The organism is Nocardia colli (assembly GCF_008704205.1).
GTDB lineage: Bacteria > Actinomycetota > Actinomycetes > Mycobacteriales > Mycobacteriaceae > Nocardia > Nocardia colli.
This window is the reverse complement of the sequence record NZ_VXLC01000006.1, coordinates 1-230686: the sequence shown is the minus strand read 5'-3', so window position 1 is coordinate 230686 and position 230686 is coordinate 1. Positions and strand designations below refer to the sequence as shown.

At 67.4% G+C, this 230686-nt stretch carries 214 protein-coding genes and 3 pseudogenes (1 of these 217 cut by a window edge); 124 read left to right on the top strand and 93 right to left on the bottom strand.

Annotation, left to right across the window (positions count from 1 at the left end):
- From F3087_RS18020 to F3087_RS18005, 3 genes are all read right to left on the bottom strand, one after another.
- Positions 1-1697, bottom strand: partial view of a polynucleotide kinase-phosphatase gene (locus F3087_RS18020; RefSeq protein WP_150403136.1) — the 5' portion only. 898 nt of this gene lie to the left of the window's left edge; only the first 1697 of its 2595 coding nucleotides appear in the window; its start codon is at positions 1695-1697; its stop codon lies off the left edge, out of view.
- A complete protein-coding gene (locus tag F3087_RS46605; RefSeq protein ID WP_223885161.1) occupies positions 1697-3805 on the bottom strand; it encodes a 3' terminal RNA ribose 2'-O-methyltransferase Hen1 in 2109 nt (702 codons plus the stop codon). The genes F3087_RS18020 and F3087_RS46605 overlap by 1 nt, the downstream gene beginning before the upstream one ends.
- 73 nt (positions 3806-3878) lie before the next feature.
- Positions 3879-6344, bottom strand: coding sequence for a phosphoketolase family protein (locus F3087_RS18005; protein ID WP_223885160.1), 2466 nt, complete (start codon positions 6342-6344; stop codon positions 3879-3881).
- A gap of 111 nt (positions 6345-6455) precedes the next feature.
- Here F3087_RS18005 and F3087_RS18000 point away from each other — a divergent pair, with 111 nt between their 5' ends.
- From F3087_RS18000 to F3087_RS17970, 7 genes are all read left to right on the top strand, one after another.
- Positions 6456-7034, top strand: coding sequence for an FKBP-type peptidyl-prolyl cis-trans isomerase (locus F3087_RS18000; RefSeq protein WP_150403135.1), 579 nt, complete (start codon positions 6456-6458; stop codon positions 7032-7034).
- A gap of 169 nt (positions 7035-7203) precedes the next feature.
- Positions 7204-8619: a trigger factor gene (tig, locus tag F3087_RS17995; RefSeq protein WP_150403134.1), complete on the top strand. Its 1416-nt coding sequence runs from the start codon at positions 7204-7206 to the stop codon at positions 8617-8619.
- Between the two features lie 193 nt (positions 8620-8812).
- Positions 8813-9403, top strand: a complete 591-nt coding sequence (locus F3087_RS17990) for an ATP-dependent Clp protease proteolytic subunit (RefSeq protein WP_150403133.1) — start codon at positions 8813-8815, stop codon at positions 9401-9403.
- 67 nt (positions 9404-9470) lie between these two features.
- Positions 9471-10142 (top strand): ATP-dependent Clp protease proteolytic subunit, encoded by a 672-nt coding sequence (locus F3087_RS17985; RefSeq protein ID WP_150403132.1) that lies wholly within the window; start codon positions 9471-9473, stop codon positions 10140-10142.
- A gap of 449 nt (positions 10143-10591) precedes the next feature.
- Positions 10592-11872: an ATP-dependent Clp protease ATP-binding subunit ClpX gene (gene clpX, locus F3087_RS17980; RefSeq protein WP_150403131.1), complete on the top strand. Its 1281-nt coding sequence runs from the start codon at positions 10592-10594 to the stop codon at positions 11870-11872.
- 321 nt (positions 11873-12193) lie between these two features.
- Positions 12194-12562: an STAS domain-containing protein gene (locus F3087_RS17975; protein WP_223885159.1), complete on the top strand. Its 369-nt coding sequence runs from the start codon at positions 12194-12196 to the stop codon at positions 12560-12562.
- A 34-nt stretch (positions 12563-12596) separates the two neighbouring features.
- Positions 12597-12872 (top strand): ribosomal protein L7/L12, encoded by a 276-nt coding sequence (locus F3087_RS17970; RefSeq protein ID WP_150403129.1) that lies wholly within the window; start codon positions 12597-12599, stop codon positions 12870-12872.
- 4 nt (positions 12873-12876) lie between these two features.
- Here the strand turns inward: F3087_RS17970 and F3087_RS17965 are convergent, their stop codons facing one another.
- Complete coding sequence (locus F3087_RS17965; protein ID WP_150403128.1) at positions 12877-13329, bottom strand: Lrp/AsnC family transcriptional regulator; 453 nt, start codon at positions 13327-13329, stop codon at positions 12877-12879.
- 110 nt (positions 13330-13439) lie between these two features.
- Between F3087_RS17965 and F3087_RS17960 the strand changes: the two genes are divergently transcribed.
- Positions 13440-14057 carry a LysE family translocator gene (locus F3087_RS17960; protein WP_150403127.1) on the top strand — a complete coding sequence of 206 codons (618 nt, stop codon included), beginning with the start codon at positions 13440-13442 and terminating at the stop codon, positions 14055-14057.
- Positions 14058-14368: 311 nt separating this feature from the next.
- Here the strand turns inward: F3087_RS17960 and F3087_RS17955 are convergent, their stop codons facing one another.
- Positions 14369-16057 (bottom strand): alpha/beta fold hydrolase, encoded by a 1689-nt coding sequence (locus F3087_RS17955; protein WP_223885190.1) that lies wholly within the window; start codon positions 16055-16057, stop codon positions 14369-14371.
- A gap of 243 nt (positions 16058-16300) precedes the next feature.
- Between F3087_RS17955 and F3087_RS17950 the strand changes: the two genes are divergently transcribed.
- Positions 16301-17023 (top strand): GNAT family N-acetyltransferase, encoded by a 723-nt coding sequence (locus F3087_RS17950; protein WP_150403125.1) that lies wholly within the window; start codon positions 16301-16303, stop codon positions 17021-17023.
- A 76-nt stretch (positions 17024-17099) separates the two neighbouring features.
- On the opposite strand, the gene F3087_RS17945 is transcribed toward F3087_RS17950, so the two are convergent.
- Both F3087_RS17945 and F3087_RS17940 read right to left on the bottom strand, forming a co-directional pair.
- On the bottom strand, positions 17100-17303 hold the full coding sequence (locus F3087_RS17945; protein ID WP_150403124.1) for a DUF397 domain-containing protein: 204 nt from the start codon (positions 17301-17303) through the stop codon (positions 17100-17102).
- Positions 17300-18178, bottom strand: a complete 879-nt coding sequence (locus F3087_RS17940) for a helix-turn-helix domain-containing protein (protein ID WP_150403123.1) — start codon at positions 18176-18178, stop codon at positions 17300-17302. Before F3087_RS17940 ends, F3087_RS17945 begins: the two co-directional genes overlap by 4 nt.
- Positions 18179-18547: 369 nt before the next feature.
- On the opposite strand from F3087_RS17940, the gene F3087_RS17935 reads away from it, so the two are divergent.
- A complete protein-coding gene (locus tag F3087_RS17935) occupies positions 18548-18994 on the top strand; it encodes a DUF4254 domain-containing protein (RefSeq protein ID WP_223885158.1) in 447 nt (148 codons plus the stop codon).
- A 6-nt stretch (positions 18995-19000) separates the two neighbouring features.
- On the opposite strand, the gene F3087_RS17930 is transcribed toward F3087_RS17935, so the two are convergent.
- The 6 genes from F3087_RS17930 to F3087_RS17905 form a co-directional block, all read right to left on the bottom strand.
- Complete coding sequence (locus tag F3087_RS17930) at positions 19001-19780, bottom strand: ESX secretion-associated protein EspG (protein WP_150403121.1); 780 nt, start codon at positions 19778-19780, stop codon at positions 19001-19003.
- Between the two features lie 2 nt (positions 19781-19782).
- Entirely contained in the window at positions 19783-21096 is a 1314-nt protein-coding gene (locus tag F3087_RS17925) for a PPE domain-containing protein (RefSeq protein ID WP_150403120.1), read from the bottom strand.
- A complete protein-coding gene (locus tag F3087_RS17920) occupies positions 21093-21485 on the bottom strand; it encodes a hypothetical protein (RefSeq protein ID WP_150403119.1) in 393 nt (130 codons plus the stop codon). Before F3087_RS17920 ends, F3087_RS17925 begins: the two co-directional genes overlap by 4 nt.
- 3 nt (positions 21486-21488) lie before the next feature.
- Positions 21489-22094, bottom strand: a complete 606-nt coding sequence (locus F3087_RS17915) for a DUF3558 domain-containing protein (protein WP_191094019.1) — start codon at positions 22092-22094, stop codon at positions 21489-21491.
- 241 nt (positions 22095-22335) lie between these two features.
- Entirely contained in the window at positions 22336-23151 is an 816-nt protein-coding gene (locus F3087_RS17910) for a hypothetical protein (protein ID WP_150403117.1), read from the bottom strand.
- 191 nt (positions 23152-23342) lie between these two features.
- The gene (locus F3087_RS17905; RefSeq protein WP_150403116.1) at positions 23343-23720 is read right to left on the bottom strand and encodes a nuclear transport factor 2 family protein; all 378 of its coding nucleotides are present in this window, start codon (positions 23718-23720) and stop codon (positions 23343-23345) included.
- A gap of 531 nt (positions 23721-24251) precedes the next feature.
- Here F3087_RS17905 and mihF point away from each other — a divergent pair.
- Positions 24252-24566: an integration host factor, actinobacterial type gene (mihF, locus tag F3087_RS17900; RefSeq protein WP_029895202.1), complete on the top strand. Its 315-nt coding sequence runs from the start codon at positions 24252-24254 to the stop codon at positions 24564-24566.
- 181 nt (positions 24567-24747) lie between these two features.
- Here mihF and F3087_RS17895 read toward each other — a convergent pair whose 3' ends face one another.
- The 3 genes from F3087_RS17895 to F3087_RS17885 all read right to left on the bottom strand — a co-directional run bounded on the left by F3087_RS17895 (position 24748) and on the right by F3087_RS17885 (position 28486).
- A complete protein-coding gene (locus F3087_RS17895; protein WP_150403115.1) occupies positions 24748-25278 on the bottom strand; it encodes a hypothetical protein in 531 nt (176 codons plus the stop codon).
- A 78-nt stretch (positions 25279-25356) separates the two neighbouring features.
- The gene (gene fdhD, locus F3087_RS17890; RefSeq protein WP_150403114.1) at positions 25357-26196 is read right to left on the bottom strand and encodes a formate dehydrogenase accessory sulfurtransferase FdhD; all 840 of its coding nucleotides are present in this window, start codon (positions 26194-26196) and stop codon (positions 25357-25359) included.
- Complete coding sequence (locus tag F3087_RS17885) at positions 26189-28486, bottom strand: FdhF/YdeP family oxidoreductase (RefSeq protein ID WP_150403113.1); 2298 nt, start codon at positions 28484-28486, stop codon at positions 26189-26191. Before F3087_RS17885 ends, fdhD begins: the two co-directional genes overlap by 8 nt.
- 1171 nt (positions 28487-29657) lie before the next feature.
- Between F3087_RS17885 and F3087_RS17880 the strand changes: the two genes are divergently transcribed.
- The 4 genes and pseudogenes from F3087_RS17880 to F3087_RS46595 all read left to right on the top strand — a co-directional run bounded on the left by F3087_RS17880 (position 29658) and on the right by F3087_RS46595 (position 33531).
- Positions 29658-30014, top strand: coding sequence for a hypothetical protein (locus F3087_RS17880; RefSeq protein WP_150403112.1), 357 nt, complete (start codon positions 29658-29660; stop codon positions 30012-30014).
- Positions 30011-30844 carry a hypothetical protein gene (locus tag F3087_RS17875; protein WP_150403111.1) on the top strand — a complete coding sequence of 278 codons (834 nt, stop codon included), beginning with the start codon at positions 30011-30013 and terminating at the stop codon, positions 30842-30844. The genes F3087_RS17880 and F3087_RS17875 overlap by 4 nt, the downstream gene beginning before the upstream one ends.
- Positions 30845-30858: 14 nt before the next feature.
- A pseudogene (locus F3087_RS46600) lies at positions 30859-31569 on the top strand (serine/threonine-protein kinase); the annotation flags it as partial.
- A 1140-nt stretch (positions 31570-32709) separates the two neighbouring features.
- Positions 32710-33531, top strand: coding sequence for a hypothetical protein (locus F3087_RS46595; RefSeq protein WP_223885194.1), 822 nt, complete (start codon positions 32710-32712; stop codon positions 33529-33531).
- Between the two features lie 50 nt (positions 33532-33581).
- Here F3087_RS46595 and F3087_RS17865 read toward each other — a convergent pair whose 3' ends face one another.
- The 3 genes from F3087_RS17865 to F3087_RS17855 all read right to left on the bottom strand — a co-directional run bounded on the left by F3087_RS17865 (position 33582) and on the right by F3087_RS17855 (position 37797).
- Positions 33582-34865, bottom strand: a complete 1284-nt coding sequence (locus F3087_RS17865; protein WP_191094018.1) for an FHA domain-containing protein — start codon at positions 34863-34865, stop codon at positions 33582-33584.
- 605 nt (positions 34866-35470) lie between these two features.
- Positions 35471-36307, bottom strand: a complete 837-nt coding sequence (locus F3087_RS17860) for an SDR family oxidoreductase (protein WP_150403109.1) — start codon at positions 36305-36307, stop codon at positions 35471-35473.
- A 74-nt stretch (positions 36308-36381) separates the two neighbouring features.
- Complete coding sequence (locus tag F3087_RS17855; RefSeq protein ID WP_150403108.1) at positions 36382-37797, bottom strand: DHA2 family efflux MFS transporter permease subunit; 1416 nt, start codon at positions 37795-37797, stop codon at positions 36382-36384.
- Positions 37798-37929: 132 nt separating this feature from the next.
- Here F3087_RS17855 and F3087_RS17850 point away from each other — a divergent pair, with 132 nt between their 5' ends.
- The gene (locus F3087_RS17850) at positions 37930-38598 is read left to right on the top strand and encodes a TetR/AcrR family transcriptional regulator (protein ID WP_150403107.1); all 669 of its coding nucleotides are present in this window, start codon (positions 37930-37932) and stop codon (positions 38596-38598) included.
- 17 nt (positions 38599-38615) lie between these two features.
- Entirely contained in the window at positions 38616-39161 is a 546-nt protein-coding gene (locus tag F3087_RS17845; RefSeq protein WP_223885157.1) for a GNAT family N-acetyltransferase, read from the top strand.
- On the opposite strand, the gene F3087_RS17840 is transcribed toward F3087_RS17845, so the two are convergent.
- Positions 39158-40702, bottom strand: a complete 1545-nt coding sequence (locus F3087_RS17840) for a glycerol-3-phosphate dehydrogenase/oxidase (protein WP_150403106.1) — start codon at positions 40700-40702, stop codon at positions 39158-39160. The genes F3087_RS17845 and F3087_RS17840 overlap by 4 nt on opposite strands.
- Positions 40703-40739: 37 nt before the next feature.
- The gene (locus tag F3087_RS17835; RefSeq protein WP_150403105.1) at positions 40740-41351 is read right to left on the bottom strand and encodes a TetR/AcrR family transcriptional regulator; all 612 of its coding nucleotides are present in this window, start codon (positions 41349-41351) and stop codon (positions 40740-40742) included.
- 139 nt (positions 41352-41490) lie between these two features.
- Here F3087_RS17835 and F3087_RS17830 point away from each other — a divergent pair, with 139 nt between their 5' ends.
- The gene (locus F3087_RS17830) at positions 41491-43068 is read left to right on the top strand and encodes an FAD-binding oxidoreductase (RefSeq protein ID WP_150403312.1); all 1578 of its coding nucleotides are present in this window, start codon (positions 41491-41493) and stop codon (positions 43066-43068) included.
- A complete protein-coding gene (locus tag F3087_RS17825; protein WP_150403104.1) occupies positions 43065-44021 on the top strand; it encodes a diacylglycerol kinase in 957 nt (318 codons plus the stop codon). Before F3087_RS17830 ends, F3087_RS17825 begins: the two co-directional genes overlap by 4 nt.
- 5 nt (positions 44022-44026) lie before the next feature.
- Here the strand turns inward: F3087_RS17825 and F3087_RS17820 are convergent, their stop codons facing one another.
- Positions 44027-44737, bottom strand: coding sequence for an ATP-binding protein (locus F3087_RS17820; protein WP_223885156.1), 711 nt, complete (start codon positions 44735-44737; stop codon positions 44027-44029).
- Positions 44738-45016: 279 nt separating this feature from the next.
- On the bottom strand, positions 45017-45340 hold the full coding sequence (locus F3087_RS17815) for a helix-turn-helix domain-containing protein (RefSeq protein WP_223885155.1): 324 nt from the start codon (positions 45338-45340) through the stop codon (positions 45017-45019).
- A gap of 118 nt (positions 45341-45458) precedes the next feature.
- Between F3087_RS17815 and F3087_RS17810 the strand changes: the two genes are divergently transcribed.
- The 10 genes from F3087_RS17810 to F3087_RS17765 all read left to right on the top strand — a co-directional run bounded on the left by F3087_RS17810 (position 45459) and on the right by F3087_RS17765 (position 58539).
- Positions 45459-48137 carry a valine--tRNA ligase gene (locus F3087_RS17810; protein WP_150403102.1) on the top strand — a complete coding sequence of 893 codons (2679 nt, stop codon included), beginning with the start codon at positions 45459-45461 and terminating at the stop codon, positions 48135-48137.
- On the top strand, positions 48134-49603 hold the full coding sequence (gene folC, locus F3087_RS17805; protein ID WP_396897565.1) for a bifunctional tetrahydrofolate synthase/dihydrofolate synthase: 1470 nt from the start codon (positions 48134-48136) through the stop codon (positions 49601-49603). The genes F3087_RS17810 and folC overlap by 4 nt, the downstream gene beginning before the upstream one ends.
- The gene (locus tag F3087_RS17800; RefSeq protein ID WP_150403101.1) at positions 49600-50016 is read left to right on the top strand and encodes a DUF4233 domain-containing protein; all 417 of its coding nucleotides are present in this window, start codon (positions 49600-49602) and stop codon (positions 50014-50016) included. Before folC ends, F3087_RS17800 begins: the two co-directional genes overlap by 4 nt.
- A 73-nt stretch (positions 50017-50089) precedes the next feature.
- Positions 50090-50506, top strand: coding sequence for a nucleoside-diphosphate kinase (gene ndk / locus F3087_RS17795; protein ID WP_107654803.1), 417 nt, complete (start codon positions 50090-50092; stop codon positions 50504-50506).
- A gap of 429 nt (positions 50507-50935) precedes the next feature.
- Complete coding sequence (locus tag F3087_RS17790) at positions 50936-54007, top strand: translation initiation factor IF-2 N-terminal domain-containing protein (RefSeq protein WP_150403100.1); 3072 nt, start codon at positions 50936-50938, stop codon at positions 54005-54007.
- 340 nt (positions 54008-54347) lie between these two features.
- Positions 54348-54659, top strand: a complete 312-nt coding sequence (gene rplU, locus F3087_RS17785; protein WP_040732804.1) for a 50S ribosomal protein L21 — start codon at positions 54348-54350, stop codon at positions 54657-54659.
- Between the two features lie 22 nt (positions 54660-54681).
- Positions 54682-54948, top strand: a complete 267-nt coding sequence (gene rpmA / locus F3087_RS17780) for a 50S ribosomal protein L27 (protein WP_040732806.1) — start codon at positions 54682-54684, stop codon at positions 54946-54948.
- Positions 54949-55099: 151 nt separating this feature from the next.
- Entirely contained in the window at positions 55100-56554 is a 1455-nt protein-coding gene (gene obgE, locus F3087_RS17775) for a GTPase ObgE (RefSeq protein ID WP_150403099.1), read from the top strand.
- 84 nt (positions 56555-56638) lie between these two features.
- Positions 56639-57775 carry a glutamate 5-kinase gene (gene proB, locus F3087_RS17770; protein ID WP_191094017.1) on the top strand — a complete coding sequence of 379 codons (1137 nt, stop codon included), beginning with the start codon at positions 56639-56641 and terminating at the stop codon, positions 57773-57775.
- A 176-nt stretch (positions 57776-57951) separates the two neighbouring features.
- Entirely contained in the window at positions 57952-58539 is a 588-nt protein-coding gene (locus F3087_RS17765) for a hypothetical protein (RefSeq protein ID WP_150403098.1), read from the top strand.
- A 114-nt stretch (positions 58540-58653) separates the two neighbouring features.
- On the opposite strand, the gene F3087_RS45975 is transcribed toward F3087_RS17765, so the two are convergent.
- The 3 genes from F3087_RS45975 to F3087_RS17755 form a co-directional block, all read right to left on the bottom strand.
- Entirely contained in the window at positions 58654-59793 is a 1140-nt protein-coding gene (locus tag F3087_RS45975; RefSeq protein WP_191094016.1) for a hypothetical protein, read from the bottom strand.
- Entirely contained in the window at positions 59790-60164 is a 375-nt protein-coding gene (locus F3087_RS17760) for a hypothetical protein (RefSeq protein ID WP_150403097.1), read from the bottom strand. Before F3087_RS17760 ends, F3087_RS45975 begins: the two co-directional genes overlap by 4 nt.
- A 92-nt stretch (positions 60165-60256) precedes the next feature.
- Positions 60257-60961: an ESX secretion-associated protein EspG gene (locus F3087_RS17755; RefSeq protein WP_150403096.1), complete on the bottom strand. Its 705-nt coding sequence runs from the start codon at positions 60959-60961 to the stop codon at positions 60257-60259.
- A 219-nt stretch (positions 60962-61180) separates the two neighbouring features.
- Here F3087_RS17755 and F3087_RS17750 point away from each other — a divergent pair, with 219 nt between their 5' ends.
- The 7 genes from F3087_RS17750 (at position 61181) to F3087_RS17715 (ending at position 72065) form a co-directional block, all read left to right on the top strand.
- Positions 61181-63877, top strand: a complete 2697-nt coding sequence (locus F3087_RS17750; protein WP_223885154.1) for a phosphoenolpyruvate synthase — start codon at positions 61181-61183, stop codon at positions 63875-63877.
- Positions 63867-67325 (top strand): AMP-binding protein, encoded by a 3459-nt coding sequence (locus F3087_RS17745; RefSeq protein WP_150403095.1) that lies wholly within the window; start codon positions 63867-63869, stop codon positions 67323-67325. The genes F3087_RS17750 and F3087_RS17745 overlap by 11 nt, the downstream gene beginning before the upstream one ends.
- Positions 67322-68758: an SDR family oxidoreductase gene (locus F3087_RS17735; RefSeq protein WP_223885153.1), complete on the top strand. Its 1437-nt coding sequence runs from the start codon at positions 67322-67324 to the stop codon at positions 68756-68758. The genes F3087_RS17745 and F3087_RS17735 overlap by 4 nt, the downstream gene beginning before the upstream one ends.
- Positions 68755-69669 (top strand): nucleoside-diphosphate kinase, encoded by a 915-nt coding sequence (locus F3087_RS17730; protein ID WP_150403094.1) that lies wholly within the window; start codon positions 68755-68757, stop codon positions 69667-69669. Before F3087_RS17735 ends, F3087_RS17730 begins: the two co-directional genes overlap by 4 nt.
- Positions 69666-70655 (top strand): ScbA/BarX family gamma-butyrolactone biosynthesis protein, encoded by a 990-nt coding sequence (locus tag F3087_RS17725; protein WP_223885152.1) that lies wholly within the window; start codon positions 69666-69668, stop codon positions 70653-70655. The genes F3087_RS17730 and F3087_RS17725 overlap by 4 nt, the downstream gene beginning before the upstream one ends.
- Entirely contained in the window at positions 70652-71566 is a 915-nt protein-coding gene (locus tag F3087_RS17720) for a hypothetical protein (RefSeq protein ID WP_150403093.1), read from the top strand. Before F3087_RS17725 ends, F3087_RS17720 begins: the two co-directional genes overlap by 4 nt.
- A gap of 154 nt (positions 71567-71720) precedes the next feature.
- Complete coding sequence (locus tag F3087_RS17715; RefSeq protein WP_150403092.1) at positions 71721-72065, top strand: hypothetical protein; 345 nt, start codon at positions 71721-71723, stop codon at positions 72063-72065.
- On the opposite strand, the gene F3087_RS17710 is transcribed toward F3087_RS17715, so the two are convergent.
- Together F3087_RS17710 and F3087_RS17705 are read right to left on the bottom strand one after the other, a co-directional pair.
- Positions 72054-72419, bottom strand: a complete 366-nt coding sequence (locus tag F3087_RS17710; RefSeq protein ID WP_223885151.1) for a DUF4111 domain-containing protein — start codon at positions 72417-72419, stop codon at positions 72054-72056. The two genes, F3087_RS17715 and F3087_RS17710, sit on opposite strands and share 12 nt — an antisense overlap.
- Positions 72420-72505: 86 nt before the next feature.
- The gene (locus F3087_RS17705) at positions 72506-73330 is read right to left on the bottom strand and encodes a class I SAM-dependent methyltransferase (protein ID WP_150403091.1); all 825 of its coding nucleotides are present in this window, start codon (positions 73328-73330) and stop codon (positions 72506-72508) included.
- Positions 73331-73391: 61 nt separating this feature from the next.
- Here F3087_RS17705 and F3087_RS17700 point away from each other — a divergent pair, with 61 nt between their 5' ends.
- Positions 73392-73982 carry a TetR/AcrR family transcriptional regulator gene (locus F3087_RS17700; protein ID WP_150403090.1) on the top strand — a complete coding sequence of 197 codons (591 nt, stop codon included), beginning with the start codon at positions 73392-73394 and terminating at the stop codon, positions 73980-73982.
- Here the strand turns inward: F3087_RS17700 and F3087_RS47320 are convergent.
- The 4 genes and pseudogenes from F3087_RS47320 to F3087_RS17685 form a co-directional block, all read right to left on the bottom strand.
- Entirely contained in the window at positions 73979-74602 is a 624-nt protein-coding gene (locus tag F3087_RS47320; RefSeq protein ID WP_317983928.1) for a methyltransferase, read from the bottom strand. The genes F3087_RS17700 and F3087_RS47320 overlap by 4 nt on opposite strands.
- 107 nt (positions 74603-74709) lie before the next feature.
- A pseudogene (locus F3087_RS47315) lies at positions 74710-74871 on the bottom strand (methyltransferase family protein); the annotation flags it as partial.
- 224 nt (positions 74872-75095) lie between these two features.
- Positions 75096-75626 (bottom strand): pyridoxamine 5'-phosphate oxidase family protein, encoded by a 531-nt coding sequence (locus tag F3087_RS17690; protein WP_150403089.1) that lies wholly within the window; start codon positions 75624-75626, stop codon positions 75096-75098.
- 58 nt (positions 75627-75684) lie between these two features.
- Positions 75685-78240, bottom strand: a complete 2556-nt coding sequence (locus F3087_RS17685; protein ID WP_150403088.1) for a cytochrome P450 — start codon at positions 78238-78240, stop codon at positions 75685-75687.
- A gap of 106 nt (positions 78241-78346) precedes the next feature.
- Between F3087_RS17685 and F3087_RS17680 the strand changes: the two genes are divergently transcribed.
- Both F3087_RS17680 and F3087_RS17675 read left to right on the top strand, forming a co-directional pair.
- Positions 78347-79627, top strand: coding sequence for a glycosyltransferase (locus F3087_RS17680; protein WP_150403087.1), 1281 nt, complete (start codon positions 78347-78349; stop codon positions 79625-79627).
- A gap of 22 nt (positions 79628-79649) precedes the next feature.
- Positions 79650-80414, top strand: a complete 765-nt coding sequence (locus tag F3087_RS17675; protein WP_150403086.1) for an ABC transporter permease — start codon at positions 79650-79652, stop codon at positions 80412-80414.
- Between the two features lie 36 nt (positions 80415-80450).
- Here the strand turns inward: F3087_RS17675 and F3087_RS17670 are convergent, their stop codons facing one another.
- From F3087_RS17670 to ligD, 9 genes are all read right to left on the bottom strand, one after another.
- Positions 80451-81281, bottom strand: a complete 831-nt coding sequence (locus F3087_RS17670; protein WP_223885150.1) for a MerR family transcriptional regulator — start codon at positions 81279-81281, stop codon at positions 80451-80453.
- Positions 81282-81323: 42 nt separating this feature from the next.
- A complete protein-coding gene (locus F3087_RS17665) occupies positions 81324-82826 on the bottom strand; it encodes a flavin-containing monooxygenase (RefSeq protein ID WP_150403085.1) in 1503 nt (500 codons plus the stop codon).
- A 5-nt stretch (positions 82827-82831) separates the two neighbouring features.
- Positions 82832-83752: a ferritin-like domain-containing protein gene (locus F3087_RS17660; protein WP_150403303.1), complete on the bottom strand. Its 921-nt coding sequence runs from the start codon at positions 83750-83752 to the stop codon at positions 82832-82834.
- Between the two features lie 7 nt (positions 83753-83759).
- Positions 83760-84665 carry an SDR family NAD(P)-dependent oxidoreductase gene (locus F3087_RS17655; RefSeq protein ID WP_150403084.1) on the bottom strand — a complete coding sequence of 302 codons (906 nt, stop codon included), beginning with the start codon at positions 84663-84665 and terminating at the stop codon, positions 83760-83762.
- A 2-nt stretch (positions 84666-84667) separates the two neighbouring features.
- Positions 84668-85654: an alpha/beta hydrolase gene (locus tag F3087_RS17650; protein ID WP_150403083.1), complete on the bottom strand. Its 987-nt coding sequence runs from the start codon at positions 85652-85654 to the stop codon at positions 84668-84670.
- A 138-nt stretch (positions 85655-85792) separates the two neighbouring features.
- The gene (locus F3087_RS17645; RefSeq protein WP_150403082.1) at positions 85793-86212 is read right to left on the bottom strand and encodes a hypothetical protein; all 420 of its coding nucleotides are present in this window, start codon (positions 86210-86212) and stop codon (positions 85793-85795) included.
- Between the two features lie 42 nt (positions 86213-86254).
- Entirely contained in the window at positions 86255-86611 is a 357-nt protein-coding gene (locus tag F3087_RS17640) for a nuclear transport factor 2 family protein (RefSeq protein ID WP_150403081.1), read from the bottom strand.
- Between the two features lie 210 nt (positions 86612-86821).
- A complete protein-coding gene (locus F3087_RS17635; protein WP_150403080.1) occupies positions 86822-87772 on the bottom strand; it encodes a D-isomer specific 2-hydroxyacid dehydrogenase family protein in 951 nt (316 codons plus the stop codon).
- A 303-nt stretch (positions 87773-88075) separates the two neighbouring features.
- Positions 88076-89050 (bottom strand): non-homologous end-joining DNA ligase, encoded by a 975-nt coding sequence (gene ligD, locus F3087_RS17630; protein WP_150403079.1) that lies wholly within the window; start codon positions 89048-89050, stop codon positions 88076-88078.
- Positions 89051-89203: 153 nt separating this feature from the next.
- On the opposite strand from ligD, the gene F3087_RS17625 reads away from it, so the two are divergent.
- The 3 genes from F3087_RS17625 to F3087_RS17615 all read left to right on the top strand — a co-directional run bounded on the left by F3087_RS17625 (position 89204) and on the right by F3087_RS17615 (position 90016).
- Entirely contained in the window at positions 89204-89443 is a 240-nt protein-coding gene (locus F3087_RS17625) for a DUF6364 family protein (protein ID WP_150403078.1), read from the top strand.
- Entirely contained in the window at positions 89440-89748 is a 309-nt protein-coding gene (locus tag F3087_RS17620) for a hypothetical protein (RefSeq protein WP_223885149.1), read from the top strand. Before F3087_RS17625 ends, F3087_RS17620 begins: the two co-directional genes overlap by 4 nt.
- A gap of 64 nt (positions 89749-89812) precedes the next feature.
- Positions 89813-90016 (top strand): hypothetical protein, encoded by a 204-nt coding sequence (locus F3087_RS17615; protein WP_150403077.1) that lies wholly within the window; start codon positions 89813-89815, stop codon positions 90014-90016.
- Positions 90017-90869: 853 nt separating this feature from the next.
- On the opposite strand, the gene F3087_RS17610 is transcribed toward F3087_RS17615, so the two are convergent.
- Complete coding sequence (locus F3087_RS17610) at positions 90870-92993, bottom strand: RecQ family ATP-dependent DNA helicase (protein ID WP_150403076.1); 2124 nt, start codon at positions 92991-92993, stop codon at positions 90870-90872.
- A 301-nt stretch (positions 92994-93294) separates the two neighbouring features.
- On the opposite strand from F3087_RS17610, the gene F3087_RS17605 reads away from it, so the two are divergent.
- Positions 93295-94413: a GGDEF domain-containing protein gene (locus F3087_RS17605; RefSeq protein ID WP_150403075.1), complete on the top strand. Its 1119-nt coding sequence runs from the start codon at positions 93295-93297 to the stop codon at positions 94411-94413.
- 36 nt (positions 94414-94449) lie between these two features.
- Here F3087_RS17605 and F3087_RS17600 read toward each other — a convergent pair whose 3' ends face one another.
- A complete protein-coding gene (locus F3087_RS17600) occupies positions 94450-95364 on the bottom strand; it encodes an alpha/beta fold hydrolase (protein ID WP_150403074.1) in 915 nt (304 codons plus the stop codon).
- A gap of 114 nt (positions 95365-95478) precedes the next feature.
- Between F3087_RS17600 and F3087_RS17595 the strand changes: the two genes are divergently transcribed.
- The gene (locus tag F3087_RS17595; protein WP_150403073.1) at positions 95479-95961 is read left to right on the top strand and encodes a hypothetical protein; all 483 of its coding nucleotides are present in this window, start codon (positions 95479-95481) and stop codon (positions 95959-95961) included.
- Positions 95962-96000: 39 nt separating this feature from the next.
- Here F3087_RS17595 and F3087_RS17590 read toward each other — a convergent pair whose 3' ends face one another.
- From F3087_RS17590 to F3087_RS17575, 4 genes are all read right to left on the bottom strand, one after another.
- Positions 96001-97224 (bottom strand): RtcB family protein, encoded by a 1224-nt coding sequence (locus tag F3087_RS17590; RefSeq protein ID WP_150403072.1) that lies wholly within the window; start codon positions 97222-97224, stop codon positions 96001-96003.
- Positions 97225-97325: 101 nt separating this feature from the next.
- A complete protein-coding gene (locus F3087_RS17585) occupies positions 97326-98390 on the bottom strand; it encodes an amidohydrolase family protein (protein ID WP_150403071.1) in 1065 nt (354 codons plus the stop codon).
- A 1-nt stretch (position 98391) separates the two neighbouring features.
- Positions 98392-99762 carry a type I glutamate--ammonia ligase gene (locus F3087_RS17580; RefSeq protein WP_150403070.1) on the bottom strand — a complete coding sequence of 457 codons (1371 nt, stop codon included), beginning with the start codon at positions 99760-99762 and terminating at the stop codon, positions 98392-98394.
- Between the two features lie 161 nt (positions 99763-99923).
- A complete protein-coding gene (locus tag F3087_RS17575) occupies positions 99924-100802 on the bottom strand; it encodes a ribokinase (RefSeq protein ID WP_150403069.1) in 879 nt (292 codons plus the stop codon).
- A 71-nt stretch (positions 100803-100873) separates the two neighbouring features.
- Here F3087_RS17575 and F3087_RS17570 point away from each other — a divergent pair, with 71 nt between their 5' ends.
- The 12 genes from F3087_RS17570 (at position 100874) to F3087_RS17515 (ending at position 115195) form a co-directional block, all read left to right on the top strand.
- Positions 100874-102139: a glutamate-5-semialdehyde dehydrogenase gene (locus F3087_RS17570; protein ID WP_150403068.1), complete on the top strand. Its 1266-nt coding sequence runs from the start codon at positions 100874-100876 to the stop codon at positions 102137-102139.
- A gap of 44 nt (positions 102140-102183) precedes the next feature.
- Entirely contained in the window at positions 102184-103083 is a 900-nt protein-coding gene (locus tag F3087_RS17565) for an AAA family ATPase (RefSeq protein ID WP_150403067.1), read from the top strand.
- 4 nt (positions 103084-103087) lie between these two features.
- Positions 103088-104515, top strand: coding sequence for a vWA domain-containing protein (locus F3087_RS17560; protein ID WP_150403066.1), 1428 nt, complete (start codon positions 103088-103090; stop codon positions 104513-104515).
- Between the two features lie 9 nt (positions 104516-104524).
- Positions 104525-104866 (top strand): MmcQ/YjbR family DNA-binding protein, encoded by a 342-nt coding sequence (locus F3087_RS17555; protein WP_150403065.1) that lies wholly within the window; start codon positions 104525-104527, stop codon positions 104864-104866.
- A 61-nt stretch (positions 104867-104927) separates the two neighbouring features.
- A complete protein-coding gene (locus tag F3087_RS17550) occupies positions 104928-106778 on the top strand; it encodes an HSP90 family protein (RefSeq protein WP_150403064.1) in 1851 nt (616 codons plus the stop codon).
- Entirely contained in the window at positions 106775-109594 is a 2820-nt protein-coding gene (locus F3087_RS45970; protein ID WP_191094015.1) for a hypothetical protein, read from the top strand. The genes F3087_RS17550 and F3087_RS45970 overlap by 4 nt, the downstream gene beginning before the upstream one ends.
- A gap of 117 nt (positions 109595-109711) precedes the next feature.
- Positions 109712-110353, top strand: coding sequence for a nicotinate-nucleotide adenylyltransferase (gene nadD, locus F3087_RS17540; protein WP_150403063.1), 642 nt, complete (start codon positions 109712-109714; stop codon positions 110351-110353).
- Between the two features lie 107 nt (positions 110354-110460).
- Positions 110461-110877, top strand: coding sequence for a ribosome silencing factor (gene rsfS / locus F3087_RS17535; RefSeq protein ID WP_150403062.1), 417 nt, complete (start codon positions 110461-110463; stop codon positions 110875-110877).
- Positions 110878-110920: 43 nt separating this feature from the next.
- Positions 110921-111580, top strand: a complete 660-nt coding sequence (locus F3087_RS17530; RefSeq protein ID WP_150403061.1) for a histidine phosphatase family protein — start codon at positions 110921-110923, stop codon at positions 111578-111580.
- Between the two features lie 526 nt (positions 111581-112106).
- On the top strand, positions 112107-112820 hold the full coding sequence (gene octT / locus F3087_RS17525) for a diglucosylglycerate octanoyltransferase (RefSeq protein ID WP_150403060.1): 714 nt from the start codon (positions 112107-112109) through the stop codon (positions 112818-112820).
- Positions 112821-112823: 3 nt separating this feature from the next.
- A complete protein-coding gene (locus F3087_RS17520) occupies positions 112824-113666 on the top strand; it encodes a DegV family protein (RefSeq protein WP_150403059.1) in 843 nt (280 codons plus the stop codon).
- A gap of 1058 nt (positions 113667-114724) precedes the next feature.
- A complete protein-coding gene (locus F3087_RS17515) occupies positions 114725-115195 on the top strand; it encodes a GNAT family N-acetyltransferase (protein ID WP_317983927.1) in 471 nt (156 codons plus the stop codon).
- On the opposite strand, the gene F3087_RS17510 is transcribed toward F3087_RS17515, so the two are convergent.
- The gene (locus F3087_RS17510) at positions 115171-115953 is read right to left on the bottom strand and encodes a DUF5984 family protein (RefSeq protein ID WP_150403058.1); all 783 of its coding nucleotides are present in this window, start codon (positions 115951-115953) and stop codon (positions 115171-115173) included. The two genes, F3087_RS17515 and F3087_RS17510, sit on opposite strands and share 25 nt — an antisense overlap.
- Positions 115954-116106: 153 nt before the next feature.
- Between F3087_RS17510 and F3087_RS46590 the strand changes: the two genes are divergently transcribed.
- The 3 genes from F3087_RS46590 to holA all read left to right on the top strand — a co-directional run bounded on the left by F3087_RS46590 (position 116107) and on the right by holA (position 121660).
- Positions 116107-117633: a ComEA family DNA-binding protein gene (locus tag F3087_RS46590; protein WP_223885148.1), complete on the top strand. Its 1527-nt coding sequence runs from the start codon at positions 116107-116109 to the stop codon at positions 117631-117633.
- A 557-nt stretch (positions 117634-118190) separates the two neighbouring features.
- Complete coding sequence (locus F3087_RS17500) at positions 118191-120431, top strand: ComEC/Rec2 family competence protein (RefSeq protein ID WP_191094014.1); 2241 nt, start codon at positions 118191-118193, stop codon at positions 120429-120431.
- Between the two features lie 260 nt (positions 120432-120691).
- Positions 120692-121660 carry a DNA polymerase III subunit delta gene (gene holA, locus F3087_RS17495; protein ID WP_150403056.1) on the top strand — a complete coding sequence of 323 codons (969 nt, stop codon included), beginning with the start codon at positions 120692-120694 and terminating at the stop codon, positions 121658-121660.
- Between the two features lie 90 nt (positions 121661-121750).
- On the opposite strand, the gene F3087_RS17490 is transcribed toward holA, so the two are convergent.
- Entirely contained in the window at positions 121751-122041 is a 291-nt protein-coding gene (locus F3087_RS17490; RefSeq protein ID WP_223885147.1) for a hypothetical protein, read from the bottom strand.
- Positions 122042-122921: 880 nt separating this feature from the next.
- Between F3087_RS17490 and F3087_RS17485 the strand changes: the two are divergent.
- Positions 122922-124133, top strand: a pseudogene (locus tag F3087_RS17485) (LCP family protein); the annotation flags it as partial.
- A 168-nt stretch (positions 124134-124301) separates the two neighbouring features.
- Here F3087_RS17485 and F3087_RS17480 read toward each other — a convergent pair.
- From F3087_RS17480 to F3087_RS17465, 4 genes are all read right to left on the bottom strand, one after another.
- Complete coding sequence (locus F3087_RS17480) at positions 124302-124865, bottom strand: SRPBCC family protein (protein WP_223885146.1); 564 nt, start codon at positions 124863-124865, stop codon at positions 124302-124304.
- A 74-nt stretch (positions 124866-124939) separates the two neighbouring features.
- Entirely contained in the window at positions 124940-125413 is a 474-nt protein-coding gene (locus F3087_RS17475; protein WP_150403054.1) for a GNAT family N-acetyltransferase, read from the bottom strand.
- Between the two features lie 49 nt (positions 125414-125462).
- The gene (locus F3087_RS17470; protein ID WP_150403053.1) at positions 125463-126095 is read right to left on the bottom strand and encodes a maleylpyruvate isomerase family mycothiol-dependent enzyme; all 633 of its coding nucleotides are present in this window, start codon (positions 126093-126095) and stop codon (positions 125463-125465) included.
- A gap of 116 nt (positions 126096-126211) precedes the next feature.
- A complete protein-coding gene (locus tag F3087_RS17465) occupies positions 126212-127282 on the bottom strand; it encodes an aldo/keto reductase (RefSeq protein WP_150403052.1) in 1071 nt (356 codons plus the stop codon).
- Between the two features lie 125 nt (positions 127283-127407).
- On the opposite strand from F3087_RS17465, the gene F3087_RS17460 reads away from it, so the two are divergent.
- Entirely contained in the window at positions 127408-128343 is a 936-nt protein-coding gene (locus F3087_RS17460) for a helix-turn-helix domain-containing protein (protein WP_150403051.1), read from the top strand.
- Here the strand turns inward: F3087_RS17460 and F3087_RS17455 are convergent.
- Together F3087_RS17455 and rpsT are read right to left on the bottom strand one after the other, a co-directional pair.
- Positions 128327-128578, bottom strand: a complete 252-nt coding sequence (locus tag F3087_RS17455) for a hypothetical protein (RefSeq protein WP_150403050.1) — start codon at positions 128576-128578, stop codon at positions 128327-128329. The genes F3087_RS17460 and F3087_RS17455 overlap by 17 nt on opposite strands.
- Positions 128579-128741: 163 nt before the next feature.
- Positions 128742-129002: a 30S ribosomal protein S20 gene (gene rpsT / locus F3087_RS17450; protein ID WP_107660148.1), complete on the bottom strand. Its 261-nt coding sequence runs from the start codon at positions 129000-129002 to the stop codon at positions 128742-128744.
- Between the two features lie 419 nt (positions 129003-129421).
- On the opposite strand from rpsT, the gene F3087_RS17445 reads away from it, so the two are divergent.
- The 4 genes from F3087_RS17445 to F3087_RS17430 all read left to right on the top strand — a co-directional run bounded on the left by F3087_RS17445 (position 129422) and on the right by F3087_RS17430 (position 133783).
- Positions 129422-131083, top strand: coding sequence for a circularly permuted type 2 ATP-grasp protein (locus F3087_RS17445; RefSeq protein WP_223885189.1), 1662 nt, complete (start codon positions 129422-129424; stop codon positions 131081-131083).
- Positions 131084-131090: 7 nt separating this feature from the next.
- A complete protein-coding gene (locus F3087_RS17440; protein WP_150403298.1) occupies positions 131091-132062 on the top strand; it encodes an alpha-E domain-containing protein in 972 nt (323 codons plus the stop codon).
- Entirely contained in the window at positions 132059-132901 is an 843-nt protein-coding gene (locus F3087_RS17435) for a transglutaminase family protein (protein ID WP_150403049.1), read from the top strand. Before F3087_RS17440 ends, F3087_RS17435 begins: the two co-directional genes overlap by 4 nt.
- Before the next feature lie 96 nt (positions 132902-132997).
- Positions 132998-133783, top strand: coding sequence for an aquaporin (locus tag F3087_RS17430; RefSeq protein ID WP_150403048.1), 786 nt, complete (start codon positions 132998-133000; stop codon positions 133781-133783).
- A gap of 62 nt (positions 133784-133845) precedes the next feature.
- On the opposite strand, the gene F3087_RS17425 is transcribed toward F3087_RS17430, so the two are convergent.
- The 3 genes from F3087_RS17425 to F3087_RS17415 form a co-directional block, all read right to left on the bottom strand.
- Complete coding sequence (locus tag F3087_RS17425; RefSeq protein ID WP_150403047.1) at positions 133846-134397, bottom strand: type II toxin-antitoxin system PemK/MazF family toxin; 552 nt, start codon at positions 134395-134397, stop codon at positions 133846-133848.
- 218 nt (positions 134398-134615) lie between these two features.
- Positions 134616-135287: a DUF4276 family protein gene (locus F3087_RS17420; protein ID WP_150403046.1), complete on the bottom strand. Its 672-nt coding sequence runs from the start codon at positions 135285-135287 to the stop codon at positions 134616-134618.
- Positions 135284-136405 carry an AAA family ATPase gene (locus F3087_RS17415; RefSeq protein WP_150403045.1) on the bottom strand — a complete coding sequence of 374 codons (1122 nt, stop codon included), beginning with the start codon at positions 136403-136405 and terminating at the stop codon, positions 135284-135286. The genes F3087_RS17420 and F3087_RS17415 overlap by 4 nt, the downstream gene beginning before the upstream one ends.
- A gap of 192 nt (positions 136406-136597) precedes the next feature.
- Here F3087_RS17415 and lepA point away from each other — a divergent pair, with 192 nt between their 5' ends.
- Together lepA and F3087_RS17405 are read left to right on the top strand one after the other, a co-directional pair.
- A complete protein-coding gene (gene lepA / locus F3087_RS17410; protein WP_150403044.1) occupies positions 136598-138445 on the top strand; it encodes a translation elongation factor 4 in 1848 nt (615 codons plus the stop codon).
- A gap of 151 nt (positions 138446-138596) precedes the next feature.
- Entirely contained in the window at positions 138597-139136 is a 540-nt protein-coding gene (locus F3087_RS17405; RefSeq protein WP_263407213.1) for a Uma2 family endonuclease, read from the top strand.
- A gap of 10 nt (positions 139137-139146) precedes the next feature.
- On the opposite strand, the gene F3087_RS17400 is transcribed toward F3087_RS17405, so the two are convergent.
- The 3 genes from F3087_RS17400 to F3087_RS17390 are packed head-to-tail and all read right to left on the bottom strand — an operon-like array spanning position 139147 to position 141556.
- Positions 139147-140469 (bottom strand): sensor histidine kinase, encoded by a 1323-nt coding sequence (locus F3087_RS17400; protein WP_150403042.1) that lies wholly within the window; start codon positions 140467-140469, stop codon positions 139147-139149.
- On the bottom strand, positions 140466-141155 hold the full coding sequence (locus tag F3087_RS17395; RefSeq protein WP_150403041.1) for a response regulator transcription factor: 690 nt from the start codon (positions 141153-141155) through the stop codon (positions 140466-140468). The genes F3087_RS17400 and F3087_RS17395 overlap by 4 nt, the downstream gene beginning before the upstream one ends.
- Before the next feature lie 23 nt (positions 141156-141178).
- The gene (locus F3087_RS17390) at positions 141179-141556 is read right to left on the bottom strand and encodes a hypothetical protein (RefSeq protein WP_150403040.1); all 378 of its coding nucleotides are present in this window, start codon (positions 141554-141556) and stop codon (positions 141179-141181) included.
- A gap of 383 nt (positions 141557-141939) precedes the next feature.
- Between F3087_RS17390 and F3087_RS17385 the strand changes: the two genes are divergently transcribed.
- Together F3087_RS17385 and F3087_RS17380 are read left to right on the top strand one after the other, a co-directional pair.
- Positions 141940-144177 carry a hypothetical protein gene (locus tag F3087_RS17385; RefSeq protein ID WP_150403039.1) on the top strand — a complete coding sequence of 746 codons (2238 nt, stop codon included), beginning with the start codon at positions 141940-141942 and terminating at the stop codon, positions 144175-144177.
- Between the two features lie 75 nt (positions 144178-144252).
- On the top strand, positions 144253-146052 hold the full coding sequence (locus F3087_RS17380; RefSeq protein ID WP_150403038.1) for a dynamin family protein: 1800 nt from the start codon (positions 144253-144255) through the stop codon (positions 146050-146052).
- A gap of 12 nt (positions 146053-146064) precedes the next feature.
- Here F3087_RS17380 and F3087_RS17375 read toward each other — a convergent pair whose 3' ends face one another.
- A complete protein-coding gene (locus F3087_RS17375) occupies positions 146065-148062 on the bottom strand; it encodes a glycoside hydrolase family 15 protein (protein WP_150403037.1) in 1998 nt (665 codons plus the stop codon).
- Positions 148063-148189: 127 nt separating this feature from the next.
- Here F3087_RS17375 and F3087_RS17370 point away from each other — a divergent pair, with 127 nt between their 5' ends.
- The gene (locus F3087_RS17370) at positions 148190-148456 is read left to right on the top strand and encodes a hypothetical protein (protein ID WP_223885145.1); all 267 of its coding nucleotides are present in this window, start codon (positions 148190-148192) and stop codon (positions 148454-148456) included.
- A gap of 73 nt (positions 148457-148529) precedes the next feature.
- Here the strand turns inward: F3087_RS17370 and F3087_RS17365 are convergent, their stop codons facing one another.
- Positions 148530-149588 carry a M48 family metallopeptidase gene (locus tag F3087_RS17365; RefSeq protein ID WP_150403036.1) on the bottom strand — a complete coding sequence of 353 codons (1059 nt, stop codon included), beginning with the start codon at positions 149586-149588 and terminating at the stop codon, positions 148530-148532.
- 71 nt (positions 149589-149659) lie between these two features.
- Here F3087_RS17365 and F3087_RS47310 point away from each other — a divergent pair, with 71 nt between their 5' ends.
- The 9 genes from F3087_RS47310 to F3087_RS17325 all read left to right on the top strand — a co-directional run bounded on the left by F3087_RS47310 (position 149660) and on the right by F3087_RS17325 (position 159155).
- Complete coding sequence (locus tag F3087_RS47310) at positions 149660-149749, top strand: Ms4533A family Cys-rich leader peptide (protein WP_317983926.1); 90 nt, start codon at positions 149660-149662, stop codon at positions 149747-149749.
- A 206-nt stretch (positions 149750-149955) separates the two neighbouring features.
- Positions 149956-151002 carry a sulfate ABC transporter substrate-binding protein gene (locus F3087_RS17360; protein ID WP_150403035.1) on the top strand — a complete coding sequence of 349 codons (1047 nt, stop codon included), beginning with the start codon at positions 149956-149958 and terminating at the stop codon, positions 151000-151002.
- 106 nt (positions 151003-151108) lie between these two features.
- On the top strand, positions 151109-151909 hold the full coding sequence (cysT, locus tag F3087_RS17355; RefSeq protein WP_150403296.1) for a sulfate ABC transporter permease subunit CysT: 801 nt from the start codon (positions 151109-151111) through the stop codon (positions 151907-151909).
- On the top strand, positions 151906-152712 hold the full coding sequence (gene cysW, locus F3087_RS17350; protein WP_150403034.1) for a sulfate ABC transporter permease subunit CysW: 807 nt from the start codon (positions 151906-151908) through the stop codon (positions 152710-152712). The genes cysT and cysW overlap by 4 nt, the downstream gene beginning before the upstream one ends.
- Positions 152709-153704: a sulfate/molybdate ABC transporter ATP-binding protein gene (locus F3087_RS17345; RefSeq protein ID WP_150403033.1), complete on the top strand. Its 996-nt coding sequence runs from the start codon at positions 152709-152711 to the stop codon at positions 153702-153704. Before cysW ends, F3087_RS17345 begins: the two co-directional genes overlap by 4 nt.
- Positions 153705-153957: 253 nt before the next feature.
- Positions 153958-154623: a hypothetical protein gene (locus F3087_RS47125; protein WP_150403032.1), complete on the top strand. Its 666-nt coding sequence runs from the start codon at positions 153958-153960 to the stop codon at positions 154621-154623.
- Positions 154624-155182: 559 nt separating this feature from the next.
- Positions 155183-156319 (top strand): Hsp70 family protein, encoded by a 1137-nt coding sequence (locus F3087_RS17335; RefSeq protein WP_223885144.1) that lies wholly within the window; start codon positions 155183-155185, stop codon positions 156317-156319.
- 246 nt (positions 156320-156565) lie between these two features.
- Positions 156566-157570 carry an AurF N-oxygenase family protein gene (locus F3087_RS17330; RefSeq protein ID WP_150403030.1) on the top strand — a complete coding sequence of 335 codons (1005 nt, stop codon included), beginning with the start codon at positions 156566-156568 and terminating at the stop codon, positions 157568-157570.
- A 1-nt stretch (position 157571) separates the two neighbouring features.
- Complete coding sequence (locus tag F3087_RS17325) at positions 157572-159155, top strand: FAD-dependent oxidoreductase (protein ID WP_150403029.1); 1584 nt, start codon at positions 157572-157574, stop codon at positions 159153-159155.
- Between the two features lie 357 nt (positions 159156-159512).
- Here the strand turns inward: F3087_RS17325 and F3087_RS17320 are convergent, their stop codons facing one another.
- Positions 159513-160274 carry an SDR family NAD(P)-dependent oxidoreductase gene (locus F3087_RS17320; RefSeq protein ID WP_150403028.1) on the bottom strand — a complete coding sequence of 254 codons (762 nt, stop codon included), beginning with the start codon at positions 160272-160274 and terminating at the stop codon, positions 159513-159515.
- Positions 160275-160848: 574 nt separating this feature from the next.
- Between F3087_RS17320 and F3087_RS47120 the strand changes: the two genes are divergently transcribed.
- Positions 160849-162834 carry an Hsp70 family protein gene (locus F3087_RS47120; RefSeq protein ID WP_263407217.1) on the top strand — a complete coding sequence of 662 codons (1986 nt, stop codon included), beginning with the start codon at positions 160849-160851 and terminating at the stop codon, positions 162832-162834.
- A 133-nt stretch (positions 162835-162967) separates the two neighbouring features.
- Here the strand turns inward: F3087_RS47120 and F3087_RS47435 are convergent, their stop codons facing one another.
- Positions 162968-163363 carry a maleylpyruvate isomerase N-terminal domain-containing protein gene (locus F3087_RS47435; RefSeq protein WP_191094012.1) on the bottom strand — a complete coding sequence of 132 codons (396 nt, stop codon included), beginning with the start codon at positions 163361-163363 and terminating at the stop codon, positions 162968-162970.
- Positions 163364-163451: 88 nt separating this feature from the next.
- On the opposite strand from F3087_RS47435, the gene F3087_RS17300 reads away from it, so the two are divergent.
- The 3 genes from F3087_RS17300 (at position 163452) to F3087_RS17290 (ending at position 166133) form a co-directional block, all read left to right on the top strand.
- On the top strand, positions 163452-164045 hold the full coding sequence (locus tag F3087_RS17300; RefSeq protein ID WP_150403026.1) for a phosphotransferase-like protein: 594 nt from the start codon (positions 163452-163454) through the stop codon (positions 164043-164045).
- Positions 164046-164180: 135 nt separating this feature from the next.
- Positions 164181-164975 carry an HAD family hydrolase gene (locus tag F3087_RS17295; RefSeq protein WP_150403025.1) on the top strand — a complete coding sequence of 265 codons (795 nt, stop codon included), beginning with the start codon at positions 164181-164183 and terminating at the stop codon, positions 164973-164975.
- A 285-nt stretch (positions 164976-165260) separates the two neighbouring features.
- Positions 165261-166133, top strand: coding sequence for a cyclopropane mycolic acid synthase family methyltransferase (locus tag F3087_RS17290; RefSeq protein ID WP_150403024.1), 873 nt, complete (start codon positions 165261-165263; stop codon positions 166131-166133).
- Position 166134: 1 nt separating this feature from the next.
- On the opposite strand, the gene F3087_RS17285 is transcribed toward F3087_RS17290, so the two are convergent.
- The 3 genes from F3087_RS17285 to F3087_RS17275 all read right to left on the bottom strand — a co-directional run bounded on the left by F3087_RS17285 (position 166135) and on the right by F3087_RS17275 (position 168226).
- Positions 166135-166932, bottom strand: coding sequence for an anti-sigma factor (locus F3087_RS17285; protein ID WP_150403023.1), 798 nt, complete (start codon positions 166930-166932; stop codon positions 166135-166137).
- Positions 166929-167534 (bottom strand): ECF RNA polymerase sigma factor SigK, encoded by a 606-nt coding sequence (sigK, locus tag F3087_RS17280; protein ID WP_150403022.1) that lies wholly within the window; start codon positions 167532-167534, stop codon positions 166929-166931. The genes F3087_RS17285 and sigK overlap by 4 nt, the downstream gene beginning before the upstream one ends.
- Positions 167535-167815: 281 nt before the next feature.
- Positions 167816-168226, bottom strand: a complete 411-nt coding sequence (locus F3087_RS17275; protein ID WP_150403021.1) for a VOC family protein — start codon at positions 168224-168226, stop codon at positions 167816-167818.
- A 98-nt stretch (positions 168227-168324) separates the two neighbouring features.
- On the opposite strand from F3087_RS17275, the gene F3087_RS17270 reads away from it, so the two are divergent.
- Positions 168325-169272 carry a helix-turn-helix transcriptional regulator gene (locus F3087_RS17270; RefSeq protein WP_150403020.1) on the top strand — a complete coding sequence of 316 codons (948 nt, stop codon included), beginning with the start codon at positions 168325-168327 and terminating at the stop codon, positions 169270-169272.
- Positions 169273-169329: 57 nt separating this feature from the next.
- On the top strand, positions 169330-169953 hold the full coding sequence (locus F3087_RS17265) for a TetR/AcrR family transcriptional regulator (protein ID WP_150403019.1): 624 nt from the start codon (positions 169330-169332) through the stop codon (positions 169951-169953).
- 86 nt (positions 169954-170039) lie between these two features.
- On the opposite strand, the gene F3087_RS17260 is transcribed toward F3087_RS17265, so the two are convergent.
- The 5 genes from F3087_RS17260 to F3087_RS17240 form a co-directional block, all read right to left on the bottom strand.
- The gene (locus F3087_RS17260) at positions 170040-170783 is read right to left on the bottom strand and encodes a sirohydrochlorin chelatase (protein WP_150403295.1); all 744 of its coding nucleotides are present in this window, start codon (positions 170781-170783) and stop codon (positions 170040-170042) included.
- 115 nt (positions 170784-170898) lie between these two features.
- Positions 170899-172194, bottom strand: coding sequence for a sulfate adenylyltransferase subunit 1 (locus F3087_RS17255; protein ID WP_150403018.1), 1296 nt, complete (start codon positions 172192-172194; stop codon positions 170899-170901).
- 1 nt (position 172195) lies between these two features.
- Positions 172196-173158, bottom strand: a complete 963-nt coding sequence (gene cysD, locus F3087_RS17250; protein ID WP_150403017.1) for a sulfate adenylyltransferase subunit CysD — start codon at positions 173156-173158, stop codon at positions 172196-172198.
- On the bottom strand, positions 173155-173874 hold the full coding sequence (locus F3087_RS17245) for a phosphoadenylyl-sulfate reductase (protein ID WP_150403016.1): 720 nt from the start codon (positions 173872-173874) through the stop codon (positions 173155-173157). The genes cysD and F3087_RS17245 overlap by 4 nt, the downstream gene beginning before the upstream one ends.
- A 37-nt stretch (positions 173875-173911) precedes the next feature.
- Positions 173912-175735 carry a nitrite/sulfite reductase gene (locus F3087_RS17240; protein ID WP_223885143.1) on the bottom strand — a complete coding sequence of 608 codons (1824 nt, stop codon included), beginning with the start codon at positions 175733-175735 and terminating at the stop codon, positions 173912-173914.
- A gap of 450 nt (positions 175736-176185) precedes the next feature.
- On the opposite strand from F3087_RS17240, the gene F3087_RS17235 reads away from it, so the two are divergent.
- From F3087_RS17235 to F3087_RS17210, 6 genes are all read left to right on the top strand, one after another.
- Positions 176186-176587 carry an SgcJ/EcaC family oxidoreductase gene (locus F3087_RS17235; protein ID WP_150403015.1) on the top strand — a complete coding sequence of 134 codons (402 nt, stop codon included), beginning with the start codon at positions 176186-176188 and terminating at the stop codon, positions 176585-176587.
- Between the two features lie 163 nt (positions 176588-176750).
- Positions 176751-177926, top strand: coding sequence for a radical SAM family heme chaperone HemW (hemW, locus tag F3087_RS17230; protein ID WP_150403293.1), 1176 nt, complete (start codon positions 176751-176753; stop codon positions 177924-177926).
- 320 nt (positions 177927-178246) lie between these two features.
- Positions 178247-178456: a hypothetical protein gene (locus tag F3087_RS17225; protein WP_107654883.1), complete on the top strand. Its 210-nt coding sequence runs from the start codon at positions 178247-178249 to the stop codon at positions 178454-178456.
- 224 nt (positions 178457-178680) lie between these two features.
- Positions 178681-179499 carry an alpha/beta hydrolase gene (locus tag F3087_RS17220; RefSeq protein WP_150403014.1) on the top strand — a complete coding sequence of 273 codons (819 nt, stop codon included), beginning with the start codon at positions 178681-178683 and terminating at the stop codon, positions 179497-179499.
- A 27-nt stretch (positions 179500-179526) separates the two neighbouring features.
- Entirely contained in the window at positions 179527-180330 is an 804-nt protein-coding gene (locus tag F3087_RS17215; RefSeq protein ID WP_150403013.1) for an alpha/beta fold hydrolase, read from the top strand.
- A gap of 126 nt (positions 180331-180456) precedes the next feature.
- Positions 180457-181197 carry a histidine phosphatase family protein gene (locus F3087_RS17210; RefSeq protein ID WP_191094011.1) on the top strand — a complete coding sequence of 247 codons (741 nt, stop codon included), beginning with the start codon at positions 180457-180459 and terminating at the stop codon, positions 181195-181197.
- Positions 181198-181441: 244 nt separating this feature from the next.
- Here the strand turns inward: F3087_RS17210 and F3087_RS17205 are convergent, their stop codons facing one another.
- Positions 181442-182719: a helix-turn-helix domain-containing protein gene (locus tag F3087_RS17205; RefSeq protein ID WP_150403011.1), complete on the bottom strand. Its 1278-nt coding sequence runs from the start codon at positions 182717-182719 to the stop codon at positions 181442-181444.
- 345 nt (positions 182720-183064) lie between these two features.
- Here F3087_RS17205 and F3087_RS17200 point away from each other — a divergent pair, with 345 nt between their 5' ends.
- Both F3087_RS17200 and F3087_RS17195 read left to right on the top strand, forming a co-directional pair.
- Positions 183065-183358, top strand: coding sequence for a hypothetical protein (locus F3087_RS17200; protein ID WP_150403010.1), 294 nt, complete (start codon positions 183065-183067; stop codon positions 183356-183358).
- 141 nt (positions 183359-183499) lie between these two features.
- A complete protein-coding gene (locus tag F3087_RS17195; protein ID WP_150403009.1) occupies positions 183500-184672 on the top strand; it encodes a DMT family transporter in 1173 nt (390 codons plus the stop codon).
- A 288-nt stretch (positions 184673-184960) separates the two neighbouring features.
- Here the strand turns inward: F3087_RS17195 and F3087_RS17190 are convergent, their stop codons facing one another.
- From F3087_RS17190 to F3087_RS17165, 6 genes are all read right to left on the bottom strand, one after another.
- On the bottom strand, positions 184961-185737 hold the full coding sequence (locus F3087_RS17190) for an ESX secretion-associated protein EspG (protein ID WP_150403008.1): 777 nt from the start codon (positions 185735-185737) through the stop codon (positions 184961-184963).
- A gap of 147 nt (positions 185738-185884) precedes the next feature.
- Entirely contained in the window at positions 185885-187066 is a 1182-nt protein-coding gene (locus F3087_RS17185; protein ID WP_150403007.1) for a hypothetical protein, read from the bottom strand.
- The gene (locus F3087_RS17180; protein WP_223885142.1) at positions 187063-187542 is read right to left on the bottom strand and encodes a hypothetical protein; all 480 of its coding nucleotides are present in this window, start codon (positions 187540-187542) and stop codon (positions 187063-187065) included. The genes F3087_RS17185 and F3087_RS17180 overlap by 4 nt, the downstream gene beginning before the upstream one ends.
- A 42-nt stretch (positions 187543-187584) precedes the next feature.
- Positions 187585-188157 (bottom strand): DUF3558 domain-containing protein, encoded by a 573-nt coding sequence (locus F3087_RS17175; RefSeq protein WP_150403006.1) that lies wholly within the window; start codon positions 188155-188157, stop codon positions 187585-187587.
- Between the two features lie 217 nt (positions 188158-188374).
- Positions 188375-188587 (bottom strand): DUF397 domain-containing protein, encoded by a 213-nt coding sequence (locus F3087_RS17170; protein WP_150403005.1) that lies wholly within the window; start codon positions 188585-188587, stop codon positions 188375-188377.
- Entirely contained in the window at positions 188584-189465 is an 882-nt protein-coding gene (locus F3087_RS17165) for a helix-turn-helix domain-containing protein (RefSeq protein ID WP_150403004.1), read from the bottom strand. Before F3087_RS17165 ends, F3087_RS17170 begins: the two co-directional genes overlap by 4 nt.
- Before the next feature lie 254 nt (positions 189466-189719).
- On the opposite strand from F3087_RS17165, the gene F3087_RS17160 reads away from it, so the two are divergent.
- The 3 genes from F3087_RS17160 to F3087_RS17150 all read left to right on the top strand — a co-directional run bounded on the left by F3087_RS17160 (position 189720) and on the right by F3087_RS17150 (position 191956).
- Complete coding sequence (locus F3087_RS17160; RefSeq protein ID WP_150403003.1) at positions 189720-190175, top strand: DNA-directed RNA polymerase subunit beta; 456 nt, start codon at positions 189720-189722, stop codon at positions 190173-190175.
- Between the two features lie 78 nt (positions 190176-190253).
- Complete coding sequence (locus F3087_RS17155; protein WP_223885141.1) at positions 190254-190646, top strand: DUF4254 domain-containing protein; 393 nt, start codon at positions 190254-190256, stop codon at positions 190644-190646.
- A 110-nt stretch (positions 190647-190756) separates the two neighbouring features.
- Entirely contained in the window at positions 190757-191956 is a 1200-nt protein-coding gene (locus tag F3087_RS17150) for a DUF3558 family protein (RefSeq protein WP_191094010.1), read from the top strand.
- A gap of 29 nt (positions 191957-191985) precedes the next feature.
- Here the strand turns inward: F3087_RS17150 and F3087_RS17145 are convergent, their stop codons facing one another.
- Complete coding sequence (locus F3087_RS17145) at positions 191986-192216, bottom strand: hypothetical protein (protein WP_150403000.1); 231 nt, start codon at positions 192214-192216, stop codon at positions 191986-191988.
- 245 nt (positions 192217-192461) lie between these two features.
- On the opposite strand from F3087_RS17145, the gene hrcA reads away from it, so the two are divergent.
- From hrcA to F3087_RS17130, 3 genes are all read left to right on the top strand, one after another.
- The gene (gene hrcA, locus F3087_RS17140) at positions 192462-193493 is read left to right on the top strand and encodes a heat-inducible transcriptional repressor HrcA (protein ID WP_150402999.1); all 1032 of its coding nucleotides are present in this window, start codon (positions 192462-192464) and stop codon (positions 193491-193493) included.
- A 141-nt stretch (positions 193494-193634) separates the two neighbouring features.
- The gene (gene dnaJ, locus F3087_RS17135; RefSeq protein WP_150402998.1) at positions 193635-194786 is read left to right on the top strand and encodes a molecular chaperone DnaJ; all 1152 of its coding nucleotides are present in this window, start codon (positions 193635-193637) and stop codon (positions 194784-194786) included.
- A complete protein-coding gene (locus tag F3087_RS17130) occupies positions 194787-195527 on the top strand; it encodes a 16S rRNA (uracil(1498)-N(3))-methyltransferase (protein WP_150402997.1) in 741 nt (246 codons plus the stop codon).
- A gap of 75 nt (positions 195528-195602) precedes the next feature.
- Here the strand turns inward: F3087_RS17130 and F3087_RS17125 are convergent, their stop codons facing one another.
- On the bottom strand, positions 195603-196856 hold the full coding sequence (locus F3087_RS17125) for an MFS transporter (RefSeq protein WP_150402996.1): 1254 nt from the start codon (positions 196854-196856) through the stop codon (positions 195603-195605).
- Between the two features lie 136 nt (positions 196857-196992).
- Here F3087_RS17125 and F3087_RS17120 point away from each other — a divergent pair, with 136 nt between their 5' ends.
- From F3087_RS17120 to era, 6 genes are all read left to right on the top strand, one after another.
- The gene (locus tag F3087_RS17120; RefSeq protein ID WP_150402995.1) at positions 196993-197928 is read left to right on the top strand and encodes a LysR family transcriptional regulator; all 936 of its coding nucleotides are present in this window, start codon (positions 196993-196995) and stop codon (positions 197926-197928) included.
- Positions 197929-198174: 246 nt separating this feature from the next.
- The gene (locus F3087_RS17115) at positions 198175-199194 is read left to right on the top strand and encodes a PhoH family protein (protein WP_150402994.1); all 1020 of its coding nucleotides are present in this window, start codon (positions 198175-198177) and stop codon (positions 199192-199194) included.
- A gap of 74 nt (positions 199195-199268) precedes the next feature.
- Positions 199269-199823, top strand: coding sequence for an rRNA maturation RNase YbeY (ybeY, locus tag F3087_RS17110; RefSeq protein ID WP_150402993.1), 555 nt, complete (start codon positions 199269-199271; stop codon positions 199821-199823).
- A complete protein-coding gene (locus F3087_RS17105; RefSeq protein ID WP_150402992.1) occupies positions 199820-201166 on the top strand; it encodes a hemolysin family protein in 1347 nt (448 codons plus the stop codon). The genes ybeY and F3087_RS17105 overlap by 4 nt, the downstream gene beginning before the upstream one ends.
- Entirely contained in the window at positions 201163-201543 is a 381-nt protein-coding gene (locus F3087_RS17100; RefSeq protein WP_150402991.1) for a cytidine deaminase, read from the top strand. The genes F3087_RS17105 and F3087_RS17100 overlap by 4 nt, the downstream gene beginning before the upstream one ends.
- The gene (era, locus tag F3087_RS17095; RefSeq protein WP_150402990.1) at positions 201536-202441 is read left to right on the top strand and encodes a GTPase Era; all 906 of its coding nucleotides are present in this window, start codon (positions 201536-201538) and stop codon (positions 202439-202441) included. Before F3087_RS17100 ends, era begins: the two co-directional genes overlap by 8 nt.
- Here the strand turns inward: era and F3087_RS17090 are convergent.
- Positions 202438-205608, bottom strand: a complete 3171-nt coding sequence (locus tag F3087_RS17090) for an NACHT domain-containing protein (protein WP_150402989.1) — start codon at positions 205606-205608, stop codon at positions 202438-202440. The two genes, era and F3087_RS17090, sit on opposite strands and share 4 nt — an antisense overlap.
- Before the next feature lie 376 nt (positions 205609-205984).
- Between F3087_RS17090 and F3087_RS17085 the strand changes: the two genes are divergently transcribed.
- The gene (locus tag F3087_RS17085; RefSeq protein ID WP_150402988.1) at positions 205985-206350 is read left to right on the top strand and encodes a hypothetical protein; all 366 of its coding nucleotides are present in this window, start codon (positions 205985-205987) and stop codon (positions 206348-206350) included.
- A 24-nt stretch (positions 206351-206374) separates the two neighbouring features.
- Here F3087_RS17085 and F3087_RS17080 read toward each other — a convergent pair whose 3' ends face one another.
- Positions 206375-207814 (bottom strand): amidase, encoded by a 1440-nt coding sequence (locus F3087_RS17080; RefSeq protein WP_150402987.1) that lies wholly within the window; start codon positions 207812-207814, stop codon positions 206375-206377.
- A 190-nt stretch (positions 207815-208004) separates the two neighbouring features.
- Here F3087_RS17080 and F3087_RS17075 point away from each other — a divergent pair, with 190 nt between their 5' ends.
- Genes F3087_RS17075 through F3087_RS17065 form a run of 3 tightly spaced genes read left to right on the top strand, consistent with a single transcriptional unit; the run spans position 208005 to position 209972 of the window.
- Positions 208005-208871, top strand: a complete 867-nt coding sequence (locus F3087_RS17075; protein WP_150402986.1) for an alpha/beta fold hydrolase — start codon at positions 208005-208007, stop codon at positions 208869-208871.
- Complete coding sequence (locus F3087_RS17070; RefSeq protein ID WP_150402985.1) at positions 208858-209457, top strand: TetR/AcrR family transcriptional regulator; 600 nt, start codon at positions 208858-208860, stop codon at positions 209455-209457. The genes F3087_RS17075 and F3087_RS17070 overlap by 14 nt, the downstream gene beginning before the upstream one ends.
- 56 nt (positions 209458-209513) lie before the next feature.
- Positions 209514-209972, top strand: coding sequence for a hypothetical protein (locus tag F3087_RS17065; RefSeq protein ID WP_150402984.1), 459 nt, complete (start codon positions 209514-209516; stop codon positions 209970-209972).
- Here the strand turns inward: F3087_RS17065 and F3087_RS45960 are convergent, their stop codons facing one another.
- On the bottom strand, positions 209973-210353 hold the full coding sequence (locus F3087_RS45960) for an Aca2/YdiL-like domain-containing protein (RefSeq protein ID WP_191094009.1): 381 nt from the start codon (positions 210351-210353) through the stop codon (positions 209973-209975). It lies immediately after the preceding gene.
- Between the two features lie 141 nt (positions 210354-210494).
- Here F3087_RS45960 and recO point away from each other — a divergent pair, with 141 nt between their 5' ends.
- The 8 genes from recO (at position 210495) to F3087_RS17020 (ending at position 216560) form a co-directional block, all read left to right on the top strand.
- Positions 210495-211247, top strand: a complete 753-nt coding sequence (gene recO / locus F3087_RS17055; RefSeq protein WP_150402982.1) for a DNA repair protein RecO — start codon at positions 210495-210497, stop codon at positions 211245-211247.
- Positions 211248-211307: 60 nt separating this feature from the next.
- On the top strand, positions 211308-212117 hold the full coding sequence (locus tag F3087_RS17050) for an isoprenyl transferase (protein ID WP_150402981.1): 810 nt from the start codon (positions 211308-211310) through the stop codon (positions 212115-212117).
- Positions 212114-212545 (top strand): YbjN domain-containing protein, encoded by a 432-nt coding sequence (locus F3087_RS17045; protein WP_150402980.1) that lies wholly within the window; start codon positions 212114-212116, stop codon positions 212543-212545. The genes F3087_RS17050 and F3087_RS17045 overlap by 4 nt, the downstream gene beginning before the upstream one ends.
- 81 nt (positions 212546-212626) lie before the next feature.
- Positions 212627-213604 carry an ABC transporter ATP-binding protein gene (locus F3087_RS17040; protein ID WP_150402979.1) on the top strand — a complete coding sequence of 326 codons (978 nt, stop codon included), beginning with the start codon at positions 212627-212629 and terminating at the stop codon, positions 213602-213604.
- Between the two features lies 1 nt (position 213605).
- Complete coding sequence (locus F3087_RS17035; protein WP_150402978.1) at positions 213606-214391, top strand: ABC transporter permease; 786 nt, start codon at positions 213606-213608, stop codon at positions 214389-214391.
- Positions 214375-214725: a hypothetical protein gene (locus tag F3087_RS17030; RefSeq protein WP_150402977.1), complete on the top strand. Its 351-nt coding sequence runs from the start codon at positions 214375-214377 to the stop codon at positions 214723-214725. Before F3087_RS17035 ends, F3087_RS17030 begins: the two co-directional genes overlap by 17 nt.
- On the top strand, positions 214716-215894 hold the full coding sequence (locus F3087_RS17025; protein ID WP_150402976.1) for a sensor histidine kinase: 1179 nt from the start codon (positions 214716-214718) through the stop codon (positions 215892-215894). Before F3087_RS17030 ends, F3087_RS17025 begins: the two co-directional genes overlap by 10 nt.
- Positions 215895-215954: 60 nt before the next feature.
- On the top strand, positions 215955-216560 hold the full coding sequence (locus tag F3087_RS17020) for a response regulator transcription factor (protein WP_150402975.1): 606 nt from the start codon (positions 215955-215957) through the stop codon (positions 216558-216560).
- A 624-nt stretch (positions 216561-217184) separates the two neighbouring features.
- Here the strand turns inward: F3087_RS17020 and F3087_RS17015 are convergent.
- Positions 217185-217613: a hypothetical protein gene (locus tag F3087_RS17015; RefSeq protein ID WP_150402974.1), complete on the bottom strand. Its 429-nt coding sequence runs from the start codon at positions 217611-217613 to the stop codon at positions 217185-217187.
- Between the two features lie 200 nt (positions 217614-217813).
- On the opposite strand from F3087_RS17015, the gene F3087_RS17010 reads away from it, so the two are divergent.
- Entirely contained in the window at positions 217814-218386 is a 573-nt protein-coding gene (locus tag F3087_RS17010; RefSeq protein ID WP_150402973.1) for a methyltransferase family protein, read from the top strand.
- A gap of 110 nt (positions 218387-218496) precedes the next feature.
- On the top strand, positions 218497-218772 hold the full coding sequence (locus F3087_RS17005; protein WP_150402972.1) for a YggT family protein: 276 nt from the start codon (positions 218497-218499) through the stop codon (positions 218770-218772).
- Positions 218773-218780: 8 nt separating this feature from the next.
- Here F3087_RS17005 and F3087_RS17000 read toward each other — a convergent pair whose 3' ends face one another.
- Positions 218781-219386 (bottom strand): TetR/AcrR family transcriptional regulator, encoded by a 606-nt coding sequence (locus tag F3087_RS17000; protein ID WP_150402971.1) that lies wholly within the window; start codon positions 219384-219386, stop codon positions 218781-218783.
- Between the two features lie 101 nt (positions 219387-219487).
- Here F3087_RS17000 and F3087_RS16995 point away from each other — a divergent pair, with 101 nt between their 5' ends.
- Positions 219488-220462, top strand: a complete 975-nt coding sequence (locus F3087_RS16995; protein WP_150402970.1) for a hypothetical protein — start codon at positions 219488-219490, stop codon at positions 220460-220462.
- Positions 220463-220556: 94 nt separating this feature from the next.
- On the opposite strand, the gene F3087_RS16990 is transcribed toward F3087_RS16995, so the two are convergent.
- From F3087_RS16990 to F3087_RS16975, 4 genes are all read right to left on the bottom strand, one after another.
- Positions 220557-221204 (bottom strand): hypothetical protein, encoded by a 648-nt coding sequence (locus F3087_RS16990; RefSeq protein WP_150402969.1) that lies wholly within the window; start codon positions 221202-221204, stop codon positions 220557-220559.
- A 143-nt stretch (positions 221205-221347) separates the two neighbouring features.
- Positions 221348-222331: a hypothetical protein gene (locus tag F3087_RS16985; RefSeq protein ID WP_150402968.1), complete on the bottom strand. Its 984-nt coding sequence runs from the start codon at positions 222329-222331 to the stop codon at positions 221348-221350.
- Between the two features lie 139 nt (positions 222332-222470).
- Positions 222471-222917 carry a Fur family transcriptional regulator gene (locus tag F3087_RS16980; protein WP_150402967.1) on the bottom strand — a complete coding sequence of 149 codons (447 nt, stop codon included), beginning with the start codon at positions 222915-222917 and terminating at the stop codon, positions 222471-222473.
- A gap of 3 nt (positions 222918-222920) precedes the next feature.
- On the bottom strand, positions 222921-223271 hold the full coding sequence (locus F3087_RS16975; RefSeq protein ID WP_150402966.1) for an ArsR/SmtB family transcription factor: 351 nt from the start codon (positions 223269-223271) through the stop codon (positions 222921-222923).
- Between the two features lie 194 nt (positions 223272-223465).
- Here F3087_RS16975 and F3087_RS16970 point away from each other — a divergent pair, with 194 nt between their 5' ends.
- A complete protein-coding gene (locus F3087_RS16970) occupies positions 223466-224857 on the top strand; it encodes a glycine--tRNA ligase (protein ID WP_150402965.1) in 1392 nt (463 codons plus the stop codon).
- Positions 224858-224909: 52 nt separating this feature from the next.
- Here the strand turns inward: F3087_RS16970 and F3087_RS16965 are convergent, their stop codons facing one another.
- Positions 224910-225359 carry a DUF1707 domain-containing protein gene (locus F3087_RS16965; protein WP_150402964.1) on the bottom strand — a complete coding sequence of 150 codons (450 nt, stop codon included), beginning with the start codon at positions 225357-225359 and terminating at the stop codon, positions 224910-224912.
- A gap of 145 nt (positions 225360-225504) precedes the next feature.
- Between F3087_RS16965 and F3087_RS16960 the strand changes: the two genes are divergently transcribed.
- The gene (locus F3087_RS16960; RefSeq protein WP_150402963.1) at positions 225505-226425 is read left to right on the top strand and encodes an NADP-dependent oxidoreductase; all 921 of its coding nucleotides are present in this window, start codon (positions 225505-225507) and stop codon (positions 226423-226425) included.
- A gap of 291 nt (positions 226426-226716) precedes the next feature.
- Here the strand turns inward: F3087_RS16960 and F3087_RS16955 are convergent, their stop codons facing one another.
- Positions 226717-227325 carry a TenA family protein gene (locus tag F3087_RS16955; protein ID WP_150402962.1) on the bottom strand — a complete coding sequence of 203 codons (609 nt, stop codon included), beginning with the start codon at positions 227323-227325 and terminating at the stop codon, positions 226717-226719.
- A 62-nt stretch (positions 227326-227387) separates the two neighbouring features.
- Here F3087_RS16955 and F3087_RS16950 point away from each other — a divergent pair, with 62 nt between their 5' ends.
- Positions 227388-228659 carry a phthiocerol/phthiodiolone dimycocerosyl transferase family protein gene (locus tag F3087_RS16950; protein WP_150402961.1) on the top strand — a complete coding sequence of 424 codons (1272 nt, stop codon included), beginning with the start codon at positions 227388-227390 and terminating at the stop codon, positions 228657-228659.
- 392 nt (positions 228660-229051) lie between these two features.
- Positions 229052-230497 (top strand): molybdopterin-dependent oxidoreductase, encoded by a 1446-nt coding sequence (locus tag F3087_RS16945; RefSeq protein ID WP_150402960.1) that lies wholly within the window; start codon positions 229052-229054, stop codon positions 230495-230497.
- Positions 230498-230686 lie beyond the last annotated feature (189 nt).

The following is a 230686-nucleotide window of genomic DNA, read 5'->3' as shown; positions in this document are numbered from 1 at the left end:
CCGGTGCGCGTGTAGATCACCCCGGTGCCGCCGTCATCGACGCCGAACCGGTCCCGCGCGGCCTGAGCGGACCTGGCGACCAGGACCACCGCCCGCGACCCCATGTGCTTCTCCTCGCACACCAGCTGATCGACACCCTCCGCGCGGTAGTACGCGAACGCCTCCGCCGGATGCTCCAGGTAACCCGCCTGGTCCGACGTCGCACAGGGCGCCATCGTCGGCGGCAGATACACCAGCCAGCGCGGATCGATGGCGAAGCGGCTCATCACTTCCAGTGCGGCGCAGGCATTTTCCTCCTGCACGCCGACCCGGCCGTGATACCTGGTCTCCACCACCCGCCGGCCGATCACGTCCTCCAGGTCGAGTACGCCGGGATCGCGGTGCACCACGCCCTCGGGCGTACTGATCGTCACCGCTTCGAGCGGCCGCACCGGCTCGTACCAAACCGACTCGGCCGCAACCGAAACCGGCTCTCGCTCCGGATAGCGCAGCGCCGAGAGCCGTCCGCCGAACACCACGCCGGTGTCCAGGCACAGCGTGTTGTTCACCCACTGCAAATCGAGCACCGGCGTGTGCCCGTACAGCACCGTGGCGCGACCGCGATAGTCGTTGGCCCACGGATACCGCACCGGCAGGCCGTATTCGTCTGTCTCCCCGGTGGTTTCGCCGTACATCGCGAACGACCGCACTCGCCCCGAAGCCCGCCCGTGGAACTCTTCCTTCAGCCCCGCGTGCGCGACGACCAGCTTGCCGCCGTCGAGCACATAGTGGCTGACCAGCCCGCGGCAGAAATCGTGCGCCGCCTTGCGGAACACGTCGTCCTCGGCTTCGAGCTGCGCCAGCGATTCGGCCAAGCCGTGTGCCACCCGGACCTGCTTGCCGTCGAGGGCCCGCACGAGCTTGTTCTCGTGATTGCCGGTGACGCAGAGGCCGGTTCCCGCCGCGACCATGCCCATCACCAGCCGCAGCACGCCCGGAGTGTCCGGCCCGCGGTCGACGAGGTCGCCGACGAACACCGCCGTACGACCCTCGGGATGGCGCGCGCCGATCGCCCGGCCCGCATCGTCGCGATCGATGGCGTACCCGAGTTCGCCCAGCAGCGTTTCCAATTCGCTGCGGCACCCGTGCACGTCACCGATCACGTCGAACGGCCCGGTCAGCTCCCGCTTGTCGTTCCATGCCTTCTCGTCGACGATGGTCGCCGCTTCGATCTCGGCCACCCCGCGCAGGACGTACACCTTGCGGAAGCCCTCCCGCTCCAGCCCGCGCAGGCTGCGCCGCAGCTCGCGCTGCTGCCGGATCACCACGTGCGCGCCGAGCGAAGCCCGGTCCGGTCGCGCCGAATTACGTTCCAGGCACACCGAATCCGGTACATCCAGCACGATCGCCACCGGCAGCACGTCGTGCGCGCGGGCCACCGCGATCAGTTCCTGCCGCGACTTGGCCTGCACGTTGGTCGCGTCGACGACCGTGCGCAGTCCACGCCGCAGCCGAACGCCGGCGATGTGGTGCAACAGCGCGAACGCCTCGGCGGTCGCCGACTGGTCGTTCTCGTCGTCGCTCACCACGCCGCGGCAGGCATCGGAGGACACCACCGCGGTCGACCGAAAGTGCTTGCGCGCGAACGTCGACTTGCCCGATCCAGTGCTGCCGATCAACACCACCAGGGACAGCTCGGGCACCGAAAGCTCCGTCATCATGCCGCCCCTTCCGCTGTCGTAGTGACCTCTGATTTCGTGAAAACAGCCATCTGCGTGGGCGCCCCGAGCTCTGGATCGGGCACGCCGATCGGCACGAACCGCACGCTGTACCCGTGCCGGGCCGCGACTCCGTCGGCCCACGCCGCGAATTCCGCTCTGGTCCATTCGAATCGATGATCGGCATGCCGGAACGTGTCCGCCGCCAACGTCTCGAAACGCACGTTGAACTCCGCGTTGGGCGTGGTGACCACCACCGCACCTGGCGCCGCCGAAGCGAACACGGCGTGCTCCAGCGCCCCGAGCCGCGGCAGATCGACGTGCTCGATGACCTCCATCAGCACCGCCGCGTCATACCCGCGCAACCGAGTATCGGTGTAGGTCAGCGCCCCCTGCCGCAGCGTCAGCCGCTGCGCCACCCGTTCAGGCATCCGCTCGAGCCGCAACTTACGTTCGGCGACATGCAACGCCCGCATCGACACATCCACCCCCACGATCTCACTGAACGCCTTGTCCGCCAGCAACTCCCGCAACAACGCCCCCTCACCACACCCGAGATCGAGCACCCGCCGCGCCCCCACCTCATGCAGCGCGGAAACCACCGCCGCCCGCCGCGTCACCGCCAAAGACGTTGACCCGCCGACAGTTTCGACCGCACCGTGTCCAATCGGCACCGCGCCCAGGCCATCAGCCATCGACGCGCCGCCGCCCTGACTCCCATTCGCGCTGTCGTCACCGGTCGACGCAGTGGCATTTGTGCCGGTCGCGGTGAAACTGACGTTCGCGGTCGTGTCGACGCCGCCGTCTGTCACCGTCACGCGTGGGACATCGCTAGCGGTCGCGCCGTCCGTCGTGCTGCTGTAGGTCTCCGCGGTAGCGCCGCCGCTATCGGTCGCGCTGCCGGTGACGGGTGTGTTGTCGCTGTCGGCCGCGATGACATGGTCGCCCGGGGACGCAGCGCCGCCGACTCCCACGGCTGTGCTGCTGTGGGTCGCCGCAGTTGCGCTGCCGTTATCGGGCGTGCTGCCGGTGGCGGGTGTGTTGTCGCTGTCTGCCGCGGTGAGAGTGTCGCTCGGGGTCGCGGCGCTGCCGACTGCGACCGTTGTGCCGCTGGTATCGCTCACCGGGTTGGCCGGGAGGTTCTTCTCGTCGTCGAACCGGGTGCTCACCGGCGCACCGCTGCTGACGGCTACCGGATCTCCCGGAGCCGTCGCGTTCGAGTCAGCATCGCTGATGGAAGCCAGTCGGCTTGTGCCGAAAGGTGTTTCGGCAGACTCGATGACCTGCCCAGCCTCGCTCGGCTCGGCCTCGTCGCAGTCGTCCACCTCCACCGCGTCCAGCAGTTCCGGCTCGACCTCGTCCAACTCCGCCAATCGGGCCAACGCCGTTCGCACCAGCGAATGCCGGCGCGCCAGGTACCGGCGCGTGATCCAGCCGCGCTCCGGATGCTCGGCCAGCCACCCGCCGCCGGCCCGGATCAGTTTGTCGACCTCGTCGCCGGCTACCCAGTAGTGCTTGGCCCCGTCCAGTACCGGCAGCAGCACGTACAGGTGCGACAGCGCGTCCGACAGGAGCACGGTTCCGGACAACTCGACCCGCAGGTAATGCGAATCACCCCACTCCGGGAACGCCGGATCCAACGGCAGCGGAGTGGCGGTCACTGCCCAGCCGAGCGGCGCGAACATCCGCTCGGCCACCTCCGCCCCGCCGCGACACGGCACCGCGGGCAACTCGATCCGCAACGGCAATGCCGTCTGCACCAGTTCCGGCCGCAACGTGCACCGTCCGTGCAGCGCCGTGCGGAACACCGCGCCGATCGCCACCGACAGCAACGACGACGCCGCATACGGCCGATCGTTGACGTACTGCCCGAGGCTGAAATCCGGTGTCCCACGGGAACGTCCGCGCACCAACCGGATCGGATCGATCTCCAGCACCAGCGCCACGGTGCACCGTGTGGCCGTCGCCTCCGGGTACACCACGTGCGCCGTGCCGTACGACTGCTCGAACGCCTGCACCCGGTCGGGATTCTTGTGCAGCAAGAACCCCAGATCGGTCGCCGGCCAAGCCGCGCCGTCCGGTGGTGTGCAAGTGATCGTCAGAAGCATGTAGCGATCGTCGCGTAGGCCCGCCAACCTGCGCAAGGAAGTTTCATCCTGGCCGCAGCTACCCGATCAGCGCTCATTCCGTCGGATACGGCCAAGTCCAGTCCGCGACCGCGGGGATGTCCTCGCCGTGCTCCCGGGTCCAGGCCCGCGCCTCCCACCGCGCGTCCACCATCTCCTGCCGCAGCCCCGCGGCCCGCTCACCCAGGCTCGGCACCCGATCGATGACGTCCATCACCAGGTGAAACCGATCCAGATCGTTGAGCATCACCATGTCGAACGGCGTGGTGGTGGTGCCGCGCTCCTGGTACCCCCGCACATGCAGCCCGGCATGGTTGGCCCGTCGATAGGTGAGCCGGTGCACCAGCCACGGATACCCGTGGAACGCGAAGATCACCGGCCGATCATGGGTGAACAACGTGTCGAACTCGCTGTCCGGCAACCCATGTGGATGATCGTCCTGCGGCTGCAACCGGGTCAGATCGACCACGTTGACCACCCGGACCCGTAACCCCGGCAGCCGATCGCGCAGAATCGCCGCCGCCGCAAGGGTTTCCAGCGTCGGCACGTCACCGGCGCAGGCCAGCACGACATCCGGCACGGTGCCGAGCTCGTCGTTGTGCCCCGCCCAGTCCCAGATCCCGATGCCGCGCGCGCAGTGCTCGGCGGCATCGTTCACCGAAAGCCAGTCCGCCTGCGGCTGTTTGCCCGCGACCACCACGTTGACGTAGTGCCGCGACCGCAGGCAGTGGTCATAGGTGGACAGCAGCGTGTTGGCGTCCGGCGGCAGATAGACCCGCACGATCGACGCTTTCTTGTTCAGCACCACATCGAGGAACCCGGGATCCTGATGCGTGAATCCGTTGTGATCCTGCCGCCAAACATGCGACGACAGCAGGTAATTGAGGCTCGCGATCGGCCGCCGCCACGGCACCGCCGCACTCGCGTCGAGCCACTTCGCGTGCTGGTTGAACATCGCGTCGACGATGTGGATGAATGCCTCGTAGCAGGTGAACACCCCGTGCCTGCCGGTCAGCAGGTACCCCTCCAGCAGCCCCTGGCACATGTGCTCGGACAGCACCTCGATCACCCGCCCGGTGCGGTCGAGACGCTCGTCGTAATCGCCGATTTCGGCCTGCCAGTTGCGTCCGGTCACGTCGAGGATGTCCTGTAACCGATTGCTGGCCAGCTCGTCCGGCGCGAAGGTGAGGAAGTTGTCCGGGTTGTGCCGGGTGACCTCGCGCAACCAGCCGCCGAGCACCCTGGTCGCCTCGTGCTGCGACCCGCCCGGCGTGGCGACCTCGACCCCGAAGTCGCGCCAGTCCGGCAGGCTCAAGTCGCGAACGAGCGTGCCGCCGTTGGCAACCGGGTTGGCGCTCATCCGGTAGTCGCCCTCGGGCACCTGATCCAGCAGCTCCGACACCGGCCTGCCCAGCTCGTCGAACAGCTCCTCCGGGCGGTAGGACCGCAGCCACTGTTCCAGCACCGCACGGTGATTCGCGTCGGTGCGCGCCGCGGGCAACGGCACCTGATGCGCACGGAACGTGCCCTCGACCGGCTCGCCGTCCACCACCGGCGGACAGGTCCAGCCCTTCGGCGTGCGCAGCACGATCATCGGCCAGATCGGCCGCACCGCGTCGGTGCCGCCGCGCGCGGCCCGCTGAATCTGCGCGATGCGTTCCATGCAGGTGTCGATCGCGACAGCCATCGCCTGGTGCACCGCGGTCGGGTCGCTGCCCGCCACGATGATCGGCTCGTAGCCGTACCCGCGCATCAGCGACACCAGCTCCGCCTCCGGAATCCGCGCCAGGACGGTCGGATTGGCGATCTTGTACTGGTTCAGCGCGAGGATCGGCAGCACCGCGCCGTCGCGGGCCGGATTGACGAACTTGTTCCCGTGCCAGCTGGTGGCCAGCGGCCCGGTCTCCGCCTCGCCGTCGCCGATCACGCAGAACACGGTCAGATCCGGGTGATCCAGCGCCGCGCCGAACGCATGCATGAGCGAGTAGCCGAGCTCGCCGCCCTCGTGGAACGACCCGGGGGTCTCCGGCGCGCAGTGGCTCGGCACCCCGCCGGGGAAGGAGAACTGCGCGAAGAACGACCCCATCCCCGCGGCATCCTGCGGAATGTGGCTGTACAGCTCGGAGTACGTCCCTTCGAGCCAGCCGCATGCGTTCGGCCCCGGCCCGCCGTGTCCCGGCCCGGCCACGAACACCGCGTCGAGCCCGCGCTGCCGGATCGCCCGATTGGCATGCACCCACACCAGGTTCAACCCGGGCACGGTACCGAAATGGCCGAGCAGCCGCGGCTTGATGTGTTCGGCCCGAAGCGGCTCGCGCAGCAGCGGATTCGCCATCAGATAGATCTGTCCGACGGACAGGTAGTTCGCCGCCCGCCACCAGGCATCAATCGAGGTCAGCTCGTCGCGATCCAGTGGTCCGGCGAGGTCGGTCAGCCGGTAGGGCGCGGGGGCGACGGTCTGCCCGCCCGCGCCACCGACGTTGTCGGCCGAGGTGTCACTGCCCGAACTGGGGTGGGTCATGCGCCGACTCTCCTCGTACTGGGGGGAGAATTCCAGTCCCAGCGTAACGGCAGTTCGACGCGCGCCGGGCGACTCGGACGTCCGCCGCCCCGATGGTCTAGGGTCCGCCGCATGCACACACTCGGCAGGTTCATCGGGATCGGCACCATGGCCGCGGCAGCGTTCACTCTGGTCGCCTGTGGCTCGGACGACAAGGCGTCGTCCACTCCCTCCTCTACCTCCTCCGCCGCGAAGGTCACCGCGCAGGCGCAGGGCGCCCCGTCGGCGAGCAAGGGCCGCGAATGCACCGCGGAGGACATCGGCGTGAGCGGCGACTTCGGCACCGCGCCGAAGATCACCCTCCCGGACAACTGCGATCCGCCGAAGAAGCTCATCACCAAGGACTTGATCGCGGGCACCGGTCCCGGCGCCGCCGCGGGCCAGCCGCTGACCATGAACTACGCGCTGATCACCTGGTCCAACGGACAGAAGAAGGACAGCTCCTTCGATCGCGGCACCCCGTTCCAGCTCACGCTCGGCGGCGGCCAGGTCATTCCCGGCTGGGACCAGGGCCTGATCGGCGTGCAGCAGGGCGCGCGCCGGCTGCTGATCGTGCCGCCGGACCTCGGCTACGGCGCCAGCGGCCGCAGCGGCATCGCGCCGAACGAGACGCTGGTCTTCGTCACCGACGCGGTATCGGTCGGCAAGTAGGGCCGGAAAAGCGGCCCAGTGCAGCGCGCCCCGGCCGGTCAACTAACCTGGTCGGGATGCGTACGCCGCGTCCCTCGCCAGCCCGGCGGGTGCCGGGGTCCCGGTAGAAGTCCGGGACGACGGGGGATCGCGTCTCAACCAGAACAGACGACGAACAAGGAGCATGTCCGTGAAGAGCACCGTCGAGCAGCTGAGCCCGACCCGGGTCCGGATCAATGTCGAGGTGCCCTTCGAGGAACTCAAGCCGGACTTCGATCGCGCGTACAAGGCACTCGCCAAGCAGGTCAAGATCCCCGGCTTCCGTCCGGGTAAGGCGCCGGCCAAGCTGCTCGAGGCGCGCCTCGGCCGCGGCGCGGTGCTGGAGCAGGTCGTCAACGACGTGCTGCCCGGCCGCTACAGCGAGGCCGTCACCGCGTCCGACGTGAAGGTCATCGGCCAGCCGGAGATCGAGATCACCAAGATCGAGGACGGCGAGGAGCTCGCGTTCACCGCCGAGGTCGACGTGCGCCCCGAGCTCACGCTGCCGGAGTACGAGACCATCGAGGTCTCCGTCGACGCCTTCACCATCGGCGACGAGGACATCGACGAGCAGCTGCAGTCGCTGCGCCAGCGCTTCGGCACCCTCACCGGGGTCGAGCGCGCGGTGCAGGACGGCGACTTCGTCTCCATCGATCTGTCCGCGACCGTCGACGGCGAGGACGTCCCCGAGGCGGCCACCACCGGCCTGTCCCACGAGGTCGGCTCCGGCCAGCTCATCGAGGGCCTGGACGAGGCGCTGATCGGCCTGGCCGCCGGCGAGTCCAAGGAGTTCACCTCGACCCTGGTCGCCGGTGAGCACGCGGGCAAGGAAGCCGTCATCAAGGTCACCGTGCAGTCCGTCAAGGAGCGCGAGCTGCCCGAGGCCGACGACGACTTCGCCCAGCTGGCCAGCGAATTCGACACCCTCGAAGAGCTGAAGACCGACCTGCGCACCCGGGTCGAGCGGAGCAAGAAGGTCGAGCAGGCGGGCCAGATCCGGGACAAGGTGCTGGAGACCCTGCTCGAGCAGGTCGAGGTGCCGCTGCCCGAGGCCGTCGTGCAGGCCGAGATCGACGCGGTCACCCACGACGCCGTGCACGGCTTCGACCACGACGAGGCCAAGCTCGCCGAGGCGCTGGAGGCCCAGGGCTCGAGCCGCGAAGAGTTCGACAAGGACGCCAAGGAGTCCGCCGAGAAGTCGGTGCGTACCCAGCTGCTGCTGGACGCCATCGCCGAGGCGGAGAACACCCAGGTCGGCCAGGAAGAGCTCACCGAGCGGATCCTGTTCCAGTCCCAGCGCTACGGCCTGGCGCCGGAGCAGTTCATCCAGCAGGTGCAGCAGGCCGGCCAGCTCGGCGCGATCTTCGCCGACGTCCGGCGCGGCAAGGCGCTCGCGGGCGTCGTCGGCAAGGTGAAGGTGACAGACTCCGAGGGCAACGTGGTGGACACCGCCGAAATGTTCGGTGCCCCAGATGATTCTGTCGCCGCTGCCGACGAGGTCGAGGCGATCACCGACGTGGCCGCGGACGACGAGTCGACCGAGACCGCTGCGGCGAAGGCCGAATAAATCCATGCAATGCCAGCGTGAGAAGCGGCTGCGAGCTGTGCTGATTGCGCTGTGAGCGAAGAAGGGCGGTACCGGGAGTTCGGTGCCGCCCTGCTTCGTTAATGTTTGTGACAACGAACCAGAGATGGCCGTCGGCCAACGAGCCGGTAAGAAAAGGCAGGTATCCGTGACAGTCAATCAGGCAGGGGTCGTCATGACATCCGCGACTGCTGGTCTCAACCTCAGCGATTCGGTGTACGAGCGACTGCTTACCAATCGCATCATCTTCCTCGGCACCCAGGTCGACGACGACATCGCGAACAAGCTCTGCGCGCAGATCCTGCTTCTCACTGCGGAGGATCCGACCAAGGACATCGCGCTCTACATCAACTCGCCTGGTGGCTCGGTCACCGCGGGCATGGCGATCTACGACACCATGCAGTTCGCCGAGTGCGACATCGCCACCTTCGGCATGGGCCTGGCCGCGTCGATGGGCCAGTTCCTGCTCACCGCGGGCACCAAGGGCAAGCGCTTCGCCCTGCCGCACGCGCGGATCATGATGCACCAGCCGTCGGCGGGCATCGGTGGTTCGGCCGCCGACATCGCGATCATGGCCGAGCAGTTCGCGCACACCAAGCGTGAGCTCAACGAGCTGCAGGCGCTGCACACCGGCAAGTCCGTGGAGCAGGTCGCCGCCGACGCCGACCGCGACCGCTGGTTCACCGCCCAGCAGGCGCTGGAGTACGGCTTCATCGATCGAGTGATCAGCCACGCGAACCAGACCAACGGCGTCGCCGACAACTAGGCGCCATCCGGACTCACTGTCCGTTCAGCGCATCCGCGGCTTACACACACAGACTTTGGAGACGAAGATGGCCAACCAGTTTGACCCACGCGCAGCGCTCGGCGGTATGGCACCGCAGGGCGCCGAGTCGCGCTACATCCTGCCGTCGTTCATCGAGCACTCGAGCTTCGGCGTCAAGGAGTCCAACCCGTACAACAAGCTGTTCGAGGAGCGCATCATCTTCCTCGGCGTGCAGGTGGACGACGCCTCGGCGAACGACGTCATGGCCCAGCTGCTGGTGCTCGAGTCGCTCGATCCCGACCGCGACATCACCATGTACATCAACTCGCCCGGCGGCTCGTTCACCTCGCTGATGGCCATCTACGACACCATGCAGTACGTGCGCGCCGACGTCGCGACCGTCTGCCTGGGCCAGGCCGCCTCGGCCGCCGCTGTGCTGCTGGCCGCCGGCACCCCCGGCAAGCGTGCCTGCCTGCCCAACGCCCGGGTGCTGATCCACCAGCCTGCGCTGGAGGGTGGCATCCAGGGTCAGGTCTCGGACCTGGAGATCCAGGCCGCCGAGATCGAGCGCATGCGTCGCCTGATGGAGACCACGCTGGCCTACCACACCGGCAAGGACGCGGATCAGATCCGCAAGGACACCGACCGCGACAAGATCCTGACCGCGGCGGAGGCCAAGGAGTACGGGATCATCGACCAGGTGTTCGACTACCGCAAGCTCAGCGCGCAGAAGAAGTGATCGACCGGAGCGAATCGCCGATCCCGGCGGCGATTCGCTCGTAAGTTGCTACACCCCAGGGAATTCCGGCCGGGAAGTGCGCCTTGTTGCGTGCTGCCCGGCCGGACTGCTTCAGTGCCACGGCTGGCCCGGAAACGCTTCGGTCACCAGCCCCGATGAAACAAGCGGCCGGCCCACGAAAAGGCCGCTTGAACGGACACAACGCGCTCCGGTGCGGTGAGAACTCGCACAACCCGGCGGAGAAACATGCTCGAGTTGTCGACCTCCATCGCACACACCAGGTACGGTCAACCTAGGGACCTTTGCTCCCGGTTGACAGCACTGCCTCACCCACCGGAACCGGTCGATGCGTTTGCGACTACGGCCGGTGGCGCGAACAGTTAACGCGGCAGATAGCTGGCAACCTGGACGGACGGTTGCACGCGGACAAGGAAGTAGGGACCCACGAGATGGCGCGCATCGGAGATGGCGGCGATCTGCTCAAGTGCTCGTTCTGCGGAAAGAGCCAGAAGCAGGTCAAGAAGCTCATTGCGGGACCAGGGGTGTACATCTGCGACGAGTGCATCGATCTATGCAACGAGATCATCGAGGAAGAACTCGCTGAGTCCAGCGAGGTCAAGCTCGATGAGCTGCCCAAGCCCGCGGAGATCCGGGACTTCCTGGAGAACTACGTGATCGGGCAGGACACCGCCAAGCGCACACTCGCGGTGGCCGTCTACAACCACTACAAGCGCATCCAGGCCGGCGACAAGGGCCGCGACAGCCGCGGCGAGGTCGTCGAGCTGACCAAGTCGAACATCCTGATGCTCGGCCCGACCGGCTGCGGCAAGACCTACCTCGCGCAGACGCTGGCCAAGATGCTGAACGTCCCGTTCGCCATCGCGGACGCGACCGCGCTGACCGAGGCGGGCTATGTCGGCGAGGATGTGGAGAACATCCTGCTGAAGCTGATCCAGGCCGCGGATTACGACGTCAAGCGCGCCGAGACCGGCATCATCTACATCGATGAGGTCGACAAGATCGCCCGCAAGAGCGAGAACCCGTCGATCACCCGCGACGTCTCCGGCGAGGGCGTGCAGCAGGCGCTGCTGAAGATTCTGGAGGGCACCCAGGCGAGCGTGCCGCCGCAGGGCGGGCGCAAGCACCCGCACCAGGAGTTCATCCAGATCGACACCACCAACGTGCTGTTCATCGTCGCGGGCGCGTTCGCCGGCCTGGAGCGGATCGTCTCCGAGCGGACCGGCCACCGCGGCATCGGCTTCGGCTCCGAGGTGCGGTCCAAGTCCGAGATCGACACCGCCGATCACTTCGCCGAGGTGATGCCGGAGGATCTGATCAAGTTCGGCCTGATCCCCGAGTTCATCGGCCGCCTCCCGGTCGTCGCCTCGGTGACCAACCTGGACAAGGAATCGCTGGTCAAGATCCTCTCCGAGCCGAAGAACGCGCTGGTCAAGCAGTACGTCCGGCTGTTCGAGATGGACGGCGTCGACCTCGAGTTCACCACCGACGCGCTGGAAGCGATCGCCGATCAGGCGATCCTGCGCGGCACCGGCGCTCGTGGCCTGCGCGCCATCATGGAGGAAGTCCTGCTGCCGGTGATGTACGACATCCCCAGCCGCGACGACGTCGCCAAGGTGGTCGTCGACTCCGACACCGTCACCGAAAATGTGCTGCCGACCATCGTGCCGCGCAAGGCGCAGCGGACCGAACGCCGGGAGAAGTCGGCGTAACCCCACGTCAGAACCGAAAGAAGCCATCGCCCAAGCGCGGTGGCTTCTTTCGTTGTTACCGGCGGGAAAGAAGTTGGGCCGAAAGGGTGTGAACGCCCATCATCCTGGGTACCCGGTATTCAGGGTTGAGCACACAGCCTAGTTCTGAGCTCACGAGGAGCCCCGGGCGCAACGCATTGCCGGCAACGGACGTCAATTGCCGTGCGCGACAGGACTGAGATCCTCATGTCGACCACCCTTGCTACTTCCGCATTCCCCGCGAGTACGACGTCGAGACCGGACCCCGTGCCGAACCGAGGTGTGGCACCGAGTCGAGCGACCTTGCCGAGCCTTTCCGAAGCGGAAGCCCGACTGAGCGTCTCGATCACCGCCCCCAGCGAGAAGGTAACCCTGTGCGCGCTCGCGGGTGAAGTGGACTTCTACACCGCCGACCAGTTCCGCTCGCAGTTGATCGGCTCCTTGAACACCGCCGGGCCGCTGGTGGTCATCGACCTGTCCCAGGTGACATTCTTCGGCGTCGCCGGCCTGCACGTACTGATCGAGGCCCGCACCTGGGCCGGGCACACCGACCGCCGGATCCGCTTGGTCACCGGGCCGCGCTGTGTCGATCGGCTGCTCGAGGTCGCGGGTGACGTCGCCTCCTTCGATACCGCGGCCAACCTCGTCGAAGCGTTGCTCGACGCCGCGTAATTCCAGTGGCGGTGGTAGTCACTACGATTCGATCATGTTTGCTCACCGCCGCCTCGAACGGAAGATCGACGCGCTGAACTACAAAGTCGATCTGATCCTCCAGCACCTGGGGATTCAAGACCTGCCTGTCCTTCCCGCCGAACCGATCCGGGCCGTGCCGACCGACGCACGGCCCGCTTTCAGTTGGGCCGAGATCGACGCACTCTTGCTGCACGACAAGAAGATTCAGGCGATCAAGCGGTACCGGGAGCTGACCGGCGCCGGCCTCAAAGAGGCCAAGGACGCCGTCGAAGCGCGTCACCGGTACTGATCGGTCACAGCGGCACCGGCCGTTCGAGCACCACGTGCTTCATCACCAGCGTGGACGTCAAATGCTGGACGCCGGGTAGCGTGGCCAGCTTCTCGTCGTAAAGCTGTTGGAACGCAGGCAGATCCGCCGCCACGATGCGCAGCAGGAAATCCGGATCGCCGAACAGGCGCTGCGCCTGCAACACATGCGGTATCTCCGCGACCGCCTGCTCGAACGCGGCCACGGTGGTGCGATCCTCTTGCCGCATCGTCACGAAAACCAGCGCCTCGAAGGTCAGCCCGACGGCCGCGGCGTCGACCAGCGCGCGGTAGCCGCGGATGACTCCGGACTTCTCCAATTCCCGCAGCCGGCGGTGGCATGGCGACAGGCTCAGCCGGACTCGGGCGGCGAGCTCGGTGATCGTCAGTCGCCCGTTCTGCTGGAGCTCGGCAAGAATCTTCCGGTCAACGCGATCCATGCGGTAGATCCTTCCACAGATGGCCGCCTAGCTGCGAAAACTTGGAATCACCTCCTTGATCAACTCGCCTATCCTTCCTTCGGGTAATCATTCGAAGGGAGCAGGTCCGCATGGCTGTCGGGTACATCGCCGCGTTCTGGACGGTGTCGGTTCTGCTGATCCTGGTGCCCGGCGCGGATTGGGCGTATGCGATCGCCGCCGGTCTGCGCGAGCGTTCGGTGTTGCCGGCGGTCGGGGGACTGCTGCTCGGATACGTCGCGTTGACCGCGGTGGTGGCGGCCGGTGTCGCGGCGGTGGTCGATCGGAATCCGGTTGTGCTGACCGCGCTTACGGTGTTCGGCGGCCTGTATCTGATGTGGCTCGGCGGCACCACCCTCGCATCGGCGGGCACTCCGGCCGCGCTGCCCGAGCAGGCGAATCCCGCGCCATGGGGGACCAGCGTGCTGCGCGGTATCGGGATCAGCGGCCTGAATCCCAAGGCCATCCTGCTGTTCCTGGCGTTGCTGCCGCAGTTCACCGACCGGACCGGGTCCTGGCCGCTCGCCGCCCAGATCGGCACCCTCGGCCTGATCCATACGCTGAGCTGCGCGGCGATCTATCTGTGCGTCGGCGTCTTGGCTCGCACCGTCCTACGCGCTCGCCCCACCGCGGCCCGCATCGTCACCCGGGTGTCCGGCGTCGCCATGATCATCATCGGCACGTTGCTCTTGGTGGAACGTCTACTTTGAGTTGGCCCGCCCCGCTCGCTGCGGCCACCGACAGGTCACCTCGAGTTCGCGCACAAACTCGGAAAAAGATTCTGGTAACGAATCACTACTGCCGAGCGATGTACCGGTCATGGAGTTCCTTTTGGTCGCCATCGCTGCTGCATATATTGCGGTCGCCGACTTCGTCGGTGGCGCGGCCGGCGCCCTGGGGTCCTCCGGTAGGTAGATAGACCGGGTCGCGGGTGAACACCTGCAGGCATCCGCGGCCCGCGCAATCCCGACTGCCCCGAGGTCGACTCGAACATCGACCTCGGGGCAGATCCATGTCCGGATCAGTTCGGCTGGCAGGCGGTGTCCTGGCCGGGGAGCCGGCCGTGGACGAGATAGTCGACCGTGATGGCTCGGGCGCACGCGCTGGTGCCGGGGACCGAACCAGGGAGGCCCTTGGGCCGGGTCTGCGGCAGGACGAGATGGCCGGGCCGGCCGACCACCGTGATCAGCCGCGAGGCTGGGATTATCGAGCGGGCCGCGCGGGCGCCCGAGATCGGTGTCACCGGGTCTCGCTCGTTGGCCATGAGCAGCGCGGACCCGATCCGGTCGAAGCCCGCTGTGCTTGTGCCCGTGTGTGATTCGGGCCAGAACGCGCAGACCGCGGAAAAATTCATGCCCAAGTAGGTCAATGGTGCGTTAGCGGCGAGTTGTCTTGTGGTGTGGACGATCTCGTCGAGGTCGTGAGTCCACGAGTCGATGTCGCAGGTGCGGGCGGTCCACCAGCCGGTCCGGGAACCGGCGAGAATGACATCCTGGCCCAGGTCGTCCAGCAGCGGTGGGAGCCTGAATGTCGAGGCGGCGTTCAATTGTGCTCCGGCAGAGGGAGCGTCGAGGCCGGTTCGCAAGGTCAGCAGCTTGCGTTCGAGCGCCTCGTAGGGGCTGTTGTCGAGGCCGAAGAACAGCAGGTTGAGATCGTTGCCGCTGAAGGTGTGATCGAGGGGCAGTGGGATGGGGTGTGCTGTCAGGTCGGCGCGCAGTTTGGTCAGGGCATTCAGTACTGCGGCCGGGGTATCGCCGAAGACCGTGCCGCGGGCGGCGAGCCACGGTGCGAACTGTTGCTCGAGCACTCGTTGTTGACGCAGGGCGCGTTCGGCATAGCTTGCAGCAGTGGACATCCCAGGGTCGTCGACCGAGTCGAGCACCAGGCGCTCGATGCGGTCGGGGAAGGAACGTGCCAGTTCGAGTCCGAGCAGGGTGCCTTGGGAAACGCCGAGATAGCTCCAGGTCGGTGCATCCAGCAGAGCGCGCACCAAGTCCAGATCTCGAACTGTCTGCCAGTACGTGATGGTCCCGATCGTGGAGGCACCCGCCGGGGTACGTGGTGTGCGGTCGACGCAGGACCGGACCCAGTCGCGAGCCTGGCTGAGCTGAACCCGTACCGATTCGGTCGAGAAGTCGAGCACGTCGGTGCGATCGTTACGTCCGGTGCCCATGAGTAGCGGATCGCCCGAAAGTGTTGCGTCGCAGTCCTGGTCAGTGCTGGATGCACGGGTGCCGCGTGGATCGAAACCTAGTAGGTCGTAGTTCTCGCGCAATTCGGGGAACGCCGTTGCCCACTCGATCGGATTGAGCAGCGACCCCGCCCCCGGACCGCCCGGGCTGGTCAACAACTGACGTGGCCGCGCGGTCGTCTGCTGTGCGGGCAGCCGCGAAATCTCGAAGGTCGCAACAGCTCCCGAGTCAGGCTGCGTCCAGTCGAGCGGCGTCCGCACCGACGCGCATTCCACACCGTCGAGCAGCAGCGCGCGAACGCCGGACTGCGGACTGCCGTGTGCGGCGGCGACCAGCCCGACCTCGGCACAGGGCTTCCAGTCCAAGCGTTGCGTGGCCAGCTCGGCCGGCACCTGAGGTGCACCATCGGGGTACTCGATGAAATGTGCAGGTGGCGGCTGGAATTCGGCACTGTATGAACCGCTGTCCGCCGAGGCGTGCCCGGCCATCAACGAGAAGGCAGCTGCCAGTACGGGCACGGACAAGACAGGTCGCCGTCCTCGGCGCATGGAATCCCCCTCCACCCAAATGGGCCTTGCGTCAGTGTAATCAGCTATCTCTCAGGGGCGGAAGGAAGTCGTCAATGGTTCGCCCGGGTGCCCGCTGTCGCGTCGTCTCTGCCTTCTTTGGCGTGCGTGCGGCAGATGGGTACAGCTCACCCTGTCCGGCAGATCGGCGTAAATGTCGTTGTCCGACGCTCGGCCTCGAACAACAATGGGGCCATGTCGACGGATCCGGTGCTGGCCGAAGTCCGAGCGTTGTGGGAAGGACTGGCGGCAGTACCGGTTTCGTTCAGTTCGGCGACCGGCGTCAGCGTGGTGGTTTCACCGAAAGCACTGCTCTGTCCGCCAGGCTGGGCGGGCATCATTGCGCTGCACGGGCAGGCGATAGTAACCGCTCCCAGTTCCGCTGCGGCAGTGGCGATTCGCGCCGCGGCCGGACAGCTGTCGGTGGCGGATCTTGCCGACCCCAATGTACTCGGTAAGGCCTTGCCGCTGGCGGAGGTGCTCGGCCCAGCTGTGCTGGCATACGTGGATGAGGACGGCTTCCGCCCTGCGTCGGCGAGTTCGCTGGCCGTCGAATCCTTACCGGCCGAGCACCTCGACCTGCGCAAACTAGAGGTGCGATCCGGCGATCAAGACGCGGCCGAAAGCGGCCTGGACGAGATCACATCTCCTGCCTTCGCCGTTCGCGACGGAGGGGAGCTGATCGCCGCCGCCGGATACCGCAGGTGGCCCAGCCGAACAGCGCACCTCTCCGTCCTGACCGCACCGGATCGGCGCGGCCAGGGCATCGCGCGGATCGTCGCGTCTGGTGCGGTGGCGCACGCGCTCGACGCCGGATTGCTACCCCAGTGGCGCGCACGCCGGCCGCAGTCCAGGAGAGTCGCCCGTGCCCTGGGCTTCCGTGAACTAGGCATGCAGCTCAGCATCAGGTTGAGCTGAGCACCGGTGACCGTGCCGACCGCTGCCGGGCAGCCCCCGGATTATGCAGCGAACCGAGGGCTGTTCACTGGCCTATTCAGCGGTTGAACTCACCATCGACTACCCCGGTGGTGAAGGCAGCCCATTCTTTGGGCGTGAAGACCAGCGCGGAACCGTTGGGGTTCTTGGAGTCTCGGACTCCGACGAGGCCGTCGGCGAGAAACGCAACCTCTACGCACTCATTGTTCGCCTCGCTGCGGCTGCTCTTGAACCAGCGGGCGTCAGGTGGCGGGACGCTCATGCCGCGTGCTCCCTTGCTGTTTTCCTGATCAGATCTCTGCTTGCAACCGAGTCCAGCGCAGCGTGCTCGATTGCGGTGTACAGGTCATGGTACCGCTGCACATCGATGGGTTCTTCGAGATACATGTCGACAGTTGAGCCCTCTACGTAGACCACCGTCGGCTCTACCGGCACGCCGGTAGCGGTGATGCCGAAGTTCAAAATCATGAAGGGGCCACTGGATACGCCACGCGGAAACCCGGCGCTGAACGGGAGCACCTGAAGGTTGATGTTCGGACGGGTAGACATGTCGGCGAGATGACGTAGCTGGGCCGCCATGACCTGTGGGCTGCCGGACACCCTGCGGAGCGCGGCTTCGGAGACGATGGCGAAAAGATCTGTCGGCCGGTGCTTGCGCGTCACGTTGTTCTGCCGTTGCTTCTTGATCTGAACCCACCGGTCATACTCGGCCGCATCGTCTTCCGGACGCCCAGTGAACAGGCCGCGGATGTAGTCGGGCGTCTGTAGCAGGCCCGGTATGAGTTCTGGCTGGTACGTTCGCAGTTCGACCGCCGCTGCCTCCAACTTGACGTAGCCGTCGAAATGAATAGGGACTCGATCGGCGGCTTTGTACCACCAGGTCTTCACATTCGCCTGCCGGGCAAGCGCGATCACGATTTCGGATTCCGCGTCGGAGATCCCGTACAGATCGCAGGCTGCCTGGATTTCGCGCACTTGCACGCGGCCGTTCAAGCCGCGCTCCAGGCGCTGCAAGCTGCTCGAACCGATCTCCAGTAGCTCGGCAGCCCGCTGCTGGCTCATCCCCGCGCGAGTGCGCCAATCGATCAGATACCGGCCGAGCTGCCGTCGCGGCAAGGTGGATCCGGTGTCCGACATTGCTGTCCTCCCCACTTCGGGCGGGCCGTTCGACCCGCATCGGGTAGATCATGGCAACTGCCGCGGGAGGTTTGCTGGGGATTCGGGGGACTTCATCCGGGCCGCCCGAAGCCGCACACATCACCACCCTGACAGGTGTTTCGTTGATGTGCGCCCGGTGAAGCGGTAGGGAGTCCACAGCAAACCTAGCAGCTTCGTGATCAGCCGGGCGCACCCTTCAACCAGGCAAGATAAGTCGAGGCTGCGCATGGACAACCTGCTGTTCGCGGACACACCAACTTCTCGCTGGGCCTACTGCCGGCGTCTCTGTGGTCTATCCGCGGAATACTCGGCGATGAGCCGAACCATCTTGCAGGCGAGGGGATCTCGGTGTTGACCGATCCGTTTCCGCCGAAACATCAGCTGCTGCAAGCCTGTCGGGGAGAACTGCCGGCGGACCATCCACTGCTTCGGCTTGCCCGGGAGCTGACCGACCTGCATGAGCAGAGGTTGTGCGCCGCCAAGGATACGATCGCCGACCGCAGGCATATCGATGACATCGACTCGCGGCGTGCAGGCTTGGTCCGCGACATCGATCGCTGGGTCATCCTGCAACTGCCACCTTCGCACGGCGCCGCGCACGTCCATACCGAGACGGTCGGCGCCGTTGTCGACAAGCTGGCTCAGTACACCGCTTGTGCGTTCGCGGCTTTGACCAGTGCGTCGCAGTGGGAGTTGGGCGACGCGTGGGAGCAGCTCGCCGAATTGGCTATCGGTTACGACGATTTGGCGGCGGAGTTGAGTGCTGGGCGTAGGCGTTTGCCGGGCGGTCCGTAGCCTCCTTCACCACGTGGCTTTGGACTGCTCGTTTTCCATGCGGTAGTAGCGGCGGGTGAGGTCGAGCAGGCGCGCTATTTCGTTGGTCATCGAGGTGGGGCTCATGGGAGTGGCGACGATGGGGTCGCCGGACTTGATGTAGTAGCGGCCGTCGTCGGCGTAGTCGGTCCACAGGAAGCCGCGGCCGTCGGTGGTCGGCCTGGAATCTATTGCCGGACCGGGGAATACGGTGATCTCGCCGACGGCGGTGCGGTCGCGCTTGAACATGCGGTTGAGTTGATCGTTGATGCTGACCTCGTCGGGGCGGCGGCTGTAGCGCTGCCGGTCGGCGGCGATCTCGTCCCTGCGGAAGCTCACCGCCGGATGGGTGCCCGCCTGGGCTTTCGGCAGCGCGGCCACCGCGGCCGCGGCCACCTCGCTCGGTGCGCACAGGCCCATGATCACGTCGCCGCCGGTGTCCTCCGCGGTGCCGGGCAGCTGAACGAGGGTGGCGCCGGAGCCATTTCGGACCGCGCCGTGGAAGCGGAACACCGCGGCGAGCCCGGAACCGCCGAAACCCTTGGATTCGACCCGGGTTTCGGGTTCCAGCAGCGTCGTCAAGGCGAGTTCCAGGTTCTCCGAATACCGGCCGAGCAACTCCTGAACGGCCGACTCCCGTTGCCGCACCAGGTCATCCCAGTCGACCGCCGTCGTCGGACGGAACGCCAGGGGATAGGGCAGACGGTCGCGACCGTAAGCCGACCAGAGGATGTCGAACTCCTGGCCGGTGAATCTCCAGCTGCGCACGCTCAGTTTTCCCCGATCACCGGCGGCACGGCTTTGGTCGGTTCACCGAGGAGTTCCTCGGACCAGTCCCCGATCAAGTAATCCTTGGTCTGGTGGGCGCCTTCGTCGTCGTCCTTCTTCGCTCCCGCGCCGCCCATCGGCATGCCGCTCATGCCGGGTCGGCCTGCGGCACCGGTGCTGGTTCCGGCGCGAGCCGCCAGTGGGGCCGTGGTTCCCGGTTGCCCCGGGGTGCCGGGGATGCTGCGGCCGGGGGAGGGCGTGCCGGGAGTGGTTGAGGTGCGCGGACTTCCGGGGCTGCCAGGACTGCCGGGCGAACGCGTGGTCGGGCTGCCCGGGCTGTTGCGGCTAGGCGTCGTCACCGGCGTTGCGCCGGGAGTGTTCTGGTTCGGAGTCGGCGAGGTGGTGCTCGGCGTCGACGTCGGATTGTTTGCCTGAGTGGTGGATTGGGGTGTCGTGCCGGAGGTGGTGGTCTGCGGGTTGTTGCTCGCCGGCTGGGTCGAGTTCGGATTCTGACTCGGGTCACCGGACTTGTCGCCCGTCTTGTCTCCGGACTTGTCTTCGTTCGAAGCCGGATTCTCCTGCTTCGGCTGATCGCTGGCACCGGAGGAAGTCTGCGGGCTGGGCGAAGTCGACGGCGGACTCACCGGCTGATCCGGATTGCTCACCAAGGTCGGGCTGTTGGGCACGACAGGAACACCGTTGTCCGTCTGATTCGCGACCTGCCAGTACACGGTGCGCAGCACACGCCGAGCCTCCGCGGTCGCTTCGGTCTGATTGTGGTCGTCGACCTTGAGCACACCCTCGCTGGGCAGCGTCTTCCCACGCAAGTCCGGGCTGCTGTCACTGGCGCGGGGCATCAACGCCTGGGTCTGATGCAGACCGGTATACATCTCGGACAGCTTCACCGAAATGAGCTCGGTGGAGAGTGTCAGCTGCTGCGACATGTCCACATACCGGCCGACCGATTGGACCGCCTGGTCTGCGGCCTGGCCTTTCCAACCGTTGGCGACGGTCGCCTTGATCGCGTCACCAAATGTGTGCGACTTCTCCCGGAATGCTGCACTGACGTTCTGCCACATCTGCGAGGCCTCCCACGCTTGGCCGGGTTTCATAACCTCGACCTTGCTGATGAGATCTTGCAGTGTGCTGGTCTCGATGACGAACAGATCCTGCCCAGGGTCGGTGATCGACGGCGGGTCGTAACCCTGTTCCAGATCCTGCGCAAGCTTGCTGAGATGCGAGTAGATCGCCGTACGGTCGTCGTTCCACTGCTGCTGAGCCGCGATGATCCGCGCTTGGTAGTCGTCCTGACTCATGAGCCGTCCTTCCCCGGGACGTCGAGGGTCGGGATCTGCTGGCTGTTGCTTTCATCGACCGCGTGATAGTTCGCCATGGCTTGCGCGAAGACTTGGCGCATGAGTTTGACTTCATCGATGTGCGTCTCCAGAGATGACTCGAGTGAGGTGTCGCCGCCTCTGCCCTTGAGTGCAAACTTCCGCTCCAAGACAGGACCAGACGGCATTCCGCCGAATCCCGTAGCCCACGAAACACCGCGCATAGAGCTGCGGATATCGTCGAGGTCGTCCAGATACGTCTCACACTTCGCGTCGAGATCCTTACCGACTTCTGGACTCAGTCTCAGCTCGCCTGCGTTGGCTCGGTCGAGCAGCTGGCGCCAGTCTGACGGTTGCGCAGCTGAAGCCATCGTTCAGTTCCCTCCGCCGGGCAAATATTTCGCAAAATCGTTTGCATGCCGGGTCGCCTGGTCACACGGATCGCCGAGCTTGCCGATCGAGTAGCGCGTAGTGACCAGGAACGCCACCGTTCCTGCCGCTTTTCCTTGGGGGACTTCGACCGCCACACCGCAATCGAGCCGTTTCTCGGCATCATCGGCGAACAAGAAGCGCAATGCCGGATGCCCCCCGACCGTGAGCGGTACTACGCTCTCGAGGTCTTGCCGTTGTCGAACCTGCTGAAGCGTGGGTTCGCCGGAGTAGATCCCCAGGTCGTACCATTTGGCCGTTGATCGCCAGGCACACACTTTCCATCCGGTTGGGTCGAACCTTGCGATGTCCTTGGTTCGGGTGTCGGGATTGAGTTCATCAGCGCGCAGCGCATCGTCTGGCAGCGCGGTACACGGATCCCAGATCGCCGCGTCCGGATCCTTCGATCCAGACGGCTTCGCACTCGAACTTGCTGAACTCGCCCCCGTCCCCGTAGGCGCCCCATCCGTCGTCTTCTCACACCCCGCCAACACCAACCCAACACCCACTACCAGGGCGATACCACGCAGCTTGCTCCCCCTGCTGGTCATCCGTTCCCCTAACCGCCGGTGTCCGAAATCCATCCGGAGGTGGCTGTATCCCGGTGCCCACCCCCGTTACCTGGGCAAACCGTACCGCCGACCACTGACAGCCCGCAACAACACGGGCGCATTTTGGCAGCCAGTCAAACGACCTCTGAGATCCGGACCGGAACCCACCCGACCCGGACCCTCACACAACAAATCACCACGATCGGCGATCACAAGTCAGGCGATAACGCCCAACCGGCGATCACCCCCGCTGCGCCCCCAGCAACGTGCTGTCGAACGTAGGCCGCGGCCGATCCGGATTGTCCCGAATGTGCTCGGTGGCCCGGGTGATCGCCTGGCTGTACCGCGCACTCGCCGCGTTGTGCGTCAGCAACGCGACACCGATCATCATCGGCGCCACCGCGTGCACCCCGGCGTCGAACCACCGCGCATCCCGCACGTGCGGATACGTGTTCAACCCGATCGTCAGTGCCAGCAACACGATTTCGGCTGTGACAACCTGAGTGCGACTGTTCAGCACACCCCATTCGGCCAGCTTGGTCGTGCCGATCATGATGATCACCAGACACACGCTGATCATCGCCTCGACCAGATAACTGAACCAGTACAACGGATCCGTGATGCCGTCCGGCGCGATGTTGTGCTGCACGTTGACCGCCGACCACAGCATGCCGGCGATCACCACGCCCGCCAGCGCGCGCAACGACCAGGCGCGATGCCGGTACAGCGAGGCGAGCTGCGCGTGCGGGCTGGACTCACGACGCTGTGCGGCAATGGCTTTGCGGGCCATCAGCAGGTCGCGGATGTCGGCCTTCTCGATGGCTTCCTTGGTCTGCCGGGCACGGTCGGCGGCGTTGGAGACGGCCTCCGCGTACTTCCACCGCTGACCGCGGTCCTGGGTGCGGATGCGCTCGGCCAGTTCGCGTTCGGCTTCCAGCTCGTCCTCGGCCAATGCCTCGGTCAGCGCGGGATCGAACTGGTAGGCCAGTCGACCGCGGGCCCGCTCGACCCGCCTGGCCAACTGCGCGACTTCGTCGAAGGGGTGTTCCTCGGGCATGCTGCTCCAAAAGTGGATGGGCTGAACGGAACTCGACAAATCGGGAGATGCCGGGCTGCCCGATCACCGGGAGCTGGGTAGTAGCTCGCTGCGAGGGTAGCGGACAGGTGGCACCGACACCTACTCTTCATAGTCGATTCAGCGCGCCGAGGACACGGTCGAGCGTTATCTGCGCCGAAAATCCCGGCGAGTCACTCGGGCTCGATGGCCATGTCTTCCTGGCTCCAGAAGGCGCGCATGCGGATGATCTTGCCCGCGTCGTCGAATTCCATCATGTCGATCGGCGTCAGCGTGAAGCGCTGCCCGGCGACCCGGGTGACGATGGTGAACATGAAGACGGCCTCGTTGCCCGCGATGCGCACGGTGTCCGCCCGCAGCTCGGTGTCCCGGTCGAGCGCGCCGATCACGTCGTAGAACTCGCGGATGGCGGCGTGGCCCTGCCGGACGGGGGTGCCGACCGGATCTTCGACGGTCGCGTCGGGCGCGTAGAGCTCGACGATGGCCTCGGTCGGACCGGCGCCGACCAGCTTGACGTACTGCTCGATCGCATCGCGGATCTGCTTGGTCATCGGAACTCCTGCCGAATTGGAACGTGTTCTAATTCGGCAGACTAGCAGCACAGCCGCGGGGGCGGTCAAGGATCGGTTCCGCGCTCTCGTTGCGCTGTCCAACGGCGATCGATGTGGCTCGGGCCGGTGGGGAATCCCCCCGAAAGTTGCATTGCCCCCGCAGACGCTGTGCTGTTGTCGGCATCCGCGTCGTAGGACACGGTGACGATCGGAGATCCCGATCGCGCCCGGTGCCGGGGATCGCCATTGATCCCCCGTGGTTCGCCGTTGAACCTTTATCCCGCGCTGATGCTTTCGTAGATTCTGTCGCGTTTACCGGCCGACGTGTTACCGCCGGTCCTGTGAGCGGAACAGCAGCGAATTTTGTCCTTTTTGCCCGCTGATTACTGTGTTCGGCGGCCTCTGGCCAGGAAACTCATCGCTAACTCCGCCGAACCGGTCCCGGTGTGTCGGCCTTGCGCTGCCGGTGGAGTGCTGTTTACTCGGTCCGGTCAACCAGATGTTCGAGTGACGAGTGGAAGCGGAGGAGACATGGCACTGCCTACCATGACCGCGGAGCAGCGCACTGAAGCGTTGGCCAAAGCGGCAGCGGTCCGCAAGGCGCGCTCCGAACTGATCGGCAAGGTGAAGGCGGGCAAGGTTTCGGTCGCCGACCTGCTGAAGAAGGCCGACTCCGATGAGCTGGTCAAGAAGACCAAGGTCGCCGCGGTGATCAAGGCTCTGCCAGGTGTCGGACCGGTGAAGGCCGCCAAGTTGATGGATCAGGCGGAGATCCCGGAGGATCGTCGGATCGGCGGGCTCGGCGCACGTCAGCGTGCGGCGCTGCTTGACGCCCTGAAGGACTGACGAGCTACAACTCGCGGTTGCTAGAACCGGGGAACGAAACCTCACGTCGGTGGCGCGGCTCTGCCTCGCGAAGGACCGCCTGCTCGCGGTCCTGACCACGTAGCTCAGCCCCCAGCCGCACGGACAGTTCAAACGCCCCACAGCGCCGAGACGGGCTGTGGGGCGTTGTCGTCGTCGGGGCTCAACGGCGGCGGCGCGGGAACTTGACGTTGACCGGTGCCGGGTCCGACAGCGGGATGTCGCCGCGGGGCGGCAGCAGCACACCGGCGAGACCGAGGGTGATCAGCAACGCCGCGGCAATGAGGCTGACGGCGAAACTTACCCCGCTCATCTCCATCGGCCGATGGAAAGCGTGGTAGACGAAATGCGGCACGCTGAAAACCAGCCAGCCGATGCCCGCCATGCGCGCCGCCGCGGTGGAATTGAGGACCAGGGCCGCGATGGTCACCGCGGTGAGCGCCAGGAAGAACGCGCCGACATCGCCGGCCAGATGATGGTTGTACGGGCCGTCGGCCGCGATCCAGTGCATGCCGAAGCCGGGAAAGCTGGTGTACCAGGAGTGTGGCGCGATGGTCGCCCACAGCCCGACGACCGCACCTTGAACGGCCAAGACCGCCAGGACGATTCGAGTGCTGAACAGGCGGCGGCGGTACTGCTCGAACCGCATCCGCACGCGTAACCCCTCCGGCGTGCCCTCCACCGAGATCCGCATCGGTCTCTCCGTTCCCGCCGAACCGCTCCGATCACGTGCTGTCACGGTAAATCGGCCGACCGGTCCGGGCAAGCGCGATCAGGCCAGCATCGATGTGTCGTTCGGGGTGACGACGATGCGATCCGGGTGGGTGTAGACGTTCATGGTGCCGCCGCGCAGGAACGCGGCGAGGGTGAGTCCGCTCTCGGCCGCGAGATCGACCGCGAGCGAGCTGGGCGCCGAGACCGCCCCGAGCATCGGGATGCCCGCCATCGTCGCCTTCTGCACCAGTTCGAAGGAGGCGCGCCCGCTGACGATGAGCACCAGATCCCTTGCCGGAACCAGGTTCTGCCGCAGCGCCCAGCCGATCACCTTGTCCACCGCGTTGTGCCTGCCGATGTCCTCGCGCACCGCGAGCACCGTGCCGTCGGTGGTGAACAGGCCCGCCGCGTGCAGGCCGCCGGTCGCCTCGAAGAGGAATTGCTTGCCGCGCAACGTGTCCGTCATGCCGGAGAGCACCTGCGTGTCCACCACCGCCCCGCCCTCGGCGATCGGATACCGGGACAGGGTGCGGACCTCGTCGAGCGCCGTCTTGCCGCACAGGCCGCACGCGCCGGTGGTCAGGAAGTTCTTGGGCCGCATCGGCACCGGGTGGCGCAACGTGAGATCGAGGACGTTGTAGGTCTGGCGGCCGTCGTCGTCGGTGCCCGCGCAGTAGCGGGCGGCCATGATCTCCTCGGCGACGCCGATCATGCCCTCGCTCAACAGGAATCCGTGCACCAGGTCGACGTCGTTGCCAGGGGTGCGCATGGTGATGGCGAGCGATTCGCCGCCGATCCGGATCTCCAGCGGCTCCTCGACGGCGAGGGTGTCGGGGCGTTGGATCTCACCCGTCGGCGAGATCCGGCGCATTCTGCGGCGGGCGGTGACTCTACTCATGGGCGGCCCGTTCGAGTCTGATGGTCACCGACTTGGAGACCGGGGTGTTCGACCTTGCGGCGACATGATCCAGCGGGACAAGGGGATTCGTCTCCGGGTAGTAGGCCGCCGCGTTGCCGCGCGGGGTCGGGTAGGCGATGAGCCGGAAACCCTTGACGCTGCGCTCGGTTCCGTCGGTCCACTCCGAGATCACGTCCACCAGATCGTCTTCGGCGAAGCCGAGCGCGGTGATGTCGTCGGGGTGCACCAGCACCACCTTGCGGCCGCCGTGCACGCCGCGGTAGCGGTCGTCGAGGCCGTAGATGGTGGTGTTGTACTGGTCGTGGCTGCGCAGCGTCTGCAGGATCAGCCTGCCCTCGGGCACCGGGGTCCAGCTCAATTCGTTCACCGCGAAGTTGGCTTTGCCGGTGCTGGTACGGAATTCGCGGCTGTCCCGGGGCGGGTGCGGTAGGACGAACCCGTTGCGGGCGCGCACCCTCGTGTTGTAGTCGGCGCAGCCGGGCACCACGCGGGAGATGGCGTCGCGGATGGTGTCGTAGTCGCCCCGGAAGCGCGCCCACGGGACCGGATGATCCGCGCCGAACAGGGTGAGCGCGAGATCGCAGACGATGGCGACCTCGCTGCGCAGGTGCTGGCTCACCGGCTTCAGCCTGCCGGTGGACAGGTGCACCATGGACATCGAATCCTCCACCGAAACCTGCTGTTTCGTGCCGTCGCGCAGATCCTGATCGGTGCGCCCGAGGGTGGGCAGGATCAGCGCGGTCCGGCCGTGCACCACGTGGCTGCGGTTGAGTTTGGTGGAGACCTGCACCGTCAGCGCGCAGGTGCGCAACGCGGCCTCGGTCACCGCGGTGTCCGGGGTGGCCGAGACGAAGTTGCCGCCCATCCCGAAGAAGACCGACGCGCGCCCGTCGCGCATGGCACGGATGGCGTCGACCGTGTCGAAGCCGTGCTTGCGCGGGCTGGTGATGCCGAATTCCCGGTCCAGCGCGTCGAGGAACGCGTCCGGCATCTTCTCCCAGATGCCCATGGTGCGGTCGCCCTGCACGTTCGAATGCCCGCGCACCGGGCACACGCCCGCGCCCGGCTTGCCGATTATGCCGCGCAGCAGCAGCAGGTTCGTCGCCTCCTCGATGGTGGCGACGCCGTGCGCCTGCTGGGTGAGGCCCATGGCCCAGCAGATGATGATGTTCTTCGATTCGGCCAATTGCTGTGCGGTGCGGTCGAGTTCGGCCTTGCTCAGGCCGGTCGCGGCCAGCACGGTGTCGAAATCGACTGCGCGGACCTGCTTTTCGTACTCGGCGAAGCCGGCGCAGTGCGCGTCGACGAACTCCCTATCCACCACCGTGCCCGGCGCGCGGTCCTCGGCCTCGAACAGCAGCCGGCCGAGCGCCTGGAACAGCGCCATGTCGCCGCCGAGCCGGATCTGCAAGAAGTGGTCGGCGATCGACACCCCGGTGGTGAACCCCTTGACCGTCTGCGGATCGCGGAAGCCGAGCAGGCCGGTCTCCGGCAGCGGGTTGATCGCGATGATCTTGGCGCCCTTGGTTTTCGCGCCGGCCAGCGCGCTGAGCATGCGCGGATGATTGGTGCCCGGGTTCTGGCCCGCGACGATGATCAGGTCGGCGGCGGCGAAGTCGTCGATCGAGACCGAGCCCTTGCCGATGCCGATGGAACTGACCAGCGCGGCGCCCGAGGACTCGTGACACATGTTCGAACAGTCCGGCAGATTATTCGTGCCGAAACTGCGGACCAGCGTCTGATAGAGGAACGCGGTCTCGTTGCTGGTGCGGCCGGAGGTGTAGAAGACTGCCTCGTCCGGAGATACCAAGTCGCCCAGGTGATCCGCGATCAGCCGGTAGGCGTCGTCCCAGGCGATGGGGGAGTAATGGGTGTCGCCGGGGCGCAGCACCATCGGATGGGTCAGCCGGCCCTGCTGGCCGAGCCAATAGCCCGACTTGTCCGCCAGGTCGTCGAGCGAATGGGCGGCGAAGAACTCCGGCGTGACCGTGCGCACCGTCGCCTCCTCGGCGACCGCCTTCGCACCGTTCTCACAGAACTCCGCCGGACGGCGATGACCGGTCGGCTCCGGCCAGGCACAGCCGGGGCAGTCGAAGCCGTGCACCTGATTGACTCGAGCGAGGGTACGGGCGGTGCGGATCACGCCCATCTCGTCGACCGCGCGTTTCAGCGACACCGCGACCGCGGTGACACCCGCGGCCTGCTCTTTCGGTGCGGTCACGCTCAGCGCGGACTCATCGATGTCCTCGGTCGGCCCATTACGGTGCATAGTTCGTATTGTCCTCTTCGCGCTGTCTGAGTCGGGCAGGGGACCAGCTACTTCGATGGTATGCACTCAGGGCGGTACGGGTGCGGAACACGCGCTGACCCTAAACCGCGTGCGGCATGGTGCGCGTCCCCAGATCGCGCCGGACGCCGGGCCACGTCGGCCGGGCGGGCTCGCCGGAGTTGGCTCCGCGTTGGCGCGCACGGCATTACGATGCTAGGGATCGCACGCACGTAGGCGCGGTCGTACAGAGTCCGCCGTCGAACCGGGCAGGGTCGGAGCGACGGCGGCGGTACGCCTAGCGAGAGCATGGCCGATGGGGACGCTGGCACCAGTTGCTGCGCGTGCCGGCGCAGGGCGTCGGCAGGTGGGGAACAGGCGCGCGGGCCGAGTGCTCATCGGAGCTACCGGAATTCTGTACGGCGTTGCGCTGCTTGGTTTTCCGGGGGTTGCTGCGGTCGGGGATCCGGGGTCGGGGGAACCGACTCCCGTAGTGGTGGAGCCGCGAGGGTCGACACCGAGTAGTGGGCTGAACGGCAGACAAGCTCGTGCTGGGGCCGAGCTTGTCTGGCAGTCGACTGGTTCGGCGTCGCCGGCGATGACACCCGATGGTGGTGGGATCCGCGCTGGGCCGATGTCGATCGTGCCCGCGCCGGGACCACCACCATCACTACTTTCGCGGGATGGACCTGCGGGAACGCATTTCGTCGACGGTCGGCTGGTCGCGCGGCAGCCCACGAGTCCGTTGCCGCCGTCCGGAGCGCAACCGCCGCCACCCCCGCCGCAGGACGAGAGCGGGACGCATGACGGGGTGCCGCCTCGACGGCAGCCGCCCTGCGGTGTGCCGGACGGGCCGACCTGTCCGAGTGTGCCGCCGTCGACCGAGCCGAAAACGCCGGATGCCACGACTCCGCCGATCACGACGCCGCCCGTCACGACTCCACCTACGACGACCCCGCCGGTGACCACTCCGCCGGCCACGTCGACGCCATCCGAGACTCCGACGTCCGAAGTGGTCCCGCCGCCGCCGGAAGAAGCAGTGCCGCTGCCACCGCCGGTGATCCGGCCGCCGGTTGTTGTCGCGCCACCGCGGAATCCGGTCCGGACCCCTGCGGCCGTGCCGCCCACTCCGGCGGTCCTGCCGCCTCCGCCGCCTCGAACACCGCCTGCCGCAATGGATCTCACGCCGTCCGCGGTGGGCCCGGGTGCGGGCGTCACCGCCAGCGGACACGGGTGCGATCCGCAGTCGCCCGTCGACGTCTCGATCGAGAATGTCGCCGTCGGTAAGACGGTCGCCGGGGCGGACGGGGCGTTCGAGGTGCCGCTGAGCACCGGCGCGGTGGATGTCGGCCGGCATCAGGTGACGGCGAAATGCGGGCGCACGCTGGTCGCGCCGCTGGACGTGGTGCTGGTCGGCAGCATCGGGTCGGGCACCTCGACGCTGACCGTGATCCTGTTCTTTCTCCTGCTCGGCGGGTGGTACTACGGCAATCGCCTCGTTTCGCAGCTACCCGCGCGGAGGGGCGAATGAAGAGTGGTTCCCCGGGCATTCGGCGTGCGGTCTGGCCGGTGCTGTTGCTGATCGTGCTGGCCTGGCCGGCGGCGCAGGCGGATGCGCGACCCGACCAGGTCGACATGTCCGCGAACTTCGACGGGCACGACATCGCGGGAACGACGGCGGACAAGCCGTTGCGGCTCGAGCCGGACAGCACGGTCCGGGTGGCCATCGAGCTGACCAACAACACGAGTGAGCCGTTGGAGATCCGGCACGTCGATCTCGCCGGACGGGTGCTCGGCCTGAGCTACTTCTCCTATTCCACCGCCGTCGAATTGACCATTGCGCCAGGCAAATCCGATTCGCTGCGCTATCGGCTGGAGTTGCGCGGACTGGACGGGCAGGCGACCGGGTTCATCGGCGGTGAGCTGGCGGTCTACGGTGCCGGCGATACGGCGGTGGCGAAGATTCCGGTGATCACCGATGTGCGTGGGTCGCTGTGGTCGGTCTACGGGTTGTTCGGGATCGCGCTGGCGGTGCTGACCGCGCTCGGCTTCGCGGACGCGGCGGTGGCCATTGCGCGGCATCGGCTTTCGGCGAATCGGTGGCAGCGCGGGGTGCGGCTGCTCGCGCCGGGGCTCGGGATCGGGCTGGTGTTCGCGTTCACCGCGTCGGTGGCGCGGTGGTGGGTGCCGGACACCGGTCTGTGGCTGGCGTTCGCGGGAGTCACTGCGGCCGTGGCGTTTCTGCTCGGCTACGCGTCGCCGACACCGGAACCGGACGAGGACGACGAACTCGACGACGCCGCGGACGAGGTTGACGAGGACACCACGTACCGCTTCCCGGCCGAAGGGCCGAAGTCGTGACCGAGCAGGACGAAATGGTGCGGGAGGCCTTGCCCGCGTACGACATCGGCGCCGAGCTCGGCCGCGGCGGGTGCGGGGTGGTGCTCTCGGGGACGCATCGCCGGCTGGGCCGGCCGGTGGCGATCAAGCAGATTCCGCCGCAGTTCGTGCACGACGATCAGGTTCGCCGCCGGTTCGTCGCCGAGGCGCGGGTGCTCGCGGCCATCGATCATCCGCATGTGGTACGGGTTTTCGACTATCTGGAGCACGGCGAGCTGTGTCTGCTGGTGATGGAATACCTGCCGGGCGGCACGGTCGGCGAGCGATTCGCCACGCAGGGTTACGATTCCGCGACCGCCGTCGCGATCGCCCTGTCCTGTGCCGCGGGATTGACGGCCGCACACCGGCATCGGGTGCTGCACCGCGACGTGAAACCGGCGAATCTGATGTTCGCGGCGGGCGGGGCGATCAAGCTCACCGACTTCGGGATCGCCAAGATCGTCGGCGGCGACGAGACCCTGGTGACCAAGGCGGGCGACATCATCGGCACGCCGTCCTACATAGCGCCGGAGCAAGCGCGCGGGCAACAACTTTCACCCGCGACCGACGTGTACGCGCTGTCGACGATGCTGTATCAACTGCTCTCGGGAGTGCTGCCGTTCCCGCCGGGGGACGGACCGTTGGCAATGCTGTTCGCCCACGCCTTCGACGAGCCGACCCCACTCAGCGAGGTCGCACCAGGCATCCCGGAACCCATTGCCGCCGTAGTGATGCGCGGCCTGGCAACCGACCCCGCCCAACGATTCGACACCGCCGAATCCTTCGGCATCGCCCTGGCTCAGCCCGCCGCCTACTGCTGGGGCGAGGATTGGCTTACCCCCCTTGGCATTCCAGTATTCGGTGCCGACACGATCATCGCCGCCGCGACCGGCGGCGCGCGCCCACCGAGCCGCGATTACCCGCGAACGCCGCCCGTGACGCCTGGGCCGCGTCGAGGTACACCCGTGATGCCGGAGCCGCACGCCGGTCCACCACGCGCGACACCCAGACCGCACCACGGGGTTCCGCCGCCCGATTCGGACGGAACATCGTTGTCCCCCAGCGGAAATAATCCGCCCGACCGCTACCGAACTCCGCCACCGTTTGGGCTGGTGACGTCCGGCGGGGCGACAGACCCGAGAGTCTCTCCGGGCGGATCGATGGAGGACGAGACGGCAACCTCGCCATCCGTGTCAGGTGAGTCGCCCAGTGGGGAAAGGACGCACGGGTCTAGGAGGCCGGGCGGATTGCTCGAGGGCGGGGCGGCAGTTCCGCCGTCGGCAGCGGGTGAGTCACCCGGCCCAGGGAGTCCGCCTGGGAGAACGGCGATTCCGCCCTCCGTATCGAGTGGGCCATCGAGCCCGGGGAGTCCGCCCGGGATTATGGGGCTGGGTGAGTCGCTGGAGGACCAGGCGATAATTCCGCCCTCGGCATCAGGTGAGCTGTCGGACCGCGGGAGTGTGCCGAGGTCCAGGACGCCGGGTATGTCGCCGGAACAAGGTGTCCCGCCGGGATCAGTCGAGACTGGCGGATCACCGGGCCCGCCGTCTCCGTCGGGAAACCCGCCGCCAGGGGGATCTGCGACCTCGACGGATAAGCCGGCCGGGGTTGCTCCGCCGACTACACAGTGGTCGAGGACCGGGCCGCCGCCTTCGTCGGGAGATGCTCCGGCGACGGTGCCGTGGTACCCGGCTGGGTCGCGGTCTGCTGGCTTGCCGCCGCGACCGATGGCAGGGGCTCGGCCAGTTGGTGGTCCTCCTCCGGCCGGGACTCGGCCGCCCGCTGGGCCGCGGCCTCGTGGGCAGGGTGCGCGACCGGTTCGGGGGCCGGTGACTCGGGTGCGGCCTTTGCAGGTGATGCCGGAGGGTGGGGCGCGGCTGGTCGAGATTGATCGGCGGGACCTGGTGCCGATTCAGCAGGTTGTCGGTTTCGAGTCGGCCAGGGTTCCGTTTGCCGTGGCTGTGGTCCTCGCGGTGGCGGGAGTGGTGCTTGCCGTATTGGGGTTGGGTGAGGCGACGATCGGTGGTGATCTGGCGGCCGGATCGGTCAGTCTAGGTGGGGTCGATCCGGTGACGACGCCGGTCGAGATCGATCTGACGAAGCCTATTCCGTTGCGCGTCAATGGGATCGAGGCGGATGCTGCTTCGCTGAAGGTTACGGTGCTCGGCGTTCCGCTCGGAGGCGAGACTGTTCCCTTTGTGCCGGGCGAGCAAAGTGCCATGCTTCCGCCGTCGGTCAATCGGTACGTGATGGCGGGGACGCTCACCGGGGAGCTCGTGCTGTTGCGGAATGGCAGCGAAATCGGCACCGAGCGAGTCGAATTCCACACTGTCCAGCGGCCGACGATGACCGCAACGGCGGTGGGCGTCGTGCTTCTCGCTTTGTTCTCTCTGGCTTATCTCGAGTCGAACATGCGCCGGTTACGCAGGGGCCGTGGTGGATTCGCCAACAGCTTCGGTCTGACGATCAGTGCCGCGCTCTTCTCTGTGGCTCTTGTCGGCGCTGTGTGGATCTTGTTCGGTCACCCGCCGATGGTGCTTACGACCGCAGGGTCCGCGGTCCTCGCCGCCGCAGCGGGATCGGCCGCGTCTGTCGGTGCGCGTCGAATCGGCAAGCGGTACCGCTACCTTCGCCGCGCTCGTCGCCGCCGCGCTCGTCGCCGCCGCTGAGCGTCGCCGCCGCTGAGCGTCGCCGCCGCTGAGCATCGACGGCGGGTGGGTCAGGACTCGGGCCCGTCGGGGCAGCGGTAGGTGATTACGCGTTCGCTGATGCGGACGCTCCAGCCGGGCGGCAGCTCAGTGGGGGAGGTGCCGATTCGGGTCCACTCGTCGGCGCCGGGTGGGGCGATGAAGGTGCCGGAGGTGGCGGTGGCGTCGCGGACGAAGACCTTGCCGCGGTCGACCGAGACGTAGGCGTGCACGCGGGAGACGTGGCGGTCGCGCTGGATCACGATGGGTTCGGCGGTGGCCGAGCGGACGGCGTCGTCGGCTTGCGGGCCGCGGCCGATGACGTAGGGGCGGTCCAGCGGGAACGCCGTGCCGTTTTCGAGGATCAAGGTGCCGACGGCTTGGTCTTTCTCGGCGACCGGACGTACGAGTCGGGCGCGGTCGGCCGAGGTCCTGTGCAGCGCAACGGGTTCGGGCAGATGCGTTTGGGACCAGGCGAGCTGGCGGTCGGCCGCGGGACGGTTGCCGATCGGCGGGCGCGGTCTCGCGCGTGGTCGCGCCGATTCCTTCGGATGAAGCGTGGTGGACGACGACGCAGTCGCGCTGGAGCGCGTCGCAGACGGCGCGGACGAGCCCGGCGCGGGACGGGCCGCGGCCGATGCGCGGGCGGTCGACGACTTGGCCGAGGTCGACGCATCGGACACGGCCGAGGCCACCGAGGTCGGCGAATCGACGGCCTCGTCGGCGCCGGTCGGTTCGGGGGTCGCGGCGAATCCGGCGGCGGCGGTCGGCGCCGGTTCGGTTGTCGACGTGGGTGCCGACGGGCGGGGCGTCGAAGAACCCTTGGCCGTCTTACCCACACGGCGCAGCGCCACGTTGAGCACGAAACCGCCGCCGGGAACCACACCCGCGCGCAGATCGGTGCGCGGCAACGCTTTCAGCGGCGTTCCGGTGTCCGTGCCGACGGTGATCCGGCGCAGCGGTTCGCGCACGATCTCGTCGACCCAGGTGAACGCGCGCGCACCGTCGAGCCTACGGGTGCCCTCCGCGCCGTTGATCTCGGCGAAGACCGGACCGCGCAGCAGGATCAGCGTGCCGTCGTCGGCCGGCGCCACCACGCCGAACGGCGGCGTCTCGGAGGCGCCGCCGAAAACCACGGCCGCCAGCCGCTGGGCGAGCGCCGCGCCGGGATGCTCGGCATCCGCGACCGCCTCGATGGCCCCGAGGATTCGATCCGTGGCGGCGGTTTCCCCCGCCAGATACACGACGACGCCGCCGAAGCGCGCGACCAGGCCATGACCTTGCGCGATACCGACAGTGGACGATTTGCTGCGCACCCGCGCCCTCCTTCCCGGCGCACTACCGACATTCGAAGCCAGCATAGAGCGTTGCACGTCGAGCGGATCGGCGGTTGCGGCGATGGTGGGCGCTTGCCGGGATGTGTAGTCGTGTCCAGATGGAAGTATCGAACGGCTGCTGAATTCGTCAGCGCCGCTGGGATTCTGGTGGTTTGCCGGGCGCGGTGCCGGTCGCGCGTAAATGCCGACGGCCTGGTGGTTCGTCCAATTCGCCTGGTGCGACAAGTGTGGCGACCGTCTCGCCCGACACCCGGTTCAGCTGTTATATCCGCGCGTCGCAAAGCTGAGTGTCGGCTGAGCGCAACCGTGCTCGGTCGCCGCAGCTGCCTCTCGTAGTCCGAAGTTGGCCTCGCCCTGCGCGCGTGACTCCGGCCGGTACTTGGGATTCGATCCGTTGAGTCGACCGGAAAGCTCCGACGGTCCCGCCTTCGGCCACATCGTGCCGCGTCGCACTCCGACTGTGAGCCGCTGTACAACGACACAACGACCGCCCACCGCTTCCGTCAGCCGCACTCCCGATGAAGGGGGTACGGCCGAGAGAAACGGTGCGCGGGTTGCTCGTTTTTCGGCACGGATGCCCAGACTCAGCCGGTGAACTCCGCAGCGTTCTCCTCGACCCAACTGGCGAACGTGCGGGGAGCGCGCCCGGTGAGGATGCTGACCGTGTCGGTGAGCTGGTTGGGGACACCGTCGGTCCGGCGCCAGTAATCGAGCAGGCCGTCGGCGTACTTGGCGGGCATGTAGTCGGCCATCTGCTCCTTCCAGGCTTCGGGCGTGACCTGCTCGACGGCGATGGCGCGGCCGGTGATGTCGGCGACGAGGTCGATCTGCTCGGTGAAGGTGAGCGTTTCGGGTCCGGTCAGATTGTGCGTCTCGCCGCGGTGTTCCGGCTTGGTCAGCAGCGCGTATGCGGCTGTGGCGACGTCGATTTCATGGATCGGGTCGACGTAGGCGTTCGGGTAGGGGAGGTTGATCGGGGTGCCGGCCTTGATCGACCAGGCCCAGCTGCGGGCGTTGCCGGCGAACGCGCCGGGACGCAGCACGCTGACGGTCATCGGGGCGTCGGCGAGGCCGCGTTCGGCGTCGAGGTGCGATTTGGCGACGGGGTTGGCGTCGGCGTCGGGATCGAGCACCGAGGACGAGGACAGCAGCACGATGTGCTCGACCCCGGCTTCGGTTGCGGCGGAGACGAATTCGCCGATAGCGGCAGCTTCCGCGTAGAGGAACACGGAGCTGACGCCGGCGAGGGCGGCGGGGAAGGTGCTCGGGTCGGTGAGATCGCAAGCGACACCGGCGACTTCGGCGGGCAGTTGAAGCTTGTCGGGCCGGCCGGAGCCGACCCGGACGGCGCGGCCGTCGGCGTGCAGCAGGCTCAGCAGCTGGGTGGCGACCGCGCCGCGGCCTCCGGTGATGAGGATCATGAGAAGTCCTTGGCGAGTTGGCGATTTGATCATGAAAGGTGCGCGGCGAGTTCGTCGTGAATCGCGCGAAGCCGTCAGTGCTCGGCGGGCGCGTTGCGCGGGAGCAACCGGACCAGGCCACAGCTGGCAAGGGTGATGGCGGCGACCAGAACCAGGCTGACGGTCAGCGCGTGGACCTGACCGGAGCCGGCGGCGTGGAAGTACACGGTGGTGACGGCGGCCGCGCCGACGGCATTGGCGAGTTGCTGCACGGCGGTGAGAGATCCACTGGCACTACCGGTTTCGTCCTGCTCGATGTCGCCGATGGTGACCTGATAGATGGTGCCGAAGCAGGTGCCCAGGCCGAGACCGAGGATCAGGATCGGCACGGCGATCGCCCACGCGGCGACGCTCGTCCCGGCGGTCAGCGCGAGCACGAGCAGCAGTCCGGTGCCGGCCAGAGTGATCAGCAGGCCGATCAGGATGAGGTTGCGACCGAGCCGAGCGATGAATTGATGCGCCGCGATCGAGGAGATCACGATGCCGGCGGCCAAGGGCGCGAGGCCGATCGCGGCACCGGTCGGGGTGTAGCCGAGTCCGGTTTGCAGGAACAGTGACAGCACGTAGAGCAGCCCGGAGACCGCGGCGAAGAACACCAGACCGAGCAGCAGCCCCGAGGTGAAGCCCCGGTTCTTGAACAGTGTCGGCCGGATCAGCGGGTTCGCGGCGGTGAGCTGGCGACGGGCGAACAGGCCGAAGCAGACCAGTCCGGCGGCGAAATAGGCGAAGGGTGCGCCGGTCCAGCCGTTGGCCGAGCCGTCGATCAGCCCGAACAGCGCACCGAACATGCCTGCGCCGAGCAGCGCGGCGCCGAGTCCGTCGATCGAGACGGTGCGGTCACCGGTATCGGCGGGCAGCAGGCGGTAGGCGGCGGCGAACGCGGCGCCGCCGAGCACGATGTTGATCAAAAACATGGCGCGCCAACCGAATCCGAACAGATCGGCGTCGATCAGGAAGCCGGCCAGGATCGGGCCGCCGACCGCGGACAGCCCCATCGTGGGACCGAACACGCTGAACGCCTTGCCGAGCTGTGCGCGGGGAAAGACGGCGGTGAGGATGCCGAAACCCTGCGGGATCAGCAGCGCACCGAACGCGCCTTGGACCAGCCGGGCGGCGATGATCGAGGTCGGATCGACGGCCAGGCCGCAGGCGACCGAGGCGACGGTGAAGCCGGCCAGGCCGATCAGGAACAGGCGGCGCTTGCCGAAGCGGTCGCCGAGCCGGCCGCCGACGACCAGGAGGACGCCGAGGGCGAGGGCGTAACTCGCGCCGAGCCACTGGATCAGCGACTGGCCGCCGAGCAGGTCTGCGGCGATGGTGGGGGCGGCGATATTGGTGATCGTCGAGTCGAGCAGGTCGAGGATGTCGGCCGCGAGGATGACGGCGAGTATCGCCCACATCCGGCCGGTGACTTGGGGTTGTGCGGTGGTGGGGTGCGTGATGGTGGTCATGGGCACCTCCTTCAAGGTGAAGAGCAAGCGATCGAACTTCGATCGTTACGAACGGTGTTCGTTTGAGAAAACGATACGAGACGAACGACGTTCGTGTCAAACAGTGTTCGTTGAGCGCGTATGCTCGACCCTATGAACGCACCCGTCAGTCGCCGCGCTCGCCCGGCGAAGGCCCCGCTGAGCCGGGACGTAATCATCGAAACCGGCCTGCGCATCCTCGACGAGGACGGCCTGGCCGCGCTGACCATGCGTCGCGTCGCCCAAGAGCTGGATACCGGCGCGGCCTCGCTCTACGTCTACGTCGCCAACCGCGACGACCTGATGGCCGCGATGCTCGATCACGTGCTCGGCACGATCGCCGAACCGACCGGCGACACCTGGCGCGAGCGGCTGGTCGACCTGGTCGAGACGACCGTCACAGTGATGAGCAAGCACGAGGGACTGGCCCTGGTCGCCCTCGGCTCGATTCCCACCGGGGCGAACGCGCTGCTGCTGTTCGAACGGATGCTGGCGCTGTTCGCCGAGGGCGGCCTGGACGACCTGACCAACGCATGGTCGGTCGACCTGATCTACCTGCATATCACCGCCGCGGCCGCCGAACAGAGCGCCTACAACACCAAGGATTCGTCGCAGGTCGAACACCTCGCCGAGGTCGCCCGGCACTTCGCCGAGCTGCCGCCGGACCGCTATCCGATGATCACCGCGATGCAGGGACCGCTGCTCGCGGGCGAGGGCGACGCCCGCGGAAAATGGGCGCTGCGAGTGCTTATCGGCGGCATTCTCGCCACGCCGGTCACCTGAACTCTAAGATGCGAGGGGTGTCCGTGATCCGCCCGGCGACCGAGGTCGACTTGCCAGCCCTCCAGGAGATCGAAATCGCGGCGGGTAAACCGTTCGCCGATATCGGCATGACGGCCGTTGCGGAGGACGAGCCACCCTCGCTGGAAACGCTACGGGAATTCCAGCGCGCGGGACGTGCCTGGGTGTGGGCCGACGACGGCGACCATCCGATCGGCTACCTGATCCTCGGCGTTGTGGACGGTGACGCCCATATCGACCAGGTGTCGGTGCTGCCCGGCTACCGGGGGAAGCGCATCGGTAAGCGCCTGATCGACCACGCCGTCTTCTGGGCGAAAGACCATGGGATGCAGGCGATTACCCTCACCACCTTCATCGACGTCGCCTGGAACGGCCCATACTACGAGCGCCTCGGTTTCCGCTACCTGACCGACGAGGAGCAGACGCCCGGCCTGCACGCGATCCGCGCGGCGGAGGCGGCCCACGGCTTGGACGACTGGCCGCGTGCCTCCATGAGCGCCGATCTCGACTCGTGGTCCTTCGACGGGACCGTCTCGGAAACCTAGGTCGCGGGCGCCAAGGCGGCCATTGCGGCGGGGGTGGCGGCCGTGCGGTCCTCGGCGATCAGGCCGATGCGGGTGCGGCGATCGAGGAGATCGTCGGCGTCGAGCGCGGCCTCGTGCGTGACCGCGAACTGGAATTCCGCGGCGGTGACGTCGATTCCGGGAGCAACCTGCTGAGCCAGGGCCGGATTGTCGTGGGCGGCAGCCAGAATGGCGGCCGCCTCGCTCCCGTAGCGGTCGATCAGGACCGGCGGGGCATCGATGCGGTCGCGGGCGGCGCCGGAAACCGCGCCAACCAAGGGGAGTCGCTTGGTGCGGCAGGCGCCCGCGGTGAGTCCGGCACGGGCGACGGCGGCATCGACGACGTCCTCGGCCATCTGCCGGTAGGTGGTGAGCTTGCCGCCGACGATGGTGATGACCCCGGTGGGGGAGTGCAGCACGGCGTGTTTGCGGGAGATGTCGGCGGTGCTGTCGTCCGCGGTCTTGAGTAGCGGACGCAGACCCGCGTAGCTGCCGCGAATGTCCTTGCGGGTCAACGGTTCGCGCAATGCGGTGTTGATCGTGTCGAGCAGGAAGTCGATCTCCGATTCGGTGGGCTTCGGCTCGTCCGGGACGGGGCCGGGGGCGTCCTCGTCGGTCAGGCCGAGGTACACGCGGCCGTGCGCGGCGGGGAAAGCGAAGACGAAACGACTGGTGCTACCAGGCACCGGGACGGTCAGCGAGGCGGTGAGGCCGCCGAATGACTCGGCGGAGAACACCAGGTGAGTGCCGCGACTCGGACGTAGCTCGATGCTGGGATCCACCTCGTCGGCCCACACACCGGTGGCATTGACGACGGCGCGTGCGCGGACAGTCATGGTCTCGCCGGTCAGGGTGTCGCGCAGCTCGGCTGAATTGCCGGTGACGCCAAGGGCTTCCACGCGGGTGAGGACGGTCGCGCCTGCCGCAGCCGCGGTGCGTGCCACCGCGACCACCAGGCGGGCGTCATCGACGAGCTGCCCGTCCCACGATTGGAGACCGCCGCGTAATCCGTTGCGGCGCACGGTCGGCGCGAGCCGCAGCGCCTCGGCGGCGGCGACCCGGCGGGAACGCGGCAGGATCGCGGCCGGCGTGCCCGCACCGCGGCGCAGCGCGTCCCCCGCCAGGAAACCCACCCGCACGAGCGCGCTCTGCGCGGCCCCGATGCCCGGCAGCAATGGCACCAGTTGCGGCAGCGGGCGCACGAGATGCGGTGCGGTGGTCCGAATGAGAATGCCTCGCTCCACCGCACTTTCGTGGGCGATGCCGACCTGACCGCTGGCCAGATACCGCAGTCCGCCGTGCACCAGCTTGGAACTCCAGCGGCTGGTCCCGAACGCCAGATCGTGCCGCTCCACCAGCACGGTCCGCAGCCCGCGCGCCGCCGCGTCGAGGGCGGCGCCGACGCCGGTGACGCCGCCGCCGATCACCAGCACGTCGATCTCGCCCTCGTCGCCGAGCCGGCCCAGCTCGCGGGTGCGGCGCTCCGCGTTGAGCGCGGAATCTCCCCTGGACACTGCGGTCATCGCGTCACCTTTCCGAGATCTGTCGAATAAGCCATCGTCACAGCACCTTTCGCTGGTCCGGCACGAGATAGCCGTCGAGCGCGTTGGCCAGCTCGGTGTCGAGGTCGGCCCCGGTCAGCAGCGGGGCGACCGTGCCCGCCGACTGGACCGCGGACTGCGCGATCAGCAGGAGCATGGTGGCCAGCTGTTCCGGGTCGCCGTCGCGGATGGAGCCGTCCTGCTGACCCGCGCGGATGCCCGCGGCGAACAGCTCGATCAGCGCGCGCTGATTGCGGCCGAGACGGCCGAAGACGTAGGTGAGCATCAGGTCGGTGTCGGTGCGGAAGATCTTGCCGAACAACGGATTCGAGCGGATCTTGACCGCGCCCGCGACGATGCCGTCGACCAGCCGGGTGCGGCCGGGGCCCGCGGTGGGCATGGTCTCGGCGACGATCGCGCGCAGCTCGCGCACCAGCAGCTCGGCGACCAGTGCGCCGGTGTCCGGCCAGCGCCGGTAGACGGTCGGCCTGCTGACGCCGGCCCGGCGGGCCACCTCGGTGAGCGTGGTGCGGCGCACGCCGAACTCCTCCACGCAGCGGCGGGCCGCGGCGAAGATCGCCAGATCGATGGCGGAGAGCGCGTCGTCGGCGGGTCCGTCTGGAGCGGTCACAGCGTCACCTTCGGGAGGTCGAGTTCGTTACTGCTTGACATTCTATGTCAAACTGTAACGCATGGTCGAGACGCAGAAGCACACCGGCGAGGAATCGGCTCCGGCGGAAAACCCGGGCGTAACCGGGACCGCGGCGAGTATGGTCTGGGATGCCTGGGGCATTCCGGCCGGACACAAGCCGCTGTCGGCACAGATCCGGGGCCTCCTGACGCAGGTGTTCGGAGTGTCCGGCGACCCGGTGGCGCGCCGCGATGAGGGCGAAGTGCCACTCCGCGAATCGGCGCTCACACCTGACCGACGCGATGGGTTGGTCGAGGTGGTCGGCGCGGACAACGTCTCGGCCGACCACCGCGATCGACTGCGGCACGCGGGCGGCAAGAGCACCCCCGACCTGCTGCGTCGCCGAGCCGACGGGCCGCAGGACGCACCGGACGCGATCGTCTTCCCCGCCGATCATCGGCAGGTACTCGCCGTGCTGGCGTATTGCGCCGAGCACGCCGTCGCGGTGGTGCCGTTCGGCGGCGGCACCAGCGTGGTCGGCGGCGTCGATCCGGTGCGCGGTCGCTTCGACGCCGTGATCGCGGTGGACCTGCGCAGGCTGGACGGGGTGTCGGAGGTCGACCCGATCAGCGGCATGGTCACCCTCGGTGCCGGGCTCACCGGACCGCGTGCGGAAGAACTGCTTCGCGCGCAAGGGCTTTCGCTCGGGCACTTCCCGCAGAGCTTCGAGTTCGCCACCATCGGCGGGTTCGCCGCCACCCGGTCGTCCGGGCAGGCGTCGGCGGGTTACGGGCGGTTCGACGACATGGTGCAGCGACTCAAGATCGCCACTCCCACCGGCACATTGGAGCTGGGCCGTCCGCCCGCCTCCGCGGCGGGACCGGATCTGCGTGAGCTGTTCGTCGGCTCGGAAGGCGCTCTCGGTGTGATCACCGAGGTGACCGTGCGTGTGCATCCGGTGCCGGAAACGATTGCCTACCAGGGATGGTCGTTCCCCGACTTCGAAACCGGTGCGGCGGCCCTGCGTTCGGTTGTGCAGGCCGGTGCGGCACCCACGGTGCTCCGGCTATCGGATGAGGCCGAGACCGGGATCAACCTGGCTCGCGCCGGTGATATCGGCGGTAACCCGGTCTCCGGCTGCCTCGCCATCACCACCTTCGAAGGCACCGAGGCGCATGTCGCGGCGCGTAGCGCGGAAGCGGGCGCGCTGCTCGCCGCGGCGGGCGGCACCGCGCTCGGCGAAACCCCGGCCGAGGAGTGGGAGCACGGGCGATTCGGCGCGCCGTACATGCGCGACGCCCTGCTGGACGTCGGCGTGCTCTGCGAAACGCTGGAGACCGCGACCACCTGGGCCAACCTCGCCGGCCTCAAGGCGAAGGTGACCGCGGCGCTGACCGATTCGCTCGCCGGACAGGGCACCCCGCCGCTGGTCATGTGCCACATCTCGCACACCTACCCGACCGGCGCGTCGCTGTACTTCACCATCGTCGCCAAGCAGCTCGACGATCCGATCGCCCAGTGGCACACGGCGAAGCAGGCCGTGGGCGACGCGATCGTGGCAGGCGGCGGCACCATCACCCACCACCACGCGGTCGGCACCGACCACCGCCCGTGGCTGCCCGCCGAGATCGGCGAGCTCGGGGTGCGGGTATTGCGCGCGGTGAAAGCCGAATTGGACCCCGCGGGCATTCTCAATCCTGGAAAGCTGGTTCCGTGACGCAGTATTCAACCCGCGCCGTGCGTGCGGTCACCGTGGTGACCAATCGGCACGCGGGCCTCGGTGCAGGGCAGGACGCCGCGGTCGCGGCGCTGGCGCGGTTGCGCGAACGCGGGATCGAGGTCGCCGAGGTGCAGGCGCCGTCGGCCGCCGAAACGGTTCGGCTGGTGCGGGATTCGATCGAGCAGGGCAACTCCGATGCGGTCGTGTGCATCGGGGGTGACGGGCTGATCAACGTGACTCTCGATGCCGTCGCGCGCACCGGAGTGCCGCTCGGCCTGGTCCCCGCGGGCACCGGCAACGACCTCGCCCGGGAACTCGGTGTGCCGACCGAGGATCCGGTCGCCGCCGCCGATATCGTCGTCGACGGGCGAACCCAGACCATCGACCTCGGTCGGATCGAGTCCGCCGCACCGGAATCGGCGCCGATGTGGTTCGTCACCGTCACCGGTACCGGGTTCGATGCCCGGGTCACGTTGCGCGCCAACGCCATGCGCTGGCCCAGGGGACGGCTGCGGTACACCGTCGCCGCGCTGGCCGAGATCTCCAGCCGGCTCACCGTGCCCTACCGGGTCGAGCTGACCGGTGCGGTCACCGACGGACTCACGAACCCTGGCGCCGGCTCCGAGCTGGCGTTGAACGCGGTGATGGTCGCGGTCGGCAATACCCGCACCTACGGCGGCGGCATGCTGATCTGCCCGGACGCGGTGCTGGACGACGGCCTGCTCGACCTCACCGTGGTCGGTGCGCTGTCCAGGCTGGAGATGCTGCGACTGCTGCCTGCGCTGTCCGCGGGCAAACGGCAGAACCATCCGGAGGTCAAGCAGTACCGGGCCGCGGAGATCACCCTGACCGCACCCGGTGCCCCCGCGACCGCGGACGGCGAACCGGCGGGCACGCTGCCGATCACCATCCGTGCCGTGCCCGGTGCGCTGACGGTATTGGTTCCCTGAATTCGCTACGCGGCGAAGGTGACCCGGCGCATCTTGTTGATATTGATCCGATCGACGATCACCAGCGACTCCGGGGCGGGCCGCAGCCCGCCACCGGCGCGTAACCGCTCCATCAGCCGACGCCAGCGAAAGCAGTGCAGCACGAAGGTCATTCGATTGGATCGCCGCCCGCGCGCATGCTGGCCGGCGCGGGCCACGGCAGTCGGGACGTCGAGCAGGATCACGTGCAGCTCCCTGCCGTATCCGGCGGCCCACAGGGAGATGATCCGGCGCGCCCATCCGGTCGTGGCGCAGTCGTGAATCACCACGGGTCCGTCCGTATCGCGCAGCGCCGCACGGATTCCCGCGAAATGCGCCACGTGCACCACCGGCCGCCACAGGGAATACGGCAGCCAGCCGAGCCGGTGCCGCAACCGATTCCGCGCTTGCAGCGAATCGAGCACCACCGACCCCTCCGGCCCGCGCGACGGATCCTCGGATTCGGTGGTCGCACCGAAGAATCGGCGCAGCACAGTGCTTTTCCCCGCGCCCGGTATCCCCGCCACCACCAGCGCCGTCATCGGCGGATACTGCAACTCGTCGATCGCCCGCCCGCGCAGATCGTGCACGGCATCCGGCGCGAGGAAGGGCAACAGCGACTCGGGGTCCGGCGGCGGCAAGAGGGCGAGCTGGGGGTTCACCTCTTCCAGGGTCCCCAGCGGCCGCTGCTCCGGCAACGGGGAAAACCCTGCTTTTTCACTGAGATTTCCCTGAACCGGACCAGCGGATGCGTTCACACCTTCAAGACTCCGCAGTTACGGTCGATCTGGCAAGAACGGACAATACGGACATGGTCGAATTGTGACCGATCAGCCGCCGCCCAGACGCCCGTTTCGACCGGATAATCCGGAGATCCAGGGTAGAAAATGCCAGAAGCTGAGAATTGCTTATGGATTCGCTTTCCCTTCCAGTTGGGACGGTAAGCTTTCAGGTGTAGGCGGAGTCTTCGGTGTCCCTCATCCACCGAAGACTCCGCCTTTCTTTATGTCCGAATCCCCGGCAATCCTGTTGTGCGGCAGCATGAGCAGCCGCAGGTACGCCTGTTCGTCCTCGCTCAGCAGCAGCGCCCGCGCGATGCCGCAGAGCACGTCGTCCGAGACGCGGGTCACCCTGCCCAACTCCAGCCGGGTGTACTGATCGACGCTCATCGCGGCCAGCTGGGCAACCTCCTCGCGGCGCAGCCCGGACACCCGGCGCGGATTGCCGACCGGCGCGAGGCCGACCTGTTCCGGCGCGATCGACGCACGCTTTGCCCTCAGGAATTCGCCGAGCTGACTCACCCGGCAAGTCTCACACGACGCGCGCGGTGTGACGCCAACCCTGGGCATTCGGACGGACCGTCCGGCGTCGGCTCGCACCCTGCGGAAATCGCTGGAGCCCGACCACTAGAATCGTCGGGTGACCAGCGCAGCCCCTGACCAGACGCGTAACCGTGCCGATGCCCTGCCCAAGAGCTGGACCCCTGGCGAGGTAGAGGCCTCGATGTACGAGCGCTGGGTAGACGCTGGCTATTTCGAGGCCGACGCCACCAGCGGCAAGCCGCCGTACTCGATCGTGCTGCCGCCGCCGAACGTCACCGGCAACCTGCACATCGGCCACGCCCTCGACCACACCCTGATGGACACCCTCACCCGCCGCAAGCGCATGCAGGGTTACGAAGTGCTGTGGCTGCCCGGCATGGACCATGCAGGCATCGCCACCCAGACCATGGTGGAGAAGCAGCTCGCCGTCGACGGCAAGACCAAGGAAGACTTCGGCCGCGAGCTGTTCATCGACAAGGTCTGGGACTGGAAGCGTGACTCCGGCGGCGCCATCCAGTGGCAGATGCGCGCGCTCGGCGCCGGCGTCGACTGGAGCCGCGACCGGTTCACCTTGGACGAGGGCCTGTCCCGCGCCGTGCAGACGATCTTCAAGCGGATGTTCGACGCCGGACTGATCTACCGCGCCGAGCGACTGGTCAACTGGTCGCCCGCGCTGCGCACCGCCATCTCCGACATCGAGGTCAAGTACGAGGACGTCGAAGGCGAGCTCGTCTCGCTGCGTTACGGCTCGCTCGACGACAACGAACCGCACGTCATCGTGGCCACCACCCGGGTGGAGACGATGCTCGGCGATACCGCGGTGGCCGTGCACCCGGACGACCCGCGCTACCAGGCGCTGATCGGCACCACCCTGGAGCACCCGATCACCGGCCGGCGGATCCCGATCATCGCCGACGATTACGTGGACCCCGAATTCGGTTCCGGCGCAGTGAAGATCACCCCCGCGCACGACCCGAACGACTTCGAGATGGGCCTGCGGCACAACCTGCCGATGCCCAACATCATGGATGTGCGCGGCCACATCGTCGACACCGGAACCGAGTTCGACGGCATGGACCGGTTCGAGGCGCGCGTCGCGGTGCGCGAGCGGCTGGCCGCCGAGGGCCGGGTGGTCGCCGAGAAGCGGCCGTATATGCACAGCGTCGGGCATTCCGAGCGCAGCGGCGAGCCGATCGAGCCGCGGCTGTCCATGCAGTGGTGGGTCAAGGTGGAGTCGCTGGCCAAGGCCGCCGGCGACGCGGTGCGCAACGGCGACACCGTGATTCACCCGGCCAGCTCGGAGCCGCGCTGGTTCGACTGGGTCGACAACATGCACGACTGGTGCATCTCCCGGCAGCTGTGGTGGGGTCACCGCATCCCGATCTGGTACGGCCCCGAGGGTGACGTGCTGTGCGTCGGCCCGGGCGAGACCGCACCCGAGGGCTACGTGCAGGACCCCGACGTGCTCGACACCTGGTTCTCCTCGGGTCTGTGGCCGTTCTCCACCATGGGCTGGCCGGACGCCACGCCGGAGCTCGAGAAGTTCTATCCGACAAGCGTTCTCGTCACCGGTTACGACATCCTGTTCTTCTGGGTGGCCCGGATGATGATGTTCGGCACCTACGTCGCCGACGACCCGGTGCTCACCGCGGGTAAGGGCGATCAGCGGCAGATCCCGTTCAAAGATGTGTTCCTGCACGGTCTGGTGCGCGACCAGTTCGGCAAGAAGATGTCGAAGTCGCGCGGCAACGGCATCGACCCGCTGGTCTGGATCAACGAATACGGCGCCGACACACTGCGTTTCACGCTGGCCCGGGCCGCGCAGCCCGGCGGCGACCTCTCCGTCGGCGAGCCGCACGCGCTGGCCTCGCGCAGCTTCGTCACGAAGCTGTTCAACGCCACCAAGTTCGCGCTGATGAACGGCGCGCGCACCGGTGAACTGCCGGACCGCGCCGAGCTCACCGACGCCGACCGCTGGATCCTGGATCGGTTCGAAGAGGTGCGCGCCGAAGTGGATTCGGCGTTCGACAGCTACGAATTCGGCAAGGCCTGCGAGGCGCTGTACCACTTCGCCTGGGACGAATTGTGTGACTGGTACCTCGAATTGACCAAGGTGCAGTTCGCCGAGGCGGGTGCGCGCGCGGACACCACACAGGTGGTGCTCGGCACCGTGCTCGACTCGGTGCTGCGCCTGCTGCATCCGGTGATCCCGTTCGTCACCGAATCGCTGTGGCAGGCCCTGACCGACGGCGAGTCCCTGGTGATCGCGGCCTGGCCGCAGGCCACCGGGGTGGCGACGGATCAGGTGTCGGCGCAGCGCATTTCGGATACCCAGCGGTTGATCACCGAGATCCGCCGGTTCCGCGGCGATCAGGGCCTGGCCGACAAGCAGAAGGTGGCGGCCAAGCTGATCGGCCTGGACGCCGCCGGGCTCACCGGACTGCACGACTCGGTCGCGAACCTGGCCCGGCTCACCGAACCCGGCGAGGAGTTCGCGGCGACCGCGACCGTGGAGGTCCGGCTCAGCGGCGCCACCGTCACCGTCGAACTGGACACCTCCGGCGCCGTCGACCTGGACGCCGAGCGCCGCCGCCTGGAGAAGGATCTCGCCGCGGCCGAGAAGGAATTGGCCGGCACCGCAGCCAAACTCGGCAACGAGGCGTTCCTGGCCAAGGCGCCGGAGCCGGTGGTCGCGAAGATCAAGGACCGCCAAGCGGTCGCCGCCGCCGAGGTGGCGCGCATCGGTGCTCGACTCGCAGAACTGAGCGGAAAATGAACCACGAACCGGAACCGCAGTACGGCGACGACCTGCGCCACCCGGCCGCCGGACCGCGGCTGAGTTCGGGCCCGTCGCCGGTCGAGCTGGCCGAAATGGCGCTGGTGGAGGCCGAACTCGACACCCGCTGGCCGGAAACCAAGATCGAACCGTCGCTCACCCGGATCGCCACCCTGATGGACCTGCTCGGCTCGCCGCAGCAGAGCTACCCGGCGATCCACATCGCGGGCACCAACGGCAAGACCTCGGTGACCAGGATGATCGACGCGCTGCTCACCGCGCTGCACCGGCGCACCGGCCGGATCACCAGCCCGCACCTGCAACTGGCCACCGAGCGGATCAGCATCGACAACGCGCCGATCACGCCCGCCCAGTACGTGGAGACCTACCGCGAGCTGGTGCCGTTCATCGAGATGATCGACGCGCAGTCGGCCGCGGCCGGCGGTCCGGCGATGAGCAAGTTCGAGGTGCTCACCGGCATGGCGTTCGCGGCCTTCGCCGAGGCGCCGGTGGACGTCGCGATCGTGGAGACCGGCCTTGGCGGCACCTGGGACGCCACCAACGTGATCGACGGACAGGTCGCGGTGATCACCCCGATCGGCCTGGACCACACCGAATACCTCGGCACCGATCTCACCTCCATCGCGGGGGAGAAGGCCGGGATCATCAAACGCGCGCCGGAGAGCCTGATTCCGCGCGACACCGTCGCGGTGATCGCCGAACAGGACCCCGAGGCGATGGACGTGCTGCTGCGCCGGGCCGTCGAGGTAGACGCCGCGGTGGCGCGCGAGGGCGGCGAATTCCGGGTACTGGCCCGGCAGATCGCGATCGGCGGCCAGCAGCTCGAACTGCAGGGCCTCGGCGGCGTATACGACGAGATCTTCCTGCCGCTGCACGGCGAGCATCAGGCGCGCAACGCGGTGCTCGCGCTCGCGGCGGTCGAGGCGTTCTTCGGGGCCGGCGCGGACCGGCAGCTCGACATCGACGCCATCCGTGTGGGATTCGCCAGCGTGACCAGCCCGGGCCGGCTCGAACGAATGCGCAGCGCGCCGACCATCTTCATCGACGCCGCGCACAATCCGGCCGGCGCGCAGGCGCTCGCCTCGACGTTGACCGCGGAGTTCGACTTCCGCAAGCTGGTCGGCGTGGTCTCCGTGCTCGCCGACAAGGACGCCGACGGCATCCTCACCGCGCTGGAGCCGGTGCTCGACGAGATCGTGGTCACCGGCAACGGTTCGCCGCGCGCGATGGACGTCGAGGTGCTGGCCGACCTCGCGGTGCAGCGCTTCGGCGACGAACGGGTGATCACCGCGCCGACCCTGCCGGACGCGCTGGAAACCGCGATCGCCATCGCCGAGGAGGTCGGCGAGGCGGGCGAGATGGTGTCCGGCGCGGGCGTGGTGGTGACCGGCTCCGTGGTGACGGCCGGCGCGACCCGCGCGCTGTTCGGAAAGGACCCCGCATGAGTGAGCCCGCCGCCCAACCTGATTCGGTACCGCCGCCCGCGACCGATCCGTGGAAGGGCTTCCGCGGGGTCATGGCGGGCACGCTGATCCTCGAGGCGATCGTGGTGCTGCTCGCGCTGCCGGTCGTCGGTTCCGTGGGTGGCGGGGTGACCTGGGTTTCGGGCACCTACCTCGTGGTGCTTGCCGTGGTGATGTTCCTCGGCGCGGGCGTGCAGCGCAGGTCATGGGCCATGCCGTTCAATCTCGGGCTGCAAGTGTTCGTGCTGCTCGGCATGTTCATCCACCTGTCCATCGGGGTCATCGGCATCGTTTTCGCGGTGGTCTGGGGCTTCATCCTGGTGCTGCGCGCGGACGTGCGCGGCCGGATGGAGAAGGGCCTGCTGCCGAGTCAGCGGGCGCAGCGCTCCTCCTGAATCCGGGACCGCCGCGTTGCCTTGGCAACCGCCGGTTCGGTACCCACTGGGGGTTCCGGTTAGAGTGTGCGCCGTGACTGAGCAGACGTTGGTACTCATCAAGCCGGACGGTGTGGCCCGTGGCCTCGTCGGCGAGGTGCTGGTACGAATCGAGCGCAAGGGCCTGAAGATCGCGGCCCTCGAGCTGAAGCATGTGTCCGAGGACTTGGCCAAGGGCCACTACGCCGAGCACGCCGAGAAGCCGTTCTTCGGCTCCCTGATCGAATTCATCACCTCCGGCCCGGTCGTCGCGGCCATCCTGGAGGGGCCGCGCGCCATCGCGGCGTTCCGGCAGCTGGCCGGCGGCACCGACCCGGTCGAAAAGGCGGTACCGGGCAGCATTCGCGGAGACTTCGCCCTGGAGACTCAAGAGAACCTGGTCCATGGGTCCGATTCGCCCGAATCGGCCAAGCGTGAGATTGCTCTGTGGTTCCCGGAGTTCCCGGCCTGAAAATAGTTTGCGAGTTGAACACAGTCGTGCGCCGCGGTCAACCCGCGGCGTTCGGTATGGGATACTGACATCGGCTGCTTTTGATGCCGACTGTTCGCGCAGGTACGTGGACTATCGGGGCCATCGCAGCCGGATGACACACCGCGGTTCGATGCCGATCATCGCTGCCACGGACAAAAGGCTCGGTCGCCGGGCCTGCTGTTCGCGTCGGCACGCTGGATGAGCGCTCACAACTGCGGAGTTCAGCCAACAGCCAGGCGCCGCGTGACCAGTTAGCCCAAACCGACGAACAACATGGTGATAACCGGACATGCGGGGCGAGACCAGATGACCTTGCGCTGAGCGGCGTGAGGCGAACGGATAGTGCCCCCGCGTCGGCCGCTTCACTCCTTACCGGGAGGGACGCGCCCGGGGGTCCGAGGAGACTTCGTGGCCGAAAAAGAGCCATTGGAAACAACACCACAGGATGCCGAACAATTGCCGGAGCGAATCCGAGTTCACGCACTCGCCAAGCTGCTGGGGGTAACGAGCAAGCGCATCCTGGCCAAGCTCACCGAGTTGGGGTCCGACGCGCGCAGCGCGCAATCGAACGTCGATCGGGCGATCGCGGAGTCCGTCCGCGACGCGCTCGGTCCGCCGGAAGGCGACGCCCCGGCGCCGCAGGCCGCGCCCGAGCCGCCGGTCGAGGCACCGGCCGCCGCGGTCGAGGCCCCCGCCGAACCGGAGCCCGCGCCTAGCCGTGGTCACGGCGGCCTGGTCTTCTCCGCGCCCGAACCGCTGATCGGCAACTCCGGCGCGGAGAACCCGCACGAGGTCGCGCACCAGCCCTCGGTGCAGCTGTTCACCCACCCGGTCCGGGAAGAGCCGCACGTCGCCGCGCCGGTGGTCTTCGAGTCCGCCGCCGTCGTGCAGGCCCCGCTGTTCCTGCCGCCGGATGCCGCGGCCGCCGAACAGACCCGCCGCAAGCGCCGCACCGAGCGCGACGTCCGCCGCGAAGAGCCGGTGGCCGAGGAGCCGGTGGTCGAGGACGAGCCCGAGACCGCCGAGGACGAGCAGGACTCGAACGACCAGCAGAACGACGCCGACGGTCAGCCCCGTCGCAGGCGTCGTGGCCGCCGTGGCCGTGGTCGCGGTCGCGGCGAGCAGCACAGCGACGCCGACGACGAGAACGACTCGGACGACACCGAGGACGAGCAGACCGACGACACCGCCGAGACCAGCACCGGCACGGACGTCAGCGACTCGTCCGACGACAACGCCGACACCGAGGACGACGAGAACGAGTCGGACGGCGCGAGCCGTCGCCGGCGTCGTCGTCGCCGGCGCAAGGTGGCGGGCGATTCCGCCGAGGCCGAGGCCGCCACCACCACCGAAGACGACCCGCCGAACACCGTCGTGCACGAGCGCGAGCCGCGGAACAAGAGTCGCAGCCGCGCCACCACGGTCGACGAGGTGCAGGGCATCACCGGTTCCACCCGGCTCGAGGCCAAGCGCCAGCGCAGGCGCGACGGCCGCGAGGCAGGCCGGCGTCGTCCGCCGATCCTGACCGAGTCGGAGTTCCTGGCCCGGCGCGAAGCGGTGGACCGGGTGATGGTGGTGCGCGAGAAGGCGTTCCCGGATCACCCGACCGCCACCCAGGTCGCGGTGCTCGAGGACAACATCCTGGTCGAGCACTTCGTCACCAGCACCGGTTCGGCGTCCATGGTCGGCAACGTCTACCTCGGCAAGGTGCAGAACGTGCTGCCGAGCATGGAGGCGGCGTTCGTCGACATCGGCCGCGGCCGCAACGGCGTGCTCTACGCCGGCGAGGTGAACTGGGAGGCCGCCGGTCTCGGCGGTAAAGAGCGCAAGATCGAACAGGCGCTCAAGCCCGGTGAACTCGTGCTCGTGCAGGTCTCCAAGGACCCGGTCGGGCACAAGGGCGCCCGGCTGACCACGCAGATCAGCCTGGCCGGTCGCTTCCTGGTGTATGTGCCGGGCGGCACCTCCACCGGCATCAGCCGCAAGCTGCCCGACACCGAACGCAAGCGGCTCAAGGAAATCCTGCGCGACATCGTCCCGAACGATGCCGGTGTGATCATCCGCACCGCGTCCGAGGGCGTCGCCGAGGACGAGCTGGCCCGCGACGTGGAACGGCTGCAGGCGACCTGGCGCACCATCGAGAAGGCCGCCGAAGGCAAGAACGACGGCCAGCCCAAGACGCTGTACGAAGAGCCCGACCTGCTGGTCAAGGTCATCCGCGACCTGTTCAACGAGGACTTCTCCAAGCTCGTCATCGAAGGTGACCGGGCCTGGAGCACGGTCGAAAAGTACATCGGCACCGTCGCGCCGGAAATGCTCGCCCGGGTCTCCCGGCACGAGAACAACGGTGTCGACGTGTTCGAGGCGCACCGGATCGACGAGCAGCTGGCCAAGGCACTCGATCGCAAGGTGTGGCTGCCCTCGGGCGGCACCCTGGTGATCGATCGCACCGAGGCGATGACCGTGGTCGACGTCAACACCGGCAAGTTCACCGGTTCCGGCGGCAGCAACCTGGAAGAGACGGTTACCCGCAACAACCTGGAGGCGGCCGAGGAGATCGTGCGCCAGATGCGGTTGCGCGATATCGGCGGCATGATCGTCGTCGACTTCATCGACATGGTGCTCGAATCGAACCGGGACCTGGTGCTGCGCCGGCTCACCGAGGCGCTCGGGCGCGACCGCACCCGGCACCAGGTGTCCGAGGTGACCTCGCTCGGCCTGGTCCAGATGACGCGCAAGAAGCTGGGCACCGGCCTGGTCGAGGCGTTCTCGACCACCTGTGAGCACTGCCATGGGCGCGGCATCCTGGTGCACGCCTACCCGGTCGAGCCGTCGTCGGGTGACGACGGTGGCAGCCGTGGCGCGGCCCGGGAAACCGGATCGCGTCGTCGTCGTGGCCGGGACAAGGGTGCGGCGCCTGCCGCGCCGGTCGCCGCGACCAACGGGACCGCGCCGGTGGAGTCCGAGGAGGACATCGCCGTCAAGCGGGCGCATCCGGTGGCGTTGGCGATGGCCGCGCATCACGGTGACGAGGACGAGATCGCCGAGGATCGGTCGGACATCGAGAACGAGTCGGTGGATGTCGAGCCCGAGACGACCGAGGCCGAAGTTGCCGAGGCCGCCGAGGTCGCGGACACCGTCGAGACGCCCGAGCCGGTTACCGAGACCGCACCGGTCGCCGAACCCGCACCGGTCGCCGAGGTTCCTGCGGAAACGGTGACACCGCCGACCGCGGAACGTGCGGTAACCAACGGTGCGCCGGAACCGGCCCCGCGCACGAGCCGGCGTCGTCGCGTCGCGCGTTCGGCAGCGGCCCCCGCCGCCGACAGCAGCGGTGCGGTGTTCGTGTTGCCGACCCCGGAGCAGGCTCCTGCGCCCGCGGTCGACTTCACCGCCGAGATCCCGGTCGAGGTGCCGCAGCGCAAGCCGCGGCGTCGTGCCGTCGGCCGTCCCGCAGGCCCGCCGCCTGCGGAGTCGTAGCAGCTGATCTGACAGCCTCGACGCGGCCGGTCACACCTTCGGGTATGACCGGCCGCGTCGTCGGATGACGGTCACGCTGAGGCGGTTTACGGCTGTGCTGAGGGAGTCCAGCGCAGTATGGAAACGCGCCGGAATCCCACCCGCCAAGGGTTGCTCGCAGGCTGCCGACGGGCGGATTGTGTCGCTGATGGGGTGCTCTGGTAACCTAGGTCGGTCGCTGCCTGGCGATGGGCGTTATACCACGCCCCGCGCAGCAAGCCAGCCAAGAACATCTCGCGTCGCGCAGTTGTGTCGCGAGAAGAAACATGACTGTACTTAATCGAGTGGAGGAAGCCGACCGATGGCAACGTACGCGATCGTCAAGACCGGCGGAAAGCAGTACAAGGTCGCGGTCGGTGACCTGGTGAAGGTCGAGAAGATCGAGGGTAAGCCGGGTACTTCCGTCGCCCTGGATCCGGTTCTCGTCGTTGACGGGGCCGACCTGACCACCGACGCCGCAAAGCTGGCCAAGGTCTCCGTGGCCGCAGAGGTCGTCGAGCAGACAAAAGGCCCGAAGATCCGCATCCACAAGTTCAAGAACAAGACCGGCTACCACAAGCGTCAGGGTCACCGTCAGCCGCTGACGGTCATCAAGGTCACCGGCATCAAGTAAGACATCCCGAGGAGATTCAGCTATGGCACACAAGAAGGGTGCGTCCAGCTCCCGGAACGGTCGCGATTCCAACGCCCAGCGCCTCGGCGTCAAGCGTTTCGGCGGCCAGAAGGTCAACGCAGGCGAGATCCTGGTGCGTCAGCGCGGAACCCACTTCCACCCCGGCGTGAACGTCGGTCGTGGCGGTGACGACACCCTGTTCGCCCTCGCGGCGGGCGCGGTCGAGTTCGGCACCAAGCGCGGACGCAAGACCGTCAACATCGTCGTCCCGGAGCCGGTCGAGGCCTAGGCCTAACCTCTCCAGACAACAGCCGAGCGGGTCAGGGTCGCAACCCTGGCCCGTTTTCGCGTTTTAAAGACTCAGCGCGTTTTCCCAAACCCAGCGCGTTTCTTACCCGCACCACTGCGATCGACCAGTCCTGAAGGAGGATGATTCGGAAATGTCCAAGTTCATCGACCGTGTCGTACTGCACGTGCGTGCGGGCAAAGGCGGACACGGCTGTGCCTCGGTACTCCGCGAGAAGTTCATGCCGCTCGGCGGCCCCAACGGCGGCAACGGCGGCAACGGCGGGGACGTGATCCTCGAGGTCGACCCCAATGTGCACACCCTGCTCGACTTCCACTTCCACCCGCACGCCAAGGCCGGCAACGGCAAGCCCGGCGAGGGCAGCAACCGCGACGGCAAGCAAGGCGTCGACCTGCTGCTCAAGGTGCCCGACGGCACCATGGTGCTGGACAGCGACGGCAAGGTCCTGATGGACCTGGTCGGCGCGGGCAACCAGTTCATCGCCGCCCGCGGCGGCCGCGGTGGACTCGGCAACGCCGCCCTCGCCTCGAAAGCGCGCAAGGCCCCCGGCTTCGCGCTGCTCGGCGAGGACGGCGACGAGGTCGACCTCGTCCTCGAACTCAAGTCCGTCGCCGACGTCGGCCTCGTCGGCTTCCCGTCCGCGGGCAAGTCCTCGCTGGTGTCCGTGCTGTCCGCGGCCAAGCCGAAGATCGCCGACTACCCGTTCACCACGCTGGTGCCCAACCTCGGCGTGGTGCTCAGCGGCGACACCACCTTCACCGTCGCCGACGTGCCCGGCCTGATCCCCGGCGCCAGCGAAGGCCGCGGCCTCGGCCTCGACTTCCTCCGCCACCTCGAGCGGTGCGCGGTCCTCGCGCACGTCGTCGACTGCGCCACCCTGGAACCCGGCCGCGACCCGGTCTCCGACGTGGACGCGCTGGAAGCCGAACTCGCCGCCTACAAGCCCGCGCTGAGCGCCGACGCCGACCTGGGCGACCTGGCCGACCGGCCGCGTGTGGTCATCCTGAACAAGATCGACGTGCCGGACGCCGCCGAGCTGGCCGAGATGGTCACCGCCGAGTTCACCGCCCGCGGCTGGCCGGTCTTCGAGATCTCGGCGGTGAGCCGAGAAGGCTTGCGGCCCTTGACCTTCGCGCTCGCCGACCTGGTGCTGAAGTACCGCGAGGCGCATCCGAAGGCGGCGCCCGCGCGTCCGGTGATCCGGCCGATCGCGGTCAACCAGACCGGGTTCAGCGTCGTCGCCGATCCGCAGGAGCCGGGCGGTTTCATCGTGCGCGGCTCGCAGCCGGAGCGCTGGGTCGTGCAGACGCAGTTCGACAACGACGAGGCCGTCGGCTACCTCGCCGACCGGCTGGCTCGCCTCGGCGTCGAGGACGAGCTGGTCAAGCAGGGCGCCGAGCCGGGCGCCCCGGTGACCATCGGCAACGTGACCTTCGAATGGGAGCCGCAGATCTCGGCGGGCATCGACATGGTGCCGACCGGTCGTGGCACCGACATTCGACTGGAACAGGACGACCGGATCAGCGCCGCCGAGCGCAAGCACGCGTCCCGGGTGCGGCGTGGTCTGGTTAAGGACGACGAAGAGTAGACGCGCGGGTTCGGCTGCGGCCGGGCCGGCTGGGGTAGGTTCGGTGTCGGCGAGTTCTATTGCTGCGCAGGGAGTTCGATTGCGATGACAGTGAGTTCGGATGCTACCGAGGCGGATTCGGAGCTGAGCGAGGCCCGGCTGGCGATCGCGTCGGCCCGCCGGGTCGTGGTGAAGATCGGCTCCTCGGCGCTGACCAGCCTCGAGGGCGGGCTCGATACCGCGCGCCTCGATCGCCTCGCCGATGCGGTGGAGGCGCGGATGCGCGCGGGATCCGATGTGGTGGTGGTGTCTTCGGGCGCGATCGGCGCGGGGCTCGCGCCGCTCGGGCTGAGCACCCGGCCCCGCGACCTGGCCACCAAGCAGGCCGCGGCCAGTGTCGGTCAGCTGGCCCTCGCCCACGCCTGGGGCACCTCCTTCGCCCGGTACGACCGCACCGTCGGCCAAGTCCTGTTGAGCGCCGACGATTTCGCGCGCCGCGAGCACCACCGCAACGCGCAACGGACCCTGGACCGGCTGCGTTCGCTCGGCGCGATCGCCGTGGTCAACGAAAACGACACCGTCGCAACGGAAGAGATCCGGTTCGGCGACAACGACCGGCTCGCCGCACTGGTCGCCCACCTGGTCGGCGCCGACGCGCTGGTGCTGCTCTCCGACGTCGAGGGCCTCTACGACGGCGACCCCCGCAAGGGCGACGCCGGCTTCATCCCCGAGGTGCGCAGCAGCGCCGACCTCGACGGCGTGATCGCCGGCAGCGGCGGCGCGCTCGGCACCGGCGGCATGGCCTCCAAACTTTCGGCCGCCCGCCTGGCCGCCGACGCCGGCGTCCCCGTCCTGCTCGCCGCCGCCACCTCCGCCGACCTGGCCTTGACCACCGGCAAAGTCGGCACCGCCTTCGCCGCCCGCCCGACTCGCCTGTCCGCCCGCAAGTTCTGGGTCCGTCACGCCGCCGACAGCCGCGGCGCCCTGCTCATCGACGACGGCGCCGCCCGCGCCGTCGAAGACCGCCGCTCCCTACTAGCCGCAGGCATCACCGCCCTCCGCGGCCGCTTCTACGGCGGCGACGTGGTCGACCTCATCACCACCGGCGACCGCCTGATCGCCCGCGGCGTAGTCGCCTACGACAGCACCGAACTGACCACCATGCTCGGCCACTCCACCAAAGAACTCCCAGACACCATGCAGCGCCCCGTAATCCACGCCGACGACCTGGTCAAGGTCTAGACCACACCACACAACGCGCCGCGGGCCGGACAACCCGCTACTGTCGTGTTTTCCGCAGTCATATGCCGCTCGCTGATATTCGGACACATCCAACGATGCCGTGGCACCGAACCAACTGGGATCGCCTCGGTAGGTGCTTGTTTCGAAACTCGGGATAAATCGGTATGGGAGGCATGATGGCTAAACACCTGGCCGGGTTGTTCGCGGTCGGATTCTCTGTCCTGCTCATCGCCAGTTCTGGTGCGGCACACGCGTCGCCTGCGGGAGATGCCGGGCAGGCGGCGGAGAAGCAGGCGGCGAAGAATGAGCGGACTTGGTTCAGGATCGCGGACCTCTTCTGCAGCGTGGGCGGCGAGCCGATCAACCCGCAGAAGGATCTGGCGGGCTCGCGTAAACAGTTCAGCGACAGTGGAATACGCGAGTACGACGCGGCTTTCAAGATCACGCCATTGCAGTATCGCGGCGGTTATGACGCTGTCGATGCGGCACGGAGCGACATTATGGGCAAGGGCAGTAAGTTCGCACCACCGCTCGGCTCGACGGATGCCGATCTGCTGCGGCAGTGGCGGTACGGAATGTGCAACAGCGACGAGTTCCGGCGGGAGTGGAGTAACGCCCTGAAAACGGAGCAGGAAAGGTTGGGCACCAAACTCAAGCCCGGCATGGATACCGATGCGGCAATCCTCGACCTCTATGACGAGAAGATGGACAGGATGCTCAAAGTTCTCAAAGCCGAGGAGAAGGACGACACGGACGACCTCTAGGGTTTGCTCGGCGACCGGGACATCACTGAGCGCGGTTCCGCGTTTCGCGATAGTGATGTCCCGTTCGACGTCCCAGGCTCATGGTCCGCGTGTATGGCGGCTGCCAGTGTGCGGTTACTTCTGGGAGGGCACCACTCCGGGCTGGTTGGTGGTCGACGGAGGTTGTTGCTGCTGGTTTTCGTCGGGGATCGGGCCGGTGACGCCTGGCTGACCGCCTGGATCCGGCAGGGGGACAGGCGGTTGCGCGGGGGCGGGGATCGGCGGGGCCGGGGGTGGAGAGGGCAGGGGTGGGGGAGCCTGCTCGGTAGTCGGAGGCGGTGGTGCCTGTTGCGGAGCCGGTGGGGGTGCCTGCTGAGTCGACGGTGCGGGGGCCGGTTGCGTTGAGGGCGGGGCCGGTTGTGTTGACGGCGGAGCATCCGGGGTCGGCGGGGCCGGAGGCGGCGCTTGCTGAGTGGTCGGCGGCGCCTGGGTGGTCGGCGGCGCCTGGGTGGTCGGCGGCGGCGTCGGCTGCGGGTCGGGGACCGGGCGCGGCGGAGTCGTAGTGCTCGGGGGCGCTTGGGATTCCGGGACCGAGGGCGCCGGGGCGGGCGTCGACGGACGACCGTTCGGCTGACTGTCCTGCGGGATCTGTTGCGGCGGAGTGTATTCCGGCTGCTCGCTCGGCGGCGCCGGTCGACGCTGTGGTGGCGCGGCGGGTGCGGGCTTGATGTCGGCCGGCAACTCCGGCGGCGACGGCAGCGCCGGAACGGCTTTGCCCGCCATGCCATAGGCCGGCTTGTACACCATGTTCATCGCGAGCACGGCCTCTTGCCGCAGCGCCTCCTCGGCCATCTTCGCGTCTATGACGTGCGCGGCCTCGAGCAGGCGCGCGACCGCGCCGATCGGCCCGGACGAACCGGGTGGCGCGACCGCGATCTTGACCGCCTCGGCCGCCGCGGCAACGCCGCCCAGCCTGGCGCCGACCTGCCCCATCACCGCGGCGAGTTCGTCCGCCGAGGCGGCGAAGCTGCGGATGCTGGCGAACGCCGCGTCGGCTGCGGCACCCTTCCACTCCATCGAGTTCATCACCCGGTCCACGCTGCCGCGGGTGAGCGGGAAGGACGTGCTCAGCGTGCCCGCGACCTCCAGCCAGGCGACCGACGCGCGCAGCACCTCGGCGGCGTCGATCTGCTGGGTCTTGGCGTAGATCTCTTCGTGCCGCATCGACTCGAAGTGCTCCATCGAGCTGATGTAGTCGGGATCGCTGCCGGTCATCGCGGAAGCCTCGAGGCGACGGCGCGCAGGGCGGCGGCGTTGGCTGCATCGGCTTCTTCGAGTAATCCGCCGCTGATCAAGAAGGCTTCCTTCATTCGGTACGCGGCCTCGATGTAGCTGTCCAGCAACGTGGCGGCGTCGCGCGCTTTGTGATTGAACCCGGCCTGTAACTGCTGCGCGGACACGAATCCGCCGAATCCGCCCAGTTCCGCGGCGGTTTCGAGGCGCTGCTGCAGGTGGATCAACCGTTCGGCTTGCTGGTCGTACATCTCGGCGCAGCGCCGCGCGGCAGCCGGATCGAACTGGACGCTGCCTGCCTGGGCCGCTTGCTTGAACCGGACGATATCGGCTCGGCTGGTCTCGATCGTCATCGCACACCCCTGAGATGGTCGGTCCGCCTCAGACTAGCCCGTGGCCGCTTCGACCGGCACCGGTGGTTATCGGTCGGCATCGGCGGCCGGGCTCACGACTGGATGCGTTTCTGCAGTTGCGCGCCGATCTGCTCGGCGGAGGCGGGCGTGATGTGCACTTCCTTGCCCGCCCTGATCAGGTATCGCCCGTCGCCCTTGACGTCGAACCAGGTGTAGTGGATCGGCGGGGGCGGCGTCGGCTGGTCCAGCGCGGGCTCGATCCGGATATGTCCTTCCGCGCTGTGCGGTTTCAGCAGCAGCTTGCGAATTCGCGGTGCCGTCGGCTGCCGCGCGACCACCGTCGCCTCGTCGCGCACCGCGTCCGTCGGCGCGACCCGGGCCGGTTCCCGCCCTGGCGGCGCGGCGGGCAGCAGACCCGCGATCCGGATGCCGAGCTTGCCGCTGTGCCCGATCGAGAGCCGGACCCGCCCGCCGAAGTCCGGCGTCGAGCCGGGTTCCTGCACCGCGAGCACGGCCCGGTCGAAGATCGCCGCGGCGAGCAGCCGGATCTCGCTACCCGGCGTGTGCGTGCCGCCGATCGCGACGATCCTGGTCTGCGGGGCGGCGAGAATCCGCAGGCAGGCGCTCAGATCGGGGTCGGCTCGCAGCGGCAGCCGTTCGTTCAGCGTCGCGCGCAGCCGATCGGCCTCGTCCTCGGTGCGCGGGGTCTCCAGGATGCGCAACGGATACGGGTGCCGATCCAGGTCGGTTTCGCCCCACAGGTGGGCGAACTCGTCCGGAGTGAAGGTCCAACTCACCGCCCGAATCACATCCTCACCGAACCCACCGAGACTGGTTTGTAGCTTAACGGTCGTGGCGCGCGGAGGTGGTTGCCGCACCGAGCACCTAGGATTGTGGGCTAACACTGCGGTGAATTCTCGGATATATCCATACAACCCCCACTTACGTTTTGCGCGGCCCGGGTGAGCCGGTGCGTGGTGCTCCGGCACAAGAATCCGGGGGGATGGGAGCATGCCGTGCAGGTGCTGGGACCGTGGACCGATATCGCGACGATCGCCGCCGTCGGCGGCGGTAAAGCGCGCGGGCTGCACCGCCTGCGCCAGTGCGGATTTCGGGTCCCGGACTGGACCGTGCTCGGCACGGACGTGTTCGCGCAGTTCACCGCGGAGACCGATCTGCTGAGGAACGTGACCGAGGTCACATTACTGGACGACCTGGACGCGGCCCTCGGGGCGGGTGCCGCGCTGCGGGCCGATATCGCCGCGACCCCGCTGCCCGCCGAAGTCCGCGAGGTGATCGCCGACGCGTACGCCCGACTCGGCGGCTCGATCGCGGTGCGCTCGTCGGTGGTCGCGGAGGACGGCCCGGAGCACTCGTATGCGGGTCAGTTCGACTCCTTCCTGAACGTCAACGGCCTCGACGCGGTGCTCGACCGGGTCCGCGACTGCTGGGCGTCGGCCTTCTCCGAACGATCGTTGCGCTACGCGTTCACCCACAAGCAGCCACGCGCGGGTGCGGTCGCCGTTGTGCTGCAACGCTTGATCGCGGCGCGGGCCAGCGGCGTGATGTTCACCGCGAACCCGATCACCGGCGCCCGCGACGAACTGGTCATCAGCGCGGTCTACGGGCTCGGCGAGGGCCTGGTGTCGGGCGCGGTGGACGCCGACTCGGTCGTGGTCGACAAATCCTCCGGTGCCGTGCTGGAAACCGTACTGGGAGACAAGGATCGGTCGTACGTCGCCGACGGCGCGCAGGGCTCCACGATCAGCGAGATCGACCCGGCACAGCGCGAACGGCCCGCCCTCACCGACGCCGAGATCGCCGAGGTAGCCGAACTGGGCCGCAAGGTGGAAGCCGAGTTCGACGCCCCGCAGGACGTCGAATGGGCGATCGACGAAGCCGGCCTCTGGTTCCTGCAGTCCCGCCCGATCACCACGACCCTCGGTGCCCGCCCCGGCGCGCTCATCCGGGGCGCCGGCGAGGCCGTACCGGACGGCGAACAACGAATCTGGGACAACTCCAACATCATCGAGAGCTTCAACGGCCTCACCTCCCCGCTGACCTACACCACCGCCGCCGACATCTACGGCCGCGTCTACCACGGCTACGCGAAATCCCTCCGGGTCCCCGGCGCACAGCTGCGCCAGACCGAACGATGGACTCCGGTGCTGCTGGGCTACTTTCACGGCCGGGTGTACTACAACCTGCTGCACTGGTACCGCATGGTCGGCATCGCACCGGGCTACCCGCTGAACCGCAAGGTGCTCGAGGCCGCGCTCGGCGTGGCCGAACCCCTCGCCGACGACATCGCGAAAACGTTGCGCCCGTTCACCTTCGGCAACCCGCTGAGCCGCCTCCGGTCGCGAACGGTGACCACCGCGACCTACCTGCGCCGCCTGTTCGGCATCGACGCCATCGTCGAACAGTTCATGACCGACTTCTACCGCGTCTACGACGAGTACGACGCCATCGACTACACCGCGCTCTCCGGCGCCGAAGCAGATGCCGCCTACCGGAAGGTCGACCGCGACCTGGTCGAGCGCTGGGGCCCGCTGATGGTCCTCGACGCAATCCTGCTGACCTGCACCGGATTGATGTTCCTGCTGACCAAACTGCTGCTGCCCAAGGCCCCGGAGTGGTTCCTCTACGCCGTGGTCGGCCCCGGCTCCGACGTCGAATCCGCCGAACCCGCCCGCGCGATGAAGGCCCTCGCCGACGCCGCCCGCGCCGACCCCGAACTCACCGCCCTGGTGAATTCGACAGCGCCGGAACACATCTACCCCGCACTCGCGGATAGACCGGACTTCCGCGCGAAGGTCGACGCCTACATCGACAGCTACGGCTACCGCAGCCTGGACGAGCTCAAACTGGAAACCCCGGACCTGCGCGAGGATCCGGCGAGCCTGTTCGTCATGCTGCGCAGCGCATTACCGGACGCGCCGCTCGGCCACCGCGACGAGGCCGAGGAATACCTCGACGCCCACCTGCACGGCTTCCGCCGCCGGATCTATGAACGGTTGCGCGGCAAGGTTTCCCGCTGCGCCGCGCACCGCGAGCGCCTGCGCTTCTGCCGGACCAGGGCCTTCGGCATGGTCAAGCGGATGATCCGGGTGATGGGCCGCGATCTGGCCGAGCGCGGCGTCATCGACGAGTTCGCCGACGTGTTCTACCTGACCGTGCAGGAGTTGCGCGGCAGCTACGACGGTGCCGATACCGCAGACCTGCGCGATCTGGTCAACGCGCGAAAGGCGCAGCGCGCCAAGGACTCCGGTCTCGTAGCTCCGGCCAGATTCGTCACCACCGGATCGACCTTCGGCCGCGCCGAACTGGCCGCCCAGGGCTGGGTGCCGATCACCGACACCCCCGCGGCCGAAGCAGGCACGGTGCTCACCGGCACCCCATCGGCCTCCGGTAGCGTCGAGGGAACCGCGGTCGTCGTCGACGAGCCGCGCGACGTCGCGGGTGGCATTCTGGTGGCATATCGGACCGATCCCGGCTGGGTGGCCGCGCTGCCCTCGGCGTCGGCGCTGGTCATCGAGCGTGGCAGCCCACTCACCCATGTCGCGATCGTGGCGCGGGAACTCGGGGTGCCGACGGTGGTCCAGGTCAAGGACGTGACCAAGAAGGTACGGACCAGTATGCGGATTCGAGTCGATGGCACCCACGGAACCGTTACTGTGCTGGCCGAAGGAGAGGTCCGCGATGGAGCATGACAAAGACGTTGCGGCCGTACGTGATTGGCTAGCCGACCCGACCGGTTCGGCCGGTATTCGGCTGGCCGACGAAGCCGACGGCTGGGCCTACCGGAGCTATCCCGAACTGGCCGAACAGACCTGGTCGATCGCGGCGCTCATGCGCCGGCACGGCATGGGCAGCGGCGACGGCGCCTGCGTGATCATGCCGACCGGCTTCCCCTGCGTCGCCGCGTTCTACGCGGTCTGGGCGTGCGGCGGAGTGTTCACGCCGGTCGCGCCGCCGATGTTCGGCGATCTCGACCAGATCATCGCCCACATCGCCGGGATCCTGGTGCAGGCGAAGCCCCGGCTGGTGGTCACCTCGACCGAATTCGAGCAGTTCGTCCGCCAGGCGGCCACGGCGGCCGGGCGGAGCGACGAACCACTGGTGATCGACGCGGCCACGCTGCAACCGTGCCCGCCCGCGGAGCGCGTGTTCGGCGAGCCGGACGAGTGCGCGCTGCTGCAATTCACCTCCGGCTCCACCGCCGCCCCGCGTGGCGTGCGGGTGAGCTGGCACAACCTGGCCAACAACATCGCGATGATCTCCCGGCTGGTCGAGTGGCGGGCCGGCGAGGCGATGGTGTCGTGGCTGCCGCTGTATCACGACATGGGGCTGGTCGGCGCGTTCCTCACCACCGTCACCAATCAGGGCGATCTGTGGCTGATGCGTCCGGACCAGTTCGTCCGCGATCCGGCGCGCTGGTTGCGGGCGATGGCGCACGCCCAGCACTCGCCGTCGCCGTCGTTCGCGCTCGGCTATGTGGCGCACCGGGTTTCGCCCGCGGAGATCGCCGATCTGGACCTGTCCGGGTGGCGCACGCTCGCCGTCGGTTCCGAGCCGGTCGAGGTGGCCGATCTCCAGTCGTTCGCGAAACTCACCGGGCCGCTCGGCTTTTCGATGAGCGCGTACACGCTGGCCTACGGTCTGGCGGAGTCGACGCTGATGGTGACCGCCTCGGCGCGGCATCGCCCGATCACCGCGCTGCGGATCGACACCCCGACACTGCGTTTCGGCGAGCCCGTCACCATCCTGGAGCGGGAACTGCTCGATGACACCCATCGGGTCGACGGCGCGGGCTGGATCACCGGACTCGGCTACTCGACCACCGAATCGACCGTCACGGTGGTCGATGAGAACGGCCACGAGCTGCCCGACGGGACGCTCGGCGAGATGGTGGTGGTCGGCGACTCCGTCGCGCTCGGCTATTCCGACGATTCCGACGGCGCGTCCACCAGGATCGTCAACGGCGCGCTGTATTCCGGTGACGCCGGATTCCTGCATCGCGGTGAGGTATTCGTGCTCGGCCGGATGGGGTCGAGCCTGAAGGTGCGTGGGCGTTCGGTGTTCATGGAGGACATCGAATCGCGGGTCGCGCAGGAAACCGGGATCACCAAGGGCAAACTCGCCGCCGTCGCGATCACCGAGCCGGGCGAGCAGGGCATCGCGCTGTTCGCGGAGGCCAAGCCGGGGGCGTGGATTCCGGAGGCGCGCAAGATCATTCGGGGTGAACTGGGGCCTGCGCAGACGGTCACCATCGTCACCGGTCCGCGCGGGATCATCCGGCGTACGTCGAGCGGTAAGCCGCGGCGACGGTACATGTGGGATCAATTCCGTAGCGGGGCACTCACGGACGCGGTTGTGTACGAGGCGGAAGCCACTCCCAGCTGTGGTCGAGTCGCGACGGACGACACCCCCACGCCGACATTGGCCGCCGAACGGGTCGGTCAGTTGCTCGACGGTGCGTTGGAAAGCGTTGCGATTCCCGCTGATTCGACCGTGCTCTTCGAGGGCTCACTCGCCGAGGGCTTCGGGAACGAGGGCTCCGACGTCGACTTCCTGGTGCTCGCCCCCGGCGACGACGAGTTGCCCACACTGCCGACCGTGCTGTTCATCGACGGCCGCCGAGTGGAGGTACGCACTCGCTCCGAGTCTCAAATGCGGCGACAGCTCGAACAAGTCGCGAACGCCACCGAGCTCGACGAGGATCTGCTCAACCGGTGTCAACGGTTCCTGCGCGCGACGGTCGTCCGCTCCGGAACCGCGGATATCGACGAATTGCGCGCGCTACTGCCGCATTCCACCTTCATGACGCTCATCGCGGACTGGTGGACCGCCCGAGCACAGCAGGCCCTGCGCTACGCCATCGCACTGCGCACGCTGAAGGCGCGCGACGAGGCGATCGACTGGGCACGTGACGGCTTGCTCCAGGCGATCAAGGGCTGGGCCGCGCGGCACGGCGAAAGCTACCTGGAAACCAAATGGCTGCCGCAGCAACTCGAGCGGATCGGCAGCGACGAAATCATCAACCGCTACCGCGATCTCAGCGATCCGGGCGCGTGGGCCGGCGACCCGGAGCGGAGCTACGGCGACACGCTGCCCGGTGTACTCGGCGATGCGAAGGCACGGGCGTTGTCCGAGCAGGCAACCTGGACACAGGCTCTAGAACTCGCCGCCGAGCTGGGCGTCGAGGGCGTCACCGACGATCCCGACCAGATCCTGTTCGCCCGGAGACCCCAGGTCACCACCTGGAACATCGGGCAGCGCGTGCACGTAATCCGCAGCGACAGCGACGTTTTCGTGCTCTCGGACAACGGCGCCCGCGCCTGGCGCTCGGTGGTGTTCCGCCATTCCCTCGCCGCGGTCCTGTCTCGGGCACCGCACGACATCACCGCCGAGCTGGCCGAGTTCCTCCGGCTCGGTTTCGTCGGATTGCAGTGGCGCTGTGGTGAAGTCCTGAAGCCCGCACTGGCGATGTGCAAACCGGGGCGGCCCTACACCCCGGTGCCGTCCGCGACGGCTCCTGCGCTCGGCGTCACCGGGGCCGCGCGTGAGGACGCGATCGCGACACTGTCGCCGCTGCCCGCACGTCGTTTCACCGAGTGCGCGATGAACCTGGTGTGGTCGAACATCGTGCTGGAGAACGCGCGCGAGGATCTGGCGGGAGCGATCAAGAACGGTCAGGGCGCCGTCGCCGACATCGCCGCGCACCGGATGATCGCGATGACGGTACGAGTGATGCTGTCCGCCTTCGGTATTCACCCACTGCCCGCCGACGTCGCACCACCATCGACCCTGCGCCGACTGCTTCCGCCACACGCCCAGCACCGTGACGACCTGCTCGCCCGGCTGGAATCGGCTCGGCAGCTACGGTTCTCGGACTCCGGCGATACCGTCGCCGGCCTCGCGGTCCTCGACGATTTCGTCACTCTCGTCCGCTCGGTCGCCGCCGACCCGGACGGCACCGCCTTTCCGGCCTCGTTCGACTCGCGCGAACAATGGCGGCGCACGCTCGCCATCGGCTACGACTGGCTGCGCATCGCCGGCTATCTCGACACCGACCTGCCTCTCGACGAGGCCCGCGACCTGCTGGCCTCCGGCGGGCAGCAGCCGCACCTACGCGTGGAAGGAACGTCGCAGCCATGACAGCCGTCGCCGACGCCGCGGTCGCCGAGCAGGTACGCAGCCTGGTTCAGGCCATGGCCCCGGACCCGCATGCGCTCGCCGCCGACGACCGAAGGCTGGTCGAGGATCTGGGTTTCGAGTCGCTGCGGTTGATGGAGCTGACCGTCGCGCTCGAGCGGACCTTCGCTCTCCCGCGCCAGCGGCCGGAGCGGCTGGTCGGAATCCGCCGGGTCGGCGACGTCATCACGCTGGTCGCGACCGGCCTCGCCGCTGGTTCCGGCGAAGAGCCCGGTCGACAGGTGCCGAAGGATCGCAGCCGGCTGCTCGGTCACGTCGGCGCCGAGCGGCAGCACGACGACGGAATGGGCAGGCGCGACACGATATTGGTCACCGGCGCGAGCGGGCTGGTCGGCTCCGAGGTGGTGGCGCGCCTCGCCGCGGCCAGCTATCCGGTCGCCGCGGTACTGCACAACAACTCGCGCATCGTCCGCAACGACGGCACCGCCCTCGGCGCGGGCAGTCCGGTCGCAGGGGACATCCGGATGCCGGGATTCGGTCTGTCACCGCGTGATTCCGCGGACCTGTCCGAACGGGTCGGCACGATCGTGCACTGCGCGGCCACCACGGCGTTCGACGCCGACGCGACCGACTACCACGAACTCAACGTGCGCGGCACCGCCAACGCGGTAGCGCTGGCCAAGGCCTGGGACGTCCAGCTCGTCTACGTCAGCACCGCCTACGTGTGCGGCAACCGCAGCGGCGTGATCGACGAGAACGACCTCGATGCCGGTCAGACCTTCGGAAACCGCTACGAAGAGAGCAAGTTTCACGCCGAGCACTTGGTCCGCGCAGCCGGCCGGCACGGCCTGCGCTGGGCGATCGTGCGGCCCGGCATCGTGACCGGCGCCCTCGGCACCGGCGCGATCCGCGAGTACAAGAACCTCTACACCGTGGTCAAGCTGATGGTCGAGGGCAAGCTGCGCTCGCTGCCCGGCCGCTATGACGCGACGCTGGCGCTGGCCCCGGTCGATCACGTCGCCGACGTGATCGCCGCCGCCGTCCTGGATTTCGACTCGGCCCATCGGCGCACCTTCCACGCGGTCGGCCGGGACACGCTGTCGCTGCGCGAGGTCTCCGACGTGCTCGCCGAATACCCTTCGTTCGAGGTCGCGACCTTCGTGCCCGCGGCGACGTTCCACGAAGACGACCTCGGCGCCATCGAACGCGAGTACTACCGGCGCATCGGCTCGCTCTACACCAGCTACTTCGAGCGGCGACTGACCTTCGGCACCTCGAATGCCGAAGTGCTGCTCGGCAAACCGGCGCCACCGACCGGCAAGGAGTATCTGCGCGTGCTGCTGGACTACTGCCTGGAATCCGGCTATCTCGGCGTGCCGTTGCCGTCGATCGAAGAAGTGCTGGCGGGCAATGACTCCGGTGGGGCGGACCGGTGACCGCGTCGCTGCGCGAGCTGCTCGCCGCGCTGACCCCGCAGCCGGAGAAGGTGGCGGCCTACGCCGACGACACCTACCTGCAAGAGACCGTCGAGCAACTCGATCGCCTCGGTGTCGACGCCGCGAAGTTCGCCAGAGAGCACTCGATGCTGCTGCTCAAGCCGGACGCGATCGTCGCCAGATCGGTCGAATCGACACTGAACTGGCTGGCGGACAACAACTTCCGGGTCGTCTCCGCTTTCCGGGTCGCGGTCGACCGGCACTTCGCCCGCGCGCTCTGGTACTTCGCCTGGAACATCGCCTCGCCCGAACGCCGGCGCTTGGCCGATCTGCTGGTCGGCATCTCCGACGTCCTGGTGCTCGTCGTGCGCGGCGAGGACGCGGAACTCCCCGTCCCCGTACGGCTTACCGAAGCCAAGGGGCCGACCGATCCGCGTAAACGTCAACCCGGCGAGCTGCGCCACCTGCTCGGCCGCCACAGCTATCTGCTGAATCTGGTGCATTCACCCGACGATCCCGCCGATGTGCTGCGGGAGCTCGCCATCTACCTGGACGAGGACCGGCGGGCGAAGGTGATCGCACAGGCAAGCGACGGGGCCGACCGCTCGTCCGATGCCCGCGCGATCGCGCACGACCTCTACACGCAGGCGCCGGCGCGCAGCTTCGACCGTGCCGACGCACTCGACCGGATCCTGCGTGATCTGGAGCAGGCCGGTGCCGCACCGGCTTTCGAGGATCGGACGGACGCGGACTGCGCGCGGCTGCTGTATTCCGCGTGGGCCGAGGGGCGCGAACTCGATCCGTGGTCGGTGATCGTGCTCGGGTCCTATGTACTCCCGATGCGGGTCGGGACGCAGCCGCAAACGCTGCGCCCGGTGACCGCGAAAGACTGGCTGGAGGAACGACCGTGACGGCAAACGTGGAAACGGTGAAGAACGCGACCCATCTACGTACCATCTCGCGCGAGCTGGCGCACCGGTGCGCGGTGTCGGAGGTGTTCGTCACCTCGATGGACACCGTGGCCGAGGACGAGTTCGTGGTCGGCGCCCAATTACCCAGGATGCACGCCTATTACGGCGATCACCTCGGGTCGCTCGGCCTGCGCCACGATCCGCTGCTGGTGATGGAGGCCGCCCGGCAGGCCGCGATCGCGCTCAGCCACGAGTTCTACGGCGTCCCTTCGGATATGGCGTTCATCGTGCGCACCTTCAACGGCACCGGCGCGGACACCCCCGCCTGGGAGGTCGGCACCGCCCCGGCCGATCTGGTGCTGCGCGCCCGGGTGCCGCGGCGGCACCTGCGCGGCGACACGGTGCAGGGCCTGGACATGGTGCTCGAAATCGATTGCGGCGACGAGTCGATGATGACCGTCGACGGCTCGTTCTCCTGGATGACGTCGCAGCAATGGGCCGGGCTGCGCGGCGCGTTCCGGAAAAGCCTCGGCCTCGGGCCGTTTCTCGGCGCTTCGGCGCTCGCCGATCGCGCGGTCGCGGCCGAGGTCGGGCGGGAGAACTGGCGCAATGTCGTGATCGCCGCGCCGGAGCTTTCGGGGAACATCGCGCGGGCCGCCCTCGTTCCCGACCTGGGTCATCCGTTTCTGTTCGATCATCAGCTCGACCATGTTCCGGGCAGCCTGCTGATCGAGGCGTGCAGGCAGACCGCGTTGGCCATGGTGCTGCATCGAGCGCCCCGATTGGAGTGCGTCGGAAGCGCTTTCGAGCGGTTCGTGGAGCTGGATCGTCCCGCCGAGTGCGTCGCGGAGATCACCGGTCAGCAGGCCGACCGGACCGTGATCCACTGCGAGATCCGGCAGGCCGACGCGGTCGCCGCCGAGCTCGATCTCGAATTCGCCGACGACGAACTGGGTTTCGACGCCGAGGAACCGGAGTCCGCGTGACGAACCCGCTGGTGTCCGTGGTGCGTATCGCCCGGTTCACCGCGGTGATGTACAAGCCGCACTACCTGCTCTACGGGGTGCTGTGGGTGCTCGCGCTGGAGGGCATCGCTTCGCTTGTGACGCAGCCGGATTCGGCATGGCGGCCGGCCGGTGCCACCGTGGTCCGGATCGTCGTGGTCGCGTTCGTGCTGCTGTATCTGCGGATGGTCGACGAGCAGAAGGATCTCGAATACGACCGCGTGCACAATCCGGACAGGCCGCTGGTGACCGGTGCGGTGAGTGCGGTCGAACTGCGCGTCGCGATGGGGGTCATCGCGATCGGGGCCATCGCCGGCAGCCTCGCGCTGTCCGTGGGCTCCGCCGTAATGATCACTGTCGCATTGGCTTACGGGCTGGTGCTGTGGGGTCTGGAGCAGTTGTTCGCTACCGTGCGCACCAACATCCTGGTGAATCTGGTCGTCACCTACCCGGTGCAACTGCTCGTCACCGGCTACGTCGTGGTCTCGGCGATCGACACCGGTGAGGTGCGCGCGCACTGGCAGGCCGCGGCGGTCGCCGGTGTCTTCGCCGGCGCGTTCCTCCAATTCGAGTTCGCCAGAAAGACATCCCGCGAGCGTCGTCCGGGCGAACTGCTGTATTCGAACGCGCTGGGCACGAACGGCGGTGTCGCCGCCTCGCTGCTCTGCGCGGTCGCGGCGGTGCTGTTCGATCTGCTTCTGGTCCGGCCGTGGGACTATTCGCCGCCGTTGTCCCTCATTGCCTGGCTGCCCATTGCGTTGCTGTTGATCCCCGCCCTCGGCGCACTGAAGTTCCTGCGCGGCGACCGCACGGACTATCCACCCGTCCCTGCCGTCATCTTCATCCTCGTCCTCTACCTCACGCTGATTGCCCAGGCCCTGACCTTGTCTTAGCCAAACCGGCCGCTGTGCCACCGTCGTGTCCCGCACCGGCGAGCGTCGTGTCTGGTGGAATGGCCGAGGACGATCAGGGGGACGTTTCACGCTGATGCGGCGACCGGACCGATTCCGGCTGGGTTGCACAATCGCGCCGAGAAAGGGATCCCCAGTGAGCACTGTGCTGCGACGAATCGTCGGAGGTGGCTGCTTGTTCGTGCTCGCCTGCGGCACCGTGATCGCCAGAGCCGACCAGGCGACCGCCGACCCCGGCGGTTGCTACGTCGACCGCGGCCTCACCGACGCCGTCGCCCTCTGCCACGAGGGATACGGATCCACCGTGCTGGAAGTCGAGTGCCTCGGCATCAGCGTCCCCGCAACCCCCGACAGCCCCATCTTCGGCCCATACCCCGGCACCGATTCCCCTTCGGCGGCCGTCGGCCAGTCGATGCGCGCCTCCTGCGTGACCACGACCGCCCTAGGCATCACCACCCGCGCCTTCGTCTCACCCTCCTGAGGCGTCGATCGCGTCCCGCAGCACCGCCGCCGTCTCCCGGAACGCCCCGGCCGCCCCGGTCCAATCCTCCTCGACCGCAACGAGATACACCGCACGCGCATGCACAAGCGGTGCCTGCAACGACTCCGGAACCCTCGCCACCGCCCACTCGGCAGCCCTATCCTTGGCCGCGATCTCCCCGGTCGTCACCGTCATCCAAATCCGCGCCAGCGTCAACAGCACATTGCGCGTATCGGATTCGAGCTCACCGAGCAGCCCGGGCACCCCGGCGACCATGGCACGCGACAGATCGGCGATAGGAACCGAGGCGAACACCTCCGCAGGCGGCGGCCCGACCACCACCGAGTCACCCACCAAATCACTAACCGGCGGATACCGCTAAGGCCGCACCTTCCGGAAGCGTGGCATCACAAGGTTATCCGGTGATGGCGGTGTCAGGGTTAGCTGATCTTTCGTACTGCGGTGACCATTGCTGCCGTGTATTGCACGGTGAAGGTGCCGCCGGCCGCGTCGATGGCCGTGCCGAGGCCGGCGAGTACTTGGTCGAGGAGCGGTTGGGGGAGTCGGGTGGTGGCGCCGGTGGTGGCGGAGTATTCGAGCCATTCGTCGCGGGTGTACTGCTGTTCCCACTGGAATTGCTGTTGCTGCGGCTCGCCGAAGGCGCCTGACTGGCGGATGCCGTCGGAGGTCTTGTCGCACATCGACGCGTAGAGCTGCAAGGCGGAGCCCGTGGGGATTCGGCCGACGGGGGAGTCGGGGACCAGCCGGCGGAAGACGTCGGCGAAGGCGCGCTCGAGTTCGGGCGGTGGCTGGCTCACGTTCCAGAACGGGGCGAGCACTCCGCCCGGTCGCAGCACCTCGGCCGCCTTGGCCGCGCCGGCGACGGTGTCCACCCAGTGCCAGGCCTGCCCGGCGACGACCAGGTCGAAGGTCCGGCCTGCGGGATCCCAGGTTTCGAAGGTGGACACCTCGACTTCGGTGCCGCCGCGGCGCGCGAATTCGGCCATGCGCTCGTCGGGTTCGACACCGACCACGTGGCAGCCCGCCGCGTGGAACTGCCGCGCGACGATGCCGGTGCCGATGCCGACGTCGAGGACATCGCGTCCCGGGCCGGCGGCGATGATCGCCTGCACCATCGCCTCGGGATACCGGGGCCGGGAGCGGTCGTAGCGTTCGGCATCCACGCCGAACGACTCCGCGATTTCGCGTGCTCGATGCGACTCTTGCTGCGGAAGGGGCGGTTGCCCCGAAGGTATAGTGGGCATGCGCCCACTATAAGTGGGCACATGCCCACTCTTCAACCCGCGATGCAAGGAGAACTACCCAGTGCCAACCGGAGTGGCCATGCGCGACGTGCGCGAGCAACTGTTCGACGCCGCCGAACGCATCCTGATCCAGGCCGGCCCGAGCGCGCTGACCAGCCGCGCGGTCACCACGGAGGCGGGCTGCGCCAAGGGCGTGCTGCACCGGCACTTCGCCGACTTCGACGATTTCCTCGCCGAACTCGTGCTCGACCGCATCGCGCGGATCGACCAGCAGAGCGCCGCGCTGCGCGAGATCGCAGGCACCGGCACGGTCGTCGGCAATCTCGGCGACGCGTTGACGGACGTGTTCGGGACGGTCGCGGTGGCCATCGTCAGCCTGGTCACCTTCCGAGACGAGTTGCGCGCCAGGCTCCGCCGGACGCGGCCGACTGGTGTTCCGCTCCTCGCGGAGGCAACGGCTATGATCGCCGACTACCTCGGAGCCGAGCGTGACAAGGGGCGCATCGTGGCCGCAGCCGACGTAGAAGTGCTGGCGCCCACGCTGATCGGCGCCGGGCATCTCCTGTTCGCCGACCGCAAAGGCACACCGCCGGAATCCGAAGCCGTCCGCCGGGTGGTGAACACGGTCATCGCCGGCGTTCTGACACCTTAGACGGGTACGGCCTCGAGAATATTGTCCGGCGAGACCGTCGGCACGATCCGGCTCAGCGTGAACCCGAAGCGCGCCAGGAACTTTCGATACTCCTCGGCGGTACGTTCCCGCCCGCCCGTGTTCACCAGCATCTCGAGATCGATGTACTTACCCGGATGCGGTCGAGTGTTCTCCGGGACAACCAGTTCGATAATCAACAGGCGCGCATCGGGTTTCATCGCCGCGCGCACCGTCGACAGAATCCGCCCCGCGTCGTCGTCGGCCCAGTCGTGCAGGATGTGCTTGAGGATGTAGGCATCACCGCCGTGTGGAACCGCATCGAAGATCGATCCGCACTCGACCGCGCACCGGTCGGCCAGGCCGAGTTCGGCCAGCCGGCTGCGCGCCGACTCGGCCACCGCCGGCAGCTCGAACAGAATCCCCTTGGATCGTGGTGCCCGGCACAGGATCTCGGCGAGCATCGTGCCCTCGCCACCGGCGACATCGACGAGCGTCTCGAACTGCGCGAAATCGTAGGCCGCGAGCAGTGGAGCGAGCCCGAGGCCGCCGCTTGGCCGACCGGCTTCCCGGTGCGCACCGCGTCGACGAGATGCGACCAGTTCTCCCGATGAATCGAGCACCCGAAGAACAACGCGGCATCACGCAACGAAACGTCGGCATCACGCCGCAGTGCCCGCGCCATCGAAGTCAGTGCGTACCGGCCATCGCGCCGCCGGGTGAAGATCCCGTGACCGATCAGCAGCCGCAGCAACCGATGCAGCGCATCCTCATCGGCCCCGACCGCCTTCGCCAGCTCGGCCCCACCGAGCGGTCCATCGGCCAGCGCGTCGGCGACCCCGAGCTCGGCGGCGGCATGAATCGCCTGCGTCAGCCATCCGGCGGCGAGCATCTCCATCACGGCGACCTGCCCCGGCACCAGCTTGCGATAGGCGATCGACAGCCCGTTGCGTACCGACTCCACCGCACGAACCAGCCCCAGCGGCGGCATTCTCGGCTGGTCGGATGCCACGGGTGACTCCCATCCGCCCGACGGTCGGCGTTTTTGCGCCAACCAGCAGGTTACGGGCCCCGCGCGTGGTGGGCCGAACACCCGGCCGGTGGAAGCGGGCCTGCTCAGAAATGCCAGCGCGTCGCGCCGCCGGGCTCGACCGTGCCGAGCGCCATCGCTGTCGTCGCGGTGATCCGGTAGATGTGCCAGGGCGGCGGGCCGGCGGACGGGGCGCTGTATTCGGCGGTGAGCGCCTGGCCGGTCTCGTCGGGCTTGGCGGGCCAGCCGTCCGCGGCGTAGCGCGCGGCGATCTCGGCGACCGCCGCCGGGTCCGTCACCAGCGCGGCCGTGCCGTTGACGGTGAGGTCGAAGTCGTGCAGGGAGATGCTGATCGCGCAGCGCGGATCGCGGGCGAGGTTGCGGCCCTTGCGGGTTCGCGCGCCGGTGGTGAACCAGAACGCGCCGTCGAGCCAGAGCGCGCCGAGCGCGGTCAAGTGCGAGCTGCCGTCCGGGTTGATGGTGCTCAACCAGTAGGTGTGCCGGTTCGGGCCGCCGGTGTCCGGGGCCTGCGGGATGTTCGCGTCGAGCGTCGACTGGACGGTCGCCCAGTCCAGCTCCGGCAACGAGTAGAGGTCCGCGAGGTTGGTGGTGTCCATACTGTGATGACGAAACGACGGCGCGGAACTCATCGGCAGCAGACGCGCCCCCGCGGGCTTACCGCCGAGCCCGCAACACCACCGGCAGCCGGGACGGTGCGGCGACGAAGTCGCGATTCGACGGTTTCACCTGGTAGCCGGGGTCGGCGACCGGCTGCCACCGGGCGAACAGGGCGGCCGTCGCGAGCGTGATCGTCATCAGGGCGAAGTTGTTGCCCGGACAGTGCCGATTGCCGACCCCGAACGGCAGGATCGCCTTCTTGTCGATCTCCTCGGCCCGGCCGGGAAACCAGCGATCGGGGTCGAAGGTTTCCGGGTCCGGGTAGTACTGCGCGTTGTGATGGATCATGTACGGGCTGTACACCACCATGGCGCCGTCGGGCAGCGTGGTGCCGCCGAGCGTGACCGGACCGTCCGCGGTGTGCGTACTGACCCACGGCCCCCAGAACCGCAGGGTCTCCAGCACCACCAGCCGCAGGTAGGGCAGCTCGGCGACATGGTCGGGCGTGACCGGCCCGTCGCCGACGAAATCGTCCAGTTCGCGGCGCAATTCGGCGGCGATGTCCGGGCTGCGCATGATCTCGTGCCACACCCAGCCGAGGATCGACGCGGTCGAGCCGACGCCGGCGGCGAGCATGAGCAGCAGCTCGTCGATGATCTCCTCGTCCGATAGCCGGATCCCGGTCTCCGGGTCGCGGTGGCGCACCAGCGCGGAGAGCACATCGTGGAAATCCCGGTCGGCGCGGCGGTATTCGGCGACCACCGCGCCGATCTCCGCGCGCAGCCGGTGCGACTTGGCGGTGAACCGGCGGTTGGCCACGACGCGCAGGCGGCGCACCGGCGGCGGCAGCGCGGCCCGCTGGATCACCTGGCCGAGCAGCCACGGAATGGTCTGCTGCACTTCCCGTTTCGCGTCCGCGCCGAACTCGGCGGTGAACAGCGTCGAGGAGATGGTGTCGAGGACGAGCCGGTGCGCCTCGTCGACCAGGTTCAGTGTCCGGCCCGGCCGCAGCGATTCCGCCCACGTGTTCGCCAGATCGGCGGCTACCGTGGCGTATTCGTTCAACCGGCGCTGCCGCAGCGCGGGCGCGATCATCCGGCGGCGCAGTTCGTGCGGCTTGCGGCTGAGCACATTGGACGCGCCGCGAATCACCTCCTGGATCGCGTCGCGCAGCTCCTCGCGGTGGAATTCGCCCGCCTCACCGAAACTCAGCTCGCGAATGAGGTCGGGGGTGGTGAGCACGTAGGCGGGGCGCGGCCCGAGGTAGATCCGGACGATCGGGCCGACGTCGGCCAGTGACGTGACGAACTTCAGGCCGTCGCGCAATGCCACAATGCTGTGGCCGAGTAGGGGAAGCCGCCCGGGGGCGGTGGGAACGTTCGGAACAGTCTGCGGCATAGCGGGTTTCGCGTCTCCGACCAGTTCGGTGTAGATCGAGAGGATGGTTTCGGTGAGGCGGGACTGCCGTGCGGTATCGCCGTGCTCGGTGAGGACTTTGCGCATCGGCGTCAATTGTTCTGGGTGATCGGCGAGTTCGCGCAGCGAATCGGAAAGTGCCGCCACGGACGGGTCGCGCGTGCAGACGCCGCCGCCCTCGGGCACCGTCTCGGCCAGATCCGGATCGCAGTAGACGACGGGCAGCCGCATCGCCACCGCCTCCAGCAGGGCCATGCCCTGAGTATCGAAACCTGAAGAGGGGAAGAGCAATACGTCGTGCGTCGCCATAGCGGCCAGGCAGTCCGCCTGACTGACTCCGCCGTGCAGCCGTACGCGATCGCTCAGGCCACCGGTCTCGATCGCCGCCTGCGCTCGCTCGTACAGATCTCCCGAGCCGTAGATGTCGAACGCGCAGTTCTCGACCCGGCGCACCGCCTCGATGGCTTCGAGGAGCCGTTTCTCCCCGGACAGCCTGGCACACCACAGGATTCGCAGCGGACCGCTTCCTGGCCCGCCCTCGAACTTCTGCGCCTCGTCGAGGAGTTCATCATCGATTCCGTTGGAGATCACCCGAAGCGGCCGATCCAGCCCGTGCGCCAGGATGCGCTCGGCGAAGTGTTCGGTCGGCACGATCACCCGATCGGCGGCCTGCGCCTGCGCGACCATCGTCCGCCAGGCATGCCGGGCTGCGCGGGATTCGTTGTTGCGCGGCATCTCCCCGCGATGAGACACGAAACGTCCGTGCAGCGCGCGCATGGTGAGTGCGGACAGATACGGCACGGGGGAGGTGTTGGCGATGAAGACATCGTCGCGACTGTGCACCGTGTGCACCACCGGAATCCCATGCCGCCGCGCCGCCCGCAGCCCGGCGATGGCCACCCCGTAGGTGGTCTGGGTGTGCACGACATCGATCGGCCCGCGCTCGGCGAAGACCGCATCGATCGACCGGTTGTTCGCCGGAGTCGGCAACACCATGGCGAAACCGTTGACCACAACCCCGCCTAGTGCGGAAAGGACCACAATGTCCTGCTCCGATTCGGTAGATTCCGGCGTGGGCGCGGTGAACACGGTGACGCGGTGGCCGAGCCGCTCGAGCCCGCGACGCTGGGCATGTACCGAGGTCTGGATCCCGCCGAGGGTCGCGGGATGGAAGTCCGTGAACAGCGCGACGTGCATGGGACCACGGTACGGACATGTGCACCACGCGCATGCTGGAAGAACGACGAGTCGCCGACCTGCGGCCCGACGAATGCGGGAGCGCCCGCCGAGTACAGGAGCTGGCATGAGAGTGGCGATTCCGTTGACGGGCACCCGCGGCGACGTCCAACCCGCCGTGGCGCTCGGCCTGGAGCTGCGCAGGCGCGGCCACGACGTGCTGCTCGGCGCGCCGCCGAACCTGGTCGACTTCGCCACCCGCACCGGCCTGTCCGCGGTCAGCTGCGGGCCGGATGTGCAACAGCTCTATGCCTCCGACGAAGGCCAGAAGGCACTCGCCGCGGGCAGCAGTTTCCGGCTCATGCAACTCGTCGGCAAGCAGATGGCCGACTACGCCGAGCAGATGAACCGCGAGGTGATCGACGTCTGCGCCGGCGCGGACATCATCGTCTCGACGATGCTCACCGAGGACCGGGCCGCGTCGGTCGCCGAGGCGATGCGGGTGCCGCTGGTCTCGCTGCACGGCTTCCCGTGCCGGAAGAACACCGCGTACCCGTTCCCGGGCGCGCTGCCGGCGGACTGGCAGCCGCCGGGTGTGGTGAACCGGGCCACCTGGTTGCTTGCCGAGAACCTGCGCCGCGTCGTCTTCATGAAATACCTGAACCAGCTGCGCAAGGAACTCGGCCTGCCGCGATCGACCGCCGGTCCGGCCGCCGTATTGGAACGCGACGGCGTGCCCGAGGTGCAGATCTACGACCCCGCCCTGGTGCCCGGCCTGGCTGAGGAGTGGGGCGAGCGCCGCCCGCTCGTCGGCTTCCTGCCGCTGGAACGGACCGCGCGCGAAGCCCTCGGCGAGTTGGCTGCCGATCACGGCGAGGTGATCGCCTGGATCGCGGAGGGCGAGCCGCCGGTGTACTTCGGATTCGGCAGCATGCCTATCCGGGACACCCACGCCGTGCTCGCCATCGTGGCGGAGGTGTGCGAAAGCCTCGGCATCCGCGGCCTGGTGAGCGCGGGCTGGAGCGATCTGGCCGCCGCCGACGCGGAAACCGGGGCGCGGGTCAAGGTGGTCGGCCCGGTCGCGCACGACATCATCTTTCCGGTGTGTGCCGCCGCCGTGCATCACGGCGGCATCGGCACCACCTTCGAGAGCCTGCGGGCCGGTCTGCCGACGCTGGTCTGTTCGGTGTCGTTCGATCAGCCGATGTGGGGTGGACAGGTCGAACGTCTCGGTGTCGGAGCGCATGTGAGCTTCCGCAAACTCGACCGCGATCGGCTGGAGGCCGGGGTGCGGACGCTGCTCGAGCAGGGGACCGCGCAGCGGGCGAAAGCCCTTGCCGGCGAACTGCAATCGCACGCGGACGCGACCCCGCGCACCGCCGACATCGTCGAAGCGGCCGCCGGGTGAGCAGGCGAACCGCGGCGGTGGCATGAGCCGGCCGGTAACGGTCGTCACCGATTCCGCCGTCATGTTCCGGCGCGCGGTGCGGCACACGCTGCGCAGCCGCGACACGCTGCTGATCTCGATGCTGCTGCCCGTGCTGATCATGCTGCTGTTCGTGTACGTGTTCGGCGGCGCGATCCAGGTGGACGGCCCGTACATCGACTACGTGATTCCCGGAATCATCCTGCTGTGCACCGGATTCGGCGCATCGATCACCGCGACCGCGGTGGCGACCGATCTGCGCACCGGCGCGGTGGACCGATTCCGGACGTTGCCGATCTTCCGGCAGGCACTGCTCGCCGGGCATGTCGGCGAAGGCGTCGTACGCAATATGATCGCCGTCGCCATCGTGCTGGCGGTCGGCACGATCCTGGGATTCCGCTCGGACACCGGCTTTTTCGCGTGGCTCGGCGCACTCGCGATAATCCTGCTCTTCGTCCACGCGATCACCTGGATCGCGGTGGCACTAGGCCTCCTGGCGCAAAACCCCGAGGCAGCAGGCGGATACACCTACGCGATCATGTTCATCCCGTACATCAGCAGCGCCTTCGTACCCACCAGCTCCATGCCGACCTGGCTCCGCGGTTTCGCCGAACATCAGCCCGCGACACCCGTGATCGACACGCTCCGCAACCTGCTCACCGGTGGCACGGAGAGCAGCGCGCTACCGGCCGTACTCTGGTCGGCCGGCCTGGCAATAATCGGATATGTCTGCGCCGCAGTGCTCTTCGCCCGCAGGTCGCGGAATTGAGTCCAGCCGTATCCGGAGCCCGACGCCTGAGGTGCGCTACGGGGACGGTTCCGGGCGGGAATCCGACCGCGCGCGTTCGCGTTCGGCGGCGGTGGCGAGGTAGTCGCCGAGTTCGTGGCGCAGGGTGACGTCCAGCGAGCGGGCCAGGGTGGAGTGCACCGAGGCGACGGCGAGTTCGCGCATCTTGCTCAACATCATTGTGGTGTCGCCGATTTCGCTGCTGGTGTCGGGGAGCCAGCCGGGGCCGTGCTCATCGATGATGTGCTGCTTGGCGGCGGTGATCATGATGTGGGTGATGTCGTCGATACGATCGGCGACCTTGGCGTAGATCTCGATCAGCGTGCGCAGTTCCAGGCCGTACTCGTGCAGCTCGGCGAACGAGGTGAGCAGCTGGGTTTCGGTGAACACGACCGTGTCACCCTCGAGCCGGACCAGTTTCATCTCGCGCAGCCGGTCGACCAGCTCGTCGGCCTCCGCGCCGAGGATGGTGCCGATCAGCTCGCGCGGAACCTCGAACGTCTCGTCCTTGGCCCAGGACGCCGTGACCGCGTGTTGCAGGCCGAGCACCTCGGTGAGGTCCTTGCCGGTTTCCCAGCTGGTGATGAAGTCGCCGATGTGCGAGGTGGTGAAGCCGCGTTGCAGCAGCGCGTCGATCAACCGCAGCCGTTCCAGGTGCGAGTTGTCGTAGATGCTGGCCCGGCCGTCCTTGCCGACCGGCGGCGGCAGCAACCCACGCTCCTGATACGCGCGCACGTTGCGGGTGGTGGTGCCCGCGGCGCGCGCGAGGTCATCGATCCGGTACTCCATCGATCCCACCTCCTCGCCCACCACGGCCCCGGTATGCCGGCGACCGAACAGCCCGATCATTGATCGACCGAGTCTATCGCCAAGGTCGCCGGCGACCGTCATCTAGGAAACCGCCGCGATCCGGGGCCTCCGCGCGTTGCGATCCGCGGCGACGACCGTGTAGTCGGCGAGGTCCACGGTCCGCAGCTGGTTGACGTACTGCGTGGCGAACCCCGGATACATGGTCGCGTTGAACCCATCCTCGGTCAGGTACCAGCTGCGGCAACCCGAGTTCCAGGTGGTGCTGGTCAGCCTGCGCTGCATGCCCGCGTTGTAGCGGTCCTGCCGGTCCTTGCGGACGTCGAGGACGCGCAGATCCTGCTCCAGGATGGTGCCGACGGCACTGACCAGGTAGTCGATCTGCGCCTCCATGTACACCAGCGCCGAGTTGTGACCCGGCCCCGAGTTCGGCCCGAACGTGAGGAACAGATTCGGGTAACCCGACACCGCGACGCTCTTGTAGGCGTACGCGCCGCCCGACCATTCCTCGGCCAGCACCCGGCCGTCGCGGCCGACGACCGGAACCGGGGTGCCGGTCTTGGACACGTCGAAGCCGGTCGCGAAAACGATGCAATCTGCCTGGTGCTCAACACCTTCCGCGGTCCGGATGCCGCGCTCGGAGAGCTTGGCGATGGGCCAGGTGATCAGCTTGCAGTTGTCCCGTTGCAGGGCCGGGTAGTAGTCGTCGGTCATCAGCAGCCGCTTGCAGCCCGCCCGGAAGTCCGGGGTCAGCTGACGGCGCAGCCAGGGATCCTTGACCTGCCTGCGCAATTGAGCCTTGCCGACCAGCTCGACCACCCGGGTCAGCGGCGTGTTCCAGACGACGCCGAGGGCGACCGACTCGTGCCCGTAGAACCAGGCCTGCCGCGCCAGCTGCTCGGCGGCCGGCACCCGGCGATAGATCTCCTTGGTCACCGCGTTGGTGCGCCGGTTCACCCGGGGCAGCACCCAGCCCGGCGTGCGCTGAAAGACCTTGACCGAGGCCGCTTTGTCGACCAGCTCGGGAATGATCTGCACCGCGCTCGCACCGGTGCCGACGACGGCGACCTTCTTGCCGGTGAAGTCGTAGTCGTGATCCCAACGGGCACTGTGGATCTTGTGCCCCGTGTAGTCGTCTATTCCGCGGATGTTCGGAAAGCTGGCATTGGCCAGCGGTCCCGAGGCGAGCACGACCGCGCGGGCGCGCACCGTGCCCTGGCCGTCGATGCTGATCTCCCACTGCCCGGCGTCCTCGTCGAAGACGATGCCGGACACGTTGCTGCCGAACCGGAAATGCGGTCCGAGCCCGAACTCGGCGGCCATCGACTCGATGTAGCCGAGGATCTCGTTGCTGCCCGAGTAGGTGTGCGACCAGTCCGGGTTCGGCGCGAAGCTGTAGGAGTACAGCCGCGACGGAATGTCGCAGGCCGCACCGGGATAGGTGTTGTCGCGCCAGGTGCCGCCGATCGCGTCGCCGCGTTCGAAGATGGCGAAACCGTCGATTCCCTTCTGTTTCAGGCGAATCGCGGCGCCGATGCCGGCGAACCCGCCGCCGATGATGGCGACGTCCAATGTCTGATTGCTCATCTGCCCTATGCCGCCGGCTCGTAGGTGACTTCCTTGACCCAGGTCGGGTCCCTGCGCAGCAGCGCCTTCGGCACCCTGGCGGTGATCTTCACCAGCGCGTCGGCGAACAGGTGGTACGGGTGGCCGCGGTCGATCACCCAGCCGCCCTGCATCTTCACCAGCTGATACATCGGCAGCCTGCGCGCGAATTCGCTGCGCTCACCGACATTGGCGTAGCGTTTGAGCGCCGAGTACAGCTTCTCCTCGTCGACGCCCATCTCGACGATGTTGTCGCGCATCTTGTTCAGCAGTGGCACGTAGCTCAGCACGCCGATGATCAGCGACGGCTTCAGCCAGCCGCCGACGAGATCGGTGGCGAGCTTGCGGATCTGGGCGTGACCGAGCACATCCATCACCGCGAAATCGACGGCCAGGTGCCGGGATTCGTCGTTGTTGATCTTCTTGAACACGTCCTGGCAGACCGGGTCGTGGATCTCGTCCATGATGAACTTGACCAGCGCGCCGTCCAGCGCCACCTCGAGCATCGGAATGACGGTGCCCAGGAACGACAGCGACATCCCGTCGGCGTACTTGTCCAGGAAGTCGATCACCAGCTTGACGTTCACGTTCGGCTGCGGGATCTCGTCGCCGTCGAGCATGCCCCAGCGTCGCATCAGCGCCAGTTCGGCATTCGCGTGCCGCTGTTCCTCGGCGTGGAAGTAGCGGTAGATCTCGCGCAGCGTCTCGGTGGGCGCCTTCTTCGCCATGGCGGCGAAGCCGCGCGCGCCGACGTTCTCGATCCACATCAGATCGGCCATGAACGGCTTGAGCTTGGCGTGCAGCTCGGGCGAGATGGTCTCGGCACCCGGTGCGTCCCAATCGATGTCGGCCAGCGCCCACTGCCGGTCTTTGATCTTGGTGAGCATGTCGTCGAAGTCCATCGTGATGGCCATGTCAGACTCCTGTCTTGTCGGTGACCGAGGTGCGGTCGGTGGAAGGCGAGTTGTCCTGGGGCAGAACCCGATCCAGGAGGCCGAGGACGTAGGTGTACTGGGCGGGGAAGTAGCGCTTGAGCCGCCAGACGACGTGGGCGTCCAGCTGCGGCAGCACATACAGCTGCCCGCGGTCGTGAGCGTCGAGGGTGCTGCGGGCGACGTACTCGGGGGAGAAGCCGGTCCAGCGCATGAGGGTGTCGGCCAGGCTCGCCGACTGCTGAGTGATCCGGCCGCCCTTGGCCACATTGGTCTTCACGAACGTGGGGCACAGCACGGTGACCGCGACACCGGTACCGCTCAGCTCGGCGGCCATCGTCTCCGACAGCGACATCACGCCCGCCTTGGACACGTTGTAGACGGCCATCGACGGCGCGGCGGCGAACCCGGCCGCGGAGGCGACATTGATGATCCCGCCCCGGCGCGCGGCGCGCAGCTGCGGCGTGAACACCTCACATCCGTGCACCACACCCCACAGGTTGATGCCGAGCGCCCACTCCCAGTCGTCGAATCCGACCTGGCCGACCCGCTTTCCGCCGATGCCGACGCCGGCATTGTTGATCACCAGGCTGACCGGGCGCTCGAACAGTGACTCGGCAAAGCGCGCAAGGTTTTCCACGTCCTCACGCTGCGCCACATCGCAGCGGAACGCGTGCGCGGTGCCGGGATGCTTGCGTTCGATCAGCGCGACGGTCTGATCGGCGCGGGCCTCGTCTATGTCGGCGCAGATCACCTGCCCGCCGCGGTCGGCGAGCTCCAGCGCGAAGGCCCGGCCGATGCCGCTGCCCGCGCCGGTCACCACCGCTCGCGCGCCGTACGTGCGCCGTGGCCGATTGCCAAGCGGCAGCAGCTTTTCCAGTCCGAACATCGTCAGCTCACCTTCTCGGAGACAGTGCGGTCGGCCAGTGCCGCGCGCAGGAACTCGGCCGCGCGGGTCAGGGCCTGATCGGCTTCGGGGACCAGCGTCGGCAACGCCTGGAAGACGTGCACCTGACCCGGCCAGATCTCCAGTTCGCAGCTACCGCCCGCGGCGCGCACCGTCGCGCACAGCGCTCGCGCGTCGGCCCTGAGCATTTCGGCGCCGCCGACCTGAACGAGCATGGGCGGCAAGGGGATACCCTCCGGCACGGTCAGCCGCAGCCGGGGCAGGTCGTCGGGCAGGCCCTTGGTGTACTCGCGCGGCATCCGGCTCGCGGCCGCGGCGGAGATGAGCGGATCCCGTTGCTGCCGTTCCTGTTCGGCGGCCAGCTTCAGGGTGAGGTCGAACAGCGGCGAGAACATCGTCACGGCCGCGGGCTGCGGGACGCGGTGGCGATTGTTCTCGATGAGCAGGTCCAGCGCCAGGTGCCCGCCGGCCGAATCACCGGCGACCACCAGGTCGTTCGCGGCATAGCCGCGGTCGAGCAGCCAGCGGTAGCCGGCCTCGATGTCGTCGGCCGCCGCCGGGAAGCGGTGTTCCGGGGCGAGGCGGTAGTCGATGACGAAGACCGGGAGTCCGGTCTTGCGGGACAACTGCGCGGCCAGCCCGCGATGGGTGCGCGCCGAGCAGATGACGTAGGCGCTGCCGTGGATGTAGTAGACGGCTCGCCGGCCGAAGGAGACGCCGGCGGCGCGGACCCATTCGCCGCGCACCGGCCCGGACCGAACCGGCGTGATGGCGGTGCCGCGGGGGACCGGACCGCCGATCGCCATGAAGGTGGCGACCAGCTTGCGGGCGAACCAGACGCCCGGGGCGTTCATCGGCACCGCGTTGTTCAGCGGGCGTAACCCGATCTGGGTGGCCGCCGCGGCCAGTGAGGACCGCGCAGAGGCTCTGGCAGGCACCTTGGGGATCGAGGTCTTCGTTGACCTTGTCATGCGTTCAGAATCATCCATGGATGTGCCAGTTGTCAATGGCACATTCATTGCAGGCTGATCGCGATCGGTCCTGACCTGCGAAAACGACTGCGGTACCAGCAGGTCTGCTGGTACCGCGGTCGGTGGTCGGTTCGGCGGTCAGCGCGCTTTGCGCAGGCCCAGGTATTGCAGGGCGGCGAAGCCACCGACGGTGGCCGCCTGCATGACCGTCCAGATCGAACCCACCGGATTCAGGTCGAGGGCGCCTTCGATCAGGGCGGCGAGGCTGACCACGACCCAGGCGGCGTTGCCCGCGATCACCACGCGGGTGGCGGCGGTGCTGATCGTCTGCCGGGTACCGATGATCGCCACCGCCACGCCGTACAGCGTCAGGAAGATCCCGATCGGAATGCCGATCTCGGTGTCCAGGCCGAGCAGCGACTCCAGCGGCTCGGCCAGGGCGAGGTAGGCCAGGCCGTTGACGCCGGTGACCACGGCATCCAGGCGGAGCGAGAGGCGCAGCAACTTCGGGCCGGGGGCCAGGACGGAGGACAGGTAGGACGGGGCGGTGGTGGTCATGGCGGAGTTTCCTTCAGTGAATCAAGCTGGGGCGGAACGGGTTCAGGCGGCGGCGGGCACCTTGTCGAGGAAGCCGTACACGTTGGCGATGCGGCCGTCCTCGATGACGGCGACGTCGAAGCCGACGATCACGGCGGGGGCGTCGGCCGGGCCGAGCTCCCAGGTGAACCGGACCTGATCGTGGTGGGCGTCCACCGGGCCGGCCAAGCGGAACGTCCAGCCGGGGAATTGTGCTTGCGCGGCGGCGATTCCGGCGTCGATGGCGTCGTGGCCGGCGACCGCCATCAGCGGGTCGGTGTAGCCGGCGGTCTCGGTGAAGACCCGGGCGACGGCGGCCTTGCGGTCGGCGGCGTCGGTGGTGTTCCAGGCTTCCAGGTACTGGGCGACGATGGTGTTCATGATGGCTCCTTCGGGGCTCTGAGCTGCGGTTTCGCTGTCGTTCTTGCTGACAGGAACTACGTTATGGCCGCAGGGGGGTGCCCCGAATCAGTCATCTATAAGTACTTTTCGCCGCCGAATACGTACGTCGCCGGTCGATCGTGTTCAACGGGACATGGTGGCGTGCTTACTCGCACATTGCCGCAGTCATGTCCCGTTGATCAGGGGAGGTCAGTAGCCTCGGTCCGGATCGATGGGTGCCAGGAGGTCCTTGCCGTTGACGAAGCGTTCGACGTTTGCGCCCGCGTGGTCGGCGAAAGCGGCCAGGCGCAACTGGGGCGGGTTCGAATCATGCGGCGTGACAATGGCATTCGGGAGTACCCAGAGCGGATGGCCGTCCGGCAGCGGTTCTGGTTCGGTGACGTCCAGCCCCGCGCCGGCTATCGCACCGGAGGCCAGCGCGGTGACCAAGGCGTCGGTGTCGATCAGACTGCCACGGGCGACGTTGATGACCCACGAGGACGGCTTCAGCCGGGCCAGCACGTCCGCGTCGATCAGATGATGGGTTGCCGCGGTGGCCGGCGCTGCGACGATCACGTGGTCCGTGCGCGGCCACACCCGGGAGAGATGGTCGGTGGAGATCGTCTCGATCGTGTCCGGGATGCCGGGGCCGGTGATCGGACGGCCGGACCGGTTGACCGCGATCACGTGCGCGCCGAGCGGGGTGAGCATCGGGATCAGTGCCCGCCCGATCCCGCCCGCGCCGACGATGGTGACCGTCTTGCCGCGCAGCGAACCGATGTGCGGGAAGAAATCCTGCTGCCGCCAGCTGCCCGCGCGCAGCTGCTCGGGCAGATAACGCACCCCGGCGAGCAACAGCATCAGCGCGTGCTCGGCCACGCTGGCCGCGAAAGCACCTGCGGCGGAGGTGAACTGGACCTTCGGGTGGGCAGCGATCACGCCCGCGGTGAACCAGTCCTCGACACCCGCGGCGGGCAATTGCACCCACTCGATCGTGTCCGGCAGCTCAGCCGGGAACTGCCCGGGCGTCCCCGCCCAGATCAACCCACGCGCCTCGGCCAGACCGGCGACCGTCGCGCCGCCGCTCTCGACCGCCTTCACCAGCAACGCTGGAGGCGGATCGGCCGGCCCGATCGCTATCGCTACTGCCGGTCGGCTCATGGATAGACCTCCTTCGAAGCAGGACCGCGGGTGCGCTGGCGACAGCGCCGCAGCGACGTTAGCACCGCCGCCGCGACGGCACTCGGCGCGTCCGATGCCGGCCTGGTAAACCACGCCGCGCACCATTTCGCCCGATGCGCTCGAATCCGCTAGCAATCCCATGCGCGGCGCGACATTCTGTGCGCGCAGCGCCAAGGCGGGTTCGAATTCGCCATGCCGACGGCGCGTGCGAGTTTGCCTGGCGCGCCTGGTTTTGCCTGCGGATTTGCGCGCAGCGGGTGAATTCGTGCGCTGTGCGGTGGACTAGTCGGCGTCGAGATCGGTTTCGGCGTCGAGGTCGGCGTCCACCTTGTCGCGGTCGGCCCATTCCAGCAGCTGATCGATCTCGAAGACCGCGTCGTCGATGCCCTCGTGCAGGTCGCCGAGTTCGGCGAAGCGGGCGGGGACGGTCTTGATGGTGAAGTCGCGCGGGTCGACCTCGGGGATCTCGTCCCAGCGGATCGGGGTGGAGACGGTGGCCGTCGGGACGCCGCGGACCGAGTAGGCGGCGGCGATGGTGTGGTCGCGGGCGTTCTGGTTGTAGTCGACGAACAGCAGCTTCGGATCGCGGTCCTTGCGCCACCAGGTGGTGGTCACGTCCTCGGGGGCGCGGCGCTCGACCTCGCGGGCGAAGGCGAGCGCGGCCCGGCGCACCTCCTTGAACCCCCAGTTCGGCGCGATACGCACGTAGATGTGTAAACCGTTGCCGCCGGAGGTCTTCGGCCAGCCGACCGCGCCGAGCTCGTCGAGCACCTCGTGCGCGACCCCGGCCACCCGCTGCACCCGCGACCACGGACAGTCCGGCATCGGATCGAGATCGATGCGCCACTCGTCGGGGCTCTCGGTGTCGCTCGCGCGCGAGTTCCACGGATGGAACTCGACCGTGGACATCTGCACGGCCCAGATGACGTCCGCCAGCTCGTGCACGCAGAGCTCGTCGGCATGCCGGCTGTAGCGGGGGAAGAAGACGCGCACCGTGTTGATCCAGTCCGGCGCGCCCGCGGGCAGCCGTTTCTGGTGCACCTTGTCCCCGGCCAGGCCCTTCGGGAAGCGGTGCAGCATGCACGGCCGGTCGCGCAGCGCGCGGACGATGCCGTCGCCGACGCTCAGGTAGTACTGCACCAGGTCGAGCTTCGTCGCGCCGGTCTCCGGGAAGTACACCCGGTCCGGGTTGGAAATGCGGATCGTGCGGTCGCCGACATCCAGTTCGATCGCCGACGCCGCAGCCTTGCTGGCCACGGGTCCGACGATAGCCGAACCGGTAGCTGTCCCGCCGTCCGAAAACGCGCATCGCTGTGTGCTGCGTTCTGGTATGCATGTGGGTATGCGCGAGCGAATCATGGGCAGGCGTGCTCCGTTCGTTCCGGAGCCGGGCACTGGCGAGGTGGAGTCATGAGCAAAGCGACGCGGGTGACCGTGACGTTGGATCCGCAGGTGGCCGAATGGGCCAAACAGGCGGCCGACCAGCAGAATCGCAGCCTGTCCTCGGTGATCAACGCCTCCCTGCGCACCGCGCTCGTGCACGACAGCCTGGCCAAGCTGGCCGTCGACGACGCCGCCGAACAAGCTGCCGCATACGACGACTTGAACGTCACCGAAGCGGCCGAGACCGACGCCCGCGGCGCCGCATGAGACGCGGTGAGGTCTGGCGTTACTCCCCGGCCCTGCGCGACGGCACTCCGCTGCCCAGGCGCATGTCGGTCGTGCTGGTCTCCGACTCCGCGGTGATCACCTCGCCGTACCGCTGGCTGCACGTGGTCCCGCTGCGCGACGCCGACCCCGGCCACGTGCTGGCCACGCACACCGAACACGGCTGGGCCGACACCCTCGAACTACACCGTGCCTACCGCCCCTGGCTCACCGAGCAACTCGGCGAACTGACCACCAGCGAGTCGGAATCACTCGACGCCAGATTGCGCGCGACCCTCAGCCTGTAAATCAGCCGCTCCGCTGCTCGCGAACACCGTTGTGGCCGGTAGCTCGACGAGCACACTGGAGCTCATGAGAAAACTGTTGCGAGCGATTCGAAGACTATTGGGCGGCAAGGTGACCACCGGCGGTGGCCCACCAGGCCGCGAAGGCGGCGGCGGCACGGCCGGCGTCCGCGAACCCCGCCGCCCGCTACCCCCGGACGACCACCTGAGCGCAACCCGGCGAATCGAACCCGACCCGAAAACGATCACCCTCCCAGACCCCCGCAACTGAGCCACGCCCGACCGCGAATCCCGCAGCACCCCGTCGCACGAATCGCAGCGAGCCAACGATCGACCTCGACAATCGAGCGGAGTCGAATGGCTGCTATCGAAGATCAACTGGCCACCACTCGACTCCGCCCGATGCACACCGCACCAACGGCAACCTCGCAAGCCCTCCACACACACAAACGGCGTGTGGCCCCAACTCGCCACGCCAACAACAGCATCCGCACCAGGGATCCGCACTGGCTTCAGAGCCCTATTCTCGGTGCAGATCCCGAGAGGGAGTGCGGGTCTCCGGCAGGCGGGCTCGGGAGTCGCCTTCGCAGGCAGGTTCACCGCTGACGGGACTGCGAGCCACCATGGAAACCGCCGCTGACCGCCCCACTCGTGTCCAAAGCGTTTGTGACGCAACCACAGCCAGATGACCACGCTGGAACGCGAGATTGCGCACCTGACTGCGGAGGTAGGTCGGGTACGGCACACGACGTGCCCAGCACTGCTTCAGTGAAAACCTGGGTAGGTCTTCAGTTTTCACTGGCCAGGCCCTGTTGGGAAGTCCTTAGCGATACCTAGCAGTCAGGTGCGCCTGCTCCCAGAGATGATCGATAGTGCTGAGCGCGTCGGGTGGGGTACCGACCTACCTCCCGCGGTGGGCATGGGCAGCGTGCGAGTTCCGGCGTGGTTACTTGGCTGTGGTCCGGTTCAAAGAGGCTTAGGAGACCAGGGGAGTCGGGTGGCGGTGGTCTTCGGCGAACGAGTCGAGCCAAAATGTCGTTCTTGCACATCGAGTCGAGTCAAATGGTTGCTATTGAAGATCGACTAGCGACCATTTGACTCGACTCGATGGGGGCGGGTCCTATCTACGTGACCGAGGCGAGTGCGAAGGGCAGTACCGCGTCCGCGCCTGCGCTGCGCAGGGCGTGGGCGGCGAGGGTGAGGGTCCAGCCGGTGTCGGAGAGGGTGTCCACCAACAGGATCGGGCCTTCGACGTCGGTGAGGTCGGGGACGTCCCAGGAGTCGAAGAGACCGGCGACGCGGTGCGCCGAGTTCGCGGCGGACACCGGTGCGCGGTCCGGGCGGTTCGGCAGGGTGCCCAGGTCGTGCAAGCGGCCGATCTCGGCGAGTCCTGCTGCGAGAGTGGCGGTCAGCACCGGATAGCGGTGTGACTCGAGGGCCATCACCGAGGTCGGGCGGGTGGTCCACTTCCAGTCGCGCAGGACGGCGACGCAGGCTTCGAAGACCTTCTCCGGGATCGGATCATCGGGTCCGTCGAGCAGGGTGCGCAGGCGCTGACCCCAGCCGAGATCCGTGAGCCGGCCGAGCACCCGGCCGGTTTCGGCGCCGCCGGTGATCTTGCCGGACAACGGGATTCCGAGCTTCGCCATGCCGGTCGGCCACTGCTTGCGCGGGCTCAGGTCCAGCCCCGGACGGTCCAGGCGAGCACGAGTGGCAGCGACCGCCTCCGCGTCCACCGACACATCGGGCCGAGTGCCCGTGCAGTTGTCGCAACGCCCGCATCCGGCCGAATCCGACTGTCCCGCAGGCAAACCCGGGTCATCCAGCTGCCGCCGCAGGAACTCCATCCGGCAGTCGCCGGTCGACTGATAATCGACCATCGCCTGCTGCTCGACCTCGCGCGCCTCGGACAGCCGCTCATACCGCTCGGTGTCGTAGGTCCACGGCTGCCCGGTGGAGATCCAGCCGCCGCGCACCCGGCGCACCGCCCCGTCCACATCGAGCACCTTGAGCACCATCTCCAACCGCGAGCGGTTCAGCTCGACCAGCGGTTCCAGCGCGGCCGTCGACAGCGCCCGGTCGGTGTCGAGCGCATCGAGCACCGAGCGCACGATGTGTTCGCGCGGAAACGCCACGGAGGCAAAGTAACTCCAGATCCGCGCGTCCTCGGGCCCGGGCAGCAGCACCACCTCGGCGCGCTCGGTCGCGCGGCCGGCGCGACCGACCTGCTGGTAATAGGCAATGGGCGAGGACGGCGCACCGACGTGCACGACGAACCCGAGATCGGGCTTGTCGAAACCCATCCCGAGCGCCGAGGTCGCGATGAGCGCCTTCACCTCGTTATTCAACAGCGCCGACTCCAGCGCCTCGCGTTCGGCGGGATCGGTCTGCCCGGTGTAGGCCGCGACGTTGTGTCCGTGCGAGTTCAGCACGTCGGCCAGGTCGTGCGCGGCGGCGACGGTCAACGTGTAGACGATCCCGGAACCGGTGAGGTTGTGCAGGTGCCCGCTGAGCCAGGCGGTGCGTTCCACCGCGTCGTCGAAGCGCACCACCGACAGGTGCAGCGACTCGCGATCCAGCGTGCCGCGCAACACCAGCGTGTCGGTGCCGATCTGGGTGGCGACATCGGTGACCACCCGGTCGTTCGCGGTAGCGGTGGTCGCCAGCACCGGCACATCCGAGCCGAGATCGGCGATCAACGTGCGGATCCGCCGGTAGTCCGGCCGGAAATCGTGACCCCAGTCGGAGACGCAGTGCGCCTCATCGATCACCACGAGGCCGGCGTCGGCCGCGAGCTTCGGCAGCACCTGATCGCGGAAGTCCGGGTTGTTCAGCCGCTCCGGGCTGACCAGCAGCACGTCGACCTCGCCGGACGCGACCTGCGTGTGTATTTCGTCCCATTCGGTGACATTGCCCGAATTGATTGTCGCGGCAACCACTCCCGCCCGTTGCGCGGCGGCGACCTGGTTGCGCATCAGTGCGAGCAGCGGCGACACGATCACGGTGGGCCCGCGACCCGCCCCGCGCAGTAGTTTCGCGGCGATGAAGTAGACGGCCGACTTACCCCAGCCGGTGCGCTGCACGACCAGCGCGCGGCGTCGCTGCACGACCAGCGCCTCGATCGCGATCCACTGGTCCTCCCGTAGCCGGGCGTTGGGCCCGGCCAGCTCGCGCAGCAGGTGTTCCGCGCGCTCGCGAAGGTCGGGTGCGGTGAGGTCGATCGCCGGGACATCGGTCGCCGTGGTCATGCGCTCCATCGTGCCCGACGGTACCGACAGGAACCGTGCTCGTCGCGCGCGCCCGCCCCGCCCGTGCATGTTGTGGATCAATACCGGTCGGACTCTCGGTATGCGCCCAGCTTTGTCCTACACTGCGTGAATCGCTGCCGAGTGGCCGAAATCCCCGGCCACGGCGGTGTTCACCACGAGTGAGTGCGGTTCGAGACGATACGAGGCTTCCGTAGACGCCGAGGACGAGTCGAATGAGCGAGCGAGTCAGGTCACAGCACGCCCGGTGCGGGACTGAGCCGAGCGTCGGCGAGGCGCGGTCATGAACGACTACCTACGGCTGCTGCGGGACTGGTGGCGCGACGGCGTCGACTACCGCTGGGTGGTGAACGCCCTGGCCGACCGCTCCGCGCTCGGGGTGGTGAAGTTCGCGATCGGACTGTGCGGGCTGGCGACGCCGCTGATCAGCGTGCTGACCGTCACGTCGTCGGCGGGCCCGCCGAGCGTGCTCGGCCGGACGGTGCTGTGGTGCATCGTCGGCCTGTCGGTGGTGTGGGTGGTGCGCTGGTGGGCGTTGCCGTGGCCGAGCCGAGTGGAATCGCTGAGCCTGCTCGTGATCGGCGACGTATGCATCACGGTGGTGTGCGTGCTGAGTCCGGGCAATGTGGTCCGCTCGGTCGGGATGATGCTGCTGTTGATCGTCGGCATCTACGTCAGTGCCTTCCACAGTCCGCAGGTGCTCGCCGCGCACACGGGGTGGTCGCTGGCTTCGGCTGTGGTGCTGTCGATTCCGCTGTTCGGGGTCGGCGACGCGGCGTCCGCGGTGATCATGATCCTGGGCATGGTCGCGGCCACGGTGGTGCCGCCCGGGCTGCAATTCTGTTACTGGGTGCTGCGGTCCGACATGCTGTCCGATCCGTTGACCACGCTGTTGAGCAGGCGCGGATTCGAGTATCACTCGGCGATGATGGTCGGCGGCTCCGGCTCGGTTCCGGTGTGCGTCATGATGGTCGATCTGGACCGGTTCAAAGCCGTCAACGACACCTTCGGACACCACGCGGGGGACAAGGTGCTGGTGCGCACCGCCGATCGGTTGCAGCACGCCGCGCCCGCGCACAGCGTCGTCTCCCGGCTCGGCGGCGAGGAATTCGCGATCGTCGCGCGCCTGCCCGTGCCGACCGCGGTCGATGCCGCCGAACGATTGCGCAGCGCGGTCGCCGAACCCGTCGGGTCGATCTCGGTCACCGCCAGCATCGGCATCGCCGTCGCCGACGCGGGCGCGGATGGCTACCGCCGCAGCCGGGAGCTGGTGCAGGATCTGATCCGGTGCGCCGACAGCGCGATGTATCAGGCGAAACAGCGGGGCGGCAATACCGTTGTGGTCGAGCACATCACCGCGTTGCAGGGCATCGATACCCACGATGTGACACGGTCGGCGTGAGGATCGGGCTCTGCCGTAACGACATCCGGCGCGGTGTCAGCTGGTTTCCTGGGCGAGCGTGATCAAGCGGGCGCGAACCAGGTCAGGACGCTCCTCGGCGATAAAGTGACCGCAGTTCGCCACCCGTTCGAGGGTGTAGTCGTCGGCCTTCGCGGTCTCGGCCGCGGCGAGCGAATGGTGTACGGCGCCATCGTCGATACCGAACACAGCGCGGATCGGAACGGTGGCGCGGCGGGTTTCCCCACGCCGGGCGGCACGCGGTAGCTCACGCAGCAGGAACGTGCGATAGGTATCGACCGCGGCACTGGCGACAAGCGGATCGCGGAACCGATCGGTATAGACGCGAATGACTTCCGGGCCGAACTCCGCGCGATTCTTCGCGGCTTTGCCGAGCATCACGTCGAGCACCCGGGTGCGCGTTTGCAGGATCTTCCCGAACGACGCGACGACCGGTTGATAGAGCAGGAACCGCCACAGATGCGGCAGGAAACCCCGCGCCGTCTGCCACGGATGCGCGATGTTCAGCACCAGGTATCCGCCGAACCGCGCGGGCTCCCGCAGCACCATGAGGTGGCCGATGTAACCGCCCCAATCGTGGCCGACGAGCAGCACCCGATCGAGCCCGAGTTCATCGATCAGTGCCAGCACATCGGAAGCGATGTCGTCCTTGGCCCATCGATGCGGCGCCGGTCCGGACCAGCCATAACCCGGTAGATCCGGCGCGATGATCCGCAATCCCTCCGGCGGATCGGCCAGCAGATGACGGTAGGCGTAGTGATGCTGCGGCCACCCGTGCAGCAGGAGCACCGGCCGACCGTCCGCGGGCCCGGCCTCGGTCACATGGAACCGCACGCCGCGCGCGGTGACGAAGGATCGGCGGACGCCCGGGATCGCCGGGGGATCTTCCGCCGACGAGGAAGCCGGACCGGAATCCCGTTGCTGCTGACGCATACTCGATGGTAACCAGCCGGGCAACGGCGCGGCATTCGACGCGAAATGACCATGATCGGCGGAGAATGAAGCGCAGAGGTTCCCCGGCACCGGGGTCCACGCAGGAGGGCAACCATGTCGAGCCAATACCAGCCGCCGGCGGGCTGGTCGCCGCCGGGCACCCAGTTCCAGAGTCGCAGCGGCTTCGGCCGAACCCTGGCCGGCACGCTGATCTCGTTGGTGATCACGCCGATCGGGATCGGGCTATCCGCGCACGGTGCGCTCGACACCAGGCAGTGGGTGATCCTGGGTAGTTCGGCGGATCGCTGGGGTTCGAACTTCCAGATCATCGGCGGCGCGGTGCTGCTGTTCCTGGTCGCGGCGCTGGCCGCGTTCTCCCCGGTGGGCACCGCCATCGCGGGCCTGGTGTGGGGCCTGATCCCCGGGATCCTGCACATCCTCTTCCCGGACGACACCTACCGGCAGGTGGAGAATCTGCCCGAGCTGTCCGACGATTTCCATCTGGCCCTGCACAATTGGATATTGAACGGCTTCGCACTGCTCACCGGCATGTTCCTGGTCGGCGCGGCGTTCGCGGCCACGTTGCGGCGCAAGTGAATCGAGGCCGCGCCCACTCACGGTGGGCGCGGCCCGGATTCAGCCCTTGACGCAGAGCACCTGGCGCAGCGTCGCGACGACGTCGACCAGGTCGCGCTGTGCGGCGATGACCTCGTCGATGTCCTTGTACGCGGCCGGGATCTCGTCGACCACCCCCGCGTCCTTGCGCGACTCGACGCCTTCGGTCTGCGCGACCAGATCGGCGACGGTGAACTGCTTCTTCGCCGCATTGCGGCTCATCCGCCGTCCCGCGCCGTGCGAGGCCGACTGGAACGAGGCCGGATTTCCCTTGCCGCGCACCACATATGAACGGGTACCCATCGAGCCCGGAATCAGCGCGAGATCGCCCGCGCCGGCCCGGACCGCGCCCTTACGGGTCACCAGCATCGGGATGCCGTCGATGAGTTCCTCGGCCACATAGTTGTGGTGGCAGCTTATCGGCTGCTCGAAACGCACCGGGCGCTCGGCGAATTCGTCGCGCACCGCCCGGCACACCAGGGCGAGCATCACCGCGCGGTTGCGTGCGGCGTACTCCTGCGCCCAGGTGAGGTCGCGGCGGTAAGCGTCCATTTCCGGTGTCCCGGAAAGGAATACGGCCAGATCGCGATCGGGCAGATCGACGTTGTGCGACAGCGTCCGCGCGACGGCCATGTGCCGCTCGGCGAGTTCCTTGCCGATATTGCGGCTGCCCGAATGCAGCAGAATCCACACCGCGTCGTCCTGATCCAGGCAGACCTCGATGAAGTGGTTGCCGCCGCCCAGGGTGCCCATCTGCTTGTGCGCCTTGGCTTCTCGCGTCTGCACACCCTCGTCCAACGAGGCGAAAGAACGCCAGAAGGTATCCCAGCCCGCCCGCAGCGTCGCGGTGCTCGCGCCCAGCGCGGAGACCTCGCCACCGAGCTTGGTCACGTTGACCGAGCTGTCGTGCGCGGAGAAACCGACCGGGACCGCGGCCTCGATCCGGGAACGCAGCGAACGCAGGTCGTCCGGCAGATCCGCGGCCGTGAGGTCGGTCTTGACGCTCTCCATTCCGCAGCCGATGTCCACACCGACCGCGGCCGGGCACACCGCGTCCTGCATCGCGATCACGGAGCCGACCGTCGCACCCTTGCCGAGGTGCACGTCCGGCATCACGCGGACGCCGTGGACCCATTTCAGCGCGGCGATATTCCGCAGCTGCTGCAGCGCGGCCTGCTCGACCGCGTGCTCTTCGGCCCACATAAGCGTCTGCGCGCGGGTGCCGCGCAGCTCGACGGGAAACATTGTCCGATCCTTTCGTTGGTTTTCCTGATCAACGGTAAAGATCGGCGCGAATAAGTGCACTTGAATAAATACCCGGGCAGCTCGAGTATTTACCCGTGCGGTCAGCGGGTACCGGGGTAGGCGTCCTCGGCGTTGATGTGGGCGATGCCGGTGGCCAGGCGTTCGGCGTCGGCGGTGGTGATCAGGTCCTCGGCGATCCATTCGTCGAGCAGCCGGCCGAGGCCACGGCGCCACCAGAATGCGCCGAGAAAGTGCAGTTCGGGCAGGCCGTAACCGTCCGACGAGTAGCACAGCGAACGGAACGGTGCGAGTTCGAGCGTCTCGGCGAGGACGGCCTGGGCGCGGTGTCCGACGTAGGGAACGGTGAGCCCGATATCCATCCGGACATGCGCGAAGGCGTGGGCCAGATAGGCGGCATTGCGATGGAATGGCCAGCAGTGCAGCAGCATCACGGTCAGGCCGGTGTGCGCGGTTTTGCGGAGAAAATCGGTGAGCAGCAACGGATCCGCGCGATGTAGTCGCAGGTCGGTATCGCCGAAACCAGTGTGGAATTGCAGAGGGAGACCGTATTCGGCGCCGATGCGGACGCCGAGTCCGACCAGCCAGCCGAGCAGATCCGGGTCGGTGAGGCGGTGCTCGGGGAACACCGATTTCGGCGGTCGGTCGCGCAGCGGGAAATCCAGGCCGCAGCGGTAGGCGACGATGGTCTTGAGCCCGACGGCATTTCGGGCGCGCTCACGCAATCGCGCTTCGATCTGCTCGAATACCGTTCTGCCCGCGCCGACCTCGGCGATGACCTGCTCGGCGACCTGTTCGATCCGTACCACCTCGCGCACTTCACCGTCGGTGAGCGCACCGAATTCCGCGGTCCCGCCGCCGAATCCGGTGTCGATGAACCAGCTGGTGGTGCCGGTGGCGCCCAGCAGGCGGGTGGCGACTTCGCGCCAGCCGAGTTCGGCTCGATGGGTCAGGTAGGCGTCCGGGCCGACGTGTGGCGGGAGGTCGAGGGCCGGTGCGCACCAGCGGCGGACCGCCAGTCCGATCGCGGAATCGAAAGTGCCGGTGGGTCCTTCGCTGAGTAGCCGCTCGAATCCGGGACGATCCAGATCGTGCGGGACGACGCCGTGGCAGTGGTGATCGGTGAGGGTCAGGCCGTCCGTCAGCACGTCAGAACCGCCAACGGGTCAGCGCGACCAGCTCTTCCGGGGAGGTGTCCCGGTAGCGGTCGGCCTCGGCGCGGCGCACGGTGAGCAGGGCGTCGTGCAGTTCGGGGCCCATCGCCTCGGCCAGCACCGCGGAGTCCGCCAGTCGGTCGGCGGCTTCGCCCGGGGTGGTCGGCAGCCTGCGCACGCCGGAGAACATCAGCTGTTCGGCGTCGAATGTGACCGGGTCGCCGGTGATTTCGGCGGGCAGGCGCAGTTCTTCGGCGACGCCGGCCAGTCCGGCGGCGATCACCGAGCCGACGATCAGGTAGGGATTGCCGGTCGCGTCGAAGCATTTGACCTCGGCGTTGGCCGCCCACTCCTCGGTGCCCTGCACTCCGGTGATGAAACGCAGGGCCGACTCCCGGGTCTCCCGCCCCCAGCATTGCCAGACGCCTGCCCATCGGGACGGGACGAGCCGCAAGAAGCTTGCCGGATTGCCCGCGCCGACCGCGACGAGGGCGGGCAGTTCGCGTAATACTCCGGCGAGGAAAGCCTCACCGGTGCGCCGCATTCCGTACGGGGCGTCGCCGGTGGCGAAGATCGGCCCTCGGTCGTCCTGGGCCGAAAAGTGCAGGTGCGCACCGGAACCGGTGCCGCCGGGCTCGAGGCACGGGCCGAGCGCCGCGCGCCAGCCGTACTGGAGACTCACCTGCCGGATCGTGTGCCGCACCAGCACCGCGTCGTCGGCGGCGCCGACCGGATCGGATGGCTGCACGGACAGTTCCAGCTGGCCCGGCGAGTACTCCGGATGGAACTGGTCGACCAGGATTCCCTGCCGGTCCAATATCGCGACCAGCTCACGTGCGTAGTCGGCGACCTGCCCTAATCGCACCAGGCTGTAGGCGGGTCCGTGGGCGGCCGGGGTGTAGTCCTCCGTGCCCTCCTGGCCGACAGACCACTCGGTCTCGAAGGTCATCGACAGCCGCAGCCCCGCCTGGCGCGCCGCCTCGGCCTGCCTGGTCGCGAAGCCGCGCTGACAGGCCGCGAAGGGCGTCCCATCCTGCGTGTACTTGTTGGTCGGCGCCCACGCCCAGCCGGGTTGGCAGGCGAGTTCGGTCAGCGCCGATAGATCCGGCACCAGCCGCAGATCACCGTCGGGGCCACCGAGATACCTGCCGGTCGTCATCAGGTCATCGAAGGAGAACGTCTCGAAGCACGGCGACACCCCGACCCCGTGCCGCGCCGCCTGCGCCAGCCGCCGCATCGGCACCGTCTTCACCCGGGTGATCCCGGCGTTGTCGATGAAGGTCAGCGCGACCATGTCGGCATCCAACCTGCCGATCACCGCGTCGTTGTCGTCCGCGGACGGTATGCGCTCCGGCATGGTGGGCATGAACGTCAACGATAGCCGCCGAACCGCCCACACAACACCAGCCGCGTCGGCGCCACCCTGTCGAGATCCGCACTCTCACTCGGGATCTGCACCCGATGTCGGCCTCCAGAGACGGTGCGGATCCGTAGAGGGTGCGGCTGTTGATTTCCGTTGGGGAAGGGTCAGTTCGCTGGGAGGGCGGTGCGAATCTCGTCTGCGGTGGGGATGGAGCTGCTGGCGCCGAGTTTGGTGGTGGCGAGGGCGCCTGCGGTTCCGGCCCAGTTCAGGGCGTATTCGGGGCCGCGGTGCCAGGCGGCGGCCAGTGCGCCGGTGAAGGTGTCGCCCGCGCCGGTGGTGTCGATGACGTCGACTCTGGGGCTTGGTTGGCTCAGCTCTTTGCCGTCCGGCCCGCGGTAGGTCGCGCCGTCCGCGCCGCGGGTGACGACCAGGTGGGCGACCGGGTCGAGGGCGCTGCCGAGTTGCTCGGCCTCACCCGAATTCACCACCGCCACATCGATATTCGCCCACAGCTCGGCGGGAAGGTCCTGGGTGGGCGACGGATTCAGCACTACCGTCGTGCCGTTCGCGCGTGCGTGCCGCGCGGCCGCCGCCACCGTATCGAGCGGAATCTCCAACTGGCACAGCAGAATATCCGCGCCGGCGATCGCCGCGAGGTCCGCGTCGGTGAGCTCGGTCATCCGCGCGTTCGCGCCACCGACCACGATGATGCTGTTCTCCCCGCCGCCGTCCACCACGATCGCGGCGACCCCGCTCGGCCCGTCCACCGTCCGCAGCCGCTCGACGCCCACCCCCGAATCCGTCAGCACTCGCCGAAGTTCGTCCGCGAACACGTCGTCGCCGACCGCACCGAGAAACTGCACCGCCCCACCGGCCCGCCGCGCGGCGATCGCCTGATTCGAGCCTTTCCCGCCGGGCACCATAGCGAACCCGGTGCCGAGCACCGTCTCGCCGGGCACCGGCCGCCGATCGGTGGTCGTGACCAGGTCCATGTTGATACTGCCGAGCACCGCGATCGAGGCAACGTCCGTCTTTTCGGCCATGCCGTCACACGCTAGTAGGGCGGTGTGCAGCGGTGGATCGGGCCTTGGGCCGGGTCAGTAGGCTGTACTCCATGACGGTAGGAACGACGACCGAGCCGGATACCCGCGAGGTGGTGCACGAGGCCGCACGCAAGGCTCGGGTCGCGTCGCGTGTGCTGGCGCAGCTGACCACGGCGCAGAAGAACGAGGCCTTGCACGCCGCCGCCGACGCCCTGTTGGCCGCGGCCGACACGGTGCTCGAGGCCAACGGCGAGGACGTGCTCGCGGCGCAATCGGCGAACGTGGAGGAATCGCTGATCGACCGGCTGCGGCTGACCAAGTCCCGGATCGACGGCATCGCCTCCGGCCTGCGCCAGGTGGCCACGCTGCCCGACCCGATCGGCGAGATCGTGCGCGGCTCGGTGCTGCCGAACGGCCTGGAAACCCGTCAGGTCCGGGTGCCGCTCGGGGTGATCGGCATGGTCTACGAGGCCCGGCCGAACGTCACCGTCGACGCGTTCGGGCTCACGCTGAAATCCGGCAACGCCGTCCTGCTGCGCGGTTCCTCCTCGGCCGCGCACTCCAATGCCGCGCTCGTCGCCGTGCTCCGGGAATCCCTTGTCGCGCAGGGTCTTCCGGCCGACGCCGGACAGCTGCTGCCCAGCGCGGACCGCTCCAGCGTTACCCATCTGATCCAAGCCCGCGGCCTGGTCGACGTGGTCATCCCGCGTGGCGGCGCCGGCCTGATCAGCGCCGTCGTCCGCGACGCCACCGTGCCGACCATCGAGACCGGCACCGGCAACTGCCACGTCTACGTGCACTCGGCCGCCGACCTGGACATGGCCGAGCAGATCCTGATCAACGCCAAGACCCGCCGCCCCAGCGTCTGCAACGCCGCCGAGACGGTGCTCATCGACGACGCGATCGCCACCGTCGCGGTGCCCAAGCTGATCGAGGCGCTGGAACGGCACGGCGTCACCGTGCACGGCGACCTGCCCGGCCTGGTGCCCGCGAACAGCAAGGACTGGGGCGAGGAGTACCTCACCCTCGATATCGCGCTCAAGGTGGTCGACGGCCTGGACGCGGCCATCGAGCACATCAACACCTGGGGCACCGGGCACACCGAGGCCATCGTCACCGGTGAGCTGGCCGCGGCCCGCGAATTCACCGGCCGAGTCGACGCCGCGGCCGTCATGGTGAATGCTTCAACCGCGTTCACCGACGGTGAGCAATTCGGCTTCGGCGCCGAGATCGGCATTTCCACGCAGAAGCTGCACGCCCGCGGACCCATGGCGCTACCGGAGCTGACCTCCACCAAGTGGATCGTGTGGGGCGACGGCCAGATCCGGCCGGTATAGGTATAGGGGAGCGAGCGACGCTCGTTCCCAAGGAAGGACTGCACGTGGCCCCCACCTCCGAGACGACCCAGGAGCCGATCTTCACCTCGGTCGACGATGTGATCGATCAGCTGGCGACCACCGGCTATCTCGCCGACAAGGCGACCGCCACCTCGGTGTTCCTGGCCGACCGGCTCGGCAAGCCGCTGCTCATCGAGGGTCCGGCCGGTGTCGGCAAGACCGAGCTGGCCAGGGCGGTCGCGCAGACCTCCGGCGCCGAGCTGGTCCGGTTGCAGTGCTACGAGGGCGTCGACGAGGCCCGCGCGCTCTACGAGTGGAACCACGCCAAGCAGATCCTGCGCATCCAGGCATCCAGCGGCCGCGACACGTCAAAGAGTGACTGGGAAGAAACGAAAGCCGACGTCTTCACCGAGGAATTCCTGCTCTCCCGCCCGCTGCTCACCGCGATCCGGCGCAGCGATCCCACGGTGCTGCTGATCGACGAGACGGACAAGGCCGACGTCGAGATCGAGGGCCTGCTGCTCGAGGTGCTCAGCGATTTCGCGGTGACGGTGCCCGAGCTCGGCACCATCGTCGCCACCCGCAAGCCCTTCGTGGTGCTGACCTCCAACGCCACCCGGGAGCTGTCCGAGGCGCTGAAGCGCCGCTGCCTCTACCTGCACCTGGACTTCCCGGACGAGGAGCTGGAGCGGCGGATCCTGGCCAGCCGGGTGCCGGAACTGTCCGCGGCGGTCGCGGCCCAGCTGGTGCGAATCGTGCACGTGTTGCGCGGCATGCAGCTGAAGAAGCTGCCGTCGGTGGCCGAATCGATCGACTGGGGGCGCACGCTGCTCGCGCTCGGCATGCACGATCTGGACGATTCGGCGGTGCGGGCCACGCTCGGCGTGGTGCTCAAGCATCAGAGCGATCACCAGCGTGCGCTGGCCGAGCTGAAGCTGGCCTGAACCGATGGCCGCGCGATCGCAACCCGCGCCGGACGCGGAACTGACCGCGCCGCACGGGCTGCCCGGTCATCTCGTCGGATTCGTCGAAGCGCTGCGGGAGCGCGGAATTCCGGTCGGGCCCTCGGAAACCGTGGACGCGGGCCGGGTGGTGACCGTGCTCGATCTGCTCGATCGGGACGTGTTGCGCGAGGGCCTGGCCTGTTCGCTGCTGCGCCGGACCACCCATCGCGCGACGTTCGACCGGCTCTTCGACCTGTGGTTCCCGATCGCGATCGGGGAGCGCAGCGGCGCCCGCGACGAGGTCGAGATTCCGCGGACGCCGACGGGTGAGGTGGACATCGCGGCGCTGCGGGAAATGCTGGCGGAGATGTTGACCCAGGAGTCGGGCGACGCGCGGCTGGATGCGTTGGCCGCGCAGTTGGTCGAGCAGCTCGGGCAGTATCAGTCGGCGAGTGGATCGTCGTTCTCGGCTTATCAAGCGTTGAAAGATGTTCAGCCGCAGACCTTGCTGGCCAAGATCCTGGCCGGGCTGGCGGCCGGTCCGGATGCCAGCGCGTTCGACACCGAGATCGCCCGGCGGGCCGCGCGCGGGCGAATCGACGCGTTCCGGGCCTCCGTGGAGGCGGAGACACGGCGGCGGGTGGCCGAGCGGATCGGGCGCGAGCGGGTCGCCAGTTACGGTGTGCCGCGCCAATCCGAGGACGTGGACTTCCTGCGCGCCTCGGAATCCGAGCTGATCGAGATGCGCCGCAGTACCCAGCGACTCGCGCGGATTCTGGCCTCGCGACTTGCGGTGCGGCGCAGGCATTCTCGCCGCGGTGAGATCGATCTGCGCAAGACGCTGCGCAAGTCGATGTCGACCGGTGGCGTGCCGATCGATCTGGTGAACCGCAAGCCGCGGCCCGGCCGGCCGGAGCTGGTGCTGCTGTGCGACGTGTCCGGCTCGGTGGCCGGTTTCAGTAATTTCACCCTGCTGTTGGTCAGCGCGTTGCGCGAACAGTTCTCCCGGGTACGGATTTTCGCGTTCGTCGACCAGACCGACGAGGTGACCCAGTTCTTCGATCCCCGCACGCAGCTGGACAAGGCGATGAACCGGATCTTCACCGAGGCCAGGGTCGTCGGGATGGACGGGCACTCCGACTACGGCAACGCGCTCGCCGGATTCGCCCGGGACTTCCCCGACGCCGTCACCGCGCGCAGCTCGCTGCTGATCCTCGGCGACGCGCGCACCAATTACCGTGACCCCGAACTGGAAACGCTGCGCGGGTTGGTGCGCACCGCCAAGCACGCGCACTGGCTCAATCCGGAGATGCAAACCAACTGGGGTTCCGGCGATTCCGCCGCCGACAAGTACCGGCAGGTGATCGAGATGCACGAATGCCGTTCGGCCAGCCAGCTGACGGCCGTGGTCTCGATGCTGCTGCCGGTGTGAGGACCTGACATGGACTACCCGCGACTACTGAAGTACTGCCTGGCGAAACCCGGCGCCTGGGAGGACGAGCCGTGGGAAGGCGATGTGGTCGCGAAGGTCGGCGACAAGATCTTCGCGTTTCTCGGCGAAACCTCGGTCGGACTCAAGTGCGGCCGCACCCGGGAGGAGGCCGACGAGCTGACCCGGGTATACCCCGATGACGTGTCGGCCTCGGCGTATATCGGGCGATACGGGTGGAACGTGGTCAAGCTCGGTGGTGTGGTTCCCGACGATGAGCTGCGGGAACTCGTCGATCAGTCCTACGACGCGATCGTCGCCAAGCTGCCGAAATCGAAACGGCCGACCGCCTGACAACCGCACCATCAGCGTTCGTTAAGCGAACCATTGGGCGATGCCGCAAGGATTGCCCACCATGGTGGAGAGAACGCCCAATGGTGTGGCGGCGGTGGAGGACAGCTATACGTTCCAGGTGGATCTGCGGGGGATCGTCGACTTACTCTCCCACCACCTGTATTCCAGCCCTCGGGTGTACCTGCGCGAGTTGTTGCAGAACGCGGTCGACGCCGTCACCGCGCGGGCACAGCGAGACCGGTTGGCGCCTACGGCGATTCGGATCGTCATCGATGAGACCGGTCTGCGGATCAGCGACCCGGGGGTGGGGCTGACCGAGGCGGATGTGCACCGGTTCCTGGCGACCATCGGCCGCTCGTCCAAGCGCGACGACATCGAGGGAGCGCGGCGAGAGTTCCTCGGGCAGTTCGGTATCGGGCTGCTGGCCTGCTTCACCGTGGCCGAGCAGATCCGGGTGGTCACCCGATCCGCCGACGATCCGGCCGCCGCGCCGGTCGAATGGCTGGCCGCCGCGGACGGCACCTACTCGGTGCGCCTGCTGGAGCCGGAGGAGTTTCCCGAGCCCGGCACCACGGTGCAGCTGACGCCCCGGGTCGGCGCGGAATCGTGGTTCGGGGCGCGCCGGGTGATCGAACTCGCCCGTGAATACGGGTCATTGCTGCCGTACGCGGTGACGGTCGAATCCGACGGTCTCATCGTGCCGGTCACCGACGGGCCGCCGGTGTGGCATCGCGACTATCCCTCCGCCATGGAACGTCGCGAGGCGCTGCTCGAATTCGGCGAGCGCACACTGGGATTCGATCCGCTCGACGTCATCGATCTGGACGCGGAACTGGCCGGGGTGAGCGGCGTCGCGTATGTGCTTGCGCAGCCCGGTAATCCGGCCGAGAGCAGCGCGCACCGGGTGTACCTGAAAGGCATGCTGCTCGGCGACGCCGTGCGCGGGCTGCTGCCGGACTGGGCGTTCTTCGTGCGCTGCGTGATCGACACGGACTCGTTGCGGCCGACCGCCTCGCGCGAGGGGCTCTACGAGGACGAGCGGCTCGCCATCATCCGCGAGGTGCTCGGCGACCGAATCCGCGACTGGCTCACCGAGATCGCGGCCGAACAGCCGCAGCGACTGGCCGCGTTCCTCGCCGTGCACTCCCTCGGGGTCAAGGCGATGTCCACGCATTCGCCGGAGCTGTTCCGGATCATGCTGCCGCACTTGAGTTTCGAGACCACCGATGGACGGGTGTCGCTGACCGAGTTCGCGCGTAAGCATCCGGTCATTCGAGTGACCTCGTCGGTCGAGGAGTTCCGTCAGGTGGCGTCGACCGCGGCGGCGCAGGGGATCGGGATCGTCAACGGTGGGTACGCCTACGACCGGGAGCTGGTCGCGTCGCTGCCGCGGCTGATGCCCGGGGTCGAGGTGATCGACCTCGATACCGACACCATCACGGCCGCACTGGATCCGGTCGACCCGGCCGAGGAACTGGCGTTGACGCCGGTGCTGTCTATTGCTCGTGCGGTGCTGGATCCGTTGTCCTGCGATGTGATCGTGCGTGCGTTCCACCCGGTGTCGGTGCCTGCGCTGTATCTGGACGGCCGCGGCGCGCGCAACGAACGCACCAGGGCGGAAACCGCACTCGGGGCCAACGAGCTGTGGAGCGAGATCCTCGGCGCGCTGGACGCCGCTGCCCCGCGCGCTCAGCTCGTGCTGAACTACCACAGCCCGGTCGTGCGCAGGCTCGCTCGCATCGGCGACCCGGCCTTCCTCAAGACGGCCGTCGAATCGCTGTACGGGCAGGCCCTTCTGATGACCCACCGCCCGCTGCGTGCCGCCGACACCGCGCTGCTCAACCGCGCCTTCGGCGAATTCCTCAGCTGGGCAACGCAGCGTGCCGCGGGCACCGGCGAAGAGACGGAGTGAACGTGGACACCGCCGAGATCAATGAGGCGCTGGCGCAGGTCTATTCGTTGCCGCACGGCCGACTACGCGTCGAGCGGCTGGAAATGCTTGCCGCCGCGGCGAAGTCGGAGTCCGACCGGCATCTGGAAGGCCGGGTGCTGCTGGAGCTCGCCGAGTCGTACACCTATGCGAGCGAACGCGACCTGGCACCGGTCGCCTACGGCCGGCTGCTGCGGATCTACGACGAACACCCGGCCGAACTCGGGTCGCTGACGCATTCGGTGCACTGGTACCTGAAGTGGATGACCTGGGGGTTGATCGACAATCCCGCGATACCGGTGCCGACCGTCTACCGCTGGTTCGACGAGCTCGAAAACCGTTATCGGCAGCGGGGTTACAGCCTGCGGCCGGTGCTCGCGCTGCGTGGGGAGTTGGCGCGGAAGCTGGGGGATGCCGAGGAGGGGGCGCGGCTGCACGAAGCGGCGCAGGCAGCGCCGCGTGACGGGATGTCGGACTGCGACGCGTGTGAACGCAACGAATGGGGGACCGGCAGAGCGGCTTTGGGGGACGACGTCGGTGCGCTCGCGCATTGGCAGGCGGTCATCGATGGTGATCGCACCTGCGCGGAAGAGCCGCACCGCGTGCTCGGCCAAGCGCTGCTCCCGTTGATGCGCACCGGTCGCATCGCCGACGCCCGCGGCGCGCATCTGACCGGATACCCGCTGGTCCGGCACAACGACAGCCTGCGCCCATCGGTCGCGTTGCACATCGAGTTCTGCGCCCTGACCGGCAACGAAGGCCGCGGACTGGAGATCCTGTCCGAACACGCGCGCTGGCTCACCGACCCAGGTGCCGACGCCGGCGCCCGCCTGGCGTTCCTCACCGGTGTTTGCGTACTGCTGCGCCGACTCGTGACCCTCGGCCTCGGCTACGTGCAGGTCACAGGCGGAACCGTCGATTCCCTACTGGCAGAACTCGATACGGAAATCGCCGGACTGTGCGCGCGATACGACCTCCGCAACGGAAACTCCGCAGTAAGCACCCTCGTCGCCACCCGCCTCGCGAGACAACCACTGCTGGAACGCCTTCCACTCGGTCTGCGCAGTCGGCTGCCGGAGGCGAAAGGGGGCGCGAGCACGTGTGGTGACGAATCGACCGCCATTGATGCAGCCACAGCGGGTGGAGTATCAACCGATGCTGCCGCGTTCGCCGGCAACGGGTTCTCGACCAGTGGAGCTGGTTCCGAAGGCAGCGCCAACGCGGCGGGTGCGTCTCCAACTGGCGGTGCTGATGCTGAAAGCAGCGCTACACCCGGTGGCACGGCATCTGCCGACGGTCCGATCTCGCCGGGCCGGGAACCCTCCGCTGCGAGCGGTGTGGCTCTCGCGGGTGGCGTCTCAGTCGATACCGATGCGCTTATCGGCGACGGGTTCTCGACCGGTGGTGCTGGTTCGGAAGACAGCGCCGATGCTGTGAGTGCACCTATCTCTCCGGGCGCGGGTCCAACCAGTGGCGCTAACTCTGAGAGCGGTGCTGAATTCGGGGGCGCGGTGTCTGCCAGTGGTTCGGTGTCTCCTAGGCGTGCGGCTTCCACTGATGCTCCCTCTGGAGGCGGTGACGCGCTGACTGGCGGAACAAGGTTTGCCGGGGGTGTAGCTCCTGCGGATGCGCCTGGCACGACAGGCGATGCCGATCCTGTGGGTATTGCGCGCTCGACGGGCGGTGCTGCACCAGCAGGCGGCGGTGCTGCGGGCGGTTCTGTTCTGGGTGGTTCGGGTTCTGTTGGTGGGAGCGCTTCGGGTGGTGCTACGGCGCCGAGTGGTGCGGCAACCTTTAGCAGCACAGGTCGGCTGGGCAGTGGTGTTCAAACAGGTGGGGGAGTTGCGGTGACCGGTTTTGCTTCTCATACAGGTGTCGGTTCATCGGGCGGTGCGGTGCTCACCACCGGTGTTGCCCGACCGGCGGCCTCGTTCCCCGAGGAGTGGCCCGACGGTGTCGTTTCCGACGATGAACGGTTGGCGGAGGTGCAGCGGCTGGCGGAGGTGGGGGCTGCTCGGCTCGCGGATGCTCCGGAGCAGGCGGAGGCTCGGTTGCGGGAAGCGTTGACGGTCGGGGCGGGCATCTTGCCTGCGGAGCATCTGGCGCGGCTCAGTTCGCAGCTGGTCATCGCGATTTCCGGGCAACCGGATCGCGAGCTCGACCTGGCTGACGCAGCGGTGCGGGCCGCGGCCAGGTGGGAGGGGGTGTCCGAGCCGGATCTGTTGCACCACACAGTGATTGCCGCCCGCGCATTTCATCGCGGTCGGCGGCACGGTGAGGCGGCCGCACTCTTCGAAGAAGCGTTGGCGGCGGATGGAATTCCCTATCCGCCCACTGAATTGGCTACGGTCCGTGCGCAATTCGGCGATTCGCTGAACGCGCTGCACCGATACCACGATGCCGCACGTCAGTTCGCCCAGGCCGCGCAGTTGATCGAGCACGATCCCGACCGCCGTGGGCTGCACGCCGAACTCGCCTTGTCGGCGGCGATCGCGCTCGAGTACTGCGATCAGGATGCGGCAGCGGTGGCCGCGTATCAGCGGGCCGCCGAACTATTCGGCGCGCTCGGGAACGTGGTGTCTCGTGCTCGCTGCGTACGGTCGGCCGCCTGGCTCCAACTGTGGGTCCCGGACGTCGCGCCCGGCCGCCCGTGGCTCAGCGCGATGCAGTCGTTGATCACCGAGTTGATCGAGAGCGGCTCGCCGACCGCCGAGGTATCCGAGGAACTCGCCCAGACCCGCCGCGAACTGGGCGAGATGCTGGACGCGGAGGACGGTTACGGGCTGGCGGGGGAGTAGCCGGGCCACGGGCGTGCGCGCAGTCGATCACGCCCGTGGCCGCGGCCCGAACCCGCCGACCGCATCCCGGCTTGCCGCTCCTGGCCGCGTGAAGCCGACCGATTAAGCTCAGCACTCATGCAAGAGACAGGTCGGCGCGGCCGCAAACTGGGCGTGATGGGCGGCACCTTCGACCCCATCCACCACGGTCACCTGGTCGCCGCCAGCGAGGTCGCGAATCGGTTCGCGCTCGATGAAGTGATCTTCGTCCCCACCGGTCAGCCCTGGCAGAAGGCCGATAAACAGGTCAGTCCGGCGGAGGATCGCTACCTCATGACCGTGATCGCGACCGCCTCCAACCCCAGCTTCTCGGTCAGTCGCGCGGACATCGACCGGGAAAAGGTCACCTACACCGTCGACACGCTGCGGGAGATGCGTGACCGGCATCCGGACGCCGAGCTGTACTTCATCACCGGAGCGGATGCGCTGGCCAACATCCTGACATGGCAGGATTGGGCCGAACTGTTCGAACTGGCGAGGTTTGTCGGGGTGAGCCGTCCGGGGTACGAGCTGAATACCGATCATCTCGAGGAACATCTGCGCGATCTTCCGGCCGATGCGGTGACCATGGTCGAAATCCCGGCGCTGGCGATCTCGTCGAGCGAATGCCGGCGCCGCGCCGCCGAGAACCGGCCGGTGTGGTACCTCGTCCCCGATGGCGTGGTGCAGTACATATCCAAGCGGCACCTCTATGTGCCCGCAGGAGCGGAAGGTAGCTGAGTGAGCGAGCGTAGCGGGGGGCAGGCAGTGACCGAGCGTAGCGAGGGAACCGAAAATAGAGCTGCCCAAGCAGTCATGCCGGAGCCGAGCGTCAGCGAGGTGCAGGCATGAGTGCTTCTGTAGAGGCAGTCGAGATGGCTCAGGTGGCGGCCCGGGCGGCCGACGAGAAGTTGGCGCTCGATGTGGTGGTGCTCGACGTGTCCGAGCAGTTGGTGATCACCGACTGCTTCGTGATCGCCTCGGCGCCGAACGAGCGCCAGGTCAACGCCATCGTCGACAACATCGAGGACAAGCTGCGCGACGCCGGGCACAAGCCGGTCCGGCGCGAAGGCACCCGGGAGGGGCGCTGGGCGCTGCTCGACTACGTCGACGTCGTGGTGCACGTCCAGCACAACGACGAGCGCAACTTCTATGCGCTGGAGCGGCTCTGGAAGGACTGCCCGGTCGTGCCGGTCGACGGCATCGGCGGGCCGGACGCGCGGGTCGCGGCGGTGAACGGCGACGCGGAGAGCGACACCGAGTGAACGAGCGATTCATCGGTGAGCCGGTCCTCGGAAAGGCGCGACCGTGAGCAAGTACGCCCACGTGCGCAACCTGATCCTGTTGCGCCACGGGCAGACCGAATGGAATGCCGCCGACCGGATGCAGGGTCAGATCGACACCGATCTCACCGAGCTCGGCCGCCGTCAGGCGAAAGAGGCTGCGCGCGAACTGGTTTCGCGTAACGCGATCGCCATCATCTCCTCGGATCTGCGCCGCGCCTTCGAAACCGCTTCCGCCCTGGCCGATCACACGTCCCTCGACGTGGTGCCCGATCCGCGCCTGCGCGAAACCGACCTCGGCGACTGGGAGGGGTTGACCCATCTCGAGGTCGACGCCGACTACCCCGGCGCGCGTCAGGCCTGGCGGCTCGACGCCACCTACCGGCCGCCGAACGGGGAGAGCAAACTCGAGGTCGGCGCGCGATCGCTGCCCGTGGTGCGGGAACTGCTCGTCGAGCGGCAGGACTGGCCCGGCCGGACTATCATCCTGGTGGCGCACGGCGGGCTGATCGCCGGTCTCACGGCCGCGCTGCTCGACCTGCCTCCAGCGAACTGGCCCGTCCTCGGCGGACTGGCCAACACCAGCTGGGTGCAGCTCAGCAGTCACGGTCCGAGCATCGACCAGCCCGGCTGGCGCCTTGACGTGTGGAACGCATCGGCGAAGGTGGCCCCGGATGTCCTCTGAAGATCCGATTCGGCAGGTGCCGGACGAGCTGTTCCGGAAGGCCTCGGCCAAACCGGAACGTTCCGTCCCGGACGCGCTGTTCGGCCCGCCCCCGGTCCCCCCGGCGGTGGAGCCTGAAGCTGCTGAGTCGGGTTCGACGGAGGAAGAGGCGCCGGCCGAACCCGAGGGTTCCGCGCCCGCCAGCTCGGTCGACCCACCTCCTGATGAATCAGGTGGTGTCGCAGGTGGTTCCGTCGACGGTGTTGTCGGTCGCAGAGCTGCGGATGTGATCGTTTCGGCTGATCCGGTTGCCGGGTCGGCCGAAACCGTCGAATCCGCTGTCGGCGTTGGCTCTCCGTCTGCTGTGGGCGAATCCGCCACTGCGGCGGCTGGTTCCGGCGCCGCTGAGACCGCTGCCGACGGAGGCGCCGCGCGGTCCGAAGGGGAGGCTGCGTTTGTGTCGGCTACGGCCGATTCGGAAGAATCTGCCGCGGTCGTCGAGGTGTTTGCGGGTGAAACTGCCGCCGATTCCGGTGCTGCGGCTGATGTGTCGACTGTCCGCCCCGTACTGCTGGTGATCGCGGATTCGCTGTCCTACTTCGGGCCCAAAGGTGGGTTGCCTGCGGATCATCCGCAGATTTGGCCGAACCTTGTTGGGGCCGAGCTGGATTGGGATGTCGAGGTGGTCGGGCGGATCGGCTGGACCTGCCGGGATGCCTACTGGGCGTTGATCGGTGATCCGCGGGTGTGGGCGGCGGTGCCGCGTGCCGGTGCTGTTGTATTCGCTGTGGGCGGTATGGATTCGCTGCCCTCGCCGCTGCCGACCGCGCTGCGCGAGCTGATCCGCTACATCCGTCCGCCTGTCGTGCGTCGTGGGGTCCGCGCCACCTACACCTGGTTGCAGCCCAAGCTGTCGAAACTCGGTCGGCCCGTGGCACTTCCGCCGAAGGTCAGCGTGGACTATCTGGAGCAGTCGCGGGAAGCGTTGGCGCACTTGCGACCTGACCTGCCGTTCGTCGCGGTGCTGCCGTCCGTGCACAACTGTGACGCCTACGGGCGCGTGCATTCCGGACGTGAGCGTGCGGTAAAGGCGCTGCGTGCGTGGTCCGCGCGCACCTCGGTGCCGCTGGTCGACCTCGGTGAAGCCGTGCGCGACAACATCTTCTCCGGCGACGCGAACCCCGACGGCATCCACTGGGGCTGGGCCGGGCATACGGCCGTGGCCAATGCGATGGTGAAGACCCTGCAGGAGGTTCGGTAGTCCGTGGCCGTCGTGGTCGTGACAGATTCGTCCGCCAGCCTCCCTGCCGAACTCGCCACCGAGCTCGATATCGCCGTCGTACCCCTGCATGTCCTGATCGGTGACCGTGCGATCCGCGAAGGCGTCGATCCGGTCGACATCGACTACTCCTCCGACACCGTGACCACCTCGGCGTCGTCACCCGGCGAACTGCGCGCCGTCTACGAAGCGGCGTGGGAGCGCAGCGGCGGTGATGGTGTTGTCGCGGTGCATATTTCGCGCCAGCTCTCCGGTACTTGGGAAGCGGGCAGGCAGGCCGTCCGCGACATGGACGCCGCCGACCGAGTGCGCCTCGTCGATTCACTCGGCGCCGGCCTCGCCACCGGTTTCCCGGTCTTGGCCGCCGCGCGCCGGGCGGCTTCCGGCGCATCAGTGGACGTCGTCTACGACACCGCAGTCGCCGCATCCAGCCGAGCCCGCACCTTCATCCTGGTGAACCGTACCGAACAACTACGCCGCGGCGGCCGATTAAGCTCCGCCGCAGCCTTTTTCGGCAGCGACCTCGTCACCAAACCCCTCCTGCAAATCGTCGAGGGCCGCCTCGAACTCCGCGAAAAAGTCCGCACCCGCTCCAAAGCCTTCGCCAAACTCGTCGCCGCAGCAGTAGACGCAGCCGGCGAAGACGGCGCCGCCGTAGCCGTCCAACACCTCGGCGCCGAAGAAGCCGCCCAAACCGTAGCCACCCAACTCCGCGACCTCATCCCCGGCATCCGCGAACTGATCATCGCCGAATTCGGCCCCGCCCTAGGCGTCCACCTCGGCCTAGGAGCTGTAGGCGTCCTGGTCCTCCCCGGCGGCTGCGACTAGCCCTGGTCGCTGAACGGGACTCGACCGCGCCCAAACACCAGTAGCACCGCACCCATGTCCCGTCTGGTGCACATCCCCCGGCGACCGGGACACGGCTGAGCCGAATATCGAGTGCTGGCACCGTCATGTCCCGTTCGATGCCCATCGTTACCGCCAAGGGGACCTGGTTGAGTCGAGTGTCAGTGATTGCCCGGTGATGTCAGCTCGATGGGACCATTCGGCGAGTTAGCGAAGGGCAGGAAGGGTTCTCGATCGTACCGGCTGCGTTGATCGGGACATGGCGAACGCGAGGCGAGTGGCACCGCGGCCAGGTCTTGCTCTGCGCTTCCTACCACGACCGGGACTTGGCGGACCTGATTGTCGAGTGGCGTCCCGCTCGGTGCCCATCGTTAGGGCGAGTGGGACTTGGCTGAGCCGAAGGTCGAGTGGTGGCGCACTCGTGTCCCGCTCGGCGGTAGTGGGCCGTGCGGAGGGGACGACATCTAGCTGTCGCTGAGTGTCGGGTGTCATTCATGAGGTATCTATCGGCGGCGGTGGCCAGCGGTGCCTGGTTGAGTCAGTCGGGACAATGTGGAGACGAGACGCACGCGGCGCCACTTTCATGTCCCTATCGGCACTCATCCGTACGGCGAGTGGGACTTTGCTGAGCTGATTGCCGAGTGACGCCCCGTTCGATGCCCATCGTTAGGGCGAGTGGGACTTGGCTGAGCTGATTGCCGAGTGACGCCCCGTTCGATGCCCATCGTTAGGGCGAGTGGGACTTGGTTGAGCCGAAGGTCGAGTGGTGGCTCGCTCATGTCCCGCTCGGCGGTTGTCCCGACGGCGAGCGGGACTTGGTGGAGGGGTTGGCAGGTGGTGGCTGGGGGTGTTCCGTTCGGTGGATATCTGCTCGGGGATATGGGCTGTGACGTCGTGGGAGAAGGGCGTTGAAGGGGTGGGCTAATCATGGGAGCCGGTCAATAATCTGGGTGAGTGGAAGGGGAGTGTGGGGCGGGGGTTGCGGTTAGCGTGGCGGGGTGACGGGTTCTGCGGGGCAGTCGGTTCGGTCGGTGTTGCGGGTGGCGGTGGTTGAGTGGGGGCATTCGGATGCGGAGGTTTTGCGGGGGGAGATGGCGGCGGAGGTTGGGCCGCGGTATGCGTATTTGGCGGAGACGTTGCGGGTGAATCCGAATGCGGTCGATCCGGATACGGTGCATCGGACGTTTGTTGTGTATTCGGGGGAGCCGGTGGGGCATGCGGCGGTGCGGTGGAATGCGGGTGAGCTAGAGCTCAAGCGGATGTTTGTTCGGCCGGGTTATCGAGGGTCGGGTGTTGCGCCGCTGTTGCTTGCTGCGGCGGAAGATGCTGCGCGCGAACAAGGTTTACCGCGATTGATCTTGCAGACCGGTCATCTGCAACCGGAGGCTGTGCGGTTCTACGAACGCAGTGGGTATCACCGGATACCGATCTTCCCGCCGTATGAGGTTCTGCCGCTTTCGAACTGTTTCGCCAAGGAACTGGTCGGTCAGCAAGTCGCGGAGTCGGATTGACGCAGAATTCGGGCGCCGAGGCGGACGGCATCCCAGTCGGTGTCGGGTCGACGCGCCTGCGCTTGCGTCAGCCAGCGCGCTCGATCCTGTTGCTCATGCTGCAACAGGTCGAGATCGATCTCGATACCCGCTGGGGGACCGGATGATTCGAACTCGCGAACGCGCTCTTTCATCGAGGACATCAGATAATGGTCGAATTCAACTACGGCCGTGCGGAATTCGTCGGTCGGCACGCTGACCCGGCCGGTCGGGGGACCGGTGAACTCGATTTCGCTTTCCGGATCTGTCGGGTAACGCCAAGCGACAGTGACGGAATCGGAGTCACCGTCGACGGTTCGCCACCAGCGTATGTGCGGGCCGAACCACAGGTATCCGGTGTCGAGGGTGCGGTCGCCGTACCAGGTCGACGCGGCGTCGACCTCGGGTGTGTCCGCCCATGACCAGTCCGTGGGTTCGGAGCCGACGAAGTCGATCAGGTCGCTGGGCACCGGCTCCAGTGCGCCGGGTAGCAGCGTGAGCACGTCCTCCCACAGGCGGGCAACGTAATACTCGACGTAGCAGTCGTACGACATCTCCTGCTGGCCGGCTTGGGTCCGGAGCAGGTCGGTTGTGCGCTCGGAAAAGCGCAGTAGCTCATGGTCGCCGAGATCGATGTAGTACCAACCCTCGGTGAGCGCGAACCAGTGCAGAGTCCGGTACTGATCTCCCCACGGTCCGACTCGGTCCAGCGGCGACAAGCCGAAGCGGAATCGGATCACCGGGCAAGTTTTGCACTTCGCCGTCCGCCACGCCCGACGATCGATCTGCGCGCCGTCGGCGAGTTGTCCACACTCTCGAAGTTGTCCACAAACTGGCTGAATTGCCTGGTCGCCCAAGATCTTTGGGCGCGGTCCGGAGCTAGCGTCGCCCTCATGTCACGACAGGACGAACGTGAGCGGATTCAGCGCCGGCTCGGCGCACTGACCAGCCGTGTCGGTGCCAGCCGGACGGGGATCGCGGGTGCGGCCGAAGCCTCGCGTGCCCTCGGTGGTCGCCGGGCACATCTGAGTGCGCCACCTGCGGCGGGCGGCTTCGGTGAATTGGCACGTGACCAATGGAAAGAGACCGGTGCGCGGTCGAAGCAGTTGGCGCACGCGGGGGCGTCGGTTGGCTTGGTGCAGGGTGCGGACCGGCGGCCGGTTGGACTGGGTGGCGGCAAGACCGCGGTGTTGCCTGAGAAATCAATGCTGTCCGGAAAGCCGGGGTCTCAGGTACGGGGTGGGTCCTTGACGGCCGCATCTCGGCGCTCGAATGAGCCGGATGTCAGTGCGGAGTTCTCCGATAGTTCGGCAGTCCGGGTACGCGATGAGTTGCTGGTGGACGGCGTGCCCGATGTGGACCAGCAATGGGGTGAAGCGAGCACGGAAGGTCTGGCGTTTTCCGCGGGGATGGAATCGGAGGATGCCGAATCGTCAGAGGAGCGGCGGTCAAATGAGGTGGGCTTAGCGGCAAGCAGGGTGTCTTCCCGGCGCGCGTCGCGGTTTGGCCTTACGGAGCTCAGTGCGGGTAGCGGTCCTTCTTCACGCGTGGGGAAGTGGGATCTCGCAGAGCTGCCTGCTGAGCCTGAAGACGACGACGAGGATCGCGATTTCGGTCAGGTGCGCTCGCCTGGATGGCTGGATGAACCCGCCGCGGATCGTGGATGGTGGGATCGGCTTGTGCCGGAGCGATTTCGGGGCACTCGACTCGATCCGGAACGGCGGGGCCTGTGCACATTGCTGGCGATCGGTGTGGTGGCGATGGTGGTTGCCGCCGTCGTCATATTTCATGAGCGGCCCGTCGCCCGTCCGGTTCCGCCGCTGCCCGCCATGCGTACAACCACGGCTCCTGTCGTGGCGCGAATGTCGGGTGCGGAGCCACCGAGCGCGGCCGCATCGCCTGTGGCCGCACCGGTTCCAGTCGAACCGAATATGGCGGCCGGCGCTGAATTGGTCGTCAGCGTCGTAGGTTTGGTGCACCGCACGGGATTGGTACGCCTGCCTGCCGGATCACGCGTCGCCGATGCCCTGACCGCGGCAGGCGGCGCGCAGGACGGTGCCGACCTCGCCGGCCTCAACCTGGCCCAGCGGCTGATCGATGGCGACCAAGTCCTCGTCGGCCCACCCGGTCCGAACCCAGGCCCGCCAAAACTCGGCAGCACGACCATCAACGCAGGCGGCCGCACCTCCGCCTCGCCATCCGGATCCGCCCACCCGGCAACCCCTTCCGGCCGCGTCGACCTCAACACCGCATCCGAATCCGAGCTGGAAGCACTCCCCGGCATCGGCCCCGTAATGGCCAAGGCGATCGTCGCCTGGCGTACCACTCACGTCCGCTTCACCGACGTAACCCAACTCGGCCAAGTAGACGGCATCGGGCCTGCCCGCCTCGCCCGTCTGCGCGAACTGGTGAAGGTATGAGCACGAGTCGACGCGGTGCTGGTTGGGATGATGGCGGCGTCGCAGGTGCTGCGGGGCAGAGATCAGCGGGATGGCGACGGGAGTCGAGGCGGGGCGGGGAGGGAGATCCCGGAGTTGATGAAGAGCCGGAGGTGCTTGATGCTCGGTTGTTGCCTGCGGCGGCTTGTTGTTGGGGAGCAACGATTGTCGCGGTGACGGCGGGGTGGGTGGCGGGGGTGTTGCTTGCGGTGGCGTTGGTTGTGGTGGCGATCGGGTTGTGGGTCTTGTTGTTGTGGGGGATGGCGCATCGGGGCGAGCGGCGGCGGGTTGTCGCGGTGGTGGCGCTGGCTTCGGTGCTGATGGCGGCGGGGTTTGCGGTGGCTGCGGCGTGGCGGGAGCATCGGGTGGCTACGCATCCATTGCGGACTGCGGCGGGGTTGTCGGTGCGGGTGGTGGTTACGCCTGGTGGTGATCCGAAGGCGTTGCGCGGCAAGTCTTTCGGGGGTAGCCGGTGGGTGGTGCGGGGCAGTTTGGCCGGGTACCGGTTCGGGGAGACGACGGTGCGGGCCGGTGGGGCGGTGGTGATTCTGGCGTCCGGTGATGCGTGGGCTGAGCTGGTGCCGGGGCAGGCGGTCGAGTTCCAGGCGCGGGTGGATTTACCGGCGCGTCGGGATTTGACCGTGGCGATGTTGCTGGCGCAGGGATCGCCGCAAACCGTTGGCGAGTTGCCTTGGTGGCAGCGGGTAGCTCGTTCCGTGCGAACGGATTTCGCGACTGCGGCATCCCGCGCGTTGCCTCCCGAACCGGCCGGGTTGTTGCCCGCGTTGGTCGACGGAGATACATCTGCGTTGCCCGATGAACTTCGTGAAGAGTTCGAAATCGCTGGCCTGGAACATCTTTGCGTGGTCAGCGGCGCAAACTTCACCATTCTGTTGTCGGCGGTGCTCTTGGCGGTACGGGTACTGACCCTCGGTCCGCGGGCCGGGGCGTTGGTCGCCGGGGCGGCGCTGGTGATGTTCGTGATCATCGCACGGCCTGATCCGAGTGTGTTGCGAGCCGGGGCGATGGGCGCGATCACATTGCTGGCCTTGGTGACTGGGCGTCGGAAGCAGGCGCTACCCGCACTGTGCGCGGCGATCATCGGCTTGCTCGCTGTGTGGCCGGCACTCGCGGTTTCTGCCGGCTTTGCCTTGTCGGTGTGCGCGACCGCCGGATTGATCCTGCTGGCACCGAGTTGGGCGGACTGGTTGCGGGCGCGGGGTTGGCGGCGGGTACCCGCCGAGATCTTTGCGGTGGCGGCAGGTGCCTTCGTTGTCACCACGCCGCTCATGGTTGCCTTGGATGGAAAGGTCAGTCTGGTCGCGATTGTCGCGAATGTACTGGTGGAGCCGGTTATTGCGCCGATAACGGTGATCGGTGCTATCGGCGCGGTGCTGTCCTGCGTCTGGCTGCCGCTGGCTGTGCTTGTAGTGCGTTGCGCGGCACCGCCGATGTGGTGGTTGCTGTTCGTCGCCGAGCACGTGGCAGATGTGCCGGGTTCGTCGGTCGAGGTACCTGGCGGACTGCTCGGCGGGCTGATCGCTTGCGTAGTTGTCGCTGTGGGCATTCTCGCGTTGCGCTTCGCTGTAGTACGCAGAGTGGTTCTGACTGTGGCATTCGGTGTGGCGGCGGTGGTGATCCCGGTGCGGATCTGGCATCCCGGCTGGCCACCTGAGGGGTGGGTGCTGGCAGCCTGCGACGTGGGACAAGGTGACGGCCTTGCCTTGTCGGTCGGGGCGGGTACTGCGGTCGTGATCGATGTCGGGCCGGAAGCGCGACCGATGCGGAATTGCTTGGACCGCTTGCACGTAACTCGTATTGCCCTACTGGTATTGACGCATCCGCATGCCGATCACATCGGTGGCATCAGCGGTGCGTTGGACGGTCGGGCGGTGGCTGCGGTAGCAGTCGGACTGCATGAACTGGAGGGGTTGGCGCCGCGCGTGGGTAGTACTTCGGTCGCCCAAGGTGTGGCTACGCAATCAGTTTCGGAATCGGCCGGAGGTCGTGAGCTCGAAACCGGATCAAACGGTGGCTGCGGACTGGTGCACGGAGCGAGTTTGCCGCAGGTGCAAGGTGATTCGTCGCAGCATCAGAGTGGCACAGCGAGTAGCCGATCAGATTCAGCGGTTGAGGATATGGCCGGGCAATGTCGGCCGGTCGGCGATTCATGCCGGCCGAGCGGCGAGCAATGCGCGGGGCTACCCGATCGACCTTCATCGAGCGATTCGCATGGTGCGAATGTCCGGCGTGGTGCGCGAGTTGAAGGACTGGCGCGGGTCGTGGAGGTTACGCAGGAAGCTGATATCCCGCTGTTGGAACTATCGGCCGGGCAGGTATTCCGCTTCGGCACAGTCGAATTGGAGGTGCTCGCGCCAGAATTGGGTGGGTTGCGGCCCACTCCTGGTGCCGAGGCCGATGAGGCCAACGATCGTTCGATCGTCCTCGCGGCGACCACATCCGCCGGACGGATCCTCCTGACCGGAGACATCGAGTCTCCCGCGCAACGCACATTGCTCGAGACCGGCGTCCCACTACACGCAGACGTCCTGAAGCTCCCACACCACGGATCCCGAACCACCACAAACGAATTCCTCGCCGCCGTACACCCACGACTGACCGTGATCAGTGTCGGCGCCGACAACACCTTCGGTCACCCGAATGCCGCGATTCTCACCGAGCTATCCGCTCTCGGCACGACTGTGGCCCGCACCGACCAGCGCGGCGACGTGCTCGTCCTGGGAGATGGGCAATCGCTACGCGTGGTGACCTCGAGATGAGGGCATACGCTGTGGCTGCCGCGAACGCATGTGGGAGAGCGCGTCGACCGACTCGATCAGGAGCTGACCTGGCGTGTCGTCGACGCGGGTTGCCGGGTGCTGCGGGGTGCTCGGTGAACACGCGGAACCTGCGGTGCGGGTCTGTCGGTGGGGGACCGTAGGATCGCTGCCGTGACCGAGCTCAGCGAGCGTCAGCGAGTGGACCAACGACACGGCGTGCCTTCGCCGATGGCGGAGGCGAGCGTCGGCGAGGTGGCGTCATGAGCGAGCGGCCCGCGCTGCACTTGGTGCTGGGGGACGAGGAACTGCTGGTCGAGCGTGCGGTGGGCGAGGTCACCGCGCAGGTGCGGGCGCTCGCGCCGGATGCCGACGCGGTGCCGATCGATCGTATGCGGGCAGGCGATGCGAGTACCGCGGAACTGGCGGAGCTGCTGAGTCCGTCGCTGTTCGCCGAGGACCGGGTGATCATCCTGGAGTCGGCGGCCGAGGCGGGTAAGGACGCGGTCGCGGTGATCACCGCTGCGGCGGTAGATCCGCCTGAGGGCGTGGTGCTTGTGGTGCTGCACTCGGGCGGCGGGCGGGCCAAGGCGCTGGTGCCTGCGTTGCAGAAGGCCGGTGCGGTGGTGCACGACTGCGCCAAGATCACCAAGTCGGCCGAGCGAGTGGAATTCGTGCGCGGCGAGTTCCGCAACGCCGGAGTGCGCGTCGCGGGCGACGTCGTGCAGGCGATGCTGGAGTCCGTCGGGTCCGACCTGCGCGAGCTGGCCGCGGCCTGCTCGCAGCTGGCCTCCGACACCGGCGGCAAGATCGACGTCGCCGCCGTCCACCGCTACTACTCGGGCAAAGCCGAGGTCACCGGTTTCGACGTGGCCGAGCTCGCCGTCGCCGGCGACCGCCCGGGCGCGATGGAAGCCCTGCGCTGGGCGAACGATCGCGGCGTCCCGCACGTGCTGCTCGCCGACGCCCTCGCCGACTCCGTGCACACCATCGCCCGCGTCGGTTCCGCAGGCCGTGGCGATCCGTTCAAGCTCGCCCAACAACTCGGCATGCCGCCCTGGAAGGTCAAAAAGGCCCAAGCCCAGGCCCGCAGCTGGACCCCCACCACGATCGGCTCTGCCCTCCAAGTCGTCGCGACCCTCAACGCCGACGTCAAAGGCGGTGCCGCCGACGCAAACTACGCCCTCGAGCACGCTCTCACCCAGATCCTGGACCTACACTCCGCAGGCTGACGGCCGCCCGGCATCCGTCGGACCGTCGCCTACGAGTTGACCAGCCGCTTGGGACGCGACGGCATTCAGAGGCCGACAAGTCCGACTGGCCTAGCGGAACTGTCCACGCCGACAACATCTTCCCCGGCTAGGAACGCCGCGGCCGTAGAAGAAGGTCAATTGCAGGACAGCGCGTTTCAGGTCGGAAGTCGCGACCGGATCGCCGTGCGAGCCGATGCTCAGCGCGTCCGCGAGGAACGGCCCGATGATGAACCACAGGCCGGCCGCCGCGGCCAGCCAGCCACCGACCAGGTGATTACGGCTCGCCAGCATCAGCCATGCGCCGACAGCCGCGGTCGCGCCGGGGAGCGCCTCGAGCCAGCCACGCGCCGAAGTCCACACCCAGGAGTCATCCGCACCGCTTGGAGAACGTTGGCCCGCGCGAACGTGGACGCGCGCACCGGCGACCTGCTGGCCTGGACCTGAAGCCCGCGCCGATTGGTCAGCAATGCCGCCTCGCCCCCGCAACAGCTTCGGACGAACACTTGTGGTGCGATGTGAGCCGGAACTGACGGTCGGTACTCGTCCTGGCCGGGCTCTTGGCACAGCGCGAGCAGGAATGCGCAGGAACCGAACCCTTTCCGAGAGAGGAGGATCGGGCTTGTGGCTTACAAGTCGATCCGCCGCTTTCAATGAGACGGATTCGCACAGGCCGACGAGTCAGCTGTCCATGCGGACGATCATTCAGGGGCGGTGCAGCAGCTGTAGTCGAAAGTTGCTGTTTCGCAGTGGAATTGGCTGGCGTCAGCGGGTGGTGTGTTCGATTGGCGACAACAATGCTCAACGGGACCTGGTGGTGGCATTGTGCGAATAGCCCGCTGTCCTGTCCCGTTGAGTGTGGCTTGTCCTTGATCTGGTGACCGTTAGGGCGGTTGCTCGCTGTTCGCTCTGTTGTTCTGCTCGCTCGGGTGAGATCGGTTTCTAGGTATGGCTCATTGATTTGTCTTAGGCGGCCAGTAGGGGCCTTCGGATGTGTGGTGGGACACATGTGAGGGAAAACTCAATGGCTGATGATCGAGGAAACCTGCTGGCAAAGACGATTTCGATGTTGGGTCGAGTGCTGAGGTAGATCGCGACGTAGGGCGAGGTTTGTCCGGTCTCGATGGGCGTTCGGAATGGCGGACCGAGGGGTTGATGTTTGGCCGCGAAGGCTCGGCCAGTGCGTTTGTGACGAATTCGGCTAATTGATGGCTAATCAAACCGTGTCAAACTGGATTTGATTATGGACGAGCTGACTGCGCCGGACTTTCCGGTCGAGGATTCCCGGCGGGTCCGTGCTTGGCGCGGTCGGCGGCGGAGCGGTGGTGTGCATCGGCGGCCGGAGCGGCGGGTGGGGCGAACGGTGCTGAAGGTCGTTGCCGGTGGGGTGTCGGTGGCGGTGTTGGCGGGGACTGCGGTCGGGTGGGCGACCGAGGGGCGGTTCGACAAGGGGTTCACCAGGTCGGCGGCGTTGGGTGTGGATGCACCGCGGTCGTTGGCTGGTGATGTGAATATTCTGCTGATCGGGTTGGATACCCGGAAGGATCAGGACGGGAATGACCTGCCGAAGGAGATTCTCGATCAGTTGCATGCGGGGGACGGCGAAGAGGGCGGGTACAACGCCAACACGCTGATCCTGGTGCACATCCCGGCGGATATGAAAAAGATTGTCGCGGTATCGATTCCGCGCGACGACTACGTCAAGGTGTCCGGCATTCCCGGCTACACCGATGTGAAGATCAAGGAAGCGTACGGCCTGAAGAAGGCAGCGGTTCAGGATCAGCTGATCAACCAAGGTACGACCGATAGCAAGGCGCTGGAGCGCGCGGGGCGCGAGGCCGGGCGGGCGTCGATCGTGCAGGCAGTGCGTGATCTGACCGGCGTACCGATCGATCGATTCGGCGAGGTCACCCTGGCCGGTTTCTACGACCTGGCCAAGGCGCTCGGCGGCGTCGAGGTCTGCCTCAACAAACCGGTGAACGACAGCTACTACTCCGGCGCCGATTTCCCGGCGGGCAGGCAGCGGCTCGATCCCGCTCAGTCGCTGGCGTTCGTCCGGCAGCGCCACGGTTTGGAGAACGGCGACCTCGACCGAACCCGCCGTCAGCAGGCCTTCCTCACCTCGGTGGCGCTGGATCTGCGCAAGGCGGGCACGTTCACCGACGTCAGCAAGCTGTCCGCGCTGATGGACGTCGCGCACCGCAATATCGTGCTGTCGGACGGCTGGAACATCACCGACTTCCTGCGCACCCTCGGCTCGTCCGAAAGCCCGGCCGTCGAATTCCGCACGCTTCCGGTGCTCCGCTACGACAACATCAACGGCCAGGACGTCAACATCATCGACCCGGCGGCCATCCGCCGCGAGGTCCGCGCCGCCTTCGGCGACCCGGATCCCGCTGTCGCGCTGTACAACCCGCCCCGCCCCCGAACCCTGTCGCCCGCCGACCCGATCACCGGATCCGCAACGCCGACACCGGATGTCGGAAAACCCGTGGACGCCACCATCACCGGCGACACCATCCCTTGCGTCAACTGATCGCATCCAACTCGCGGAGGTGCACGAAGACCGCTGATTGAGCGAAAGCTGTTGACTGCAAGGATCTTTGGTGGCGATAGCTGAACATCACGTTTCGATGTGGTCAAGCACCTCACGCAGTCGCGACAAGCCGGTCTTCCAACCCCGCTCCAAGGCATTGCGGGCCATCTTCTGTCGACGGTCGCTGATATCGAAGCCGGTTTGGGTCACCAAAAGTCGCGTGCCACGGCCATCCGGCCGGATCGACCAATCGACAACCCATCGGGCAGGTCGGTCGGCACGCAGGTCGACCGAGGTGTAGGTCAACTGCTCACCTGGCCGAGCCGTCAGGACTTCGCATGCGATCTCTCCGAGCGGCGTAGCGCGCCGTCTGGCTGCGGACGGCAGCTGTGGCGGCACCGTGAAGACGAAGTGAGTTCCGACTGAGGCAACGAACCCGGTCGGCCGCAACAACCATCGCTCGAGCAGATCCGGGTCCGTCAGCGCCCGCCACACAGCCTCTGGCGACTGCGGGAAGAAACTACCGACCTCGACCGCAGCCGGATCCAACTCCGAATCGGGCATCATCGCGACACCGCCTCCCTGCTCGCCGTGACTATCGTCGAACTCCGCCTTCAACTCTGCCGCAAGCTCAGCGTTTTCGGCTTCCATTCGCGACGTTACTGGATTCGCCCCGCGGCCCGCTCGAAGCGCGGCCCGGCACTATGCGACCAGGTCGCGACGCCCTACGGCAGTTCCCGGGCGAAGTAGTGGCTTTCGGGTTCGCCGAGGTAGATGCCGAAGCCGGGGATCGGTTGGTAGCCGGCGGAGGTGTAGAGGTTGAGGGCCTCTGGCTGTTTGTCGGCGGTTTCCAGGACTATTCGGCGGCGGCCGGCGGTGGCGGCGTTGTGTTCGATGGCGGCCAGTAGTTGCCGGGCGAGGCCGCGGCCACGGACTTCTGCGGAGACGTACATGCGTTTGAGTTCGGCGTCGCCGTCGCGGAATCCGGGTTCGTCGCTGTTGTGGGAGCGCCAGCCGGCGCAGGCGACGGGGGTTCCGTCGAGGTAGCCGACGAGGAAGGCGCCGAGCGGCGGTTCGAATTCGGCGGGATCGGTGGGGGTGGCGTCGGGGCCGCCGTAGCGGACCACGTACTCCTGCTGCAGCTCGGCGATCAGCTTCTGCGCATCCGGGCTGCTGTAGGCCTGTGCCACAAGATCCATAGCGAAAACGCTAGCGCGGGTGTCGAGCCATTTTCGTCGGCAGCGCACCTCACAGTGTGGTCGTGAGTCGCTCCACTCCCGGTCCGGTCAGTGCGGCGAGGCCGGCGGTACGTCCGGTCGCGACGAGCAGTAGGTCACTCAGTGGCCCGCTGACCTCCGTGGGTCCATTGCCGCCGGTCCACTCCGTATCCGAGGCAGTCAGCCGAATCCCGCGCAACCGTTTGCGCGCACCGTAGAACGGACTGCGCAGCACATGGTCGAGCGCCGCGCACCCTTGCTCGGCAGGAACCGCACGCACCCGGCCGAGCGGCCGCGCGACATCCTGTCCGTGAATCAGCATGTCCACCAACGGATCCAGCGGACTCGCGCCCGGCGAACGACGAGCCGACCCCGCCGATTCCCGCAACTGCTCGATCAGCTCCCGAGAGGTGAACCGAGCGGCGTGGTCACGGGCCTGCACAGTGTTCATCCGGTTCCAATCACCCCGCGCCCGGACGATCCCGACGAACGTTCCCCACAGGGTGTCCGTGCTGGACAACGTGACATGCGCGAGCACCTCGTGCACGGTCCAGTCGGGACACAGCGATCGCACGCCCCACTCGTCCTCGTCCAGCTCGGCGAAGAAGTCGGCGAGGCTGAGCCGTTCCGCCCGCACCCAGCTCAGGATCTGATCTCGGTCCACTGTGTCCTCCGGTTCGATGTCGTCACCGATACTGACGATGCGCGCCGCCGAAATTCACCGCACAGCACGCCGCGGCGGCGCGAGCATCACTCGCGCCGCCGCGTCGACCACGTCACTCAGGAGCGCCCGACGACCTTCAGATCACCGGAGATGACATTGCGAGTCATCGGCCGGGCCAGCATGTCGTGCGGGAAACCGAGTTCGATCGCACTGGTCTGCTCCAGCCGATTCAGTTGTGCGGCATCGAATTCGATGTCGAGGGCACCGAGGTTGTCCTCCAACTGGGCTGTGGTGCGGGCGCCGATGATGGGCGAGGTGACCCCGGGATTGCGCAGCGTCCAGGCGAGCGCGACCTGCGCGGGCGTCTTGCCGAGCTCGCCGGCGACCTCCTTGACCACGTCGGCGATGTCCAGCGCGCGCTCGGTGAGCGAACCCTGGGCGGCGACTACATCTTTGCGGGTGCCCTCGGGCGAACCCACGGCCTCGTGGACCAGATCGGCGCGGGTGTACTTGCCGGTGAGCACGCCGCCGGCCAGCGGCGACCATGGGATCACGCCGAGGCCGAGCTCGCGGGCCATCGGAATGAGGTCACGTTCGACGGTCCGCTCGGCCAGGCTGTATTCGATCTGCAGGGCGATCAGCGGCGACCAGCCGCGCAGGTCGGCGATGGTCTGCATGCGCGAGACCTGCCAGGCCGGCGCATCGGAGATGCCGACGTAGAGCACCTTGCCGGAACGCACGAGATCGTCCATGCCGCGCAGGATTTCGTCGACGGGGGTCATGAAATCCCAGGCGTGCAGGTAGAGCAGATCGATGTAGTCGGTGTTGAGCTTGCGCAGGCTCGCCTCGACCGAGGCGAACATGCTTTTGCGGTTGTTGCCACCGGAATTGGGGTCGCCGGGGCGCCGCAGCATCGTGTATTTCGTTGCCAGCACCAGACTTTCGCGATTGTCCGCAGTGAATTCGCCGAGCAGTTGCTCGGAGGTGCCGTTGGTGTACTGGCTCGCGGTGTCGATGAAGTTTCCACCGCGATCGAGGTAGGTGTCGAAGATCTTGCGCGCCTCGTCTTTATCGGCACCCCAACCCCAGTCGGCGCCGAAGGTCATCGTGCCGAGAGACAGCGGAGACACCCGAAGACCCGAGCGGCCGAGCAGCCGGTAGGTATCGAGGGTGAGGGCTCCGGACATGTCCAGCTCCTTTGTCGTTGGTGCGTCTTTGTTGATGAAACCCAGTCTGGAACGGCGCAAGGAGATGGGTAAGGGAAGCTTCTTCCTGGGAAAGCCAGTCCTATGCAGCCGTAATATCGAAGGCGATGACTGGAACGGTGAACGCGACAGGCGGCGCTGGGGCACGACCCGGCAGCAATGGCGGGCCGGTGAGCGCCGCGAATCCGACCCATGAATTGGCGGCGTTCCTGCGTGACCGGCGCGAACGCCTGATGCCGGGTGATCTCGGGCTGCCCGCGCGCAGGCAGGCGCGGCGCACGCCGGGACTGCGGCGCGAGGAGGTGGCGGAGCTGGCGGGGGTCAGTACCGACTACATCGTCCGGCTGGAGCAAGGACGCGGACTGCGTCCGTCCGCGGACGTGCTGGAGGCCCTGTCGAAGGCGCTGCGGCTGGATACCGACGAGCGCGCCTACCTGTTCGATCTGGCCCAGCAGCGGCAGCCGAACGGCGGCAAGCCGAGCACGGTGGCCGCACCCGCGCTGGCCATGCTGGTGCACGATCTTTCGCCGCTACCGGCGATGCTGGTCAACCATCGCTACGACATCCTGGCCTGGAATCGGGAGATGGCGCGGCTGATCATCGACTTCGACACGCTGCCGCCGCGGCATCGCAACACCATGTGGCTGTGCCTGATGGAGCCGAGCATGCGTGAGTTCTACGTGGAGCGGGAGCGGATCATCCGCGAGGGCATCGCCGATCTGCGGGCGGCCTGGGCGGCCCATCCCGAGGACCAGGTGCTCGGCGATCTGATCGCCGAGTTCACCCACAGCGCGGAGTTCGCGCAGGGCTGGGCCCAGCACGACGTGAAGGTGAACGGACGCGGGGTCAAGCCCCTGCGTCACCCGATTGTCGGGCAGGTGGTGGTCAATTACGAGGTGCTGATGCCGCTACAGGATCCTGACCAGCGCGTCATCATCTATCGCGCGGCCGATGCGGATTCTCAGACGGCGCTGGACCGGCTTGCGGCCGATCCGGCGCCGTTGGTCGATCGGACATCGCCAGGACTCACTCCACAGAGCTGAGTACTAGCTCCTCTTCGTCTTCCTCGGACTCCTCATAGCGGCCCTCCCAGTCGTCGTACACAGGCACTTCGTCGTCCCGCGTGACCACCCATTCCAACGAGTAATTGCCCTCATCGTCGATGGGAACCATCACGTTCTCGATCTTCACCCCGAGGCCGAGGACCTCGGCGGCCCGGATCACATCGGGCAGATCCTCGCCACGGACCACGGTCTGATTGGCGTAAACGGTAACCATGCGCCGAATGGTAGCTGGAACCACCGACAGGCTGTGGGCCGATCCGGAATCCCTAGCGTGAACAGTGCGCTGACCGGGGGATGAGCACGACAAAAGCCGCCGTGGTCGTCGAGGCCACGGCGGCTGCGTCAATGCCTGTGGTACCGGATCGGTACCGGGGAAATCAGATCTTGTTCAGAGCCAGCGCGAGGGCTGACTTCTTGTTGGCCGCCTGGTTGGCGTGGATGACGCCCTTCGAGGCAGCCTTGTCGAGCTTGCGGCTCGCGGTCTGGAGCTGCGCGGCGGCCTTCTCTTTGTCGCCGGCCGCGGCGGCTTCCCGGAAGCTGCGGATCGCGGTGCGCAGCGAGGACTTGACCGACTGGTTACGCTTGCGCGCTTCCTCGTTGGTACGGATCCGCTTCAACTGGGACTTGATGTTGGCCACGCCTGTTTCCTCGTGTTCCTGTCGCTGAGTGGTTTGTGCTGGAAAAGTTCTTACGCGTGCGTCGCACCCTGGATAAACGGGTAACGCAACGCCGAAGGTCGAGGATACCAGCCGCCGCTCGGCGCACGAAATCAGCACCGGACCGCCTCGGCGAAACGCACCGACCGGTCGGTGGATCAACCGGGCATATCGCCAGTAGCGGACTAGTGATGCGAGAAATTTACCTGTGTCACACACAGCATTGCTGCTGCGTGTAGCACGATTTTTGCATGACTCCCGCCTCCCCGCTACGTTCGGCGCGATCCGCCGCGTCCGGACCGGTCGGTACGAACGGGCGGGCGGCCGGCAACGGCAAGGTCGCACCGCCCGGGTTATTCGAGGGTTATCGCCCCGGTCGCTATGCGAACGCGTTCGACGAGATGTTCGACGGCGCGGGCCGGGTGCGGCAGCCGTACAAGGGACTGTTCGCCGCGCTCGCGCCGATCGACGTGTCCGACCTCGCGGCCCGCGCGGCCGCGCTGGACCGCGCGTTCATCGATCAGGGCATCACCTTTTCGCTGTCCGGTCAGGAACGGCCGTTCCCGTTGGATCTGGTGCCGCGGGTGATCGCGGCCGCGGAGTGGGCGAAGCTGGAGCGCGGGATCAAGCAGCGGGTGGTGGCGCTGGAGCTGTTTCTCGCCGATGTGTACGGCGAGCAGAACATCCTGCGCGACGAGGTGATACCGAAACGCCTGGTCACCTCGTGTCAGCACTTCCATCGCGAGGCCGCTGGGCTGGTGCCGCCGAACGGGGTGCGGATTCATGTGGCGGGGATCGATCTCATCCGGGACGAGCGCGGTGACTTCCGGGTGCTCGAGGACAATCTGCGGTCGCCGTCCGGGGTGTCGTATGTGATGGAGAACCGGCGCACGATGGCGCGGGTCTTCCCGGATCTGTTCTCCTCGCACCGGGTGCGGGCGGTCGGGGACTACCCGAGCCACCTGCTCGCCGCGCTGCGTGCGTCGGCCGCGCCGAACGAAGCCGATCCGACAGTGGTCGTGCTGACGCCCGGTGTGTACAACGCGGCATACTTCGAGCATTCGCTGCTGGCCAGGCAGATGGGGGTGGAGCTGGTCGAGGGGCGGGATCTGTTCTGCCGCGACAACGTTGTCTACATGCGGACCACCGCGGGCGAGCGGCAAGTCGACGTGATCTACCGCCGGATCGACGACACATTCCTCGATCCCATGCATTTCCGGCCGGATTCGGTGCTCGGTGTCGCGGGCCTGCTCAATGCGGCGCGGGCGGGGAACGTCGTTATCTCCAGCGCGGTCGGCAACGGAGTCGGGGACGACAAACTCATCTACGCGTATGTGCCGACGATCATCGAGTACTACCTCAACGAGAAACCGGTGCTGCCCAACGTCGATACCTACCGCTGCTGGCTTGATGACGAGCGCGAAGAGGTGCTGGATCGGATCGGCGAGCTGGTGGTGAAGCCGGTGGAGGGGTCCGGTGGGTATGGCATCGTGATCGGGCCGGATGCATCGCCACGGGAATTGGAGGCATCGCGCCGGCGGATCAAGGCGGATCCGCGCGGGTGGGTCGCGCAGCCGGTGGTGCAGCTGTCGACGGTGCCGACGAAGGTCGGAAACGAGTTGGTGCCACGGCATGTCGATCTGCGGCCGTTCGCGGTGAACGATGGCGACGAGGTCTGGGTGTTGCCTGGTGGGCTGAGCCGGGTCGCGCTGCCGGAGGGGTCGCTCGTGGTCAATTCCAGTCAGGGCGGCGGGAGTAAGGACACCTGGGTGCTGTCGGGGCGGGATTCGCTGGCGGATCGGGAGCTGGCCGGGGCGGAGTTGGTCGGTGAACCGCCGCAGTCGGATTCGCGAGAGGTGGGGCGGGATCTGACCGCCTCGCAAGCGAATCAGCAACAGCAGCAACAACAGCAGGAACAGCGGCAGTCGCAGGGTGGGCTACAGCGGCAGTCGCCAGGCGGTCGACTACCGGAATGCGCACCGCAGCAATCAGATCGACTATCAGGGCAGGAACAACGCCAGTCCCTGGACGGGCAAACCCAACAGCAGCGGCGAGGGTGGTGACGCGCTGATGCTGGCCCGCAACGCGGAATCCCTGTACTGGATCGGCCGTTACGTCGAACGCGCAGACGACACCGCGCGCATCCTCGACGTCGCGGTGCATCAGCTGCTCGAGGACGCCACCGTCGACCCGGACCGCACCTCCCGAGTCCTGTTGCGGGTCTTGGGCATCGAGCCACCGGACGGAACCCTGGACGTCTGGTCGGTCACCGACCTCGTCGCCTTCAGCCACGACGGCGGCTCGATCATCGACTCGATCGCCAACGCGCGCGAAAATGCCAGGGGTGCACGAGAAGTCACCTCCAGCGAGATGTGGGAGTGCTTGAACGCCACCTACATCGGACTCGCGGTCGCGGAGAAGGCGGCCCGCAGCCTCGGCCCGCACGAGTTCTTCCACTACGTGCAGGACCGCGCCGCGATGTTCGCCGGCCTGTCCGACTCCACGCTCAGCCGCGACGACGGCTACCGCTTCCTACTACTCGGCCGCTCCATCGAACGCGTGGATATGACTGTCCGGCTGCTGCTTTCGCGCGCCGGCGACCGCACCTCCTCACCCGCCTGGGTGACCGTGCTGCGCTCGGCCGGCGCGCACGACACCTACCTGCGCACCCACCGCGGCGCCCTCGACGCCAACCTGGTCGCCGAATTCATCCTGCTGGACCGCCTTTTCCCGCGTTCGGTCTTCCACTCGGTGCGGGTGGCCGAAAACTGTTTGGCCGAACTGGATCAGCGGCCGAGCAGCCGGGTCGGGGCCAGGCATGAGGCGCAGCGGCTGCTGGGCCGCGCGCGCAGCGAGCTCGAATTCCTGCCGCCCGGTGTGCTGCTGGAGGACTTGCAGAACCGGCTGATGTCGTTGCAGAAGACCTGCCGTGAGGTGAGCGAGGCGATCGCGTTGCAGTACTTCCATGCGGCGCCGTGGGTGGCATGGACCGATCTGCACCGCAACAGCAACGGCAACGTGCAGGTGGAGGGCGAAGCATGAGCTGGCGAATCCGGGTGGTGCACACCACCGGCTATGTCTACGACGCGCCGGTTACGCGGTCGTTCAACGAGGCTCGGCTCACGCCGCGCGCGGACAGCAGGCAGAACGTGATCCTCAATCGGGTCGAGACGGAGCCGTCCACCCGCTCCTACCGCTATACCGATTACTGGGGAACCGCGGTCACGGCGTTCGATCTGCATGCGCCGCATACCGAATTGGAGGTCACCGGGTCGTCCGTGGTGGAGACCGAGCCGTTCGCCGGTCCGGCCGAGGAGTTGGACTGGGACGAATTGCGTGACGGGCGGATCGCCGATCGGTTCGACGAAATGCTCGCGCCCACTTCTTATGTGCCGAGCGATCGGAAGCTGGCCGGTATCGCTAGGCAATTGGCGAAAGGATTGCCGCCGGCGAAAGCCGTTGTCCGCGCTGCGGAATGGGTGCACCGGGAAATGAATTATCTCGCCGGCACCACCTCGGTACATACCTCCGCGGTGCAAGCGTTCGCCGCGCGGCAAGGTGTCTGCCAGGATTACGCGCACCTGACCCTGGTGCTGTTGCGCAGCATGGGCATTCCCAGTCGATACGTCTCCGGTTACCTGCATCCGAACCCGGCCGCCGAAATCGGCGTGACCGTGGCCGGTCAGTCCCATGCCTGGGTCGAGGCCTGGACCGGCATGTGGTGGGGCTACGACCCGACCAACAACATCGCCATCAACGAACAACACATCTCCGTCGGTGTCGGCCGCGATTACGCGGATGTGCCGCCGTTGAAAGGCATTTTCTCCGGCGGCGGCTCGACCGATCTCGAGGTCGTTGTAGAGATCACCCGACTCGCGTAGCGTCCGTCATATAATCCGTTGATCTTGAACGGCACTGTTTCTCAGCGATACCACGGCTGGCAATAGCTACTTGTCTGGAACGCGGAAGGTGGACAGATGTCAACGGCTCAAGAATTCGTCGAAGAGGTCACCGAGTACGGGCCCATTACCGACAGCAAGAAATGGGGCGCGGAGGCGCTCGGCACGTTTGTCTTGGTGATGGGCGGTGTCGGCACCGCGGTGCTCGCCGGTCCACGGGTCGGGGCGCTGGGGGTGGCGCTGGCCTTCGGGCTCACGCTGCTGTTCCTCGTTTATGCGATCGGGCCGATTTCCGGTTGTCACGTGAATCCCGCGGTGACGGTGGGGCATCTGCTGCTCGGCCGGATCAGCGTGGTGACCGCGGTCGGTTACTGGATCGCGCAGCTGATCGGCGGCTTCCTGGCCGGGCTGGTCCTGTTCGCGCTGGCGAAGAACCTGCCGTCCTACGACCGTGCGGCCGATGGGCTCGGGGCGAACGGCTGGGGGCATCACAGTCCGTCGGCGCTGAAGGGGCCGATGGGCGAGGTCGTGCTGGAGAACGGGTACGGGCTGGCCGCGATGATCATCATCGAGGTCATGCTGACCGCGCTGCTGGTGTTCGTGGTGCTCGCCTCGACCGATCAGCTCTCCGACGTCCCGCTGGCCGGCCTATCCATCGGTGTCACGCTGGCGGTCATCCACCTGATCTCGATCCCGGTGGACAACACCTCGGTCAACCCGGCCCGCAGCCTGGCCGTCGCGCCCTATCAGGACGGTGCGATGGGGCAGGTCTGGGCGTTCGTGGTGTTCCCGCTGATCGGTGGCGCGCTGGGTGCGCTGGTGTACGGCCTGCTGTTCGGCCGCTCGCGCAACCTGCTGTCCTGAGCTGTACTGGACGGGCCCGTCGACCACGTGTCGGCGGGCCCGTTGCTATTTGCGTATTCGGCTCAGTGCCAAGCGTATTCGGCGCACAGCCGGTGGGCGACGAGGTCGAAGGTCTTGCGCTCCAGGATGGCTCCCTCGCGGCGGATGCCGGCCTCCGGCACGTCCAGCACCCGGTCCAGCCGGACCCAGCTCGGCCTGCCCTCGGCATCCCAATTGCCGCTGCCGATGCCGACCCAGTTCGGGTCGTGCGCCCGGTCCGCCTTCGACGACAGCATCAAGCCGAGCAGCGTCCGGCGATCGCGGCCGACCACCAGCACCGGGCGATCCTTGCCGTTGCTCGGATCCTCTTCGAACGGCACCCAGGTCCACACGATCTCGCCGGGATCGGCGCGGCCGTCCAACTGCGGCGAGTACACGATCTGGCGGGCGCGTTCGGCCGTCGGCACCGGGGTGGACGCGGTCGGGCGCACCTTCACCGCGGGCGTGCGCCGCGCGGTCAGCGAACCGACCAGCCGCTCCACCAGTTTCGGTCCCTGCTGCCTGACGATCTTGGGACCCTGCTCCTTCGCGATAAGTCCGAGCTGCTTGCCGAGGGAGTTCCAACTTCGGGCCATATTCGCAATATAACGGCGTATCGCCGTCTTCTCACCCGCGCCGCGACCACCCCCGGCGAACTACGAATCTGCCGATCTGGGCGCGTACTGCCGCATCGAGGGGTCAGGTCGGGCAATGGCCTTCGCGAGCAGGGACGAAGCCGACAGTTGCGCGATTTCGCTTTTATAGCGTTAATGCATCGAATGTGTGAGTGCTCACTACACCGGCAGGTCCGCGTTCACGACAAGCGGCTGTCCAGCAGCTCGAGCCACGCGTCGAAGTGGGGACACTGATTCCGGAGTTCCACGACGCCGAGGTCGGCTATCGCCAGCGGACCATCGTTTGTTTTCGAGTAATGCGGGCAATAGTTGGAGATCCGCTTGGACGGCGCGGTGTCCGGACCGTCGTTGACCAGTTCGGGGCCACCTGCCACGCGCACGTCTCTGACCAAACGTTCGGCCAGCCCTGGCAACAGGCAGCCGACCTGCTCTGCGGCGGCGAACACCCAGGTCTCCAGCTCGTGCAGGATCAGATGCGGCACGAACCGGGGATCGGCTGTGGCGGCCGTGAGCGATTGTTCGACATGCGCCACCCGCTCATGTGGTGGCAGACCGGGCGGGATGTCGGCCATTCCGGGTGCGTCTGGCGGGAACGCGTAGAAGTCGAACAGCGTCGTCAGAACCTCGAGGCTCGAATCTCGCAACAGGAGCTTGATCTCCTGCTCGACCTTGGACCAACTGCTGACGCCACCGTGGTGATTAGGGCCACCCGCAGGGCGCCTTGTCGTGACGATGGACTGGCTCACCACCCACCCACGGTCGACGAGGTAGGGCCCGAGCACATTGTTGACGACGATCTCCTCGCTCTGACCTTCCACCAGGAAGTGCAGGCGGTGATAGTTGGCCGTCATGCCTGGTCAAGGTCCTCCCTGGCGGGGCGACCGCCGAGCAGGTTCTTTTCCCACAACTCGCCGAGCGAGTACTCCGCCAGCCAAGCTTCCAGAACTTCTTGGTCAGGGCGAGTGAAGCTGGACCCTCCCGCGGTCCGTTCGACGACGATGAGATCGCCGATTTCGAACTGATTCATCAATGTGACCGACTGTGTGGCGATCAGTACCTGGCTGCGCGACGACGCCTGCCGCAGCAGGCTCGCAAGTTGGACGATGGCAAAAGGGTGCAGGCCGAGCTCGGGCTCGTCCAGCACTACGAGCGCAGGCAATTCCGGTTGGAGTAGCAGCGTCGCCAGACAGACGAACCGCAGTGTGCCGTCCGACATCTGATTTCCGGAGAAGACGGCTTCCGAACCCTGTTGTCGCCATCGAAGCCGGATGCGGTCGTTGGCCTCGGGATGCAGCACGAAGTCGCCGAAGAAGGGCGCCACCAGCTGAATAGCTCCAACGATTCGTCGATAGGCGGCTTGTTCGGTTGGTTGCTCGCTTGTCTGCAGGTGATAGAGATACGCCGCCAGATTTCCGGCATCCGACCGAAGGCTCAGGTTGTCCGCGGTGGAAACCATCCGCTTGACCGGAGCATCGCTGCTGGTGTCGTGGAAGTGATAGACCTTGCAGCCCTGCAGCAACGCACGTACGTATCGAGCGACGCCAGCGGGGCGGTCGTCGGATTCCGTTGACAGACGCGATTCGCGGTGCCCGCGTCCGAGCACCTCGTTGTATGCGCGATCGAACTCAGGAGACTTGAAGTAGACGATCTCGGTTTCGAAGATCAGCTCGTCGTTCGCGGCCGGAACCAGAACGGCCTCATAGGAGTTCGGGTCCCCAGCCAGCTTCAATCGAATCCGCGATGTCCCATCTCCATCGGTGAGCAGTGCTCCAGCGCCACCGTTCAAACCGACGAACAGATTGAGCCTGCCGTCGAGGATCTGCCCGACCATGGCGAGCGCCTGGACAAAGTTGCTCTTTCCTGCGCCGTTGGCACCGACCAAGATGTTCAGCTGCCGAAGCTCGACCGTCGCCGATCTGATCGAGGTGAATCCCTCGATCTGGATTGTTTTCAGCGGTTGGCCTGGCATGGCCTAACTCTACGATGAGCCACCGACGTTCCTGGGATTGCGCACGACGGAGCCTCGTCGGCACTCGCTCACGAATCGATGTCGAAACGGCACCGGTGCCAGCCCGTATCGCACTCGAGCACACCGCTGGCGGGAGCTTCGTACTGCTCATGGGACGATAGACGGCAGTTTGCCGATACCCTGAGGAGTGGAGTGCCCGCCAGCTTCGCCGACACGACGTTCACCGATCCGTCGCGGATCCGGAACTTCTGCATCATCGCGCACATCGATCACGGCAAGTCGACGCTGGCCGATCGGATGCTGCAACTGACCGGTGTGGTCGAGGAGCGGGCGATGCGCGCCCAATACCTGGACCGGATGGATATCGAGCGCGAGCGCGGCATCACCATCAAGGCGCAGAACGTGCGGCTGCCGTGGCAGGTCGACGGCACCGATTACGTGCTGCACCTGATCGATACGCCGGGCCACGTCGACTTCACCTACGAGGTGTCGCGCGCGCTGGAGGCGTGTGAGGGCGCGGTGCTGCTGGTCGACGCGGCCCAGGGTATCGAGGCGCAGACGCTGGCGAACCTGTACCTGGCGCTGGACAAGGATCTGACGATCATCCCGGTGCTCAACAAGATCGACCTGCCCGCCGCGGACCCGGACCGCTATGCCAGCGAGATCGCGCACATCATCGGCTGCGAGCCCGAGGACGTGCTGCGGGTCTCGGGCAAGACCGGCGTCGGCGTGACCGAACTGCTCGACGAGGTCATCAAGACCGTGCCCGCGCCGGTCGGCGACGCGGACGCGCCCGCCCGCGCGATGATCTTCGACTCGGTCTACGACACCTACCGCGGCGTGGTCACCTACGTCCGCGTGGTGGACGGCAAGCTCACCCCGCGCGAGAAGATCAAGATGATGTCCACCGGCGCGCAGCACGAGATGCTGGAGATCGGCATCGTCTCGCCGGAACCCAAAGCGACCCAGGGCCTCGGCGTCGGCGAGGTGGGTTATCTGATCACCGGCGTGAAGGACGTGCGCCAGTCGAAGGTCGGTGACACGGTGACGGCCGCGCGCAACGGCGCCACCGAACCGCTCACCGGCTACCGCGAGCCACGCCCGATGGTGTATTCGGGCCTGTACCCGGTCGACGGCTCCGACTACCCGGACCTGCGCGACGCCCTCGACAAGCTGCAACTCAACGACGCGGCGCTCACCTACGAGCCGGAAACCTCGGTGGCCCTCGGGTTCGGTTTCCGCTGCGGTTTCCTGGGCTTGCTGCACATGGAGATCACCCGCGAACGGCTGCAACGCGAGTTCGATCTGGACCTGATCTCCACCGCGCCCAACGTGATCTACACGGTGCAGATGGAGGACGGCAGCGAACACGTCGTCACCAATCCGTCGTACTGGCCGGAGGGCAAGGTCCGGCACGTCTACGAACCGATGGTGAAGTGCACCGTGATCTCGCCGAGCGAGTTCATCGGCTCGATCATGGAGCTGTGCCAGAGCCGGCGCGGCGAGCTCGGCGGCATGGACTACCTGTCCGAGACCCGCGTCGAGCTGCGCTACACCATGCCGATGGCGGAGATCATCTTCGACTTCTTCGACTCGTTGAAGTCGCGCACCCGCGGTTACGCCAGCCTCGACTACGAGGAGTCCGGTGTGCAGGACGCGGCGCTGGTCAAGGTCGACATCCTGTTGCAGGGCGAGGCCGTGGACGCGTTCAGCGCGATCGTGCACAAGGACGCCGCGCAGGCCTACGGCAACAAGATGACCACCAAGCTGCGCGAACTCATCCCGCGCCAGCAGTTCGAGGTGCCCATCCAGGCCGCCATCGGCTCGAAAATCATTGCCCGCGAGAACATCCGCGCCATCCGCAAGGACGTGCTGGCCAAGTGCTACGGCGGCGACATCAGCCGTAAGCGCAAGCTGCTGGAGAAGCAGAAGGAAGGCAAGAAGCGGATGAAGACCATCGGCCGCGTCGAGGTCCCGCAGGAAGCCTTCGTGGCCGCGCTTTCTTCGGACGCCGCGTCGGACAAGCCGAAGGGCAAGTAGGGCGTCGATCCGGCGCTTGCCGACGAATCGGGAGATAATGCCTAGTAGGTGGTGAGCTATGAGGCAGAATGCGTCGGCGAGCGGTGCTGAACCAGGGAGGATGGCGATGACTGCGGTGCACGAGGACACATTCCTCACGGAGGAGTTCGAGGTGATCGAACGCGCGGCAGCCCGCGAACTCGAAGGGGTCCAGCTCGAACTGATCGACGGACGGATGGGGGTCAAACGAATGCCGGATGGCGACCACAGTGAGATTCTCAGCTGGTTGCTGATGCTGCTCATGCCGCTGAATCCGAAGCTATTCCTGTATGTCACCGGGCAGGGGCTGGCCGTTGGGCAGTATCGAAAGGGGCGAGCACGTCCGGACGGCATTCTGGCCCCGCGAGGTGCGTTCCGCGGGGCAGGTGAATGGGCGTCGGCCGACGAGGTTGTGATGGCCGTCGAGGTGACGTCACGTGATTCCGATACCAACAGGCGCGATCGGGTGGAGAAGCCGGTTGCCTACGCCCAGGCGGGGATTCCGATCTACCTGCTGATCGATCGCGACAATGGTCAGGTCGTCCTTTACACCCAGCCTGACGGCGACGGCTACACGGATGTGCACGGTTACGCCATCGGACGTGCGGTTACGTTGCCCGCGCCGATCGGTATCACCATCGACACGGAAGAACTCAAGGACTTCGCCGACTGAGGTTCGAACCTCATCGAGTTTCGATCAATACTCGCAGACGGGTTCCGCCCGTCGGGCTCTTGGCGAGTTCGGCTGTGCCGGAGTGCAGTTCGGCTTGCTGGCGGACCAGGGCGAGGCCGAGGCCGGAGCCGGGGGAACCGGGGCCCTTCACGAAGCGGTCGAAGGCGTTGGGGCATACGGACTTCGGGATGCCAGTGCCGTCGTCGTCGATGAGGATTTCTATCTTCTTGTCGACCGAATTCACGGTAATGGTGACGGTGCCGGCCTGGCCGTGTTGGACAGCGTTCGCGACTGCGTTGGTGACGATCAGCATCAAGCCGCCAGGTAGGCCGGTTAGTGTGATCGGTGCGCATTCGGTGAGCTCGATACGCACCTGCGGATACCTGCGTTGCGCGTCTTGGGCTGCGCGGTCGAGGGTTTCGCAGAGGTCGAAGGGCTCGAAGACGTCCGGTTCGGTGAGTTCGCCGACCGCAAGGCGTTCGAGATCGGTGAGGGTGTTCTCGATCTGCTGCTCGGCGAAGAGCACCTCGTTGAGGATGGTTCCGCGCTGCTCGGCGGGAATCTCCTTGGTGGCCAGCACTTGCAGGTCGGTGCGCAGCGCGGTGAGCGGGGTGCGCAGCTCGTGCGCGCAGACGGCGGCGAAGTCGCGGGCGCTGGTGAGGGCGTGGTTGGTGGCGCGGTGCGCGGCCTCGAGGCGGGTGAGCATGCGGGTGATCGCGTCGGAGAGTTCCTCGGCTTCCCGTGCGCCGCGGCCGGATAGCGGCGGGAGTTCCTCGAGGGTGTCGATGCCGTGGGTGGCGGTGGCCAGCCGGCGCAGCGGGCGGGCGGCGTAACCGGCCAGAGCCCAGCCGAGCAGCGCGGCGGTCAGTGCACCGGCGACACCGATGCCGAGGCCGATGAGCTGGCTGCGATGGATGGCGGAGGCGACGACGTCGCGATTGGGATCCAGCGAGACGAGCACGCCGGGGAGGCCATCGACGCGGGTGATGGCCACGTCGGGCGGCAGGTCGCCGTTTCGGGCGACGATCGCGTCGTCCGGGATCTCGGTCGCCGCGGTCGGTGCCTCGGTCGCGTATCCGGGGACATCGGCGGGCATCGGCGGCGACGGTGGTGTGAGAGCTGCCGCGGGTGGTCCCGGAACCCGTTCCGCCGGAACACCTTTCAATGGTGGAGCGACCCGCACCGCCATCGACGAGACCGTCTCGTCCAACTGCCGCTCACCGGTCGCGTTCAGCAACGCGGCGAACGTGATGGTCAGCGTGAGCGCGACGAGCGCCGCGACCACGCCGGAGACCAATGCCACCCGGGTCCGCAGCGACGGTGACCTTTTCACGGCTGCTCCCGTAAGACGAACCCGACTCCGCGCACCGTGTGCACCACCCGCGGTGCGCCGGGCGCTTCCAGCTTGCGCCGCAGATAGGAGACGAACACGTCGACCACATTGGTATCGGTGGCGAAGTCGTAACCCCATACCGTGGACAGGATCTGCTCGCGACCGAGCACGATGCCCGGATTGTCGGCGAGCATGGCAAGCACCTCGAATTCTCGTTTGGTCAGGTCGACCGGGGTGCCCGCGGCGAGCACCCGGTGCCCGGCCAGGTCGATCTGCACCTGGCCGACCCGCACCTGCGCGTCCGGCCGTTCGGTGGTGACCCGGCGGCGCAGCAGCGCGCGCAGCCGGGCGACCAGTTCGCCCAGGTCGAAGGGCTTGGTGAGGTAGTCGTCGGCGCCGCGTTCGAGGCAGGCGATGCGGTCGGTCACGGCGCTGCGCGCGCTGAGCACGCAGATCGGGATGTCGTTGCCCATCGCGCGCAACGCCGTGACCACGCCTTCACCGTCCAGCGTCGGCATGTTCACGTCCAGCACCATGGCGTCGGGCGCGGAACTACGCACCATCGCCAGCGCCTCGGCGCCGTCGCCGGCGGTGACTACCTCGAAATCGGAGAGTTCCAACCCGCGTCGCAGCGACGCGAGCACACGAACCTCGTCGTCCACGACCAAGATCCGGTGTCCGGTCATGGATCAACATTAGTCCCGGCCGGTCAGCGGGCGTAGGCGACGACGCACCCCGGCACGTCGGACGGAACGGCGGGGGAGGTCAGGGCGGGAGCGGAGGGCCGGGCCTCGAGCGGGGTCGCAGGCACCGCGCCGGGCGGCAGGTCGCTGCGCTCGATGGTGACCCACGGGCCTTCCTCGCCTTCACCGTGCGTGATCACCACGGATCCGTCCGGCCCGATCTCGGGGCAGACGACGGGTTCGCCGGGGACCGGATCGATCGCGATCCACGGGCCGGGTTGCGTCGGCATGGGCGGCGGTCCCGGCTGAGCCGAGGCGGCGCCCGCCATGCCCGCGATCAGGGCTGCGGTGAGCGCGGTGCCGCTGAGCACGGCGGCGACCCGGCGTCCGATGAGTGCAGTCATGAGGGGTGACTCCTTCAGATCGATGCTGTCGTCCGACTGGTCCGACGAAATCGACGGTAGGCAAAGGATCTTCACCACTTGTTGAGCAATCGTTAGAGAACTCTTAGGGTCTGGGAGGCCGCTATGCGCTGCGGCCGCGGAGCGGCAGAATCTGACCTGGTCATGGTGCAAAATTGGAGGCCGCAACCGGTCGGATAACCCACTAGAAATAGGGCTTCCGTTCTGGTTTTCCGGATGGCAAGGTTGTGTTGCTCGCCACCTGTGGAGTCTCTACAGTCCTGGAGAATGTGACAGTCGGGTTTTCCCGAAATAGTGTTAGGTGATCTTCACTCGGTCTGGCCGGCCGGTGCGGATGGTTGCTGGAAACCCGAGATGGAGCTTTCATGACGCGTGACCTGCCCTTCGATGACGACACCACCGAGGCAGCCGAGCGCACGGGTGACACCGCCTATCAAATTGCCACCGGCGTCGCGCGGGTAGCCAGGGCAGGCGCGTATGTCACCGGCGGCGCGCTGGTTGCGGCGAACGGCGGCGGCGTCCCGGCGCACCCCGGCTCTTCGCACGCGGACAGCCGCAACGCGGGCTGGGCGCACAACAGCGATCCCGACTCCGACATCCCGTCCCCGGTGATCACCTTCCCGGACCAGGTCGTCGAACCCGCCCCGCTGCCGCACGGCGGCAACTCGCCGGTCTCGCACAACACCCCCGGCTTCACTCTGCCCGGCGCGAACCCCGGCGGCGCGAACCTGCCGCTGCCGACCCTCGGCGGCGACTACGCCGGCACCGACGCGGGCTTCCCGCTGCCCGGCACCGACGCGGGCCAATCCGGCATGGGCCTGCCGAGCCTGCCCGGAGGTCAGTCAGGGCAGCACGGCATGGAACTGCCGGGCACCTCCGGTCTGTCGAACCAGTCCGGCTTCGGCCTGCCGGGCACCACCCCGGGCCAGTCCGGGATGGGCCTGCCGGGTTCGACCGGCGGCATCGGCCTGCCCGGCTCGGAAGCCGGCGCGTCCAACGGCTTCGGACTGCCGGGCACCAGCGGCACTGCCAACGATCTCGATCTGCCCGGCGGCCACGGTTTCGGCCTGCCCGGCCACGGACTCGGTCAGGCCGGGCACGGCTTCGGCCTGCCAGGCGCGAACGGCTTCGTCGCACCCGGTTCCGGCGCGTTCGACCTGCCCGGCTCGCACGCGGCCTCGACCGCGGGCACCGGCCCGTTCGACGGAGTCGGCGACGGCGGCGGTGACCCGCTCGGCATCTTCGTCGGCACCCAGTGGTCGGTCGACTTCGGCATCGGCCCGCAGGGCATCTACTTCAATTCCGAGATGAAGGTCGACGCGGGCATCGGGCACGTGGGCGACCAGCTCGACCAGTTCACCGACTTCCTCGGCAGCGGCCTGCACGTGCCCGACGGCAGCGGCCGCTCGGTGACCGATCCGAACGTGTCCGGTCACGGCCTGCCCGGCGCGGTCGGCGGACTCACCACCGCGAGCCCGTCGTCGACGCACCACTCGAACCACGCGCATTCGACGGCGCCGGCCGCCACCGCGCAGCCGATCGTGCAGCCGCTCGCCACCCCCGCCCCGGTGGTGGCCGCGGCCGCACCCGTGGCGACCGCCGCGGTCGCGCCGGTCGTCGTCGCGCCGGTCGCGACCGCCGCGCCGGTGGTGGCCCCGCCGGTCGTCGCCGCGACCCCGTTGCAGACCACGATCCAGCCGGACGTCGCGACCACCCCGATCGCGAATGTCTATACGGCGCCGCAGGGTCCGTCCGTGCTGACCGTGCCCGCCGCCGCCACGCCCGCGCTGTTCGATCAGGCCCGGCCGACGCCGGTGGTGAAGCCGACCCCGGTCACCGACCCGACGAAGCACTCGGACGGCTCGGTCACCACGCCGAACACGCCGACCACCATCACCAAGACCGTTCCGGTCCCGACGGTGCCCTCGGACGTGACCACGCCGAGCGTCCCGAAGACCCCGGATGTCACCACGAAGGTGCCGGGCGCGGGTCACCCGTCCACGTCACCCGGCGGCATCACCACCGGCCCGGACGTGCCGACCACCAAGGTCCCGGTGACCACCGGCAGCCAGCCGACGCACACGCCGACCACGCCGTCCGACGACGACGCGACCACGCCGGGCACCACCGGACCGAGCACCGGCCACGGCGGCACCAGCGGCGCCGTGACCACCCAGCCGACCGTGCCGACCAAGGACGTCCCGACGGCGACCCAGCCGGAGCCGTCCGTGCCGACCCGCGACGTGCCCACCGCGGACGTGCCGACGGCCGACATGCCGACCTCGGTCCCGACCCACGACGTGCCGGCGCCGACCCACGATGTGCCGACCTTCCAGAACCCCGCGCCGACCCAGGCGCCGGTGCCGACGTACAAGCCGCCGACGACGATCGATCCGAAGCCGCACGCCATCGCCGATCCGATCAACAGCACCCACATGGTCGACACGACCGCGGTGCCGATCCAGGATCACGCCTACTACACCGACCACTCGACCCTCGCGGTCGCGGCCGGCGGCGGTCTGTCCGGCGGTCTGCTGCCGGAATCGACGATGGCCGAGACCCACCATCTGGTGCCGGGCGGCTTGGACATAGCGTTGATGTAAACCGAGTTCGAGGTGACCAAGGGGTCGCAGGGGGCGTCCATGTCGATCAAGAGCAAACGCATGTAAGGAGGCAGGTTGTCTGCCGCAGCCGGGCTGAAGGCCGCGACGGTGAAACACCCGGACGCGATGGCGCCGCTGATCCGGATTCTGGACGAACTGCGGGAGATGACCCGATTCGCGGGGCGGGACGATCTCGGCAGTCGGCTGAGCATGGTCCGGGCCAGGGTCAGCGACCCGCGGGTGCGCCTCGTCGTCGTCGGTGAGCCGAAGAACGGCATGAGCACGCTGGTCAACAGCCTGGTCGGCGCGTCGGTCAGCGCGACCGACAGCGACCTGAGCGTGCCGGTCATCGTCGAGTACGGGCCGGAACCGACTGCGACGCTGGTGCGTTCGGTCGACGGGCGGACCGAGCGGCAGTCGGTCGATCCGCTCGATCCGGGTCCGGCGATCTCCGGTTTCGGCGTGATCCGGGCCGAGTTCACCCAGCCGAGTTCGCTGCTCGCCGACGGCGTCGTGGTGATGGACGCGCCGGGCGCGCGCGGGGCGGACAATACGACCACCTCGATGATCGCCGCCGCGGACGCGGTTCTCTACGTCACCAACGCGGCCACCGAACTCACCGTCGATCAGATCGCCTACCTGCAACGCATCCAGCAGATCTGCCCGACCGTCATCTGCGTGCTGAACAAGATCGACCAGTTCTCCCACTGGTCGCACACCCAGCAGCGCAACCGGGAGCTGCTCGACGCGGCCGGGCTCGGTTTCGCGGTGGCCCCGGTGTCCGCGGAACTGCACCGGCAGGCCGGGCTGACCGGAAACTATCAGCGCGACATCGAATCCGGTGTGCCGCAGCTGATCGATCACCTGCGCGACTATGTGGTCGCCCGCGCGGACAGCGTCGCGCTGGAAGCCGCCGTGCAGGACATCCGGCTGGTCAGCGACCACCTCGGCTTGACCCTGCGCAATGAGGTCGAGTCGCTGCGCGATCCGCGCATGCGTGCCGAGATCACCGACAAGCTGGTCCGGGCCCGCGACGACGCGGAGCAGCAGCGCCAGCGCACGTCGAACTGGCAGGTCACGCTGGTCGACGGCAGCACCGAGCTGATGGCCGACATCGAACACGACCTGCGGCACCGGCTGCGCAGCCTGGTGCGCGACGCCGAGGCCGAGATCATGCAGCACGATCCGGCGCGGCGCTGGAAGGAATTCGGCACCGACCTGGACGCGCGGATCTGCGAGGCGGTCGAAGAGAACTTCGTGATGGCGCACTACCGTTCGGTCGAGCTGTCCGAGCAGGTGGCGTCGAAGTTCCTGGCCGACAACCGGGCCGCGCCGCTGCCCAACATGCGGCTGGAGAACCCCGGCGAGGTGCTCGAGCAGGTGCAGTCGCTCGAACCGCTGGAGAGCGCGAAAGCGCGTGTGGGACAACAGTTCCTGTCCGCGTTGCGCGGCTCCTACGGCGGCATCCTGATGGTCGGCCTGGTCACCAGCATCCTGAAGATGTCGCTGGTGAACTGGTACTCGATCGGCGCGGGCGTGCTGCTCGGCATCAACGCCCTGTGGGACGAGCGCAAGAACCTCAAGGCCCGCCGGCGCGCCGAGGCGAAGGTCGCGGTGGCCCGGCTGATGGACGACGTGATCTTCCAGGTGAGCAAGGAATCGCGAAATCGGTTGCGCGCCATGCAGCGCGTGCTGCGCGATCACTTCACCGAGATCGCGGGCGACAACGCCAAGCAGGCGGACGAGGCGCTACGCCTGGCCGAGTCGGCCTACCAGAAGTACGGCGACCACAGCGGCGACCGGATCAAGCAGGTCGACGGGCAGCTCGGCAAACTGCGCGGCCTGCGCGAGCAGGCCGACAGTCTGGCCGTCTGACGAAAAGCCCGGCTACCCAGGGTTGTTCGCGGGGGAGTGGGCGGGCTGGAACCCACCCGCATGCCGGTTGTCCTCGGCCCGGATCACGTGGGTGACCGCGTTGATCAGGGCGAGGTGGGTGAAGGCCTGCGGGAAGTTGCCGAGGTGGCGGCCGCTGCGCGGGTCGATCTCCTCGGCGTAGAGGCGCAGCGGACTGGCGAAGCCGAGCAGCCGCTCGCACAGGTGCCGGGCGCGCTGGAGCTCGCCGATCTCCACCAGTGCGGATACCAGCCAGAACGAGCAGATGGTGAAAGCGCCTTCCTCGCCGGTCAATCCGTCGTCGGTGGTGTCGGTGCGGTAGCGCAGCACCAGGCCGTTCTCGGTGAGCCGGTCCGCGATGGACAGCACGGTGGCGCGGATCCGGTGATCGTCCGGCGGCAGGAACCGGGTCAGCACCGCCAGCAGCAGTGAGGCGTCCAGGGTGTCGCCGCCGTAGGTCTGGGTGAGCACGCCGTTGGCGTTCACCCCGTGCTCGAGGATGTCGGCCTTGATCTCGTCGGCGATGGTGTACCACTCGGTGGCGCTCTCGTATTGGCCGTGCAGCTCAGCGAGTTTCGCGCCGCGGTCGAGCGCGACCCAGCACATCACCTTGGACGAGGTGAAATGCTGCGGCTCGCCGCGCACCTCCCAGATGCCGCGGTCGGGCTCGTGCCAGTGCGCGATGGCGGCGTGAACCTGGCGTTCCAGCAGGGGCCACAACGTTTCCGGCACCTGCTGACGCGACTTCACGTGCAGGTACACCGCATCGAGCATGGTGCCCCAGATGTCGTGCTGGTCCTGGTTGTACGCGGCGTTGCCGATGCGCACCGGCCGCGAGCGGTCGTAGCCGCTGAGGTGGTCGAGCGTCTCCTCGGTGATCTCGCGTTCGCCACCGATGCCGTAAAGGACTTGCAGCGGAACGGCATCGCCGTTCTCGCCGGTGGTGGCATCGCGCAGGAAGGCGAAGAAATCGTCGGCCTCCCGATTGAGACCGAGGGTGTACAGGCCCCACAGCGCGAAGCTGGAGTCGCGCACCCACGTGTAGCGGTAATCCCAATTACGTTGACCGCCAGGGGTTTCCGGGAGCGAGGTGGTGGCGGCCGCGAGCAGTGCGCCGGTCGGGGCGTAGGTGAGGCCCTTGAGCGTCAGCGCGCTGCGCTGTAAGTAGTTGCGCCACGGGTGATCCGGGAAGTTGCCCTGGGTGATCCACTGCCGCCAGCTCTCGGTGGTCTGCCACATCTTCTGCGCCGCGTCCGCGTAGGACTTGGGCGCGGGCAATTCCGACCAGGTCAGCGCGATGAACTTCTCGTCGCCCTCCGACATCCGCGTGCGGGCGCGTGCCTCCCGGCCCTCGAGGCCGAGCCGCAGGTCGGTGGTGAGCACCAGACTCGGGCCCGCGCTCGGGTCGTCGGTGCGGACCGCGGTCGCCTCCTCATAGACCTTGCCGGTGTACTCCCAGTGGCTCACCGCGCGGTGGTAGTCGAAGGACGGCTCGCAGCTCACCTCCAGCTCGACGGTGCCGTTCACACACTTCACCGTGCGCAGCAGCATGTGCTCGGCATCCCAGTCCATCGGGGTGCGGCGATGGGTCTTGGAGCGCTGGTCGTTGTTGTGCCACGGGCCGAGCACCAGCGCGTCGCGCACGATCAGCCAGCCGGTCTCGGTCTGCCAGGTGGTCTCCAGGATCATCCCGCCGGGCAGGTAGCGGCGCGCGCTCGGCACGTTGACGCCGTACGGGCCGAGCCGGAAGTGCCCCGCGCTACGGTCCAGCATCGCGCCGAAGACGCTGGGGGAGTCCGGGCGGGGCACGCACAGCCATTCGACCGAGCCGTTGCTGGCGATCAGGCAGCTGGTCTCGCAGTCGGACAGGAACGCGTAGTCGTCGATCGGCGGGAAGGCGCCGTGCCTGCGGGATTCAGTCAGGTGGCTGAGCACCGGCAGGTCATAGGGTTCGTCGACGGTCAGATCGTCGGAAGAATCGGTAGACGACATGAGCACATCTTCGGGCCCACGGGAGCCTCCCGTCCACTGTCCGTGCCGTCGCGGCATGTTTGCCGTGGTCGCCGTGATCGAATATTCACCTTGCCCGGCTCTCAGGTGGACCTACTAGGCTGGGCTGGTGCATCAGATCGCAGGTTGGTGGGACAGCTTCGAGCTGTGGGTCGCGGGACTCCCGTTCATCCCGCAGTTCCTCGTCGTGCTCGTGGGCATGGTCCCGGTCAGCTTCGCCATCGCCTACCTGCTGGACCGCACCCTGCGCGCCCTGCTGCGGATCCTCGACCGCAGGCACGGCGTCGTGGAGGCGCTGCCCGCCGTGCCCGACACCGTGCCCGCCGACCTCACGACCGGCGAAACCCGCCGCACCGTGCAGAGCGGTGCCCGCTGATGCCTCGTTCGCGCGTCCAGCTGGCCCTGATCGCCCTGCTCGTCCTCGTCGTGGTGGCCTGGCTCGTCACCCGCTAGTTGGCCTCGCCGCTGCGCCAGTCGTTGAACCGCTTACCGATCTTGGAGACGGTCTCGCCGACCTCCTGACCGACCGTGCTGACCGCTGAACCGACATCGCGGCCGAGGTTGCGGACCGTGCGGATCAGCGGGTCCTCGGACTGGTCGAAATTGTTGCGGTAGGTGCGGGCCGCTTCCTTGATCTCCTCGGAGATGCTGGTGTTCTTGTCCTGATCGCGGCGCGGGTAGTCGCCGGCCAGCACGCGGTCGTACTCGCCGCTCTGGATCCAGCGGCGCAGCTCGGCGGCGCGCAGCACGGAGAACGGGTGGCTCTGCAATTCCAGGTTGAGCAGCTTCAGCACGCCGTCGCGCAGATCGCCGGAGCGTTCGTAGTCGTCGGCCTGGGCCAGGAACGCGCCGTGGTTCATCTCCTTGATCCAGGTGCCGCCCGCGGTCTTCATGTGCACCCGCACCGACGCGTCCACGTCCTGCACGCACAGCAGCCCGGCCCGGTCGCCGGACAGCTCGGACTTGCGGCTCCACTCCATCAGCGCCGCGACGATCGCGCGTAATGCCCAGCCGCCCACCGGCATCCAGCCGATGCTCGCGGAGATGCGCAGCAAATGCATGAGCATGGTGCGGTACACCGCGTGCCCGGACAGCGCGTGGCCGAGCTCGTGACCGACGATGAAACGCAACTCCTCGGTATCCATCAGATCGATCAATCCGGTGGTCAGCACGATAAACGGCTGGTCCATGCCGATGGTGAAGGCGTTCACGTGCGGGCTCTGGAGTACGAAGATCTCCGGCGTGGTCCGCGCGTCGAGCACGGCGACGCAGTCCTCGCGCAATTGATGCAGCGAACGGAACTGTCGTTCGTCGACTCGCACGGCCGTCGCGAGGTACAGCAGCCGGTGCTGGCGTTCTTGCAGCAAACCAGACAAAGTGCGCAGGATCGCGTCGAACCCGGACAGGGTTCGCAGCGCGACCAACGCGGTGCGGTCGGCGGGGTGCTCCCACGCGCGAGTGCTGATGCCGGGAAATCTCGTGCGGACGCGATCCGGGCTGTTAGTCATGGGATGAAACCCCCCTCTTCCTGGAACTCTGTGATTCGAACTCGGGCCGTGGCCTCTGCTACAGTCTGCCCGTGTCTTCGAGTTGTGTCCCGCGGGTCCGCCATGAACTGGCGTTGATCGCGGTCGGCAATCTCGCGGTCGCCGACATTCTCTGTCGCTGATCGGTTGACCGGGCACGTTTGCGCGTCCCTCCCTCGTAGACTGGCGTGCAACCTTTTCGCAGACGTCCCCGAACCCCCGACGGCCTACCCGGCCGATAGCCACGCCACCGCTCGCATCGACGCGGCGGCAGGTCTACCGATCCAACAGTAGTTGTCTCCGCCGCTCGAGGTCACGAGTCGGCGGTCCGTAGGAAAGGCCCACCCCGATGTCTCGCAAATCTTGGCTCTCCCCGCGCCGACGTACCGCAGTCGCCGCCGTCACCGCGTTCGCGGCGGTCGCCCTCACCGCGTGCGGCGGTGGAGCCAGTGACACCGCCGGGGGTGGTGGCGCCGACGGCAGCGGCGGCACGCTGAACCTCTACGCCTACGCCGTGCCGAAGCCCGGCTTCGACAAGGTGGTGCCCGAGTTCAACAAGACCGAGAAGGGCAAGAACGTCGTCGTCAACGGCTCCTACGGCGCCTCCGGCGATCAGTCCCGCAAGGTCAAGGACGGCGCCGAGGCCGACATCGTGAACTTCTCGGTGGAGCCCGACGTCACCCGCCTGGTCGACGCCGGCCTGGTCGACGCGAACTGGAATGCCGACGCCACCAAGGGAATTCCGTTCGGCTCGGTCGTCGCGATCGTGGTCCGCAAGGGCAACCCGAAGGGCATCAAGGACTGGGACGACCTGCTCAAGCCGGGCGTCGAGGTGGTCACCCCGAACCCGTTCAGCTCCGGTTCGGCCAAGTGGAACCTGCTCGCCCCGTACGCGGCCAAGTCCGACGGCGGCAAGAACGCGCAGGCCGGCCTGGACTACCTGAGCCAGCTGGTGTCCAAGGACCACGTGAAGGTGCAGCCGAAGTCCGGCCGCGAGGCCACCGAGACCTTCCTGCAGGGCACCGGCGACGTGCTGCTGAGCTACGAGAACGAGGCGCTGTTCTCCGAGCGCAACGGCGACCCGATCGAGCACTTCATCCCGTCCACCACGTTCAAGATCGAGAACCCGGTCGCGGTGCTCAAGAACAGCAAGAGCCAGGAGAAGGCGGTCGCGTTCCGTGACTTCCTCTACACCGCCGAGGGCCAGAAGGCTTGGGCGGCAGCCGGTTTCCGCCCGGTCGATCCGAAGGTCGCGGCCGGCTTCGCCAAGGACTTCCCGACCCCGCAGAAGCTGTGGACCATCAGCGACCTCGGCGGCTGGAAGGCCGTGGACAAGGAGCTGTTCACCCCGAACACCGGCTCCGTCGCGGTGATCTACGACAAGGCCACCAAGTAGCCGGGTTCGGCGCACGGGATACTGGACGACTGTGACTGACAGCAAGACCGCCGGGAGCTCGCCCGCTCCCGGCGGTACCCCCGGCGGCCGCTTCGATTGGTCGTGGCTGCGGGTGACCGGCTCGGTGGGTCCGCTCGGCATCGCCATCGCGGTGCTGTGGCTCAGCATCATCGTGCTGCTCCCGCTGGCCGCGCTCACCGTCACCTCGTTCGACGAGGGCTGGTCCGGCTTCTGGGACGCGATCAGCGCGCCCGCCGCGGTGGACTCGCTGCGGATCACCGTGCTGGTCTCGATCGTGGTCGCGGTGATCAACGTGGTGATGGGCACGCTCATCGCCTGGGTGCTGGTGCGCGACGACTTCCCCGGCAAGGGGATCGTCAACGCGCTGATCGATCTGCCGTTCGCGCTGCCGACGATCGTAGCCAGCATCGTGTTGCTGTCGCTGTACGGTCCGCAGAGCCCGATCGACATCCACCTCAACGCGACTCAGCCCGGCTTGATCGTCGCGCTGGCGTTCGTCACGCTGCCGTTCGTGGTGCGCTCGGTGCAGCCGGTGCTCATCGAGGCCGACCGCGAGGTCGAGCAGGCCGCGCTGTCGCTCGGTGCGGACAACTGGACCACCTTCCGCCGCATCGTATTACCGACGCTGGGCCCGGCGATCATCTCCGGCGGCGGGCTCGCCTTCGCCCGGGCGATCGGCGAATACGGCTCGGTGGTGCTGATCGGCGGCGCGATCCCGCGCAAGACCGAAATGGCCTCGCAGTACATCCAGAAGCAGATCGAGATCGACCGGCCGATCAACGCTGCGGCGGTTTCGGTTGCGCTGCTGGCCATTTCGTTCGCGTCGCTGCTCGTGCTGCGCCTGCTCGCCGAGCGTAGTGTGCGCAAGGAACAGGAGACGCGATGAATCTTTCTTGGCCCACCCGGATTTCGCTGCGGGTCGTCGCGCTCGGCTACCTGTTCGTGCTGCTCGTGTCGCCGCTGATCATCATCCTGCTGCGCACCTTCGAAAAGGGCATCGGCGCGTTCATCGACTCGATCACCACGCCCGCGGCGATCTCGGCGTTCCAGCTGTCCATGATCATCGTGGCGATCGTGGTCCCGCTGAACGTCATCTTCGGCATCTTCACCGCGCTGGCGCTGGTGCGTGGAAAGTTCCCCGGCCGCACCCTCGTTCAGGGCATCGTCGATCTGCCGTTCGCGGTCTCACCGGTGGTGGTCGGCGTCGCGCTGATCCTGCTGTGGGGCGTGCACGGCTGGTTCGGCGGGCTGGAGGGCGCCGGCTTCAAGGTGATCTTCGGCCTGCCCGGCATGGTGCTCGCGACCATCTTCGTCACGCTGCCGTTCGTGGTGCGCGAGGTCGAGCCGGTGCTGCACGAGATCGGCGACGACCAGGAACAGGCCGCCGCGACGCTCGGCGCCACCCGCTGGCAGACGTTCTGGCGGATCACCCTGCCCGCCATCCGCTGGGGTCTCACCTACGGCGTCGTGCTCACCGTGGCCCGCGCGCTCGGCGAATTCGGCGCGGTGATCATGGTGTCGTCCGCGCAGCCCGGCAAGTCGCAGACGCTGACGCTGCTGGTGCACGGCCGATACATCAACGACCACAACACCTTCGGCGCCTACTCGGCCGCGACCCTGCTGATGGCTCTCGCCCTCATCACCCTCCTGTTGATGACCCTCCTCGAACGCAAACGGGGCACCAAATGATCACCGTGACCAATGCGAAGAAGAACTACGGTTCGTTCGCCGCGCTCGACGACGTCACCATCGATATCCCGAAGGGCGAGCTGACCGCCCTGCTCGGGCCCTCGGGTTCGGGCAAGTCGACGCTGCTGCGCTCGATCGCCGGACTCGAATCGCTCGACTCCGGCATCGTGCTGATCGGCGGCAACGACGTGACCCGGGTGCCGCCGCAGAAGCGCGACATCGGCTTCGTGTTCCAGCATTACGCCGCGTTCAAGCACATGACCGTGCGCGACAATGTGGCGTTCGGGCTGAAGATCCGCAAGCGGCCCAAGCAGGAGATCGCCAAGCGGGTCGACGAACTGCTCGGCATCGTCGGTCTCGACGGCTTCCAGCATCGGTATCCGGCCCAGCTGTCCGGCGGCCAGCGGCAGCGGATGGCGCTGGCCCGCGCGCTCGCCGTCGACCCGCAGGTGCTGCTGCTCGACGAGCCGTTCGGCGCGCTGGACGCCAAGGTGCGCGCCGATCTGCGTACCTGGCTGCGCCGGCTGCACGAGGAGGTCCACGTGACCACCGTGCTGGTCACCCACGATCAGGAGGAGGCCCTGGATGTGGCCGACCGGATCGCGGTGATGAACAAGGGGCGGATCGAGCAGGTCGGTACGCCCGAGGACGTGTACGACCGGCCGGCCAACGAGTTCGTCATGTCGTTCCTGGGTGCCGTGGCGCGGCTCAACGGGCATCTGGTGCGTCCGCACGACATCCGGGTCGGCCGGGAGCCGAGCATGGCGCAGGCCGAGCACGAGGGGACCGCGGATTCCGCCGGTGTCACCCGGGCGACCGTCGAACGGGTCGTGCATCTCGGTTTCGAGGTGCGGGTCGAACTGCGCAACGCGGCGACCGGTGATCTGTTCGCCGCGCAGGTGACCCGCGGTGACGCGGAGGCGTTGCGGCTCTCCGACGGGGAAACCGTGTACGCCCGCGCGACCAGAATCCCGGAGTTGCCCGCGCAGTAATGAATTGCGCGCAAAAATAAATCAATACCCAGATGCGGCGTGTCGAAACTGAAAAGTTCTCGACTCAACTCTTAGTGTCTGAATGCGAAAGCGGGTTCCGGATTTATCGGAACGTGATTGCTGAACGCGCATTCGTGATGGTAGTCCAGCCCGGCCGGGGAACCGCCCCGGCCGCCGATCGCCGCCGCTCACCTTGCCGGGATTGTTGGCATGAGCAGGGTGTTTGTCGGAGGCGGGGAGTTGATCCATCGCCATGTCCATTACGCACAGAGTTGTTTTCGCGCTGACCGTGGTCAGTGCCGCCGTGATCATCCAGGCGAATTCGGCCGTCGCCGCTCCGGCACCGCTCATCGATCCGTCCGGGCCGATCTCGGCGCCACCGGTGGCGTTGGAAGCGCATTCCACTCCGCTGCTGCCGGATCCGTATGTCGACGGCGCCAAGCCATTGGTGATTCCGCACGGTGTGGAAGGGCGGCAGCAGCATTTCACCCCGAGCCCGGAGCAATGGGACAACGCCAGGGTGATCGTCGAGGTGGTGCGCCGGCGCGGGCTGCCGGTCTATGCCGCGGTGGTGTCGCTGGCCACGGCATTGCAGGAATCCACGCTGCGGAACTTCACCGTCGCGGTCGATCACGACTCGCTCGGACTGTTCCAGCAGCGTCCGTCGGCGGGGTGGGGCGCGCCGGAACAGGTGACCGATCCGTGGTACGCGACCGGAAAGTTCTTGGACGCCTTGCTCTTTCGCGCACCCGACTATCTGGATCGGCCGCTGTGGCAGGCGGCGCAGGATGCTCAGCGGTCCGCGTTCCCGACGCTGTACGCGCAATGGCAGGAGCAGGCCGCGCAGATGGCGTTGTGGATCCTGCGGGAGACCGCGAACAGCCGGACGGTCCGGATTCAGGCACAGCCGGTGCGATAGATCATCCGGCTGCTGGGACGTTGCTGATCTTGTGCTGGCGCACCGGAATCCGTGCGTTGTCGAGGGTTGGTGACGCAGCGGAATCGGTGATTCGGTTGCGTCGACACCACATCGGGCCGGCGGCCGAGGGTTGGGCGCCACGGTGTGTCGTCGGCTCGGCCCCGGCGAGTCGAGACAGTATCCGCTGCCGGCTCCGCCGTGTCCGGCGTTCCGGGGATTGTTAGGGGCTATCACAGCATGTGAGAACGTGTATCACGCGCGACGCCCCACGCCTGTGCGGTTGTTCGAGGCCTCCGCAAACACGGACGGGACATCGCTGAATATCGGCGTGTCGCAGTGGGATCCGGCCATCGTCGCATTCGCCGCCGTCCAGGGCAGGTGACCAGGATGGATGCTTGTGCTATGCAACCTGTGCCAAAACAGGCGGGCTGCGGACAACGTGGTGTCCGGTGGTTGGCAGGCCGGTCGCGGAGTGGTTGCGTGGACAGAGTTCGAAGCAAATCGGCTCGGCGATCAGAGGATTGCGATGGCGGTTGGTCTCGGTTTGAGCATCGGTACGGTGAACACGGTTTCCGCGCTCGCGGAGGAGGGTTCAGCGAAAGCTCCGCCGGGCCGCCGATGGGCCCAGCGCTCCCAATCCATCACCCGCCGAACGACACTCACGTTCGACAGCACAGGTCTGGCCCGGGTCGGCATGATCCCGCGGCACGGGCGCGCGATCATCGAATTCGCCGATCTCACCCAACGTTCCATCATGTCGGCGCGGGTCGGCCACCGTGCCCTCTCGCCCGCGGATCTGGTGGCCGTGGTCGCCGAGTGCCTGATCACCGAAACACTGCTGGACCAGCCACACCACGACGCGCACAGCGGCGACGTCGGCATCGCGCTCACCTATCCGGCACGTTATACCGAGACGCACATCGGCGATTTGCGCGCCTCGCTGGACGCCATCGGATTGGACAGCGTCGAACTGGTCGCCGAACCCATCGCGGCGGTGGCCTGGCTGGAATCCGACCGGGGCCCGCTCATGCCCGGGCTGGCACTCGTCTACGACCTAGGCGGCGCGAGCCTGGACGTCACGCTGGTCCGGGTCGGCGCGGGTTGTCCGAGCAACCCGATCGCCGGCCAGCCGATGCACTCCGCCGAATACGGTGGCCGGGCCTTCGGCGCGCTGGTCGCCTCGCGGGCCGGGCACGGATTGCCGTCGGCCTCTATATCGGGTTCGGTCACCGGCACGACCGCGGACGAGATGCGCACCAAACATGTGCGGGCCTCGTTGGAACTCGTTTACCGGTGCCTGCGCGCCGCCGACGTCACCATGGCCGATGTCGACTGTGTCGTCGTGGTCGGCGGCGCGGCCCGGCCGGTCGAGGTGGCGCAGGTCTTGGCGGGCGAGCTGGCGCGGCCGGTGATCGTCGCGCCCGACCCGGAACGCACCATCGCGGACGGCGCGGCGATCATCGGCCTGCGGGCCGCCGTCGCCGCCGAGGAGTCGGCGGGTAAGCACCACGGCAAGCGCCGCCAGGGCGCGCACCGGCGCGCGGCCACCAGGGCGATGGTGTTGTCGCAACGGACCAAGCAGCGACTGAGCAGAGTCGCGCTGGCCGCCGGGTTGTCCGTCGCCGGCATCGGCATGGCACTCGCGCTGCCCGCCGACGGCGTGGTCGTGGGATTGGCGCAGCTCGGGCTGCACTGACCGAGGGATCCGGTGGCGGTGGTGACGAGGGCGGCCGCCGCCGGATCTACCCGGCAGCGAAGCTGCGTCGAGTGCGGCCGCGGCCATCGGGGTTCCCTGACCAGGAGCGCCGGTGGCGGCGGCCGCGCGCATTCGCCGGTCGACCGTCCAGGTGCCGTGCGCGTTATGTCTTCGTGGGTTGACGTGTCCCGCCTTAGGTGTAACTATGGGAAACAGATAAACCTACGAGGAGAGGCAGCGACGACGATGTCTACAGCCGTGACGCCCCCGGTCGATTCCGATCTGGAGAAGGCGCAGGAGTACGCCTCGAAGCTGCTGCTGCTCTCCGAGGGATCGGTCAACAAGCACTTCGACCCGTTCGAGGACATCGACTGGGACAACCCGGACTACGCCCCCGAGGCGGGCCCGGAGCGGTGGATCCTGCCCGTTTCGGCCGATCCGCTCGGTCGCCACCCGTGGTACCTCGCGCAGACCGACGAGCGCAAGATCGCCATCGGCAAGTACCGCCAGGCCAACGTCGCCAAGGTGGGTCTGCAGTTCGAGACCATCCTGATCAGCGGCATGGTGACGCACAACTTCGGCCTGCCTAACGGTTCCCCCGAGTTCCGCTACTGCTCCCACGAGATGATCGAGGAGCACAACCACACCCTGATGTTTCAGGAGATGGTGAACCGGATCGGCGAGGACGTGCCCGGCATGGGCCCGCTGGTGCGCAAGTTCAAGTACCTCGGCGCCCCGGTCGCGGCGCTGTTCCCGAACCTGTTCTTCATGGCGGTGCTGGCCGGCGAGGAGCCGATCGACCACATCCAGAAGGCGATCCTGCGCTCCGGCGAGGACGTGCACCCGATCATGCGCGGCGTCATGGCCATTCATGTGGCCGAAGAGGCGCGGCACATCTCCTTCGCCCACGAGTTCCTGAAAATCCATGTGCCCGAGGCGAAGCCGGGCAGCAAGTTCATCCTGTCGATCGCCATGCCGATCGTCATGTACATCCTGGGCCGCTCGATCTTCACCCCGCCCCGGTCGTTCTGGCGTGAATTCGACATCCCGGACTACGTCCGCAAGGAACTGTTCTACGGGTCGAAGGAATCCAAGCAGGAGTTCAGCGACTTCTTCGGCGACGTGCGCACGCTGGCCAAGGACATCGGCCTGATGAACCCGGTCTCCAAGGCGGTCTGGAAGCTGCTCAAGATCGACGGCCACACCACCCGCTACCGTTCGGAGCCGCTGCGTTCGGCCAAGGCCGGCTGACGTGCCCTACATCGTCACCCAATCCTGTTGCAGCGACGCGTCGTGCGTGTACGCCTGCCCGGTCAACTGCATCCATCCGACGCCGGATGAGCCGGACTTCCTGACCGCGGACATGCTGTACGTGGACCCGAAGGCGTGCGTCGACTGCGGCGCCTGCGCCACCGCGTGCCCGGTCGACGCGATCGTGTCGGCGAAGAAGCTGACCGACGAGCAGAAGCCGTTCATCGAGATCAACGCCGACTTCTACCGGCAGACCCGGCCGCGGCCGCTGCTGGCGAAGCCGGTGCCCGCGGCCGAGATCCGGACCGAGCGCCAGCCCATGAGGGTGGCGATCGTCGGATCGGGTCCGTCGGCGATGTACGCGGCCGACGAGCTGCTGACCCAGCCCGACGTGTCGGTGACCGTGTTCGATCGGCTGCCGGTGCCCTACGGGCTGGCCCGGCACGGCGTCGCGCCGGATCACGACAAGACCCGCAGGGTCAGCGAGCTGTTCGACATCATCTCGGCGCAGGACGGTTTCGGCTCGTACCTGAATGTCGAAGTGGGCGCGCATGTTTCGCACGATGAGCTGCTCGATCACTTCCACGCGGTGATCTACGCCGTCGGCGCGTCCGCCGATCGCAAGCTCGGCATCCCCGGTGAAGGGTTGTCCGGCAACATCTCTGCCACGGACTTCGTCGCCTGGTACAACGGGCATCCCGATCACGTGGACCGCATCTTCGATCTGTCGCAGCAGCGGGCGGTGATCGTCGGCAACGGAAACGTCGCCCTCGACGTCGCGCGCATTCTGACCAGCGATCCGGATGCGTTGGCGGCCACCGACATCGCGCCGTACGCGCTGCGGGCGTTGCGGGAGAGCAAGATCGAGGAGGTGGTTATCCTCGGCCGCCGCGGTCCGCTCGAATCCGCCTTCACCGTGCCGGAATTCGTCGGCCTGCTCGGCGCCGACGTCGACATCGCGATCGAGGGCGAACTGCCCGAGGTGAGCGAGGGTCTGCCGTATCAGGTCGAGCAGAAGCTGCGCCTGCTGCACCGCGTGGCCGCCCGCCCGTTCGGCGAGCGCAAGCGAATCGTGTTCCGCTACTTGGCTTCTCCCACCGAGATTCTCGGCACCGATCGGGTCGCCGGCATCGAGGTGAGCCGCAACGAGCTCGTCACCGATGCCGACGGCCGCACCCGTGCGGTCGCGACCGGCGCCGCCGAGCGGCTCGACGCGGGTCTGGTGCTCACCTCGGTGGGCTACCGCGGTGTGCCGCTGCCCGGCCTGCCGTTCGACGCCGCGACGAACGTGATCCCGAACCTGGACGGTCGCGTGCTCGAACGCATCGAGGGCGCGGTGCTGCCCGGCACCTACGTCACCGGCTGGATCAAGCGTGGTCCGACCGGCTTCATCGGCACCAACAAGTCCTGTGCGCAGCAGACGGTGCAGCAGCTGGCCGACGACTACAACGCCGGTCGCCTTCCTGAACCCGCAGGCAGCGCAACGGAATTCGATCACCTGATCCGCCGGCGTCAGCCCGCGGTCCGCACTGCGGGCGCCACCAAGCGCCGCAGCCCGGTCCGTCGTCTGCTGACTCGCTCCTGACGATCTCCTCGCGGGACTACGCAGTCCCGCGAGGCCGCCGCCATCGACGCCAACGTCGCCGTCGATGGTGCCCTGTTCCAGGCGCACCGCACTCACCTCGCCGCGCACGTTTCATGCCGCCGCGCCCGAAATCGCTGATCGGTTCGCGCGCGGCGTACCGATTCGTGCGCGGCAGGCAGGTTCGATGCGGTGGTGAGCGCACGAGGCTGACCTCTTCGCGGCTACGCGCCGGACGGGGGCTGCGCAGGTTTCGTGCCGCCGCGCCCGCAATTACTAACCGGCTCGTGCGCGGCGTACTGATTTGTGCGCGGCTGGGTAGTGTTCGGACGGGTCGCGCGCGGCGACCCGTCCGGGCTTCTACTGTGCGGTGAAACCGCCGTCGATCGCGAGCGCCGCGCCGGTGATGAAGCTGGCCTCGTCACTGAGCAGGTACGCGCAGAACGACGCGATTTCGGCCGGCTGACTGATCCGGCCCAGCGGGTGCAGTGCGGCGATGGAGGCCTCGCCCTCCGGCGTCGCGCCCATCGAGTTGCGGAACGCCGGGGTGTCGATCGCGCCGGACACGATCGCGTTCACCCGCACGCTCTGCGCCGCGGACTCCAGCGCGACCGCCCTGGTCAGGCCGACGACGCCGTGCTTGGCCGCGACATAGGGCGCGACCGAGCCCATGCCGACCATGCCGAGGTTCGACGCGTTGTTGAGGATCACGCCGCCGCCGTTGGCGATCAGCGCGGGTACCTGGTGGCGCAGGCCGTAGAACACGCTGGTCAGGTTGAGTTCCAGGTCGGCCCGCCAGGCCGCCTCGTCGATCTCGCCGATCGGGCCGAAGGAGTTGAGCGCACCCGCGTTGTTGAAGGCCGCGTCGAGGCGGCCGTATTCGGTGAGCGCCGCCTGGGTGAGCCGTTCGACGTCCGCCTCCACTGTCACGTCGGTCGGCACGAACAGCGCGCGCCCGCCCGCCGCCCGGATCTCGGCGGCCACCTGCTCGCCCGGGTCCTTGCCGCGGGCGCCGAGGACTACAGCTGCACCTTCACTCGCCACCCGCAGTGCTACCGCGTGGCCGACGCCCGAGCTGGCGCCCGTGATCAGCACGACCTTCTCCGCGAACCGTGTCGCCATGGTGTCCATTTCCCTTCTCGTTCTTGCGATCTCACCTCGGTGGTGCGGTCGCAGAACCAAGTCAAGCCGTGGCGGGGTGGCCGTGCTGGCGGGAAACGGACCTGGAGTTGATGCATCATGTATCTCGCGAGCCGAGTTGAGCTGTGCTGAAATCAGCAGTGCTGGCAATGGTTTGGTTACCGACCGGTCAGTGTCTTTATGTGACCCCGAATTCTTGGGGTGGTTCGGGTTGTTGATCAGCTATCGGAGCATTGTCCGAATCGCTGCGAGATAACCAGATCGGATGGGGCGGTACGGAACCGACGCCTGTCGAGTGGGCTGAACAATTGTGCTCCGGGAGCATAGTCGCAGGTGACCCGGATCATTGTGATCAAGAGTTAAACGTTTCGCGCCATTCTCCGGCCGTTCATGTCTATTCCACATCCTTCCAGCGAGCCGAACAGCTAATCTGTGCTGGCTGTTTGGAAGACGACCGCGGCCACATGGATCTCTGTGTGATGGACGTGGTCTCGGTACGTTGACGGGATAGCATATGACCACAGGTCTGGGTTTCAGCATCGGCGCAGTGAACTCTATGACGGCTTCGGTGACCGGTGCGCGAACCCGGCCCGTCGTGCGCAGCCGGCGCACCGCGGTGACCTTCGACAGCGCGGGCGGGCTACGCATCGGCGGCATCCCGCAATTCACCATGGCTGTAACGGATTTCGCCGATCTGAGCCGCGACCCGGAGCCGATGATCGTCGGCGGGCGCATCTGGTCGTCGGCGAATCTGGTCGCCGCCGTGGTGAACGGGCTGCGCGACGCCGAGCCCGCCGCGACCGAGTCGGGAGCCGTAGCCGCTTATCCCGCAACGTATTCCGACAAAGAGGTGGCTCTGCTGCGGCAGGCGCTCGACCTGTCCGGGGCGAGTGACGTTGCGCTGGTGCCGGAACCGGTCGCGGCCGCGGAATGGCTGGAGCACGAACAGGGTCCGCTGGAGCCCGGCTTCGTGCTCGTCTACGACCTCGGTGGGACGAGTCTCGACGTGACCATTGTGCGGGTCGGACCCGACTGGGACAACCATCCGATGGTCGGAAAGCCCGTGCGCTCCTACGACTTCGGCGGACGCCCGCTCGGCGCGATGATCGCCCGCTACGCCCATGAGACCGGGCCGCGTACGACCACGCCGACCTCGATGCTGTCGATGGTCGACATCGACGGACTGCGCACCGCGCACATCCGCGACACCCTCGAGGTGGTGCGCGCCGCGGTTCGCGCCGCCGATCTCACGCTGTCCGACATCAGTCGCATCCTGGTGGTCGGTGGTGCGTCCCGTCCGGCCGAGGTGGCCCGCACGCTCGCCGAACTCGGCCGCCCCCTGGTGGTTTCGGCTGATCCAGGGCAGACGGTCGCCGCCGGCGCCGCTCTGATGGCCGCCCGTACCATGGCGCTCGCCGCGTCCGGCGGCAAGGAGCACTCGCCGCGGGTCGCCGTATTCTCCAGCGCCGCTGTGGTTTCCGCGGTCGCCATGTCGGCGGTGACGGTCTTCGGCAGCCCGTCGGCGCCCAGCGCCTCACCGGTGCTCGAACATTTCCCCGGCCTCGACGCGCCGACCACCGACACCTTGTTATACGACTCCAGCGCCGATCTGGCCGGTCACCGAGACGCCTGGGTGGCGACGCCCGCCGGCTGGACCACCTCCCGGGCCTTGGCCACCAGCGCCGCACTGCCCAAACCCTCGGCCTACGGTCTCTTCATCACCCCCGCCTCGCACGCCACCAAACTCGGCCCCAGCGTCGCCGAATCGCGCCTCGGATCCCACAACGAGCCCCGAACCCCCGGCGCCCCAACCCCATACGGCGGCACCTACGCCAACCCGGCGTACTTCATCAACCCCCTGCCCTTCGGCCAGCTCATCCCGCAGCCGGGCCAGCCACCCGCCCCCGGCACCCCTGCCCAACCCGCGGTCCCGATCGCCGGCGGCCCGGTCGCGCCGCCGGCCGGCTCCATCCCCGCCGCGCCCCCGGCCAACCCGGCCCCCGCAGTCCCGGACCCGGTCGCCTCTGCCCCCGTCGCCAGCACCCCGGCCACCGGCGGCACCGTCGACACCCCGACCGCGGGAACCACCACCGGCCCCGGAACATCAACCGGCACAGGCACTTCTGCCTCCACCGGCGAATCCCCCGCCGGCAACACGTCATCCGGCGGAACCACCTCCGGCGGAACCTCCAGCGAACCCGGCACCGGCGGCAGCACATCGTCCGGCGAAACCTCCACCGGCGGCGGCTCCACCTCCGGCGGCACCACCGGCGGTTCCACCACCTCATCCTCTGGCGGCTCCACCTCCGGCGGCTCGACCTCACCCGGAACCTCCTCGGGCGGAACCACATCCGGCAACAGCACCTCGTCCGGAGCATCAAGCGGCGCGTCCACCGGCGGCTCCACCTCCGGCGCCTCCACCTCAGCCGGCTCAACCTCCGGCGGCAGCACCTCCAGCGGAGAGTCGTCCGGCGGCTCCTCCTCCGGCGGCTCCTCCGGCGGCTCCTCAGGCGGCTCCGGCGGCGGCCCCGGCGCCCACTGAGTCAGGGGGCGATCCGAGAATCCGCGGCCGCCAAGCAACGACCGGCAGGCGTCCAAGTCCGCAAGGTCACGTCGGTCGCCGCGACGCAAGCCCTGCGTGCGCCACCCGGGGTGGGTGAACGGGTCTGGGCGATTCAGCACGCAGATCGGCCGGTCTGCGGGGATGACGCGGTCGCGATCCAGCGGCCGACGGATGCCTTGATGGTGCACGAGGGCGTCGGCCAGGGTGTACCGCGGCGCGAGGGTCGAATTACCTCCCGCTGATTCGAGCCGATCCACAATCGTCGACGGCGACAGGGCTCTGGCCTGCTCCACCAGTCGAGCATTGAAGCGATCCGCCGAGAACCCGGTACGGGCGAAGCCGGAGAGGAGGACGGCAGCGAAACTGCGTCGTACAGCAGATGTCCGGCGACGTCCCGGACCCGCCAACCCGCGCACAACGACGGCGACTCCCACTCGTCAGCGGAGAGCGTGCGGAGCAACGAGACAAGATCGGGGCGCTCGTCCGCCAGTAGCCGTCGGACGTTCATGCCGAAAGTTGGATTAGGGCAAGCATCTTGCGTAAACGGCCGACCGGTGGAGATCCGCACCCGTCGCGGGACTCGATAGTGTTGCCGGATGCCGAGCGGTGAACTTCCGGGCCGGGTCATCTTTCTCAACGGGACATCGAGTTCGGGGAAGACGACGTTGGCTCGCAGCATCCAGGACGAGAGTGATGTTCCGTTCGTCTACTGGGGGATCGACACGCTCTTCGATCTGGTGCCGCCGAACTGGGGTGGAGGACGGGACGGGCCGCTGAGTCGCGCGGGCTTTTGGTATGACCGCACCGGTCGCGATGCCGGTGGTCACCCGCTGCTGGTCGTCCGATATGGCGAGGTCGGGCATCGAATGCTGCGCTCGGCCTGCACCGCTGCCGCCGCATTCGCACACGGCGGCGACCACCTGGTCATCGATGAGATGCTGCTGACCCCCGACCTCCTCCCGATGTGGCTGACCGCCCTCGCCGGCTTGGACGTTCAACTGGTCGCCGTCACCTGCCCACTACACATCGCAGAACAGCGAGAACTGGCCCGCGGCAACGAGATCGGCTTGGCCCGCGGCCACTACCAAACCGTTCACGCCCACGGAGTCACGTACGACATGACCGTCGACACCACCACCGGCACCCCCACCGAACTGGCCAGAGCCGTACTCCGCCAAGCCCACCACTAGCGCGCCGCCGATGCGAAATCCGTCCTCGCCTTCGGGATCTGCACCGGCTTCAGGGCTGAATCATCGGATGTGGGTGGAGGTCTCGGCGCGGGTAATCGGCGGACGCGCACCTTGCTATCGAGGCACAATGAGTTGATGGCTAATGGGGGACCCCAGCTGATCGCGCTGGATGTCGACGGGACGTTGCTCGAGACGGGCAGCCCGATCAGCGAGCGCGTGGCTGCGGCTGTGCGGGCGGCGGTCGCGGCGGGGGCACACGTGGTGGTGACGACCGGGCGGACGGTGTTGACGACCCGTTCGGTGTTGAGCGAGCTCGGGCTCGTCGAGGGGCACGCGTTGTGTTCGAACGGCGCGGTGCACGTCGATGTGGCCAAGGGGCAGCCGCTGACCGTCCAGGAATTCGACCCGGCGCCGGCGGTCCTCGCGCTGCGCGCCCTGATCCCGGAAATGATCTTCGCCGTGGAGAAGGTCGGCGTCGGCTACTGGGCGACCGGCGTCAGCCCGGGGGAGTACTCGCTCGGCGATTACCTGCTCGTCGACCACAGCGCCCTGAGCAGCGAGCCGACCCCGCGGCTCAACGGCTGGTGGCCGCAGGGCTCGCTGGCGGAAATGCTGCTCTTGCTGCGCGAACTCCGAGTCCCCGGCGCAAGCTGGGTGCACGGAGAATTCGGCCCCTGGCTCAGCGTCTCCCGCCAAGGCGTCTCCAAGGGCTGGGCCCTCGAACGCCTGCGCCTCGCCCTGGATGTCCCGAGCGACGCCACCCTGGCCATCGGCGACGGCTACAACGATCGCGAAATGCTGCGCTGGGCAGCACATTCGGTAGCCATGGCGAACGCGCCGGCCGAGGTCAGAGAGCTGGCCGACGAGGTCACCGGAACCGTCCACGACGACGGCGTCGCCACCGTGCTGGAGCGCTGGTTCCGCTCTTGATCCGGCCGTCGCCCTTGGTTGGGCGCGCTGGCGGCTGTCATGGCGGGCATCGCGATCGTTCGGACTTCGACCAGCCCACCCCTGTTGGCGAGTTATACCCGTGCGCTATTGTGAACATCGATGTTCGTAGCTGATGTCAGGACCGTCGCCTGGCCAAAGCATCGCCGCTACGTGAACGTCACGGTGTCGTCCGCGACGCCATAGCTCGATCGCCTGTTCATCGCCCGATCCCGCCGCACCGGCCGGACCGGTCGACCATCGATGGACTCGACGGAGGTTATCGACATGACCCGCACGCCGTTCTACGCGGAGGTGCAAACCCATTACGACCTGTCCGACGATTTCTTCGCCCTGTTCCTCGACCCGACCCGCACCTACAGCTGCGCGTACTTCGAGCAGGACGACTACACCCTGGAACAGGCGCAGCGCGCGAAAATCGATCTGGCACTGGGCAAGTGCGATCTACGGCCGGGCCTGACCCTGCTCGACATCGGCTGCGGCTGGGGCTCGACCATGATGCGCGCGTTGGAGTGCTACGACGTCAAGGTCATCGGGCTGACGCTCAGCAAGAACCAGCACGGCTACGTGCAGTCGATGCTGGACGAGGGCGGCTACGGCGGCCGCGCCGAGGTCCGCCTGCAAGGCTGGGAGGAGTTCGACGGCAAGGTCGACCGCATCGTCAGTATCGGTGCGTTCGAACACTTCCGGCACGAGCGGTACGCCGAGTTCTTCGACTTCGCCTACCGCATCCTGCCCGAAGACGGCCGAATGTTGTTGCACAGCATCGTCATCTACGGCCTGACCTATCTGCGTGAACACGACATCAAGTTCGACCGCACCGATATCGACTTCTTCCGATTCATCCGCGACGTCATCTTCCCCGGCGGCCAATTGCCTTTCCACAGCAGCAAATTCCCGCCGGGCATCCAGCAGTACGCCGAAGACGCGGGCTTCTCCATCGAACGGATCCACCCGCTGCAACTGCACTACGCGAAGACCCTCGACCTCTGGGCGGCCGCCTTGTCGGAGCGCCGCGACGAGGCCGAAGCTCTGTGCGGCCCGGACACCTATCAGACGTACATGCGTTACCTGACGGGATGCGCCCACCACTTCCGTGCCGGGCACATCGACGTCATGCAGTTCACCTGTGTGAAGTAGTTCAGCTCAACGGAATTCGCGCGACGATGGGCGTCGTCGGCTGAACCGACCCATTGCTCGGTTCGGCCGTGATCGCGAGCAGCGCGGTGTCTCCGGTCAGGTCCGTCGCCAGCTCGGCGCGACCACCGGAGACGTGCATCATCCCGGCCGAACGCGGCGTGCCGTCGGCCGGGATGGTCCACAGCTGGTAGCCGTGCTGATCGGCCGGCGTGGGCAGTCCGGTGACGGTGACGACCAGCTTGCCCACGCCGGCCGACACCACCGCCGTGGCCGTTCCCTCGCCTGTGGTCAGTTCACCGTTCCAGGTGACGGCGTCGCGTGCGTCGCGCACCTGATCCGCCACGACCACGTCACCGCGGTGCCCGCCGAGCAATGCGAGCCCGGTGATCAAGACGGCCACCAACGCGATCGCCGCCGCAAGGCCGACCGCCGCCCGGATGATCCACTCCCGGCGCGGCGGCGGAATATGGTTGTCCGACAACCCATTCAACGCGGGCATGATGTCCGTACGGCCGAGCGCGTCCAACACCGGCAACAGCTGCGTCTGCCCGAGCGCATCATCGACGCGCCGCTGCGGCCGTGCGCGAATATCGGCGAGCACCCGGTCTTTCATCTCCGCGGCCGGCAACGGTGGCACGGCGACGGCGAGTTCCAGCGCGACTTCACTCAGCTCGTCGACCTCGGTGCGGCAGTCCGCGCACTCGGCCAGATGTTGCTCGAACCCGACGCGCTCGGCGGTGGACAATGCGTCCAGAACATAAGCGCCGGTGCGGGCATGCAGATCGGATGTCGTGGTCACGAGCGCTCTCCCAAGCTTTCCCGCAGACGGAGCAGCCCGTCGCGCATCCGGGTCTTGATCGTGCCGACCGGCTTGTCCAGGGCCTCGGAGACCTCGCGATAGGTGTGGCCGCCGTAGTAGGCGAGGACGATCGATCGGCGTTGCAGGTCGGTGAGCCCGTCGAGAGCGTGCCGGACCGCCTCGTGTTCCAGCTTGTCCAGCGTCGTCTCCACCACGTCGTCGAATCCGTGGCGTGGCTCCAATTGTCCTGCGCGGTTTTCTCTTTCGACGTTGGCATGCTGATAGCGCACCCGGTCGACCGCGCGCCGGTGCGCGATGGTCAGCACCCAGGCCAACGCGCTGCGGCCGTGCTCGTCGAACTGGGCCGCCTTGAGCCAGATCTCCAGCAGCACCTCCTGCGCGACCTCTTCGGACTGGGCATGGTCGCGCAGGACCGTGGCGACGATGCCGAGCACCGGGCCGGCCACGAGGTCGTAGAGCGCGGCGAAGGCCTGCTCGTCCCTGCGGCCCACGCGGCGCAGCAATAGTTCCGGAGTGTTCGCCGACTCGGTCACGTCGTCGAGGGTGCGGGCGCCGGGTAGTGCTCGGGCGCGGCTGACCATAGGTGTCCTTCCAAACCTGACCAAGCCGGAGGCCGTGCGCGGGGGCAACGGCGGATGTGGGCCAGATCATATGACGCCCGATTCGCCGCGACACCCCGGCTGCCCGCGCGCCGTCGAAATCAAGACCAATCCGCGGGCGCTCCGGCTGCGACTTCTATGCAGAGCCTGCCTGCCAGCGGCGGCTCGCGCAGTGTCCCGGCCGAGGCGACCGGCCGGGACACGCGGCGGGGCATGGTGCCGGACGAACGAGTCCCGTCCGGCACCATGTCTCCGTTTGGCGGCTAGGCCGGGCCGGTTTTGGCCAGCACCTCGAGGTAGTGCGGGTTGGACATCAGGCCGAGGACGTTGCCGAACGGGTCGACGACCGAGGCGGTCACGAAACCGGTGCCCACGCCGCGCTCGGTGATCGGGTCGTACTCCTTCGCGCCGAGTTCGAGCAGGCGGTCGAAGGTGGCGTGGAGGTCGTCGACGTGCCAGTTGACGATGGCGCCGCCGGGGGCGTTGCGCGCACCCGCCGGGGCGTACGCCCGGTTGACCAGTCCGAATTCGGCCAGGTAGTCGCCGATGCGGAACTCGTAGTAGCCGCCGGGGACGGTGAAGTACGGCTCGACGCCCAGGAACTCGGTGTACCAGTCCTTCGCGGCCTCCAGGTCGTCGGCGTAGAACGTGCTCGTCGCCATTCCTCGCAGCATTTTCGATCTCCCTCTTCGGTTCGTGTCTTGCTTGTAGAAACCATCCTCCGCCCTAAAGTGCTCACCGAATGAGCACTTTTTCCGGCAGAATTGTGCGCATGCGAGCGGACAGATTGGTGGCGATCCTGCTGATGATGCAGACGCGCGGACGGGTGACCGCCGCCGAAGTCGCCGAGGAGTTGGAGACGTCGGTCGCGACCGCGCGCCGGGATCTCGAGGCGTTGTCGACGGCGGGTGTGCCGGTGTATCCGCAGCCCGGTCGCGGTGGTGGGTGGTCGCTGGTCGGTGGTGCGCGAACCGATCTCACCGGATTGACCGCGGGGGAGGCGCGTGCGTTGTTCCTGCTCGCCGGACCGTCCGCGAATGCGTTGCCGGAGGTGAAATCCGCACTGCGCAAACTGGTTCGGGCCTTGCCCCAGCCGTTTCGCACCGATGCCGCCGCGGCCGCCGATGCCGTGGTGATCGACCCGGCTCGGTGGGGTCAGACGGACCGCGAACTGCCCCCGGTGGTCGCGTTGCTACAGCGAGCAGTGGTGCAGCGCAACAAGGTTCGCCTGCGCTACGCCAGTAAGAAGGGCGAACACACCGAGCGGCTGGTCGATCCGTGGGGCCTGATCGACAAGGATGCCATCTGGTACCTCATCGCCGGCACCGAAAACGGCCAGCGCACCTTCCGCATCGACCGCATCACCGAAGCCGTCCGCACCGACGAACCCGCCTACCGTCCAGCCGATTTCGACCTCTCCGCCACCTGGAACGAGGTGGTCGACGAACTCGAACAACGCCGCGCCGCCACCGCCGCCACCGTCCTCATCTCCGACCGCCTGCTCCCGATCCTGCGCAACCAGCAGGGCCGGCACTGCGTAGTGGACGGCCCGATCGCCGACGGCCGCATCCGAGTCCAGGTCACCGCACCCACCGCGTGGATGCTCGCCCAGCAACTGGCCGGCTGGGGCGCCTCCATCGAAGTCCTCGACCCACCCGAAGTCCGCACCGAACTGGTCCGAATAGCCACCGAACTCCTCGACCGCTACCAGTCGGGGTAGTCGATTGCAGTACGACCGTACGTTCGTATTGGGGCGATTTCGTGGAAGAATAGGGAGATGTCCGAGTCCACTACTGCTGCCGGGCGGCAGCAAGGCACCGATCAGCGGTTGGCGAAAGGGGCGCGATCGCGCGCCTCGATCGCGCGGCATGCGGCCGATGTGGCGTCTGTCGAGGGTTTGACCGGGGTGACGATCGGCCGGCTCGCCGCCGACCTCAGCCTCAGCAAGAGTGGGATCGCGACGCTGTTCGGAAGCAAGGAGAGCTTGCAACTGGCCGCGGTCAAGGCAGCGCGGGACGTGTTCCTGGATGAGGTCATCACGCCGAGCCTGGACGAGTCCAGCGGGATGCCGCGGCTGCGCGCGCTGGTCGAGCGCTGGTTCGGGCAGGTCGCCGAGCCGGCTTTCCCCGGTGGTTGCTTCCGCGTGGCCACCCTCGCCGAGTTCGACAGCCGGCCCGGTCCGGTCCGGGACGCCATCTCGGCGGACCATCGTGACTTCATCACGTTCCTGTCCAACGAGATCCGTCGCGCGCAGGAACAAGGGCACCTCGGTGAACGCAACGCCGACGTCATCGCCTTCGAACTGGACGCCGTGATCTCCGCCGCCCACACCGCCCATCAGATGGGCGACGAGTGGGGTGTGGCAACAGCCCGCGCCATCGTGGATAACGTGCTCAGCTGAACGTTGCCACCGTTCTACGCGGACACTTTCGCGCTCTTGTGCCCGGTTGTCGCCGATATCCGCGGGAGATTGTCCGTGTAGAACGGTCAAGCCGACAGAGTGAGGGCGTTCGCGATCGTGGCGTCGTAGCGGTTCCACACGATGTCGGTGAGGGCTGAGTGTGGGCCGATGACGTTGGCGTGGAGGACATCCGGAGCTGCGGATACCAGGCGGTCGGTGAGTAAGCCCGGTGCCAGGAACCACGGCGCTACGAGGATGTTGTCCGCACCTCGGGTGCGCAGGCGGGAAATCGCCTGGGGCAGTGAGGGTTCGGTGGTTGCGTAGCAGATCTCGGTGATGTACCCGGTGAGCATGGCGAGGCGGCGGGCCACCTCGGCGGTGCGGGTATTGGCCGCAGCGGAGGACGAACCTACGGCGGCAACCGCAATGCCCAAGCGATTCGGCTGGGCCGCCAGCGAATCAGCCGCTTCCGACACCCGATCCCGCAACGCCCCGATCAACCGCGCATCCGGCCCGAGAACCTCGGCCTGGGTCAACTGCAACTGCGGATGCCGGGCATGCGCCGCGGCCAGCAGGCCAGGCAGATCCACCCGCGCATGAAACGCATTCCCCAACAACAGCGGCACAACCACGGCCCGCGTATGCCCCTGCGCCGCAACGGCATCCACAACCTGCTCGACCGACGGCGCATTCAGATCGAGAAACGCCAACCGCACATCGAACCCCGGCCGCGCCGCCGCCAGCTCCACAACAACCGCGGCCATGGTCGCCGCTGACCGCGGATCCCGACTCCCGTGCGCCACCGCGATCAACGCGGGCCTGCCACGCATCGGCGCAACCTCGAACCCGAGCGGTGCGCCCCCGATTGCGCGCGACTCCAGCACTCCGCTCGGCACCGCGGACGCGGCGACGGGCCGGGTCGCGATGCCGAACGGTTCCTTCATCTCAGACTCCGGTGCCGACTTCGACGGCCGAGAGCACGTCGCCGACGAGACCGGCGGCAAGCGTGTTGCCGCCGGACGGATCGATGAGCAGGAAGCTGCCGGTGTGCCGGTTGACCCGGTAGTCGTCGACCGCGAGCGGCTCGGCGACCCGCAGGGAGACGCGCCCGATGTCGTTGAGGGCCAACGACTCCGGGTTCGGGTCGGCGATCAGGCGCTGCTCGTCGAAGCGCTCCAGCAGGCTGCCGACGATCGCCTGGGTGGTGCGGGTGCCGTGCTTGAGCAGCAGGCGGGCGCCGGGGTGCAGGGGCTTGTCGCCGAGCCAGCAGACGGTGGCGTCGAAGGTGTCGATCGGCTCGGGGGCGTCGGCGACCGAGGCGATGGTGTCGCCGCGGGAGATGTCGACGTCGTCGGCCAGGATCAGCGTGACGCTGCGGCCGGTCTGCGCCACCGCGAGTTCACCGTCCGGGGTGTCGATCCGCTCGACGGTGGTGCGAATTCCGGAGGGCAGCACCACCACTTCGTCGCCCGGCGCGACCGCACCGGCCGCGATCTGCCCGGCGTAGCCGCGGTAGTCGGGGTATTCGGCGGTGCGCGGCCGGATCACGTACTGCACCGGAAAACGAAGTCCCAGTGTGTGATTGCCGGTGCTGTCGGCATCGACCGGCACCGATTCGAGGTGCTCGATCAGCGACGGACCGCTGTAGTACGGGGTGTTGTCCGAGCGGGTGGCGATGTTGTCGCCGTGCAGCGCGGAGACCGGAATCTCCAGCACATCGTCGTCGGACCAGCCGAGGGTCCGGGTGAGCCCGTTGAATTCGGCGGAGATCTCCGCGAACACGGTCGCCGGGTCATCGACCAGGTCGATCTTGTTCACCGCGAGCACCAGCTTCGGCACCCCGAGCAACGCCAGAACCGCGGCGTGCCTGCGAGTCTGCTCGATGACCCCCTTGCGCGCGTCGACGAGCAGGATCACCAGCTGCGCGGTGGACGCACCCGACACCGTGTTCCGCGTGTACTGCACGTGCCCCGGCGTATCCGCGAGCACGAAAGACCGCTGCGGCGTAGCGAAATACCGGTAGGCGACATCGATGGTGATGCCCTGCTCCCGTTCCGCCCGCAACCCGTCCACGAGCAACGAAAGATCCGGCGTCGCAAGCCCTTTGTCCACCGACGCGCGCGTAACCGCGTCGATCTGATCGGCCAGCACGGATTTCGTGTCGTACAACAGACGCCCGACCAGAGTGGACTTACCGTCGTCGACAGAACCGGCGGTAGCCAGCCTCAATAGGTCGGTCATATCAGAAATAACCCTCTCGCTTACGGTCTTCCATCGCAGCCTCCGACACCCGGTCGTCACCGCGGGTAGCACCACGTTCGGTCAATCGGGACGCGGCCACCTCGGCGAGAATCGCCGCATTGTCGGCCGCATCGGAAAGCACGGCCCCGGTGGACGATCCGTCGCCGACGGTGCGGTAGCGCACCGAAAGCGTTTCCAGCGCTTCGTCTTCCCGCGGCCCGCCCCAGACGCCGGGCGTCATCCACATGCCGTCACGCTGATACACCGGACGCTGGTGCGCGTAGTAGATGCTCGCCAGATCGATGTCCTCGCGGGCGATATAGCGCCAGATGTCCAGCTCGGTCCAGTTGCTCAGCGGGAACACCCGCACATGCTCACCCGGCGCGTGCCGCCCGTTGTACAGGTTCCACAGCTCCGGCCGCTGCCGCTTCGGATCCCACTGCCCGAAGGCGTTGCGCAGCGAGAAGATTCGCTCCTTGGCCCGCGAACGCTCCTCATCGCGACGACCGCCGCCGAACACCGCGTCGAACCGGTGCTCGCTGATCGAGTCCAGCAGCGGCACCGTCTGCAACGGATTACGGATACCGTCCGGACGCTCGGTGAGCCTGCCGTCGGCGAGGTAATCCTCGACCTTGGCCACATGCAACCGCAGCCCGTACCGCTCGACGATCTTGTCCCGGAACTCCAGCACCTCCGGCAGGTTGTGCCCGGTGTCGACGTGCAGCAGCGAGAACGGCAGCGGCGCAGGCCAGAACGCCTTGAGCGCCAGGTGCAGCAGCACGGTGGAGTCCTTGCCGCCGGAGAACAGGATCACCGGCCGCTCGAATTCCCCTGCCACCTCACGGAAAATATGGATCGACTCCGACTCCAATGCAGCGAGAGTGTCGAAATCGGTGATGCCGAAAGCGCGTTCAGTAGTGTTCGAGGACTCGCCTAGAAGTTCACTCACAATGGTCTCCGTCATGACTGGTGCAACCCGCATTCGGTCTTGGCGAGGCCGGCCCAACGCCCGCTTCGTGGATCGGCTCCCGGCTCCGGCTTCCGCGTGCACGGCGCGCAGCCGATCGACGGATACCCTTCCTCGACAAGGGGATTGACGAGGATGCCGTGCTGTTCGATGTAGTCCTGCATCGCGTCGTCGGACCAGGCGGCGATCGGATTGATCTTCACCAGCCCGAACGCCTCGTCGAACGAGATGAGCGGCGCGTCGGCCCGGGTCGGCGACTCGACCCGGCGGATGCCGGTGACCCACGCGTTGTACCCGGCCAGCGACTTCTTCAGCGGAACGACCTTGCGCAGCCGGCAGCATTCACCCGGATCGCGCCCGAACAGATCCTTGCCGAGCAGCTGATCCTGTTCGGCGACAGTGTGTTCGGGCCGGACGTCGATCACGTTCACCCCGTACACCGCCTCGACGGCGTCCCGGGTGCCCATGGTCTCGGCGAAGTGGTAACCGGTGTCCAGGAACAGCACGTCCACGCCCGCATGGACCCGCGCGGCCAGGTGCACCAGCACGCCGTCCTGCATGTTCGAGGCGACGATGTAGCCGGAGCCGAAAGTGTCCTCGGTCCACTGCAGCAGCTCGAGCGCGGACGCGTCCGTCCCGAGGTCGGCGGCGCCCTTCTCCGCGAGGGCCCGGAGCTCGTCCTCGGCCAGCTTCGCCACCAGTTCGGTTGTCACAGTTGCTCTCCCATCACGTGCCCGGCGCAATCGAGGCTCATTTCAAATCGGCCTCGTCGGCACGAACGGCCCACTGGGCGAACCGTTCGCCGTCCTCGCGGTGCTTGGTGAAGTTGCGCACCACCCGCTCGATGTAGTCACCGAGCTCGTCGCTGGTTACCTTGTGCTGACGCAGCTTGCGCCCGAAGGCGCTGTCGAAGCCGAGGCTGCCGCCCAGGTGAACCTGGAAGCCCTCCACATGATTCCCGCTGCCGTCGTCGACCAGCTGGCCCTTGAACCCGATGTCGGCGATCTGCGAGCGCGCGCACGAGTTCGGGCAGCCGTTGATGTTGATGGTGACCGGAACGTCGAGCTGCGCATTGAGATCCGCGAGCCGCTCCTCGAGTTCGGGCACCAGCACCTGCGACCGCTTGCGCGTCTCGGCGAAGGACAGCTTGCAGAACTCGATGCCCGAGCAGGCCATCAGGTTTCGCCGCCACAGCGACGGCCGGGCTTGCAGCCCGAGCGGCGCCAGCTCGTCGATCAGCGCGTCGACTTTGTCGTCGGCGACGTCGAGCACGATCAGCTTCTGGTACGGCGTGAACCGGATCCGGTCCGACCCGATCCGCTCGACGGCTTCGGCGACCTTGGTCAGGATCGTGCCGGAGACCCGGCCGGCGATGGGGGAGAACCCGACCGCGTTCAGCCCGTTCTTCAGCTTCTGCACGCCGACGTGGTCGATCGGCTTGGTCGGCTGCTCCGGCGCCGGGCCGTCGATCAGCTTGCGCTTCAGGTACTTCTCTTCCAGCACCTCGCGGAACTTCTCGATGCCCCAGTCCTTGACCAGGAACTTCAACCGCGCCTTGGTGCGCAGGCGGCGGTAGCCGTAGTCGCGGTAGAGCGACACCACGGCCTCCCACACATCCGGCACCTCGTCCAGCGGCACCCATGCGCCGACCCGTTGCGCCAGCATCGGATTGGTGGACAGACCGCCGCCGACCCACAGATCCAGGCCGGGCCCGTACTCGGGATGGTTCACCCCGACGAACGCGATGTCGTTGATCTCGTGCACCACGTCCTGCTGGCCGGAGATCGCGGTCTTGAACTTGCGCGGCAGGTTGGAGTACTCCGGCTTGCCGATGTAGCGGCGCACGATCTCGTCGATCGCGGGCGTCGGATCGATGATCTCGTTGAACGACTCACCGGCCAGCGGCGAGCCGAGCACCACGCGCGGGCAGTCGCCGCACGCCTCGGTGGTCTTGAGCCCGACCGCCTCGATCCGCTTCCAGATCTCCGGGACGTTCTCCACCTCGATCCAGTGGTACTGCACGTTCTCGCGATCGGACAGGTCGGCGGTGTCGCGGCCGAACTCGGTGGAGATCTGGCCGAGCGTGCGCAGCTGCTCGACGCTCAACGCGCCGGCGTCGCAGCGGATGCGCATCATGAAGTACTTCGCCTCGAGCAGGTCGAGGTTCTCGTCGCCGGTCCAGCTGCCGTCGTAGCCCTGCTCGCGCTGGGTGTAGAGACCCCACCAGCGGAACCGGCCGCGCAGATCGCCCTTGTCGATGCTGTCGAAACCCTGCTTCGAGTAGATGTTCTCGATCCGGGCGCGGACGTTGAGCGGGTTGTCGTCCTTCTTGGACTGCTCGTTCGGGTTCAGCGGTTCGCGATAGCCGAGCGCCCACTGACCTTCCGCCTTGCGGCGCACCGGCTTACCGGTGCGGGCGCGCGGCGCGGTCGACGCGCCTGCGGCGGCTTCCGCGCGCGGGCGATCGGCGCGAACGCGGCGCTCGGAGGCGGGGCGGTCGGGACGGGTGTGGTGGCCGGGCCGGGACTCGGGGCCGGACTGGTCGGTCGGACCGGCGTCGGTACTCGACGTCATAGGGGTCGCTCCTGCGGGGTTATTGAAATCCGTGCTGGAGGTGCGAGGGGCTGACTCGCACCTGCGGTGTCAGCGGACCGATGAAGTCGAAAATCGGGATCGCCGGGTCATGGACCCGGGGATGGGCGTCGCTGAGCTACCGAGGGGATTCGGTCAGACAGCAGGCACTACAGACGCGCTTGTAGTCGACGTGGCGACGTGCCACAAGTCGTACTCCCGATGCGCGCATGAAGCTATTGTGCCACCTCAGCGGCGGCCTTCCGACGGGGTGTCCGTATTTTCCGCAGTTTTGCGGGAAATCCCCTGGACCGTTGACCTGATATGTGACGCCAGTCATAGATCATCCGTCTATGGCGGCCGGTGATGCGCGAACGACACCGGAAGTGAACCGCGCCACGTACCCGCCGACCGCTTGACCTGAAGTTTCCTTCAGGTATCAGAGTGGGCGTCATGAGTACCGCATCCGTCGACACCGACCTCGACGCCATCCGTGAAGTAGTCGCCACCATCCAGCACTCCCAGCAGAACGAACTGGTGGACGAGTTCATCGGCCTGTTCCGCGAGGACGCCATCTGGACCACCGGCGGCGGCAAACCACTGCTGGGCCGCCCGGCCATCGCCGAGTTCACCGCGAAGGTGCTGCCCGGCGCGATGCGCGACGGCACCGTCACCTACGAGGTGGTGCACGTCCTGTTCATCCGCCCCGACGTCGCGGCCGTCAAGGTCCGCCAGCGTTACCTCACCGACGATGGTGAGCTCACCGGCGAGGGTTCGCCGATGTACGTGATGTCCAAGGAGAACGGCCGCTGGCTGCTCACCGCGAACCAGAACACCGTGGTTGCCGCGGACTGACGCATCGGTGAGCGGGAACTGGTGCAGGCCGCCTCTCGCGATACGCCTGCACCAGTTCCCGGTGATCGGTCGTCCAGATCGTGACGCCGGAGGCGAGCGGGTCGCGGGGGACCTGCACACTAGAGGGGTGAGTTCACCTGCGGCTATCCCTGTCGGCACCGAGATGTCGGGGCCGGTGCTGAGTGACTTCGGGGGCGGTCCGTTCGGGATCTACGTGCATGTGCCGTTCTGCGCGACGCGCTGCGGGTACTGCGATTTCAACACCTACACGGCCGGCGAGCTCGGCACCTCCGCGTCGCCGCAATCCTGGCTGGACGCGTTGCGCGGTGAGTTGGCCACTGCCGCAGCGCAGTTCGCCGAACTGCCGACCGCGACACCCGAGGTCGCGACGATCTTCGTCGGCGGTGGCACGCCCTCGCTGCTCGGCGGTGCCGGGCTGTCCTCGGTGCTCGACGCGGTGCGCGCGAACTTCACCCTCGCCGCGACCGCCGAGGTGACCACCGAATCCAACCCGGAATCCACCTCGCCGGAATTCTTCGAACGCCTCCGCGCGGCCGGCTTCACCCGGATCTCCCTCGGCATGCAATCCGCCGCCGCCCACGTGCTGAAGGTGCTCGACCGCACGCACACGCCGGGCCGCGCGGTCGCCGCCGCGAAGGAGGCGCGCGCCGCCGGCTTCGACCACGTGAACCTCGATCTGATCTACGGCACTCCCGGCGAACGCGACAGCGATCTCGACGCCAGCCTCGACGCCGTGCTCGAAGCGGGCGTCGACCACGTCTCCGCCTACTCGCTGATCGTCGAGGACGGCACCGCGCTGGCCCGCCGCGTGCGCCGCGGCGAACTCCCCGCCCCGGACGACGACGTGCTCGCCGCCCGCTACGAACGCATCGACGCCCGTCTCGCCGCAGCCGGTCTGACCTGGTACGAGGTATCCAATTGGGCGGCAAGCGAAGCCGCGGCCTGCCGCCACAACCTCGGCTATTGGGACGGCGGCGACTGGCTCGGTGCGGGCCCCGGCGCGCACAGCCACGTCGGCGGCGTCCGCTGGTGGAACATCAAGCACCCCGCCCGCTACGCCGATCGCGTCACTGTCGGCGGCCTCCCCGCGGCAGGCTGGGAGACCCTCACCGCGGACGAGCGCTACACCGAACGCGTCATGCTCGCAGTCCGGCTCCGCACGGGTCTGCCCGTCGAGGATTTGGATCCCGAAGGCCTCGCCGCCGCTGAGCGCGTCATCGCCGACGGCCTCGCAACTCGCGTCGCGGACCGTCTGATCCTCACCGATCGAGGCCGGCTGCTGGCCGACGGCGTGGTCCGTCAACTCCTCGTCCCTTGATCGGCATGGCCGAACGGTCATAGTGCCGCGCGACTCGTTCCCACGATCATGTGACGCAACGCTCACCTCTGCGCCCGGACTGCCACTGCCGATCATGACGACCCGGCTCGGCGTCAAGCGGGCTCGGCTCCTCCGGGGCCTCCGCAACCGCCTCACCACCGGGGCGAGCGCGGCTGGAAAGCCCCCTCGACCCGCCCCGTCACCTGCTGATTTACCGGCGTTCCGCCGCCCGATCGGCCCGTTTCAGCGAACTGCCGGGTCGGTTCGGCTGTCGCGGAGCGAGCGCGCCTTGTAGGCTTCGATCAACCCCAAGGAGATTCATGTCCCCGGCACGACACATCACCCTCATCCACGAACCGGGCGAATTCGCCGAGGCGCGGGCAAATGAAAAGGCCGAAACTGCGCGACAGAGCGCGGTGGCCGCACGCACCGTTGCCAGCTATTCACAAAATGCCGACGATTGCCAATCCCTATTGGCGATGCTCGGCTTGGACGCACTCGCCGGCAAGCAAGCCCGGGTCTGCGACTAGCACTGCAAATTCCCCGCCTCGCGGGGAAAACAAGCCCGTACGCGGCGCATCAGCGCCGGGCGAAATGCGACGGGTTACGAAAACCCCAGCGCCGCGCGATCATTGCGATCGTGCGGTGTCTGTGTCCGGGAAGCAGCATCCTCGGCCCGGACCCCGCCGGCTGATTCACTGCGCGAGGCCACCCTCCGCGCAGCTCTCGTACAGCGCCGTCCCAGGAGGTTTTCGTGTCGAATCCCACCGCACGTCCGGTCGTGTTCATCCACGGACTATGGATGCACAGCAGCAGTTGGGGCGCCTGGCTGGACGCGTTCGACCGCGCCGGCTACCAGACTTTCGCGCCCGGCTGGCCCGGTGACGCCGAAACCGCCGACGCCACCCGCAAGAATGCCGACGCGTTGAACAACCGCGGCATCGCCGAGGTCACCGAGCATTACGCGAAGTTCATCGCCGATCTGCCGACGCCGCCCGTGGTCGTCGGACACTCGTTCGGCGGTCTGATCGCCCAGAAATTGCTGGGCGCCGGTATCACCGCGGGCTGCGTCGCGATCGCGCCCGCCCAGTTCCGTGGCGTGCTGACCTTGCCGCTCGCCCAGATTCAGAGCGTGCTCCCGATACTCAGCAAGCCCTGGCTGCGCGGCAAAACGTGGTCACACACCCCCGCGAGTTATCACCGCACCTTCGCCAGCGGAATCCCGCGCGAAGAATCGGACAAATTGCTCGCCACCTATGGTATTCCGGCCCCGGTGCTTCCGCTGTTTCAAGGCGGCCTCGCCAATTTCACGCCGAATAGCGAAGCGAGCGTGGACACCAAGCGTGAGCGCGGTCCGCTGCTGATGCTCGCGGGCGGGCGCGACCGTCTGGTGCCGGAGGCGACGGTCCGCTCCGAGTACAAGATCCAGCGGAAGAACGCCGGCGTCACCGAACTCGTCGTCTTCCCCGATCGGGGTCACTCCATGCCCGCCGATCACGGCTGGCGCGAAATCGCCGACACCGCACTGGATTTCCTGCAAAAGCAGAACTTGCCCGCCCAGCCGACCGCCTGAAAACCTACCCGACCCGGAAGGACAACCATGCACCTCTCGCGCACTCTGCGGGCAGCCGTAGCCGCGGTGGCGATCACCGCCGCGACCACCCTCGCCGCCATCCCCGCCCATGCCGCACCGCTGCCGACCATCGTGCTCGTGCACGGTGCCTTCGCCGACGCCACCAGCTGGAACGGTGTCGCCGCGGCCTTGCGCGAGCAGGGCTATCGCGTTGTGACGCCGGACAATCCGCTGCGCGGCCCGGCCTTCGACGCGGCCGCCGTCCAGCGCACCATCGACACCATCTCCGGACCTGTTGTGCTGGTCGGGCATTCGTATGGCGGCGCCGTGATCAGCAACGTGCACGACTCGAAGGTCGAATCCCTGGTCTACATCGCGGCTTTCGCGCCGGTACAGGGTGAGCCCGCGCAGCTGCTGCTCGATCCGATCCGCTTTCCCGGCAGCCAGCTGCTGCCGCCGGTGCTGCAACTCGGCGTCGTCGACGACCCGAACGGCATCGCGGGCAAGAACCTCGACGGTTACGTCGCGCCCGACCGTTTCAACGCGGTCTTCGCCCAGGACGTCAGCCCCGCCACCGCCGCCGACATGATCGCGCATCAGCATTCCATCGCGCTGGCGGCCAACCTCGAGCCCTCCGGTGCGCCGTCGTGGTCCGGGACGCCGAGCTGGTACCTCGTCTCCGGTGCGGACCGGGTGATTCCGCCTGCCTCCCAACGATTTATGGCAAACCGGATGGGGGCGCACACGAGCGAACTGGATTCCTCGCACGCGTCGCTGGTCTACCATCCCGCCGAGGTCGCCGCGGTAGTCGAGGCGGCCGTTCCGCGCTGACGCCGGATACCTTCGCGCGGTCCCGCAGCCGCTCGCACGGTCCACCGATGGTGAACCGCTTGGCGAGCCTGCGGGGCCGCGCTTTTGTGCGCGGGCATAATTCGGGTGATCACGAAGGGGGATGGTGTGGGAACCGAAGGTGAAAGCTCCTGGGGGCAAGGTGCATTCGAATGTGCGCACCCGGACGAATCCGGAGCTGTCGATCTGCTGTACGCGGTCCGGCACGGGCAGAGCATCGCGAACGCGGCTTTCGCGGCGAATACGTTCATCGAGGCCGACGATATGGCCATCGGACTGACCGATCTGGGCGAGCGGCAGGCTTCCGCGCTCGGCACGTGGTTCGCCGCCCTCGACTCGGATCAGCTGCCTGAACTGGTGTTGTGTTCGCCGTATCTGCGCGCCGTGCAGACCTGGCAGTTCGTCGAACAGGAACTGCGCGGGGCGGGTCGGACTATGCCGTGCCATCGCATAGATCAACGACTCTACGACCGGCACCGCGGCCGGCTGTCCCATCTGTCGCCGATCGTCGTCCGTGAGCGTTTCCCCGAGGAATCCGCGAAGGAAGCCCGCGACCCCCTCGGCTATCGCCCGCCTGACGGAGAATCATTCCAGGACGTCGCTGATCGTCTGCGCGATGTCGTAGCCGATCTCGCCGCCGATCATCGACACCGACGCGTACTGATCGTGGCACACGACGCGGTCGTGTTGTTCCTACGTCAACTACTCGAAAACCTCACCGACGCAAAAGTTTTGGCTATCGCCGAGGACGGATTGGCCGGCAACGCCTCGATCACCAGCTGGGAACGGCACGCCGACGGCTATCGACTCCTGGCCTACGACCAGCGCACCCATCTGCCGCAGATCTGAACGGCGACGGTTCGTCCCTCACCCCGGACGTCGTCATCAAGCCGGCGATCCGCGCCGCCTCGGAAATCGAACTGCCCCCGGATTATCCGCCCTTCGAGCTCGGCCTGCTCCCCGGCGACGATTACATCCTCACCTCCGGCGCGCTAGCCGGTCAGCGCGGCTTCTTCACCCGCGACGAACACGGCCACATCACCGGAGCCGACCTCGCCGGCCGATTGTTCAACCGCGTCGGGCACTGACCCGGTCACCGCTCGATGATGTTGTCCCGCATGCCCTGTGGCAGCGCGACCACGAGTTGCGAGACGTTGCGCCGAACCTGCCCCACCCGCAGCTCCGGCGGCAGCGACTGCCAGACCTGCCGGATCTGTTCGCGCGCATGGTCCAGCTCGCCCTGCCGGGTCCACAGGGTGGCCATGTCGAGATCGAGCAGCGCCCGCCCGACCTGATCCTTCTCCGCCATCGGCAGCTCGAGCATGCGATCGCGGATCGCCTCGGCGGCGCGCCAGTCGCCGATCGAACTCAGCGCGTGCGATTGATGCCAGCGCAGAATGTATTCGGAGGTACCGAGATTGTCGTCGGTCGTCGCCGTATCGGGCAGGGCGGCGAACATCCGGTCCGCGGCGTTCACCGCCTCCAGCGCATCCCGGCGTCGCCCGATCCGCGCCTGGATGCCGGCCTCGGCCAGCAGCCCGAACACCCCGGCCGCGGTCGGCGCCCGGCCGCTCGCCGCCTGCGCCGAACGCGCCGCGGTCAGACCCTGATCCAGCGCATGGCGGTAGCACTCGTGGGTGTGCGCCATGTGCCCGGCCAGCCAGGCTTCGAGCGTCGGGTCCCCGGCCTGCCGGGCGGCCCGGCGCGCCTTGGCGAACCACATGAAGGTGTCGTGCAGGTCGGCGACATCGTTGAGCCGAAAAGCGATGAGCCCCGCGATGATTGCCTCGATGCGGTGCAACCGCCGGTGCAGATCCGCGGAGTGGTCGGTCAGCTTCACCTGCTGGACCTGCGCCAGGTCCCGCATCCGCGCCGGGATGTATTCCGAAGGCGGCTGGACGTATACGAGATATCCGCTGAGTTCGAGTCCTTCCTCCAACGCGCGCACGGTATCTCGCGCGGTGGAGCCGACTTGCGAAGCGTGGGCGACGATCAGGCGGCTCGGCGGCGCGACCGGCTCCGGATCGTCGTCGGTGTAGTCGTGGCCGAAGCCGAGCCGATCGGGCCGGGTGCGATACAACTGGCACAGCGCGTCGAGGAACTGATACGACGGCATGTCCAGGCCCGTCTCCCAGCGGGACACGCTCTGATGCGACAACCCACGGCACGACGACCCGTCGGAGGTGACGATCTCTTGTAATCGGTGCGCGACGTCGACGAGCGTGAATCCATACGCGATGCGATGGGCGCGCAGCAACGAGACACCGCAATGCGATCGCACCGCGTGCACCTGATCCCACGTCGAACCACCGGCGGCCTCGTATTCGCGGACGACTCGCCTCCCGCACGCAATGCTGTGCGGCCCGTTCATTTCGACTTCCCCCTTGCTGCGCTCAGCTCCGCATAACGCGAACGCGCGCAGTGTTGTCGGTTGTCATGCCGCGCCCACGCGTGCACATGGACGCCCCTTGTTGTCGAATCGTTCGCACACGCGAAGACACCCCGCTCCGGCGGCTCGTTCGCTCGCGCCCGTTCGACATCTCCAGATCCCTGCTATCCAGATGGTCGGACACGCGTGAGGTCTCAGCGTTGTCCGCCTACTCGACCGTATCGCTGTACTGGACTTTCGTCCATAAACACCGCGTTCTGCACGCTTGGCGCGCAAGAGCAGGGCAATCCCTGGCCGGTTGATCCGATCAGCGGCACGCTGGGTGACATGAAAAGAATCGTCATCGTCGGCAGGGTTCTGGCAGACCCGGAGTGCACCGCCGACGAGGATGACCCAGTGTCATTCGCCCATAAAATGGTGCATGTAATGACGCCTATCGCGACTGCGGTGACCGCCTTGGCCACCTTCGTGACCTGCGCCTCGGCAATGAATACCTTGGCTGTGACGGTGCTGGCCGCTGCATGGGTGCTGGCCGGCTGGCTGGCGCGCGGGCGGCGCTGCCAGTGCCGGACAGAGCGGCGGCATATCGGAATACGCCATGCCGCAGGAGGTCCCGCCTAGTCGGTCGCCACCTCTAACTGAGGCACACACTTCACCCGTGATACCGCAGCGGGACTTGTTTAGCCCCATTCCGTTGTAGCTGCGGCGAATCGCGAAAAAATACCCCGGAGTACGGTTCCGGGTGTCGGTCGCATCGGTAATGTGAGCGGCATCAACGGGTCCGAGGTCGTACAAAGCAGAGATTCAACTGACCTGCGCGGTATCGGAGCGCTGGTTCTGTTAACCGCGTCATTTGCCATGCTCACGGTGCTGTCGCGCTATCTCGGTAACGGTTTCACCCCGCCTCAGCAGGTCTATCTTCGCACGGGACTGGCGTTCTTCATCGCCATACTGGTATTCAGCCGATGGATCCGCTGGCGCACCGTAGTCCGGATCAGGATGCGGGAATGGTGCGTAGTCATCGGACGCACCGTCCTGCTGTACGTAGTCGGCACGACTTTGTTCTCGAAAGCCGCGGGAATGACGGCGGTGAGCGATATTTCGTTCATCGCCGCCCTCCCGTTGGTGTCCGCGCTCGGCATGCTGATGCGCAGCGTGCGGGTGTCCGCGGTCCGGGTGGTCTTCGTCGGCGGCTCCGCCGTCGGGGTCGCGATCCTGTCCGGATTCGGCGGTAGTGCCACGAGCTCGCTCAACTACGGCAACCTGATCGCGCTGGTCGCGATGGTGGCAATGTCGCTGAGTTATCTCGGCCGGGATTGGCACGACGGCTCATTGAACAATCACGAACTCACCGCGTTGACCCTCGGCGTCGGAGCCGTGGGGGTGGTGCTGACATCCGTGCTGCAAGGAGATGGTCTCCCGCACGTTCCGTCGCACGCGTCAGCGGTAATGCTCTGGGCCGCAATCGGTCTCGGGGGTGTGCTCAGCGTGCTGAACGTGTTCCTCATCAACTATTCGTTCGACCGGGTCGACGCGGTGCTCAGCGGCAACATGCTCACCGTCGAATGCGTGTGGGGGCTGCTGTTCGGATTGTTCTTCTTCGGTCAGGTACCCACCTGGAGCGGAATCGCAGGCGGCGCAATCATTGTGCTCTGCGCGCTGGCGCTGAACCTGCTCGACGGACGTGCCGCGCCCGCCGATGCCGAGCCCGAAAACGATGATTCGGCACCGGACAATACCGAGCCGAGAGAACCGGAGTTCGCCGCGCTCGCGACCGTCGAGCAGACGGCTCCGGTGCTCCGGATGTATCGCCCCGAAGGCCGCGAGGAACCGCGCTCATCGCGCGAAGATGAACTGGCGGCAAGTCATTCGTGGATCGGGGCGTGGACGGACGACCCGACGAATGAGCGCGGTCAGCACAGCGCGGCTAGTTGAGCCTGCAACAATTCTGGTCCAGCGACGGTACGGGCTGGTACCTAGGCGGGAAGCGAACATTCGTGTTCGCCGAACGGGTGAAACAGAATCGGGCACGGAATGTCGAACTTCGGGCGTGCGGTGAAACGCGATACCTGCTTCTGGGAAACGCCGTTTAGTCGGCCGTCGATTTTTGCCGGGTAAAGTCCAGGTCAGCGGACTGCCGCCAGCCGACCTGGACTATGTTTTGCGTCCCCGGGCCGGTCGGCCTGAGCTACTGCGGCCGCTTGTCGGGCTTCCCGCCGGTCGCTACCAGTGGTCGTTGCGGTCTTCGGCGAAGCGTTCGAGCGCGCGATCGATCCAGGCGGCGAAGTGGGTGGTGAGGTCCGCGGGGGCGGTGGGGCGGACGGTGATGTGCGGGCCGCGGACCTCGGTGTAGCGGCCGTCGCCGGTGATGTCGTGCCATTGCAGGACATTCGACGGTTGGGCGAGGGTGGACAAGGGGGCGGCGAGCAGGACCGCGGTGCCGCCGCCGTCGGTGGGACGGCCGAGCAGGCGCTGGTATTGCTCGCGCGGGGTTTGCCGGGCGACGTCTTCGAAGTGGCCGTTGCGACGCGGTGCGATGTCGTCGGGGTGGAAGGTGGCGGGGGCGGCGCTGCCCGGCTTGCAGGCGGGGATCGCCTGAACTATGCGGGCGGGCAAGGTTTCCGGGCGGAACATGCGCACGCGGATCGGGCCGTGCTCGCGATCGGTGCCGCCCTGCATGAGGGTGACGGCGCGATACGGGTTACGCGCGCCCACGATTCGGTATTCGCGCAGATCGTCGGGGCCGGTGCTGTTCTTGTGTTTGCTTGTGCCGCCGAGGATTTCGATCCGCAGCTCAGAGGTGCCCAACGTGTGCAGCGCGAGCTGGATCTCCTCCAGCTCGTCGGCGGAGTAGCGGGCGCGCACGGCGTGCCGATGCGCGGCGAACTCGTCGCGCAGGGCGAACCGGCTGGTGTAGCGCAACGGGTTGGGAAACCGATCGTGGGCATCGGAGTACCAGAGCGCCGCGAAATCATCCGGCTCCCAATTCCATTCAGCCATGCCGGTTCGATCTCCTCCACGTCGTGCGTTCGATAGGTATTACGGGTGCCCCGGTCCCGCTCGCACGCCGCGGCGAGCGGGACATGACTGCGGCGGGACCGGCGTGTCGCCGCTGTGTAGTCCCGTTCGGTGTGGGTGCGGGCGGGTCTAGGTCGGGATGTCGCCGCCGATTACGCCGCCGGGGATGGTTTTCGGGAGTTCGCCGAGGAGTTCGTCGGTGTTCTCCTGGGTGATCAGGTAGTCGGGGATCTTGTGTTCGGAGTCGTCCTCGGACTTGCCGCCGCGGGCGCCCGCCCCCATACCGCCCATACCCGGGGTGCCACTTGCGCCACGCGCGGCTGCTGCTGCGGCAGCCGGGTTGGACGTGGTGGTGCCAGGGGTGGCGGGCGAGCCGGGGATGCTGCGGCCCGGTTGCGGGGTCTTCGAACTCGGTGAACCCGGGCTGCCGGGACTGCCGGGGGAGTGCGGGGTGCCCGGGGTCGTCGGAGTTGTGCTCGATGGCACCGTCTTCGTCGGGTCTGTGGTGGGGGCACCCGGGGTGGTCGACGCCGGGGTGGTGCTGGCCGGCTTGGTGTCGGTCGTCGAGGCCGGCGTGGTCTGGTCGCTCTTCGTCTTGTCGGTCGACTTCTCGTCCTTGGTGGTCGAGTCGTCGGGCTTGCCGTCGCCGTCCTTATCGTTGGTGACGGTGGGATTGTTCGAATTCTTTTCGGTGTCAGTCGATTTGGGCTGGTTCGGCTGACCGCCGTTGGTGCTGTTCTCGTCCTTGTAACCGCCCGGCGGAGGCGTGATATCGATCGCCTTGGTGGGGCTCGTCGGCGTGGGCAAGACCGGAATCTTGCCGTCGATCTGGCTGAACGGCTGCACATAGTGCTCGTTCATCGCGACGCGCGCCTTCTGCGTCTCCTCGGACTTCTCCCGCGACAGGTCCCAGCGGCTCGGATGGAACACCCGGGAGCCGAAGGAGGTGTCGACGGTGTCGGGAATCGCCTTCTTGGTGTTGACGATTGCAGTCGCGGCGTCGCGGACGCGGGTGTGGAGTTCGGCCAGAGCTGGGGTCAGTGTGTGGGCGTCGGTTGTATACGCCTGGATCGACTTCTTCGAATCTTCCGCGGCTGGACCGGACCACGCCTGGGAGATCGAGTTCTGGATCGAGCGGGCGAAGGTTGCCACGCCTTGTTCCCAGAGTTGGTGCATCTGCCAGTACCGCTCGGCTTGGTCTATCGCGTTCGTGGTATCGAGCGGATCGAATGCATCCTTGATCTCCGGATGGTCCCAGCTGTCAGTGTGCTCGCCGCCGCCGGGAATTCTTGGTGATTCGTATCCGGTCATCGGCCGGTCCCATCCGGGAGCAGGTATGGGCCAGCGGGGAGCTGCGCCGGCGGTCGATCGGGGAGCGTGTCATTCAGCCGGGTGAACTCGGCGGCAAAGTTGCTGTCCGCCTGCATCATTCGCTCACGTGCCGACTTATGGACCTCTTGGAGGTCTTCGACAATCTTGTAGTGCTGTTCCAGGATTGTGTAAACATCGTTGCTGTTGCCATCGCCAACTTGTTTGGCCTTCTGCCTGAATCGGTCGACCACGGTCTGACCGGACACCATTTTCTCCGTGGTCTCGCCGAGGCCCCATTTGTCTTGTCGCGAGACCTGCTCGGCGATGCCCTGGATCCGGCGGATCACGCTTTTGAAGTATTCACAGTCGCGGTCTATATAGACGAAGTCCTCAGGCTTCATTTCTACTGTCGCCTGCCCCTCCCGCACCGCACTGAGCAGGTTCGCCATCGGTCGAGGCGTTGTGTCGTCACCCATGTGGTTAATCCCTCCCGGTGAATGCCGTCGTCAAGCGCGTATTTATGCCGTGGCGGGTACCGCCGACGCCACCTTTTCTGCCAGCCCGCGCGCTAAGTCGCACGTGTTGAGATGTCCGGTCGCCTTGCCCGATGGGGGGTTGGTGAGGTTGAGTTCGAGGCTCCCGCCCTTCATCTCCACATTGACCGTGCACGCGGCTTCCGGGTGATCGTCGACCTGCCGTGTCGAGATCGCATGCCGGCTACCTATGGTGAACTCCTGGCTGTCCGGAAATTTCTTCGCCCGCACCATGTCGACGGTGATGTTCGTTGTTTGGATACTGGCCGCATATCCATCGGTCTTGGCCCAAATGCATCCGCGCCACTTGACGCCACCGTTGGCATTGGAGTCGTTCGGCGTCTTGTCCCGCAGCTTCTCGGAATCGAGGATGGCTTGCGGGATGTCGGTGCAAGCGTTGAAACCAGCAGGGACATTCGCAGCAAGACCCGAGTTCGACGTCGTCGTGCTCCCCGTCGGCTTGGGATCGCCATCATTCGACGGCCCGCACCCGGCGACCACGAATACGGCGCCGAGCGCGAGGGTGGCCAACCGCCACGAGTTCGACCTGCTCGTCATCGGATCCTTCGCCCGCCGGTGCTCAGATAGATCGCACGGGGCCGGACCGGCTTCTCCGCCCCCTGTCAGATCATGCTGACGCTACCGATGCGTCAACCTGGGTGCAAGCGAGTCGCACCGCAGGTCGACGCTATCGGCGCTCGGTTCGAAAAGTTGGCAGAGATCGGGCAGGGGACCTCCCGCAAACGAAGGTCCCGGCCCTGCTCAACTGCCCGGCTCAGCCTCGTGACAGGTCGAGCCCGCCGCCGGCCAGACCGGCGGTGAAGGCGTCCCACTCTCCGGAACTGAAGACGAGTGACGAGCCGTCGGGGTTCTTCGAGTCACGAACACCGACCATGCCGTCGCCGAGAAAGGCGACCTCGACGCAGTCCTGGGTGGGGCTGCTGTAGCTGCTCTTGAACCAGGCGGTTGTCGATCGATCTGTATTCACGTCGCGTACTCCTTCGCGATCTTGCGGATGAGCGCGCGACTGCGGGACTCATCCAATGCCGAACGTTGCATTTCGAAATATGCCTGTTGGTACTTCTGCACATCGTCGGACTTCTCAAGGTACAGCGCACCGGTGTGACCCTGCATGTACACGACCGGTGGCTCGGTGAGGTGTGCCGTTGGGTGCCTTGGGAATTCGAGCAGCACGAACGGTCCCACGGCCAGCCCGCCGTACGCCTCCTGCGCGAGCGGGACCACTCGAACGGAGACGTTGGGCAGTTCGTCGACGCCGACGAGGTGATGCAGTTGATCCGCCATCACCGCCGGACCGCCGATTGCCCGGCGCAGGCTGCATTCGTCGACGATGGTGTCGACGATCAGCGGGTTGTCGGCATCGGTCAGCCGAGACTTGCGCCGCGTGAACAATTCGATCCGGCGTTCGACTTCCGCGGCGGGCATTGTGGGCGAGTCCACCCACGTCATGGCTCGCCGATATCCATCGGTCTGCAACAACCCCGGCAACAGCACCGTCTGATACGAAACAATCCGCCGCGCCGCCTCCTCCAGCCCGACGAACAAATCGAAATGCTTCGGAATGGCGTCCCCGTACGCATGCCACCATCCGGTGCGATGCGACTCCTCGGCCAATCCGAGCAGCATCCGGGTCATGTCCGGGTGCGCGCCGTACAACGCGCACAACCGCTCGATGAACAGCGGATTGAGCCGGACGGGCTGCCCGGTTTCCATCCGCCACAGTGTTTGCTTGCCAACGCCTATCGCCTTGCGCGCGGTCTCCGCGCTGACGCTGGAATTCTCCCTCAGTACGCGCAGCTGGCGCGCCAGCATGCGTCGAGGGAGGGTCGATCCGGTGGGGGTCACGACAATTCCCTTTCGTAGCCTCACTATTGGCTGTGGGTGCAACTGGAACCGCATGACGGGCTTCTTTGGAACCTTGTGAATTTTCGCCTTGTTCCGGTACTCGGAACAGTCCCGCCGCTCATTTCCGGTGCTGTACTGAACGTGCGCCCCGGTCCGTGTCATAGAAGTCCTGAAACCTTATCTGCGCGAGCGGGTTCAGGTCCACTCGGATCGGGCGCACCAGACAACCGATCGAGGTGAGTAGAGGTTCCAATATGAGCGACCCAATGTTCACGGATACCCCTGTTTCGCGCTGCGCCTATTACCGCCGCTGCGGCCTACCCGCCGGCATTCACCCGGAGGCGGGCCGGATCGTGGTCAAAGTCGGCCTGGTCGGCGCGATCACGATGCCGGCCCGGCTCGGCCAGCGCGTCCGCGACGACATGCTGTACCGTGGCTGCGCCCTCGGGCCGATCGTGGCCCACATCCGTTCCCGCCGTTGGACTTTCCTGTGCCGCCCGGACGTGCCCGACGACCAGCCGCTGTTCACCGAGCTATTCCGGCTCGATGTCGCCGTCGTTCCGTTCGGCGGCGAGATCGCGCTGCCGTCCCCGGCGGACGCGCACACCCCGTCCCGCACCTGGATCGTGCCGCCCCGCGACACCTTCCGTCCGTCCGGCGCGGTGGTCCTCGACTACCTGCGCGCCTGCACCAGGAGGCCCATCCGATGAGCGCCGCAGTGCCGCAACGAGAGTGCGGTCCGACCGCCGAACGGCCGGGTGAGTGAGGTGTTGCCGACGAGAAGCCAAGTGCTGCAAGCCTGTCGCGGCAGTGTCGGCGACCATCCGTTGCTGATCGCGGTACACGAGCTGACCACCCTGCACGAACGCCGGTCTACCGCGACCCGCGAAACCATCCGGGAGATAGACGAATACCGCGCCAGGGAGGTCCGCGACATCGATCGGTGGGTCGCCTCCCGCCTGCCTGTCCCGCACGGCGGCGCCTACCTGCACACCGAGACCATCGGCGCGATCCTGGACCGCCTCGCGCAGTTCACCGCCTGCGCCTACGCGGCGCTGGCGGAGGAGTCCGACTGGGACCTCTGGTTTGCCTGGGAACGCCTCGCCGAGCTGGCCGTCGGCTACGAGGACCTGGTCGAGGAACTCAGCGCGGGCCGGCGCCGGCTGCCGAGCAGGTGTTGATCATGAGATTTGTTCGGGTCACGCCGATTCCGGCATTGATTGGGTCACGATTCGCCGGGTATCCGAGAATCCGCGAGGGAGGCTTCATTATTGGGTTAACCTGCCGGGGATTGTTCGATAAGCCGAGGGAGTTGCCGTTGATAGTGGGCGGCAGTCGGCGCTGGGCAACCATGGCGGCAATCGCCATGGTCGTGGCCGCGCTGTGTGGGTGCGGCACTATATCCAGGGAATCCGCGGCGCGACCCAGTGCCCAATCCACCCCGCCCCGGGCGGCGAAAGCGCAGGCAGGGACGCCGGGGTCGGCCGAATTGGCGGCCATCGCGCCCGGCGCCGCCGACCTCATGGCGCGGATCCGCGCCACCGATCCGTGCGCGTTGCTGAATCGCGAATATGCCGAGCGGCTGGGCGTTTTCCAGCGCTTCGACCGCAGCCCCGGCCTGGACCGCGGCAGCGGCTGGACCGGGTGTGGATTGATACTCAGCGCTCCGGACGACGCTTATTACGCGTTCAATCTGGAACTGGACAAGCTTTACACCTCGGACAAGCGCGCGGCGGACAAGACCGAGCAGATCAACGGCCGCACCGTGTTTCGCAGCGCGAACAGCGACGACCGGCCCGACGCGTACAGCTGCGAGTACCGAATCCCCGCCGGGGACACCGGATTCGCGCACTTCCTCAGCGTGTCCAAGCTGGCGGGCTCGGCGAGGACGCCGGTCCCGTGGTCGCAGCCCTGCCGGTTCACCAGGGAATACCTCGCCGCGACCCTGGACGGCCTGGTGGCCTTGCCGCCGCGCGTCATCGACGATCAGGGCGGGCGGTCGCTGATCCAGCGCAACCCGTGCGCGGCCACCGCCCCGATCACCGCGCAATTCCTCGGCTGGCAGATGACCTCGGTCGGCTGGCCCAAGGCGTACAAGTGCGCGATCACCCTGGTCCAGCCCGGCGGCTCGCACCGCGTCACCGTCGAGATCTCGTTCGATCAGACCAGCGAGCAGATGGTCAAGACGGGGGAGGTGCTGCGCCTACCCTCCGGCCTCGACGGCGGCCAGTCCATCCAGTACGCGCGCCACACGAACGTGGAGGGCCTCACCGGCATAGAGCTGCGCACGGTCCAGTCCACCGACCCGACCCGGCAGAACTCCAGCTGCGCGATGACCCTGAACTACCGCCGCGCCGACCCGCCCACCGCCAACAACGCCCACCTGCTGACGATCTCGGTCAACCTGGCCCCCGCCGCCCCGCCCTTCCCCTTCGACGCCTGCGCCCAAGCGGCTCAGATCACCCCCACTGTCCTGCACGCCATCCCCTGACCGCCGGCCGACGGTCGGTTCGGCGGGGATCAGGAAGCGATCACTCCGTTGGGCGGCCACGCCTTTTCGCGTCCGGCGCGGATCAAGATCCGGGCGGAGGTGGCGCGGAAGAGCCCGTCCTCCGGTTGCTCCGTTCGGACCGTGTTGTTCGTTTTGTCGATGATCAAAGTGCGGTCGAAGTTGTCCCGCATCTCCCCGAAGCGGTACTCCACCTCATTCGGTTCATCTCTGACCCGCAGGTAATAGACCAGCAGTGCCACGTTGCCCCCCAGTTCCTGGATTGTTCCCCTCCACCGTTACCGACGCACCGAATCCGCGATCGGTTCCATCGAGTTCCGGATCAGTGCCGTCCCGCACACCGCCCGCCCCACCTGGCGTGCGGGACGGCGAAATGGGTATAGGCAATTAGACTGGTTGAGCAGACGACCGGGAATCGCACGGTGTTGTGTGATGCGGGATTCGCCCGGTGCGGCGTACCCGAGGACGAAGCGAGGAGGTGGGGCCGATGTCGAGCACCGAAGACAGGCGCTTCGAGGTCCTGCGCGCGATCGTCGCGGACTATGTCGCGACCAAGGAGCCGATCGGTTCGAAGAGCCTGGTGGAACGGCATAATCTGGGCGTTTCCAGTGCGACCGTACGCAATGACATGGCGGTGCTGGAGGCGGAGGGCTACATCACGCAGCCGCACACCAGTTCCGGGCGCATCCCCACGGACAAGGGTTACCGGCAGTTCGTGGATCGCATCGCCGAGGTGAAGCCGCTTTCCGGAGCCGAGCGCCGGGCGATCATGGAATTCCTCGAGTCGGGCGTCGATCTCGACGACGTGCTGCGCCGCGGCGTGCGCCTGCTGGCCCAGCTGACCAGGCAGGTCGCGGTCGTGCAGTACCCGTCGGTGTCCGCGTCCACGGTCCGGCACATCGAGGTGGTCGCGCTGAATCCCGCGCGCCTGCTGCTCGTGGTGATCACCGACACCGGACGCGTCGATCAGCGGCTGGTCGAACTCGGCGCACTGGTCGACGACGAAGACTTGGCCGCACTGCGCGGCATGCTCGGCGGCGCGATGGACGGCAAACGGCTGGCGCACGCCTCGGCGGCGGTCGCCGAGCTACCCGAGCGGGCGCCGCTGCGCCTGCGCGATGTGCTGATCCGGGTGTCGACCGTGCTGGTCGAGACACTGGTCGAGCATCCGGAGGAACGACTCGTGCTCGGCGGCACCGCCAACCTGACCCGCAACGCGGCCGATTTCGGTTTCCCCGGCTCGCTGCGTGACGTGCTGGAGGCGTTGGAAGAGCAGGTGATCGTGCTCAAGCTGCTGGCCGCCGCGCAACAGCCGGGCACCGTCACCGTCCGCATCGGCGAGGAAACCCAGGTCGAGCAGATGCGCGGCACCTCGGTGGTGTCCACCGGTTACGGCACATCGGGCGCGATCCTCGGCGGCATGGGCGTGCTCGGCCCCACCCGGATGGACTATCCCGGCACCATCGCCTCGGTCGCGGCGGTCGCCCGGTACATCGGCGAGGTCCTCGCCGAACGCTGACGGCTCCGATGCCGCTGATACCCTCGTACTTCCGGCCGGATAAAGTTGAGTGCATCCGACTAATGCTGGCCATCAGCATGCGGTTGGAACGGTGAAGCACCGTCGGCACTGTCGAGAACGACCAAGGACTAGAGAACTCAAGTGGCACGGGACTACTACGGACTGCTCGGCGTCGCGAAGAACGCGACCGACCAGGAGATCAAGCGCGCCTATCGCAAGTTGGCGCGGGAGCTCCATCCCGACATCAACCCGGATGAGACGGCGCAGGCCAAGTTCAAGGAAGTGTCGGCCGCCTACGAGGTGTTGTCGGACCCGGAGAAGCGGCGCATCGTCGACCTCGGCGGCGACCCGCTGGAATCCGGCGGCGGCGGTGGCGGATTCTCCGGCGCCGGCTTCGGTGGCCTCGGTGACGTGTTCGAGGCGTTCTTCGGCGGCATGAGCAACTCCGGTGGCGCGCGCAAGCCGCGCGGCCGGGTGCAGCCCGGCGCGGACTCGCTGCTGCGGACCCGGCTCAGCCTGGCCGAATGCGCGGTTGGCGTGACCAAGCACCTCACCGTCGACACCGCGATCCTCTGCGACGTGTGTACCGGCGCGGGCACCAACGGCAAGTCCAAGCCGGTGCGCTGCGAAACCTGCGGCGGCGCAGGCGAAGTGCAGTCCGTGCAGCGCTCGTTCCTCGGCCAGGTGCTCACCTCGCGCCCCTGCCCGACCTGCCGCGGCGCCGGCGAGACCATTCCCGATCCGTGCCACAAGTGCGGTGGCGACGGCCGCGTGCGTGCGCGTCGCGAGATCGCCGCGCCGATCCCGGCCGGTGTCGCGAACGGCATGCGGGTGCGGCTGGCCGCGCAGGGCGAGGTCGGCCCCGGCGGCGGACACGCCGGTGACCTGTACGTGGAGATCGTCGAGCAGCCGCACGACGTGTTCGTCCGTGACGGCGACGACCTGCACTGCACCATCCGCGTCCCGATGGTCGACGCGACCCTCGGCACCACCGTGGTGATCGACACGATCCTCGACGGCCCCACCGAACTCACCATCGCGCCGGGCACCCAGCCGGGCGAGGTCTCGGTGCTGCGCGGGCACGGCATGCCGCGGCTGCGCTCCGGCGCGCGCGGCGACCTGCTGGCGCACCTGGACATCGTGATCCCGGCCAAGCTGGACGGCAAGCAGACCGAACTGCTGCGCAAGTACAAGGGCATGCGCCCGAGCGAGCGCGCCGAGGTCATGTCGACCCAGTCCGAGCACAACAGCGGCCTGTTCGCCAGGCTGCGGGCCTCGTTCAGCGGGCGCTAATTGGCCGCGACGGTCTTCTACCTCGACGAGGTGCCCGAACCGGGCGCCATCGCCGTGCTCGACGGCCCGGAGGGCAGGCACGCCGCCACGGTGCGCCGCATCCGGGTCGGCGAGCCGATCACGTTGTCGGACGGGCGCGGTGTGCTCGCCGAATCGGAAGTCGTTGCGGCCCAACGTGACCGGCTGGACCTGAAGGTCCTGAATCGCACGGTAGCGCAACCGATTCCGCCGCGTGTGACGGTCGTGCAAGCACTGCCGAAGTCGGACCGCTCGGAACTGGCCGTCGAGCTGATGACCGAGGCGGGCGCCGACGCGATCGTGCCCTGGCAGGCCGCCCGCTGCATCGCGAACTGGGAAGGCAAGGCGGGCAAGGCCGTCGACAAGTGGCGCGCCGCCGCCCGCTCGGCCGCCCGCCAGTCCCGCCGCCCGTACATCCCCGAGGTAGCGGACCTGCACCGCACCCGTGACCTGCTCGACCTGATTCGAAAAGCCAAGGCGGACGGCGCAATTGTCGCGGCACTGCACGAATCCGGCACGGGGCGCTTCACCGAACTCGCCTTCGCGGACGTGCCCGAGGTCGTGCTGATCGTCGGTCCTGAAGGCGGGCTCGACAACTCGGAGCTGACCTCGCTGTCCGAGGCAGGCGCGGATATCGTCCTGCTCGGCCCCACCGTGCTCCGCACCTCGACGGCCGCGGCTGTCGCCCTGGGTGCCCTCGGAGCTCTCACTTCACGCTGGTAGTTGTCCATGTGTCGGCAGCCGCACGGGTTCTGATTTCCCGCACCCCGAATCGCCGCACTGACACGCGTGCGTGTGTCAGAAGGCGTGCGGCTGCGGGGAGCCTTCGGCCGCCTTGCCGCTCGATCCGGTCGCACGGCTGCGAAATGCCAATGCGGACACCAGGATCAAGGCCAATACCAGCAGTGCTCCAACGTAGACAACAAGTCCCGGCCAGCCGTGCTTGGTGTAAGCGATCCCCGACGCGCCGCCGATAACGCCGCTGCCCACATAGAACGAGAACAGGTACAGCGACGAAGCGGCCCCGCGATTGCCGGACGCCAGCACGCCGACCCAAGCGCTCGCCACCGTGTGCGCGCCGAAAAACCCTGCCGTGCAAAGGGACATGCCGAGCACGAGCGTCACGAGGTTGTCCGGAATGGTCAGAACCAACCCGACACCCATCAGCACCACGGTGCCGGCGAGCACTCGATGCCGGCCGATCCGATCGGCCAGCCGCCCGGCGACCGTCGCGACCGCAGTACCGGCGAGATAGAGCAGAAACACCAAACCCGCTACCGCATCAGGCAATTCGAACGGCGGCTGCGTGAGCCGATACCCGAGGAAGTTGTAGAGCGATACAAAAGTACCCACCAACACCAACGCGAGCCCGAACAACACCAGCAGCCCGCGATTCCGCAACTGACCGGCGAGATCGCCCAGCACAGTGCGGATCCCAGCAGGCCGGGCGACGAAACCCCGCGACGGCGGCAGGCTACGAACGAACCACACGGTGCACACCGCCGCAGCTACCGAAATGGTCGCTTCGGCCCATCGCCAGGACCCCAGCCCGAGGGTGAACGCCGGAATCACCCGCCCGGCCAGCCCACCCATGCTGGTGCCCGCGATGTACACCCCCATCGCGGCCCCGAGCCCCGCCGTGCCGATCTCCTCCGCGAGATAGGCCATCGCCACCGCCGGCACCCCCGCCAACGTGAGCCCTTGCAACGCCCGCCCGGCCAGCAGCACCTCCAGCGACGGACTGAACGGCAGCAGCAACCCGATCGTCGCCGAACTGACCGCGGAAATCGTCATCACCCGCGTCCGTCCGATCCGCGAGGACAGCGCACTCACCGGAATGATCGCCAGCGCGAGAAACGCGGTGGTCAGCGAAACCGCGAGCGCCGCGTGTGCGGGTGTCGCATCGAATGCCTCGGACAGGCTCGGCAGCAACGCCTGCGCGCTGTACATGGTCGCGAAGGTGGCCAGCCCCGCCGCGAACAACGCCGCGGTGATCCGGCGCTCATGCGTCGTACGCCCCCCGGCGACCGGGCGGCTCTTCGTCGAGGTCATGGCTTTCAGGATCACCGGCCACCCCTTCCGAAGGGAAATGAATAATAATGGTGAAGTTGATGCACTGAGCGCATATAGAGAGGGCAGTCCAGGCCCGCTCTGAGCTGCGCTGTGACACGAGTCACCAGGAGGGCGTGTGCTGAGCGAAGACCTCGAATGGTTCACCACGCTCGCCGAACTGGAACGCGTCGGCGCGGCCGCCGAACGCCTGCACATCGCCCAGCCGACCCTGTCCCGCATGCTCGGCCGCCTGGAACGCAGGCTCGGCGTCGAGCTGTTCGACCGCCGCGGCAAACGCATCATCCTCAACGAATTCGGCCGCATTTATTACGAACAGGCCCGCCGCGCGCAATCCGAACTCGACACCGCCGCCCAATCCATCGCCGACCTGAACAGTCCGGCCAACGGTGTTGTGCGCCTGTCTTTCCTGCATTCCTTCGGCGGCTGGCTGGTCCCGCAACTGGTCGGCGAATTCCGCCGCGGTTCGGCCAGAATCACTTTCGCGCTGCGTCAGGGGGCCGCCGAAATGGTCGCCACCGATGTGCTCAGCGGGACTTCGGATCTGGGTATCGTCTCGCCGCGTCCGGCCATGCCGGGCATCGGCTGGCGCGGCCTGCTGCGGCAGCGGCTCGCGCTGGCCGTGCCGGTCGATCACCGGCTGGCCGGGCGCAAGCAGGTGCGCCTCGACGAGGTCGCCGAGGAGGATTTCATCGCCATGCATCCCGGCTTCGGCATGCGCCGCATCGTCGACGAACTGTGCGCCGCCGCCGACCTGCGCCCGCGGATCGCCTTCGAGGCCAGCGACCTGATCACCGTCGCGGGGCTGGTCGCCGCAGGTCTGGGCGTCGGAGTGCTGCCCGAGGAGGACATCGGCCCGGCGACCTCGCCGCGGGTGGCCGGGGTGAAGGCGGACGTGCGGCTGCCCGGGCCGGTGCTGATCCCGCTCGCGGACGCCGGCGCCACCCGCGAGGTCGGGCTGGTCTGGTCGGCCTCGACGTCGGCGTCCGGGGCGGCGCGACGGTTTCGTGATTTCACCGAGGATTGGGCGCAGCGGCGCCGGGGAATCCCCTGATCATCAAGCCTCTCCGTTAGCGGCTTATTCACTGGGCGGTGTCGGTGGGGCGCGTTAAACTTTCATCAACACAGCAGCACGTCGAGACCGGAAAGCAGGCTATAGCCACTTTTGAGAACACAAGGCGAGATCGGCGACCCGACCACCTCCACAGCAGGCTCGCGCTTACCCACCCCGCCGACTGCGTCGGCTGCCGCCCCCAAGAGCGCTGGCGATGAAAACACCTCGGGTCCCGCAGCACGCACCGTGCGTTCCAGTATCGAACTCGCTCCCGAATCCGTGTTCCCGTTCCTCGGTTCGGCCGACCAGAACCTGCGTGAACTCGAAGAGTTGCTCGACGCGGACATTCACGTCCGCGGCAATTCCGTCACCCTCACCGGCAAGGCGGCCGACGTCGCCCTCGCCGAGCGGGTGATCGAACAGCTCGTCGCGCTTACCGGCCGCAACCGAGTGGTGACCCCGGAAGCGGTGCGGCACACCGTTTCGATGCTCACGGAGGGCTCCTCCGAGTCCCCGGCCGAGGTGCTCAGCCTGGACATCCTGTCCCGGCGCGGCAAGACCGTCCGGCCCAAGACGCTGAACCAGAAGCGCTACGTCGACGCGATCGACGCCAACACCATCGTGTTCGGCATCGGCCCCGCAGGCACCGGCAAGACGTATCTGGCGATGGCCAAGGCCGTGCAGGCCTTGCAGACCAAGCAGGTCACCCGGATCATCCTCACCCGCCCCGCGGTGGAGGCCGGCGAGCGGCTCGGCTTCCTGCCCGGCACGCTCAACGAGAAGATCGACCCGTACCTGCGCCCGCTCTACGACGCACTGCACGACATGATGGATCCGGAGGCCATTCCGAAGCTGATGGCGGCCGGCGTCATCGAGGTCGCGCCGCTGGCGTACATGCGCGGCCGCACGCTGAACGATTCGTTCATCGTGCTCGACGAGGCGCAGAACACCACGGCCGAGCAGATGAAGATGTTCCTCACCCGGCTCGGGTTCGGTTCGAAGATCGTGGTGACCGGTGACGTCAGCCAGGTCGACCTGCCGACCGGCGCGCGCTCGGGTCTGCGCGCGGCGAGCGAGATCCTCACGGATATCGACGACATCCACTTCTCGTACCTGACCAGCAGCGACGTGGTCCGGCACCGGCTGGTCGCGGACATCGTCGACGCCTACGACCGGGCCGAGTCGGAGCGGGCGCCGCAGGTCGGCGCGCACTATCCGGGCAACCGGGCGCAGCGCCGGGCCGCGAGCCGAGGCGATCGACACTGAGTTGCGCGCAATGTCGGTCATTCGGTCGACACCCAACGGCGTTGGGTGTCGACCTGCGGCATTAGGCTGACCGGGTGAGTATCGAGATCGCCAACGAGTCGGGTATCGACGTGCCCGAAGAAGATCTGGTCAGCGTCGCACGCTTCGTGATCACCCGGATGGATGTGCACCCGGCCGCGGAGCTGTCGATGGTGCTCGTCGATCTCGACACCATGGCGGACCTGCACATGCGCTGGATGGACCTACCCGGCCCGACCGACGTCATGTCGTTCCCGATGGACGAACTCGAGCCGGGCGGCCGCCCGGACAGCCCCGAGCCCGGTCCGTCGATGCTCGGCGACATCGTGCTGTGCCCCGAGTTCGCCGCCGGCCAGGCCCGCAAGGCTGGGCACTCGCTCGATCACGAACTCGCGCTGCTCACCGTGCACGGCGTGCTCCACCTGCTCGGCTACGACCATGCCGAGCCGGAGGAGGAGAAGGAAATGTTCGCGCTGCAGGCCACCCTGCTCGAAGAGTGGTACGAGAGCCTGCGCGAGGCACAGCGGCGGGCCGAGCTCGCCGCCCGGGACGCCAGGTTGCTGGGGAAGGCGGGCTTCACCACACCGGGTGGCGCATTAGGACCCGCGTGACTTCGCTGACCCTGATCGTGCTCGCCGTCCTGCTGGTTCCGGTGGGCGGATTGTTCGCCGGTGTCGATTCGGCGTTGAACACCATCTCGCCGGCCCGCGTGGACGATATGGTCCGGGCCGACCGCCCCGGCGCGGTGCGGCTGAGCAAGATCGTCGCCGATCGCGCCCGTTACGTGAATCTCATGGTGCTGCTGCGCATTCTGTGCGAAATCGGCGCCACCGTGCTGCTGGCCGCGGCGCTGATCTCGGTCTGGGAAGACGATTGGGCGCTGCTGGTCACCGCCATCGTCATGGTGCTGGTGTCGTATGTGGTGATCGGGGTCGGTCCGCGTACCCTGGGCCGCCAGCACGCCTATTCGATCGCGTTGGGCGCGGCGCTGCCGTTGCAGTTCATCGGCGCGCTGCTCGGCCCGCTGTCGCGGCTGCTCATCCTGCTCGGTAACGCGATCACGCCCGGTAAGGGTTTCCGCAACGGCCCGTTCGCCTCCGAGATCGAGCTGCGCGAGGTGGTCGAGATGGCCAGCGAGCGCGGCGTGGTGGCCGACGAGGAACGCCGAATGATCCAGTCCGTCTTCGAACTCGGCGACACCGCCGCCCGCGCGGTGATGGTGCCGCGCACCGAGATGGTCTGGATCGAAGCGGACAAGACCGCGGCACAGGCGATGTCGCTCGCGGTGCGATCCGGGCACTCGCGCATCCCGGTGGTCGGCGAGAACGTCGACGACATCCTCGGCGTGGTCTACCTGAAAGACCTTGTGCCCTATGCCGAACGCGGCCGCAAGGTGCTGGTGCGCGAGGTGATGCGCCCGGCCGTGTTCATGCCCGACTCCAAACCCCTGGACAGCCTGCTCGACGAGATGCAGCGCCGGCGCAACCACATGGCGCTGCTGGTCGACGAATACGGCGGCATCGCCGGGCTGGTCACCATCGAGGACGTGCTCGAGGAGATCGTCGGCGAGATCGCCGACGAATACGACACCGACGAGACGCCGCCCATCGAAGACCTCGGCGACGGCCGCTACCGCGTCTCGGCCCGGCTGCCGGTGGAAGACCTCGGCGACCTCTACGGGCTCGACATCGAAGAGGAAGACGTCGACACGGTCGGCGGTCTGATGGCGCACGAGCTCGGCCGGGTGCCGCTGCCCGGATCCAAGGTCGAGGTGCACGGGCTGATGCTGCGCGGTGAGGGTGGCGCGGACACCCGCGGACGGGTGCGGGTGCATACCGTGGTGGTGCGCAAGGTGAAGGACGCCGACGGCGCGAAGTCGAACGGCAAACGCAAAGGCAATGGCGCGGATCGGGAGACCCCGGCCGGTCGACACGAGGACGGAGACACCGAATGACCGAATTGGATCCCGAGGACAACAAACTGCTGGTGCTGGCGCGCGGGGCGATGGGCCGCGCGGGCGGGGCCAGCGGCGCGGCGGTGCGCGACACCGACGGCCGCACCTACGCGGCCGGCGAGGTCAACCTGACGGCGCTGCGGCTGACCGCGTTGCAGGCGGCCGTCGCGGCCGCGATCTCCAGCGGCGCAGAGGGATTCGAAGCGGCCGTGGTGGTCAGCGGGCGGTTGTCGGACTTCGGGGTCACCGCGGTGCGTGAGGTGTCGCCGGAGGCGAAGATCATCTTCACCGACCGCGACGGCGCGGTCTTCGAGATCGTCGACGACGCCGCGATGACGGTCGACGCGGAAGCGATCAGCGAGGTGCGCGGTGGCTGACGGCGAATTCCGTTCCGGCTTCGTCTGTTTCGTCGGCCGTCCGAACACCGGCAAGTCGACGCTGACCAACGCCCTGGTCGGCCAGAAGATCGCGATCACCTCCTCGCGCCCGCAGACCACCCGCCACACCATCCGCGGCATCGTGCACCGCGAGCACACCCAGCTCATCCTCGTCGACACCCCCGGCCTGCACCGCCCCCGCACCCTGCTCGGTCAGCGGCTGAACGACCTTGTGCGCGATACGTATTCGGAAGTCGACGTGATCACGCTCTGCATCCCCGCCGACGAGAAGATCGGGCCCGGCGACAAGTGGATCGTGCAGCAGATCAAGCAGATGGCGCCCAAGACCACCTTGCTCGGTGTGGTCACCAAGATCGACAAGGTGAGCCGGGACCAGATCGGCGAGCAACTGCTCGCGCTCTCGAATCTGCTCGGACCCGAGTGCGACGTAGTGCCGGTATCCGCGGTCAAAGGTGAGCAGATCGAGGTGCTCATCGAAGTCATCGCGTCGAAAATGCCTGAGGGCCCGGCGTTTTACCCCGACGGAGAGCTGACCGACGAGCCGGAGGAAACCCTCATGGCCGAGCTCATCCGCGAGGCGGCGCTCGAAGGTGTGCGCGACGAGCTTCCGCACTCGCTGGCCGTGGTGATCGAGGAGGTCCTGCCGTACGAGCAGAACGAGGAAATGCTCGACGTGCACGCCATCCTGTATGTCGAACGGCCCAGCCAGAAGTCGATCGTCATCGGTAAGGGTGGGGCTCGGCTCAAAGAGGTGGGTACCAATGCGCGCCACCAGATCGAAAAGATCCTCGGGACACGGATTTACCTGAACCTGCACGTGAAGGTTGCCAAGGATTGGCAGCGGGATCCGAAGCAGTTGGGCAAGTTGGGGTTCTAGGGTCGCGCGAAATCACCGGCGGTCGTCGGCCGGTGGAACACGATGCGGCCCTGTGACACGGTTGTCCCGGTCGTCGCCGTGGCTCGGTCTACCGTCACGGTCAATCGCCGATCCGCATCCGGCTGTGGGATGGATGCCAGCCGAACCGGGCCGCCGTCCGCCCCGGCGCAGTCGTTCAGTGAGATTGCTTCCAGCAGTGGGAAATTGCCGAGCGGCGTGAGGTCGTTCGGCAGAGTGACCGCGGACAGATCGAGTACTCGAAGCTGGGGCAGCGCTGCGGTCAGTGCGGGCAATTGGTCGACCAAATCGCAATCGGCCAGCGTCAGCCGTTCGAGCGAGAGCGCTCGGCCGACGGTGGTGAGTGCGGCAGGCGCACCTTCGCCGCTGAGACTGAGCTCGTTCAGCCCGTGATCCAAGAGGCAGGTCAGCCTGTACTCGACGGGAACCGGCTCGAGGCCGAGTGAACGCAATGCCGCCGGTAGCGTCGTCAACCGGGGCAGCGACTGCCAGCCCACCAGCTGAAGGCGGCGCAGGCCGGTGCACACGGTGAGCGTGTCCAGGCCGTCGAGCACCGCCTGATGGTCATTGGTGGCGAGCACCAGTTCGCGCAGGTATCCGAGTTCGCGCGAAGCGGCCAGCGTGCTCAGATCGTTGACTCCTGTCAGCCGGAACAACGAGAGCAACGCCGCTGTCGGTAGCCCGTCGGCCGCCAGCGTGCCGATGCTCGACGGAAATTCGACGATCAGGGATCGCAGATTGCCGAGCCGGACAATCGGTTTCCACTGGCGCGGCCGCCACAGCCAGAGATCGAGACCGGGCTCTGCGGGAAAGTTGGCGAGCACCTCTGTGGCGTATTCGGCCGGGTCGTAGTAGTCCCAGGTGTTGATCAGCTCCTGTTGTATCTCTTGCCGTGGGTCCGTCGCATAGCTGCCCAGCAATCGCAACGACGCCGGTCCGCCGACGAGAGCCGCTGTCCGGACCGTCGTCATCGCGCTCACATCGGGTATGCCGTCGAGATTCTTCGGCAGGTAGCGCAGCAGCGGCTCACCGACAGCGACGAGCGAAGCGGCCTCGTCCAGGTCCTGTGGCGGCACTAGGCCGGCGATCGTCTCGTCCAGTCGCCGGGCCAGTTCGCCGGAGAGCGACTCGATCGTTTCCCAGCACGACGCGGCGAGTAGACGCAGGTGCCGGCCACTCTGGTCGCTTTCGTTCGCACGGTCGAGGATTCCACCGATCAGCACGCCCCGCTGGCTGCTGTTGGCATGCCCCGCCGCCATGATGACCGTGTCGCGCCACACGTCCAGATGAGCGCGCCCGACCAGGTTGCCCATGCGATCCTGCGCGGCGGCCTCCGCGGCCGCGAGATATTCCTGAAAGGTGCGGTGCACGAAGTCGATTCGGCCATCGGCGGGGGATCGCAGAACGCCCGAGCGATTGAGCAGATAGTCCAGTACATCGTGCGGATCGACCTCGAGGTGGCGCATGGACGCGATCCTCGCGGTCACGTATTCGGCGGCCTTGTCGATGTCGACCTCGTTGAGATTGTTGTCCGACAACCGCCAGGCCAGGTCGCGGAGCACAGCGACCTTGTCGGTCAAGCTGAGCGAAGCCTTCTGCGCGCTGGGGATATGGCGCTCCGCATCGCGCCGCTGCACGAGCAGATCGACGGCGATCTGATACAGCTCCATGCGATTTCGCGGCAGCTGTCGCTTGCGCCGCAGATGCAACGAACACAGCATCGCCGCGAGCAGCGGGTTGGTGGCAAGCGCTTGCAGGTGCGGGCGATCCCGGACGCTGGCGATTAGCGCGCGTTCGTAATCCGGTAGTTCGGCCGGTGCGCATGGCAGTCGCTGTCCGCTCGCACCGACGGCTTGGTGCCATTGGCGGATGAAGGCATTCAGGTCCGACTGCGTCATTCGTTCCAGCTCGATCGGTGCGAAATCGGCGGCATCCAGCCAATCATGTTGTGCAGCAATCGGTCTGGAAGTGACGACTACTCTGGTCAGCGGGTAGGCGTCGAGCAGGCGATGGATCCACTCCCGAACCTTGTCGCGATCCGCGGGAACGATTTCGTCCACGCCGTCGATCAGTAACAAGACCTGGCCGTCCGCCAGTTGGCGATCAATCCACGCGCTGGGCATGTGGCTCGTCAGAGGGCCCGCTGCGTCATCGAGCAACTCGTGCAGCTTGGGTAGGTCGCGCGCGGCGTAGCTGCGCAGCCTGAGCAGCACGGGGACCAGGCCGTTCCATGCGGCGAGGTTGCCGGTGAAGCTCGCCCGTGCTGCGGTGACCGCCAACCAGCGCAGCAGCGTCGTCTTGCCCGACCCCGCTTCGCCGCGGAGCAGGATTCGAAGCTTCTGGCTCAACGCGGCTTCGACTCGCCCGCCGCCGAATCCTCGTTCGTCAGCCTGTCGTTTATCGCCGAACCACAGATAGGTCTGGCCGACCACGCGCAAACTCACGTAGGCGACGGAAAGCTTTGTCCGCAAGGGTTGTTCGATCGCGAAGCTGAACAGTTCGACCTCGTCGAGGGTCCGGCTGATCAGCTCGAGATACTCGCGGCGAAAGGCGGCGTCATGGTCACTGCCGTCCGGTGCGTACAGCGAACGTTTGGGCAGCCGTTCCAAGACCTGCTCGACCTCGTCGCCCAATCTGTCGATGCGCCTGAGCAACTCGGGCACCGCGCGCTCGACGAAGACCGGCAGATGACGCACGATCTGGACATAGCAGTCGCAGCATTCCGCGACGATCTGGTCATACAAGGCCGTTCCGGCGGCGCTCAGCCAAGTCGGCTGCGGCACGGTGTCGCGTATCCGGCGAGCCAGCTGCGCCGGGTCGGCATTCGACGCGAAGATCGCGGCATCGGACAGATCGGCATGCTCGAAGGTATCCACTACCGCGTCGACAACAGCGGTGTGCTCACCCTCGTCCATCCCGCGAAACTCATGGGCCAGCATGGGTTCGAGCCGCCCCGCCACCGCATCCGCGATCTGCTCGAACTGCCGCTGCACACTGCGCTGCGGCCGAAGCCCAGGAACATACCGCCGAACCAGCTCATCCATCCCGGACCGCCGATCCTGATCCCCCCGCTGCTTCGCCAGCAGAAGCTGCGCCGCCCGCCCGACCAGCGCCGTACCGAGCCGCACCGCAACGACTTCCGCGCTCATCGTTCCCCCTGTCGCAAGACTTCTGCCGATCGCTCCTCGTGGCCCTCGATGATGCCACCACCCCCGGACACCTCGCGCGAACTGCGAAGGATCGATCGCCGCTCCCACCCCATAACCTAGGGATCCGCACGCGAACTCGGGATCGGCGCACCATCCAGTCGCGCTGGACATGCTGATTCGACCTGGAAGAATTGAGATCGTGGGAGCACAGCCGAAGGACCACTCGACAGCAAGAATTGTCCTGCGTTCGTTCGGGGAGGCTGTCCGAGCCCGGCCGCATATGTTCTTCGGTTGCCACCGGGAGGATCCCGGGCTGGCCGGTGCCGTTGTCGATGCGGTGGTGCGGGATGCACTGCGGGAAACCGATCGAGCGGCCGTGCGGGTCGAGGTGGTCATCGAGTCGGACCATCGGTTCACCATCACCGACAATCTGGTCAACGAGATGGGCAAGCTCGACGCGAAGGGCTTGCCCTCGAGCCGCTGGACACTCAGTGCGCTGCTAGCGGTCAGCGCGCGCACGTGGATCGAGATCCGAACCGCGGATCGACAATGGCTGCAAGAGTTTTCGGCGACAACGACCATCATGTCGCGGTGCGATCAGGAGTCGACGGAGCGCATCGGCACTCGTATCACGTGCGAACTCGACCGCGACTATTTTCCTGCGACGACAGTGCTGCCCGCGGCCGAAGATCTGCTGAACGCGTGGGACGACCGGGCGGTTGTCATAGACCTCCGGGGATAAGCTGCCTGCCCTCGGGAGCCTTGTTCAGTGAGATTGCCACCACGGCGCGGGGCGTTCGCGCTCCCAGTGCAGTTCTGATTCCAGTTGTGCGGCAAGTGAAATCAGTAACGGCTCGGTGGAGGCTGTGCCCATCAGTTGGGCACCGATCGGTAGGCCCGCGTCGGTGAAACCGGCGGGGACGTTGACGCTGGGCCAGCCGAGGACGTTCCATGGCCAGGTGTAGGGGCAGGCGGCGGTGATGAGGTTGTTGGTGGCGTGGACGCCGATGCCGTCGATGTCTTCGGCGCGTGGGGGAGGGGTGGCGGTGGTGGGGGCCAGGACCAGGTCGAAGTCGTGGAAGAAGGTGCCGATGCGCTTGTGCAGCAACGGTTCTGCTCGGCGGGCGGCGGAGAGTGCGGGTCCGTCGAGGAGGCGGCCGAGGCGGGTGTTGGCGATTGTGCGCGGATCTACCTGGGCGCCAGGGAATTTCTGGTGGGCCGCGCGGATACCGGCCATCGATCGAGGGAGGAATGATGCGCCGATCATGATGCCGTAATGGAGATCGGCGACGGTTACGGTGTGGCCGAGTTTGCGCAGGGTGTCGCCGATGCGCTGTACCGCGGCGGCGATTTCGGGGTCGAGCGCCGTCCTGGTCGCGGTGAACGGAGTGCGCAGCGAGAGGGCGATGCGCAGTCGGCCGGGATCGCGGCCCACTGCATCACTGGCGGAAATCGGTGCGGGAGTGTGTAAATCGCCCTGGTGCGGTCCGGCGGCCAGGTCGAGTAGCAGCGCGGCGTCGGCGACCGTGCGGGCCAACGGTCCGTTGACGGTGAGTCCGTAGAACGCTTCGGCATGCGGCCAGGTGGAGATGCGCCCGCGCTGCGGTTTGATGCCGACCAGATTGGTCCACGACGCGGGGATGCGGATGGAGCCCGCACCGTCGGAACCCAGTGCGGCAGGCACCAATCCAGCCGCGACGGCCGCCGATGAACCGCCGGAGGAGCCGCCCGGTGTGTGGTCGGCGGACCACGGGTTGCGGGTGTGCCCGAAGGACGCCGCGCTGGTGAACGGCAGCTGGCCCAGCTCGCAGGTATTGGTCTTGCCGACGATCACCGCGCCCGCCGCCCGCAGCCGCCGAACCGATTCGGCGTCTTCGGTTTTCGGCGCGAAGGTCCCACCGCAACCGAATGCCGTTGGCTCACCGGCGATATCGGTGTCGTCCTTCACCGCGATCGGCACGCCGAGCAGCGGCAGTCGCTCGCCGGCCGCTAGCCGTCGATCGGCTTCGGCCGCCTCGGCGAGTGCTCGCTCACGCCGCACGAGACGGAACGCGTTGAGCGTCGACTGCGACGCCTCGATCCGGTCGAGAGCCGCACCGACGGCGGCAACGGAGCTGATCGCACCCTGCGCGAGGGCGGCGGCATGCTCGGCCAGCCCGAGGTCGCCGGTCTGCGTGCCGGTGGTCTGCCGAGTGGGGTCCGTCATCGTGAGCTCCGTCTCGTCGTGCTTTCGGAAGACGGTAGCGCGCACCTGGTCAAGTGACTAGTTCGCCTGCCGAGTTCGAACGCTATCCCAGCGGCGCCGGGGCCGATTTCCGCCGCCCTAGCGGCTGAACTGTAGACATACATACCGAATGTATGTAACAGTGGCGGGACCGCGACGCACTGGAGGAACGATGGGAATCAGCACCGAACTCGGCCGCACACACGAGGTGGACCTACCCGGCGGCCGCATCCGCTACCACGACACCGGCGAGGGCTCACCGGTCGTCTTCGTGCACGGACTGCTGGTCAACTCGGACCTGTGGCGCAAGGTCGTCCCCGGCGTCGCCGCGGCGGGCTACCGCTGTCTCGCCCCGGACTGGCCGCTCGGCGCCCACCAGATCCCGGTCCCCGCAACGGATCTCACCCCGATCGGCGTCGCCGACCTCATCGCGGACTTTCTGGCGCGACTCGACCTGACCGACGTCACCGTGGTTGCCAACGACACCGGCGGCGCGATCACCCAGGTGCTGATGACCCGCCGCCCCGAGCGGATCGGCCGCGTGGTGCTCGCCGCGGTCGACAGCTACGAGAGCTTCCTGCCACAGCCGTTCGCCTTGCTTTCCTGGCTGGCCAGGATTCCGGGGTCGATGCGGCCGATCATCGAGTCGGCGCGCATTCGAGCGTTGCATCCGACGCCGCTGGTCTTCGGCATGGTCGCCAAGCGTCCGGTGCCGCCGGAAATCGCCGACTCCTACCTGGCGGGCCCGCTGACGTCCGCCGCCGTCCGCAAGGATCTGCGGCTGTTCCTGAAGAACGCGCACCGCCGCTATACGTTGGATGCCGCGGCGCGGTTCGCGACGGTCGCTTTCCCGGTGCTGGTTGTGTGGGCGCGCGAGGACCGCCTCTTCCCGATGTCCTACGCCGAACGCCTGATCAGCGACCTGCCGAACGCGACGCTGAAGGTCATCGACGACTCCTACACCTTCATCCCCGAAGACCAGCCCGAGTTGCTCACCGAGTCGATCCTGGAGTTCACTCGGCTGCATGCCACGCCGTAGCCAGGAGGACCGCTCCCGCACCACCAGGGCCGCGCTCGAGCAGGCCGGCCGCCGGCTGTTCATCGAGCGCGGCTTCGCGGCGACCTCGGCCGAGGAGCTCGTCACCGAGGCGGGCGTCACCCGCGGCGCGCTGCATCACCACTACGGCGACAAGCGCGGCCTGTTCCTCGCGGTGCTGGAACGGATCGAGGTCGAGTCCACCGAGGAGATCGAAACCGCCATCGGCACAGTCGATCCCGACGATGTGATGGCGGGCATGGCGGTCGGCCTCAGCGTCTTCCTGGAGATCTGCCAGCGTCCGCCGATGCTGCGGATCGCGCTCACCGACGCGCCCGCGGTGCTGGGTTGGCAGGCCTGGCGCGAATTCGAGGAGCGGCACGGCCTCGGCATGATCATCGCGATGCTGGAACGCGCGCGTGGCGCGGGCCTGATCGCCGACGGCCCCGTCCAGATGCTGGCGCAACTGCTGCTCAGCGCGCTCACCGAAGCGGCGTTGATCGTCGCGCACGCTGACGAACCGGACCGCGCCCGCGCCGAGGCCCAGCAGTCGTTGCTGCTGCTCATCTCCGGCATCATCCGCGCCTGAATCAGCTCGAGCGCAATAGTCGTGCCCGATTGCGCCGCCGCCGGAGAATCGGCCAGATGAAGCTCGTAGCGATAGGTGTCGGCCTCGCGGTCGGCTTCGGCCTGGCCGGCACGGCCCAGGCACAGCCCCTCACCCCCGATTACACACAGGCCCCGAACGGCATCGGCGTCACCGACCCGTCGATCACCCCGGCGATCTCGCCGATCCAGGTGCCGACCGCCGAGGTCGAGCGCGGCCCCGACGCGACGACCATCGTCGCGCACCCGTATCTCGCGCCGTGGGTGCACAACCTGGTCCCGATCGCGCCGAACACCGCGGTCGAGGTGCAGGGCGCGGCGCGGATCACCGTGCCGGGCGCGGCCGACGGACGCGCGCTGGTCGTCAACCCGAACGGTCACTGCCTCTTCGACGGTCCCGGCGCGCAGCCCGCCGCACTCGGCGCGACCGCGTTGACCCCCGTGCGGGTCGACACCCCGCTGTTCCAGCTGGTCATCGAGCCGACGCTGTACCGCTGATCACTCGACGAATTGCAGTTCCACCTGAGGTAATTCGACCATGACCCGGGCGCACACGGCCCGGTGCCAGGTGGCCGGATACCGCGTGTCCGGCTCGTGCTTGCTGTAGTCGTCGTTGGTTCGATACGTGTGCAGGCGCGGCGAGATCTCACCCGCGCCGATGGCGTCGACCATCGCCTCCACCACCTGCTCGGTCTCGTCGGCGATCTCGGCTAGTTCACGGGCGGCGGTGTCCGGAATCTGGAACGCTCCCCGCTCCCAGCGCTCCACGGTGCGCTCGGCCACGGCGAAGAGCCGGGCGCACCACGGCACCGGCAATCCGAGCAATTCGCGAGTGGCCCGAAAACCTGCGGCGGTTCCGGTACCGAGTAGGTCGTCCAAAGCCGAAAGCCCCTCCCCAGCAGTACGGTAGAGAAAAAGAATAGGGCAGCACGCCGACCGGCATGGGGGATTCGTCGGTGAAGTGGCAGCGGAGAGGCCGCGCCTGCCAAAGGCTGTCGGGTCTTCGTGGGAGGATGAGGCGTGCGTTTGTATCGGGATGTGGCGGTGGTGGTACGCCAGCACAAGCTGGGCGAGGCGGACCGCATCGTCACGTTGCTGACGCGCCAGCACGGTTTGGTGCGCGCGGTGGCCAAGGGGGTGCGCCGGACCAAGTCGAGGTTCGGGGCCAGGCTGGAGCCGTTCGCCTACATCGACGTGCAGCTGCATCCGGGGCGCACGCTCGACGTGGTGACCCAGGTGCACACGGTGGAGGCGTTCGCCGCCGACATCATCGACGACTACGGCCGCTACACCACGGCCTGCGCGGTGCTGGAAACCGCCGAGCGGCTGGCCGGTGAAGAACGCGCGCCCGCGCCGCGGCTGCACGCGCTCACCGCGAGCGCGTTGCGCGCCATCGCCGCCAAGCAACGCCCGCACGAGCTGATCCTGGACGCATTCCTGTTGCGCGCCATGGGTTTCGCGGGCTGGGCGCCCGCGCTGGACGAATGCGCCAAGTGCGCGACGCCGGGTCCGCATCGGGCGTTCCACGTCGCGGCCGGCGGCGCGGTGTGCGTGCACTGCCGTCCGCCCGGGTCGGCGACGCCGGCGCCGGGGGTGCTCGATCTGCTGGTCGCGTTGCTGCGCGGCGAGTGGGAGTACGTCGAGACGGCGCCCGACGGGGTGCGCAGGCAGGCCAGCGGTCTGGTCGCGGCGCATCTGCAATGGCATCTGGAACGGCAGCTGCGCACGTTGCCGCTGATCGAGCGGTCGACCCCGGTGCACGCCCCCGCCTGATCCTGCGGGACCGTGGAGACCTTCACCGCGCCTCCACAACCATCAGGCAGGATAGGGGCCGTGATCCTCCGCCGAGACTCCTCCACCGCGACCAAGGCGGGCGCTACCCGCACCGTTCGGCCGCCCTCGCAGCATCCCTCGGGCGCGCGCCCGCCGGAAATCCCGGCCGTGCTGGTGCCCAACCACGTCGCACTGGTGATGGACGGCAACGGCCGCTGGGCGCAGGAACGCGGACTGCCGCGCACCGCGGGCCACGAACGCGGCGAGGCCGTGCTGATGGACACCGTCGAAGGCTGCATCGAGATCGGGGTGAAGTGGCTCTCGGCCTACGCCTTCTCCACCGAGAACTGGCGGCGCAGCCCCGAGGAGGTGCGCTTCCTCATGGGCTTCAACCGCGACGTGATCCGCCGCCGCCGCGACGAGATGCACGAGATGGGCGTGCGGGTGCGCTGGGCCGGTAGGCGACCGCGCCTGTGGCGCAGCGTGATCAACGAACTCGAGGTCGCCGAGGAGCTGACCAAGGACAACACGGTGATGACCCTCACCATGTGCGTCAACTACGGTGGCCGCGCCGAAATCGCCGACGCGGCAAGGGAAATCGCGCGTCGGGTGGCGGCGGGCGAGATCGACCCGGAGAAGGTCACCGAGTCGACGCTGGCGAAGTACCTGGACGAGCCGGACATGCCCGACGTCGACCTGTTCCTGCGTCCGTCCGGCGAATTCCGCAGCTCGAACTTCCTCATCTGGCAGTCCGCCTACGCCGAATTCGTCTACCAGGACACCCTGTTTCCCGATTTCGACCGCCGCAACCTGTGGGCCGCCTGCCTCGAGTACGCTTCGCGGGACCGGCGCTTCGGCGGCACCAAATGAACGGCGGTACGGACATGGAATCAACGGTGAGTCCGGAACACGAGTTGCAGGCTCGGGCCGGTGCCTGCCTGGCGATCTACGACATCGACGTGCGCGTCGATCCCGAGGGTTCGATCGGCTTCGAATACGAGGGCTCGCTGTGCTCGTTGCGTGCGGTGCGATTGGCCCCCGGGCTCGATGTGCTGACGCTGACCTGCGTGCTGGCCTGGGATCGACCGGTCAAGGCACAGCTGCACAAGCGGGTCGCCGAGCGGAACAACGAGCTGCAATTCGGCTCGCTGACCGTGATCGTGCGGGAGAAGCTCGCCGACGTCATCATGCGCTACACCTTCCCGGCCGCCGGGCTCGACGACCAAGCGCTGGCCACCATGCTGGTGCTCGTGCTCTCCGGCGCGGGCCGCGCCCGTCAGGGCCTGCTGGCGCCCTGATCGAGGCCATGACATCTGTCATGGCAGATACGTGACATGCGTGCGGGGTATTCGGGGCGCTGATGCGCGAACGTTTTACCTATGACATCAGCACTGACGACCGCGGCCGTGTTCGCCGCGGCTGGCGGTTCGGGGAAGCGGGGCTCGGGGGCCCACCGGGCGACACCGGCGATCGAACTGCACGATCTGCGTAAGAGCTTCGCGGTACCCGGCCGCGGGGCTGTGCACGCTGTCGACGGGCTGGACCTGGTCATCGAACCGGGCGAGATCGTCGCGTTCCTCGGGCCCAACGGCGCGGGCAAGACCACCACCCTCGACATGGTGCTCGGCTTGGCGAAGCCGGACTCCGGCACCGTCCAGGTGTTCGGCGGCTCGCCGACGGAAGCGCTTGCGGTAGGCCGGATTTCGGCCGTGCTGCAATCCGGCGGGTTGCTGCCCGACCTCACCGTCGGCGAAACCGTGCGGCTGGTCGCGACGTTGCACGCGAACGCGCGCCCGATCGAGGAGGTGCTGGAGCGGGCAGGCCTCGCCGAGATCGCCGGCCGGATGGTCGGCAAATGCTCCGGCGGGCAACGCCAACGGCTGCGGTTCGCCCTCGCGCTGCTGCCGAATCCCGACCTGATCGTCCTGGACGAACCCACCACAGGCATGGATGTCGAAGGGCGACGGGACTTCTGGAACGCGATGCGCCAGGACTCCGAGCGCGGCCGCACCGTCGTATTCGCCACCCACTACTTGGACGAGGCCGACGCCTATGCTGATCGGATCGTGCTGGTCCGGGCGGGGCAGGTGGTGGCGGACGGCAGTGCCGCCGAGATCAAGAACCTGGCCTCGGGGCGCGCGGTCAGCGCCACGCTGCCCGGCGCCGTGCCGACCGGGTTGCTGGCGCTGCCCGGCGTCGATGACGTCGAGGTGCGCGGCGAGCGGATCGTCGTGCACACCAAGGATTCCGACGCGGTAGCCCGCTACCTGCTCACCGAGACCACCGCGATCGATCTCGAAATCACCTCGCACAATCTCGAATCCGCGTTCCTGGCGCTCACCACCGGAGACAACTGACATGACAACGCTTGCCCCCCAAGCCGTTACCGAGCATCGACGGACACCGCTCGGTGGTTTCAGCGCCGGGTTCCTCCGCCTGGAACTGCGCCGGATGCTGCGCAACCGCCGCACGATGATCTTCACACTGCTCATCCCGCCGCTGTTCTTCGTCATCTTCGGGCTGCAATCCGATTACCGGACAAAGTCTTTGGGCACCGGCAATGTGACCGGCTACATCATGGTGTCGATGGCCGTCTACGGCGCGATGCTGGCCACCACCAGCGGCGGCGCCATGGTGGCGATCGAACGCGCGCAGGGCTGGAGCCGGCAATTGCGGCTCACCCCTTTGCATCCGGTCGCCTATATCGCCACCAAGGTCACCGTCGCGATGGTGCTGGGACTGGCCTCGGTCAGCGCGGTCTTCATCGTCGGCGCGTTCCTCGGCGCGCACCTGACCCCGGTCGCGTGGGTGAGTTGCTTCCTGCTCGCCTGGATCACCTCGCTGGTCTTCGCGGCGTTCGGCCTGTTCGTCGGCTACCTGCTGCCCTCGGAGAACGTGATGCAACTGCTCGGGCCGTTGCTCGCGCTGCTGTCGTTCGCGGGCGGGTTGTTCATTCCGCTGAGTGGTTGGTTCGGGACGGTGTCGAAGGTCTTCCCGACCAACGGCGTCGCCACGTTGTCGCGGATCCCGTTCGGCGAAACCAGCACGGGGTCGATCGCGCTCGCGCTGCTCAACGTCGTCGTGTGGGCCGCGGTGTTCGTCGGCGGATCGACCATGCTGTTCCGTCGTGACACGGCTCGCTGAGCTGTCCGGTGCACCGCGGTGCGGCCGTCCCCGCGGGGTGGACGGCCGCATCGACGCGTTACCGGTCACCGAGAACGCGGAACCTCTTGACATCCCGGGCCCGTCCCCGGATCGGACGGTGATGCTCGACGCGACGGCTCGTCTCGATCCCGGTGTTCGCTGGGATGCCGAGCAGGGCCGGGCGTACGAGAGCGCCGGGAGGTCGAAGATGATGTCCACGCCGATGGTGCCGGTGACGGTCGAGCCGGGTTCGGTAGCGTCTGTGCTCGTGATCGACCGCGCGCGACAGCTTCCTCGCGATTCGTCGCATGCCAGGGGTGGGGCATGCGCGTGACGTCCTGGTTCGCGTTCCTGCGCACCGGCGGGGCGCTGGGATTCATCGACCGGGTGGTCGGCGACGGCGGCGCGGTGAACAGTCGACGGCGTGGTTGGTTCGGCGCGCTGATGTCTTCGGTGTGGATGGCCTACATGATCGCGCCGATCGTGCAGGCGTGGTCGGACGGTGAGCGGCTGCGGGTGCTGCTCGCGGTGGCGACGTTGATCGCGTACGCGACGTTGATCCTGAGCACGTTCGTCATCTTCCGGCGCCGTGGCGCGACTGAATCGGTGGAGGATCGGCCTGCCGATCCACGGCTGTGGCCGTTCCTCGCCGGCATGGCCGCGTGCACGGCTGCCCTGATCGCGTTGCTCGGTCCGGTTGCCTTGCCCACCGCGATCTTCGTCGCGGTGGCCGCGATCTTCCATCTGCCGGCCCGCGAGGCCGGCTACGTGATCCTGCCTGTCGCGCTCGTACTGTTGTTTCTGCCGGTCGCGATTCCGAGCCTGTCCGGCACGCCGTTCTGGCTGGCCTTTGTCCCGGTGGTGATCTGGGTGGCCAGGCAGTTGGGCTTGCGCGGCGAGCAACTGGCGGAGCTGGCGCGGCGGCAACGGGCCGAGCTGGACATCGTGGAGGAACGCAACCGGGTGGCGCGGGACGTGCACGACATTCTCGGTCACTCGCTGACCGTGATCACGGTGAAAACCGAACTCGCGCAACGGCTCATCGATGTGGATCTGGGGCGGGCGCGCACCGAGCTGGCCGATATCGAGCGGCTCGCCCGCGAGGCGCTGGCCGGGGTGCGCGATACCGTCGGCGGGTTGCGCGAGGTCTCGTTGCGCGGCGAACTCGCCAATGCGCGAACGGCATTGGCGGCCGCGGATATCGCCGCGGAACTGCCGGCGGACGCGCAGCTCCCGGATACCTCGCACAGCGAGTTGTTCGGCTGGGTGCTGCGCGAGGCGATCACCAACGTGATCCGGCACAGCGCGGCCCGGCACTGCACGGTGCAGGTCACGGCGACCAGCATCGAGGTGTCCGACGACGGTCGCGGACTCGGCACGAGCCAGGAGTCCAGCTCAGGACTCACCGGCCTGCGCGAGCGCGTCCGTGCGGCAGGCGGCACGCTGACCTTGTCCACGCCGAAGGAAGGAGGGGTCCGTGTCCGCGCGACCGTCCCTGCCTGAACCAGCGTATTCAGTTGTGGCTCCGTCGTGTGGGGCGTCTCGAAACAGGAAGTGGGGCAGATGATCCGGCTGTTGCTCGCCGATGACCAGGCGCTGGTGCGTGGCGCGCTCGCGGCGTTGCTGGGGCTGGAGTCCGACCTGGAGGTGGTCGGGGAGGTGGGGCGCGGTGACGAGGTGGTCGAGGCCGTCGCGCGCACGAAGCCCGATGTGGTGCTGCTCGATGTGGAAATGCCTGGGCTGGACGGTATCTCGGTCGCCGCGCAGCTGCATGCCAGCCATCCTGATGTGCGTGTGCTGATGGTGACTACTTTCGGCCGGCCCGGGTACCTTCGCCGTGCGATCGATTCGGGTGCCAGCGGTTTCGTTGTAAAGGACACTCCGGCAAGAGAACTGGCCGACGCAGTTCGGCGAGTCCAGATGGGCCTGCGGGTGGTCGATCCCGCCCTTGCCGCAGAAACCCTCACAGCCGGAACGTCGCCGCTGACCGAACGTGAACGCGAGGTCCTTTCCGCCGCCGCGGACGGCGCGACCGCGGGCTCCATCGCCAAACAGCTGCACCTCTCCGAAGGCACTGTCCGCAACCACCTGTCCGCTGCCATCGGCAAAACAGGCACTACCACCCGCGCCGAAGCTGTCCGCGCCGCCGAACGTCTCGGCTGGCTTTGACCGCGGTGGCAGTCCTTGGACCGGCACGGCTCGAGCACACAGCAGTTACACAACAGATCCGCAGGGGAGTCCCACCCTTCGCTCGTACGGTCGGGGGTTCAGGTCGGGACAATCCACATAAAAGGCGCAGTCATGGCAGAAGCCGAAGGCATCGGGGAAACCGCCCCCGTGCAGAACACGAATCCAGCAGCGGCACCGAAGCCGCCCTCACGGCTGGCGACCCGCTGGCGGGGATCACGACCGCTACGGATCGCCAGCGCGGTACTAGCGGCTGTGGTGATCGGCGGAATCGGATTCGGCGTGGGGTTGGCGGTAGGCGATGGCGGTGGCCATCATCACGGCGAGAATCATATGGCCGCGGGTCATCGTTCCGGGCGAGACGAAGGACCGCGGATGCATCGGGAAGACGGACCGCGGATGCACAGATTCGATCGCGGCGACCGGCCGGATGCGCCGGGTGGCAACGGCTCGGCTCCAGGCGCACCGGCGCAACCGCCGGCCCCACCGACTCCGACTACCGCACCGCCGCCGCCCCGCTGATCGGCGGCCCCGCAACAACTTCCGGCCGGTCAGCCGCACACGAGGTGTGCGGCTGACCGAGGCCGAGCATTGTGCGCCAGGCGATTACGGCAGCACAACGCACGCGGGACCGGCGTTGATGCCGGTGCCGACGTTCACCGTGGTGAGGAAGTAGGTCTCGCCCGAGATGTACTCGGCCGCCCAGAGCTTGTGCTCGCCCTTCTTGGCGGGAGTCCAAGTGGTGCTGGCCTTTCCGGACGCGTCCGCGACGGGTCCGACGGGCTTCAGCGTGTCCGTGGTGCGGAGCCCGTCGACCTCGTCCAGGAAGACCACCGCCACACCCGGGCGTGCGGTCGCGGTGACCGTGTAGGAACAGCCGGCGCCGATCGCACCGCCCGAGCTACCGAAGCTCAGCCCGGGCGTCACATCGATGCGGGTGACCGCGGCCCCCGCGGTGGGCGCGGCGAGCGTGAGCGCGGCGGCCAGCGCACCGAGTGTGGTCACCGCAGCAGCGGTTTTCTTCGAAACTGTCACAGCAGATTTCCCTTTCGACAACTGTTGTGTCCCATGACGGGCACGTCCCCGACACTTACACAGGCGATGGTTGTGATCAATGGGTCGGCGCGGATCGCAAGGCAGGCCGGGGAATCAGGGAGGTTCCTGATGCGCCGGCCCAGTTTTGCTGGTTTGCTCGCAGTACCGGCGACACGGGACCAACCGAGGGAGCGAACGTGGTGAACGCGGCCGAAATCACCACCTGGGTGTGGTTGGCGCTGGAGATCGGCTTACGGATACGAGATCGTTTGCGCCGCAAGGGGTCTACCGACAACGACGGTGGCACCCGGTTGACCCTGGTGATCGTCGTCGCGGCCGCCGCGAACATCGCCCTCTACGTCATGTACTTCCTGCCCGCGGACAGCGTGTTCCAGATCCCCGGCGCGCACCTGCCGTGGCAGATCGCCGGGACCGCGATCATGTGGCTGGGGCTGGTCGTGCGGATCTGGGCGATCATCGTGCTCGGCAGTTCGTTCCGCACGACCGTAGAGGTCGACACCGACCAGACGGTGGTCGATCGGGGCCCGTACCGGTGGGTGCGCCATCCGTCCTACACCGGAATTCTGCTGATCATGGTCGGCTTGGGCCTGGCCGCGGCCAACTGGATATCGTTGGTCGTCGCCGTCATCCTGCCGGTCTATGCGCTCGGCCGACGGATCGACGTCGAAGAGAAGGCACTGGTCGAGACCCTCGGCCACCCCTACGAGGAGTATCGGACCGGCACCAAGCGGCTCGTTCCCGGCCTGTGGTGAGCCGCTCGCTGATAGTCATCTGAGAATCCGGCAAACGCGACACTTTCGACCCCGCCCGCTGCGTTGACACTGGTGAGAAGGCCAACGCGGCCACCACGAAGGAGTTCGGAATGAGCCTCATCGGCACCCTGATCGGTTACGCCCTGACCGTGTTCATCGTGTTGCTGCTCGCGCGGATGGTGTTCGACTGGATGGCCGCCCTCGGCAACAGCCCGAGCTGGGCCAACCGTCCCCGCGAGCTGACACACGCCGCGACCGAGCCGGTGATCGCGCCGGTCCGGCGGGTGCTGCAACCGATCCGGGCCGGTGGTCTGTCCATCGACCTGGCCTTCACCGCGGTGTTCATCGTCGCGCTGGTGCTGCGCGGGATCGCGTTCAGCTTCTGACCTTCGTCTCAGGCGGCCGGGCCGTTGTAGGCGAGCAGCGTGCGCATACCGCGGGCGAGGGTGTCCGGTTCGAGATCGCCGATGATCAAGTGCTGCAACATGAATCCGGGTAGCACGCCCATGAGGGCGGTGGCCGTCGCGTGCGTGTCGGCGTCGGCGGCGAGCCAGCCCGCATCGCGCATGCGCTCGGTGTATTCGTAGCAGCAGGTGCGGATGCCGAGGATGGCGTCCTTGACGTACTCGGCGGCGTCGGGGTCGACCAGGGCCAGCGCCCACGCCTGCGGGGCTAATCGCAGCGGGCCGTCCGGTCCGCTGTTCGCGACCATGTGCTCGGCCATCGTGGCGACGAAACGGTCCGGCGTCGGCAGGGGATCGGCGCGGAGCAGCTCGGTCATCAGGGCGCGTAGCGGCACCGTCGTCTGGGTGGCCAGCGCGGCGATGAGGTCGTCTTTGCTCTTGAAGTAGCGGTAGACGGCGCCCGCGGACAGCCCCGATTCGGCGAAGACATCCTGCATGGACGTCTCGTGGAAGCCCTTGCGGGCGAAGCACAGGCGAGCGGCGTCGAGGATCTGCTGCCTGCGGCGTTCCAGGTGTTCTTCGCTGACTCTGGGCATGCCCATAAAGTAAAACGAACATCCGTTCTTGACAAGTTCCGGGCCGCGGGCGACGATATTCCCATCTAAGAAAACGGTCATTCGATTTACGGGAGAACGTCATGACCACCACCCAGCGAGCGCTCGCCGTCGCCGTCGGCGCCGCCCTGCTCCAAGCGCTGATGCTGATCGCCTTCGCCTGGCCCGCCGCGCACATCGCCCCGCGCGATCTGCCCATCGCCGTCACCGGCCCGCAGGCCGACATGGTCGTTACTCAGCTCGTCGAGCACAGCCCGGGCGCCTTCGATATCGCCCGACCGGCCGACGAAGCGGCAGCGCGGGTCGCCATCGCGGACCGAGAGGTGTACGGCGCCATCGTCACCGGCGACGGACCGCCGCGTGTCCTGATCGCCTCTGCCGCGAGTCCGGCTGTCGCGCAACAACTCACGCAGATCGGCCAGCAGATGGCCGGGGGACCGGCTGCGCGGGTCGAGGATGTGGTGGCCGCCGACTCCGACGATCCGCGCGGCACCGCGTTCGGCGCGATGGTGCTGCCGCTGGCGCTGTCCGGAATCGCGGCGGGCGTGCTGCTCAGCCTGCTGATCCCGACGGTCGGCGGAAAAGCGTTGGGGCTGGCTACCTTTGGTGTGGTCGGTGGCCTGTTGAGCATGGAGATCATCCAGGGCTGGATGTCGGTGGTCCCGGGTTCCTACCTCGAACTATCCGCCGTCGCCGGCCTCGTCTCCTTCGCTGTCGCAGGTGCCGTCGTCGGCCTCTCCACCGCAATCGGCCGAGCCGGCATCGCCCTCGCCGCCCTCGCCATGCTGCTCATCGGCAACCCGTTCTCCGCCGCCGCCTCGGCCCCCGAACTCCTCCCGCAGCCCTGGGGCGCCCTCGGCCAATTCCTCCCACCCGGCGCCGCCTCCTCCCTCCTCCGCTCAGTAGCCTTCTTCGACGGCGCAGGCGCCATCAAACCCCTTGTAGTGCTACTGATCTGGGCCCTCGCCGCCCTGGCCCTACTCGCCCTCGGCGCCCTACGCACCCGCCGCCCCGCCGAAACCCCCACCCCCGCACCGGTCCCCGCCACCGTCAGCTGAACCACCCGAAGCCGCACACCCCCTGATTCCCCGCACACGCAATCGCATGCGATTCGATATGCGGGAAATCAGGGGGTGTGCGTGTGTTCAGTTTTTAGCAGCTGGAGTCGTCCTCTTTGCAACTCCACATGTTCAGGAATTTGAAGTCGGGATCGGTCTCCTTGTACTTCTCCCGGTAGCCATCCTCATCGTCGAGCGCCTCGGCTTGTTGCTCGTTTAGTGCGAGTACGGCGTCGATCTTCCACTCGAAGAATTCCTCCATGCCCCGCTCGGTCGCGCAGCAGGCTTTGATGCCTTCTTTGTACTCCGAGATAACTCGCTGATTCCAGCGCAGGAACTGCTGTGAGTTCGTACACAGTTTTTCACGCGACTTGGGGTTGTATGCCCTGGTGTTATCCTCGCGGACAGTGATGAATCGATACACTCCGATGTCGTTGTCCATGCCTACCTGGTAGGCGACCGTCGAGAATATTCGGACGTTCCCGCGCACTTCATACGGTGCCGTGTCCTGGATTTTGGCGTACTGCCGATACCATTCGTAGCTGCGTGGTGCTGACCCGCCGTCCTCGCATACGAATTGATAGGCAGCTGCCGCCTTCTTCTGTTCTACATCCTCCGGATAGGCGTCAGCGTGGCTTGCCGTTATACCGAGAAATACTGCGGCGGCCATCGCAAGTATGGCGAGCGCGCTGCTTCTTGTCGCGAGCATGTTCAGGTTGTCCTCTTCGGTGTCGACGTCCATCCGGACGGGCGGCAGGTGTCGACTAGGTCTTCGTCACCGGCGAGGGCTTGGATGGAAACAGATCCGGGGTGGATAGATAGAAACAGCCCCGGAGATATCCTCCGGGGCTGTCGAACCGCTGGCTGATTCCGGTGTGGTGAGGGTCAGTTGACGGTGAAGGCGAGGGTGGGGGCGGTGGCGGCGCCTTCTTCCTTCTGGCTGTTGTAGGTCAGGACGTAGTTGCCGGTGGCGGGGGTGGGGACGACGAATACGACGTCGTTCTTCACGTTGTCGATGGTTTTGCCGGCGTCGAGGAGTTCGTTGATCGGGTTGCGGTCGTCGGCGACGATGCTCTGGCCGTCGGGGGTCTTCAGCGCGAAGTACTCGGTGAAGATGTTGCTGCCGCCGGCCGGGATCCCTGATCCGCCGGTGATTTTGATGTGCAGGGCGAGTTCGTCTTTGCCGTGCTCGCCCTTGGTGTAGCTCGGGCTGAGCTTGCCCGCGGTCACCTGGATGGTGGTCTGGTCTTGCACCAGCGTGCCGGTGACGGGGAGCGCCTTCGGCTGCACGCTGTCCACCTTGCCCGCGGCGCTGAGCGGGATCTTGGTCTGGTTGTCCGCGGCCTGCCCATACACCACGGTCATCGTGTCGATCAGGTGCTCGGCGTCCTTGGCGGACTTGACCGACGTGGTCACCTTGCCGGTCGCCGAACCGCCGCCGGGCACCGTCGGGTTGTCCCACAGCGCGCCGCCGTCGACCTCGCTGCCGACCAGCAGCGAGGTGTTGTTGCTCATCGTCTTGTTGTCGAGCGTGGTGTTCTTGTAGGTGATGTCGATCAGCACCTTCGCGCCGCCGAACTCATCCGGCACCACGGTTGCCTTGTTGACGGTGATGTCGAAGCCTTCGAACCAGCCGGTCTTGCCGACGGTGCGCACCGTCGACTGCCCCGCACCCGAATTGCTGCCCGGTGACCCGTTGGCCACCACGCTGGTGGCCGGTGTCGCCGAGACCGGTGTCGCCGCGCCGTCCTTGTCGTTGCAGGCGGTCAGGGCGAGCGTGGCCGCGCCGAGCAGCGCGACCGCCGTTGCGGCGGTGCGGATTCGGCGGCTACGTGCCGGAACTACGGATGAAAGCAGGGTCGTGCGCACGGCTGAGCCTCCCGGAAGATGTGCAACCCCAGAGCGTGACGCCCGGGTCGGCCGGGCGTTCGTGGGTTCGCGTTGAAATCTGCACGGGGAGGCTCGGTGTTAACCAGGGCTCGGTCCGCTGAGTGAACCGAAGCGTGGACTAGATCGTGGTCCGGCCGTCGCAATTGCCCGCCGACGCGCACGACTCACAGGTGCCGAACACCTCCATGGTGTGGCTGACCTCGGTGAACCCGTGCTCGCGCGCGATCGCGCCGGCCCAGGCCTCCACGGTCGGCCCCTCCACCTCGACGGTGCGCCCGCAGTGCCGGCAGACCAGATGGTGATGGTGCCCGGTCGAACACTGGCGGTACACGGACTCGCCGGAATCGGTGCGCAACACGTCGACCATGCCCGCGTCGGCCAGCGACTGGAGCGTGCGATAGACGGTCGTCAGCCCGATGCCCTCGCCGCGCTTGCGCAACTCGTCGTGCAGTTCCTGCGCGGAGCGGAATTCCTCGATGTCACCGAGCAGTGCCGCGATGGCACTGCGCTGCCTGGTACTGCGGATGCCGACCGGCTTCTGCGGAACGACACTGTTCTCTGGCACGAATTACCCTTCCTCGGCGTGCGCGACGGCGTCGACCACGATATGCGCGAGATGGTCGTCGACGAGTTCGTAGAGCACCTCGCGACCGGACCGCTCGCCGTGGACCACGCCCGCGGACTTGAGGATGCGCAGATGCTGGCTGACCAGCGGTTGGGTCACCCCGAGCGCGTCGACCAGCTCGTGCACACAGCGCGGCGACTCGCGTAACTGCAACACGATGGCGATGCGGACCGGAGCGGCCAGCGCGCGCAGCAGCTCACCCGCGTCCTCCAGGACGGTCCGCGCGGGGACCGGCGCGGGGGCGGGCGCGCGATACGGGTTGTGCGGATGGGCGGTGGCGGTCTCGGCGGTCATGGCACCAACTCCTTATTGGAAAGCGATCCCATTTTGATATGCACAGTTGCGCATGTCAAACGGACGCGCCGGAGCGTGTGCGTTCACAGTGACACGGACAGAGGTTGCCCGTGCGGTGGAAAGTTGGTTGGGCAGGGCCGATAGTCTCAACCCTGAACGCACAATCCGACTCGTAGTGGATGGAGAATTCTCGAGTGGCACCCAAGTCGAAGGTGGACACCGTTGCCAACCTCGCCAAGCGCCGGGGTCTGGTGTACCCGAGCGGTGAGATCTACGGAGGCACCAAGTCGGCCTGGGACTACGGTCCGCTGGGCGTGGAACTCAAGGAGAACATCAAACGGCAGTGGTGGCGTTCCATGGTCACCAGCCGCGAGGACATCGTCGGCCTCGACTCGTCGGTGATCCTGCCGCGCCAGGTCTGGGTGGCCTCGGGCCACGTCGGCGTGTTCAACGATCCGCTGGTGGAGTGCCTGAACTGCCATCACCGCTTCCGGCAGGACCACCTGCAGGAGGCGTACGCGCTCAAGCACAAGATCGACGACCCGGACACGGTCGCGATGGACCTGCTCGCGTGCCCGAACTGCGGCACCGTCGGCAAGTGGACCGAGCCGCGCGACTTCAACATGATGCTCAAGACCTACCTCGGCCCGATCGAGTCCGAGGAGGGCATGCACTACCTGCGGCCCGAGACCGCGCAGGGCATCTTCGTGAACTTCGCGAACGTGATGACCACCGCGCGCAAGAAGCCGCCGTTCGGCATCGCCCAGATCGGCAAGAGCTTCCGCAACGAGATCACCCCCGGCAACTTCATCTTCCGCACCCGCGAGTTCGAGCAGATGGAGATGGAGTTCTTCGTCAAGCCGGGCGAGGACGCGGAGTGGCACAAGTACTGGATCGAGACCCGTTTCTCCTGGTACACCGACCTCGGCATCAACCCGGACAACCTGCGGCTCTACGAGCACCCGAAGGAAAAGCTGTCGCACTACTCGGCCGGCACCACCGACATCGAGTACCGCTTCGGCTTCCAGGGCAACGAGTGGGGTGAGCTCGAGGGCGTCGCCAACCGCACCGACTTCGACCTCAAGACGCACTCCGAGCACTCCGGCACCGAGCTCAGCTTCTTCGACCAGACCACCAACGAGCGCTACGTGCCCTACGTCATCGAGCCCGCGGCCGGCCTGACCCGCTCGCTGATGGCGTTCCTGGTCGACGCCTACGCCGAGGACGAGGCGCCGAATGCCAAGGGCGGCGTGGACACTCGCACGGTGCTGCGCCTGGACCGCAGGCTCGCCCCGGTCAAGGCGGCGGTACTTCCGTTGTCGCGCAACGCGGATCTGACGCCGAAGGCGAAAGACCTTGCCGCGCAACTGCGCCGGAACTGGAACGTGGAGTTCGACGACGCCGGCGCCATCGGCCGCCGCTACCGTCGCCAGGACGAGATCGGCACCCCGTTCTGCATCACCGTCGACTTCGACACCCTCGACGATCAAGCGGTGACCATCCGCGAGCGGGACTCGATGACGCAGGAGCGGATCGCGCTGGACAAGGTGGAGGGCTACCTGGCCCAGCATCTGCTGGGTTCCTGAGCTTTCGACCGAACGACCCGCACCGGATGCCGGTGCGGGTCGTTCGTCGTTTTCAGCGCGTCGGTGGTAGCGGGGGAGTCGGTGGCGTCGGCGGGATCTGCGGCCGTTCCGATTCGGAACCGTTGCCGCGCACCGTGATTCCGATCGCCGTCGGGATGAGCAACGCCATGCCCCACGGCACCGCCACCCAGAACGGCCAGAAGTAGCCCGCGCCGGTGGCGACCCAGATCAGCAGGGTCAGCATGTTCACGAACACCCACGGGGTCCACATGATGACGACCCACTGCGGTATCCGCTTCAGGTCCCGGGAGCGCGAAACGCGCTGCGCGGGAAGGTCGGCCAGCACCGGATTCAGCTCACCATAGGTCTTGGCGGCGTACACCTGCTGCAACCGGTCGTCGTATTCGTGCAGCGTCAGCCTGCCCTCGTTCATCGCATGCCGCAGTTGCTCGACGATCTTCTCGCGGTCGGCATCAGACGCCCGCACATTCTCCGCTCCCACGGTTGCCAGCGTAAGGCGGTTGCGGGCGATCCGCCCTCCAATTGCCGGTCTGTGGGTTTTCGGACGTCGTCGCGCGGGAAATATCCGGGCCGAGTCGTCCGTTGACGCTCGATGTGCCGTTAGTCACCGAATCGAGGAGCTCAGCATGGCAAGAGCGGTGAAGTTCGATCGATATGGCGGGATCGACGAGTTGCAGGTGGTCGAGGTGCCGACGCCGACCGCCGGGCCCGGTCAGGTGGTGGTCGCTGTGGTCGCGGCGGGCATCAATCCGGGCGAGGCGGCCATCCGCAGCGGTGCGTTTCACGATCGCTGGCCTTCGACGTTTCCGTCGGGGGAGGGGACCGATTTCGCGGGACGCGTCGTCGAGCTCGGTGCGGAGGTCGGCGGGATCGAGGTCGGCGACGAGGTGCTCGGGTTCACCGACGAACGCGCCAGTCACGCGACGCATGTGGTGGTGCCGTTCGCTCAGGTGACGCCCAAGCCCGCCGGGTTGGACTGGGATGTGGCCGGCGCGTTATATGTAGCGGGCACAACGGCTTTCGCGGCTATTCGGGCGGTGGAGGCGAACGCGGGCGACACGGTCGTCGTGTCCGGCGCGGCCGGTGGTGTCGGCTCGATCGCGGTGCAGCTGCTGCGGGTGCGCGGGGCCGAGGTGATCGGGATCGCGAGTGCGGCGAACCACGACTGGCTGCGGAAGGTCGGCGCGACACCGGTCGCGTACGGCGACGGGCTGATCGATCGGCTCCGGGCCGCCGCGCCGGACGGTGTGGACGCGTTCATCGATACGTTCGGCGCCGACTACGTGGACATCGCCGTTGAGTTGGGCGTTCCGGTGGAGCGCATCGACACCATCATCAACTTCGCCGCCGTCGAGAAATACGGTGTGAAAGCCGACGGCAACGCGGCCGCAGGCACGATCGATGTGCTCACCGAACTGGCCGACCTCGCCGCCGCAGGAACCGTCGAGGTGCCGATCGCCGGCGTCTACCCGCTCGACAAGGTCCAAGACGCGTACCGCGAGCTGGAGCACCGGCACACCCGCGGCAAGATCGTCCTGCACCCCTGACCTCCCGCACCACTTCTGACCTCCCGCACCACTTCTGACCTCCCGCACTACTTCTGATTTCCCGCACCGAAAATTGCATGCAATTTTCGGTGCGGGAAATCAGAAGTAGTGCGTCTTCGTGGTGTACGTCGCCGGAGGCGATCTGTCGCGCGGGTCGATGGGTTGGCGCGGCTTCTGTGCACAGCGATCGCCCGGGTGGTGGCAGGCGGCCGGGGATCGGTGGCAGCGTGGCAGGAACAGGCGGTCGCTGTCGAATCGCAGGCGGTCGGCATCGGCTCAGGTCGGCGCGACCTAGTTGGGGACGTCCCAGAAGGCGAGTTCGTGGCGCATGCCCTCGCGGAACAGGGCTTCGGCGCGGGCCGGGTCGGGGCCTGCTTCGTCGATCATCTGGGCGCAGCGGCGGGTGAGGGCGGCAAAGGCGGGGTCGGCGTAGGTGTCGACCCAGCGGCGATAGCGGGGCTCGGCGGGTGGGTTCTCGGCGAGGCGGGCGCCGAGTGTGGAGTAGCCCCACATACACGGGTAGAGGGCGACGAGACCCTCGGCGTAGTCGGCGGCCGAGTCGAGCAGGAACGTCGTATATGCCTCGCAGGCAACACCTTTGGTGACACCGCCGAGGTCGGCGCTGAATTCCGCGGCCAAGGAGCGGTGTAGCGCGAGTTCGTCGTGATAGGTGGCGTGCGCCAGGTCCACCAGGTCGCCGAGGTGCGCCGGCGGGGCCTGCCAGGCCAGGCGGCTGAACACGCGGACGTAATCGAGCAGGAAGAGGTAATCCTGCTCCAGCCAGGAACGGAAGATCGGCTCGGGCAGGTCACCCTTGGCGATGCCCGCCACGGTGGGATGATCGAGCTGATGCTCGACCAGCGGGCGGCCGAGTTCTTCCAGATGTGCGGCGAGACTCATGTCGTCCAGTCTTCCGCATCCGTTCGTTTGCGCCCCGGCCGGTGTTGCCGCACGCTTGCGAGGTGTTGCGGGATGAGGATGCGACGGTGCGCGTATTGGCGCCGTCGGAACAGCGGTTTGTACGGCACGGCACCTACACGGGCCGGTCGGTGTCGGTAGCGGGAGAGCTCGATGTCGCGGCGTTGAAAGAAGCTTTCGCCGCATTGCAGGTGGCGTTTCCGGTGGTGCTCTGCCGGATCGGGGAGGACGAGGCGGGCACGGGATATCTACTGCGCCCGGGGGATTCACCGATCGGTGCTTCGGTAACCGAGGGCGACGTGGAGACTGCGGGTTTGCCGGCGACGCCGGTGGACCCGGGAACGCAGCTGGCGTATCTGGATGCGGTGGCGTCCGGGGCCGATCGATGGCGGGTCACCTTGTTCGCGCATCACAGCATCGCGGACGCCGGGCACTGCGTCGAACTGTTGTCACGGTTCTGGGCGTTCTATACGGATATCGTCGAATTTGCGCCGATAAGTGTTGTGCCGCAGGAATATCCGCAGCCGTTGGAGTGGCATGCGGCGAAGCGCGGGGTCGTCGCGGGCGAGGTGTCCGGCCTCGAGGACGTGACCAACCCGCTCCCGGCGGCGGCAACGACTGTGCCCGTTGGTGATCCGGCACCGAGCTCGCTTGCTTGGCCGAAGCGCGCTCGGTTGGACGAGGGGACGACGGCGCGGATCGTGGCACTGGGTCATCATCGCGGTATCAGCGTGAACGGATTGATCACGGCAGCGTTGCTTCGCGCGTATGCCTCCGAAAAATCCAATGCCACAGGCGGTCCGGTGTCGCTGGGCTGCCTGTATCCGGTGGATATGCGGTCCCGACTGGATCCGCGAGTAGCACCCGCCGAGGGCACCAACATGGCCGGACTCGCATCGTTCGCCGCCGAGATCGACCCCTCGGGGAGTGTTCTCGAACTGGCCCAACGGATTTCGGAAAGACTACATTCCGACCTGGCCGAAGGCATCGTGCAACAGTCGGTACTGCACTTCCCAGACTTCTACGGCCCGACCCGAATCCACTCCCTGGCCGGCCACATCGCAATCACCAATACCGGCGCCGTACCCCGATTCCGAACCCCCGCCAACCTGACCCTGACCGACTACGAAATCGTCTACCTCTCCGCCCACCCCAAACCCTCCACCGGCGCCTCCGCCGCAATCACCTTCCTGGTCTACACCTTTCACGGCCAACTAGCTGTCGGTGTACTCGGCGGCGGTACCGATGCGGACAGACTCCTCACCGCGGTACGCAAAGAGCTGACCGCGTTGTCCGCCGAGGTGATCGAGGAGTAGCCGTAGCCGATCACCGAGGGCCACTCGGTCGCACGATCTCCACGAATTGCCGCGGACAGTCAGCGATAAGTCGTTTTCGCCTGTCGATGATCGTTCCGTAGCGCGGTCGCCCGCCGCAGCCACGGTGCGGCAGCAGGCTGGTCTGGCAGGCGATCTCAGTTGAGCAGCTTCCGGCGAAGGCTCTGGCCCTAACGGCGGACGGGCACGTCGAACGGGCTCCCGGAACGCCGCGGGCTTCGAGATGGCCGGTACGGCTGACTGGGTTGTCCCAATCGGACATAGAGCGCGCTGGTCGGGCCGTGGCAGCGGGTGAAAGCGGGTGGCGGGTGCCGTGGGTCGGGCAGAATGCTGGGGGACAGCGGACGATCGGGTTGGAAGCGGGTGTGCCAGCGGTGGTGACGAACGGAGACCGGAGCAGCGGGGTCGGTGCGGCCGCGGTCGGGCTGGCGGCACTGGGGGTCGGCGAGGCGATCGCCGCGACCAGGGGCGGGTCGCTGATCGACACCCTGGGGCGGGCGGCCATCGATGCCGCGCCGGTGCCGGTGGTCGAGGTCACCGTCGCGATGTCCGGCCGGCACGACAAGATCGCTACCCGGTTGGGGATCGGTGCGGGTGTGGTCGCGGCGGCAGTCGGGCTCGCCGCGCTGCCCGAACGGCTGCGGACGCCGGTGACGGCCGCGGCCGGCGCGGGTGCCGCCGCGTTGGCGACCCGATTGTCGACTCGCTCGACCTCCACCGTGGCCGGTGCGGTCGCGGCTTCCGGAGTGCTCGCCGCAGGCTTGCGCAGGCGGCCCCGCGGGCTGCTCGGCGGGTTGGCCTGGATCGCCACAGGCGCCGGAATGTTCGCCGCCGCGCACACCTTGCACCATGATCTGGATCGCAGGCAGGACAACGACATTCGCCGCATCGGCCCGATGGGCGCGCTGGGCGTCGTGCCGCAGGACGGACTCGAAGACGAGCCGGGATTGTCACCGTTGGTCACCGCCGCCCGCCGAATGTACGTCGCCGACGTCAATCTCCGCCCGCCGCGGATCGATCCGGCCCACTGGCGGCTGTCCGTCACCGGTAAGGTCGCGCACCCATTGCGCCTCACGCTGAACGAATTGGCCGAAGACGCAGTGGAATTCGACGCCGTCATGGTGTGCGTGCACAACCACCCCGGCGAGGGCCGGGCCGCCAACGGCCGCTGGTTCGGGGTACCGCTGTCCGACCTGCTCAAGCACGCCATCCCCGAATCCGACGCCACCCGCCTGGTCACCAGAGCCGTTGACGGCTACACGATCTCACTCCCGATCGAACCGCTGCGCTCCGGCGAATGGCCCGGCTACGTGGTCATCGGCATGAACGGCGAACCCCTCACTCCCGCTCACGGATTCCCCGCCCGCGTCTTCGTACCCGGCCTCTACGGCCAGTACACCGGCGCGAAATGGCTTGGCGAACTGGAACTCACCGACGACACCCACGTGGACTACTGGTGGCGGCGCGGCTGGCCCGCAGGTCCGCTCTGGGTAACCCCGCAGGCCCGCATCGACGTGACCGCGCCCGGCCGAGCCGCCGCAGGTACCACCACGATCGCCGGGGTCGCCTGGGCCCCACCGCACGGCGTCGCCGGTGTAGAGGTCCGTGTCGGCGAAGGAGATTGGCACTCAGCCGATCTCGGCACGGAACTCGGTGCCGCAGCCTGGCGTCGCTGGCGTGTCGCAGTGGAACTCCCGCCGGGCGAACACCAGGTACAAGCGAGAGCAATCAGCCGCTCCGGCGAAGTCCAGGAAGGCCGCCACCGCCCGCCGTTCCCCACCGGCCCCTCCGGCTTCCACACGGTCACCGTCGAGGTCTGACCAGCGCCACCTATCCAACTCCTGCCCAACCGCTTGCGACGCAACGACGGACGGCCGCCAACGCGGCACCTCATCCATAGGCGGATTTCGACGCCGTGGGACCGGCGGTATCGCGCTGCGAAAATAGCGACCAAGATCAAGGGGAACTGGTGTCGGTATCGCCCGACTTGGGTTCAAGGGGTGGATGCA

Coding starts and splice junctions, on each gene's coding strand:
- cysW (WP_150403034.1), top strand. CDS start 151,906: ATGAATCTTTCTTGGCCCACCCGGATTTCGCTGCGGGTCGTCGCGCTC.
- F3087_RS18005 (WP_223885160.1), bottom strand. CDS start 6,344: ATGACCCACCCCAGTTCGGGCAGTGACACCTCGGCCGACAACGTCGGT.
- F3087_RS16955 (WP_150402962.1), bottom strand. CDS start 227,325: ATGAGTCTCGCCGCACATCTGGAAGAACTCGGCCGCCCGCTGGTCGAG.
- F3087_RS17345 (WP_150403033.1), top strand. CDS start 152,709: ATGATCACCGTGACCAATGCGAAGAAGAACTACGGTTCGTTCGCCGCG.
- F3087_RS45975 (WP_191094016.1), bottom strand. CDS start 59,793: ATGACCGGCAGCGATCCCGACTACATCAGCTCGATGGAGCACTTCGAG.
- F3087_RS17765 (WP_150403098.1), top strand. CDS start 57,952: ATGGCTAAACACCTGGCCGGGTTGTTCGCGGTCGGATTCTCTGTCCTG.
- F3087_RS17480 (WP_223885146.1), bottom strand. CDS start 124,865: ATGGAAGCCGAAAACGCTGAGCTTGCGGCAGAGTTGAAGGCGGAGTTC.
- F3087_RS18000 (WP_150403135.1), top strand. CDS start 6,456: ATGCACACACTCGGCAGGTTCATCGGGATCGGCACCATGGCCGCGGCA.
- F3087_RS17225 (WP_107654883.1), top strand. CDS start 178,247: ATGTCCCCGGCACGACACATCACCCTCATCCACGAACCGGGCGAATTC.
- F3087_RS16975 (WP_150402966.1), bottom strand. CDS start 223,271: ATGACCGCCGAGACCGCCACCGCCCATCCGCACAACCCGTATCGCGCG.
- F3087_RS17560 (WP_150403066.1), top strand. CDS start 103,088: ATGGCCGCGCGATCGCAACCCGCGCCGGACGCGGAACTGACCGCGCCG.
- F3087_RS17850 (WP_150403107.1), top strand. CDS start 37,930: ATGAACGCACCCGTCAGTCGCCGCGCTCGCCCGGCGAAGGCCCCGCTG.
- F3087_RS47120 (WP_263407217.1), top strand. CDS start 160,849: ATGACGGCTTCGGTGACCGGTGCGCGAACCCGGCCCGTCGTGCGCAGC.
- F3087_RS17945 (WP_150403124.1), bottom strand. CDS start 17,303: ATGAGCGTCCCGCCACCTGACGCCCGCTGGTTCAAGAGCAGCCGCAGC.
- F3087_RS17920 (WP_150403119.1), bottom strand. CDS start 21,485: ATGGCTTCAGCTGCGCAACCGTCAGACTGGCGCCAGCTGCTCGACCGA.
- F3087_RS17940 (WP_150403123.1), bottom strand. CDS start 18,178: ATGTCGGACACCGGATCCACCTTGCCGCGACGGCAGCTCGGCCGGTAT.
- F3087_RS17275 (WP_150403021.1), bottom strand. CDS start 168,226: ATGCTGCGAGGAATGGCGACGAGCACGTTCTACGCCGACGACCTGGAG.
- F3087_RS17270 (WP_150403020.1), top strand. CDS start 168,325: ATGCGAGCGGACAGATTGGTGGCGATCCTGCTGATGATGCAGACGCGC.
- F3087_RS17910 (WP_150403117.1), bottom strand. CDS start 23,151: ATGCCCGAGGAACACCCCTTCGACGAAGTCGCGCAGTTGGCCAGGCGG.
- F3087_RS17045 (WP_150402980.1), top strand. CDS start 212,114: ATGAACGGCGGTACGGACATGGAATCAACGGTGAGTCCGGAACACGAG.
- F3087_RS17065 (WP_150402984.1), top strand. CDS start 209,514: ATGAAGCTCGTAGCGATAGGTGTCGGCCTCGCGGTCGGCTTCGGCCTG.
- F3087_RS17020 (WP_150402975.1), top strand. CDS start 215,955: ATGATCCGGCTGTTGCTCGCCGATGACCAGGCGCTGGTGCGTGGCGCG.
- F3087_RS17670 (WP_223885150.1), bottom strand. CDS start 81,281: ATGATCGGGCTGTTCGGTCGCCGGCATACCGGGGCCGTGGTGGGCGAG.
- F3087_RS17190 (WP_150403008.1), bottom strand. CDS start 185,737: ATGGCTGAATGGAATTGGGAGCCGGATGATTTCGCGGCGCTCTGGTAC.
- F3087_RS17760 (WP_150403097.1), bottom strand. CDS start 60,164: ATGACGATCGAGACCAGCCGAGCCGATATCGTCCGGTTCAAGCAAGCG.
- F3087_RS17295 (WP_150403025.1), top strand. CDS start 164,181: ATGGCTAATGGGGGACCCCAGCTGATCGCGCTGGATGTCGACGGGACG.
- fdhD (WP_150403114.1), bottom strand. CDS start 26,196: ATGAGTAGAGTCACCGCCCGCCGCAGAATGCGCCGGATCTCGCCGACG.
- F3087_RS17080 (WP_150402987.1), bottom strand. CDS start 207,814: ATGACGGACCCCACTCGGCAGACCACCGGCACGCAGACCGGCGACCTC.
- rsfS (WP_150403062.1), top strand. CDS start 110,461: ATGAGTGCTTCTGTAGAGGCAGTCGAGATGGCTCAGGTGGCGGCCCGG.
- F3087_RS17445 (WP_223885189.1), top strand. CDS start 129,422: ATGTTCGACGGCGCGGGCCGGGTGCGGCAGCCGTACAAGGGACTGTTC.
- mihF (WP_029895202.1), top strand. CDS start 24,252: ATGGCACTGCCTACCATGACCGCGGAGCAGCGCACTGAAGCGTTGGCC.
- F3087_RS17465 (WP_150403052.1), bottom strand. CDS start 127,282: ATGTCCGGAGCCCTCACCCTCGATACCTACCGGCTGCTCGGCCGCTCG.
- F3087_RS46590 (WP_223885148.1), top strand. CDS start 116,107: ATGTCACGACAGGACGAACGTGAGCGGATTCAGCGCCGGCTCGGCGCA.
- nadD (WP_150403063.1), top strand. CDS start 109,712: ATGCAAGAGACAGGTCGGCGCGGCCGCAAACTGGGCGTGATGGGCGGC.
- F3087_RS47435 (WP_191094012.1), bottom strand. CDS start 163,363: ATGAACGTCCGACGGCTACTGGCGGACGAGCGCCCCGATCTTGTCTCG.
- F3087_RS17800 (WP_150403101.1), top strand. CDS start 49,600: ATGAGTGAGCCCGCCGCCCAACCTGATTCGGTACCGCCGCCCGCGACC.
- F3087_RS17040 (WP_150402979.1), top strand. CDS start 212,627: ATGACATCAGCACTGACGACCGCGGCCGTGTTCGCCGCGGCTGGCGGT.
- F3087_RS17395 (WP_150403041.1), bottom strand. CDS start 141,155: ATGACCGGACACCGGATCTTGGTCGTGGACGACGAGGTTCGTGTGCTC.
- F3087_RS46605 (WP_223885161.1), bottom strand. CDS start 3,805: ATGCTTCTGACGATCACTTGCACACCACCGGACGGCGCGGCTTGGCCG.
- F3087_RS17075 (WP_150402986.1), top strand. CDS start 208,005: ATGGGAATCAGCACCGAACTCGGCCGCACACACGAGGTGGACCTACCC.
- F3087_RS17635 (WP_150403080.1), bottom strand. CDS start 87,772: ATGAGCCGACCGGCAGTAGCGATAGCGATCGGGCCGGCCGATCCGCCT.
- F3087_RS17035 (WP_150402978.1), top strand. CDS start 213,606: ATGACAACGCTTGCCCCCCAAGCCGTTACCGAGCATCGACGGACACCG.
- F3087_RS17685 (WP_150403088.1), bottom strand. CDS start 78,240: ATGCACGTCGCGCTGTTCACGGACTTCCATCCCGCGACCCTCGGCGGG.
- F3087_RS17880 (WP_150403112.1), top strand. CDS start 29,658: ATGGATCTCACGCCGTCCGCGGTGGGCCCGGGTGCGGGCGTCACCGCC.
- F3087_RS17290 (WP_150403024.1), top strand. CDS start 165,261: ATGACCCGCACGCCGTTCTACGCGGAGGTGCAAACCCATTACGACCTG.
- F3087_RS17185 (WP_150403007.1), bottom strand. CDS start 187,066: ATGACCGGATACGAATCACCAAGAATTCCCGGCGGCGGCGAGCACACT.
- F3087_RS17425 (WP_150403047.1), bottom strand. CDS start 134,397: ATGGCCCGAAGTTGGAACTCCCTCGGCAAGCAGCTCGGACTTATCGCG.
- F3087_RS17640 (WP_150403081.1), bottom strand. CDS start 86,611: ATGAACACCATCGTCGCCCAGTACCTGGAAGCCTGGAACACCACCGAC.
- F3087_RS17855 (WP_150403108.1), bottom strand. CDS start 37,797: ATGACCACCATCACGCACCCCACCACCGCACAACCCCAAGTCACCGGC.
- F3087_RS17205 (WP_150403011.1), bottom strand. CDS start 182,719: ATGAACGGGCCGCACAGCATTGCGTGCGGGAGGCGAGTCGTCCGCGAA.
- F3087_RS17570 (WP_150403068.1), top strand. CDS start 100,874: ATGACGGTAGGAACGACGACCGAGCCGGATACCCGCGAGGTGGTGCAC.
- F3087_RS17160 (WP_150403003.1), top strand. CDS start 189,720: ATGAGCGACCCAATGTTCACGGATACCCCTGTTTCGCGCTGCGCCTAT.
- rplU (WP_040732804.1), top strand. CDS start 54,348: ATGGCAACGTACGCGATCGTCAAGACCGGCGGAAAGCAGTACAAGGTC.
- F3087_RS17860 (WP_150403109.1), bottom strand. CDS start 36,307: ATGATCCTCATCACCGGAGGCCGCGGCGCGGTCGCCACCCAGCTGCTG.
- F3087_RS17025 (WP_150402976.1), top strand. CDS start 214,716: ATGCGCGTGACGTCCTGGTTCGCGTTCCTGCGCACCGGCGGGGCGCTG.
- F3087_RS17830 (WP_150403312.1), top strand. CDS start 41,491: ATGGTCTGGGATGCCTGGGGCATTCCGGCCGGACACAAGCCGCTGTCG.
- F3087_RS17000 (WP_150402971.1), bottom strand. CDS start 219,386: ATGCCCAGAGTCAGCGAAGAACACCTGGAACGCCGCAGGCAGCAGATC.
- F3087_RS17385 (WP_150403039.1), top strand. CDS start 141,940: ATGACGCGTGACCTGCCCTTCGATGACGACACCACCGAGGCAGCCGAG.
- F3087_RS17255 (WP_150403018.1), bottom strand. CDS start 172,194: ATGACCGACCTATTGAGGCTGGCTACCGCCGGTTCTGTCGACGACGGT.
- F3087_RS17005 (WP_150402972.1), top strand. CDS start 218,497: ATGAGCCTCATCGGCACCCTGATCGGTTACGCCCTGACCGTGTTCATC.
- F3087_RS17650 (WP_150403083.1), bottom strand. CDS start 85,654: ATGACAAGGTCAACGAAGACCTCGATCCCCAAGGTGCCTGCCAGAGCC.
- F3087_RS17240 (WP_223885143.1), bottom strand. CDS start 175,735: ATGACGTCGAGTACCGACGCCGGTCCGACCGACCAGTCCGGCCCCGAG.
- F3087_RS17680 (WP_150403087.1), top strand. CDS start 78,347: ATGAGAGTGGCGATTCCGTTGACGGGCACCCGCGGCGACGTCCAACCC.
- F3087_RS17840 (WP_150403106.1), bottom strand. CDS start 40,702: ATGACCGCAGTGTCCAGGGGAGATTCCGCGCTCAACGCGGAGCGCCGC.
- F3087_RS17435 (WP_150403049.1), top strand. CDS start 132,059: ATGAGCTGGCGAATCCGGGTGGTGCACACCACCGGCTATGTCTACGAC.
- proB (WP_191094017.1), top strand. CDS start 56,639: ATGACAGTGAGTTCGGATGCTACCGAGGCGGATTCGGAGCTGAGCGAG.
- F3087_RS16960 (WP_150402963.1), top strand. CDS start 225,505: ATGGCAAGAGCGGTGAAGTTCGATCGATATGGCGGGATCGACGAGTTG.
- F3087_RS17360 (WP_150403035.1), top strand. CDS start 149,956: ATGTCTCGCAAATCTTGGCTCTCCCCGCGCCGACGTACCGCAGTCGCC.
- F3087_RS17200 (WP_150403010.1), top strand. CDS start 183,065: ATGAAAAGAATCGTCATCGTCGGCAGGGTTCTGGCAGACCCGGAGTGC.
- F3087_RS17970 (WP_150403129.1), top strand. CDS start 12,597: ATGTTTGCTCACCGCCGCCTCGAACGGAAGATCGACGCGCTGAACTAC.
- F3087_RS17100 (WP_150402991.1), top strand. CDS start 201,163: ATGACCGAATTGGATCCCGAGGACAACAAACTGCTGGTGCTGGCGCGC.
- F3087_RS17175 (WP_150403006.1), bottom strand. CDS start 188,157: ATGACGAGCAGGTCGAACTCGTGGCGGTTGGCCACCCTCGCGCTCGGC.
- F3087_RS17460 (WP_150403051.1), top strand. CDS start 127,408: ATGACTGGAACGGTGAACGCGACAGGCGGCGCTGGGGCACGACCCGGC.
- obgE (WP_150403099.1), top strand. CDS start 55,100: ATGTCCAAGTTCATCGACCGTGTCGTACTGCACGTGCGTGCGGGCAAA.
- F3087_RS17390 (WP_150403040.1), bottom strand. CDS start 141,556: ATGACTGCACTCATCGGACGCCGGGTCGCCGCCGTGCTCAGCGGCACC.
- F3087_RS16990 (WP_150402969.1), bottom strand. CDS start 221,204: ATGGACGTCGACACCGAAGAGGACAACCTGAACATGCTCGCGACAAGA.
- F3087_RS16995 (WP_150402970.1), top strand. CDS start 219,488: ATGACCACCACCCAGCGAGCGCTCGCCGTCGCCGTCGGCGCCGCCCTG.
- F3087_RS17915 (WP_191094019.1), bottom strand. CDS start 22,094: ATGACCAGCAGGGGGAGCAAGCTGCGTGGTATCGCCCTGGTAGTGGGT.
- F3087_RS17610 (WP_150403076.1), bottom strand. CDS start 92,993: ATGACCACGGCGACCGATGTCCCGGCGATCGACCTCACCGCACCCGAC.
- F3087_RS17985 (WP_150403132.1), top strand. CDS start 9,471: ATGGCCAACCAGTTTGACCCACGCGCAGCGCTCGGCGGTATGGCACCG.
- F3087_RS47125 (WP_150403032.1), top strand. CDS start 153,958: ATGTCCATTACGCACAGAGTTGTTTTCGCGCTGACCGTGGTCAGTGCC.
- F3087_RS17990 (WP_150403133.1), top strand. CDS start 8,813: ATGACATCCGCGACTGCTGGTCTCAACCTCAGCGATTCGGTGTACGAG.
- F3087_RS17125 (WP_150402996.1), bottom strand. CDS start 196,856: ATGACCTCGACGAAGAGCCGCCCGGTCGCCGGGGGGCGTACGACGCAT.
- F3087_RS17415 (WP_150403045.1), bottom strand. CDS start 136,405: ATGCCAGGCCAACCGCTGAAAACAATCCAGATCGAGGGATTCACCTCG.
- F3087_RS17260 (WP_150403295.1), bottom strand. CDS start 170,783: ATGCGTGGCAGGCCCGCGTTGATCGCGGTGGCGCACGGGAGTCGGGAT.
- F3087_RS17615 (WP_150403077.1), top strand. CDS start 89,813: ATGAGAAAACTGTTGCGAGCGATTCGAAGACTATTGGGCGGCAAGGTG.
- F3087_RS17925 (WP_150403120.1), bottom strand. CDS start 21,096: ATGAGTCAGGACGACTACCAAGCGCGGATCATCGCGGCTCAGCAGCAG.
- F3087_RS17430 (WP_150403048.1), top strand. CDS start 132,998: ATGTCAACGGCTCAAGAATTCGTCGAAGAGGTCACCGAGTACGGGCCC.
- F3087_RS17590 (WP_150403072.1), bottom strand. CDS start 97,224: ATGTTTCCCGTCGAGCTGCGCGGCACCCGCGCGCAGACGCTTATGTGG.
- F3087_RS17235 (WP_150403015.1), top strand. CDS start 176,186: ATGAGTACCGCATCCGTCGACACCGACCTCGACGCCATCCGTGAAGTA.
- hemW (WP_150403293.1), top strand. CDS start 176,751: ATGTCGGGGCCGGTGCTGAGTGACTTCGGGGGCGGTCCGTTCGGGATC.
- F3087_RS17965 (WP_150403128.1), bottom strand. CDS start 13,329: ATGGATCGCGTTGACCGGAAGATTCTTGCCGAGCTCCAGCAGAACGGG.
- sigK (WP_150403022.1), bottom strand. CDS start 167,534: ATGGTCAGCCGCGCCCGAGCACTACCCGGCGCCCGCACCCTCGACGAC.
- F3087_RS17960 (WP_150403127.1), top strand. CDS start 13,440: ATGGCTGTCGGGTACATCGCCGCGTTCTGGACGGTGTCGGTTCTGCTG.
- F3087_RS17365 (WP_150403036.1), bottom strand. CDS start 149,588: ATGACTAACAGCCCGGATCGCGTCCGCACGAGATTTCCCGGCATCAGC.
- F3087_RS17705 (WP_150403091.1), bottom strand. CDS start 73,330: ATGCCCACTATACCTTCGGGGCAACCGCCCCTTCCGCAGCAAGAGTCG.
- F3087_RS17575 (WP_150403069.1), bottom strand. CDS start 100,802: ATGGCCGAAAAGACGGACGTTGCCTCGATCGCGGTGCTCGGCAGTATC.
- F3087_RS17895 (WP_150403115.1), bottom strand. CDS start 25,278: ATGCGGATCTCGGTGGAGGGCACGCCGGAGGGGTTACGCGTGCGGATG.
- F3087_RS17090 (WP_150402989.1), bottom strand. CDS start 205,608: ATGAGCGCGGAAGTCGTTGCGGTGCGGCTCGGTACGGCGCTGGTCGGG.
- F3087_RS17330 (WP_150403030.1), top strand. CDS start 156,566: ATGTCTACAGCCGTGACGCCCCCGGTCGATTCCGATCTGGAGAAGGCG.
- F3087_RS17320 (WP_150403028.1), bottom strand. CDS start 160,274: ATGGCGACACGGTTCGCGGAGAAGGTCGTGCTGATCACGGGCGCCAGC.
- F3087_RS17655 (WP_150403084.1), bottom strand. CDS start 84,665: ATGTTCGGACTGGAAAAGCTGCTGCCGCTTGGCAATCGGCCACGGCGC.
- F3087_RS17455 (WP_150403050.1), bottom strand. CDS start 128,578: ATGGTTACCGTTTACGCCAATCAGACCGTGGTCCGTGGCGAGGATCTG.
- F3087_RS17605 (WP_150403075.1), top strand. CDS start 93,295: ATGAACGACTACCTACGGCTGCTGCGGGACTGGTGGCGCGACGGCGTC.
- rpmA (WP_040732806.1), top strand. CDS start 54,682: ATGGCACACAAGAAGGGTGCGTCCAGCTCCCGGAACGGTCGCGATTCC.
- F3087_RS17265 (WP_150403019.1), top strand. CDS start 169,330: ATGTCCGAGTCCACTACTGCTGCCGGGCGGCAGCAAGGCACCGATCAG.
- F3087_RS17180 (WP_223885142.1), bottom strand. CDS start 187,542: ATGGGTGACGACACAACGCCTCGACCGATGGCGAACCTGCTCAGTGCG.
- F3087_RS17475 (WP_150403054.1), bottom strand. CDS start 125,413: ATGGATCTTGTGGCACAGGCCTACAGCAGCCCGGATGCGCAGAAGCTG.
- F3087_RS17070 (WP_150402985.1), top strand. CDS start 208,858: ATGCCACGCCGTAGCCAGGAGGACCGCTCCCGCACCACCAGGGCCGCG.
- holA (WP_150403056.1), top strand. CDS start 120,692: ATGAGCGAGCGGCCCGCGCTGCACTTGGTGCTGGGGGACGAGGAACTG.
- F3087_RS17885 (WP_150403113.1), bottom strand. CDS start 28,486: ATGCACCGTAATGGGCCGACCGAGGACATCGATGAGTCCGCGCTGAGC.
- F3087_RS17550 (WP_150403064.1), top strand. CDS start 104,928: ATGGTGGAGAGAACGCCCAATGGTGTGGCGGCGGTGGAGGACAGCTAT.
- F3087_RS17745 (WP_150403095.1), top strand. CDS start 63,867: ATGGAGCATGACAAAGACGTTGCGGCCGTACGTGATTGGCTAGCCGAC.
- F3087_RS17690 (WP_150403089.1), bottom strand. CDS start 75,626: ATGGACACCACCAACCTCGCGGACCTCTACTCGTTGCCGGAGCTGGAC.
- cysD (WP_150403017.1), bottom strand. CDS start 173,158: ATGACGGAGACCATTGTGAGTGAACTTCTAGGCGAGTCCTCGAACACT.
- F3087_RS17620 (WP_223885149.1), top strand. CDS start 89,440: ATGAGACGCGGTGAGGTCTGGCGTTACTCCCCGGCCCTGCGCGACGGC.
- F3087_RS17595 (WP_150403073.1), top strand. CDS start 95,479: ATGTCGAGCCAATACCAGCCGCCGGCGGGCTGGTCGCCGCCGGGCACC.
- F3087_RS17950 (WP_150403125.1), top strand. CDS start 16,301: ATGTCGACGGATCCGGTGCTGGCCGAAGTCCGAGCGTTGTGGGAAGGA.
- folC (WP_396897565.1), top strand. CDS start 48,134: ATGAACCACGAACCGGAACCGCAGTACGGCGACGACCTGCGCCACCCG.
- F3087_RS17875 (WP_150403111.1), top strand. CDS start 30,011: ATGAAGAGTGGTTCCCCGGGCATTCGGCGTGCGGTCTGGCCGGTGCTG.
- F3087_RS17735 (WP_223885153.1), top strand. CDS start 67,322: ATGACAGCCGTCGCCGACGCCGCGGTCGCCGAGCAGGTACGCAGCCTG.
- F3087_RS17905 (WP_150403116.1), bottom strand. CDS start 23,720: ATGACCAAGCAGATCCGCGATGCGATCGAGCAGTACGTCAAGCTGGTC.
- F3087_RS17600 (WP_150403074.1), bottom strand. CDS start 95,364: ATGCGTCAGCAGCAACGGGATTCCGGTCCGGCTTCCTCGTCGGCGGAA.
- F3087_RS17420 (WP_150403046.1), bottom strand. CDS start 135,287: ATGACGGCCAACTATCACCGCCTGCACTTCCTGGTGGAAGGTCAGAGC.
- clpX (WP_150403131.1), top strand. CDS start 10,592: ATGGCGCGCATCGGAGATGGCGGCGATCTGCTCAAGTGCTCGTTCTGC.
- F3087_RS17580 (WP_150403070.1), bottom strand. CDS start 99,762: ATGCCCACCATGCCGGAGCGCATACCGTCCGCGGACGACAACGACGCG.
- F3087_RS17440 (WP_150403298.1), top strand. CDS start 131,091: ATGCTGGCCCGCAACGCGGAATCCCTGTACTGGATCGGCCGTTACGTC.
- F3087_RS17665 (WP_150403085.1), bottom strand. CDS start 82,826: ATGAGCAATCAGACATTGGACGTCGCCATCATCGGCGGCGGGTTCGCC.
- F3087_RS17625 (WP_150403078.1), top strand. CDS start 89,204: ATGAGCAAAGCGACGCGGGTGACCGTGACGTTGGATCCGCAGGTGGCC.
- F3087_RS17645 (WP_150403082.1), bottom strand. CDS start 86,212: ATGACCACCACCGCCCCGTCCTACCTGTCCTCCGTCCTGGCCCCCGGC.
- hrcA (WP_150402999.1), top strand. CDS start 192,462: ATGTCGAGCACCGAAGACAGGCGCTTCGAGGTCCTGCGCGCGATCGTC.
- F3087_RS17675 (WP_150403086.1), top strand. CDS start 79,650: ATGAGCCGGCCGGTAACGGTCGTCACCGATTCCGCCGTCATGTTCCGG.
- F3087_RS17215 (WP_150403013.1), top strand. CDS start 179,527: ATGCACCTCTCGCGCACTCTGCGGGCAGCCGTAGCCGCGGTGGCGATC.
- F3087_RS17375 (WP_150403037.1), bottom strand. CDS start 148,062: ATGTCGTCTACCGATTCTTCCGACGATCTGACCGTCGACGAACCCTAT.
- F3087_RS17300 (WP_150403026.1), top strand. CDS start 163,452: ATGCCGAGCGGTGAACTTCCGGGCCGGGTCATCTTTCTCAACGGGACA.
- F3087_RS17555 (WP_150403065.1), top strand. CDS start 104,525: ATGGACTACCCGCGACTACTGAAGTACTGCCTGGCGAAACCCGGCGCC.